General features: G+C 61.0%; 241 protein-coding genes, 5 tRNA genes and 4 pseudogenes (2 of these 250 only partly in view). 99 read left to right on the forward strand and 151 right to left on the reverse strand.

What is annotated here, in order from left to right; genetic code table 11:
- Positions 1-13: the 5' portion of a hypothetical protein gene (locus ACM6IM_RS08990; RefSeq protein WP_414864896.1), read on the reverse strand. The gene continues 335 nt to the left of window position 1, outside the view; the window shows 13 of its 348 coding nt (coding positions 1-13); its start codon is at positions 11-13; the stop codon falls past the left edge of the window.
- The gene (locus ACM6IM_RS08995; RefSeq protein ID WP_085708292.1) at positions 10-345 is read right to left on the reverse strand and encodes an MFS transporter; all 336 of its coding nucleotides are present in this window, start codon (positions 343-345) and stop codon (positions 10-12) included. The genes ACM6IM_RS08990 and ACM6IM_RS08995 overlap by 4 nt, the downstream gene beginning before the upstream one ends.
- Before the next feature lie 177 nt (positions 346-522).
- On the opposite strand from ACM6IM_RS08995, the gene ACM6IM_RS09000 reads away from it, so the two are divergent.
- Together ACM6IM_RS09000 and ACM6IM_RS09005 are read left to right on the forward strand one after the other, a co-directional pair.
- Positions 523-771: a DUF6555 family protein gene (locus ACM6IM_RS09000; RefSeq protein ID WP_414864897.1), complete on the forward strand. Its 249-nt coding sequence runs from the start codon at positions 523-525 to the stop codon at positions 769-771.
- Positions 772-850: 79 nt separating this feature from the next.
- Positions 851-1,087: a hypothetical protein gene (locus ACM6IM_RS09005; RefSeq protein WP_414864898.1), complete on the forward strand. Its 237-nt coding sequence runs from the start codon at positions 851-853 to the stop codon at positions 1,085-1,087.
- Positions 1,088-1,178: 91 nt separating this feature from the next.
- On the opposite strand, the gene ACM6IM_RS09010 is transcribed toward ACM6IM_RS09005, so the two are convergent.
- The 15 genes and pseudogenes from ACM6IM_RS09010 to ACM6IM_RS09080 form a co-directional block, all read right to left on the reverse strand.
- Positions 1,179-1,253: transfer RNA gene (locus tag ACM6IM_RS09010), tRNA-Asn, on the reverse strand.
- A gap of 3 nt (positions 1,254-1,256) precedes the next feature.
- A tRNA-Thr gene (locus ACM6IM_RS09015) sits at positions 1,257-1,332 on the reverse strand.
- Between the two features lie 4 nt (positions 1,333-1,336).
- Positions 1,337-1,412, reverse strand: a tRNA-Met gene (locus ACM6IM_RS09020).
- Between the two features lie 108 nt (positions 1,413-1,520).
- Positions 1,521-2,198: a hypothetical protein gene (locus tag ACM6IM_RS09025; RefSeq protein WP_414864899.1), complete on the reverse strand. Its 678-nt coding sequence runs from the start codon at positions 2,196-2,198 to the stop codon at positions 1,521-1,523.
- Positions 2,195-2,779, reverse strand: a complete 585-nt coding sequence (locus tag ACM6IM_RS09030; RefSeq protein ID WP_414864900.1) for a recombination protein NinG — start codon at positions 2,777-2,779, stop codon at positions 2,195-2,197. The genes ACM6IM_RS09025 and ACM6IM_RS09030 overlap by 4 nt, the downstream gene beginning before the upstream one ends.
- On the reverse strand, positions 2,776-3,513 hold the full coding sequence (locus ACM6IM_RS09035) for a metallophosphoesterase (protein ID WP_414864901.1): 738 nt from the start codon (positions 3,511-3,513) through the stop codon (positions 2,776-2,778). The genes ACM6IM_RS09030 and ACM6IM_RS09035 overlap by 4 nt, the downstream gene beginning before the upstream one ends.
- The gene (locus ACM6IM_RS09040; protein WP_414864902.1) at positions 3,510-3,968 is read right to left on the reverse strand and encodes a hypothetical protein; all 459 of its coding nucleotides are present in this window, start codon (positions 3,966-3,968) and stop codon (positions 3,510-3,512) included. The genes ACM6IM_RS09035 and ACM6IM_RS09040 overlap by 4 nt, the downstream gene beginning before the upstream one ends.
- A complete protein-coding gene (locus tag ACM6IM_RS09045; RefSeq protein WP_414864903.1) occupies positions 3,961-4,491 on the reverse strand; it encodes a hypothetical protein in 531 nt (176 codons plus the stop codon). The genes ACM6IM_RS09040 and ACM6IM_RS09045 overlap by 8 nt, the downstream gene beginning before the upstream one ends.
- An 88-nt stretch (positions 4,492-4,579) precedes the next feature.
- Positions 4,580-5,377 (reverse strand): hypothetical protein, encoded by a 798-nt coding sequence (locus ACM6IM_RS09050; RefSeq protein ID WP_414864904.1) that lies wholly within the window; start codon positions 5,375-5,377, stop codon positions 4,580-4,582.
- Complete coding sequence (locus ACM6IM_RS09055) at positions 5,364-6,290, reverse strand: helix-turn-helix domain-containing protein (RefSeq protein WP_414864905.1); 927 nt, start codon at positions 6,288-6,290, stop codon at positions 5,364-5,366. Before ACM6IM_RS09055 ends, ACM6IM_RS09050 begins: the two co-directional genes overlap by 14 nt.
- Positions 6,287-6,574 (reverse strand): HNH endonuclease, encoded by a 288-nt coding sequence (locus tag ACM6IM_RS09060; protein WP_414865479.1) that lies wholly within the window; start codon positions 6,572-6,574, stop codon positions 6,287-6,289. The genes ACM6IM_RS09055 and ACM6IM_RS09060 overlap by 4 nt, the downstream gene beginning before the upstream one ends.
- Before the next feature lie 6 nt (positions 6,575-6,580).
- A pseudogene (locus tag ACM6IM_RS09065) lies at positions 6,581-6,874 on the reverse strand (phage replication protein); the annotation flags it as partial.
- A 1-nt stretch (position 6,875) separates the two neighbouring features.
- Entirely contained in the window at positions 6,876-7,682 is an 807-nt protein-coding gene (locus ACM6IM_RS09070) for a Rha family transcriptional regulator (protein WP_414864906.1), read from the reverse strand.
- A gap of 150 nt (positions 7,683-7,832) precedes the next feature.
- Positions 7,833-8,258: a phage regulatory CII family protein gene (locus ACM6IM_RS09075; protein ID WP_414864907.1), complete on the reverse strand. Its 426-nt coding sequence runs from the start codon at positions 8,256-8,258 to the stop codon at positions 7,833-7,835.
- Positions 8,259-8,337: 79 nt separating this feature from the next.
- Positions 8,338-8,541: a Cro/CI family transcriptional regulator gene (locus ACM6IM_RS09080; RefSeq protein ID WP_414864908.1), complete on the reverse strand. Its 204-nt coding sequence runs from the start codon at positions 8,539-8,541 to the stop codon at positions 8,338-8,340.
- Positions 8,542-8,657: 116 nt separating this feature from the next.
- Here ACM6IM_RS09080 and ACM6IM_RS09085 point away from each other — a divergent pair, with 116 nt between their 5' ends.
- On the forward strand, positions 8,658-9,446 hold the full coding sequence (locus ACM6IM_RS09085; protein ID WP_414865480.1) for a LexA family transcriptional regulator: 789 nt from the start codon (positions 8,658-8,660) through the stop codon (positions 9,444-9,446).
- Positions 9,447-9,536: 90 nt separating this feature from the next.
- On the opposite strand, the gene rhuM is transcribed toward ACM6IM_RS09085, so the two are convergent.
- The 3 genes from rhuM to ACM6IM_RS09100 all read right to left on the reverse strand — a co-directional run bounded on the left by rhuM (position 9,537) and on the right by ACM6IM_RS09100 (position 11,285).
- The gene (gene rhuM / locus ACM6IM_RS09090) at positions 9,537-10,574 is read right to left on the reverse strand and encodes a RhuM family protein (RefSeq protein ID WP_414864909.1); all 1,038 of its coding nucleotides are present in this window, start codon (positions 10,572-10,574) and stop codon (positions 9,537-9,539) included.
- A 120-nt stretch (positions 10,575-10,694) separates the two neighbouring features.
- Positions 10,695-10,946 carry an SPOR domain-containing protein gene (locus ACM6IM_RS09095; RefSeq protein ID WP_414865481.1) on the reverse strand — a complete coding sequence of 84 codons (252 nt, stop codon included), beginning with the start codon at positions 10,944-10,946 and terminating at the stop codon, positions 10,695-10,697.
- A 9-nt stretch (positions 10,947-10,955) separates the two neighbouring features.
- The gene (locus ACM6IM_RS09100) at positions 10,956-11,285 is read right to left on the reverse strand and encodes a hypothetical protein (protein WP_414864910.1); all 330 of its coding nucleotides are present in this window, start codon (positions 11,283-11,285) and stop codon (positions 10,956-10,958) included.
- Positions 11,286-11,757: 472 nt separating this feature from the next.
- Here ACM6IM_RS09100 and ACM6IM_RS09105 point away from each other — a divergent pair, with 472 nt between their 5' ends.
- The 10 genes from ACM6IM_RS09105 to ACM6IM_RS09150 all read left to right on the forward strand — a co-directional run bounded on the left by ACM6IM_RS09105 (position 11,758) and on the right by ACM6IM_RS09150 (position 15,750).
- The gene (locus ACM6IM_RS09105) at positions 11,758-11,937 is read left to right on the forward strand and encodes a hypothetical protein (RefSeq protein ID WP_414864911.1); all 180 of its coding nucleotides are present in this window, start codon (positions 11,758-11,760) and stop codon (positions 11,935-11,937) included.
- A 57-nt stretch (positions 11,938-11,994) separates the two neighbouring features.
- Complete coding sequence (locus ACM6IM_RS09110) at positions 11,995-12,378, forward strand: HNH endonuclease (RefSeq protein WP_414864912.1); 384 nt, start codon at positions 11,995-11,997, stop codon at positions 12,376-12,378.
- A gap of 24 nt (positions 12,379-12,402) precedes the next feature.
- On the forward strand, positions 12,403-12,831 hold the full coding sequence (locus ACM6IM_RS09115) for a hypothetical protein (RefSeq protein WP_414864913.1): 429 nt from the start codon (positions 12,403-12,405) through the stop codon (positions 12,829-12,831).
- Positions 12,828-13,019 carry a hypothetical protein gene (locus ACM6IM_RS09120; RefSeq protein ID WP_414864914.1) on the forward strand — a complete coding sequence of 64 codons (192 nt, stop codon included), beginning with the start codon at positions 12,828-12,830 and terminating at the stop codon, positions 13,017-13,019. The genes ACM6IM_RS09115 and ACM6IM_RS09120 overlap by 4 nt, the downstream gene beginning before the upstream one ends.
- Positions 13,016-13,216, forward strand: coding sequence for a hypothetical protein (locus tag ACM6IM_RS09125; RefSeq protein ID WP_414864915.1), 201 nt, complete (start codon positions 13,016-13,018; stop codon positions 13,214-13,216). The genes ACM6IM_RS09120 and ACM6IM_RS09125 overlap by 4 nt, the downstream gene beginning before the upstream one ends.
- 156 nt (positions 13,217-13,372) lie before the next feature.
- Positions 13,373-13,699, forward strand: coding sequence for a hypothetical protein (locus ACM6IM_RS09130; protein WP_414864916.1), 327 nt, complete (start codon positions 13,373-13,375; stop codon positions 13,697-13,699).
- Between the two features lie 42 nt (positions 13,700-13,741).
- Positions 13,742-14,479: a hypothetical protein gene (locus ACM6IM_RS09135; RefSeq protein ID WP_414864917.1), complete on the forward strand. Its 738-nt coding sequence runs from the start codon at positions 13,742-13,744 to the stop codon at positions 14,477-14,479.
- Positions 14,476-15,039, forward strand: a complete 564-nt coding sequence (locus ACM6IM_RS09140) for a siphovirus Gp157 family protein (protein ID WP_414864918.1) — start codon at positions 14,476-14,478, stop codon at positions 15,037-15,039. Before ACM6IM_RS09135 ends, ACM6IM_RS09140 begins: the two co-directional genes overlap by 4 nt.
- 7 nt (positions 15,040-15,046) lie before the next feature.
- The gene (locus ACM6IM_RS09145) at positions 15,047-15,289 is read left to right on the forward strand and encodes a hypothetical protein (RefSeq protein WP_414864919.1); all 243 of its coding nucleotides are present in this window, start codon (positions 15,047-15,049) and stop codon (positions 15,287-15,289) included.
- Positions 15,286-15,750, forward strand: a complete 465-nt coding sequence (locus tag ACM6IM_RS09150; protein ID WP_414864920.1) for a hypothetical protein — start codon at positions 15,286-15,288, stop codon at positions 15,748-15,750. Before ACM6IM_RS09145 ends, ACM6IM_RS09150 begins: the two co-directional genes overlap by 4 nt.
- 80 nt (positions 15,751-15,830) lie before the next feature.
- On the opposite strand, the gene ACM6IM_RS09155 is transcribed toward ACM6IM_RS09150, so the two are convergent.
- On the reverse strand, positions 15,831-16,766 hold the full coding sequence (locus ACM6IM_RS09155) for a hypothetical protein (RefSeq protein WP_414864921.1): 936 nt from the start codon (positions 16,764-16,766) through the stop codon (positions 15,831-15,833).
- 28 nt (positions 16,767-16,794) lie between these two features.
- Here ACM6IM_RS09155 and ACM6IM_RS09160 point away from each other — a divergent pair, with 28 nt between their 5' ends.
- Both ACM6IM_RS09160 and ACM6IM_RS09165 read left to right on the forward strand, forming a co-directional pair.
- Positions 16,795-17,079 carry a hypothetical protein gene (locus ACM6IM_RS09160; RefSeq protein ID WP_414864922.1) on the forward strand — a complete coding sequence of 95 codons (285 nt, stop codon included), beginning with the start codon at positions 16,795-16,797 and terminating at the stop codon, positions 17,077-17,079.
- A 153-nt stretch (positions 17,080-17,232) separates the two neighbouring features.
- Positions 17,233-17,553 (forward strand): hypothetical protein, encoded by a 321-nt coding sequence (locus tag ACM6IM_RS09165; protein ID WP_414864923.1) that lies wholly within the window; start codon positions 17,233-17,235, stop codon positions 17,551-17,553.
- On the opposite strand, the gene ACM6IM_RS09170 is transcribed toward ACM6IM_RS09165, so the two are convergent.
- A complete protein-coding gene (locus ACM6IM_RS09170; RefSeq protein WP_414864924.1) occupies positions 17,550-18,509 on the reverse strand; it encodes a DUF2971 domain-containing protein in 960 nt (319 codons plus the stop codon). The two genes, ACM6IM_RS09165 and ACM6IM_RS09170, sit on opposite strands and share 4 nt — an antisense overlap.
- Before the next feature lie 12 nt (positions 18,510-18,521).
- A complete protein-coding gene (locus ACM6IM_RS09175; protein WP_414864925.1) occupies positions 18,522-19,007 on the reverse strand; it encodes a DUF6030 family protein in 486 nt (161 codons plus the stop codon).
- A gap of 86 nt (positions 19,008-19,093) precedes the next feature.
- Here ACM6IM_RS09175 and ACM6IM_RS09180 point away from each other — a divergent pair, with 86 nt between their 5' ends.
- Positions 19,094-20,044, forward strand: coding sequence for a phosphoadenosine phosphosulfate reductase family protein (locus tag ACM6IM_RS09180; RefSeq protein WP_414864926.1), 951 nt, complete (start codon positions 19,094-19,096; stop codon positions 20,042-20,044).
- 2 nt (positions 20,045-20,046) lie between these two features.
- Here the strand turns inward: ACM6IM_RS09180 and ACM6IM_RS09185 are convergent, their stop codons facing one another.
- Positions 20,047-20,364: a hypothetical protein gene (locus tag ACM6IM_RS09185; RefSeq protein WP_414864927.1), complete on the reverse strand. Its 318-nt coding sequence runs from the start codon at positions 20,362-20,364 to the stop codon at positions 20,047-20,049.
- Positions 20,365-20,376: 12 nt separating this feature from the next.
- Between ACM6IM_RS09185 and ACM6IM_RS09190 the strand changes: the two genes are divergently transcribed.
- On the forward strand, positions 20,377-21,300 hold the full coding sequence (locus ACM6IM_RS09190; RefSeq protein WP_414864928.1) for a DNA cytosine methyltransferase: 924 nt from the start codon (positions 20,377-20,379) through the stop codon (positions 21,298-21,300).
- Between the two features lie 48 nt (positions 21,301-21,348).
- Here the strand turns inward: ACM6IM_RS09190 and ACM6IM_RS09195 are convergent, their stop codons facing one another.
- Complete coding sequence (locus ACM6IM_RS09195; protein ID WP_414864929.1) at positions 21,349-22,353, reverse strand: hypothetical protein; 1,005 nt, start codon at positions 22,351-22,353, stop codon at positions 21,349-21,351.
- 45 nt (positions 22,354-22,398) lie between these two features.
- Here ACM6IM_RS09195 and ACM6IM_RS09200 point away from each other — a divergent pair, with 45 nt between their 5' ends.
- The gene (locus ACM6IM_RS09200; protein ID WP_414864930.1) at positions 22,399-23,184 is read left to right on the forward strand and encodes a hypothetical protein; all 786 of its coding nucleotides are present in this window, start codon (positions 22,399-22,401) and stop codon (positions 23,182-23,184) included.
- Positions 23,185-23,221: 37 nt separating this feature from the next.
- Here ACM6IM_RS09200 and ACM6IM_RS09205 read toward each other — a convergent pair whose 3' ends face one another.
- Positions 23,222-23,524, reverse strand: a complete 303-nt coding sequence (locus tag ACM6IM_RS09205; protein ID WP_414864931.1) for a hypothetical protein — start codon at positions 23,522-23,524, stop codon at positions 23,222-23,224.
- Positions 23,525-23,572: 48 nt separating this feature from the next.
- Positions 23,573-23,872, reverse strand: coding sequence for a hypothetical protein (locus ACM6IM_RS09210; RefSeq protein ID WP_414864932.1), 300 nt, complete (start codon positions 23,870-23,872; stop codon positions 23,573-23,575).
- Positions 23,873-24,037: 165 nt separating this feature from the next.
- Between ACM6IM_RS09210 and ACM6IM_RS09215 the strand changes: the two genes are divergently transcribed.
- On the forward strand, positions 24,038-24,352 hold the full coding sequence (locus ACM6IM_RS09215) for a hypothetical protein (RefSeq protein ID WP_414864933.1): 315 nt from the start codon (positions 24,038-24,040) through the stop codon (positions 24,350-24,352).
- Positions 24,353-24,424: 72 nt separating this feature from the next.
- On the opposite strand, the gene ACM6IM_RS09220 is transcribed toward ACM6IM_RS09215, so the two are convergent.
- A complete protein-coding gene (locus ACM6IM_RS09220; RefSeq protein WP_414864934.1) occupies positions 24,425-24,664 on the reverse strand; it encodes a hypothetical protein in 240 nt (79 codons plus the stop codon).
- Between the two features lie 211 nt (positions 24,665-24,875).
- Here ACM6IM_RS09220 and ACM6IM_RS09225 point away from each other — a divergent pair, with 211 nt between their 5' ends.
- Genes ACM6IM_RS09225 through xerC form a run of 3 tightly spaced genes read left to right on the forward strand, consistent with a single transcriptional unit; the run spans position 24,876 to position 26,656 of the window.
- Positions 24,876-25,373: a hypothetical protein gene (locus ACM6IM_RS09225; protein WP_414864935.1), complete on the forward strand. Its 498-nt coding sequence runs from the start codon at positions 24,876-24,878 to the stop codon at positions 25,371-25,373.
- Between the two features lie 43 nt (positions 25,374-25,416).
- Entirely contained in the window at positions 25,417-25,623 is a 207-nt protein-coding gene (locus ACM6IM_RS09230) for a DUF4224 domain-containing protein (RefSeq protein WP_414864936.1), read from the forward strand.
- A gap of 1 nt (position 25,624) precedes the next feature.
- On the forward strand, positions 25,625-26,656 hold the full coding sequence (xerC, locus tag ACM6IM_RS09235; protein WP_414864937.1) for a site-specific integrase: 1,032 nt from the start codon (positions 25,625-25,627) through the stop codon (positions 26,654-26,656).
- A gap of 82 nt (positions 26,657-26,738) precedes the next feature.
- Here xerC and ACM6IM_RS09240 read toward each other — a convergent pair.
- Positions 26,739-26,825, reverse strand: a tRNA-Leu gene (locus ACM6IM_RS09240).
- A gap of 238 nt (positions 26,826-27,063) precedes the next feature.
- Positions 27,064-28,218 carry a radical SAM protein gene (locus ACM6IM_RS09245; protein ID WP_414864938.1) on the reverse strand — a complete coding sequence of 385 codons (1,155 nt, stop codon included), beginning with the start codon at positions 28,216-28,218 and terminating at the stop codon, positions 27,064-27,066.
- A gap of 303 nt (positions 28,219-28,521) precedes the next feature.
- Between ACM6IM_RS09245 and ACM6IM_RS09250 the strand changes: the two are divergent.
- A pseudogene (locus tag ACM6IM_RS09250) lies at positions 28,522-28,963 on the forward strand (SOS response-associated peptidase family protein); the annotation flags it as partial.
- 185 nt (positions 28,964-29,148) lie between these two features.
- On the opposite strand, the gene ACM6IM_RS09255 reads toward ACM6IM_RS09250, so the two are convergent.
- The 4 genes and pseudogenes from ACM6IM_RS09255 to ACM6IM_RS09270 all read right to left on the reverse strand — a co-directional run bounded on the left by ACM6IM_RS09255 (position 29,149) and on the right by ACM6IM_RS09270 (position 32,250).
- On the reverse strand, positions 29,149-29,811 hold the full coding sequence (locus ACM6IM_RS09255; RefSeq protein WP_192308395.1) for a hypothetical protein: 663 nt from the start codon (positions 29,809-29,811) through the stop codon (positions 29,149-29,151).
- A gap of 374 nt (positions 29,812-30,185) precedes the next feature.
- Positions 30,186-30,623 (reverse strand): hypothetical protein, encoded by a 438-nt coding sequence (locus tag ACM6IM_RS09260; protein WP_414864939.1) that lies wholly within the window; start codon positions 30,621-30,623, stop codon positions 30,186-30,188.
- A gap of 148 nt (positions 30,624-30,771) precedes the next feature.
- A pseudogene (locus ACM6IM_RS09265) lies at positions 30,772-30,981 on the reverse strand (tyrosine-type recombinase/integrase); the annotation flags it as partial.
- A gap of 51 nt (positions 30,982-31,032) precedes the next feature.
- Positions 31,033-32,250, reverse strand: coding sequence for an MFS transporter (locus tag ACM6IM_RS09270; RefSeq protein WP_414864940.1), 1,218 nt, complete (start codon positions 32,248-32,250; stop codon positions 31,033-31,035).
- A gap of 151 nt (positions 32,251-32,401) precedes the next feature.
- On the opposite strand from ACM6IM_RS09270, the gene ACM6IM_RS09275 reads away from it, so the two are divergent.
- From ACM6IM_RS09275 to ACM6IM_RS09285, 3 genes are all read left to right on the forward strand, one after another.
- Positions 32,402-33,325 (forward strand): LysR family transcriptional regulator, encoded by a 924-nt coding sequence (locus ACM6IM_RS09275; protein WP_414864941.1) that lies wholly within the window; start codon positions 32,402-32,404, stop codon positions 33,323-33,325.
- A 158-nt stretch (positions 33,326-33,483) separates the two neighbouring features.
- Positions 33,484-33,741 carry a hypothetical protein gene (locus ACM6IM_RS09280; protein WP_414864942.1) on the forward strand — a complete coding sequence of 86 codons (258 nt, stop codon included), beginning with the start codon at positions 33,484-33,486 and terminating at the stop codon, positions 33,739-33,741.
- Positions 33,742-33,783: 42 nt separating this feature from the next.
- Positions 33,784-34,347, forward strand: a complete 564-nt coding sequence (locus ACM6IM_RS09285) for a hypothetical protein (protein ID WP_414864943.1) — start codon at positions 33,784-33,786, stop codon at positions 34,345-34,347.
- A gap of 279 nt (positions 34,348-34,626) precedes the next feature.
- Here the strand turns inward: ACM6IM_RS09285 and ACM6IM_RS09290 are convergent, their stop codons facing one another.
- The 6 genes from ACM6IM_RS09290 to ACM6IM_RS09315 all read right to left on the reverse strand — a co-directional run bounded on the left by ACM6IM_RS09290 (position 34,627) and on the right by ACM6IM_RS09315 (position 40,385).
- Positions 34,627-34,992, reverse strand: coding sequence for a hypothetical protein (locus ACM6IM_RS09290; RefSeq protein WP_192308389.1), 366 nt, complete (start codon positions 34,990-34,992; stop codon positions 34,627-34,629).
- 276 nt (positions 34,993-35,268) lie between these two features.
- Positions 35,269-35,342: transfer RNA gene (locus ACM6IM_RS09295), tRNA-Cys, on the reverse strand.
- Between the two features lie 419 nt (positions 35,343-35,761).
- Positions 35,762-37,108, reverse strand: coding sequence for a glutamine synthetase family protein (locus tag ACM6IM_RS09300; RefSeq protein WP_414864944.1), 1,347 nt, complete (start codon positions 37,106-37,108; stop codon positions 35,762-35,764).
- A 21-nt stretch (positions 37,109-37,129) separates the two neighbouring features.
- Entirely contained in the window at positions 37,130-37,684 is a 555-nt protein-coding gene (locus ACM6IM_RS09305) for a helix-turn-helix domain-containing protein (RefSeq protein WP_192308387.1), read from the reverse strand.
- Between the two features lie 26 nt (positions 37,685-37,710).
- Positions 37,711-39,000: an NAD(P)/FAD-dependent oxidoreductase gene (locus tag ACM6IM_RS09310; protein ID WP_414864945.1), complete on the reverse strand. Its 1,290-nt coding sequence runs from the start codon at positions 38,998-39,000 to the stop codon at positions 37,711-37,713.
- A 182-nt stretch (positions 39,001-39,182) separates the two neighbouring features.
- The gene (locus ACM6IM_RS09315; protein WP_414864946.1) at positions 39,183-40,385 is read right to left on the reverse strand and encodes an NAD(P)/FAD-dependent oxidoreductase; all 1,203 of its coding nucleotides are present in this window, start codon (positions 40,383-40,385) and stop codon (positions 39,183-39,185) included.
- A gap of 252 nt (positions 40,386-40,637) precedes the next feature.
- Here ACM6IM_RS09315 and ACM6IM_RS09320 point away from each other — a divergent pair, with 252 nt between their 5' ends.
- A complete protein-coding gene (locus ACM6IM_RS09320; RefSeq protein ID WP_414864947.1) occupies positions 40,638-41,204 on the forward strand; it encodes an RrF2 family transcriptional regulator in 567 nt (188 codons plus the stop codon).
- Positions 41,205-41,207: 3 nt separating this feature from the next.
- On the opposite strand, the gene ACM6IM_RS09325 is transcribed toward ACM6IM_RS09320, so the two are convergent.
- On the reverse strand, positions 41,208-41,543 hold the full coding sequence (locus ACM6IM_RS09325; protein ID WP_192308383.1) for a hypothetical protein: 336 nt from the start codon (positions 41,541-41,543) through the stop codon (positions 41,208-41,210).
- A 91-nt stretch (positions 41,544-41,634) separates the two neighbouring features.
- Here ACM6IM_RS09325 and ACM6IM_RS09330 point away from each other — a divergent pair, with 91 nt between their 5' ends.
- Positions 41,635-41,904 (forward strand): hypothetical protein, encoded by a 270-nt coding sequence (locus tag ACM6IM_RS09330; RefSeq protein ID WP_192308382.1) that lies wholly within the window; start codon positions 41,635-41,637, stop codon positions 41,902-41,904.
- Positions 41,905-41,965: 61 nt separating this feature from the next.
- On the opposite strand, the gene ACM6IM_RS09335 is transcribed toward ACM6IM_RS09330, so the two are convergent.
- Positions 41,966-42,154, reverse strand: coding sequence for a DUF2188 domain-containing protein (locus tag ACM6IM_RS09335; RefSeq protein ID WP_192308381.1), 189 nt, complete (start codon positions 42,152-42,154; stop codon positions 41,966-41,968).
- 213 nt (positions 42,155-42,367) lie between these two features.
- Between ACM6IM_RS09335 and ACM6IM_RS09340 the strand changes: the two genes are divergently transcribed.
- Positions 42,368-42,730, forward strand: coding sequence for an NUDIX hydrolase (locus ACM6IM_RS09340; RefSeq protein WP_414864948.1), 363 nt, complete (start codon positions 42,368-42,370; stop codon positions 42,728-42,730).
- On the opposite strand, the gene ACM6IM_RS09345 is transcribed toward ACM6IM_RS09340, so the two are convergent.
- The 8 genes from ACM6IM_RS09345 to ACM6IM_RS09380 form a co-directional block, all read right to left on the reverse strand.
- Positions 42,731-43,504: a 1,6-dihydroxycyclohexa-2,4-diene-1-carboxylate dehydrogenase gene (locus tag ACM6IM_RS09345; protein WP_414864949.1), complete on the reverse strand. Its 774-nt coding sequence runs from the start codon at positions 43,502-43,504 to the stop codon at positions 42,731-42,733.
- Between the two features lie 149 nt (positions 43,505-43,653).
- A complete protein-coding gene (benC, locus tag ACM6IM_RS09350) occupies positions 43,654-44,667 on the reverse strand; it encodes a benzoate 1,2-dioxygenase electron transfer component BenC (RefSeq protein ID WP_414864950.1) in 1,014 nt (337 codons plus the stop codon).
- Positions 44,668-44,677: 10 nt separating this feature from the next.
- Complete coding sequence (gene benB / locus ACM6IM_RS09355) at positions 44,678-45,166, reverse strand: benzoate 1,2-dioxygenase small subunit (protein WP_414864951.1); 489 nt, start codon at positions 45,164-45,166, stop codon at positions 44,678-44,680.
- Complete coding sequence (gene benA, locus ACM6IM_RS09360) at positions 45,163-46,527, reverse strand: benzoate 1,2-dioxygenase large subunit (RefSeq protein WP_414864952.1); 1,365 nt, start codon at positions 46,525-46,527, stop codon at positions 45,163-45,165. Before benA ends, benB begins: the two co-directional genes overlap by 4 nt.
- A 109-nt stretch (positions 46,528-46,636) precedes the next feature.
- On the reverse strand, positions 46,637-47,593 hold the full coding sequence (locus tag ACM6IM_RS09365) for an AraC family transcriptional regulator (protein ID WP_414865482.1): 957 nt from the start codon (positions 47,591-47,593) through the stop codon (positions 46,637-46,639).
- Positions 47,594-47,764: 171 nt separating this feature from the next.
- A complete protein-coding gene (gene catA, locus ACM6IM_RS09370; protein WP_192308375.1) occupies positions 47,765-48,694 on the reverse strand; it encodes a catechol 1,2-dioxygenase in 930 nt (309 codons plus the stop codon).
- Positions 48,695-48,749: 55 nt separating this feature from the next.
- Positions 48,750-49,040 carry a muconolactone Delta-isomerase gene (gene catC, locus ACM6IM_RS09375; protein WP_192308374.1) on the reverse strand — a complete coding sequence of 97 codons (291 nt, stop codon included), beginning with the start codon at positions 49,038-49,040 and terminating at the stop codon, positions 48,750-48,752.
- Between the two features lie 10 nt (positions 49,041-49,050).
- Complete coding sequence (locus ACM6IM_RS09380; RefSeq protein WP_201188836.1) at positions 49,051-50,199, reverse strand: muconate cycloisomerase family protein; 1,149 nt, start codon at positions 50,197-50,199, stop codon at positions 49,051-49,053.
- A 127-nt stretch (positions 50,200-50,326) separates the two neighbouring features.
- On the opposite strand from ACM6IM_RS09380, the gene ACM6IM_RS09385 reads away from it, so the two are divergent.
- Positions 50,327-51,211 carry a LysR family transcriptional regulator gene (locus ACM6IM_RS09385; RefSeq protein WP_414864953.1) on the forward strand — a complete coding sequence of 295 codons (885 nt, stop codon included), beginning with the start codon at positions 50,327-50,329 and terminating at the stop codon, positions 51,209-51,211.
- A 2-nt stretch (positions 51,212-51,213) separates the two neighbouring features.
- Here the strand turns inward: ACM6IM_RS09385 and ACM6IM_RS09390 are convergent, their stop codons facing one another.
- Complete coding sequence (locus ACM6IM_RS09390; RefSeq protein WP_414864954.1) at positions 51,214-52,113, reverse strand: polysaccharide deacetylase family protein; 900 nt, start codon at positions 52,111-52,113, stop codon at positions 51,214-51,216.
- A 96-nt stretch (positions 52,114-52,209) separates the two neighbouring features.
- Positions 52,210-53,157, reverse strand: a complete 948-nt coding sequence (locus tag ACM6IM_RS09395; protein WP_192308370.1) for an ABC transporter substrate-binding protein — start codon at positions 53,155-53,157, stop codon at positions 52,210-52,212.
- A gap of 297 nt (positions 53,158-53,454) precedes the next feature.
- Here ACM6IM_RS09395 and ACM6IM_RS09400 point away from each other — a divergent pair, with 297 nt between their 5' ends.
- The 5 genes from ACM6IM_RS09400 (at position 53,455) to ACM6IM_RS09420 (ending at position 57,332) form a co-directional block, all read left to right on the forward strand.
- Positions 53,455-54,441 (forward strand): aliphatic sulfonate ABC transporter substrate-binding protein, encoded by a 987-nt coding sequence (locus ACM6IM_RS09400; RefSeq protein WP_414864955.1) that lies wholly within the window; start codon positions 53,455-53,457, stop codon positions 54,439-54,441.
- A 64-nt stretch (positions 54,442-54,505) separates the two neighbouring features.
- A complete protein-coding gene (locus ACM6IM_RS09405; protein WP_414864956.1) occupies positions 54,506-55,348 on the forward strand; it encodes an ABC transporter permease in 843 nt (280 codons plus the stop codon).
- A gap of 4 nt (positions 55,349-55,352) precedes the next feature.
- Positions 55,353-56,066, forward strand: coding sequence for an ABC transporter ATP-binding protein (locus tag ACM6IM_RS09410; protein WP_414864957.1), 714 nt, complete (start codon positions 55,353-55,355; stop codon positions 56,064-56,066).
- Between the two features lie 40 nt (positions 56,067-56,106).
- Positions 56,107-56,787 (forward strand): SOS response-associated peptidase, encoded by a 681-nt coding sequence (locus ACM6IM_RS09415; protein ID WP_414864958.1) that lies wholly within the window; start codon positions 56,107-56,109, stop codon positions 56,785-56,787.
- A gap of 272 nt (positions 56,788-57,059) precedes the next feature.
- Complete coding sequence (locus ACM6IM_RS09420; protein WP_414864959.1) at positions 57,060-57,332, forward strand: hypothetical protein; 273 nt, start codon at positions 57,060-57,062, stop codon at positions 57,330-57,332.
- A 126-nt stretch (positions 57,333-57,458) separates the two neighbouring features.
- Here the strand turns inward: ACM6IM_RS09420 and ACM6IM_RS09425 are convergent, their stop codons facing one another.
- The 3 genes from ACM6IM_RS09425 to ACM6IM_RS09435 form a co-directional block, all read right to left on the reverse strand.
- A complete protein-coding gene (locus tag ACM6IM_RS09425; RefSeq protein ID WP_192308364.1) occupies positions 57,459-57,608 on the reverse strand; it encodes a hypothetical protein in 150 nt (49 codons plus the stop codon).
- A 66-nt stretch (positions 57,609-57,674) separates the two neighbouring features.
- The gene (locus ACM6IM_RS09430) at positions 57,675-57,986 is read right to left on the reverse strand and encodes an AzlD domain-containing protein (RefSeq protein WP_192308866.1); all 312 of its coding nucleotides are present in this window, start codon (positions 57,984-57,986) and stop codon (positions 57,675-57,677) included.
- The gene (locus tag ACM6IM_RS09435) at positions 57,986-58,684 is read right to left on the reverse strand and encodes an AzlC family ABC transporter permease (RefSeq protein ID WP_192308363.1); all 699 of its coding nucleotides are present in this window, start codon (positions 58,682-58,684) and stop codon (positions 57,986-57,988) included. The genes ACM6IM_RS09430 and ACM6IM_RS09435 overlap by 1 nt, the downstream gene beginning before the upstream one ends.
- 157 nt (positions 58,685-58,841) lie before the next feature.
- On the opposite strand from ACM6IM_RS09435, the gene ACM6IM_RS09440 reads away from it, so the two are divergent.
- Complete coding sequence (locus ACM6IM_RS09440; RefSeq protein WP_414864960.1) at positions 58,842-59,792, forward strand: diguanylate cyclase domain-containing protein; 951 nt, start codon at positions 58,842-58,844, stop codon at positions 59,790-59,792.
- 51 nt (positions 59,793-59,843) lie between these two features.
- Entirely contained in the window at positions 59,844-60,236 is a 393-nt protein-coding gene (locus ACM6IM_RS09445) for a DUF2784 domain-containing protein (RefSeq protein WP_414864961.1), read from the forward strand.
- A gap of 18 nt (positions 60,237-60,254) precedes the next feature.
- Here ACM6IM_RS09445 and ACM6IM_RS09450 read toward each other — a convergent pair whose 3' ends face one another.
- A complete protein-coding gene (locus tag ACM6IM_RS09450) occupies positions 60,255-61,832 on the reverse strand; it encodes a diguanylate cyclase (protein WP_414864962.1) in 1,578 nt (525 codons plus the stop codon).
- A gap of 56 nt (positions 61,833-61,888) precedes the next feature.
- Positions 61,889-62,416 (reverse strand): DUF3087 domain-containing protein, encoded by a 528-nt coding sequence (locus tag ACM6IM_RS09455; protein WP_192308359.1) that lies wholly within the window; start codon positions 62,414-62,416, stop codon positions 61,889-61,891.
- Between the two features lie 213 nt (positions 62,417-62,629).
- On the opposite strand from ACM6IM_RS09455, the gene ppnN reads away from it, so the two are divergent.
- Positions 62,630-64,003, forward strand: coding sequence for a nucleotide 5'-monophosphate nucleosidase PpnN (ppnN, locus tag ACM6IM_RS09460; RefSeq protein ID WP_192308358.1), 1,374 nt, complete (start codon positions 62,630-62,632; stop codon positions 64,001-64,003).
- Between the two features lie 73 nt (positions 64,004-64,076).
- On the opposite strand, the gene ACM6IM_RS09465 is transcribed toward ppnN, so the two are convergent.
- Complete coding sequence (locus ACM6IM_RS09465; RefSeq protein ID WP_192308357.1) at positions 64,077-64,307, reverse strand: DUF2790 domain-containing protein; 231 nt, start codon at positions 64,305-64,307, stop codon at positions 64,077-64,079.
- A gap of 185 nt (positions 64,308-64,492) precedes the next feature.
- On the opposite strand from ACM6IM_RS09465, the gene ACM6IM_RS09470 reads away from it, so the two are divergent.
- On the forward strand, positions 64,493-65,227 hold the full coding sequence (locus ACM6IM_RS09470) for a response regulator (protein WP_192308356.1): 735 nt from the start codon (positions 64,493-64,495) through the stop codon (positions 65,225-65,227).
- A gap of 235 nt (positions 65,228-65,462) precedes the next feature.
- Complete coding sequence (locus ACM6IM_RS09475; protein WP_192308355.1) at positions 65,463-65,687, forward strand: hypothetical protein; 225 nt, start codon at positions 65,463-65,465, stop codon at positions 65,685-65,687.
- A 64-nt stretch (positions 65,688-65,751) separates the two neighbouring features.
- On the opposite strand, the gene ACM6IM_RS09480 is transcribed toward ACM6IM_RS09475, so the two are convergent.
- The 11 genes from ACM6IM_RS09480 to ACM6IM_RS09530 form a co-directional block, all read right to left on the reverse strand.
- Positions 65,752-67,185, reverse strand: coding sequence for an FAD/NAD(P)-binding protein (locus tag ACM6IM_RS09480; protein WP_414864963.1), 1,434 nt, complete (start codon positions 67,183-67,185; stop codon positions 65,752-65,754).
- Between the two features lie 14 nt (positions 67,186-67,199).
- Positions 67,200-67,967, reverse strand: a complete 768-nt coding sequence (locus ACM6IM_RS09485) for an ABC transporter ATP-binding protein (RefSeq protein ID WP_414864964.1) — start codon at positions 67,965-67,967, stop codon at positions 67,200-67,202.
- A 3-nt stretch (positions 67,968-67,970) separates the two neighbouring features.
- Positions 67,971-69,311, reverse strand: a complete 1,341-nt coding sequence (locus ACM6IM_RS09490; protein WP_201188864.1) for an ABC transporter substrate-binding protein — start codon at positions 69,309-69,311, stop codon at positions 67,971-67,973.
- 36 nt (positions 69,312-69,347) lie between these two features.
- Positions 69,348-70,397, reverse strand: a complete 1,050-nt coding sequence (locus tag ACM6IM_RS09495; protein ID WP_414864965.1) for a branched-chain amino acid ABC transporter permease — start codon at positions 70,395-70,397, stop codon at positions 69,348-69,350.
- Positions 70,398-70,401: 4 nt separating this feature from the next.
- Positions 70,402-71,283: a branched-chain amino acid ABC transporter permease gene (locus tag ACM6IM_RS09500; protein ID WP_414864966.1), complete on the reverse strand. Its 882-nt coding sequence runs from the start codon at positions 71,281-71,283 to the stop codon at positions 70,402-70,404.
- Positions 71,283-72,059 (reverse strand): ABC transporter ATP-binding protein, encoded by a 777-nt coding sequence (locus ACM6IM_RS09505; RefSeq protein WP_192308349.1) that lies wholly within the window; start codon positions 72,057-72,059, stop codon positions 71,283-71,285. The genes ACM6IM_RS09500 and ACM6IM_RS09505 overlap by 1 nt, the downstream gene beginning before the upstream one ends.
- Positions 72,056-72,955, reverse strand: coding sequence for an AMP-binding protein (locus tag ACM6IM_RS09510; protein ID WP_414864967.1), 900 nt, complete (start codon positions 72,953-72,955; stop codon positions 72,056-72,058). The genes ACM6IM_RS09505 and ACM6IM_RS09510 overlap by 4 nt, the downstream gene beginning before the upstream one ends.
- A gap of 101 nt (positions 72,956-73,056) precedes the next feature.
- Entirely contained in the window at positions 73,057-74,460 is a 1,404-nt protein-coding gene (locus tag ACM6IM_RS09515; protein ID WP_201188878.1) for an LLM class flavin-dependent oxidoreductase, read from the reverse strand.
- Positions 74,460-74,909 (reverse strand): acyl-CoA dehydrogenase, encoded by a 450-nt coding sequence (locus ACM6IM_RS09520; RefSeq protein ID WP_414864968.1) that lies wholly within the window; start codon positions 74,907-74,909, stop codon positions 74,460-74,462. The genes ACM6IM_RS09515 and ACM6IM_RS09520 overlap by 1 nt, the downstream gene beginning before the upstream one ends.
- A gap of 11 nt (positions 74,910-74,920) precedes the next feature.
- The gene (locus tag ACM6IM_RS09525; protein ID WP_414864969.1) at positions 74,921-76,123 is read right to left on the reverse strand and encodes an SfnB family sulfur acquisition oxidoreductase; all 1,203 of its coding nucleotides are present in this window, start codon (positions 76,121-76,123) and stop codon (positions 74,921-74,923) included.
- A gap of 156 nt (positions 76,124-76,279) precedes the next feature.
- Positions 76,280-76,843, reverse strand: a complete 564-nt coding sequence (locus ACM6IM_RS09530; RefSeq protein ID WP_192308344.1) for a helix-turn-helix domain-containing protein — start codon at positions 76,841-76,843, stop codon at positions 76,280-76,282.
- On the opposite strand from ACM6IM_RS09530, the gene ACM6IM_RS09535 reads away from it, so the two are divergent.
- The 7 genes from ACM6IM_RS09535 to ACM6IM_RS09565 all read left to right on the forward strand — a co-directional run bounded on the left by ACM6IM_RS09535 (position 76,838) and on the right by ACM6IM_RS09565 (position 84,184).
- Complete coding sequence (locus tag ACM6IM_RS09535) at positions 76,838-77,875, forward strand: DMT family transporter (RefSeq protein WP_414864970.1); 1,038 nt, start codon at positions 76,838-76,840, stop codon at positions 77,873-77,875. The genes ACM6IM_RS09530 and ACM6IM_RS09535 overlap by 6 nt on opposite strands.
- A 245-nt stretch (positions 77,876-78,120) precedes the next feature.
- Complete coding sequence (locus tag ACM6IM_RS09540; RefSeq protein WP_414864971.1) at positions 78,121-81,039, forward strand: monovalent cation/H+ antiporter subunit A; 2,919 nt, start codon at positions 78,121-78,123, stop codon at positions 81,037-81,039.
- Complete coding sequence (locus ACM6IM_RS09545; RefSeq protein ID WP_007986256.1) at positions 81,039-81,383, forward strand: Na+/H+ antiporter subunit C; 345 nt, start codon at positions 81,039-81,041, stop codon at positions 81,381-81,383. Before ACM6IM_RS09540 ends, ACM6IM_RS09545 begins: the two co-directional genes overlap by 1 nt.
- Positions 81,380-83,065 (forward strand): monovalent cation/H+ antiporter subunit D, encoded by a 1,686-nt coding sequence (locus ACM6IM_RS09550; RefSeq protein ID WP_414864972.1) that lies wholly within the window; start codon positions 81,380-81,382, stop codon positions 83,063-83,065. The genes ACM6IM_RS09545 and ACM6IM_RS09550 overlap by 4 nt, the downstream gene beginning before the upstream one ends.
- A complete protein-coding gene (locus ACM6IM_RS09555) occupies positions 83,062-83,550 on the forward strand; it encodes a Na+/H+ antiporter subunit E (protein ID WP_414864973.1) in 489 nt (162 codons plus the stop codon). Before ACM6IM_RS09550 ends, ACM6IM_RS09555 begins: the two co-directional genes overlap by 4 nt.
- Positions 83,547-83,825, forward strand: a complete 279-nt coding sequence (locus ACM6IM_RS09560; RefSeq protein WP_192308339.1) for a K+/H+ antiporter subunit F — start codon at positions 83,547-83,549, stop codon at positions 83,823-83,825. The genes ACM6IM_RS09555 and ACM6IM_RS09560 overlap by 4 nt, the downstream gene beginning before the upstream one ends.
- Positions 83,822-84,184: a Na+/H+ antiporter subunit G gene (locus ACM6IM_RS09565; RefSeq protein ID WP_192308338.1), complete on the forward strand. Its 363-nt coding sequence runs from the start codon at positions 83,822-83,824 to the stop codon at positions 84,182-84,184. Before ACM6IM_RS09560 ends, ACM6IM_RS09565 begins: the two co-directional genes overlap by 4 nt.
- A 120-nt stretch (positions 84,185-84,304) precedes the next feature.
- Here the strand turns inward: ACM6IM_RS09565 and ACM6IM_RS09570 are convergent, their stop codons facing one another.
- From ACM6IM_RS09570 to ACM6IM_RS09585, 4 genes are all read right to left on the reverse strand, one after another.
- On the reverse strand, positions 84,305-84,742 hold the full coding sequence (locus ACM6IM_RS09570; protein WP_414864974.1) for a DUF3995 domain-containing protein: 438 nt from the start codon (positions 84,740-84,742) through the stop codon (positions 84,305-84,307).
- A gap of 197 nt (positions 84,743-84,939) precedes the next feature.
- Positions 84,940-85,953: an ABC transporter substrate-binding protein gene (locus tag ACM6IM_RS09575; protein ID WP_414864975.1), complete on the reverse strand. Its 1,014-nt coding sequence runs from the start codon at positions 85,951-85,953 to the stop codon at positions 84,940-84,942.
- A gap of 117 nt (positions 85,954-86,070) precedes the next feature.
- The gene (locus tag ACM6IM_RS09580; protein ID WP_414864976.1) at positions 86,071-86,274 is read right to left on the reverse strand and encodes a hypothetical protein; all 204 of its coding nucleotides are present in this window, start codon (positions 86,272-86,274) and stop codon (positions 86,071-86,073) included.
- Positions 86,274-86,744, reverse strand: a complete 471-nt coding sequence (locus ACM6IM_RS09585) for a hypothetical protein (protein ID WP_414864977.1) — start codon at positions 86,742-86,744, stop codon at positions 86,274-86,276. The genes ACM6IM_RS09580 and ACM6IM_RS09585 overlap by 1 nt, the downstream gene beginning before the upstream one ends.
- Positions 86,745-87,154: 410 nt before the next feature.
- Between ACM6IM_RS09585 and ACM6IM_RS09590 the strand changes: the two genes are divergently transcribed.
- From ACM6IM_RS09590 to ACM6IM_RS09600, 3 genes are all read left to right on the forward strand, one after another.
- Positions 87,155-87,400 carry a hypothetical protein gene (locus ACM6IM_RS09590; protein WP_242525396.1) on the forward strand — a complete coding sequence of 82 codons (246 nt, stop codon included), beginning with the start codon at positions 87,155-87,157 and terminating at the stop codon, positions 87,398-87,400.
- Positions 87,401-87,548: 148 nt separating this feature from the next.
- Positions 87,549-87,779, forward strand: coding sequence for a hypothetical protein (locus ACM6IM_RS09595; RefSeq protein WP_414864978.1), 231 nt, complete (start codon positions 87,549-87,551; stop codon positions 87,777-87,779).
- 129 nt (positions 87,780-87,908) lie between these two features.
- Positions 87,909-88,148 (forward strand): DUF2789 domain-containing protein, encoded by a 240-nt coding sequence (locus ACM6IM_RS09600; protein ID WP_192308332.1) that lies wholly within the window; start codon positions 87,909-87,911, stop codon positions 88,146-88,148.
- Positions 88,149-88,286: 138 nt separating this feature from the next.
- Here ACM6IM_RS09600 and ACM6IM_RS09605 read toward each other — a convergent pair whose 3' ends face one another.
- The 4 genes from ACM6IM_RS09605 to ACM6IM_RS09620 all read right to left on the reverse strand — a co-directional run bounded on the left by ACM6IM_RS09605 (position 88,287) and on the right by ACM6IM_RS09620 (position 92,421).
- Complete coding sequence (locus ACM6IM_RS09605; RefSeq protein ID WP_414864979.1) at positions 88,287-89,927, reverse strand: methyl-accepting chemotaxis protein; 1,641 nt, start codon at positions 89,925-89,927, stop codon at positions 88,287-88,289.
- Between the two features lie 161 nt (positions 89,928-90,088).
- Entirely contained in the window at positions 90,089-90,493 is a 405-nt protein-coding gene (locus tag ACM6IM_RS09610) for a TraR/DksA family transcriptional regulator (protein WP_192308330.1), read from the reverse strand.
- A gap of 491 nt (positions 90,494-90,984) precedes the next feature.
- Complete coding sequence (locus tag ACM6IM_RS09615; protein ID WP_201188900.1) at positions 90,985-91,917, reverse strand: hypothetical protein; 933 nt, start codon at positions 91,915-91,917, stop codon at positions 90,985-90,987.
- A gap of 180 nt (positions 91,918-92,097) precedes the next feature.
- On the reverse strand, positions 92,098-92,421 hold the full coding sequence (locus ACM6IM_RS09620; RefSeq protein ID WP_414865483.1) for a hypothetical protein: 324 nt from the start codon (positions 92,419-92,421) through the stop codon (positions 92,098-92,100).
- Between the two features lie 159 nt (positions 92,422-92,580).
- Here ACM6IM_RS09620 and ACM6IM_RS09625 point away from each other — a divergent pair, with 159 nt between their 5' ends.
- Positions 92,581-93,264 carry a response regulator transcription factor gene (locus ACM6IM_RS09625; RefSeq protein WP_192308328.1) on the forward strand — a complete coding sequence of 228 codons (684 nt, stop codon included), beginning with the start codon at positions 92,581-92,583 and terminating at the stop codon, positions 93,262-93,264.
- Positions 93,242-94,636, forward strand: a complete 1,395-nt coding sequence (locus ACM6IM_RS09630) for a sensor histidine kinase (protein ID WP_414864980.1) — start codon at positions 93,242-93,244, stop codon at positions 94,634-94,636. Before ACM6IM_RS09625 ends, ACM6IM_RS09630 begins: the two co-directional genes overlap by 23 nt.
- 180 nt (positions 94,637-94,816) lie before the next feature.
- On the opposite strand, the gene ACM6IM_RS09635 is transcribed toward ACM6IM_RS09630, so the two are convergent.
- Positions 94,817-95,227, reverse strand: coding sequence for an SRPBCC family protein (locus ACM6IM_RS09635; RefSeq protein ID WP_414864981.1), 411 nt, complete (start codon positions 95,225-95,227; stop codon positions 94,817-94,819).
- 25 nt (positions 95,228-95,252) lie between these two features.
- A complete protein-coding gene (locus tag ACM6IM_RS09640; protein WP_414864982.1) occupies positions 95,253-96,050 on the reverse strand; it encodes an SDR family NAD(P)-dependent oxidoreductase in 798 nt (265 codons plus the stop codon).
- Between the two features lie 168 nt (positions 96,051-96,218).
- Here ACM6IM_RS09640 and ACM6IM_RS09645 point away from each other — a divergent pair, with 168 nt between their 5' ends.
- Entirely contained in the window at positions 96,219-97,139 is a 921-nt protein-coding gene (locus ACM6IM_RS09645; protein ID WP_414864983.1) for a LysR substrate-binding domain-containing protein, read from the forward strand.
- Here the strand turns inward: ACM6IM_RS09645 and ACM6IM_RS09650 are convergent.
- The 3 genes and pseudogenes from ACM6IM_RS09650 to ACM6IM_RS09660 all read right to left on the reverse strand — a co-directional run bounded on the left by ACM6IM_RS09650 (position 97,060) and on the right by ACM6IM_RS09660 (position 98,677).
- Positions 97,060-97,653: a DinB family protein gene (locus ACM6IM_RS09650; protein ID WP_414864984.1), complete on the reverse strand. Its 594-nt coding sequence runs from the start codon at positions 97,651-97,653 to the stop codon at positions 97,060-97,062. The two genes, ACM6IM_RS09645 and ACM6IM_RS09650, sit on opposite strands and share 80 nt — an antisense overlap.
- Before the next feature lie 96 nt (positions 97,654-97,749).
- A pseudogene (locus ACM6IM_RS09655) lies at positions 97,750-97,878 on the reverse strand (hypothetical protein); the annotation flags it as partial.
- Between the two features lie 10 nt (positions 97,879-97,888).
- Entirely contained in the window at positions 97,889-98,677 is a 789-nt protein-coding gene (locus ACM6IM_RS09660; RefSeq protein ID WP_414864985.1) for an SDR family oxidoreductase, read from the reverse strand.
- A 207-nt stretch (positions 98,678-98,884) separates the two neighbouring features.
- On the opposite strand from ACM6IM_RS09660, the gene ACM6IM_RS09665 reads away from it, so the two are divergent.
- Complete coding sequence (locus ACM6IM_RS09665; protein WP_414864986.1) at positions 98,885-99,202, forward strand: DUF2388 domain-containing protein; 318 nt, start codon at positions 98,885-98,887, stop codon at positions 99,200-99,202.
- A 209-nt stretch (positions 99,203-99,411) separates the two neighbouring features.
- On the opposite strand, the gene ACM6IM_RS09670 is transcribed toward ACM6IM_RS09665, so the two are convergent.
- Positions 99,412-100,203, reverse strand: a complete 792-nt coding sequence (locus ACM6IM_RS09670; RefSeq protein WP_414864987.1) for an SDR family NAD(P)-dependent oxidoreductase — start codon at positions 100,201-100,203, stop codon at positions 99,412-99,414.
- 125 nt (positions 100,204-100,328) lie between these two features.
- Here ACM6IM_RS09670 and ACM6IM_RS09675 point away from each other — a divergent pair, with 125 nt between their 5' ends.
- A complete protein-coding gene (locus ACM6IM_RS09675; protein WP_414864988.1) occupies positions 100,329-101,273 on the forward strand; it encodes a GlxA family transcriptional regulator in 945 nt (314 codons plus the stop codon).
- Between the two features lie 92 nt (positions 101,274-101,365).
- Here the strand turns inward: ACM6IM_RS09675 and hpaC are convergent, their stop codons facing one another.
- A complete protein-coding gene (gene hpaC, locus ACM6IM_RS09680) occupies positions 101,366-101,878 on the reverse strand; it encodes a 4-hydroxyphenylacetate 3-monooxygenase, reductase component (RefSeq protein WP_414864989.1) in 513 nt (170 codons plus the stop codon).
- A gap of 261 nt (positions 101,879-102,139) precedes the next feature.
- Here hpaC and ACM6IM_RS09685 point away from each other — a divergent pair, with 261 nt between their 5' ends.
- Entirely contained in the window at positions 102,140-102,769 is a 630-nt protein-coding gene (locus ACM6IM_RS09685) for a response regulator transcription factor (RefSeq protein WP_192301494.1), read from the forward strand.
- 95 nt (positions 102,770-102,864) lie between these two features.
- On the opposite strand, the gene feaR is transcribed toward ACM6IM_RS09685, so the two are convergent.
- From feaR to ACM6IM_RS09730, 9 genes are all read right to left on the reverse strand, one after another.
- A complete protein-coding gene (gene feaR, locus ACM6IM_RS09690; protein WP_414864990.1) occupies positions 102,865-103,785 on the reverse strand; it encodes a transcriptional regulator FeaR in 921 nt (306 codons plus the stop codon).
- A 148-nt stretch (positions 103,786-103,933) separates the two neighbouring features.
- Positions 103,934-104,881 (reverse strand): PDR/VanB family oxidoreductase, encoded by a 948-nt coding sequence (locus ACM6IM_RS09695; protein WP_414864991.1) that lies wholly within the window; start codon positions 104,879-104,881, stop codon positions 103,934-103,936.
- Between the two features lie 109 nt (positions 104,882-104,990).
- A complete protein-coding gene (locus ACM6IM_RS09700) occupies positions 104,991-105,731 on the reverse strand; it encodes an SDR family NAD(P)-dependent oxidoreductase (RefSeq protein ID WP_414864992.1) in 741 nt (246 codons plus the stop codon).
- Positions 105,732-105,741: 10 nt separating this feature from the next.
- Positions 105,742-106,236, reverse strand: a complete 495-nt coding sequence (locus ACM6IM_RS09705; protein WP_192301498.1) for an aromatic-ring-hydroxylating dioxygenase subunit beta — start codon at positions 106,234-106,236, stop codon at positions 105,742-105,744.
- On the reverse strand, positions 106,233-107,516 hold the full coding sequence (locus ACM6IM_RS09710; RefSeq protein ID WP_414864993.1) for an aromatic ring-hydroxylating oxygenase subunit alpha: 1,284 nt from the start codon (positions 107,514-107,516) through the stop codon (positions 106,233-106,235). Before ACM6IM_RS09710 ends, ACM6IM_RS09705 begins: the two co-directional genes overlap by 4 nt.
- A 48-nt stretch (positions 107,517-107,564) precedes the next feature.
- On the reverse strand, positions 107,565-108,686 hold the full coding sequence (locus ACM6IM_RS09715; protein ID WP_414864994.1) for an amidase: 1,122 nt from the start codon (positions 108,684-108,686) through the stop codon (positions 107,565-107,567).
- A complete protein-coding gene (locus ACM6IM_RS09720) occupies positions 108,683-109,165 on the reverse strand; it encodes a nuclear transport factor 2 family protein (protein ID WP_414864995.1) in 483 nt (160 codons plus the stop codon). The genes ACM6IM_RS09715 and ACM6IM_RS09720 overlap by 4 nt, the downstream gene beginning before the upstream one ends.
- A 3-nt stretch (positions 109,166-109,168) precedes the next feature.
- Positions 109,169-109,540 (reverse strand): hypothetical protein, encoded by a 372-nt coding sequence (locus ACM6IM_RS09725; protein ID WP_414864996.1) that lies wholly within the window; start codon positions 109,538-109,540, stop codon positions 109,169-109,171.
- A 23-nt stretch (positions 109,541-109,563) separates the two neighbouring features.
- Entirely contained in the window at positions 109,564-110,715 is a 1,152-nt protein-coding gene (locus tag ACM6IM_RS09730; protein WP_414864997.1) for an acyl-CoA dehydrogenase family protein, read from the reverse strand.
- A gap of 253 nt (positions 110,716-110,968) precedes the next feature.
- Here ACM6IM_RS09730 and ACM6IM_RS09735 point away from each other — a divergent pair, with 253 nt between their 5' ends.
- From ACM6IM_RS09735 to ACM6IM_RS09760, 6 genes are all read left to right on the forward strand, one after another.
- Positions 110,969-112,453, forward strand: coding sequence for an ATP-binding protein (locus ACM6IM_RS09735; protein WP_414864998.1), 1,485 nt, complete (start codon positions 110,969-110,971; stop codon positions 112,451-112,453).
- A 1,769-nt stretch (positions 112,454-114,222) separates the two neighbouring features.
- Entirely contained in the window at positions 114,223-115,371 is a 1,149-nt protein-coding gene (locus ACM6IM_RS09740; RefSeq protein ID WP_414864999.1) for an amine dehydrogenase large subunit, read from the forward strand.
- A 13-nt stretch (positions 115,372-115,384) separates the two neighbouring features.
- Positions 115,385-115,924: a MauE/DoxX family redox-associated membrane protein gene (locus ACM6IM_RS09745; protein WP_201188934.1), complete on the forward strand. Its 540-nt coding sequence runs from the start codon at positions 115,385-115,387 to the stop codon at positions 115,922-115,924.
- 3 nt (positions 115,925-115,927) lie between these two features.
- The gene (gene mauD, locus ACM6IM_RS09750) at positions 115,928-116,554 is read left to right on the forward strand and encodes a methylamine dehydrogenase accessory protein MauD (protein WP_192301507.1); all 627 of its coding nucleotides are present in this window, start codon (positions 115,928-115,930) and stop codon (positions 116,552-116,554) included.
- Positions 116,555-116,572: 18 nt separating this feature from the next.
- On the forward strand, positions 116,573-117,094 hold the full coding sequence (locus ACM6IM_RS09755) for a methylamine dehydrogenase light chain (protein WP_027620621.1): 522 nt from the start codon (positions 116,573-116,575) through the stop codon (positions 117,092-117,094).
- 71 nt (positions 117,095-117,165) lie between these two features.
- Positions 117,166-117,687: a cytochrome C gene (locus tag ACM6IM_RS09760; protein ID WP_414865000.1), complete on the forward strand. Its 522-nt coding sequence runs from the start codon at positions 117,166-117,168 to the stop codon at positions 117,685-117,687.
- Between the two features lie 11 nt (positions 117,688-117,698).
- Here ACM6IM_RS09760 and ACM6IM_RS09765 read toward each other — a convergent pair whose 3' ends face one another.
- Positions 117,699-118,526, reverse strand: a complete 828-nt coding sequence (locus ACM6IM_RS09765; protein ID WP_192301509.1) for an AraC family transcriptional regulator — start codon at positions 118,524-118,526, stop codon at positions 117,699-117,701.
- Between the two features lie 131 nt (positions 118,527-118,657).
- Between ACM6IM_RS09765 and ACM6IM_RS09770 the strand changes: the two genes are divergently transcribed.
- The 3 genes from ACM6IM_RS09770 to ACM6IM_RS09780 all read left to right on the forward strand — a co-directional run bounded on the left by ACM6IM_RS09770 (position 118,658) and on the right by ACM6IM_RS09780 (position 121,153).
- On the forward strand, positions 118,658-119,176 hold the full coding sequence (locus ACM6IM_RS09770) for a carboxymuconolactone decarboxylase family protein (RefSeq protein WP_192301510.1): 519 nt from the start codon (positions 118,658-118,660) through the stop codon (positions 119,174-119,176).
- Positions 119,177-119,205: 29 nt separating this feature from the next.
- Positions 119,206-119,460 (forward strand): glutaredoxin 3, encoded by a 255-nt coding sequence (gene grxC / locus ACM6IM_RS09775; RefSeq protein WP_192301511.1) that lies wholly within the window; start codon positions 119,206-119,208, stop codon positions 119,458-119,460.
- A 268-nt stretch (positions 119,461-119,728) separates the two neighbouring features.
- Entirely contained in the window at positions 119,729-121,153 is a 1,425-nt protein-coding gene (locus tag ACM6IM_RS09780; protein ID WP_414865001.1) for an undecaprenyl-phosphate glucose phosphotransferase, read from the forward strand.
- A 144-nt stretch (positions 121,154-121,297) separates the two neighbouring features.
- Here ACM6IM_RS09780 and ACM6IM_RS09785 read toward each other — a convergent pair whose 3' ends face one another.
- The 15 genes from ACM6IM_RS09785 to ACM6IM_RS09855 form a co-directional block, all read right to left on the reverse strand.
- On the reverse strand, positions 121,298-122,425 hold the full coding sequence (locus tag ACM6IM_RS09785; RefSeq protein WP_414865002.1) for a glycosyltransferase 61 family protein: 1,128 nt from the start codon (positions 122,423-122,425) through the stop codon (positions 121,298-121,300).
- Positions 122,426-122,480: 55 nt separating this feature from the next.
- Positions 122,481-123,620 carry a hypothetical protein gene (locus ACM6IM_RS09790; RefSeq protein WP_414865003.1) on the reverse strand — a complete coding sequence of 380 codons (1,140 nt, stop codon included), beginning with the start codon at positions 123,618-123,620 and terminating at the stop codon, positions 122,481-122,483.
- Positions 123,621-123,952: 332 nt separating this feature from the next.
- Positions 123,953-124,687 carry a WecB/TagA/CpsF family glycosyltransferase gene (locus ACM6IM_RS09795; RefSeq protein ID WP_192301515.1) on the reverse strand — a complete coding sequence of 245 codons (735 nt, stop codon included), beginning with the start codon at positions 124,685-124,687 and terminating at the stop codon, positions 123,953-123,955.
- Positions 124,687-125,874 (reverse strand): glycosyltransferase family 2 protein, encoded by a 1,188-nt coding sequence (locus ACM6IM_RS09800; RefSeq protein WP_414865004.1) that lies wholly within the window; start codon positions 125,872-125,874, stop codon positions 124,687-124,689. Before ACM6IM_RS09800 ends, ACM6IM_RS09795 begins: the two co-directional genes overlap by 1 nt.
- Complete coding sequence (locus ACM6IM_RS09805) at positions 125,871-127,073, reverse strand: glycosyltransferase (RefSeq protein ID WP_414865005.1); 1,203 nt, start codon at positions 127,071-127,073, stop codon at positions 125,871-125,873. Before ACM6IM_RS09805 ends, ACM6IM_RS09800 begins: the two co-directional genes overlap by 4 nt.
- A gap of 11 nt (positions 127,074-127,084) precedes the next feature.
- Positions 127,085-128,083, reverse strand: a complete 999-nt coding sequence (locus tag ACM6IM_RS09810) for a DUF535 family protein (protein ID WP_414865006.1) — start codon at positions 128,081-128,083, stop codon at positions 127,085-127,087.
- Positions 128,084-128,090: 7 nt separating this feature from the next.
- Positions 128,091-129,068 (reverse strand): glycosyltransferase family 2 protein, encoded by a 978-nt coding sequence (locus tag ACM6IM_RS09815; RefSeq protein ID WP_414865007.1) that lies wholly within the window; start codon positions 129,066-129,068, stop codon positions 128,091-128,093.
- 28 nt (positions 129,069-129,096) lie between these two features.
- The gene (locus ACM6IM_RS09820) at positions 129,097-129,621 is read right to left on the reverse strand and encodes a serine O-acetyltransferase (RefSeq protein WP_414865008.1); all 525 of its coding nucleotides are present in this window, start codon (positions 129,619-129,621) and stop codon (positions 129,097-129,099) included.
- A gap of 8 nt (positions 129,622-129,629) precedes the next feature.
- On the reverse strand, positions 129,630-130,586 hold the full coding sequence (locus ACM6IM_RS09825) for a glycosyltransferase family 2 protein (protein ID WP_192301521.1): 957 nt from the start codon (positions 130,584-130,586) through the stop codon (positions 129,630-129,632).
- Positions 130,579-131,196, reverse strand: a complete 618-nt coding sequence (locus ACM6IM_RS09830) for an acyltransferase (RefSeq protein ID WP_201188961.1) — start codon at positions 131,194-131,196, stop codon at positions 130,579-130,581. The genes ACM6IM_RS09825 and ACM6IM_RS09830 overlap by 8 nt, the downstream gene beginning before the upstream one ends.
- A gap of 129 nt (positions 131,197-131,325) precedes the next feature.
- A complete protein-coding gene (locus ACM6IM_RS09835) occupies positions 131,326-132,702 on the reverse strand; it encodes an oligosaccharide flippase family protein (RefSeq protein WP_414865009.1) in 1,377 nt (458 codons plus the stop codon).
- A 116-nt stretch (positions 132,703-132,818) separates the two neighbouring features.
- Positions 132,819-133,949 carry a glycosyltransferase family 4 protein gene (locus tag ACM6IM_RS09840; protein WP_414865484.1) on the reverse strand — a complete coding sequence of 377 codons (1,131 nt, stop codon included), beginning with the start codon at positions 133,947-133,949 and terminating at the stop codon, positions 132,819-132,821.
- 130 nt (positions 133,950-134,079) lie between these two features.
- Positions 134,080-135,522 (reverse strand): FAD-dependent oxidoreductase, encoded by a 1,443-nt coding sequence (locus ACM6IM_RS09845; protein WP_201188964.1) that lies wholly within the window; start codon positions 135,520-135,522, stop codon positions 134,080-134,082.
- Positions 135,519-135,683, reverse strand: coding sequence for a twin-arginine translocation signal domain-containing protein (locus ACM6IM_RS09850; protein WP_207195359.1), 165 nt, complete (start codon positions 135,681-135,683; stop codon positions 135,519-135,521). The genes ACM6IM_RS09845 and ACM6IM_RS09850 overlap by 4 nt, the downstream gene beginning before the upstream one ends.
- A 54-nt stretch (positions 135,684-135,737) precedes the next feature.
- Positions 135,738-137,114 (reverse strand): oligosaccharide flippase family protein, encoded by a 1,377-nt coding sequence (locus tag ACM6IM_RS09855; RefSeq protein WP_201188965.1) that lies wholly within the window; start codon positions 137,112-137,114, stop codon positions 135,738-135,740.
- 100 nt (positions 137,115-137,214) lie between these two features.
- On the opposite strand from ACM6IM_RS09855, the gene ACM6IM_RS09860 reads away from it, so the two are divergent.
- From ACM6IM_RS09860 to galE, 3 genes are read left to right on the forward strand one after another with little or no spacing between them, the layout of a single operon-like run.
- Positions 137,215-138,741: an O-antigen ligase family protein gene (locus tag ACM6IM_RS09860; protein ID WP_201188967.1), complete on the forward strand. Its 1,527-nt coding sequence runs from the start codon at positions 137,215-137,217 to the stop codon at positions 138,739-138,741.
- 4 nt (positions 138,742-138,745) lie between these two features.
- Entirely contained in the window at positions 138,746-141,358 is a 2,613-nt protein-coding gene (locus ACM6IM_RS09865) for a glycosyl hydrolase family 5 (RefSeq protein WP_414865010.1), read from the forward strand.
- A 46-nt stretch (positions 141,359-141,404) separates the two neighbouring features.
- The gene (galE, locus tag ACM6IM_RS09870; protein ID WP_414865011.1) at positions 141,405-142,382 is read left to right on the forward strand and encodes a UDP-glucose 4-epimerase GalE; all 978 of its coding nucleotides are present in this window, start codon (positions 141,405-141,407) and stop codon (positions 142,380-142,382) included.
- A gap of 42 nt (positions 142,383-142,424) precedes the next feature.
- Here the strand turns inward: galE and ACM6IM_RS09875 are convergent, their stop codons facing one another.
- The 5 genes from ACM6IM_RS09875 to ACM6IM_RS09895 all read right to left on the reverse strand — a co-directional run bounded on the left by ACM6IM_RS09875 (position 142,425) and on the right by ACM6IM_RS09895 (position 147,398).
- Complete coding sequence (locus ACM6IM_RS09875) at positions 142,425-143,150, reverse strand: CpsD/CapB family tyrosine-protein kinase (RefSeq protein WP_414865485.1); 726 nt, start codon at positions 143,148-143,150, stop codon at positions 142,425-142,427.
- 69 nt (positions 143,151-143,219) lie between these two features.
- Entirely contained in the window at positions 143,220-144,779 is a 1,560-nt protein-coding gene (locus tag ACM6IM_RS09880) for a GumC family protein (protein WP_192301532.1), read from the reverse strand.
- Positions 144,780-144,799: 20 nt separating this feature from the next.
- The gene (locus ACM6IM_RS09885) at positions 144,800-145,915 is read right to left on the reverse strand and encodes a hypothetical protein (protein WP_414865012.1); all 1,116 of its coding nucleotides are present in this window, start codon (positions 145,913-145,915) and stop codon (positions 144,800-144,802) included.
- 29 nt (positions 145,916-145,944) lie between these two features.
- Positions 145,945-146,502 (reverse strand): polysaccharide biosynthesis/export family protein, encoded by a 558-nt coding sequence (locus tag ACM6IM_RS09890; protein ID WP_201188979.1) that lies wholly within the window; start codon positions 146,500-146,502, stop codon positions 145,945-145,947.
- A 398-nt stretch (positions 146,503-146,900) separates the two neighbouring features.
- Positions 146,901-147,398 carry a hypothetical protein gene (locus tag ACM6IM_RS09895; RefSeq protein ID WP_414865013.1) on the reverse strand — a complete coding sequence of 166 codons (498 nt, stop codon included), beginning with the start codon at positions 147,396-147,398 and terminating at the stop codon, positions 146,901-146,903.
- A gap of 308 nt (positions 147,399-147,706) precedes the next feature.
- Between ACM6IM_RS09895 and ACM6IM_RS09900 the strand changes: the two genes are divergently transcribed.
- The gene (locus tag ACM6IM_RS09900; RefSeq protein WP_201189835.1) at positions 147,707-148,108 is read left to right on the forward strand and encodes a hypothetical protein; all 402 of its coding nucleotides are present in this window, start codon (positions 147,707-147,709) and stop codon (positions 148,106-148,108) included.
- Between the two features lie 99 nt (positions 148,109-148,207).
- Here ACM6IM_RS09900 and ligD read toward each other — a convergent pair whose 3' ends face one another.
- The 4 genes from ligD to ACM6IM_RS09920 all read right to left on the reverse strand — a co-directional run bounded on the left by ligD (position 148,208) and on the right by ACM6IM_RS09920 (position 154,062).
- Positions 148,208-150,796: a DNA ligase D gene (gene ligD, locus ACM6IM_RS09905; protein ID WP_414865014.1), complete on the reverse strand. Its 2,589-nt coding sequence runs from the start codon at positions 150,794-150,796 to the stop codon at positions 148,208-148,210.
- Positions 150,797-150,799: 3 nt separating this feature from the next.
- On the reverse strand, positions 150,800-151,792 hold the full coding sequence (locus ACM6IM_RS09910; RefSeq protein ID WP_201188986.1) for a methyltransferase: 993 nt from the start codon (positions 151,790-151,792) through the stop codon (positions 150,800-150,802).
- Positions 151,793-151,802: 10 nt separating this feature from the next.
- On the reverse strand, positions 151,803-153,185 hold the full coding sequence (locus ACM6IM_RS09915; RefSeq protein WP_414865015.1) for an iron-containing redox enzyme family protein: 1,383 nt from the start codon (positions 153,183-153,185) through the stop codon (positions 151,803-151,805).
- A gap of 163 nt (positions 153,186-153,348) precedes the next feature.
- Complete coding sequence (locus ACM6IM_RS09920) at positions 153,349-154,062, reverse strand: tellurite resistance TerB family protein (RefSeq protein WP_414865016.1); 714 nt, start codon at positions 154,060-154,062, stop codon at positions 153,349-153,351.
- 280 nt (positions 154,063-154,342) lie between these two features.
- Between ACM6IM_RS09920 and pcsA the strand changes: the two genes are divergently transcribed.
- Together pcsA and ACM6IM_RS09930 are read left to right on the forward strand one after the other, a co-directional pair.
- Positions 154,343-155,065, forward strand: a complete 723-nt coding sequence (gene pcsA, locus ACM6IM_RS09925; protein WP_201188992.1) for a phosphatidylcholine synthase — start codon at positions 154,343-154,345, stop codon at positions 155,063-155,065.
- Between the two features lie 6 nt (positions 155,066-155,071).
- Complete coding sequence (locus ACM6IM_RS09930; protein ID WP_414865017.1) at positions 155,072-155,458, forward strand: DUF488 domain-containing protein; 387 nt, start codon at positions 155,072-155,074, stop codon at positions 155,456-155,458.
- A 63-nt stretch (positions 155,459-155,521) separates the two neighbouring features.
- On the opposite strand, the gene ACM6IM_RS09935 is transcribed toward ACM6IM_RS09930, so the two are convergent.
- Positions 155,522-156,334: a class I SAM-dependent methyltransferase gene (locus ACM6IM_RS09935; protein ID WP_414865018.1), complete on the reverse strand. Its 813-nt coding sequence runs from the start codon at positions 156,332-156,334 to the stop codon at positions 155,522-155,524.
- Between the two features lie 34 nt (positions 156,335-156,368).
- The gene (locus ACM6IM_RS09940) at positions 156,369-156,638 is read right to left on the reverse strand and encodes a DUF4242 domain-containing protein (RefSeq protein ID WP_192301543.1); all 270 of its coding nucleotides are present in this window, start codon (positions 156,636-156,638) and stop codon (positions 156,369-156,371) included.
- A 183-nt stretch (positions 156,639-156,821) separates the two neighbouring features.
- Here ACM6IM_RS09940 and ACM6IM_RS09945 point away from each other — a divergent pair, with 183 nt between their 5' ends.
- The gene (locus ACM6IM_RS09945) at positions 156,822-157,814 is read left to right on the forward strand and encodes an AraC family transcriptional regulator (RefSeq protein WP_414865019.1); all 993 of its coding nucleotides are present in this window, start codon (positions 156,822-156,824) and stop codon (positions 157,812-157,814) included.
- 9 nt (positions 157,815-157,823) lie between these two features.
- Here the strand turns inward: ACM6IM_RS09945 and ACM6IM_RS09950 are convergent, their stop codons facing one another.
- The 3 genes from ACM6IM_RS09950 to ACM6IM_RS09960 are packed head-to-tail and all read right to left on the reverse strand — an operon-like array spanning position 157,824 to position 159,749.
- A complete protein-coding gene (locus tag ACM6IM_RS09950; RefSeq protein WP_201189002.1) occupies positions 157,824-159,053 on the reverse strand; it encodes a cytochrome c biogenesis protein DipZ in 1,230 nt (409 codons plus the stop codon).
- 48 nt (positions 159,054-159,101) lie between these two features.
- Entirely contained in the window at positions 159,102-159,440 is a 339-nt protein-coding gene (locus ACM6IM_RS09955) for a hypothetical protein (RefSeq protein ID WP_414865020.1), read from the reverse strand.
- A 48-nt stretch (positions 159,441-159,488) separates the two neighbouring features.
- Positions 159,489-159,749: a DUF2790 domain-containing protein gene (locus ACM6IM_RS09960; RefSeq protein ID WP_192301547.1), complete on the reverse strand. Its 261-nt coding sequence runs from the start codon at positions 159,747-159,749 to the stop codon at positions 159,489-159,491.
- A gap of 294 nt (positions 159,750-160,043) precedes the next feature.
- On the opposite strand from ACM6IM_RS09960, the gene ACM6IM_RS09965 reads away from it, so the two are divergent.
- The 5 genes from ACM6IM_RS09965 to ACM6IM_RS09985 all read left to right on the forward strand — a co-directional run bounded on the left by ACM6IM_RS09965 (position 160,044) and on the right by ACM6IM_RS09985 (position 164,455).
- Complete coding sequence (locus ACM6IM_RS09965; RefSeq protein WP_192301548.1) at positions 160,044-160,784, forward strand: response regulator; 741 nt, start codon at positions 160,044-160,046, stop codon at positions 160,782-160,784.
- Positions 160,781-162,088 carry a sensor histidine kinase gene (locus tag ACM6IM_RS09970; RefSeq protein WP_414865021.1) on the forward strand — a complete coding sequence of 436 codons (1,308 nt, stop codon included), beginning with the start codon at positions 160,781-160,783 and terminating at the stop codon, positions 162,086-162,088. Before ACM6IM_RS09965 ends, ACM6IM_RS09970 begins: the two co-directional genes overlap by 4 nt.
- Positions 162,089-162,292: 204 nt before the next feature.
- A complete protein-coding gene (locus ACM6IM_RS09975) occupies positions 162,293-162,925 on the forward strand; it encodes a CDP-alcohol phosphatidyltransferase family protein (protein ID WP_414865486.1) in 633 nt (210 codons plus the stop codon).
- Positions 162,912-163,511 carry a lysophospholipid acyltransferase family protein gene (locus ACM6IM_RS09980; protein WP_414865022.1) on the forward strand — a complete coding sequence of 200 codons (600 nt, stop codon included), beginning with the start codon at positions 162,912-162,914 and terminating at the stop codon, positions 163,509-163,511. Before ACM6IM_RS09975 ends, ACM6IM_RS09980 begins: the two co-directional genes overlap by 14 nt.
- On the forward strand, positions 163,508-164,455 hold the full coding sequence (locus ACM6IM_RS09985) for a phosphatidate cytidylyltransferase (protein WP_414865023.1): 948 nt from the start codon (positions 163,508-163,510) through the stop codon (positions 164,453-164,455). Before ACM6IM_RS09980 ends, ACM6IM_RS09985 begins: the two co-directional genes overlap by 4 nt.
- A 58-nt stretch (positions 164,456-164,513) precedes the next feature.
- On the opposite strand, the gene ACM6IM_RS09990 is transcribed toward ACM6IM_RS09985, so the two are convergent.
- The 3 genes from ACM6IM_RS09990 to ACM6IM_RS10000 form a co-directional block, all read right to left on the reverse strand.
- A complete protein-coding gene (locus tag ACM6IM_RS09990; RefSeq protein WP_414865024.1) occupies positions 164,514-165,269 on the reverse strand; it encodes a DUF2063 domain-containing protein in 756 nt (251 codons plus the stop codon).
- A gap of 2 nt (positions 165,270-165,271) precedes the next feature.
- Positions 165,272-166,096, reverse strand: coding sequence for a DUF692 domain-containing protein (locus ACM6IM_RS09995; RefSeq protein ID WP_414865025.1), 825 nt, complete (start codon positions 166,094-166,096; stop codon positions 165,272-165,274).
- Positions 166,097-166,238: 142 nt separating this feature from the next.
- Positions 166,239-167,573, reverse strand: a complete 1,335-nt coding sequence (locus ACM6IM_RS10000) for an acetamidase/formamidase family protein (RefSeq protein WP_414865026.1) — start codon at positions 167,571-167,573, stop codon at positions 166,239-166,241.
- 319 nt (positions 167,574-167,892) lie between these two features.
- Here ACM6IM_RS10000 and ACM6IM_RS10005 point away from each other — a divergent pair, with 319 nt between their 5' ends.
- Positions 167,893-168,939: a class I SAM-dependent methyltransferase gene (locus ACM6IM_RS10005; RefSeq protein WP_192301555.1), complete on the forward strand. Its 1,047-nt coding sequence runs from the start codon at positions 167,893-167,895 to the stop codon at positions 168,937-168,939.
- Positions 168,940-169,074: 135 nt separating this feature from the next.
- Complete coding sequence (locus ACM6IM_RS10010) at positions 169,075-169,917, forward strand: NAD-dependent protein deacetylase (RefSeq protein WP_414865027.1); 843 nt, start codon at positions 169,075-169,077, stop codon at positions 169,915-169,917.
- A gap of 130 nt (positions 169,918-170,047) precedes the next feature.
- On the opposite strand, the gene ACM6IM_RS10015 is transcribed toward ACM6IM_RS10010, so the two are convergent.
- Positions 170,048-170,947 (reverse strand): LysR family transcriptional regulator, encoded by a 900-nt coding sequence (locus ACM6IM_RS10015; protein ID WP_192301557.1) that lies wholly within the window; start codon positions 170,945-170,947, stop codon positions 170,048-170,050.
- A 173-nt stretch (positions 170,948-171,120) separates the two neighbouring features.
- Between ACM6IM_RS10015 and ACM6IM_RS10020 the strand changes: the two genes are divergently transcribed.
- From ACM6IM_RS10020 to ACM6IM_RS10030, 3 genes are read left to right on the forward strand one after another with little or no spacing between them, the layout of a single operon-like run.
- Positions 171,121-171,819, forward strand: coding sequence for a CoA transferase subunit A (locus ACM6IM_RS10020; RefSeq protein ID WP_077047594.1), 699 nt, complete (start codon positions 171,121-171,123; stop codon positions 171,817-171,819).
- A gap of 36 nt (positions 171,820-171,855) precedes the next feature.
- Entirely contained in the window at positions 171,856-172,521 is a 666-nt protein-coding gene (locus tag ACM6IM_RS10025) for a CoA transferase subunit B (protein ID WP_192301558.1), read from the forward strand.
- 11 nt (positions 172,522-172,532) lie between these two features.
- On the forward strand, positions 172,533-173,714 hold the full coding sequence (locus tag ACM6IM_RS10030) for an acetyl-CoA C-acetyltransferase (RefSeq protein ID WP_192301559.1): 1,182 nt from the start codon (positions 172,533-172,535) through the stop codon (positions 173,712-173,714).
- Positions 173,715-173,876: 162 nt separating this feature from the next.
- On the opposite strand, the gene ACM6IM_RS10035 is transcribed toward ACM6IM_RS10030, so the two are convergent.
- The 3 genes from ACM6IM_RS10035 to ACM6IM_RS10045 form a co-directional block, all read right to left on the reverse strand.
- Entirely contained in the window at positions 173,877-175,196 is a 1,320-nt protein-coding gene (locus ACM6IM_RS10035; protein ID WP_414865028.1) for an Nramp family divalent metal transporter, read from the reverse strand.
- Positions 175,197-175,272: 76 nt separating this feature from the next.
- Positions 175,273-175,800 (reverse strand): DUF3833 domain-containing protein, encoded by a 528-nt coding sequence (locus ACM6IM_RS10040; protein WP_192301561.1) that lies wholly within the window; start codon positions 175,798-175,800, stop codon positions 175,273-175,275.
- Positions 175,801-175,810: 10 nt separating this feature from the next.
- Positions 175,811-176,299, reverse strand: a complete 489-nt coding sequence (locus ACM6IM_RS10045) for a chalcone isomerase family protein (protein ID WP_414865487.1) — start codon at positions 176,297-176,299, stop codon at positions 175,811-175,813.
- A 208-nt stretch (positions 176,300-176,507) separates the two neighbouring features.
- Here ACM6IM_RS10045 and ACM6IM_RS10050 point away from each other — a divergent pair, with 208 nt between their 5' ends.
- Positions 176,508-177,299 (forward strand): hypothetical protein, encoded by a 792-nt coding sequence (locus ACM6IM_RS10050; RefSeq protein WP_414865029.1) that lies wholly within the window; start codon positions 176,508-176,510, stop codon positions 177,297-177,299.
- A gap of 129 nt (positions 177,300-177,428) precedes the next feature.
- Complete coding sequence (locus ACM6IM_RS10055; RefSeq protein ID WP_414865030.1) at positions 177,429-177,992, forward strand: hypothetical protein; 564 nt, start codon at positions 177,429-177,431, stop codon at positions 177,990-177,992.
- A 3-nt stretch (positions 177,993-177,995) separates the two neighbouring features.
- Here the strand turns inward: ACM6IM_RS10055 and ACM6IM_RS10060 are convergent, their stop codons facing one another.
- The 4 genes from ACM6IM_RS10060 to ACM6IM_RS10075 all read right to left on the reverse strand — a co-directional run bounded on the left by ACM6IM_RS10060 (position 177,996) and on the right by ACM6IM_RS10075 (position 181,597).
- The gene (locus tag ACM6IM_RS10060) at positions 177,996-178,712 is read right to left on the reverse strand and encodes an alpha/beta hydrolase (RefSeq protein ID WP_414865031.1); all 717 of its coding nucleotides are present in this window, start codon (positions 178,710-178,712) and stop codon (positions 177,996-177,998) included.
- A gap of 165 nt (positions 178,713-178,877) precedes the next feature.
- Entirely contained in the window at positions 178,878-179,990 is a 1,113-nt protein-coding gene (locus ACM6IM_RS10065; RefSeq protein WP_201189025.1) for a M14 family metallopeptidase, read from the reverse strand.
- A gap of 200 nt (positions 179,991-180,190) precedes the next feature.
- Positions 180,191-180,970 (reverse strand): ABC transporter substrate-binding protein, encoded by a 780-nt coding sequence (locus ACM6IM_RS10070; protein WP_201189027.1) that lies wholly within the window; start codon positions 180,968-180,970, stop codon positions 180,191-180,193.
- A gap of 192 nt (positions 180,971-181,162) precedes the next feature.
- Positions 181,163-181,597 (reverse strand): rhodanese-like domain-containing protein, encoded by a 435-nt coding sequence (locus tag ACM6IM_RS10075; RefSeq protein WP_414865032.1) that lies wholly within the window; start codon positions 181,595-181,597, stop codon positions 181,163-181,165.
- 99 nt (positions 181,598-181,696) lie between these two features.
- Between ACM6IM_RS10075 and ftrA the strand changes: the two genes are divergently transcribed.
- A complete protein-coding gene (ftrA, locus tag ACM6IM_RS10080) occupies positions 181,697-182,674 on the forward strand; it encodes a transcriptional regulator FtrA (RefSeq protein ID WP_414865033.1) in 978 nt (325 codons plus the stop codon).
- On the opposite strand, the gene cobF is transcribed toward ftrA, so the two are convergent.
- Positions 182,675-183,430 (reverse strand): precorrin-6A synthase (deacetylating), encoded by a 756-nt coding sequence (cobF, locus tag ACM6IM_RS10085; protein WP_414865034.1) that lies wholly within the window; start codon positions 183,428-183,430, stop codon positions 182,675-182,677.
- Positions 183,427-184,002 carry a histidine phosphatase family protein gene (locus ACM6IM_RS10090; RefSeq protein WP_414865035.1) on the reverse strand — a complete coding sequence of 192 codons (576 nt, stop codon included), beginning with the start codon at positions 184,000-184,002 and terminating at the stop codon, positions 183,427-183,429. The genes cobF and ACM6IM_RS10090 overlap by 4 nt, the downstream gene beginning before the upstream one ends.
- 552 nt (positions 184,003-184,554) lie before the next feature.
- On the opposite strand from ACM6IM_RS10090, the gene ACM6IM_RS10095 reads away from it, so the two are divergent.
- The 3 genes from ACM6IM_RS10095 (at position 184,555) to ACM6IM_RS10105 (ending at position 187,658) form a co-directional block, all read left to right on the forward strand.
- Positions 184,555-185,571: an arginine N-succinyltransferase gene (locus tag ACM6IM_RS10095; RefSeq protein WP_201189037.1), complete on the forward strand. Its 1,017-nt coding sequence runs from the start codon at positions 184,555-184,557 to the stop codon at positions 185,569-185,571.
- A 31-nt stretch (positions 185,572-185,602) separates the two neighbouring features.
- Positions 185,603-186,637, forward strand: a complete 1,035-nt coding sequence (astA, locus tag ACM6IM_RS10100) for an arginine N-succinyltransferase (protein ID WP_414865036.1) — start codon at positions 185,603-185,605, stop codon at positions 186,635-186,637.
- A 151-nt stretch (positions 186,638-186,788) separates the two neighbouring features.
- Positions 186,789-187,658: an isocitrate lyase/PEP mutase family protein gene (locus ACM6IM_RS10105; protein WP_414865037.1), complete on the forward strand. Its 870-nt coding sequence runs from the start codon at positions 186,789-186,791 to the stop codon at positions 187,656-187,658.
- 120 nt (positions 187,659-187,778) lie between these two features.
- On the opposite strand, the gene ACM6IM_RS10110 is transcribed toward ACM6IM_RS10105, so the two are convergent.
- Positions 187,779-188,852, reverse strand: coding sequence for a diguanylate cyclase (locus tag ACM6IM_RS10110; RefSeq protein WP_414865038.1), 1,074 nt, complete (start codon positions 188,850-188,852; stop codon positions 187,779-187,781).
- A gap of 171 nt (positions 188,853-189,023) precedes the next feature.
- Here ACM6IM_RS10110 and ACM6IM_RS10115 point away from each other — a divergent pair, with 171 nt between their 5' ends.
- From ACM6IM_RS10115 to ACM6IM_RS10125, 3 genes are all read left to right on the forward strand, one after another.
- Complete coding sequence (locus ACM6IM_RS10115; RefSeq protein ID WP_414865039.1) at positions 189,024-190,478, forward strand: flavin-containing monooxygenase; 1,455 nt, start codon at positions 189,024-189,026, stop codon at positions 190,476-190,478.
- A gap of 22 nt (positions 190,479-190,500) precedes the next feature.
- Entirely contained in the window at positions 190,501-191,457 is a 957-nt protein-coding gene (locus ACM6IM_RS10120) for an alpha/beta fold hydrolase (RefSeq protein WP_192301577.1), read from the forward strand.
- 110 nt (positions 191,458-191,567) lie between these two features.
- Positions 191,568-192,947 carry a VOC family protein gene (locus tag ACM6IM_RS10125; RefSeq protein ID WP_414865040.1) on the forward strand — a complete coding sequence of 460 codons (1,380 nt, stop codon included), beginning with the start codon at positions 191,568-191,570 and terminating at the stop codon, positions 192,945-192,947.
- A gap of 70 nt (positions 192,948-193,017) precedes the next feature.
- Here ACM6IM_RS10125 and ACM6IM_RS10130 read toward each other — a convergent pair whose 3' ends face one another.
- Positions 193,018-193,698, reverse strand: a complete 681-nt coding sequence (locus tag ACM6IM_RS10130; protein ID WP_201189047.1) for a type 1 glutamine amidotransferase domain-containing protein — start codon at positions 193,696-193,698, stop codon at positions 193,018-193,020.
- Positions 193,699-194,090: 392 nt separating this feature from the next.
- Here ACM6IM_RS10130 and ACM6IM_RS10135 point away from each other — a divergent pair, with 392 nt between their 5' ends.
- The gene (locus tag ACM6IM_RS10135; RefSeq protein ID WP_192301580.1) at positions 194,091-194,606 is read left to right on the forward strand and encodes an Hcp family type VI secretion system effector; all 516 of its coding nucleotides are present in this window, start codon (positions 194,091-194,093) and stop codon (positions 194,604-194,606) included.
- 585 nt (positions 194,607-195,191) lie between these two features.
- On the opposite strand, the gene ACM6IM_RS10140 is transcribed toward ACM6IM_RS10135, so the two are convergent.
- The 5 genes from ACM6IM_RS10140 to ACM6IM_RS10160 all read right to left on the reverse strand — a co-directional run bounded on the left by ACM6IM_RS10140 (position 195,192) and on the right by ACM6IM_RS10160 (position 199,882).
- Positions 195,192-195,365 carry a hypothetical protein gene (locus ACM6IM_RS10140; protein WP_192301581.1) on the reverse strand — a complete coding sequence of 58 codons (174 nt, stop codon included), beginning with the start codon at positions 195,363-195,365 and terminating at the stop codon, positions 195,192-195,194.
- An 11-nt stretch (positions 195,366-195,376) separates the two neighbouring features.
- Entirely contained in the window at positions 195,377-195,619 is a 243-nt protein-coding gene (locus tag ACM6IM_RS10145) for a hypothetical protein (RefSeq protein WP_201189049.1), read from the reverse strand.
- Between the two features lie 61 nt (positions 195,620-195,680).
- Positions 195,681-196,751: a lipocalin-like domain-containing protein gene (locus ACM6IM_RS10150; RefSeq protein WP_414865041.1), complete on the reverse strand. Its 1,071-nt coding sequence runs from the start codon at positions 196,749-196,751 to the stop codon at positions 195,681-195,683.
- Positions 196,741-199,212: an FtsX-like permease family protein gene (locus tag ACM6IM_RS10155; protein ID WP_414865042.1), complete on the reverse strand. Its 2,472-nt coding sequence runs from the start codon at positions 199,210-199,212 to the stop codon at positions 196,741-196,743. The genes ACM6IM_RS10150 and ACM6IM_RS10155 overlap by 11 nt, the downstream gene beginning before the upstream one ends.
- Position 199,213: 1 nt before the next feature.
- Positions 199,214-199,882 (reverse strand): ABC transporter ATP-binding protein, encoded by a 669-nt coding sequence (locus ACM6IM_RS10160; protein ID WP_414865043.1) that lies wholly within the window; start codon positions 199,880-199,882, stop codon positions 199,214-199,216.
- Between the two features lie 204 nt (positions 199,883-200,086).
- Between ACM6IM_RS10160 and ACM6IM_RS10165 the strand changes: the two genes are divergently transcribed.
- Together ACM6IM_RS10165 and ACM6IM_RS10170 are read left to right on the forward strand one after the other, a co-directional pair.
- The gene (locus tag ACM6IM_RS10165; protein WP_414865488.1) at positions 200,087-200,380 is read left to right on the forward strand and encodes a type II toxin-antitoxin system RelE/ParE family toxin; all 294 of its coding nucleotides are present in this window, start codon (positions 200,087-200,089) and stop codon (positions 200,378-200,380) included.
- A gap of 2 nt (positions 200,381-200,382) precedes the next feature.
- Positions 200,383-200,691 (forward strand): addiction module antidote protein, encoded by a 309-nt coding sequence (locus ACM6IM_RS10170; protein WP_192301586.1) that lies wholly within the window; start codon positions 200,383-200,385, stop codon positions 200,689-200,691.
- Positions 200,692-200,919: 228 nt separating this feature from the next.
- On the opposite strand, the gene ACM6IM_RS10175 is transcribed toward ACM6IM_RS10170, so the two are convergent.
- Complete coding sequence (locus ACM6IM_RS10175; protein WP_414865044.1) at positions 200,920-201,726, reverse strand: class I SAM-dependent methyltransferase; 807 nt, start codon at positions 201,724-201,726, stop codon at positions 200,920-200,922.
- Positions 201,727-201,897: 171 nt separating this feature from the next.
- Between ACM6IM_RS10175 and ACM6IM_RS10180 the strand changes: the two genes are divergently transcribed.
- Positions 201,898-202,281, forward strand: coding sequence for a hypothetical protein (locus tag ACM6IM_RS10180; protein WP_201189059.1), 384 nt, complete (start codon positions 201,898-201,900; stop codon positions 202,279-202,281).
- Here ACM6IM_RS10180 and ACM6IM_RS10185 read toward each other — a convergent pair.
- The 5 genes from ACM6IM_RS10185 to ACM6IM_RS10205 all read right to left on the reverse strand — a co-directional run bounded on the left by ACM6IM_RS10185 (position 202,272) and on the right by ACM6IM_RS10205 (position 210,738).
- The gene (locus ACM6IM_RS10185) at positions 202,272-203,699 is read right to left on the reverse strand and encodes a sigma-54-dependent transcriptional regulator (RefSeq protein ID WP_192301589.1); all 1,428 of its coding nucleotides are present in this window, start codon (positions 203,697-203,699) and stop codon (positions 202,272-202,274) included. The genes ACM6IM_RS10180 and ACM6IM_RS10185 overlap by 10 nt on opposite strands.
- Positions 203,668-205,167, reverse strand: a complete 1,500-nt coding sequence (locus ACM6IM_RS10190; RefSeq protein WP_414865045.1) for a sensor histidine kinase — start codon at positions 205,165-205,167, stop codon at positions 203,668-203,670. The genes ACM6IM_RS10185 and ACM6IM_RS10190 overlap by 32 nt, the downstream gene beginning before the upstream one ends.
- A 101-nt stretch (positions 205,168-205,268) precedes the next feature.
- The gene (locus ACM6IM_RS10195; RefSeq protein WP_414865046.1) at positions 205,269-206,300 is read right to left on the reverse strand and encodes an SCO family protein; all 1,032 of its coding nucleotides are present in this window, start codon (positions 206,298-206,300) and stop codon (positions 205,269-205,271) included.
- Entirely contained in the window at positions 206,297-209,104 is a 2,808-nt protein-coding gene (locus ACM6IM_RS10200; RefSeq protein ID WP_414865047.1) for a multicopper oxidase domain-containing protein, read from the reverse strand. Before ACM6IM_RS10200 ends, ACM6IM_RS10195 begins: the two co-directional genes overlap by 4 nt.
- Before the next feature lie 185 nt (positions 209,105-209,289).
- Complete coding sequence (locus ACM6IM_RS10205; protein ID WP_414865048.1) at positions 209,290-210,738, reverse strand: sensor histidine kinase; 1,449 nt, start codon at positions 210,736-210,738, stop codon at positions 209,290-209,292.
- Positions 210,739-210,992: 254 nt separating this feature from the next.
- Between ACM6IM_RS10205 and ACM6IM_RS10210 the strand changes: the two genes are divergently transcribed.
- Genes ACM6IM_RS10210 through ACM6IM_RS10225 form a run of 4 tightly spaced genes read left to right on the forward strand, consistent with a single transcriptional unit; the run spans position 210,993 to position 216,617 of the window.
- Entirely contained in the window at positions 210,993-212,339 is a 1,347-nt protein-coding gene (locus ACM6IM_RS10210; protein ID WP_414865049.1) for a hypothetical protein, read from the forward strand.
- Positions 212,340-212,374: 35 nt separating this feature from the next.
- Positions 212,375-214,624: an Ig-like domain-containing protein gene (locus tag ACM6IM_RS10215; protein WP_414865050.1), complete on the forward strand. Its 2,250-nt coding sequence runs from the start codon at positions 212,375-212,377 to the stop codon at positions 214,622-214,624.
- A gap of 58 nt (positions 214,625-214,682) precedes the next feature.
- Positions 214,683-215,144, forward strand: coding sequence for a curlin (locus tag ACM6IM_RS10220; protein WP_414865051.1), 462 nt, complete (start codon positions 214,683-214,685; stop codon positions 215,142-215,144).
- Between the two features lie 27 nt (positions 215,145-215,171).
- Positions 215,172-216,617 (forward strand): curlin, encoded by a 1,446-nt coding sequence (locus tag ACM6IM_RS10225; protein WP_414865052.1) that lies wholly within the window; start codon positions 215,172-215,174, stop codon positions 216,615-216,617.
- 54 nt (positions 216,618-216,671) lie between these two features.
- On the opposite strand, the gene ACM6IM_RS10230 is transcribed toward ACM6IM_RS10225, so the two are convergent.
- Complete coding sequence (locus ACM6IM_RS10230; protein WP_414865053.1) at positions 216,672-216,998, reverse strand: DUF6124 family protein; 327 nt, start codon at positions 216,996-216,998, stop codon at positions 216,672-216,674.
- A 1,612-nt stretch (positions 216,999-218,610) separates the two neighbouring features.
- On the reverse strand, positions 218,611-218,766 hold the 3' portion of the coding sequence (locus ACM6IM_RS10235) for a CsgG/HfaB family protein (RefSeq protein ID WP_201189081.1). The gene runs 702 nt beyond the window's last position; only the last 156 of its 858 coding nucleotides appear in the window; the start codon falls outside the window, past its right edge — the gene reads right to left on this strand; it ends in the stop codon at positions 218,611-218,613.

The raw sequence follows: 218,766 nt of genomic DNA on the forward strand, positions 1-218,766 counted from the left end.
GTTCAAGATTCATGGGTTGCCTCCCCCGAACCGCTGGCGAATGAGCGCCCAGAGGTCAGCGGCTTTGATGGCTCGGTTGATGGCTGCGAGCAGCGACCCGCCGAAGGTGCCGAGCAGAAAGCCGATGCCGGCAACAATCTTCGGCTCGGTCACGCCCAAGTAGGTGCTGACCATGCTCGTCAGGTACAGCGAGCAAGCGATGCCGGTGATCAGGAAGATCATCCAGGCGCGCCAGTCGGCCAGATCGTCCTTGTGCCACCAGCTTGCGACGACAGCGCCGACCAGTCCTGCGATCAGCAATTCAAACCTGTCGATCTTGTCGAGCAGGCGCTGCAATAACTCCATGCGCTCGACTCCGTGTGCATGATTGAAACGAAAACCTCTACAAATTTGGAGGCTATGTATAGATAAAGAACAGAGAAATGTGTGAAAAATCAGTAAATTAGGGATTGTCAGACAATTATTTGAATTTTCTCTAACAACCAATATCACTAATTCATGAGCCAAGAAGGAGCAGTACTCGTGAGTCAGGTAGATATTTTTGTGATTGAGTACAAGCTCCATGGAAAACCGATGTCGTTTGTCATTCGAACCAAGCTGATGAACAACGCGGAAGCTTGGCAATGGGCGAGCTGTGACGCAGGCATCGCTCCAATCCCCAAGCCGGGACGACCTCCTCTCAAACGGTTTTCAAAACCAATGGCGGAACGATTCGGCATTACCGACGTGAAGTGGCGGGCAACTACTGCCCTCACCTGGGAAGACACCTGAGCCATTGAGTAATCCGTCCACCGCACAAAATGCGCTCTTCGTGCCGATAGCGCGCATCTGATACGAATGGGAGGCACATATGAAAAGCAAACCCATAACCACATCCGACTGGCACGCAGCGACCGAACGCAGTAACGACCTGTTTCAAGAAGCGGATCGGCTAAACGCCATCGCTTACGAGCTGCTAACCCATGCGGCCGAGTCCCCTGAAGCGATGCAACGCTACAAAAACGCGAGAGATGCCGCGGATGCCAAAACATTGGAGGGCAAGAAAGAATGGGAGGAAGCAAGGGCGAAGCTCATCAAGGGCAAATAAAAAATCCCGCACTCGGCAGGTCATTTTTAGATCCCGAATATCCTGCTATCGAAGTCCAGGCCTTCCCGAGGGCTGCCCTGGCGCAGGTTTCTGGCTGGCACGGGAGGGATCGAACCTCCGGCCGGGCGGTTAACAGCCGCCTGCTCTACCGCTGAGCTACATGCCAATGTGGTGCCGTCACGAGGATTCGAACCCCGGGCCATTCGCTTACAAGGCAACTGCTCTACCACTGGAGCTATGACGGCGGTTTGGATGCGAGGGATGGATTCGAACCATCGACCTCCGGGTTATGAGCCCGGCGAGCTGACCTCTGCTCTACCACGCAATAACAAAAAAGCCCCGCACGATGGCGAGGCTTTGGAGTGGTCGTGCGCTGGAGGTAAGTTGCGCAGTGTGGAAAAAGTACATCAAATTCCCCACCATAGCAACAACTTTATGCCGCCTCTTCTGATTTTTCTGCGTGGATCACCTGCCATACAGGTTCCTGAGCCTGAATATCCACTGCCTCAATGGCTGTACGCAGGAAATTCCAGATATCAAGCCAGTCCCGATTCCAATGGTTGGGCTGAATCGTGATCCCATACAGCTTCTTCATAGAGTCAGTTACTCGAGCAGGCCCCCACGCATCACCGCCGTTGGCCTCGGATTTGTAGGACTGCAGTGCGCAGGTGATCAGGCAGTGCACCTTCGCCGCCTTCGCTTCAGTCAGTGCGCTGAAGTCCGTGTCGGACCAAATCAGTTTCTCGGCATTGAGCATGTGAATCACGGTCATGCAGGGGTGGTAAAGGTAGTGCCCCAGCTGTTGCACCTGGAACGGCAGTGACTCGATTGCCTTCTGCACCTTCCCCATGGTTATCAAGTGGGCGGCACGGTGTGTAGAGCGACCGATCGGCGCGCGGCGCGTCTCGGCAATGCTGATCTTCTGGCGTACAGCCTTGATGCGCTCTTCCTTGTCGTCGCCCTGGGCGGCAAAGATGATCTCTCGGAGCGCGGCCTTTTCTTTCCTGATCACGGTCGCGGATTTGGCTCGGTCAGCCGCTGCAGCACTGATTGAGACGTTGGATTCATGCTGAGCATCTGTCCACGCTTGACGTGCATTGATCAATTTCATGCTGCTTCCCCCTTCTTCAATCCGCGAGTTTTTGCCCGGTATTCAGCCGTCAGCGCCTGAAGCTGTTCAACGGTGTACCGCTTCGGGTCGTGCGGCCCCTCCAGCCAATCAACCAGTTCGATGCCGATTCGCTTCACCAGCTCGATGCGGTAGTTCACGATGTTCCCCGACAGGTGCTGGTTGCATGGCACACACTGCTTGTGGCAGTTGAGCGGTTCGAACCGGAGGGCCGGATTGCTTTTGACGGTTCGGTAATGGCCAGCGTCGTACTTGCCCTGGTGGTGACGACCACAGCTGATGCATGGGAGGCTCGCATCTCGCTCCCTCACCCACGCGTTGAAAGCCTTCTGCGTGCCTCTCATGTGGTCGGCGCGGCTCTTCAGCTTCTCCTTGCGAACCTTGATCTCCCGGCGCTCGACCTGGTCCAGCGACTTTCGCGCTCTCTCCTGGTGGCGCGGTGCGTCGACGAGTGCGCAGGCCGGGCTGCATACCGCTTGACCCAGGCGCCGGGGGACGAATGAGGCCCTGCACTCTTCGTTGATGCAGGTCTTTGGGCGTGGCTGTTTGGCTGGAAGACTCATGCGCGCGCCTCCCAGTCCCAATGGAGCTTGGGATTCAGTGGCGGGATGCATTCCAGTGTCGCGAGATTCACCAGCGTGAAGTGGCCGTCCATCCAGCCAGCGGTGTCGATATGGTAGACGTTGCCGAGAACTGCGGGCTGGCGCAGAGGCGTATGACCGACGATGACGGCCCGGACACCATTCACGCCGCTATGGTCTTCATCGGTGATGCGCTTGCGTGACCACTGAAGCATCGCGGCGGTGTGATCAGCCTCCGCAGCTGGGCCGGCAAGAGCTTTCAGCATCTCGTACCAGCTACCGCGAGGCACATCGGCGTGAACGATCCCAATGAGGCCCTGCGCCGTCTCGACCTCGATCGCCAGAGGCAAGTCCTCAAGGATGCTTGCGTAGCAGTCCTGTTCTACGCTGGAAAGTCCGTAGAACCACGCGCCCCCGTTGATGAAGTGCATACCGCACTGGTCGCTGGTACGGCCGGCCGTGTGCGAATCAACGGTCATCTGCTCATGGTTGCCGCGCACGGCGTGGAACCAAGGCTTGCGCAGGATCCATTCATCGACATCCAGCGACTCAGGTCCGCGGTCAACCAGATCGCCGACGCTGAACAGCCGGTCAGCGGCTGGATCGAAGCCGGCCGCGTCCAGCGCAGATTGCAGGCGTGTGAAGTGCCCGTGGATATCACCAACCGCAAAATCCCGGCCGACCGTGTTCATGGCGAAGCGCTTAACTTGGCTCATGCCGCCTCCCGCATATTGCAGCGCATCTTCATGTACTCGCTGTCCTCTGGGTGCGGCAGGTAGATCCCGTGCTCGCCGGCCCAGACGTCGATGCAGGTCATGAAGGCGTGCATGGCGCCCTTGTCCAGTTCGCTGGTGTGGCGCAGTTCGTAGCGCTCGGTGACTTCGCCGGTCTTGAGGTTGATGTCACGGATCACCTCCTCGCCCAGGAACGTCAGCTTCAGGTTGCGCTTCATGTTCTCCATGTTCATCGGGGCACCGGTGGCGAAGGTGGTCTTCCCCATCGAGACGAAGAACTGGGCGGCGCACTCGCACCATTTGTGGAAGAGAGCGTTCTGCGGAAGGCTGCGAGAGGCACCGGTGATGGTGATGTTGCAGGGAAAGCCTTTCTTGCGGATGGCGGCCTGCAGCGTGGAAAGCTCGGCAAGTGAGTTGATGCGCACTTTCTCAGCCATTGCCGACCTCCTCGCCCGCTGCTTCCTGCTCGTCGACCCAAGAGAATCGGCCGTGCGACTCGAACTCAATCTCCCAATGGGCCGGTTCCGTCATACCAACGTTGTCGTAGTGGGCCTGGTGGTGGTCGCAGCGGAACACGTAGAGGCCTGAACCGTGCTCGAAGTACTCTTCCGGGTACTGTAGGAACACGTCTTGAATCTTGGTCAACTCTTCAATGCAGATGGAGCCCTGCACTGCGCTGATGAACGGGTCGTCGCCTTCGCTTCGGTAGACCTCGACCCACAAAGACTCCTCCTGATTACGCCATGCATCGGCATCGTACTTCGCCTGCTCAAGGTCATCACGCAGCGCCTCGTTCTCGGCGATCAGGGCCAGGACAACACGAGGGTTGGCTGCATCGTCATATGCCAGCTCGGCAGAATCCCAAGCCTCCGCAAGTTCGTCGCCTCCGTGCTCGCACAGGTCGGCATAAGTTTGATTAACGGCCTCGGCCAGCCGCTTCAGTTCGGTGTAGTCGGTCATGGCATCACCGCCAGTGTGATCAACACGCAGAAAACGCCAATAGCGAAGCTCATCCCGGAGAAAGCAATGATCAATTGGGTTTTTATGCTCATTGCGCTGCCCTCTGCTCTTCCACTTCCCGCGCCTGCTGAATCAGCATTGCCCGACGATTGGCCAAATCGTTGGCCGCATCGATTCGAATTTGGTCTTTCCGCTTTGCGCTAGCCCTGCGCATTTGCAGCATGGAGTCCTTCACCAACTGGAGCTTTTCGCGCAACGCAGGTGCCGGCCGGGTTACCGCGCCAGTGAGCAGCCCTGCTATCGCCCGTCCGTCTTCGGTGACTGGCTCGACGCTGAGATCGGCCAGGTACTTCTTGCCGTGCTCCTGTGGAATGCGCTTCATTTCCACGGCCTTGGTCACGGCCTGGATCCGGCGATTGGCATCGAAGCCGACGGAGACGTGCCAGTTCACAGGCTTTGCATCCTCGCGGGCCTGACTCACGAACCGCTGGTAGGCGTCGATGAACGCCATGCGTGCGCCGATTTTGTCGCCGCCATCCAAGATGGGTTTCGCCGCCGCGAGCGCCAATTGGATTTCATCGGTCAGCACTACGGTTTCGAACTCGTCGTTCGTGGTCATGGCAATGGCCCAGGCCTCGTCCTTGCCTGGACGACCATCGGAGGTCTGCACGCGCTGCAGGATGTCAGCCATAGCCAGCTTGCCCTTCACTTCGAATCGACACGCCTTCAGCGCCACCTTGACGACGGGTACCGGGTAGGCACAAAGGTCTTCGGCCATCATCGCTGCAGTGCCTGGGTTCATTTCCTGACCCATGGCCTCGGCGGTGGCGCAGATCGCAGCAGCGAGTCCGGCGACCTGCTGGTCGTTCATTTCAAAGGTATTCATTGCGCTCCCCTGCTTGGCGCTTGGCCAAAACCATCTGGGCGGCCTGCTCCGCTGCGGAGTGGTTTGCCTCGGTCCGCTCCATCTGGCGTGCGGTTGTCCCGTTGATGCGTTGCCCGGTCACCCACTGGGTGTGGTAGCTCTCGGCGTTGGCCAGCAGCTCGTTGAGGCTGTGGCACTTTCGGAGGACAGCGGCATCGCTGGTCTTCAGGAAGTGAGCGGCGACGTGATGCGCGACATCGGCGCCGAGGCGGTCGACCAACTGGCCGAGCTGGCCACCGACTTTGGCGTTCCACACCGGCCAAGCGCTGTAGCGTTTGCGGTAGGCCATGGCGTAGTTCGCCCAGACCTTGAAGGTTTTGCAGGTCTGGTCTTTGGGTCCGGGCATGTCGGCGGGAATCTCGACGCGGGGACCGTCGGTGCGATCAACCACCAGTACCAGGTTACGAGACTGAGCCGGCACGACCTCGGCGGGAGCCGGGGGCGCAATTGGTTCAATGACCGGTTCATTGACTGGTTCAGAAGAGTGACTGGTTCTGGGTGCAGCTCCTGCACTACCCCCTGGTGCAGGAGATTCACTAGGGGGTGAACCAGCTGCACTACCCTGGTGAATCTGCTGCACTACCCCTGGTGCAGGAGGTGCACCACCATCCAATGTCAGGAAGTAAACGTTCGACGAGTTTCCCTTCGGGCCACCCTTCCGAGTTTCCTTGCGAAGCAGCCCAGCCTCACACAAAGCGGTGATGTGATTCATGACTGAGCGTTTGCTGATTTCGCACTGGTCGGCGATGTGCTGATAGGACGGCCAGCATTCGCCCATGTCGCTGGCGTTGTCAGCCAGCTTGATCAGCACCAGCTTGCGCAATGGATTGCCGACGCGAATTTTCATCGCGGCGACCATAAGGCCCATGCTCATGCTGCACCTCCGGCTAACGTGCGGAAATCAATCGTCCGCACACCCTTCCAGCTATTGCAGGACATGCAAAGGGTCTGGAGGTTGCCGAAAGAAGCCTCTCCACCTTGGCTTTCAGGTACGACGTGATCAGCCCTCAAGCGCATCAGCACCGAGCAGCCACAGCGCAAACACGCGTGACCGTCGCGGGCGAATACCCGAGCACGCAAGCCAGAAGGGATTGGTTTCTTTTTCGTCCTGCGCCGGGGCGGGAGGACCGGCGGTTGGTGCGCGGTGACGTGGCCCATACGGTCCGGGTTCCACTCACACCCTTTTTCGGTGAGTCGGAATGCTTCAGGGCGAAGCTCAATCAAACCAGCCTCTTCCAGGGCCTTCAGCATGCGGTAAGCGGTGTCCGGCTTATCGGTGAGAAGAGGCAGTTCCTCGGTGATCTTGGCCTTGCTCAGCGCGAAGAAGATCCCAACGTCCGTCTTGATTGGCTTGGTCCAGCTGGGGCAGCCATAGACGAAGGCGAACAGCAGGGCCTGCTGGGAGTTCAGCCCCCACTCCAGCGCCTTCACCTGGTTGATCGTTACGGTGAATTGCATATCAGGCCTTCCCGACCAATTTGGCCAGTTCAAGGAAGCGGTCGACGTACCAGTGAGGCTGCGTCTCGCGTGGAGATTGAGGACTGGTAAGGTTTTTACCGTAGGCCAGGCCCTTCTCAGTCACAGACCAGAAGTCGACCATGTCGCCTTTGGAGTTACGGCGCTGCATGGTCTTGAGGAAGCCATGGGCAGCAAGTGCGCGATTGAAGCCAGGCGCTGTGCTGCTGATGCCGTTTTCTTTGATCAGGGCGGTGATGGCCTTAGTCGGCATGGATGAGCCGCCCACAGCGTCTGGTGCTGCGTCCACGGCATAGCCCGGCAAGAACTTGGCATCTAGTCCGTTGTTGGCGGCGATCTTGCTCAGCATCATCAACTGGCTGGATGGCGCGGGTTTCAGCAGGCGCGTGAAGCATTCGAGGATGGCGAGCTCGCCGACAACCTTGGTCCCGTTGAGCATGACCTGCTCGCGGGCGCCCTGTTGCTTCTCCAGTTCATGCCACCGGCGGATTACGGCGAGGCGCATTTTTGCGCTGTAACCAGTGAGCAGTGTGTCGGTGAGTTCGCGGTTGAGGTTGAAGCATGGAAGTGAGCGTCCGGTGCTGTCCTGGTACTGAGCCGAACAATCGGCCCAGTCAATTTCCAGCTCCTTCAACATTGATCGAATGTCCGAAAGGACATGCTTGTGCGCTTTGCCGGTGAGCTTGGCGATCTCCCGAGAAGACATGGTGGTACGCGACACATTTTCAGAATCGCGAAAACGTGTCGCGACACTGGCGGGGGTATTGCTCGAATTGGGTTGGCTCTGCATAATTGGGCCTCTCTAGTTTTACGAATCAGCCGACCTCGACCGTCGGCTTTTTTGTGCCTGGGTTTCTGGGGCTGCTCCTTGATAGTGCTGACCCAAAGCCCCCTATTTGCTGTGTGCCCATTCGAAAATTCCGCGCATGCGCGGAAATCTTCAGGCGGCCTTCACCGACTGCTTGAACACTTCCAGACTGACAATCACTTCTTCAGCCTCTTTGAGCAGGCTCGTTTTCTCCGCGGAGCAGACGCGACCGTCGGCCTGGGCGTCGAACGCCAGGCGGGTCACGTCGGCAAGATCGGCATGCAGGCGCAGCAACGCTTGATTCAGGTTGATGCCCTCGGGTTTTTCCTTCGGCACCAGGTCGAAACCGAATGATTCAGCCCAGGCCTTGAGCGGCCGGAAGTCCTGGGTGAACTTCATCACCCGATGCAGTTCCTCCACGTTCATCTTGTGGCTGTCGTAATTTGGGTTGGCCTTCTGCGACAGCAGCGTGCGGCTGGTGAAGTCGGCCCCTTCGGCAATCCTGCTTGCCCCGTGGGTGTCGACCACGTCGTAGATCGCGCTCATCAATTCCTGCATGTAACACCTCGAATTTCTTTACGTGGCGCCCTGCTGACACAGGGGCGATCATTTGTTCAGTCGGTCAGCAATGAATTCTTCAAGCTGCTGTTCGCTTGGGACGTGCCGGGATCGGGCGAATCTCATTCGCCTCGATACGCCCATCGTTATGAAGTGTGATTTCGATGCTTCTCCCGGCTCGAACCATCTGCGAGATCGCGCTCTGGTTCACGCCGAGAGCAGCAGCAAGCGCGGCTTGAGTGCCGTGCTCTTCTAGGTATTTGCTCAAAGGGATCTTTTTCATGGAATTACCACGGCTTGATATCTGCCATGGATAGTAGCAGCGCTGCTTTTTATCAGCAACAAATTACTAGCAGCGCTATTTGCGAAAATATCAGGTCTGCTAATACTCTTGTCGGCATGAAAATACGCCGCCCCCTTACTCCCGAAGAAGTTGCCGAGAGCGCCAGGCTCAAAGCTATCTATGAGCAGCGAAAATCAACCGCAAAGGCTGCCGGCCGCAGCCTGACCCAAGCGGATGTTGCCGAGGCGTGTGGATGGTCTGGGCAGAGTGCATTCAGTCAATACGCCACCGGAAAGGTGCCGCTTAACGTAGAAGCGCTACTGAAGCTTGCGAAGACGTTGAATTTCGACGCTCGCGAAGTCAGCCCCCGCCTGATGTCCACCGTTGCTACTGTCCAGCAAGAGCGCATTCAGCCCAGCGTGAGAATGGATACAATCGAGCCGTGGGACGACGACACCCCACTCGATGACGACGAGGTCTACGTCCCCTTCCTTCACGAAGTCGAGCTGGCGGCTGGATCCGGCAGGTTCGCGATTGAGGAATGCACCAATTCACGTTTGCGCTTCGATAAGAAAGATCTGCGTCACAACGGCGTTCAATTCAGCAATGCGAAGTGCGTAAAGGTCGGCGGGAACAGCATGATGCCCGTGCTGCGCGACGGCGCGACGGTCGGCGTGAACGTCGGGAAAAACTCATTGAGCGATATCGTCGACGGCGAGATGTACGCCATCAACCATAACGGCCAGCTCCGAGTGAAGCAGGTCTACCGGATTCCGATCGGAATTCGCCTGCGTAGCTTCAACCGTGACGAGCATCCGGACGAGGACTACACGTTCCAGCAGATCCAGGAGCAGCAGATTTCGATCTTGGGGCACGTGTTCTGGTGGGCGATGTACTCGCGCTAAAATTGGAGGCTGAGGTGAGGGGGGGGGAAGGCTGAGTAAGTGGTGCATCTCTGATTTGTGAGGGCGCCAGCGTGACGCCCGGTATGTAAACTATGCGTCAATCAGCAGTTCGTCGTATTCGCCGGCCGCTAAAGCGTCTTCGTCATACTCGTAACCAAGCGACTCGATTTTTAGACGTTTTTTATACAACCCAAGCTCCTGTCGAGCGTGGCTCACTGCCTCTTCCTTAATGTAATCTTCGTACCCGCTGAACACGGGGTAGTCGTTGAAAATGAGTAGAGCATCTAGCTTTCCATGCAGCGACGCCATAGTCATTGGGCGTTTAGTGAGAGCGGTGCTTTCGGCGTATAGCATGAACTGCTCAGAGAGCAAATGGAGCCGATAAAGCTCTTCGTTATTCAGGTAGTTTTTGCCGGTCTTTGCTTCTTCCAGCGTTGGCGATGTGCCTTTTATGACTTGCATGCCCATATTTTGAGACTTATGGTTTGCGCGATCCAGAATAAGCTTTGAGCTGGTCATGCCAGTGACTGCGTGATGAAACTTGTCCTGCAGCAGGGCATAGAAGCTTCTGACCTCCTTCGAGAGTGGGTCGTAATCGGATGCGCAAATCCTGAAACATTCTCGGACCTTCGCATAAACCTGCTTTTCTTCAGATCGAAGCGCTCGAACCGCGGCGGCCAGCTTGTTTAGCTTTTCGGGAGACTCGCGGAGAGCCTTCTCGTTGATTACGTAGCCTTGTTCGATGTATGCCTTGAGGGTGTGAGTCGCCCACTGCCGAAACTTTACGGCCCTCTTGGCGTTCACCCGATAGCCGACCGAGAGGATCATATCGAGGCTGTAGTGTGCTACGTCGGGGCGGACAACTTCGCGACCACCTTCAATTTGAACTGAGGCAAATTTTGCCTTAGTTGCGGTTTTCTGTAGCTCATCATCGGAATAGATATTCCGAATGTGCTTTCGAGCATTTGATACGTCCACACCAAACAAGTCGGCTATGTTTTGACTGGTAGCCCAAATTGATTGGTCATCAGATTCGAAACGGAGGCTCACCTCAGTATTCTCATCACTGAAAAACACTGTGCTCTCTGAGGTTTCAGTCCCGCTATTACCTCCCAGTTCCATTGACATAATGCGCTCCGATTGTGGGTTGCTCGATTCGACAAGGAGCTATTTTGCCATCAATTGATTGAGCACATACAGCCCAGCGCCGGGCTTTTTCATGCCTGCCCTACCCTGTCCTATCTACGATTACTTGCTCGACGCCTCCGGCTCGCTGTATCGCAGCACAAATCCTTTCAAGGCTTTTTTGCTCGCCAACTCATCCATCGAAGCTTTGGCCTCGGACCGGGTGGAGAATGGCCCAAGGAAAACTCGGATCCTGCCGTCTCGCCTCGTCGTGTATGGCTTCCAGCCTGGGACACTGAGATCTTGCATTAGCTTCTCGGCTGTTTTCTCGTTACTTACAGATGCAACTTGGACAGCCCAATGGATACCAGGAATCTCCCTGGTCTACTCCGGCTCCTTTGTTTGCGGGCTGACAATCGTATAGCCGCAAACCTTACTGACGAACTGGTCTGACAGACTGGAGTCAATCATCACGTCAAAACCATTCGGCCTTTTCATGGCAAAGAATGGAGCGAACCCAGAATAGGCTCCGAATCCATTTTTTCCGTTCACCTCTCCACAAACGCCGCCATCAGCAACCTGCCGCTCATTCCGGAATTTCGCAGAATCAGGATCCTTCAGGCGTTCAGAGACCGCAATTCTAGCCCGATCAATATCACTCCCCCCGCACCCCGTCACGGCAAAAGCCAGGCCCACCATCAATAATCCGCGCATCCACGCCTCCATGGTCCAGTCGCGCGATTCTATCAGCTAGCCAAACCTCAACCAGAAGCCCCTTCAATCGGAGGAGTTTTTTTGCGTCCACAGAAAATATTATTAGCAGCGCTATTTACATTAAATAGCAGCGCTGCTACTTTTATTCGCAAGCCAAAGCAACACCGGCCCAGCAGCGAAAGCCGCGCCGCTCTTTAGCGACACCCCTTGCCGGATTACCACCGGCCCAGATTCAAAGGCAGCGATGAACCGGCCTCAACGGTTCAGAGGGTTGGCAACTGACCCGGGCGCGCAGCGTAAAGCGCCAAGAACAGTTATCCAGCGGGAGAACAAGCCGAAAGGCCCGCGGCTGGAAGAACAACACGATTCAAGCCAGTGACGGCCGCCAGTAGCGGGTCACGGCGAACAGATTTCACTGGCAGCTCTTCTCACGAGGAGCTGACGGGAAATCACCCAACCGAAAGGAGCTCATATGAGCGGATTCAAGAAAGGCCAGGCGGTCATCCTCACCAACCCTCGCGGCACCGAAAAGACGGGCAAGTTCGTGGGCACCAATAACCTGGGTCATGGCCGAGGTGGTGGCGAATACCTGGTCGTTGATGTCGACGGCAAGGAGTTGAAGGCAAGGGCCAGCAAGGTACGCGCTGCCTGATTTCACTGGCTGGCCTTGGCGACAGGGCCAGACGGGAAAATCACCGAGGGCAACACAATGAACAAGGTTCTTCGCATCACCCTGCGCGGCGAGATGCAGTTATTCGCCGACGAAGACCTGGATGCCTGCATCCGCGAGGCCAATCGGCTCAACGTGGAACGTGGCTATACCAACGGCGATAGATCAGACAACCAAATCGAAAATCTTCGGCTCGTCACGATCACCGAAAACAATCGAAACGCCAGGCTTCAGCACCTAAATCGGAGCGGACTGCACGGCGTTTATTTCCTCAAAGACTCTTCAACCTATCGAGCAACCATCGGCGTTAACGCAGAGCTCCTACGCCTCGGGCAATTCAAGTCACTTCTTGAAGCTGCAGCGGCGAGAAAGTCTGCAGAGCTTAAGCACGGGTTTCACCCGAACCACGGCCGAGCTACATAACTACCCGCCACTCTGGAGGCGACCATGAACGCAGCACTGAATATCTGTCAGGCGATGCACGACGCGAAGTCGCCCCCACCAGTGAGCGAGAGCCCGCAGGAACTGGCTCGGTCTGAATGGCTGTACAACGCCGTCGAGCAGATGGTCCGCTACGGTCGCGACGTGAAGTTCCAGCGCCGCATGTGCTCGCCTCAGGGCGTGAAGGCCGAAGAGTTCGCCCTGGCGGTGGATGAGTACGCAAACAAGCGTCTCGCTGACTGTGAGGTGCACACCTCCGCCCTGGGCTGGCTGCTGATCACCACGGCCTACGGCAAGGGCGACAAGGTGGCCGTGAATGAGCTACTAGGTCACAGCGACCACCCATTCGGCAAGCTGGGCGAAATCGCCGAGGCCCTACTCCGGCCCTTGGTCGATGACGCTCTGATCGCCCAGGCCGAGGATGACGAGCTGTGAGCCCGCACATCGCCATCGATCAGGCGCTGGAAGCCCTTGAGCATCCGGAAGTGCGCCAGCTCGACGACACCCTCGTCGAGGGACTGATCGTCCGCCACTTCACCTCCGGCGATATCACTGCCGAAGAATTCCACCACTACAGCGCCCGCCTGCTGAAGATCAGTCGGCAGCGCAAGGAGGCTGCGTGAGTACTCCCCTGGTTAAATCGCTCATTGACGAGCAGGTCGAGCAGCTGGAAGGCATCCTCAAGCGCCCTCGCGACACTCTGGTATGCGAGCTTGAATCCCCGGTGAAAGGCGACTGGCCGCACCATGCCCGCGAGAACTCGGCTTTCATGGAAGGCGACTGGGGGATCGATCCCCGGGGCCGGCTGGTGGAGCTGTGACCCGCTACCAGCGCGCCAGGCGCGTCTCGTTCTGGCGCGGATCGGCCATCGCCCTGCTCTTCTTCTCTGCCTGGATTCTGGCAAGCGCCTACTCCGGCCACATCACTTCCTGACTTTCAATTTCAAGCGCTGCGCATGTCGCGGCAAGGATTTCGTATGTTCGAAACGACACATACACCGGGTCCATTCTTCACCACCTGCCCGCACGGCGGAACGATCTACGTTGAAGCCAGGCTGCGCGACTCAACGATTCAGGAAGTTGCAGTGGTTGGCCCGACCGAGACGCCAGAGCAGCAACAGGCCAACGCCAAACTGTTCGCGGCGGCGCCAGAGCTTCTCAAGTCGGCCATGGAGGTCTGCGAGGCATGGGGAAAATTCATCGACTCGTTTGATTACGCCCCGGGCGTTGGCGACGTTGCAGAAAACATTGAGTTTCAGGAAATGATGCGCCTTCGAATCGCCATCAACGCTGCCACCCAATAACCCCCTTCACAGCGCCCCTCTCCGGTGGCGCGGAGAGCAATCATGTCCGAACAGAACATGCGGATCTGGGGCCAGGTCGAGAAGACCGACACCCGATTCACCAAGAAAGCCAAGGTCAACGGGCAGGACATCACCAGCCTGAGCGGTACCGCGATGGTCATGAAGGCCACCGAGCTGTTTGGTCCGGTCGGCATCGGCTGGGGGTGGAGGATTGTCGAAGAACGCTTCGATGAGGGGCACGAAATCTTCACCGGCGAAGGCGAAAAGCGCGCATGCATCGGTCGCGAGATCGGGCACACGGTAAAAATCGCCCTCTGGTTTATGCAGGACGGCCAGCGCGGCGAGATCGAGCAGTACGGCTGCACCCGCTATCAGTACAAGACCAGCTACGGCATGACGACTGATGGCGAGGCGCCAAAGAAATCGCTGACCGACGCCATCAAGAAGGCCCTGTCGATGCTCGGCTTCAGCGCCGACGTGTTCCTTGGCCTCTTTGACGACCAGACCTACGTCGACCAGCTCAAAGAGGAGCAGGCCATCGAGCAAGCCGCAGACAAGGATGCCGAGATCCTGCGCCAGAAACAGGAGCGTTTGGATTGGCTCAACTCAGCAGTCGAAACAATCGGCAAGGCCGTGACCAGTCATGAGCTGAAAATGCTGAACGTCAAATATATCCGCGAGGCGACTCGGCGCAATGAGCCGACTTTCATCGCCCGGATAACTCGCGCATTTGAAGAGCGACAAGCATCGCTCAATGCAGGTAAGGAGAACGCAGCATGACCCAGCTCTACGCACTCACCGGCAAACTGGCAGAACTCCAGGCCATGGCTGACACCGACGACGAGGGCCTGAAAGAGGCCTTGCAGCACGCCATGGACGAGATCGCCGGCGACTTCAACGAGAAGGCCGACAACATCGTCATGCTGCGTCGAAACATCGAAAGCGACGTGACCGCCATCGACAATGAGATCGAGCGCCTGGCCGAGCTCAAGCGCATCAAGTCGAACAGCGTCACTCAGATCAGCGACTACCTGCGCCGGAACATGGAAGCCGCGAACATCAAGACGATCAAGCGACCACTGTTCACCATCACACTTGCCGCCGGCCGCGAGAAGGTGATCGTCGACAACGAGGACGCCGTTCCAGATGAACTGACGGTCGTGAAGTCCAGCATTGCCCCGGACAAGACCGCGATTGCCGCGAAGCTCAAGGAAATCCGCGAGCACAACGAGGCCGTGCGCAAGCGCATGGACGCCGGCGAGGACGCGGAACATGAACTCATCGAAGAACCGGCCTGGGCTCACCTCGAGCGCGGCGACAGTTCAATCCGCATCAAGTGAGGCCGCCATGATCAGCAACCACCTCAATCTCATCGAGCAGCAGCGGCAGAGCGCGGAATCACTCAACGACCGGATCGCTCAGTACCTGGCTGCCGGCGGGCAGATCGCCCAACTGAAAAGCCCGCCGCGCAATCCCATCCCACCTCCCCGCTCAACCCGGATAGACCCTGAAACGGTCCTCAAGCGCAAACCCAAGGGTTTGAACTGGGCTGAGCGCCAGGCCCTGCGCAAAATGGCTGCCTCGCTATGAGCAAGGTCCGCAAGCCCAACAACGGATTCGCCCGGGCCGAGCGCAGCTGCCGGGCGCTGCTGCGGACCAACCACGTTGCCGTAGTGAACATCGACCCCAGCGGGTCGCAGATCATGGCGAATTGGAAAAGCTGCCGGCAGATCCAAAGCCTGGCGATCGCCAATGCCCTCTTCGACTTCTCCTACCGATGGACGATCTACCTCAGCGCCATGTGTCGCGACGAACGCGGCGCCGAGTACGTGAAGTCGGTGGAGATCTCACCGGAGGGCATCTACAAGGTCGAGCGCCTGACTGACGCCATCGAGCATTACTACCTGGAGCTGCGAAACAGCGCGAACCCGAACCATCTGGTTGCCTCGGGCTGGATCGCCATTCCCGACGAGATCTCGATGGAAGAAGCACAAGCAGCGAAGCTGTTCTACGCTGCCGGCGCCTGGCATCAGGTTAAAGTAGCTGCGTGAGATGCTCCAGAGGAGATACGGCAATGACGCGGCTCACCTGTAAATTCGTGATGCGCGTAGCCGAGAAATAACGAAAGCATTTAGCTGTCACTTTTCCCATAAAACTCAGCGATTACCCGGCATGGAAACGCATGATTTTTGAGATAGCAAAACTCAAAATCCTTAACCAATTTTCTCACCGGCTTTGACCTGAAAAAAATATAGCTGGTGAATACAATTCTTTCCTCCGGAAGCAAAGTGTCTCTAAATAGGTTAATATAATAGCGCTTTTCATCTTCAGAAATTGATGAGTCTGCTATTGTAGTTATCACCCTGACCACCCGATGAATAAAAATATTAAGATCATCATTTTCGACAAGCTCAGAAACGTGCAGCCTCGATGACTTTAATTGATCCCTTGTGCTCATAGCGTCAAATTCGGAACGTTTCTCCAAAATCTTTCTTACCACTTCCGCAACCATCGAGCGCTTGGCTTTCGTATCTTCACTTTGAATGCGCAAGAACGTTTCGCAGTATTTTTCCACCCGATCCACTAGGTGGAAAAACGTAGTTTCAAACTTTTCAGCTTCAAGTATCTTTTGCTGCAAAGCCATAAAATTTGTCGTTTTCCTTGCCTCATTTGTCTGGATCATCGTTGTTCTTAAGAGGACCAAGAGTGCCAAAAAACTCAGCACCGGATTTATCAAGCCACCTACAAAATCACCAATTTGCCCAATATTGTTTTCAATATTAAGTTTTTTGCCATTGAGCATCACGAAGAACAAAAGCACGACAGCAGCAATAACCAGCGCCACCCAGATGATTAAAACATTATTTAAAGGCTGATGATCGACTTTCGACTCTTGGGAACCAATCTCAATCTTTAGCTTAAAAAAACTAAAAATACTAACGCTTAATATAAAAACTATTAAAGCGATTAAAATAAACTCTCTCAATGCCTGCCCCTCGCCACCTTTATCCATAAAATTCAGCCCACCTACTGACTCATTCTCACCTGAATGCCATACATTTGCCATTAGGTAGCTTCAGAAAACAAGACCGGAGATGGCTGGAAAATCCTCATGTCAATATCGCACCGACTATTCTTGCGACGGCCTCGATCTGTGGCTGCGACCTATGCTCTGTATCGTTTCGCGCCGTGAACCTGCTACGCATGCATCATACGACGCTGCTGCAGAGGTTATTGCTCAGCGCGTAACGGTGTTCGCCACCTTCCATGAACCCAGGCAGCACACCAAGCACACCAAGCACACCAAGCGCGACAAGCTGGCACCGCGCATGAAGAAACTGGCCGACAAATGCCCCACCGTCATAGAGGCAGCCAACTAGACGAGCGTGGAATCGAAGCGCGCCGGCCTCACCGCCCGGGAGAACAGCTTCAACTTTTCGGAGCTTCAGTGAAACGAAACATCAACCGGACGGCAACGCGCCGTCGAAAGACCTGGCTGGACTTGCCGGCCAGCGGAATTGAAGAGGTAGGCCATGGCCAAGAGCAACGCGGAATTGCAGAAGGACAAGCGCGCCAAGGAGAAGGCCTTGCTCGACCGGATTGGCGCCGAGAAGCGCACGCTGATTGTTTCTAAGGCGCTTGATGATGCGCTTCAGATCCTCGGCGAGCGCCACGGCTTCGAGGAATGGCAGGAGACCGTGTCGACGTTCCTGATCAACCTGGCAGCCGCAACGGCCGAAGAGTCCACCCGCTTCGCGAGCATGTCGCGACCTAAATTTGTAACTACTGAAAGCCAGTCGCGACAGCTTGAGAGTTTCGCCAATACGGGCGTCGAAGCTGGAGGCAGGAGCTAACAGGTTTTGTTAACAAACTCCGACATTTTATGGTTCTCGATTATCCAACGAGCCATCTCACCAAACTGGCTGGGATCATCTTTAAAAATATGTGCTGTTCTGGGACTGATTATTGGCGAAGAGGTTAGAGGCCCAGAATATTTAATCAATTCATATCTGAAAGAATAATCCCAGTTTGCTACCGCTGCCAAGCTAAGCGAAATATTTGTATCCTTTACCAGCCGCCACAATTCTTTTTGATTCTCGACACTCATCCTCTCGCCAATATAAACAGACTTAATACACTCCAAAGGAATATCCATAGTTAACACTGGATAACCATTCATAAGCTTGCCAGTGTCTGATAAATCCTCGGCAGACCTAACTAAACGAACTTCCTTTTCATACGACCATGAATTTGATTTGACGCAAAGATCTGAAATCGGGACGGGCTGATCGTAAAAGTCTGAAAGATTAAATACCGGACGTCGCTTTTGGTATTTGACTGGATTCAATCCTGTGAAAAACTCGTGCCCTTCATCAAATTCTATTAAAGCTCCGGAATACTCACCGGCATAATGCCCCCACATGAGCAAACTATCAATATTACGGCTTAGGCATAAAATTCCGAGAGTAGAATTTAAGTTAGCCGCTATATTTCTTGCTTGGATGTCACTTCTAAATTGATCATCTCCCGGCGTATGACTGCGGTCCAACCCTTTTCTTCTAGGGCTAATTACACAAAATTTGAACCTTCCGACATGATCTACCGTATTTTCAGGAACAATAAACTGGGGCAGTAATTCAAATGGGTCGTTGAAAGCTCTAGGCTGGGTAAATCGGATGCTTCCTTTCAGAATTCTTTTCGCTGTGTCGGCAGTTACGTACTTGTACAATCCCATCGCGACTCCTTGATCCAGCCCCATGCCGGTCACCCGTAATACCCCAACCAAAACCAAATTGCCACCACCGGTCACGGAGGGAGGCGCCTATCTCATTACCACATGGACTTCGTAACCTTTACCATTTGGCCAATCTTCACGAAGGACATCAATAACACCGGATCCAGCCTCGGATGTTGTCGGCTTGCCAGAGTTGATCGCCTTGGAAATTGACGCAGGCAGCTTCACTCCCAAAGCCTTTTGTGAAAGGCGACTAGAAGCTGAGAGCAATGCCTTAGTTGCCGATTCCTTGGAGCTAGGCTTGTTGTAGTTCAGAACAAGCTTGACCTGAGTTATCGAAACGACACCGCCATCGACGTAATAGGCGAGATTGTTGGGTAGGGATCCTGCCCCAATGTCTAGGTAATCACTGGAGCACCCCCAGGTGCCATCTTCTTGGTCGCGCCACGTACCACCTGGCAGTCCAGACTCAGACAGTAATGAGCACGCTTCCGACGGGCTCGTCACTACCAATTCCGCGAGACAGTTAGCAGATACCAGCAACAAAAACGGAGCAAAAACCAGCTTCCACACTTCGCTTCTCCTTGATCCGGCTCCATGCCGGGCCGAACACAAATACCCCACTTCAACGAATCACGCCAGCCGGCGAGGATCCCCCTATGCCTACTCACAACATCGTCAGCATGAGCGGCGGTAAAGACAGCACGGCTACGCTGCTGGTCGCCCGCGAGCTGGAGGTGCCGAACCTCAGCGCTGTAGTGGCTGACACCGGGCATGAGCATCCAGAGACGTACGACTACATCCACTATCTAGCTGAAGCCACAGGTGTTCCCATCAGGTGGGTGAAGGCAGATTTCTCAAGGCAGATCCACGGCAAGCGCAAATTCATCGAAACGAAATGGCGCGAAAAGGGTGTTGCGGAATCCGTGGTGCTGGGAGCTCTGGAAGTTCTACACCCGACCGGCAACCCATTCCTGGACTTGTGCCTGTGGAAAGGCCGCTTCCCCAGCACCAAAGCCAGATTCTGCACCGACGAGCTCAAGCGCAACCCAATCATCGAGCAGGTCTACCTGCCACTCATGGACGGCGAGAACATGCTGCTGTCCTGGCAAGGTGTTAGGGCCGATGAGTCGCCGGCCCGCAAGTACTTACCAGAGTGCGATGAGGTTGGAGGTGGCCTGTTTAACTACCGACCCATCTTGAAGTGGACAGTTGATTCGGTCTTCGAGGCTCACCGGGCAGCCGGCATCAAACCGAACCCGCTGTACTTGCAAGGCTGCAATCGCGTCGGGTGCATGCCATGCATCATGTGTGCGAAAGACGAACTCAGGCAGATAGCCGCCAGGTGGCCAGAGGAAGTTGACCGAGTACGCGAATGGGAGCGACTGGTGAGCATCGCCAGCAAGCGAGGGGCCGCAACGTTCTTCGCCACCATCACCGACCCCACCGTCAGATCGGATGACAAGGTGAGCGCCGTAACGCACGGCATTGACCGGATAGTCGATTGGAGCAACACCGCTCGCGGTGGCCGCCAGTTCGACATGGTCGACCTTATTGCCCGCACCGATAGCCAGAACAGCTGCTCATCCGCATATGGCCTTTGTGAATAGCGTCAGTACGTTATCCACGTCAAAGCGACTTGGCAGATAGCTGCTGCCGCAGCACTGGCAGCCGCCGCTTTGTTCCATCTGGTTTGTTCTCCAGCAGTTTTGAGTACGTCAACCGTGCCTTTACTGCTGCTCTTCGTCAAATAAATACCAGCCATTCCACGCGCATCCTCATCCTGAAAAACCTCAACAGTTGCCGACTTGATCCATAAGAAGCACGAGCTCAAAGAAAAGAGTCCGACAAGAATTGTGAAAAACAGCTTTACGTTAAACATCTCGATACCTACCTGATTTTCCCGCGCCAGATCGTCCCATCTGAACACTGAGAACTCAACATGCCTACTGCAATCGATTTGTTCGCCGGTCTCGGCGGATGGTCCACCGGTGCGCGTGAGGCCGGCGTCGACGTCCTATGGGCGGCCAACCACTGGCCGGTCGCAGTCGAGTGGCACAGCGCCAACCACCCGGACGCAATTCACGTTTGCCAGGATCTGCACCAGGCGGACTGGTCGAAAGTGCCGGCCCACGACATCATGCTGGCCTCGCCGTGTTGCCAAGGTCATTCGAAGGCCCGCGGCAAAAAATCCGGCAATGCTCAGCACGATCCATCCCGATCGACAGCCTGGGCGGTAGTATCGGCCGCCGAATACCACCGGCCGGAAGTTGTATTGGTCGAGAATGTCGAAGAGTTCACGGACTGGGCGTTGTACCCCGCCTGGTCGCAGGCCATGGCCTCTTTGGGCTACATGATCGCGCCCCATGTTGTCGACTGCGCCGATCTTAGCGTGCCGCAGCACCGTGTCCGTCTGTTCCTGGTCTGCACCCGCAGCAAATCGCCGCTTATGCTCGAGTTGCACCGGCGCCAGCATGTGCCAGCCGCCAGCTTCCTCGACTTCGAAGCGGGCCGCTGGTCACCGATCGAGAAACCTGGCCGCGCACAGGCCACGCTAGACCGGGTTCGAAACGGCCGGGAGCGCTTCGGTGACCAATTCATCATGCCCTATTACGGCAAGGGATCGGGGCTGACCGGGCGCGACATCAACCGCCCAATTGGGACCATCACCACACTTGATCGCTGGGCCCTGGTCCGTGGCGATGAGATGCGAATGCTCTCGGCGAATGAAGCGCTTGCGGCCATGTCGTTCCCGGCAGACACCAAGCGCCCAGACAATCATCGACTGACTATGCACATGGCAGGCAACGCGGTTCCGCCACTGGCAGGGCAACGAATCATCGAAGCGTTGATGGTTGCCGCCTGACCCACTTTTACCTTATGCGAATGGTCATCGAAGCTTGGTCACTCACCATCAGCTCAAATGGTGTTTGATGGATGCGCATTTAAGTAAGCTAGTGGCCAAGACTTCTGACTCAGCGTTTGCGCCTGGATGCATCATGCTTCCTTTGCCCTCAACCATAGCGGCAGAAAAAGAAAGTGCGCTCAAAAGATTAAATAGTCTTAAATAGTTTCCGGGCGTGGCGTATCCATGAAAAAAGCCATGGGCTATGCCATTTCTATTTAGAGTTAAGTATTCAGGAGCCGAGTCTGTGTGCAAATAGAGCTTTGAGTTCATGTAAGCCGATATACTTTCGAACATCTGAACGCGCTCATCAAAATGATCTAGCAAGCCAACAGTAATTTCTGACTTCGGATACCAATCGTAGCCATCAAGCATACGATCTATCTCTTTTTGCTGAAGTCGTTTGAAAACCTTGATAAGCGTTCTAATACTTACTGAATCCTCTACGCTTATTCCTGCCAACACACCCAACCGTCTAAGAATCCCTTCGATGCACGGCAATAGCCCAACGATGGCCACACCATAAAGCCCGAGACAATAGGCCTTAGCTGACTCAACCAATTGAGAGTGAAACAGATCAAATGTTTTTCTTTTTGACCAAACCCCTACAATTAGTGCTGCTAAATCTTCTGGCGGGTACATCTCCATAAGCATGGAATCGCCAAATCCCATCTTAGCTTCGTGCTTTTGTTCCTCCCTTATTTTTGCAGCATGCCTACTTAAGAAACCCAGACTGTAGTATGGAGGAATTACTATATCTGCTGAAGAAAATGCATCCCGAATCCATGTAAGGCCTGAATTTTTTGGAACTTCCAATAGACTTCTTGGAAAAAAAGCCGTGCCATCGAGCGTAGTAATCCTGTACCCATGTATTGGCCAAAAACCATCGACCTTCGCTTCTGCGACGTTGACGTAGATAACTCCCTGCCTTTCAAGGCACGCTTCAACTGATTTGAGCCCTTTTTTCAAAGACTGAGACTTTTTACAAGTTCTATAAATGTTCGCAAATTCCATACGCCCTCCATGCCTGTCGGCCGAATATAACCGCGAGGACTTCCCATGCCCAAAGAAAACAAACTGACCGAGCCTAGATTTGACCTCGATACGCCAGATGGGGGGCGCGGGTACATCGCTGAACTTTTCAAAACCGTGCTCCGGCGTCACGACTACCGCCAGTACATCAATGAGCGTCTGGCCGGCGACTTCGCGTGCACGCTGGCGCAGCACCTCGAAGAGTGCAAAGCCCGCGAGCAAGCCCTGCACCTGCGCCTGAACGCAGCGGATCAGCGGATTGATGAGCTGACCCCGCCTGTATCACCTGATCCGGTAACTTGGGGCGCGCCCAAGACTGTCCGTCAGTTGATCCAGCAACTCCAAACACTTGACCAGGACCTGCGGCCGCTGTCGATGCTGCGCGTGCCGGGCAATGTTTTTGAAGATGGCAAAGAGCGAACTCGCGCCGTGCACCTCTCGATCTCTCACGAGCGGGTTGACGGTCAGTGGCTGACCCCTTTTAAAAGCGAAGGTGAAAAGGTCTTGGCGTTCTGGTGCAGGATGGAGCGGCCCGCGCCGATGTTTGGCTTCCCGGTGGTTATCGATCCGACCCTGGCACCTGATGAAATGCGGCTAGTGATGCCTGCGGCTCGCCGCACGGACGAGGTTCAGTTCAAGGGCATGATCGAGACCATCGGCGGTGAGTTCGCCATCATGATCGATGAGGCGAACGCCCACTACGGCTGGACCTTCAAGCGTCATCCCGACGGAATGTGGGTGTCTGGGCGCAAGGCAACCGACGCCGAAATGCACGCCGCGCGTACTCACGCCCGCATCACAAATCAGCTGTAACTCCCTCCCCCTTCAAAGTCAGCCGCTATAGCCGCGCTCAGGAGGCAGGCGGGAAATTCTTGGCAGCTGGAACGAGTGGGGCATTCATAAAAGCATCCCAGCACGCATAGGCATCGTGCTGTCTCCTGCTCGCAACGTCCCAGTCCGGGCCTGAAACAACTCTGGATGAAACCAGTTGCATCATGCCCATTGTGGCGGCATCCAGTTCCAGCAGAAGCCGGTGTGACTCGACCCTGAAGTCGTCGATAGAAACCATTTCTTTGCCCTGGGCGGAGATCACCACCATCGAGTAACAGTTGTCACTCAAGCGGTTGAGCGTGGTGTGAGGAAAATAGTTCATACCCATCTGTCCGTACTTACACCACCCCTCCCCTTTGAAACTCAGTCGCTACTTCGAAGAAGCCGCTCGGCGAGTACTTGACCTTCCGGCGGCAGCCAGCTGACGAGCTCGACCGACACCCCAAGCCAGTGCCCTGGTCATCGATTCGCGTGGGTGTGAGTCATCAGCCTCTTCATACAAAGCCATTCCGTCGGGACCATAAATCCCGATGAACATTTGTGTTTCGCCGTTGCGCGATAGCCTGACTTGCACATCGATGTGAGTCCCATCATTGAGAGTTTCATCGTGCGTTCGGCTGTGGAGCTCGGGGTCTGCCCACTCCCAGAAGATATCGCCTCGAAGTCTCATAGGGCCCTCCCGCCCAATCTTGTGATGGTGAGTAGATACCAAAATTAAACGCCCGCAAACGAAGTGCAACCGTGTGAAAACGGTATCTGATAACTGGTCGCAACATCTGTACTTATAAAAATTTTATGTACAACTTTCAGCCGCTATAGCGGCAAGGACGAAGTCATGTCTGAAGAAAAGTTGATTGGCCCCGTCGATGTCGTGCGCGATGAAGACGGGTACTGGGATCACCCAAACATTCCGGACTTCGACGAAGATGCCGAAGCATGGAAATCGTGGCTCGATGCCCAGGGCCTGAAGGTCACCGGTTGGCACATGGATTCCGACTTGGAATCCCATCCCTACTGGGAAGACGGCGCGGCTCACTGTCTGGGCTGGGAGCCTGAGACGCCCCCAGGTGACGGCTGGTTCCTGCTCGGAATTTTCGACACGGACGACGGCCCCTATGCGCAATGGGCACGCCGCGAGGTGACGCCATGATCCTGCTCACAGCTCCAGCCCTCACCTGGTTCGCCTACGTGTACTGCTAGAAGGGGCCGCGTTGACGTGATGTCAGGAAGTGAGCGGCTCCTCAGGAGGGCGACCATCGAGAATTGGCATTGGGTCGACTTTGACACCTCTGACGGCGGTTACCCAAGCTGCATAAGCGGAGCTTTGACGAGCGAACGCATCATCCCAGCTCGAGCCGGAAAGCTCGCCCGCAACTACCAGCATCATTAACTGCGTTGTTGCAGCATCAAGTTCAACAAGAAGAACGTGGGCCTGGAATCGTAAATCGTCTGTGGGACTCATGGTGGTGCTCTATGTGCTGTGGCGGTCTGTAAAACCGGTTAACCGAATAGTTCACCTATCTTGAGTGTGGCACGAAAACTTCTACAACACAGGAATATTTGTACAAGTAAGTACTAAAAAGTTTCGCATAGCGATTCGGCTACCCCCCCTTTCCCCATTCCCCATTCCCCAACTCAACAGCCTGCCGGTGTACGGCGGGCGAGGAATTCCTATGTCCGCAATTCTTCAACGCTTCCATGAGACAGCAAACGACGCACTGGTGAAAATCAGCGAGCAGCTCTGGCCGGGCGCCAAGATCGCACTTGTGATTTACACCCCAGGTGCACCAGAGCAGGACATCGTTCTCGAGGACCAGGGCCTGGACCGGGACGAGGTGGTCAGCGCATTGCGCCGGCGCGGTCTGAGCATCGACGGCGACAACGCCTACAAGCGCGACCTGCTGGACTCTGTAGTCGGTGCACTGGCATTCGGCGCGCAGAACAACAACCCACCACCGGCCGGACACTGGGGGCAAAGCTTCTGGGATATCGGTCGGGAAGAGCGAGCGCTGACCGAGGAACTGGTGGCAGCGCTGAAGCTCACCCGCGAAAACCTACGAGCCTGCCAAGCGACCATCCACCTGTGCGGCGGATTCGACCCCGCCTATGTAAACGATGCCCAGGCTGCAATGGCAGTCGCCGACAAGGTTCTGGCCAAGGTCATCGCATAACCCATCACCACCTTCTGCCGCCACGCGCGGCATGGAGCAGCGCATGAGCATCCAGTTTCTATCCCATGAGGAGGTTTGCGAGCTCACTGGCGCGCGGACCAAGGCGGGTCAAATCCTCAACCTGAAAAAAAACGGCGTCAGGCATACGATTAAGGTAAACGGCTGGCCAAGCGTTACAGCTCAGGCCGTTACCGCCGTCGGCATGCTCGAAGCAGAAAAACCAGTATGGACACCACGTAAGGCCAGCTGAAATGGGACGACGACCAAGCAAACCAGGATCGATTGCCCGGTTACGGGAGCGGAAAAAAGCCAGCGGTCGGGTGTTCTACTACTACGACACCGGCGGAAAGGATCGCAAAGAGATCCCATTGGGGAGCGACTACGGCTTGGCGATCATGGAATACGCCAAGCTCGAACGGGATCGCTCCGCGACGGATCTGGTGTCGAAGGTCATCACGTTTCGCTACGTGTCCGAAAAATACATGGTCGAGGTCGTGCCGACGAAGAGCTCTGCTTCCCAGGCCGACAATAAGCGCGAGCTGAAAAACCTGATCGCGTTCTTCGATGACCCGCCGGCGCCGCTCGAAACGATCGAGCCGGTTCACGTCCGGCAGTATCTCACCTGGCGAAAGTCTGCCCCAGTCCGGGCAAACCGCGAGAAGGCGCTGCTGAGCGCGATCTGGAACTACGCACGGGACAAGGGTTACACCGCCCTGGCCAACCCATGCGCCGGCATCAAGGGCAACAAAGAGACCGGCCGAGACACCTACGTCGAAGACGAACTGTTCAAACGTGTTCACGACAAAGCTGATGTGGGACTTCAAGACGCAATGGACCTGGCCTACCTGACCGGGCAACGGGTAACTGACACCCGACTGATGGACGAACGGGATGTCCGCAACGGGCAAATATGGGTGCTGCAGGGCAAGACGAAGGCTAAGCGAAGGATTGAGGTGACCGGAGAGCTGAAGGTATTGATTGATCGAATCATGTCCAGGAAGGCTGGGCACAAGATCCGCTCGACGCGGCTGATCGTGGCAGAGGACGGCTCACCAATGACGGTGGCGATGTTGCGCAGGAGATTTGATTTGGCCAGGGAGGCGGCAGGGGTTTCGAAGCCGGAATTTCAAATGCGAGATTTACGGGCGAAAGCCGGTACGGACAAGGCGGAATCCAGCGGCGATATCATGCAGGCCAAAGATCAACTTGGGCATACAACGGTGGTAATGACGGAGCAGTACATCCGCAATCGGAAAGGCAAAAAGGTATCACCCACAAAGTGAATTGCGGACCAACTCCAAAATTGCGGACCAGAAACGAACAAGGGCTTGCACTGGCTTTCGCCTGCAAACCCTTGATTTTGAATGGTGCCCGAAGCCGGAATCGAACCGGCACGCCCTTACGAGCGGGGGATTTTAAGTCCCATGCGTCTACCAGTTTCGCCATTCGGGCGGTAGCGCGGCAAGCAGTCGAGGCTGACCGATGGATGTGTCAGTTCTGACGCCTGCAAAACAGTGGACGGAATATATACATCCCGTCCCGGTGAAGCAAGTTCGCAAATGCCCTTTTCAAGACAAAATCCTGCCCGCCAGGCGCGTAAAAAAGCTCGGTAAATCATTGATCTACTGATTTTCCCGGAGAAGCGGCGTGTCCATCTCCTGCCGCTCCGTGCCTGTGGGAGACTGATCGTCTACGGCATCAGGGCAGCACTGGCGCCCGCCCTGTTCTCGAAGCGACCAAAGAGCAGATAGTGATGATAGCCGCTGGGGAAACTGCCATTGGCAATCGCCTGCCTGACATCATGATTCACGGCAAGGTACAGTTGTTCATCGAACTCTTCAGGGCCGGCCACGCCATCCAGTCCCAGCTTCTTGCTATCGATGGGCAGGCCAAGAATGCTTCGGCGCTGGTAGTCCATAATGCGCTTCACGGCATGGTTTTCCATCGGACCCAGGTTGGGTGACGAAGCGTAGGAGTGCATACCCTTTTTTACGCACCGATTGCACAGGTCGACACAATGCGGCTGGGTGTTCTTGGCTCGGGTCAGTTCCTCGATGGAAAGATCCAGGTACCTGCCGACGTGATACTCGGACTGATTGAAAATGGAACAGCACAAGATCGCATTGCCGTTGGAGTCGAGTACCAGCATATTGTCTTTCAGACTGCACTCGTGCTTTGGGTAGTGCTGAAGCATGTTCACCAGATCGTCGAAAGGCGGCAATGCCAATCTTTCGAGGGTTTCAAGGTCGGTTGGCGTGACGGAAGGATCACGCTCGATGATCGCCAGCGCTTTCTCGAGCGGCATCATCACCGAACATCCGGTGCTGAACCTGAAGCCCAGTTGCTCGCAAAACTCACGCATCAACCTTTCTTCTTCCAGGTTATCCAGATAACGGTGGTAGTAGACATCCACGGCTGTATCGAGGTTATGGTGCAGCTTGAGGTCACGCAGCCTGATCATGTTCTGCTTGACCACTTCGATATCACCGCCGACATGCCCCAACTTGTAGGTGTCCTGATAGAAGCCGGACAGCGAAACCCGGAAGAACGACGGCTCGGCCATCAAGGCCTTTTCCATGTTCTTGACCAGGTTCAGGTTGGAACTGATGCCGCTGTGCATCCCGGCCTCGTTGATGACCTGGATGAACTCGCCAATGCGCGGGTGGATCAGGGGCTCGGTCCAGTTATAGAGGTGAATCGAGGTAATCCCTTCCCTCTTGGCTTTGTGGACGATGTCGCGAAACATCTCAAGCTGCATGGACTTCTTGAAATTGTGATTTTCAGAATTGCCCATGGGGCACGAAGGGCAGCTGAGATTACAAGCCCCGACGATATCGATGTACATGCATTGTTGGAAGCACCCTTAGCTTGACGCCGCGACGAGGAACAGATTTCCGAATCCGCTTACGCGCTGCTGGCAGTCCATTTTTTGACGGCAATATGCGGACTGAGCAAGATACGAGCCAGAAACTGGCGAATTGCCGTAACTCTGAAAGCTGTCAAGCTTAGGTGCCACGCTGCTGCCCTCTCAACGTGGAGGCCCAGGCGGATATAGCTACAAACACGGCGCCATCCCTGTACATCTGTAGCGCAAGGACAAATCTCGATGAAGGGTGACTGACGAGACTCAACAGCCAAGAGGCCAAGGAACCGGGCGATCTTCGCCATCAACAATTGGTTTGAGTGGGTGGACGAAGGTGGACCCGACAAGAGCCCTACCTCATCCGTCACAAGGACCGCACACCGATTTTGTGCGCGGCGATCGGCCAATCCCCGAACGCAGTCCACGAACCCAATGAGCACGATAGGTTCGTCATTATCGCTGCCGACAGCGCGGGCGGCATGGTGGACGTCCACGATCGACGCCCTGTGGTCTTGTCTCCCAAGCTGGCCCGCGAGTGGTTAGACCCGGCCACACCGAAGGAGCGCGCCAACAGATGGTGTTATTAGAGGGTGAACCGAGCGAGGCCTTCGAATGGTTCAAGGTCGACCGTGCTGTGGGGAATGTTCGCAACCAGGGAGCCTCAGAGGAAGGCGCAGATTGCGCGATCCTGGCAGTGTTCTCAGGAGAATCTGAAAATCTGGATTAAGCGTGCGCCATAGTTCGGAAGCGAAGAGTGCAACGGCAGCGAAAAGGCAATGATGGTCCTTCTCCGTTATCCAAACCGAGGCGATTAAGTTGCCCTGTCAACTCGAAATTCTGGAGTCAGGATACAGCCCTACAAATACCAGAAGCCCCGCTATTGCGGGGCCCAACACAAATGGACGCGCGAGGTCAGAACGACTCGACTGGCTTCTTGGCTTGCTGAACAAGCTTGTTTTCGTCCAGTTTCGGGAAAGAAAACTTGATGAGAATGCTGGACTCGTCACCCTCGCCAGAGACAACCAAATCAGCACCCCTGATGTTGTCAGGCGCTGAATTCATCAAACTATGGGCGTTAGTGGACCCCTTGGTCGGGGTGAGCCCTTCAACAAAGGAGTAGGTCACATTGTTGGCGGTCAACGCCACACTCTCATAGTTTGTGAGTGTGGCTGTGTATTCATCATTGTTTTTAGCTTTACCCGCCAACTCAATAAGATCCAGCACGGATTTCCCGTCAGCGAGCGACACCAGAGTAAATGTCTTTGCAAGAGCGCCAGCGGCGCGAGCGAACAGGTCACGATCATAGGGTGCAAACAGCGAGACCAACATGAGTTTGTCACCACTGAAAACCAGGGCCGCTGTGAACTTCTGATCCAGAAAATCCACATCGTCCAGGCATCGTGCGGTAGCACCTATTTCGGCTGAACAGTCGTAGTAGCCTGCTGCCTCGGTGTATTTGGCTATCGGCGAGTCGTAAGCATATTTTTTGAACAGGTTGTCTTCAGCCACCGCATTCTGCATGCCGGTCAATATCCCCATGGCGGCCAGCGCTGCAGCAAGAACTTTCTTTGACATGGATTCCCTTCCTGAAAATGAGCATTGAGATTGATAGCTAGATGCTATCAGTCAGAGATGCACCGCTCAATCCCGTCATGTCACATGCTAGTGGACAGAGGGGCAGATTCGCCAAATCCATTCGGTGACGCCGCTGGCAATCGCTTATTCTCGCGACAGGGAAACCGCGCAATCTCACTGCATGTGCACTTAAGATTGAGAACCGTCCCTCGCGACCTGCGGCTCTCGGCTAGGAGCGGTCACTCCGCGCGCCTACGAAGCCGGGGGCGATTCGGGTCGAAGAAAACATAAAAAACTGTATGCCCGAAAGTCACATCCCCATGGAACTTCCGTAAAAAATGATGTCAATTTGATTGCTTGTTACAGCAAAAAGATCATTTTGGATCAGTCAGCGTCAGGCTATTTCCTGACACCCCATGGAGAGAGTGATGAGAGTCATCATTGCGATGTTGTTGATGTTGAGTTCTTACGCTCATGCTGGTTGCGGCGACATCAGTGACAGCGATCAACGCGCTTACTGCAATGCCAAAGTCAACGGTCAAAGCTGCAGCAACATCAGTGACAACGACCTTCGGGCCAGTTGCTGGGCGGAAATCAATGGCCAAAGCTGCGGCAACATCAGTAACAGTGATCAGCGCGCTTACTGCAATGCCAAAGTCAACGGTCAAAGCTGCAGCAACATCAGTGACAACGACCTTCGGGCCAGTTGCTGGGCGGAAATGAATGGCCAAAGCTGCGGCAATATCAGTAACAGTGATCAACGCGCTTACTGCAATGCCAAAATCAACGGTCAAAGCTGCGGCAACATTCAAGACAGCAACTTGCGTAACGAGTGTAGTGCCATGAAGCGTTGATCTCCGAATCGGATGCCAAGCGAGAGGATGAGCAGTCCTGCGATTGAGCTCTTAGCCTCCTTGGGTCGGAAAGCGACGGTCTGGCCCAGACCGTCGCAGTGCAAGATTACACGTCTGTCTGCTCTGCCATTTCTAGAGCATCGTCTGCATCGTCTACCTCAATGCCCAAGTACCTGACAGTGCTTTCGAGTTTCGTATGACCAAGCAAGAGTTGAACTGCCCTTAAGTTCTTGGTCCTGCGATAGATCAACGAAGCCTTGGTTCGCCGTAGCGTGTGGGTACCGCACATCGTCGGGTCAAGTCCGATGGCTGTTACCCCTAGATCGCCAGTTCTCTGTGCAACAACTTTTATGCCTCATTGACGTCCTCATTGCGGTTCATCAATCAGCCCCTTACCCGTTGCAACTCTCAAATTGGAAGCTCCCGCCAGGTAAAACAATCCACCCGCAACAATGAAGAGTGCCAGCATGTAGAAGATGTAATGAGGATGCTGGGTTGCCAATACTATTCCGCAAAGTACCGGGCCCAGTGCAGCACCAAGATTGGACAGGTTTTGCGCTCCGTAATACATGCCGCGCAGGTTGTCCGGCGCAATTTTGTCGATGAACATGTACTCGGCGGGCAATACGATGATCTCGCCGATCGTAAAGATGGCCATGGAAATGACCCAGTGTGGAACGGAAGTCGACAGTGCAAAACCGGCCAACCCCATCATGAACATGCCCAGCCCCGCCGCAAGCCACAGGTTCAGGTGTCGGTTGGTGATCTTTCTGCCTATGGAATACTGCAATCCGATCACCATCAGCGCATTGGTAGCCACAATGGTACTGATGATGCGGTATGTAGATTCTGGTGTGGCAGTAACCATCAGATACTGTGAGAGATAGGCCGTGAACTGGCCAAAGACCACCGCGCTGAAAAGCCCGCCAAGGGTGAAACACACCAATCGATAATCCCGGAGCAGTAATTTTCCTACGGAGAGAAACGGCGAGGGTTTCCGAGCTTCATCGGTGGCGCCCAAATTCCTATCACCCCAGACGAAATAGATGAAAAAGAATCCTGCTCCAAGCCCTGCGGAAAACAGGAATGGCAAGCTGATATCTATCCTGGCCACGCTAGCGCCAAGAAAGGGACCGATGGCATATCCGATATTGGTCAGCGTGTATTTGATCGAGAACACTTCGCTGCGGCCAGTGACAGGGAGCAGGCTGCCGAATCCTGATTTGACCGCGATATCAATCACCGCATAGGTCAGATTGATTAATACCAGACAGCTGTAGAAGAGCCAGAGATCGCGAGCAAGAAACGTCCCGAGGAAACCCAGCGTAAACAGGCAACTGAGCCACAGGATCAGTCGGTGACTGGATGTTTTATCAACCAGAAAGCCCCCATACAAACTCAATAACGAGCCGATAATCAGTGTACTGCCAATGACCAGGCCGATATCGGCGATGCTCAAACCGAAACTGCCGGACAGGTAGATGACCAGATAGGGCAAAGTGATTGCTCGCGACAAGGTCAATATCAAGGACGCTGAAAGCAGCAAATTCACCGTTCTCGGATAGTTTTTCAGTTTGGTTAGCATCCTTGCCTCAATGTTCAGCAGGTTGGTTTATGGCAAACGCCGGTCGCATGGTGAACGATGCATTGAAATCAATCTTACTGGTGAATTTGGTTCTGATTTATGATGTTTGTTATCGAATTTGAAGAATCAAATTCATCAATAGAGAGATGCCATGTTTTCCTCAGAGCGCTTGAAGGGAATTGATGTGTTCGTCTGTGTGGCGGACTGCGGCAGTTTCACAGCCGCTGCCGATCGGATGAGTCTGACGGGATCTGCGATCAGCAAAGCCATCGCTCGATTGGAAAGCAGGCTCGGAGTTCGGTTGTTCCATCGCACCACTCGTCGCCTGGCCCTGACTGACGCGGGGGTGGCGTTCTATCGCACGTGTACCGGTGTGTTGGCAGACCTGGAGGAGGCAGAGCTGTCTCTGCACGCCGAAAACACTGAGCCTCGTGGCAGGATTCGCATAGACCTTCCAGGTGCGTTTGGCCGCCTGCTGGCCCTTCCGATCATTTTGCAGTTTGCTCAGGAACATGCGCTGTTGCATCCACACATTTCATTCTCCGACCGCCTCATTGATCCTGTCGAGGAAGGTGTCGATATTGCTGTGCGGATCGGTGGTTCGGACGTCTGGCCCGCTGCGCTGGGGCATCGCTACCTGGGCAGTGAGTGGCATATCTTCTGTGCGTCGCCCGCTTACTTGAGCAAACACGGCACGCCTGTGACCGATCGTGATCTGGAACAGCATCAGTGCATCGCTTACGGCTGGGTGGATGGAACGGTCAGCCCTTGGAGTTTTGCGGGAAAGCACCCTGGCGAAATTGAACGCAGGTCGATCGCTGCAAAGTTCGTTGTGGGAGATGGTGAAGGTCTGGTGATCGCGGTAACGGCGGGATGCGGGATCGCACAACTACCTTCATGGCTGATCAAACGCCAGCTTGAAGAGGGAACCTTGGTTGAGGTGCTTCCCCACTTGGCAACCACTGGCATGGCCATCAATTTGGTTTGGATCAAAAATCGACAAACACTTCCGAAAGTCAATGCATTACTGGAAAAGCTTGGAGCTCATTTACTGCCCTCTGCTAGTAACATCTAATGACCACATCTGTCCGGTAGCTGCCGCTCTTGACCGTCCGCTTCCGGCCAGAAGCGGACATCGTCTAAAGGAAGCCTTCGGACTAAAAGAAAGGACTTTGCCTTAAAAAGCCGATAGGCTTATGTACTTGTTATCAGTAAAAATCCAGGCGAAGGGACATGGCACCGTCTAAAGGCGATCTCATAAAACTAATCAGCGCTGACCAAGCAAAAATAGTTTTAACTGATTGGATTAACTCTCGCGAGGCAGCGCCAGGAGATATCGCTTTGGTGGAAGAAGTCTATATCGGAGAGGATGGGCAGATCGTTCGTCTTCTGTGCGAATACCGTCCGGGTTTTCTAGAGTGGCGAACGGTGTTTTATGAGGCAGGGTTGGCTTATGAGTTTCTTCCTCCCCTCGCTGACGTCACCACTTAAATTTTTGCCTCCGACAATTACTGCTTCCCCCAAGAGCTGCTTATGGAACCTAGTTCACCCGAAAGCAAATCAAAAAAAATAGTTATAACAGTGGTATTTTTGCTTTTTGGCGCATGGCTTTATTATGTAGGCTGGGCTTCTAAAATTTCAGCAAGAACAGTTTTGATGCCTGAAATCCCCGAATGGGGTACATACCTGCTGATCAGCTCCATTACTGGGCTTACTGCCGCAATTCGAACACTCTACAAGCGGCCCGGGCGCAAGACAGCAATACAGGCTCTAAATTCTTTTACTGGATGGTTCTGCTTAGGATTTATTCTATCTCTGAATGGTTATGCCACCGCGGCCTATCTTTTGCCTGGCAAGATTATTAGTTATAAATCTTCATATGAGCTGAGATACCCCGGACCTTCCAGGGGGAAGTTTGGTCGTTGCGAGGCAGGTCTATGGATCGAAGATCAAAGTACAAACCGCTGGATTGAGCTTTGCACGAACAAAATGGATTTGGATAAAAATATACAACAGGGAATGCAGCTCGTATGGGTGAGTGCCCGCACGAATAAAATAGGTAGCTACATTATGAGCTATACTTTCATCTATAACTAAACCCACCACAATAAAATCTTGCTTTCGTGAGCAGTAGATTAAGCGGAAGTTATTCTTTAACACCAAGAATAGCAAAAGCTTGATACTCGATGGTGTACTCTGGACACTCTGCTCTGGCGCTGCGCGGCGAGATATGCCGGACGTTTCGGCCGACTCGTGGCCGGAAGCGGACGGACAGGAGCGGCAGCCACAGCCAAAAGCGGACGTTCATGACGACCGCTTCCGACCCATAGCAGTCATCTGAACCGCATTGATCGACAGAAATGTCCACCGCCAATCCTAAAATCGTGAAGGTGGCTCATTTCCGGTCTTGATATTCGAAAAGACCTCATCTGGATCTGCCTGACACCAATATCTGAACAGAAGGCGAGGTTCGGTATTTCCGAAATATTGATCAACGGTGCTGTCGGGCGGCACGGTCAATTTAGGTGCTGGCCATTGCTGCGCTAAAACACCTATTGGTTTGCCAGACGACCAAATAATCCAAGTAGCCTTGCCTCCATTGATACCCGGTAAGTAGCCGGCATCTTGTATCACTTCGATTAAGGCGCGCAGCGTTGCTGATGGGTCGAGTGTGATCGACGTCGCATGGCTTCCCAGATCATCTCCTGCATGAACGCTATCTCGATCAATGGCAACTTCCAACGTGACTACTCCTTTTTTACCGCTGTGCTGTCACTAGATCGTCCAGCGTAGAGACATCAACGGCTACCTGTCCAGAGTCTGCTTCTGGCCGAAACCGGCCTGTCATGAAGAGACCTGACCACCCCTTCGGCACCCACCTGTGCCACGCAAATGGGAGCGGGATCTCGCATATTAATGAAAGGGTTGCGGAACCCCTCCCAATCATTGCGGAACACCTTGCTTTATCGAAGGCATAAAAAAACCCCGTAGACCATTGATCTACGGGGTTTCTAAGAGTGGAGGCCGAGGTCGGAATCGAACCGGCGTAGGCGGATTTGCAATCCGCTGCATAACCATTTTGCTACTCGGCCCCAATGCATTCGATGTCATTTTGAACAACATCAAAGGCGTACAAACCTGGAGTAGATTCTAGATCTAACTCCTTGAAAACATTGAGCTTTTTCAGCAGTCAGTGCTTTCGATGGCGTGAATTATGGACTGAATTGCCGGTGCTGACAACCCCTTGATTTCAAAAAAAATTCTGTCACGGCCCGGAACGCTGGATGAGGTTTGCGCCCTCTCCCGCCAATAGCAGGCAAAAAAAATCCCGGGCAGCTGATGGAAGCCCGGGATCTAAAAATGCATAAACCGTGGTGGTGAACGCGGGCCGAATGTTACGGTGATTTTCACCATGTAACAATATGTTTTCGTTCACCATGTGGTTAAAAAAACCGTTAACCCATTCAATATCCACACATTTTTTAAGGCTGTGCCGCGACAAATGGTCTGTTTACAGGAACCAGCGGTACTCACGGGCACTGATGTCCTGCAGAAATGCCAAATGATCCTGGCGCTTGTTTTCGCAGTAGACCTTCACGAACTCTGCGCCCAACCCCTCCCGCAGCGGTTCATGGTTTTGCATCGAGCGCACGGCCTCCAGCATCTCCAACGGGAAGTCGACACCGCTGCTGCGATCCTGGTTGAGCGGCGCGATCGGTTCCTGCTTCGCCTCGAGGCCGTGCTCCAACCCCACCAGGATCGCAGCCAGCACCAGGTACGGGTTGGCATCGGCACCGGCCAGGCGGTGTTCGATCCGCAGATTGTCAGGGTCCGATTCGGGCACCCGCACGCACGCATCCCGGTCTTCGAAGCCCCAGCTGGCACGGGTCGCGACGTTGGTGGTGCCGCTCAGGCGACGCATGGCGTTGTGGTTGGGCGCGAAGATCGGCATGCAATGGGGCAACAGTTGCAGGCAACCGGCCACTGCATGGCGCAGCGGCTGCTGGCCGTTCGCCGCCAGCAGGTTGTTGCCCGCCTTGTCGTACAGGCTCACGTGCACATGCATGCCGCTGCCGGGATGATGCAGGTACGGCTTGGACATGAAGCTGGCGCGGTAATTGTGCTTCATCGCCACGCCCCGGGTGCTGCGGCAAAAAAGTGCGGCCCAGTCGGCGGCCCGCAGCCCGTCATCGAGGTGGCCGAAGTTGATTTCAAACTGGCCAGGGCCCAGCTCGGCGGTGATCACGGTGGTGTCGATGCCTTGTGCGCGAGCGGTCTCGACCATCTCATCCAGCACCGGCGAGAAGCGTGTCAACCGTTCGATGTGCATGTTCGGCTGGTCATCCGCATCGTCGGTCAGCGAATCCCGTGCAAACTGGGGCAAGCCGTCACGCAACTGACGATCGAACAAATAGAATTCCAGCTCGAAGGCCACCACCGGGAAAATCCCTTTGCGCGCCAGGCGCTCCAGGACTTGCGCCAACACTTCCCGTGGCTCGAAGACAATCGGTTTCTCGGTGCCGCTGGAGGTGATCAACATCTGGCCCAGGGGCTGTTTTTCCCAATCGACGATTTTCAGCGTGCCCGGCACCAGACGCCGCGGTGCATCGGGGTCACCGTCGTTGAAACAGTAATCGCCAATCTTGAACAAACCGCCCTGGGCGCCCAGCAAGACGCAGTTCTGCGGCAGCTTGAGCGCGCTGCCGGCGGCGACTTTTTCGAGCATCTCGATTGGATAGCGCTTGCCGTAGAAATGCCCGGGAATGTCCAGGGAAATCAGGTCGACGTAGCGCACGTCCGGGTGGCGCTGGCGAAACGTGCGCACTTCAGCAACCAGTTCAGAACAGACAGCATCCATCATTGCGTTCCTTGTTTTTTGTCACGTGTAAACCCAGAGCACCCGGGTGAGTTGATCGGAGAGGTTGCCGTAGCGGCAATGGGCATGGCTGGCGAGCTGGAAACTGTCCCCGGCCTCGAGGGTGACCGGCTGATCGTCATCCAGCCACACCGTCAGTTGCCCTTCGAGCACGTACCCACCCTGCTCCGAGCTGTCTTTCATGTGCCGGTCGCCGCTGCTGGCCCCAGGCTCGAGCTGGCTTTCGAGCATCGAGAACGATGCGCGCATTTTCGGTGACACCAGGATGTCGGTGATGCCGTCGGCGTAATACAGCGTGCGGCGCTCGTCCGGGCGGGTGACCCACGGCAGGGCCATGGGCTTGGGCAGGCTGTAGAAGTAAGTGGTCGGCACACCGAGGGTTTCGCTGATGGCGGTCAAGTCCGCCACCGTCGGCCGCGAGAGCCCACGTTCGACCTGGGAGAGAAAACCCACCGAGCGGCCGATTTTGTCCGCCAGTTCCTTGAGCGTGTACTTTTTGTGTTTGCGCAGGTCCTGGATCAGGATTGCCAGCGCCGAGATTTCTTCTTGCCTGTCCATCGAAAAGCTTCCAGAAAATGTACGGTTCAAAGGCTGTCGCGCAACCGATACCAGGCCTTGCCGATGGCTTCCAGCGGCGCCGCCATGTACTTGCCACCCGGAAAACGGCCGTTGACCAGGCCCTGATACAACGCGAGCTCATCCGGCTGGCCGAGTATCGCGTCGGCAACAGCACGGGCACCAGCCAGGGTCGGCAGCACGCCGTGCCCCGAGTAACCCTGAAGCCAGTAGAGATCGCCGCGTCGACCGATATCCGGCGTACGCTTGAGCGTGAGATCGATGTGCCCGCCCCAGGCGAATTCCAGCTCCACCCCCTTGAGCTGAGGAAACACCCGCTCCAGGAAAGGTCGCGTTGCCGCAGCGATGTCTCTCGGCATGCCGCCCAGGTAGGTGCAGCCACCGCCAAACAGCAAGCGGTGGTCCGGCGTGCGGCGGAAATAATCGAGGACGAACTGGTTGTCGGTGACACAGGCATTGTTCGGCAGCAGCGCGGCGGCCTGTGCGGACGGCAGTGGCGCAGTCGCCACCTGATAGGTGCCGACGGGCAGCACGCAACTCGACAGCTGCGGGTCGAGCCGGTCCAGGTAGGCGTTGCAGGCCAGCACCAGTACATCGGCGCGAATACGCCCATGCTCGGTGGTGACCACGTACCGCCCGCCTTCCTCGCGATAGCCCAGCGCCTTGCTCTGCTCATGAATGCGCCCACCCGCGCCCTCGATGGCGGCGGCCAGGCCGAGCGCCAGCTTCAGGGGATTGAGGTGCCCGCCTTCGGGATCGAACAGGCCGGCCTGGTAACGCTCACTGGCGACCCATTCGGGCAATTGCTCGCGAGGAATGAACCGCAAACCGTCGTGCCCCCACTTGTGGGAGGCCTCGTGCTGCCACTCCGTCAGCAGACCCACCCGGCGCGGTAACACTGACGTCCAGAGATGACCGGGACGGTAGTCACAATCGAATTCATGCCGTGAAGGCAAAGCGCGCAGTTCCTGTGCGGCCCAACGCATGCCGTCCCACAGCCGACGCGCCCGCTCGTAACCCAGCGCCGTCTCAAGTGGCGGCATGTCGCACGACCACCCGAGGATCGCCTGACCGCCATTGCGCCCCGACGCCGCCCATGCCACGCGACTGGCCTCCAGCAGCGTCACGCGCTTGCCGGCCTGGACCAGTCGCAGCGCCGTATGCAGGCCGCTGAAACCGGCACCGATGATCAGCACCTCGGTGTCGTGCTCGCCCTCGAGAGCGTCGCGTTCGACCAGGTGATCGGCACAGGCGTGGGCGTAGTAGCTGGCGACATGCCGGGAGGATTGCTCAAACATGTAGAGGGCTCATGAAATTATGTTATTTAAATTTCATGAAAAAATACAGGTGATATTTCACAGAAGCAAGCACCTGTTGGAACGAGCTCGCTCGCGAGGGGCGCAAGGACAACGCGGACATCCAGGCAGTCAGCGTCATCGTTAACGTCCAGCGCGAGCAGGCTCGCTCCCGCAGGGGGATATCAGGCGATCGGGATCAGCGGATCGGCAGCGGCCCACGCGGCTTCACGGTTGGCCGCTGGCGGGTAGATCCACACGGTGTTGATCTGGGTTTTCAGGTTCTTGCCCTCTTGCCTGACCAGCTTGACCTGGCGATCCCAGCCCTCGGTGTACACCGCGCCCCAGGCACCCAGGTCCAGGCAAGTGACGTACTTGGGCTGGCTGTAGGGGAGCGCATCCACGCCCAGGATCTGGGCGGCAACGTTATTGCCCGCGTAGCGACCCAGCATGATCGCGTGCTGGCAGGTCATCAGCGCGTGGTTGCCAATATCGTCCGAGGCGGCGTAGGCCACATCGCCCGTGGCGAAGATGTCGTCCTGACCGATGACTTTCAAATGGCTGTCCACGTGCAGCCGGCCGAGGTGATCGCGCTCTGCCGGAATCTGCTCTGTCAGCGAGCTGGCGCGCACGCCGGTGGTCCAGACCACTGTCTGGGCCTCGATGCGCTGGCCATCGCTGAGATTGACGCCGTTGGCATCCACGGATTCCACCGACGCCTTCAAGTGCCATTTCACACCCGTTTCGATACTGGCTTCTTCGATCGACTTGGCAATTTCTTCCCCCATCGAGCCGCCAATCCGGTCACCGCGATCAACGATGATCACGTCGATGTCCGCCTGCTCACCGAGAATTGTCCGCAGACGTGCGGTCATTTCGGTCGCCGTTTCAATCCCGGTGAAACCGCCACCGGCGACGACGACGGTGTTGCGCGATTTGCTGTCCGGCAGGCTGGCCAGGGATTTCAGGTGATTTTCCAGGCGCACGGCCTGCTCGATCTGGTCGACGTCGAACGCATGCTCAACCACACCGCTGGTGGGCGGAATGGCAAGGCGGCTACCGGTGGCCAGAACGAGTTTGTCGTAGCTGCACACCTGTTTGGCACCCGATGCATCGATGTAGCCCACACGTTTTTGCGCAACGTCGATGCTGTCGGCAGTGCCCTTGACGAACTTCACGCCAACGGCATCGAGCAGGTCGCCAATCGGCGCAGCCAACTGGTGGGCATTCGGCTCGTAGAAACGCGGACGCACTCGCAGCTCGGCCTGCGGGGCCAGGACGGTGACTTCCACATCGTTGCGGTCATGGATATTGAACAGGCGAGTGGCGCTCACCGCCGTCCACATGCCACCAAAACCTGCACCGATTACCAGGATGTGCTGTTTCATCTTTAACGCTCCGAGAAGGCCGATCAATGATTATTAGAAGGTCGGGCATGGCCAGCGTCGACCGAACAACTACGACTGTATTGATCCTAGTTTGTTAAAGCAATCGGTTTTTCGCGATAGTGACTATCAAACCCTTCGATGCCCAGTCACAGAACGCGATCAAGGTATATTGGGTTTCGAAAGAAAAAGGCGATCGTTGCCTACTGAGCGAGCGGCTGCTAACATTTGCGACAACATTAGTCGGAGATTGACATGTCTCTTTACAGCGCGGGCGTTGAGTACGGCATTCACTGCCTGATTTTCCTGGTGGGCAATTGCGGCGACACCCGTGAGGCGAGCGTGCGCGATCTGGCGGAACTGCAAGGCGTGCCGCTGGACTATCTGGCGAAAATCTTCACCAAACTGGCCAAGGCAAAACTGGTGGTGGCGACCGAGGGTGTGCGCGGCGGGTTCAAGCTGGCGCGGCCTTCCGACGAGATCAGTGTGCTCGACATCGTCAATGCCATCGACGGACCGAAACAGATCTTCGAATGCCGCGAGATCCGTGGACGTTGCGCCCTGTTCGAAGGCTGCACGCCCGATTGGGCCACAGCGGGCCACTGCTCCATCCATGCCGTGATGCTGACTGCGCAAAAACGCATGGAGGAGGCTCTCGCCCAGCAGACGATTCTCGATCTGGCCAGGAGAGTGGGACGCAAGGCGCCCGCTGAGTTCAATGGCCAGGTCGATGAGTGGCTCAACGACCGGCGGGACAGGAAAAGCAGTGCCGGCCCGGCCAGGGACGATCAGTTGATCCCGGCGACCGAAGTCACCGATTGATCCTCACAGGCAATCGCGAACGGCTTCGCGCAACGCACCGGACTTGGCCCACGGCGGCCCCTGATACAGCGACACCCGGCTGCCGTCTTTCGACTTCACGATCTCGAGAATCTCATCGGCCGTGATGATGCCGGGCGCCTTGATCCGGTAGCCGTTGGAAATCCCGGTTTGCGTGGCCTTGGGCACTTCCTTCTGCCAGGCCGGCAACACACAGGCGGCGTACTCTTTGGGTGGCTTTTCACTGTATTTGCTGAGGTTTGGCTCACCCGGCACCACAGAGGCGGGCAAGGAGCATCCCGTCAACAACCCCGCTACGATTCCCGCCATCAAAGTCCGCATCGTGCTTCCTTGTCTGAAAAAAGAAAATGTAGCTCGTTGCCCAGGAAATCGGGACTAAAATTTCGTAGCTGAAAATGTTCAGGAGACCGTCATGTGGCTCAACGAATCTGAAAACGAACTCCGACGAGACTTGCAAGGCATCGCGTCCGACCTGAGATGGTCGGCGGTCGAGCTGTTGCGCCTGGCGGAACAGCTGCGCCAGGCGGGCAACGATGTGGATGCGCAGGCCGTACACAGGTTATGCGACCTGTTTCAGGGCGACGAACAACGACTGGCGGGGTACGCCGAGGAAGTGAAGGCCAAGACGATCAGCCGCAACAAACACGGCGTGACGGGTGACGACAAGGGTTCACCCTCATAAAAACCCGGTCATGCTGAAACACTGTGGGAGCGAGCAGGTTCGCTCCCACAAAAGCGACCCTTCAGCGGGCCGCGGGCTTTTTGGCTCGAGCCTTGTAGCCTGGCAGGGACGCCGCGAACGCCAACGCCTCCTCCCGACTGGCAAAGGCGGCCAGGCGATCGCCCTGGGTGCAGACCCGCCAGGGGCCGTTGTTCACGCTGACCACGTCATACCCGTTCATGTGCATCTTGTTCAGCATCGGAACGCTCATGAGCTACCTCCATTTCGATCCGGTTTCGTCACGCCTACCTTACACCCACTTTTCGCACCATTGCGGACCAGACGTCGCGACAAAATACCAACATCCAACCGCACTTTAGGTCCAGACCCCACCTCCAACCCTGCAGAACCCCCGAAAAACGGGCCCCGGCCTGAATATTGCATTTTTATGACAATATTGTGGCAATGAGCTATTAGGTAACACATGAAAGTACGTGCAACCGTCATCTGCGAGCAGGACCGGCACATTCTCCTGGTGCGCAAGCCCAGGTGTCGCTGGACGCTGCCTGGGGGAAAGGTCGAACCCGGCGAGACCATCGCTGACGCGGCCATGCGCGAACTGCAGGAAGAAACCGGGCTGGATGTGGACGATGTGCTGTACCTGATGCAACTGGAAACAGGCAACACCCGACACCACGTCTATGAGGCGTCGGTGCTGAACCAGGACGAGGCGCGTCCGCTGAATGAAATCTTCGATTGCCAGTGGTATCCGTTGAATGCGGTGCAGAACCTGGACACCAGCGAAGCGACCCTCAAGATCCTCAGGGCGTTTCAGCGTCGTCTGTAGTCAACCCAGGTCACCACCCCCCACCGGCAGGGTCACGCCCGTGATGTAGGACGCCTCGTCGCTGGCCAGGAACAGGATCGCCCCCGCCTGTTCATCCAGCGTGCCGTAGCGCTTCATCAAACTGCTGTCGAGGGTCTGGTCGACGATTTGCTGGTACCAGACTTTTTCCTCCTCACTCTGCGGCGCGCTGTTGCGCGCAATCACCCGGGGCGGTGCTTCAGTACCGCCCGGTGCCGTCGCATTGACCCGCACCCCGCGCCCGGCCGTCTCGAACGCCAGGCACGCGGTCAATGCATTGACCCCGCCTTTCGCCGCACCGTAGGGCACACGATTGACACTGCGGGTGGCGATGGACGACACGTTGACGATCGCGCCACTGCCCTGCTCCAGCATGTACGGCAATGCGGCATGGCAGCACCACAGTGTCGGAAACAGTGAACGGCGAACCTCGGCCTCGATCTGCGACGCCTGGTAATGCTCGAACGGCTTGGCCCAGATCGTGCCGCCGACATTATTGACCAGCACATCGAGCCGACCGAAGCGCTCGATGGCGGTTTGCATCACCCGACTGCATTCCTCGTATTGCTCGAGGTCGGCAGTCAGCGCCAGCACCTGGCAGCTCACCGCCAGTTGCTGCTGCACCTCGAACACCCGTTCGGAGCGATCCACCAGAATCAACTTCGCCCCTTCCGCCGCCAGACGCTCGGCCACGCGCTGGCCGATGCCCTGGGCAGCGCCCGTGACCAGCGCGACTTTTTCGTGAAATCGGTTCATGTGTACCTCAAGGATTCTCGGACGAAACAAGACCCCGTGGGAGCGAGCCTGCTCGCGATGAGGGTGTGTCAGTCAGCATGGGGATGCCTGTGAAACCCTCGCGAGCAGGCTCGCTCCCACAGTGGCGATACCGTTGATTGGCGCGCGGCTCACGCCGCGCTGGCAGCGAATTTCTCGTAGTAGAAATTCGCCGGCCGGATGCCCTGCTCGCCGAGGTAGCGGCTCACCGCGTCGACCATCGGCGGCGGGCCGCACAGGTAGACGTCGACGTCGCCATCGTTCAGGTGCCGTGGCTCAATGTGCTGGGTCACGTAGCCCTTGAGCGGATGCTGGCTGTCGGGGCTGGCCACGCAGGCGCTGTAGGTGAAGTGAGGGATGCGTGCGGCAAGGGCTTCCAGACGATCCAGTTCCACCAGGTCGAAATCGTGGGTCACGCCGTAGATCAAATGCAGCGGATGTTCACTGCCCTGCTCGGCGATTTTCTCCAGCATCGCGGTGAACGGTGCGAGCCCGGTGCCACCGGCCAGCAGCAACAAGGGCCGTCGGATCTCCCGCAGGTAGAAACTGCCCAGGGGGCCGGCCAGGCTCATGCTGTCGCCAGCCTTGGCCATGCCGGTGAGAAACCGGCTCATCAGGCCACCCGGCACGTTGCGAATCAGGAAACTGACTTCGCCGTCGCGCTGCAACGAGCTGAACGAATAGGCGCGGGTCTGCTCGCTGCCGGGAATCCCCAGGTTGACGTACTGCCCCGGCAGAAACGCCAGCTTGCTCAAGGACTCGCCCTTGATCGACAGCGCAATGGTGCTGTCGGACAACTGGCGCACCGCACTGATGGTCGCCTCGTAGCTGGCCTGGCGGGTGCGGCACACCTCGGAGGACGTCGGCACCCGCACCACGCAATCGCTCTGCGCGCGCATCTGGCAGGTCAGGACAAAGCCCTGTTCCGCCTCTTCCGGGCTGAGGGCATCTTCGATGTACTCCTCGCCCAGGTCGTACTGGCCGGCCTCGGCGAAACACTTGCAGGTGCCGCAGGCACCGTCGCGACAGTCCAGCGGGATATTGATGCCTTGGCGATACGCGGCGTCGGCCACGGTTTCGCCCACGTTGGCGTCGATGAAACGGGTGACGCCGTCTTCGAAATTGAATGCAATGGAATGAGTCATGACGCCGGCCTCACAAGTGATAGACATCGATGACCTGCCGAACGTAGTCGTTCTTCAGGATCACTTTCTTGGTCTTGATCAGCGGGCTCTCGCCACGCACGTCCAGGGTGTAGAAACTGCTGCCGAAGTAGCTGTCGACGGTCTTGTAGCGAAAGCTCAGGGTGTGCCAGTTGAAGCGCACCTTGCACAGTCCGTCGGCCTGCTCCAGCAACTCGATGTTGCTGATGTTGTGCGAGGTGCGGGTGTCCGGCACGCTGGCGCTGGAACGCTCGGTCTTGATGCGGAAGATGCGGTCTTCCAGGCCGGTGCGGTCGCCGTACCAGATCAGCGAGATTTCCCGCTGCGGGTCTTCGGTCAGCTCGTCGTTATCGTCCCAGGACGGCATCCAGAAGGTCGCGTCGGGGGCGTACAGCTCCAGCCATTCATCCCATTGCCGGTCATCGAGGTAACGTGCTTCGCGATAGAGAAAGTCGCGCACGCGGTCATGGTCAATGTTCATTGCACATCCTCCACCGCGATCAACTTCGCCTGTTCGCTGGCCAGGGCCGCGAGCATGGTTTGTTGCCAGTATTTGTGTTGCAGCACGAACAGGCCTTCGTCTTCGGTGCGCACACCGCTGAGCAGCGGGTGCAAGTCGATTTCCCGGGCGGCCTCGTCGGCGCCTTCGATCCAGTGCTCGGCGCCTCGGGACATGTCGTTCCAGGTGGTGACACTGCCCTTGTAGCTGGTCTGGCAGGCGCGGAATTCCTCCAGGTCGTCCGGTGTCGCCATGCCGCTGACGTTGAAAAAATCCTCGTACTGGCGAATGCGGCTCGAACGCGCATGGTCGCTTTCGCCTTTGGGGGCGATGCAGTAGATGGTGATTTCCGTGCGATCCACGGAGATCGGCCGGGCGACGCGGATCTGCGAGCTGAACTGGTCCATCAGGTACACGTTCGGGTACAGGCACAGGTTGCGCGAGTTCTCGATCATCCAGTCGGCGCGTGCCTTGCCGAAATCCTGCGCCAGCTCATCGCGACGCTCATACAGCGGACGATCCTCGGGGTTGGCCCAGCGGGTCCAGAGCAGCATGTGGCCCTTGTCGAACGAGTAGAAACCACCGCCCTGCTTGGCCCAGCTGCCGGCGCTCATGGTCGGGTTGCTGTCGCCGGCCTCGCGCTGTTTGCGCTGGTTCTGAGTCGCGGCGTAGTTCCAGTGCACGGAGCTGACGTGGTAACCGTCGGCGCCGTTTTCGGCGGTGAGTTTCCAGTTGCCTTCATAGAGGTAGCTGGAGGAACCGCGCAGCACTTCCAGGCCATCGGGCGATTGGTCGACGATCATGTCGATGATCTTCGCCGACTCGCCCAAATGCTCGGCCAGTGGCAGGACATCCGCCTTGAGGCTGCCGAACAGAAAGCCCCGGTAGGATTCAAAACGCGCCACCCGGGTCAGGTCGTGGGAGCCGTCGCAGTTGAAACTCGACGGATAACCGGCATTGGCCGGGTCTTTGACCTTGAGCAGTTTGCCGGAGTTGTTGAAGGTCCAGCCATGAAACGGACAGGTGTAGGAGCTTTTGTTGCCGGACTTGTGCCGGCACAGGGTCGCGCCGCGATGACTGCAGGCGTTGATAAAGGCATTGAGCACACCGTCCTTGTTGCGCGCGATGAAGATCGACTGGCGCCCCATGGTGGTGGTGTAGAAGTCGTTGACGTTGGGGATCTGGCTTTCGTGAGCCAGGTACAGCCAGTTGCCTTCGAAGATGTGTTGCATCTCCAGGTCGAACAGGCGGGGATCGGTGAACATCTCGCGCTTGCAGCGATAGAGGCCTTGTTCGGGATCGTCTTCGAGCAGGGCTTGAAGGTATTCGGGTCGCAGGGTCATGGCCGCCGCCTCCATTGTTATTGTTCAGGCAGGGCCATGCTAGGACGGGGCGATGGGGCGGACTATCCGCGGGGTGCAGACCTTTATCCGGTTTGTGCAGGGGCTGGCGTCAACGGCGCTTGAGGGTGTCGGACGGCAATTCGCCGAACTGCTTGCGGTAGCTGTCGGAGAAGCGTCCCAGGTGCAGGAAGCCATAATCCATGGCCACCTCGGTGATGTTGCGCACGTTGCAGGTCGGGTCGCTGAGGCAGGCGTGGATGCGCTCGAGGCGCTTCTGGCGGATGTAGTTTTTCGGCGTGGTGTCGGCGTTGCGCTCAAACAGGCCATACAGCGAACGCACGCTCATGTGCGCCTGGCGCGCCAGTGCTTCGCTGTCGAGGTCGTGCTTGAGGTGCCGGGCGATGTAGTCGGCGATGGCGTCGAATGCCGCAGCCTGCGACCCGCCGTCCAGGCGACTGACATTGGTCTGCATCAGGCTGAGCATCTTGCTGACGATGATCTGTGCGTAGTGCTCCTGCACCCTGGGCATCGGCTCACTGGCTTCGGCTTCCTGACAGATCATTGCCAACAGGCCAACAAAACCTTCCAGTTCGTGCAACTGGTAACGGTTCTCCAAAAACCGCACGCCCTGCCCCGGATAACGCCAGCGCTGCTCGTCGCACACCGATTCGAGCAACGACGTCGGGACCTTGAGGATGAATTTTTCGCAATCGTCGGAGTACGTCAGGTCCACCGGATCGTCGGGGTTGATCAGCAACAGTTCGCCGGGGGCGAAGTAATGTTCCTGGTGGTGCCCACGCCACAGGCAATGGCCGCGCAGCAGCACCTGCAGGTGATAGACGCTCTCCAGCGCACCGGAGGTGACCCGCACACTGGCGCCATAGCTGATGCGGCACAGGTCGAGCGAGGAAAACTTGCGGTGATTGAGGCTGGCCAGCGGACGCCCGGTGCGCGGCATCAGGATGCAATGGTTGCCGACATGCTGATTGACGTAGCCCGACACCGCATACGGGTCGGCCTGGTCGAACACGGCGCTGCGCTGACTCAACAGTTGCGCTTGCATTATCGGTTACTCGAGTTGTCGTTATGGGGTCATTCTGGGGCAAACGGCGTAGCGGTGTGTCAACGGACTGATCAGCGGGGGCAGCGCCCTCATCGCGAGCAGGCTCGCTCCCACGGTGGAATGCGTTTCCCTGTGGGAGCGAGCCTGCTCGCGATAAGGCCATCAGCCGCGACATCAATCCTCGAGCGCGCGAACCCGCTCGTGCCGCTGCTGCTCCTGCGGCTGAGCCGAAGACTGCAGGGTGAAATCGAAGTCGATTTCGGCAAACCGACCGCTGACACCGTGGGCTGCCGCTCGCGCCGGATCTTCACTGAAGGTGATGTTGGCGATCAGCTCATCCCGGGTGGCGTAGGCGAAATCGTCGTGCAGGTATTGATCGCCGTCGAGGTTGATCTGGGTGGTCAGGTGACGATGGTCTGGCGCCGAGATGAAGAAGTGGATGTGCGCCGGGCGCTGGCCGTGACGACCCAGCTGGTCGAGCAGTTGCTGGGTCGGACCGTCCGGCGGGCAGCCGTAACCCGAAGGTACGATGCTGCGAAAGCGGTAACGGCCTTCGGCGTCGGTGACGATCCGGCGACGCAGGTTGAATTCCGATTGCGTGGTGTCGAAGTATGAGTAGGTGCCACCGGTGTTGGCGTGCCACACATCCACCACCGCGCCGGCCAGCGGTTCGCCGGCCGTGTTGAACACCCGGCCTTGCATGAACAGGGTCACACCCGGATCGACGCCATCGTCCAGACGCGCTTCGCCTTGCGACAGCGGCGCGCCTGCCACGTACAGCGGGCCCTCGATGGTGCGCGGCGTTCCGCCGGACTTGCCGGCCTGTTCGTCTTCGGCGTCCATCAGCATGTCCAGGTAATGTTCCAGGCCGAGCCCGGCCACCACCAGCCCGGCCTCCTGGCGCGCACCCAGCACGTTGAGGTAGTTGACGGCTTTCCAGAACTCTTCCGGGGTCACCGCCAGGTCCTCGATGATGTTCACCGAGTCGCGCAGGATGCGATAGACCAGCGCCTTGACCCGTGGGTTGCCGGCGTCATTGAGCAGGCCGCTGGCCTCCTCGAGAAATTTCTGGGCGTGGGCAGTGTGGGAAATCTTGACGTTCATTTGGGTGGGTTCCTCATCTTGTAATTATGGGCGTAGCGGGCTGAACAGGCTGGGGTCAGCGGTCGTCGTCACGAATCGAAGAAGGATGCCGGCACATCGCATCGATTTCGATGGTCATGTATGGGAACAGCGGCAACTGCATCAGCAGGTCATGCAGCTCCTGGACGCTATCGACATCGAACACGCTGTAGTTGGCGTAGTGTCCGGCGATACGCCACAGGTGGCGCCACTTGCCTTGCTCCTGCAGACGCTGGGCCAGGGCCTTCTCGTCGGCCTTGAGCCGGGCGGCGGCTTCGGGATTCATGTCGACCGGCAAATTCACGGTCATCTTTACGTGGAACAGCATAGTGCTCTCCTCAGGCGGGATGAATGGCAGTGGATGTTTTGTCGCGACGGAAAAACGCCAGGCGTTCCTCATCCAGGCTCAGGCCCAGACCCGGCGCGTACGGCACCTGCAACTCGAAGTCGCGGTACACCAGCGCTTCGCCAAGAATGTCTTCGGTCAGTAGCAGCGGGCCGAACAGCTCGGTGTCCCACGCCAGTTTGTTCAGAGTGACAAAGGCGTGGGCCGACGCCAGGGTGCCCAGGCCGCCTTCGAGCATGGTGCCGCCGTACAGGGCGATACCGGCCGCTTCGGCAATTGCGGCCGTGCGCAGCACCGCACGCGGGCCACCGTTCTTGGCGATCTTCAGGGCAAACACCGAGGCCGCGCCTTCGCGGGCAAGATTGAACGCATCCTCCACGCATTCGATGGACTCGTCGGCCATGATCGGTGCCGGGCTGATGGCATTCAGGCGCACCATGCCGGCGCGGTTGTTGCGCGAGATCGGCTGCTCGATCAGGTCGATGCCGTTGCTCCCGAGGATCCGGCAGGCCCGCAGCGCCACCGCTTCGTCCCAGGCCTGATTGACATCGACCCGCACGCTGGCGCGGTCACCCAGGGCTTTCTTGATCGCAATGACATGTGCCAGGTCACGGTTGACTTCGCCCGCCCCGATTTTCAGTTTGAAGATGCGGTGGCGACGCAGGTCGAGCATTTTCTCGGCTTCAGCGATGTCCTTTCCGGTGTCGCCACTGGCCAGGGTCCAGGCCACCGGCAGCGCATCGCGCACGCGGCCGCCGAGCAGTTCGCTGACCGGCAGGCCCAGGCGTTTGCCCTGGGCGTCGAGCAATGCGGTTTCGATACCGGACTTGGCGAAGGTGTTACCACGGATGCTGCGCTCCAGGCGCAACATCGCGGCGTTGACGTTGGCACTGTCCTGGCCGATCAACAGCGGTGCGAAGTGCGTGTCGATGTTGGTCTTGATGCTGTCCGGACTCTCGTTGCCATAGGCCAGGCCACCGATGGTGGTGGATTCACCGATGCCTTCGATGCCATCGGCGCAGCGCAGGCGAATGATCACCAGGGTCTGGTTCTGCATGGTGTGCATCGCCAGTTTGTGCGGGCGGATGGTCGGCAGATCGACGATGATCGTCTCGATCGACTCAATGGCGGTTGCAAGCATTTCGATACCCATCAGGTTCTTAAAGTTCTGAACCCGATTCTGGTACGGCTTTTTTCCGGAGGCCAATATAGAATTGGTCTGAATTGATACCTTAAAGGTATGCATTCAACCGATAAAGTGAGGCCCCATGGAATTGCGTCACCTGCGGTATTTCCAGGTATTGGCTCAAACGCTGAATTTCACCCGCGCCGCCGAGCTGCTGCACATTGCCCAGCCGCCCTTGAGCCGACAGATCCAGCAACTGGAGGATGAGCTGGGGGTGTTGCTGCTCGAGCGTGGACGACCGCTGAAGCTGACCGACGCCGGACGGTTCTTCCATGAACATTCCACCGCGTTGCTCGAGCAACTGGGCAAGGTCTGCGACAACACGCGGCGCATCGGGCTGGGTGAAAAGACCTGGCTGGGGATCGGTTTTGCCCCCTCGACCCTGTATGGCGTGCTGCCCGAACTGATCCGCCGCCTGCGCAGCGGCGAGCCGCTGGAGCTGGAACTGGGGCTGTCGGAGATGACCACGCTGCAACAGGTGCAGGCGCTCAAGGCCGGGCGAATCGACATCGGCTTCGGCCGTATCCGCATCGACGACCCGGCCATCATCCAGACCGTATTGACCGAAGACCGCCTGGTCGCCGCCCTGCCCGCCGGTCATCCACTGCTGGCCGGCCCCGTCAGCCTGCGCGAGCTGGCCAGGGAACCCTTCGTGCTGTACCCCGGCAACCCGCGTCCCAGCTACGCCGACCATGTGATCGCCCTGTTCGAATCCCAGGGCGTGAGTATTCAGGTGGCGCAATGGACCAACGAACTGCAAACCGCCATCGGGCTGGTGGGCGCGGGCATTGGCGTGACCCTGGTGCCGGCCTCGGTGCAGTTGCTGCACCGCGACGACATCGGGTTCACCCCGTTGCTGGAAGACAACGCGACGTCGCCGATCATCCTCAGCCGGCGCGTGGGTGACGGGTCACCGGGGCTCAATCATTGCCTGTCAATGATTGAGCAACTGCAGCCGCCAGCGTGAAATCAGTGACTGTCGCCATCCCAGATCCAGTTCCAGATTCCCGGCAGCTTCACCGCTTGTGAACCGTCGCGAACGGTGCGCGCCATGGCCGCCCGTTGCAATTCGGCCTGGTCGTCGTAGAACGGCTTCTGCGCGACGTTCATCCCGGTCGCCTGCGCGCTGTCGAGAAGGATCTGCAGGTACTCGCGGGCATGCCGGGCGGTGTAGCGATTGAGGTCGTGGAAGGTCACCACCACCGGGATCACGCCGTCGACGGTCGGCAGCTCCCCCGCGGCGATGCGCTCGCGCACCTCGGACATCGAACGCAGGAAATGCGCTCGCCGCCGTGGGCTGGCGTTGACCCCCCAGACCTTGCCGTCATTGGCGCTCAGGTCGGTCAGCAAGACGTGCAGGCCATGCTGCCGATAAGCGGCGAACACGCGTTTGTCGTAGTTCCAGAACGGCGGCCGCACCAGGGTCGGCGGCGCACCGGTGATCGCGGCGATGTCGGCGCTGCCTTTGCTCAAGGACTGGTCCAGCTCCAGAGGACTCAGGGAACGGTGATTGGTGTGCCAATGCGTCGCCGTGTGGAAGCCCAGGATCTGGCCCTCGGCGTGTTCGCGGCGCATGACTTCGCGGCCGATGTCGCTGTTGCCGGCCCGTGGCGCGCCGGTCTGCACGAAGAACACCGCCTTGAGATTCGGTTGCACCGGGTTGTCGGCCAGGCTGTCGAGCACCGTCAGCGTCGGATTCCAGAAACTCGAGGCACTGGGCCCGTCATCGAACGTCAGCAGAAAGCGGATCGGCGCCTGCCCGCGCAGTCGCTGTTCGGTCTGCGGGGTCATTTCGATGGGCGCGGCGATGCACCCCAACAGCCCGACGGCAATGGCGAATGCGCAAAAAATCCTGAACAGCTGTTTCATGGTGTGCCCTGGGCCAGACCTTGGGCCCGCACGGAGGTGCGGGGCGCGGGTTGGATCAGGGTACACGGGGTTTTGTTCCGGTGCTGCCGGCCTTTGTTACGGGGTTAACGCAGGCTGGAAGGATCCGTCGATGATCGGCGCCGTCGCCAGTGCCGCCGGCAATGCCTTGACGCTGAACAGGAAGTCCGCCGTGCTTTGCAGGTCCTTGGCCGCCTGGGCGTCCACCGGGCCGATGGTCATGTGCGCCTGGCGCAGCCAGTGGCGCGAAACGTTTTGATCCAGATTGGCTTTCTTCGCCCACAGGTCAGCGTATTCGTCGGTGTGGTTATCAACCCAGGCCCGAGCCTTTTTCAGGCGCACCAGGAAGTCGGCGATGGCCTCGCGTTTACTGTCGATGGACGGGGTCGATGCAGCGATGGCGCTGAGGCCGGGCATGAGGTTCTTCGCGGTGAGGATCGGTCGGGCGCCGGAGAACAGGATCTGCTGGGAAATGTAGGGTTCCCACACCGGAAAGGCATCGATGCTGCCCTGGGGCAGCGCGGCAGCGGCATCGATCGGCATCAGCTTGATGAAGTCGACGTAGTCTTCCGGCAGGTTGGCCTGTTGCAACGCACGCAGGGTCAGTTGCTGGCTCCAGGCGCCGGGCCAGTAGGCGACTTTCTTGCCCTTGAGGTCGGCGATGGTCTTGACCGGAGAATCCTTGGGCACCAGCAAGGCGATGGTGTCCGGGTTCTGCCGGGATACGCCGATCAGCTTGACCGGCGCCTGCTTGGCGGCAAGAAACAGGAACCCCGAATCGCCGAGAAAACCCAGGTCCAGCGCCCCGGTATTCAACGCCTCGGCCAAAGGCGCGGCCGCCTGGAAGTGCTTCCAGTCGACGGTATAGGGCGCCCCTTCCAGCACCCCGGACGCCTCCACCGAAGCACGGACGTTGTAGTAGTTCTGATCCCCGACGTGCAGGACAACGGGATCGGCGGCGTACGCCGTGGGCGCGGCCAACAGCGCGCTGGTCAACAGACCGCGGACAAAGCGGGACAGGTTCATCGGGGCGTTCCTTGAGGGTGAGTGGCATAGACCATAACGCTCTTACAGATAGCTTTTTAAATTCTATTTCTGAATAAGCTCATGACGCCCAGCGCTCACTGTTGGCCCAGCAACAGTGGCTGGGCAGAGTGTTTGCCGGGCAACACCTGCGACCTCTTCACGCCAGCGCCAAGGCCGGGAAATCCGCGGACCGGACGATATGGCACAGAGCCTGCAATATTCCATTTAAGTAGGGACTCTTCATAAAAAACTATTTTTCAGAAATAAGAAAATCAACGCCTTGCCGGAGCCGCTTTCATGACATCCACCTTCCGTTTTCCCGTCGTCAGCTCGTTGCTGACGGCGTGCGCCCTGGTCTTCAGCCTGCAATCCGTAGCGCGGGCCGCTGAAGCGCCGCCCGCCGAAGTGCATCTGGACTACGCCTATTACTCGCCGGTCAGCCTGGTGCTCAAGCACCAGGGTTTCCTGGAAAAGGCCCTGCCCCAGACCAAGGTCACCTGGGTGCTGAGCCAGGGCAGCAACCGCTCGCTGGAGTACCTCAACAGTGGCGGCGTCGACTTTGCCTCTTCCGCGAGCCTCGCCGCCGTGCTCAGCCGCGCCAATGGCAGCCCGATCAAGTCGGTCTACGTCTACAGCCGTGCCGAATGGACCGCCCTGGTGGTGCGCAAGGATTCGCCCTACAAGACCGTCGCCGACCTGAAAGGCAAGAAGATCGCCGCCACCAAAGGCACCGACCCGTACCTGTTTACCCTGCGCAGCCTGCAACAGGCCGGCCTGAGCAAGGACGATGTGGAACTGGTGCACCTGCAACACCCGGACGGGCGCACCGCGCTGGAGAAAGGCGACGTCGACGCCTGGGCCGGTCTCGACCCGCACATGGCCGCGAGCGAGGTCCAGGCCGGCTCGCGCTTGCTGTACCGCAACAGCCAATTCAACAGCTATGGCGTGGTCAGCGTCACCGAGCGCTATGCCAAAGAGCACCCGCAGGCCATCCAGACCGTGCTCAAGGCCTACGAGCAGGCACGGGAATGGGCGGTCAAAAACCCTGACGAACTGGCGAAACTGCTCGCCAGCGAATCCGGCCTGCCCCTGGAAGTGGCCCAACTGCAACTGTCGCGCACGGATCTGAGCAGCCCGCAATTGACCGCCAAGGACGTTATCGCCTCGAAGGCCGCCGCGCCGATCCTGGTGTCCGAAGAACTGGTGCGCCGTGGGGTGAACGTCGATCAGGTCATCGACCAGTTGATCGACACCGGTTCCAGGGAAGCCGTGGCTCGTCAGTAATTCACCGCCTACGGGTAAGACCGAATCCGCGCCCGCCGCGGATTCGTCGTCATTGGAGAACCCCATGACCAGCAAAAGCAAAACCCTGCCCCTCGAACTGCCGGCAGCCCGCCGCGCCCCACTGGCCTTGAGCAATGCCTGGCGCTTGCGTCTCAAGGGCCTGGCCCTGCCAGTGCTGATTCTTCTACTGCTGGAATTCGTCGTACGCATCGGCTGGCTGCCGTCTTACCAGATGCCGGCCCCCAGCGAAATTGCCCTGACCCTCGGCGACCTCGCTGAAGGCCCGCTGTGGAAACACATCAGTGCCAGCCTTCTGCGCGTAGTGCTGGGGTTCGCCATCGGCGCCAGCCTGGCGCTGATCTTTGCCGCCTGGGTCGGTTTGAGCCGTGAGGCCGAAGCGTGGCTGGAGCCGACCTTTGCCGGCCTGCGTTCGATTCCGAGCCTGGCCTGGGTGCCGTTGTTACTGCTGTGGCTGGGCATCGACGAAACCTCGAAAATCGTCCTGATCGCCATCGGTGCCTTCTTCCCGGTGTACCTCAACGGCGTCGCAGCGATCCGCAACATCGATCGCAAACTGGTGGAGGTCGGGCAAATGTACGGCTTTAGCCACCTGCGCCTGGTCCGGCGGATTCTGCTGCCCGCCGCCCTGCCCGGCCTGTTCACTGGATTGCGCAGCGGCATGAGCCTGGCGTGGATGTTCCTGGTGGCGGCCGAACTGATCGCCGCGACCAAAGGCCTGGGCTACCTGCTCAGTGACGGTCGCGAAACCTCCCGCCCGGACACCGTGCTCGCAGCCATCATCGTGCTGGCGCTGCTGGGCAAACTCAGCGACGGCGTGCTCGCCGGACTGGAGAAGCGTTGGCTGACCTGGCGCGACACCTTCAACGGCCAACGTGCAGAGGACTGAGCCCATGACCGATCATCTGTTGGACATTCGCGTGGAGCGCAAGACCTTCGCCGCCACCACCGTGCTGCAAAACATCCACCTGCAACTGCAACCCCGGGAAACCGTCAGCCTGCTGGGCCCCAGCGGTTGCGGCAAAAGCACCCTGCTGAGGATCGTCGCCGGGTTGGAAAAGGACTTCCAGGGCGAACTGCGCAGCACCGCCGGAGAAGTCGCGTTCGTGTTTCAGGAAGCCCGCCTGATGCCCTGGCTGACGGTGGAGCAAAATATCGGTTTCAGTGCCGATAGCCATTACGACAAGGCCTGGGTCGCACAACTGATCGAGGAAGTCGGCCTGGGCGGTTTCGCCGATGCCATGCCCAAGGCGCTGTCCGGCGGCATGGCGCAGCGGGTCGCCATTGCCCGCGGCCTTTACTCGCGGCCCGATGTATTGTTGCTCGACGAACCCTTCAGCGCCGTGGACGCCTTCACCCGGATGAAACTGCAGGACCTGCTGCTGCAATTGGCCGAACGTCATGCCATCGCCCTGTTGCTGGTGACCCACGACGTCGACGAAGCGCTGTACCTCAGCGACCGGGTATTGGTGATGGACAATCGCCCCAGCAGCATTCGCCAGGAAGTGGCCGTGCCGCTGGCCCACCCCCGTGATCGCCGCGATCCTTTGCTGGCGCAGCTCAAGGCTCTGTCGTTGACCGAGCTGCAAAGGGCGCACGTGATCTGACGTGCGACTATGCTCAAACCTCCAGGTGGAGGATTGGGCGATGTGCGGTCGACTGTCGCAATACCGGGGCATCCACGATTTCGTTGCGGTACTGAGCATCCCCGACGCACTGATCAACCCGGTCGGTGAACAGCCGCTGGCCCGTTACAACGCCGCCCCGACCGATCAACTGGCGTTGTTGCACCTGGAGGATGACGGGCTCAGGGCCGACAAGGTGCGCTGGGGATGGCGGCCGCACTGGGCGAAAGACCGGGCGGCGCCGATCAACGCGCGAATCGAAAAGGTCGCCCATGGCCCGTTCTTCCGCGCCATCTGGCCGCACCGGGCGATTGTGCCGATCGATAACTGGTTTGAGTGGGTCGATACACCAGGGAAAGCCCGGCAGCCCTGGTTGATCCGCCGTCAGGATCGCGCACCGATCCTGTGTGCCGCCATTGGTCGCTTTCCCGCCCACGATACCCCGCCGCGAGAGGACGACGGCTTCGTGATCATTACTGCCGACAGCGCCGGTGGCCTGCTCGACATTCATGATCGCCGGCCCGTGGTGTTCTCACCGCAACTGGCGCGCGAATGGCTCGACCGCGCCACGCCTCCCGAACGGGCCGAACAAATGGCCTTGTTTCAAGGAGAGCCCAGCGAAGCGTTCGAGTGGTACCGGGTTGGCAAGGCGATCGGCAACGTCAGGAACCAGGGTGCTGAACTTATCGAGCCACTGCCATGAACTTATCAATATCGCCAGGGAGACGATCATATTTAACAACCGCGCCTACTGATCAACTAGGCCAACTTGCTCATGAGTGTTTCATCCAAGTAACACCGATGAAAAACAACCACACAAAAGTCTAACCGCTTGTCAGACAATCCAAACGTCGTACATACATGGGGATCAAGTGCAGATAGCATGCGCGGCCGTTTCCACTGGCTTTCGCCCAGTTGACCGAAGCGTCAGCGAATAGGGAAATTTCTTTTACATCAAGCTTTGCAGAGAACTGAATGCGCGACGATTTTTCAATGGATCAGGTCGTTGGCCTGGAGTGCGTTTATCGGTCGACGACTGAACACTATCGACTGGATTGTTTTATCGAACAATATGTAAATACTCGTGATTTGAAATCGGTTCCCGGGATCGACGGCACCCTGCGGTCGACCCTTGCACGCTATCCCGGGCGGCATCCGGTCATGGTCAACGAGTTGAATGCCTGGATCGACCGGACCCTGGGGTATCGAGCGGCTCATCCGGATGTAGTGCATCTGGAAGACGTGTGAAACCAGCGGCGATCTTCTCTGTGTGGGAGCGAGCCTGCTCGCGATAGAGGCGGATCAGGCAGCTCAGGAAGTGCTTGCGTCATCGCGAGCAGGCACACGCCCCCAGGAGAGGTCATCAGCCTTGCTTCATGGCTTCAACGGCCGCTCTTCATCGCGCTCCGAGAGTTCACGACTGTCATCATGCTTCCAGTCCTGGCGCTGGCGCCGCTGACGCTCGAGTTCCTCTTCGGTCGGCTCATCCTCATCCAGCTCCGGACGCTTGTGTTCATTGGCCATGCGCACCTCCTTTCCCTAGTGATCAGTCATCAATCTCAAGCGTAGAACAGTTTCAACGGCGGCGGCTCACAGCCACCAGCGCAACAGGAAGAAAAACCCCATGCTCAACAACATGCTGAGCAGGGTGTTGCGGGTGTACAGCACCAGCCCCACTGCCACCAGCGAGCTGATCAGGTAGGGGTTGTCCCATTGCAGGTTCAGCTGTTTGTCCGGCATGAACACGATCGGACCGCAGATCGCCGTAAGCATGCCCGGCACCGCAAAGCCGAGAAATTGCCGGGCATTGCTGCTCAGGCGCACTGGCAGGCGTGGTTCGAGGAACACATAACGGTTTAGGAACACCAGAATCCCCATGCCGACAATCACCGCCCAGACCATCATGTGCGTCCACCGTAGAATTTGTTGCAGACAAAACCCGCCGTCATCCCCGCCAACCCCGACAGCACCAGGGCCGAGCCCCACTGCCAGTAGCTGAACAACACCGAGCAGAACAGCGACACCGCCACGCAGACCACCGTCGGCACGTTGCGCACCACCGGGGTGATCAGCGCGATGAACGTGGCGGCGATGGAAAAGTCCAGCCCCAGGTGCTCCAGCCCCGGAATACTGCTGCCCAGCACGATCCCGGCGAAGGTGAAGAGGTTCCAGGCGATATAGAACGTCAGGCCCACACCCAACGCATACCAGCGGTCGAACTGCTGCTTGTCGTGTTGGCTGGTCAGGGCGAACAACTCGTCGGTGAGCAGAAAGCCCAGCCCCGCGCGCCAGCGCCCCGGCAGCGGTGAAATCGCCGAGCGCAGGCTCATTCCGTAGAGCAGGTGCTGCGATGTCAGCAGCAGCGTGGTCAGCAGGATGGAAAAGATCCCCGCCCCGCCCTTGAGCATGCCGATGGCGACCAATTGCGCCGCGCCGGCGAACACGATGCTCGACAAGCCCTGGCCTTGCAGCGGTGTCAGGTTGGCTTCGATGGCCATGGAGCCGGCCAACAACCCCCAGGGTGCGGTGGCCAGTGACAGTGGCATGATCGCCACGGCGCCACGAAGAAACGCGCTGCGCGGCAGGTGTGAATGGGACATAACGCTCTACGACCGGGGAAAGACCTCAGACTCTGCCAGTTACCGCCGCCCAAGGCTTGAACAATCTTGCGCAGTTGCGCCGTTCATCCGCTGCTGGCTTGATTCACCTGCATAGTGGCAACATGACCCCGCCCTTTCCATGGAGATACGGCCCGTCATGAGTGCATTCGATACCGACAGCGATGTCTACAGAACCCTGCTTGAGTCGACCAAGGCCATTCCGTGGCGAATCGACTGGAAGACCATGACGTTCAGCTACATCGGTCCACAGATCGAAAGCCTGCTGGGCTGGAAACAGGACAGCTGGGTGTCGGTCGATGACTGGGTGGAGCGCATGCACCCGGACGACCGCAACTACGTGGTGGACTTCTGCGTCTCGCAATCGCGCGCCGGCGTGGACCATGAGGCCGACTACCGGGCCCTGACCCGCGAGGGCAACTACGTGTGGATTCGCGATGTCGTGCACGTGGTGCGCAAGGATGGCGAAGTCGAGGCGCTGGTCGGCTTCATGTTCGACATCAGCGAGCGCAAGAAAACCGAGGAACACCTGATTCGCCTGCAGAAACAGCTCGAAGAGTATTCCTTCCAGGACGGCCTGACCGGCATCGCCAACCGGCGCATGTTCGACACCGTGCTGGAACGCGAGTGGGCCAACGCCCAGCGCACCGGGCTGCCGTTGTCGCTGATCATTCTGGATATCGACTACTTCAAGCAGTACAACGACCACTACGGACACATCAAGGGCGATGAATGCCTGCGCCAGGTCGCCAGGACACTGGCGCTGGCGGCCAATCGACCACGGGATTTCATCGCACGGATCGGTGGCGAGGAATTCATCTGGTTACTCCCGGAAACCGACGCCGAATCCGCCAGGTTGGTGGCGCACAAATGCCTGCACCTGATTCGCCAGCAGCAGATCGTCCATGAGTTTTCCGCCGTTTCGTCGCTGCTGAGCCTGAGCCTGGGCGTCGGCACCACCACCGCGCCGCTACAGGAAACCGCACTGGCGTTCGTCGAGCAGGTGGACAAATTGCTGTACAAGGCCAAGCACCAAGGGCGGATGCGCGCCGAATTCGCTGAGTTCGGGGTTTCAAGAGCGACCGGGTAGCGGGCGACGCATTACCATGGAGCCATTCGCATCACGGGTCGGGAAGCCACCATGTTTTATCGAATCGCCGCCGACGGGCTGGTGCTGTTTCACCTGCTGTTCATCCTGTTCGTGCTGTTCGGCGGGTTGCTGGCCCTCAAATGGCGGCGCCTGGTCCTGCTGCACCTGCCGGCCGCCGCGTGGGGCGTGGCAGTGGAAATGTTCCACCTGGTCTGCCCGTTGACCCAATGGGAAAACCTGATGCGCCAGGCGGCCGGGCAGACCGGCTATGGCGGTGGTTTCATCGAGCATTACGTGTGGCCGGTGATCTACCCCGCCGGCTTGACCCCGACGATTCAGTTGGGCCTGGGCAGCCTGGTGCTGGCGATCAACCTGATGGTGTATGTCCGGCTGTTCCGGCGCTGGAGATCCGGGCGAGCCACCGTTGGTCGCCTCAGTGATTGAACCCCGGTCACCGATCGGCTAATTGGCGATGACGCTCATGTTCCGGCCACTGGCCTTGGCCACGTACAGCGCTTTGTCCGCCGCGTGGATCAGGTCGTCCGGTTGGGCCTGGGACGCCGGATCGAAGGCCGCGACCCCGAGGCTGACGGTCACCACACCATCGGCCCGGCCGCTGTGACAAATACCGGCCTGCAACACCGCATGACGAATGTTCTCCCCCAGCAGGAACGCGCCGACATAGTCGGTCCCGGGCAACACCACCGCGAACTCTTCGCCGCCGTACCGGGCCGCCAGGCCTCCGGGACACTCGATGTGCTGCGTAATGATGGCGCTGATACGCCGCAGGCACTCGTCGCCGGCGACATGGCCGTACTGGTCGTTGAACGGTTTGAAATGATCGACATCGATCATCAGTATCGCCAGGCCCGACTGAACGCGCCGGGCGCGGTCCATTTCCGCGTGGATGAACAGGTCGAACTGGCGCCGGTTGGACAGCCCCGTCAGCGCGTCTTCCAGGGCCAGCAGCTTCAAGCCACGATTGACCTCGAGCAGCTTGTCCTGGGCGTCGAGCAAATCGTTCTGCACGCGGTTCTGGCGCTTCATCAGGCCGATCAGGCGATAACCCAACACCCCGATAAACCCCAGCAACACCGCAACGATTGCGGCGCTGAGCAGCGACACCTCGCGCCAGCCGGCCAGCACTTCGTCCTTGTTGAGTGCGGCAAAGACGATCAGCGGGTAGCCGTCGACCCGACGAAACCCCACAACCCGCTCGACGCCATCGACCATTGATTTGACAGTGGCGGTTCCGGCGTCGCCCGTCGGCAGCAACTGTTGGAACAACGGGCCTTTGGCAATGCTGGTGCCGACCTCCGATTCCTTGAAGGGCCGGCGAACCACGATTCTGGCGTCGTCGGTGATCAGGTTGATCACCCCGTTGCGGCCCATGTCGATGCTGTCGTACAGCGACAGGAAATGATCGAGGTAAATGGTGGCCAGGACCACACCGGCAAAACGGCCGTCGGCATGATTGATGCGGCGTGACACGGTCATGATCCATTCGCCACTGGAGCGACTCTTGATCGACGGGCCGATGTGCGGACCGCGGTCGGGGTGATCGCGGTGGAAGATGAAATACTCCCGGTCGGCGTTGTTGGCGTCCGGCATGACGGCGCCATTGGAATTGGCCACCCAGCGCCCGGTTTCGTCATAGACGAACAGGCCGTGCAACTGACGCAACTCACTTCGCTGGGCACTGAGCAGGCGCTCGAGGTGCGCCAGCCCCACGGCGTCCAGGGGTTCGTATTCGAGGCGTTCCACCAGCGAAAACAGCAGGGTGTCGGCCTGCTTGATCGTTGCCTGCGCTTGCGAGGCCAGGGTCTGCGCAAGGTTGGACATCGCCACTTCCTTGTCGCGCAGATGGTACTGGCGCGAGTTCCAGGCCTCCCAGATCACAATGGCGCTCATGGACAGGCACACCGCCACCAGCAAAGTCACCACGGAACGCACCTTGAGCCTGGCCACGGCGGACCGGGCGGTCGGTGGCGTGCCACGACCGGCGTGTTCGATTCCTTCTTCGATGGACGGGGGGCCCATGACGCTCCTTTTTATTTTAATGAGTGGCGATTGGTCCTGATCGTGCTGACAAACGTTCACGGGGCGGGCTGTTTTAGCGCTTCCAGCCACGCCGGATTCAACTGCGTCTGCTGCGTGTCGAGGCCCAGCGCTTCCATCCGCGCCTTGTGCTGGTCCATCTCGCGTATCAGTTGGCTGTGATCACTGGAGTTGCCGTCGAGCTGGTGCATCTGCTCCAGCCCCAGATGATAGAAACGCAGCAGCTTCATGGCGCCCGGATCGTCCTTGGCCACCGCCGCCGTCACGTGGTGCATGACGTTGGTGACACTCATCAGGCTGCGTTTGAGCTGCCAGCCATAGACCGCCGGAGCCATCCAGGCCTGCTTCCAGAATGTGCCGCGCATCAGCGCCGCCATCAACAGCACGGCGACGAACACACCGCCAACATTGAAACGAAAGTTGTCGCCACCGGGTTCGCCGAATATCGCCACCGCCGCCGTCGACAGCACCATCGCCAGAGCGATGAAAAGCAGAGCGATGATGATCGTGCTGCGGCGGGTCTGGCGGCGATAGGTTTCCGGGTTTTGCGGCTGTATTTCGAACATCGCGACGGGCTTCCTCGAGGGCATGGACAAAAAGTCTGCGGGGCATTATCGCCTCTGCGAAGGATTTAGCTATGCTGGGGCTCCTTTTCATCTTTTCATCGTCAAAGGGCAACGTGGCGATACAACGCGGTTCGTGCCATCTTCTTGTGTGGATACATAGTTATTCGACTGCCAGGCGTCACCGGCGCATGACATCGATTTAAGGATTTTTGAATGGCCCAACGACAAGTAATCAATGCCTCGGTCAGTCCGAAAGGCAGCCTTGAAACCCTCTCCCAACGTGAAGTCCATCAACTGAGCGAAGCCGGATCCGGCAGCACCTACGCCCTCTTCCGCCAGTGCGCCCTGGCCATCCTCAACACCGGCGCCCATGTCGACAACGCCAAGACCATCCTCGAAGCCTACAAGGACTTCGAAATCCGCATTCACCAGCAGGACCGCGGCGTGCGCCTGGAACTGCTGAACGCACCGGCCGATGCCTTCGTGGATGGCGAAATGATTGCGAGCACCCGGGAAATGCTCTTCAGCGCCCTGCGTGACATCGTCTACACCGAGAATGAACTGGATGCCCAGCGCATCGACCTCAGCTCCTCCCAGGGCATCAGCGACTACGTTTTCCACCTGCTGCGCAACGCCCGCACCCTGCGCCCCGGCGTCGAGCCGAAAATCGTGGTGTGCTGGGGTGGTCACTCGATCAACACCGAAGAATACAAGTACACCAAGAAGGTCGGGCATGAACTGGGCCTGCGCAGCCTCGACATCTGCACCGGTTGCGGTCCCGGCGTGATGAAAGGCCCGATGAAAGGCGCGACCATCGCCCATGCCAAGCAACGTATCCACGGCGGGCGCTACCTCGGCCTGACCGAGCCGGGGATCATTGCCGCCGAAGCGCCGAACCCGATCGTCAACGAACTGGTGATCCTGCCGGACATCGAAAAACGCCTGGAAGCCTTCGTGCGCGTGGGCCACGGCATCATCATCTTCCCTGGCGGCGCGGGCACGGCCGAAGAGTTCCTGTACCTGCTCGGCATCCTGATGCACCCGGACAACCAGGGCCTGCCGTTCCCGGTGATTCTCACCGGGCCAAAACATGCCGCACCGTACCTGGAACAACTGGACGCGTTCGTCGGCGCCACCCTGGGCGACGCGGCAAAACAACATTACGAAATCATCATCGACGACCCGGCGCAGGTCGCGCGGCAGATGACGGCCGGGCTCAAGGCGGTGAAACAGTTCCGTCGCGAGCGCAACGATGCGTTCCATTTCAACTGGCTGCTGAAGATCGACGAAGGCTTCCAGCGCCCGTTCGATCCGACCCACGAGAACATGGCCAACCTGAAACTGAGCCGCGACTTGCCACCGCACGAACTGGCGGCCAACCTGCGCCGCGCGTTCTCGGGCATCGTCGCCGGCAACGTCAAGGACAACGGCATCCGCCTGATCGAAGAGCACGGCCCCTATCAGATTCGTGGCGACGCGCAGGTGATGCAGCCTCTGGACCAGTTGCTCAAGGCATTCGTGGCCCAGCACCGGATGAAACTGCCGGGCGGCGCGGCGTATGTGCCGTGTTATCGCGTGGTGGCTTAACCCCGCCGACAGCGCACCGTGGGAGCAAGCCCGCTCGTTCCCACGGTAGAGGGTGTCGGCGTGAGCTGCGCCATCAGCTGCCCTGATTGGCGCACTCGCCAAACTTGCTGTAGTCGAGCACTTTCTGCACACCGTTGGAATCGAGGTAGGTCATCCGCGCGTTGACGATCCCGCAGTGGCTGCCGCCCTGTTCGACCGTGGAAATCACCTTCTTTACGTCCAGCCGGGTGTCGGCGTGAGCGGAAACGGCAGCGACGTTAAGCAGGGCGAAAAAGCCGGCAGCAGCAAGTTTGGTCCAGTTCATGGTGGTGTCCTCAGGGTTTGGAGCAAGTCATCTCGCCCCTTGGGAACCTATTTAATCGACCCGAGGTATCTGCCCTGTGTCGTAAAACCGGGCTTTGTACACGCTAAGGTGTCACAGACGGCGCTGGATACACTTCGATACACTCACCGGGATGCGCAGCAAGCGAATAACAAGAGGCATGAGAGATGGAGCATGTGAACCACATCCTGATCGTCGACGATGATCGCGAGATTCGCGAGCTGGTCGGCAATTACCTGAAGAAGAACGGCCTGCGCACCACCGTGGTGGCGGACGGGCGGCAGATGCGCAGTTTTCTGGAAGCCAATCAGGTCGACCTGATCGTGCTCGACATCATGATGCCCGGTGACGACGGCCTGCTGCTGTGCCGCGAATTGCGCTCGGGCAAACACAAAGCCACACCGATCCTGATGCTCACCGCGCGCAACGACGAAACCGACCGGATTCTCGGCCTGGAAATGGGCGCCGACGATTACCTGACCAAGCCTTTCGCCGCCCGCGAACTGCTGGCGCGAATCAACGCCGTGTTGCGCCGTACCCGGATGCTGCCGCCCAACCTGTTGATCACCGAAAGCGGGCGGATGCTCGGCTTCGGTCGCTGGCGCCTGGACACCACCGCCCGGCACCTGCTGGACGAAGACGACACCATGGTCGCCCTCAGCGGCGCCGAATATCGCTTGTTGCGGGTGTTTCTCGATCACCCGCAACGGGTGCTCAGCCGCGACCAATTGCTGAACCTGACCCAGGGTCGCGACGCCGACCTGTTCGATCGCTCCATCGACCTGCTGGTCAGCCGCCTGCGCCAGCGCCTGATGGACGATTCCCGGGAATCGACCTACATCAAGACCGTGCGCAATGAAGGCTATGTGTTTTCCTACCCGGTGGAGATGCTGGGCGCCTGACCCGTGAAACGGCAGGAGCGAGTTTGCTTGCGAGGAACACCCAGACACTGCGGGCCTCCATTGGCCGGCGTTATCGTTGACGTTCTTCGCGAGCAAGCTCGCTCCTACAGGTCAGTCACCGGCCAGGTGCCGAATCATTGTCTTCGATAACGACTATGCCTCAGGGTGTTTTCACATCGAAAAGCTCCAGCACTAGAGTGGACCCATCTTCTCCCCACCCTTCTGGAGCAACATCATGAAAAGCATTATCGGTCTTGGTTTCGCCCTTTCGGTTCTTGGTGCAACTTCCGCCATCGCGGCGCCCCACGCCACTTCGCAAGTCGTCGCGGCAGCTGAAGTCAGCCAACCGGCCACGTTGAACGTGAACACCGTGAAAGTCGATTCAAAAGACAGCCAGGCAAGCAAGCTGTACGTGGCTGAAAACCGTCCCGAGTTCGGTTCGAAGTATCAGCGCTACTGAGTCACCGGCGTGTGCCGCTTGAAAGAAAACCCCGCAGCGAGTCGATCACTGCGGGGTTTTCCGTTCAAGGCCGGCCGGCCAGACGCGCCGCCAGCGCCTTGGCCTGAAGCGCCACATCCGTTACCGCCGTACTTTCCCACCACATCCCGCGCAATGGCGGGCCCATGGCGAACAGCCGACGGGCGACCTGGCCATTGGCATCGTGTACCGCGCCGTCCACCGCCGCCGCAATCCCCAACGCCAGCGCCCCGGGTGTTATCAGCCCGCGTGCCAGCAACTGCCGGGGCAGCGCCCGCGCCACCCGCCGCCAGTCGTATTCGATACCGCTGGAATTGATCAACGCCGCGCCGCGCACGACCACCGTTTCAGCCTCGCCACGGCGACGAATGCGAATGCCGACGTCCGACCCCGAAGCCGGCTCCAGTCCCTTGAACGACGCGGCCTGAATGCGCAGCCGCCCTTCACCATTCAGGCGCGCCACCAGCTCGGCACTCAACGGCGGCGAGCGATGGTGATGGCTTTCCCACCACGGCCGCACGTGCCGCACGAACTGCCGACGCTGCACGTCCGTCGCCTGGTGCCATAAACGGCCAATGTGCACCCGCACGGTGTCGAGCGGCGCCTGCCAGTCGATGCCCTGGGCGAGCGCCTGCCGACACTGCCGGCGCAGTTCGCGCAGCAGTTGGCGCGGTGTGCGAAGGCTGTGGTCCTGGGCAAGAAAATCAACCCAGGCCGGCGGTTGCCGGCGCACGTGCGGCAACAGGCCGTGCCGGGAAAACACCTCGATCGGCCCGCGATGACCGGCCTGCTCCAGCGACACCACGGCATCGACCATGGTCAGCCCGGAGCCGATGATCAGCACCGTGGCTTGCGGGTCCAGCTGACGCATTGCCGCCACGTCCCATGGATCGAGCGCCGCGGCGTTCAAGCCGCTGGACTCGGTCTGCGGTGTGCGCGCAGCGGGGAACATGCCCGTCGCCAGCACCGCATACGCGCCCTGCAAACGCTGGCCATCACTCAGGTGCAGGCGCACCGCGTCATCCAAAGACTCCAGGTCCACCACTTCGGCCCGCACATGCTCGACGGTCGAGCCCTGCAAGGCCCCCACCGTCTGCGCCTCGGCCAGGCGCTGCTGCACGTACAGGCCGAAGATCCCGCGGGGCGGAAACAGTTCGCTGACCGGTACATGCTGTTCGTCGGACTCTGGCCAGCCGCCGGCGGCAATGTAGTCGGTCAGCCACTGGGTCAGGTCGTCGGCATTGTCCGGGTCGACGCTCATGCGGGCCGCGTTGCCGTTCAGGGTGTGGCCCAGTTCGACCGCGCTGTAGGCCTCGCCACGACCGAGTTCGGGTCGGGGCTCGATCACCAACAGCGAGCGCTTGCCGGGCAGGCGCAGCAACTGCGCCGCGAGCATCGCGCCGCTGAGGCCGCCGCCGATGATCAGGATGTCTGCGTGGCGGATGACGTCTGTCGCCTGTCCGCGTGGGATTTCAGTCATGGCGCTCTCTATGATCAGTGTTTACCCAGGTAAAAGTCATGCAGGTCGCCCCGCGCCAGCAACGCCTCGCTGCTGCCGGACAGCACCACCCGGCCGGTGTCGAGCACGTAGGCCTGCGACGCGTACTTGAGTGCCACGTTAATGTTTTGCTCGGCAATCAGGAAGCTCACCTGCGCCTCACGATTGAGCTGGGCGACGATCTCGAAGATCTCCTGGACGATGATAGGCGCCAAACCCATGGAAGGTTCATCGAGCAGTACCAAAGTAGGACGCGTCATCAGCGCCCGACCGATGGCGACCATCTGCTGCTCGCCGCCGGAGGTCAGACCGGCCTGGGTCTTGCGTTTGGTCTTCAGGCGCGGGAACCAGGCGTAGATGCGCTCCAGGTCGCGGGCCAGGTCCTGACGGCTCAAGCCACGCACGAAACCGCCGCTGCGCAGATTGTCCTCGACCGTCAGTTGGGGGAACACGTGCCGGCCTTCGAGCACATGCACCATGCCCTGGCGCACCCGCGCACTGGCGTCGACAGCCGCCGTGTCCTGGCCGAGAAAGCGGATGGTCCCGCGACTGACCTGCGCCCGCTCGGCCCGTACCAGGCCGGAAATGGCCTTGAGCGTGGTGCTTTTTCCCGCGCCGTTGGCCCCCAGCAGGGCGACGATGCCGCCCTTGGGCACCGTCAGCGACACGCCGGCCACGGCCAGGATCGCGCCGTCGTAGATCACTTCGATATCGTCGACGTGCAGCAGCTCGTCGGCCGCAAGGTCGCTGGCAGTCTGGCCCATGGGTTATTCGTCTCCGTTGCAGGTGCGTGGCGTCAGGCCTTTTTCCTTGGCGAACGCGGCGGATTTTTCATCGATCAACGGCCGCAGCAGGGCACGATCGGCGGCGATCCAGTCGCTGATCAGCGTCCAGTTGGCGCCATCCCACTGCTGAACCCTCGCCGAGCCGCCACCTTCGTGGTCCTTGCACGACAATTTGAGGTTCTGCATCAGGCCGAAGTACCCCATGTCCTTGAGGCGGGCGTCGTCGATGTTCAGGTGCTCCAGGCCCCAGCGCCCTTCTTCGCCATTGAGCGGTCGCTTGCCGAACTTGCCCTGAGCGGTACGGATCGCTTCCACCGCCACCGCCGCGTTCACCAGCCCGGAGTTGTAGTAGACGCTGCCGAAGTTCTTCAGGTCCTTGAGGTCGCTCTTGCCCTTGTCGAGGATGGACTGCTTGAGGCGCTTGTGGATCTCGAAATCGGTCCCGGCCGGGTATGGCGTGAGCGCCAGATACCCCTTGGCGGCGGCACCGGCCGGCAACACGTCTTCGCTGGAGCTGGCCCAGATGTCGCCGACGATATGGTCCACCGGGAAGCCGAAACGCGCTGCGGTCTTGACCGCCACCGGCGTCGACACGCCCCAGGTGCGCAGGAACACCCAGTCCGGGTTGACCTGGCGAATCTGCCGCCATTGCGCCGATTGTTCGTTGCCCGGATCGGCCACCGGAATCTGGATGTTCTCGAAACCGTATTTTTCCGCCAGCAGCTTCAGCGGGCCGAGGGTTTCACGACCGTAGGCCGAGTCGTGGTAGACCGTGGCGATCTTCTTGCCCTTGAGTTTATCGAAACCACCCTCGCGCTGGGCGATGTAGTTGATCAGGCTCGACGCCTCGCTGTAGAAGGTCAGCATCACCGGGAAGTTGTAGGGAAACACCGTGCCGTCAGTGGCCTCGGTGCGGCCATAGCCGAGGGTGATCAACGGGATCTTGTCGACTTCCGCGCGCTCGCTCAGGGCATAGGCCGCCGGTGCGCCGTTGGGTTGGTAGACCGCCACCGGCGCGCCATCCAGGCCTTTCTTGAAGCGCTCATAGCACTCGATGCCCTTCTCCGCCGTCCACTCGGTCTCGCATTCCTGCCAGACCAGCTTCACGCCGTTGATGCCGCCCTCCACCTCGTTGATGTAGTTCAGGTAATCGATCATCCCCGCCCACACCTGCACGCCGCTGGAGGCATAGGCGCCCACGCGGTAGGTGGCCAACGGGAAGAACTGCTGGTCCGGCGAAGCCTGGACCACCGGCACCGCACTGCTGAAAACCGCCAGCGTCAGGGCTGCGCCGAGCAAGGAACGTTTCAAGGTTGCACGCATGGTGTCTCTCTAATAGTGGGAGGGAGTGGAGTGGATTCAGAAGCGCAGCGGCCAGTGGCCCAGCCGTTCGCGAAGATTGCCCAGCAGGCGGATCAGGCCTTCCGGCTCCTTGATCAGGAACAGGATGATCAGCGCGCCGAAGATGATTTTTTGCAGGTTCTGCAATTGCCCGGCATCCACCGCACCGCCGAAAAAGGCCTGGCCGGCGTGGCTGAGCAGGATCGGCAGCAGGCTGATGAACGCGGCGCCGACGAAGTTGCCGGCGATGCTGCCCATGCCACCGATAATGATGATGAACAGGATCTGAAACGAACGATTGATGTCGAAACTGCTGGCACTGGCCGTGCCCAGGTAGGCGAAGGCCCACAGTGCCCCGGCGATGCCCAGGTAGAACGAGCTGACCGCGAACGCCAGGTGCTTGTAGCGCACCACCGGAATGCCGATCACGGCAGCGGCGGTGTCCATGTCGCGGATCGCCATCCAGTTGCGACCGACCTGGCTTTTCACCAGGTTCAGCGCCACCCAGGTCAACAACAGCACAGTGCTCAGGGTCAGCAGGTACCGGCCCAGCGGCGTGCTCAGGTCATGGCCGAACAGCGCCAGTTTCGGCGCGGAAATGGTCCCGGACGAACCGTAGTTGTAGAACCAGGGAAACTTGACGAACAGCCACTCCAGGAAAAACTGCGCCGCCAGCGTGGTGACCATCAGGTAAAAGCCTTTGATCCGCGAGCTCGGCAGACCGAAGACGTAGCCCACCACGGCGCTGATCAGCCCGCCGCCGAGCAACGCCAGCGGCAGCCCGAGCTCCGGCAAGCGCAACAGAAAGCCATAGGTGGCGAACGCGCCGACCGCCATGAACCCGGCCGCGCCGACCGAAGTCTGGCCGGTGTAGCCGGTGAGCAGATTGAGGCCGAGCCCCGCCAGGGACAGCACCAGAAACGGGATCAGGATGGCGTTCAGCCAATAATCGTTGCCGGTCAGTGGCACGACCACGTAGGCCATCAGCAACAGCGCGATCAGTGCGAATGAAACGCGGCGCTGCACCAGCAAGGTCGGCGCGGTTTCACGGGTAAGGGAGATCGACATGGTTTCAGACTCGCTCGATGGCGCGCTCGCCGAACAGGCCGGCGGGACGGATATACAGGAAGGCCAGGGCCAGGACGTAGGCGAACCACGGGGTGATGCCGCCACCGATCAACGGGCCGACGTACACCTCAGCGAGGTTCTCCGCCGCGCCGACGATCAGCCCGCCGACAATCGCCCCGCCAATCGAGGTGAAGCCGCCGATGATCAACACCGGCAGGGCCTTGAGCACCACCAGCGACAGGGAGAACTGCACGCCTTGGCGCGCGCCCCAGAGCAGGCCCGCGACCAGGCCGACGATCCCGGCCACCGCCCAGACGATCTGCCAGATGCGGTTGAGGTTGATGCCGATCGACAACGCCGCCGTGGTGTCGTCCGCCACCGCCCGCAACGACACGCCAATGCGGGTCTTGTTGAACAGCAGTGCCAGCACCGTCACCAGAACGATGGCGGCTGCGGCGGCGATCAGGTCGAACTGGCTGACCATCATCGCGCCGATAAACACCGGCACGTCGTCAATGCCCATGTCCAGCGCCCGCACTTGCGAGCCCATCAGGCCCTGGGCCAGCCCTTCGATGATGAACGACAGACCGAGCGTGGCCATGAACAGGGTGATCTGCGACCGATTGACCAGCGGCCGCAGCACCAGCCGTTCGATCAACAAGGCGCCGACGATCATCACCAGCACCGTCAGCAGCAGCGCAAGAATGAAGGGCACGCCCTGATCGTGCAGGCTGACGAAGGTCAGCGCGGCGAACAGCAACATCGCGCCCTGGGCAAAATTGAACACGCCACTGGCCTTGTAGATCAGCACGAAGCCGATGGCGACCAGCGAGTACATGGTCCCGGCGAGCAAACCGCCGAGCAGGGTTTCGAAGAAGAACGTCATCAGTGCACCACTCCCAGATACGCGGCGATTACCTCAGGGTTGGCCTGCACTTCAGCGGGCGTGCCGTCGCCGACCTTGCGCCCGTAATCCAGCACGACCACGTGGTCGGACAGCCCCATCACGACACTCATGTCGTGCTCGATCAGCACCACCGTGGTGCCGAGTTCGCGGTTGATGTCGGCGATGAAGCGGGCCATGTCCTGCTTCTCTTCGGCGTTCATCCCGGCCATCGGCTCATCCAGCAGCAACAGGCGCGGACCGGCGATCAGGGCGCGGCCCAGCTCCACGCGTTTTTGCAGGCCGTAGGACAGATTGCCCACCGGCACATCGCGGTAGGCTTGCAGCTCGAGGAATTCGAGAATGCCCTGGGCCTGCTGGCGGAAATCCGCAGCTTCGCGACGGGCGCGCGGCAGGTTCAGGGCCTGTTCGAGGAAGCCGCTGCGCAGATGCCGCGACAGGCCGGTCAGCAGGTTGTCGATCACGCTCATCTTCTTGAACAGCGCGTTGTTCTGGAACGTCCGGCCAATGCCCCGGCGGGCGGCGCTCAACGGGTCGATGCGGCGCAACGACTGTTGCTCGAAGACGATCGAGCCGGCATCGAAGCGGTACACGCCGTTCAACACATTGAGCAGCGAACTCTTGCCCGCGCCGTTCGGCCCGATCAGCGCGCAGATCTCGCCACGACGCACGTCGAAGGACAGCTGGTTGATGGCTTTGACGCCTTTGAAGGACAGGGAGATGTCGCTGACTTGCAGAATGAAATCGGTCGAGCTCATGCGATGTCCCGTTTGAATTCGTTGAGTCGGTCGACATTGACCGGCGGCGTGCGTGGGGCTTGCCAGATGTCGTGCAGGTTCTGGAAACCGAGCAGGCACCGGACGCGCTGCTTGATCAGGCGTTGCAGGCCTTTTTCCGGATGGGCGATGGCCCAGTCGCACAGACGCCGACGCCAGGTCCCGGGCGCGGCGAGGCGACTGTCGATCTCCTGCGCCAGCCGTTGCAGGCGCCCGGCTGACAGCAGCAGCCCCGAGGGGGCCACTTCGCGACGGTCGCGACTGGCACTGCCGGGGCTTTCCGGAAAGGCCAGGGATTGCCCGCTGCCCAACCATTGCTCCAGCAGCACGGTGAGGCCACCCTGCCATTGCGTGCCTTCCTCGCTCCACCACTGCGCGTCCGGGCGGCCCAGCCGCAGGCGCTGCGGCGGTTCGCCCGGGCCGAGCAAGCGGGCGAAGTCGAGCAGCGACTGGCCATGATTGAGCCACAACTGCCGTGTCTGCCGGCGCGGGACGAAAGCGTGGGTCGGCTGGCTGTGCCAAAGGATGGGGTGCAGGGCCTGGGCGTCGAGATCGTCGGCCACCGCCAGCACTTCACCGCCGGCCTGGTGCGCGGCCAGGGCCAGCAGCAACAGGTTGGGTTCGAAGGCGCCGCTGACGGCCAGTCGCGATTGCTCGCTGAACCCCTGCTGGCGCAAACCATCGGCCAGGCGCTCGACGTCGCGCAACACATCGATCCAGCGCCAGGCATACCACTGACCATGGCGCTTGTGACGCAACGCCGGCTGCAACGGGCTGACCTGCGCCCAATGCCGCAACTGCTCCAGCGCCTTGGGCACACTGACCCGCCATTGCGCGGTATCGGCAATCGGCGGCCGCTTGAGTTCGTGCACGCTCATGGATGACCTCCTGTTCATGGGCAAAAAGCGTGCGGTGGTCCGCTGGGCTGAAATCTGTCAAACACAATCACGGGTGGGAGTGAACCTGATCGCGATGGCGGTCAGGCAGACACCACTTTCCTCTCCTGCTGGCGTAACCCCACCAGGTCCCGATACCCCGCCCCGGGATGCCCCTGCACCAACCGTGGGCCCTCGCCGAACAACTTCTCGCGCAAGGTGCCCGGTGCGTATTCGGTCTTGTACACCCCGCGCTTCTGCAACTCCGGCACCAGCAATTCCACGGCATCGATAAAGGTTTCGTGGGTCAGGGCATACGCCAGGTTGAAGCCGTCCACATCGGTCTCTTCGACCCATTCCTGCAGCAGGTCGGCAACGGTTTCCGGGCTGCCGACGAACAGCGGGCCGAACCCGCCGATGCCGACCCAGTCGGCCAGTTCGTGGGGCGTCCAGACTTTGTTCGGGTCCGCCGTGGAGAACGCTTCCACCGCCGATTGAATGGCGTTGGTGTGCACGTGCTTGAGCGGTTCATCGGGCTTGAACTGGCTGAAGTCGATGCCGGTCCAGCCGGAAATCAGGGCCATGGCGCCTTCATAGCTGACCCAGCTTTTGTATTCCTCGAACTTGGCCTTGGCCTTGGCATCGGTTTCGCCCAGGATCACTGTCTGCAAGTTGAAAATCAGGATCTTCGACGGATCGCGCCCGGCCTCGGCGGCGCGGCGGCGGATGTCGGCCACGGTCTTCTTCAGCAGCACTTTCGACGGCGCCGCGACAAACACACACTCGGCGTGCTCGGCCGCAAACTGCTTGCCGCGACTGGAGGCACCGGCCTGGTACAGCACCGGCGTGCGCTGCGGCGAGGGTTCACAAAGGTGAATGCCCGGCACCTGGAAGTGTTTGCCGACATGGCGGATTTCATGGATCTTGCTCGGGTCACTGAAAATCCGGCGCTCGCGATCGCGCAGGATCGCGCCTTCCTCCCAACTGCCCTCCCAGAGTTTGTAGCAAACCTCCAGGTACTCCTCGGCATAGTCGTAACGCGCATCGTGCTCGGTCTGGGCTTTCTGGCCGAGGTTCTTCGCGCCACTCTCCAGGTACGAAGTGACGATGTTCCAGCCGGCACGGCCCTTGGTCAGGTGATCGAGGGTCGAGAGACGGCGGGCAAACGGATACGGGTGCTCGAACGACAGCGAGGCGGTCAGGCCAAAACCCAGGTGCTCGGTAACCAACGCCATCGGCGGAATCAGTTGCAGCGGATCGTTGACCGGCACCTGGGCCGCCTGACGGATCGCCGCGTCACCGTTGCCGTTGTAGACGTCATAAATACCCAGCACGTCGGCGATGAACAGACCGTCGAACTTGCCGCGCTCGAGGATTTTCGCCAGGTCGGTCCAGTACTCCAGGTCCTTGTACTGCCACGAGCGATCCCTTGGGTGCGCCCACAAACCGGGTGACTGATGACCGACGCAGTTCATGTCGAAAGCGTTGAGACGAATTTCGCGGGCCATTAAACGGCTTCCTTTGCAGACGGGTGGACACTGGGGGGATGAATGCCGTTGAGACGGAAGTTGCCGATCAGGTGCAGCTTCCAGCGCAGCGGATCGTGCAGTGAACCGGGCAAGGCCGTGCGGCGTCCGGTCAGTTCGAATTCGGCGTTGCTCGCCGTGGCCAGGGCTTCGGCGCTGGCCAGGTCGGATTCGGCAACGGCCACGCTGATTTCGGTGGCCTCCTCATGGCGGTCGAGCAAACCCTCGGCACGTTCGAGCAGCGCAGCGGCCACTTCAATGCGGATCTGCACGTCACCAAAACGGCTGATGACATAGGGATCTTTCGTGATGTTGGGCTGTTGACGGACAAACGCCAGGGTCGTTTCCAGCAGGTTGCGGGCGTGGTGCAGGTCATGCTGACTGCCGGCCAGCGATTGCACGACAGCGACAGGTTGGGTCAAAGCATTCATGGCGAGGCTCCTCAGTTCCAGGCGTGGCGCGCAGGCTTCACGCCGTTGAGCAGGTGGTTGCCGATCAAGTGGTATTTCCAGCGCGCCGGATCGTGCAGGGTGTGAGTCCGGGCATTGCGCCAGTGACGGTCGAGGTTGTACTTGCCCAGCACCGAGCGGGTGCCGGCCAGTTCGAACAGTTTGCTGCTGGCGAGCAAGGCGACTTCCGCAGACAGGACCTTGGCCTGGGCGACCACCACCGATGCGTGGGCCACCGTGTCTTCATTGGCGTCGAGCAGCGCGGCATCGATGGCCTGGCCGGCCTTGCGCAGGATCGCTTCGGTGCCGTGGACACGCCATTCCAGATCGCCAATCGCGGCGATGCTGAACGGGTCTTGCCAGCCATGTTCATGCCCGCTGTCGATCCAGGGGCGGGACTCACGGGCATAGCGCTTGGTGTCTTCCAGCGCGCCGACGGCGATGCCGGTGTCGACTGCGGCCTGGATGATTTGCGAGATCGGACCGTCGGCGGTCGGTTCATCGAAGGCCTTGTGGGCCGGGATCACCGCGCTGAGCGGCACCTTCACCGCGTTCAGGGTGACGCCGCCGCTGGCGGTGGTGCGTTGGCCGAAACCGTCCCAGCTGTCGATCACGCTCAGCCCCGGGTTGTCACGTTCGATGAATGCGATGAACGCCTGGTTCTGTTCGTTGACCGCCACCGCCGGAACGATGTGCGCGTACAGGGCACCGGTGCAGTAGAACTTCTCGCCGTCGATCTGCGCGGTGTCACCGTCAAAACGAATGCGGGTCTCGAAGGCCCCGGCGTTTTTGCTTTTCGACTCCGAGAAGGCGTTGCCGAAACGGTAACCCTGCAGCACCTTGGCGAAGTAGTAGCGCTTCTGCTCTTCGCTGGCGGTCTGCAGCAGGATATCGAGCACGCCGAGGTGGTTCTGCGGGATCTGGCCCAGGGAGGAGTCGGCGGCGGAGATGATCTTGATCACTTCGGCGACCGTCACATAGGACACGCCGGCGCCCCCGTAGGCCTTGGGCACGGTAATGCCCCAGAGGCCGCTGGCGGAAAACTCGTCGAGTTCGGCGACCGGCAGACGCCGTTCGCGATCACGCTCGCTGGCTTCGACGGCGAAGCGCGCGGCAAGCTTGTGCGCGACGGCAATCGCCTCGGCATCCGAGCGAATCACATGGGCGGTGCGAGGGGGTTGGGCAGAGGCTGTCATGGGCCGACTCCAGGTTCCGGTGAATGCACCAGAACGATTGCAGGAGTCATGCCTGAATTTAAATATGTTTTATTTCAATAGCTTGAAGCATAAACCCGAGAAAAAACCGACGTAGCAAACCAGCAAAGTGTCCATTCAATGTTGGCCAGCCAACAGTTAGATCACCACGTTTCTGACGAACCGCGCCGGCACGTCGCCTTCGTTGCGATAGGCGTGCGGTTGATTGCTGGCAAACATGTAGAACTCGCCGGCGGCGATCCGGTGCGGGGTGTCGCCCAGCATCAGGGTGAGGCAGCCTTCGAAGACATAGATCTGCTCGCTCCAGCCATCGGCGTCCGGTTGCGACGGGTAGATTTCCCCCGGTTGCAGGCACCACTCCCACTGCTCCACCTCGCGGGTCGCCGAGGCCTTGGAAAGCAATACCGCCTTGCTGCCGGGGACGGTCCCGGCCCAGGCCACTTCGTTGATCCGGCTGGGGTCGCGGGCATCCGGCGCCTGGATCAGGTCGCTGAACGCCACCTCCAGCGCTTCGGCCACACGGTCGAGGGTGGTCAGACTGACGTTTTTCTCACCGGCCTCGATGGCCACCAGCATGCGGCGGCTGACCCCGGACTTTTCCGCCAGCGCGGTCTGGCTCATGTCGGCGGCATGGCGCAGACGCCGGACGTTCAGACTGACGTGCTGGAGGACCGAAGCACGCTGCATGGAATCTTTGTGCACTATATTGCTCACTTGAGGGAACTGAGCAGTATACTGCCCAGCATTCGGCGCATTGTGCGTCGCCCTCAGGTAGCGTGCAAGATCATGACGTCGTTGAACACCTCCCCGGCTTCTTCTCGTATTCCACGGTTCAGCAAGGCCGAATGCGTGCTGGTGCTGATCACCATGGTCTGGGGCGGCACCTTCCTGCTGGTGCAGCACGCCATGACGGTGAGCGGCCCGATGTTCTTCGTCGGCCTGCGCTTTGCGGCGGCGGCGATGATCGTCTCGCTGTTTTCCTGGCGACACCTGCGCGACCTGACCCTGTTCGAACTCAGGGCGGGCGCCTTCATCGGCGTGGCGATCATGCTCGGCTACGGCTTGCAGACCGTGGGTTTGCAGACCATCCCCAGCAGCCAGTCAGCGTTCATTACCGCCCTGTATGTGCCTTTCGTGCCCCTGCTGCAATGGCTGGCGCTGGGCCGCCGTCCGGGGTTGATGCCAAGCATCGGCATCATGCTGGCGTTTACCGGGCTGATGCTGCTGTCGGGGCCGGCCGGTGCGTCGTTCCATTTCAGCCCGGGTGAAATCGCCACCCTGATCAGCGCCATTGCGATTGCCGCGGAAATCATCCTGATCAGCACCTACGCCGGCCAGGTCGACGTGCGCCGGGTAACCGTGGTGCAACTGGCGACCACCTCGGTGCTGGCCTTCCTGATGGTGGTACCGACGAATGAAGCCATTCCCGACTTCTCCTGGTTCCTGTTGTGCAGCGCCCTGGGCCTGGGCGCTGCGAGTGCGGCGATCCAGGTGGCGATGAACTGGGCGCAGAAGAGTGTTTCGCCGACACGGGCCACCTTGATTTATGCCGGTGAGCCGGTGTGGGCCGGGATCGTCGGGCGCATTGCCGGGGAACGCTTGCCGGCCATTGCGCTACTGGGTGCGGGGTTGATTGTCGCGGCGGTGATCGTCAGCGAGTTGAAGACCAAGGGTAAGACTGACACTTGCGATGAGCGAGAAAGCGAGGGAGAAGGCAATCCTCAAGACTTATAGCGACGGGTCGTCCGCTTTCGCGAGCAAGCCCGCTCCCACACTTGAACAGCTTCCGTCAAAGAGAATGCGGTCAAATGTGGGAGCGGGCTTGCTCGCGATGGGGCCCGCCGCCCTGACGCACCTTGCGAAACAATGAAAGACCGGCTTTTTCCGACTACCTTGTAGGATTCTGCCACAGCTTGCCGTTTGGTGATCCGGGAACTGGCACGTATGATGCTTCACAAATCTCCGCAGATTAGAAGCCTATGTCCCTGATAGTTCTACTGCTTCTGCCCTTTGTCGGCAGTTGTCTGGCAGCCGTCCTGCCGCACAACGCGCGCAACAGCGAATCGTTGCTGGCAGGCCTGGTTGCCCTCATCGGCACGATCCAGGTCGCGCTCCTCTACCCGCAGATCGCCGATGGCGGAGTCATTCGCGAGGAATTTTTCTGGTTGCCCAGCCTCGGCTTGAACTTCGTCCTGCGCATGGACGGGTTCGCCTGGCTGTTTTCGGTACTGGTGCTGGGCATCGGCACCCTGGTATCGCTGTACGCCCGCTACTACATGTCGCCCGACGACCCGGTGCCACGTTTCTTCGCGTTTTTCCTGGCGTTCATGGGCGCCATGCTCGGCCTGGTGATTTCCGGCAACCTGATCCAGATCGTGTTTTTCTGGGAACTGACCAGCCTCTTCTCGTTCCTGTTGATCGGTTACTGGCACCACCGCGCCGACGCCCGACGCGGCGCCTACATGGCGTTGATGGTCACCGGTGCGGGCGGATTGTGCCTGCTGGCGGGGGTCATGCTGCTCGGCCATGTGGTGGGCAGCTATGACCTGGACAAGGTCCTGGCCGCCGGCGATCTGATTCGCGCACATGCCCTCTACCCTATCCTGCTACCCCTGATCCTGATTGGCGCCCTGAGCAAGAGCGCGCAGTTCCCCTTCCATTTCTGGCTGCCCCACGCGATGGCGGCACCGACTCCCGTCTCGGCCTATCTGCACTCGGCGACCATGGTCAAGGCCGGGGTATTTCTCCTGGCGCGGCTGTGGCCATCGTTGTCCGGCAGTGAAGAATGGTTCTACATCGTCAGCGGCGCCGGCGCCTGCACCCTGTTGCTCGGCGCGTACTGCGCGATGTTCCAGAACGACCTCAAGGGCCTGCTGGCCTACTCGACCATCAGCCACCTGGGCCTGATCACCCTGTTGCTCGGCCTGAACAGCCCGCTGGCGGCCGTGGCCGCGGTGTTCCACATATTCAACCACGCCACGTTCAAGGCCTCGCTGTTCATGGCCGCCGGCATCATCGACCATGAAAGCGGCACCCGCGACATCCGCAAGCTCAGCGGCCTGATCAAGCTGATCCCGTTCACGGCAACCCTGGCCATGGTCGCCAGCGCTTCGATGGCGGGCGTACCGTTGCTCAACGGCTTCCTGTCGAAAGAGATGTTCTTCGCCGAAACGGTGTTCATCAACGCGACCGCCTGGGTCGAGATCACCCTGCCAATCGTCGCGACCATTGCCGGCACCTTCAGCGTCGCCTATGCACTGCGCTTCACCGTTGATGTGTTCTTCGGTCCGACTGCCACCGACCTGCCGCATGTGCCCCACGAACCGCCGCGCTGGATGCGTGCGCCGGTGGAGTTGCTGGTGTTCGCCTGTCTGATCGTGGGCATTTTCCCCGCACAAGTGGTCGGCCCGTTGCTGGCGGCCGCCGCCGTGCCCGTCGTCGGCGGCACCCTGCCCGAGTACAGCCTGGCGATCTGGCACGGCTGGAATGCGCCGATGATCATGAGCCTGATCGCCATGTCCGGCGGCATCGTGCTGTACCTGCTGCTGCGCAATCAGCTCAAGCGCGGACGCTTCAAGTACCCGCCGATCATTGGCCTGTTCAATGGCAAGCGCCTGTTCGAGCGCAGCCTGGTGATCATGATGCGCCTGGCCCGTCGCCTCGAGCGGCGCATCAGCACCAAGCGCCTGCAAAGCCAGTTGTTCCTGATGGTGCTTGCCGCCGTGCTGGCCGGGCTGATCCCGATGCTGCACAGCCAGCTGAGCTGGGGCGACCGACCGAAGATTCCGGGTTCGATCGTGTTCGTGACCCTGTGGTTGCTGGCGATCGCCTGCGCCCTCGGCGCGGCGTGGCAGGCCAAGTATCACCGCCTCGCAGCCCTGACCATGGTCAGCGTGTGCGGCCTGATGACCTGCATCACTTTCGTCTGGTTCTCGGCGCCGGACCTGGCGCTGACGCAACTGGTGGTCGAAGTGGTGACCACGGTGCTGATCCTCCTGGGCCTGCGCTGGCTGCCACGGCGGATCGAAGAGGTTTCGCCGCTGCCGAGCAGCCTGCGCAAGGCGCGCATCCGTCGCCTGCGCGACTTGCTGCTGTCGGTTGCCGTGGGTGGGGGTATGGCGCTGCTGTCCTACGCCATGCTGACGCGCCAGACGCCCAACGACATTTCCTCGTTCTACTTGAGCCGCGCCTTGCCCGAGGGCGGCGGCAGCAATGTGGTCAACGTGATGCTGGTGGACTTCCGGGGCTTCGACACCCTGGGCGAAATCACCGTGCTGGTGGCCGTGGCGCTGACCGTATTCGCCCTGCTGCGCCGCTTCCGCCCTCCCAAGGAAAGCCTGCAACTGCCCGCCCAGCAACGCCTGCTGGCGCCCGACGTCGCCACCGACCTGGTCAACCCGCGCCAGGCCAGCGACACCGCGCTCGGTTTCATGATGGTGCCGGCGGTGCTGGTGCGCCTGCTGCTGCCGATTGCATTCGTGGTGTCGATCTACCTGTTCATGCGCGGCCACAACCAGCCGGGCGGCGGTTTTGTCGCCGGGCTGGTGATGTCGGTGGCATTCATCCTGCAATACATGGTGGCCGGCACGCAGTGGGTCGAGGCGCAAATGAGCCTGCGACCGCTGCGCTGGATGGGCACGGGCCTGCTGTTCGCCACGGTCACCGGCCTGGGTGCGATGGCGGTCGGTTACCCGTTCCTGACCACCCACACCTGGCATTTCGAACTGCCGCTGCTGGGCGACCTGCACCTGGCCAGCGCGTTGTTCTTCGACATCGGCGTGTACTCGGTGGTGGTCGGCTCGACCCTGTTGATCCTCACCGCCCTCGCCCACCAATCGGTTCGCGCTCACAAAACCGCAGCCCTGCCCAAATCCGTCGCCACGAAAGGAGCCGTCTGATGGAAGAAGTCATCGCAATCGCCATCGGCGTCCTGGCCGCGTCCGGCGTCTGGCTGATCCTGCGACCACGGACGTTCCAGGTGGTCATGGGCCTATGCCTGCTGTCGTACGGGGTCAACCTGTTCATCTTCAGCATGGGCAGCCTGTTCATCGGCAAGGAGCCGATCATCAAGGACGGCGTGCCCCAGGACCTGTTGCACTACACCGACCCGCTGCCCCAGGCACTGGTGCTGACCGCGATCGTCATCAGCTTCGCCATGACCGCGCTGTTTCTCGTGGTGCTGCTGGCATCGCGTGGCCTGACCGGCACCGACCATGTGGATGGCCGGGAGCCTAAAGAATGAATGTGATGACGCACCTGATCGCCGCACCGATCCTGCTGCCGCTGCTGACCGCCGCGGTCATGCTGATGCTGGGGGAGAAACACCGGCCGCTGAAGGCCAAAATCAATGTGCTCTCCAGCCTGCTCGGCCTGGGCATTTCGCTGTTGCTGCTGCAATGGACGCAAACCACTGGCGTGCCCGGTTCCATCGGTGTGTACCTGCCGGGCAACTGGCAAGCGCCGTTCGGCATCGTGCTGGTGGTCGATCGCTTGTCGGCGCTGATGCTGGTGCTGACCGGGATCATCGGCGTCAGCGCCCTGGTGTTCGCCCTGGCCCGCTGGGACCGTGCCGGCTCGAGTTTCCATGCGCTGTTCCAGATCCAGTTGATGGGCCTGTATGGCGCGTTCCTGACCGCGGACCTGTTCAACCTGTTCGTGTTTTTCGAGGTACTGCTGGCCGCGTCGTATGGCCTGTTGCTCCACGGTTCGGGCCGGGCGCGGGTGTCCTCGGGGCTGCATTACATCTCGATCAACCTGCTGGCCTCGTCGCTGTTCCTGATTGGCGCGGCGCTGATCTACGGCGTCACCGGCACCCTGAACATGGCCGACCTGGCGCTGAAGATTCCGCTGGTGGAAGAAGCCGATCGCGGCCTGCTGCACGCCGGCGCAGCGATCCTGGCCGTAGCGTTCCTGGCCAAGGCCGGCATGTGGCCGCTGAATTTCTGGCTGGTGCCGGCCTATTCCGCCGCCAGCGCGCCGGTGGCCGCGATGTTCGCGATCATGACCAAAGTCGGCGTCTATACCCTGCTGCGCCTGTGGACCCTGCTGTTTTCCGGCCAGGCCGGCGCGTCCGCGTACTTTGGCGGCGACTGGCTGATCTACGGCGGCCTGGCGAGCATCGCCTGCGCCGCCGTGGCGATCATCGCCGCGCAACGCCTGGAGCGCATGGCCAGCCTGAGCATCCTGGTGTCGGCGGGCATCCTGCTGTCGGCCATCGGATTTGCCCAGCCGAACCTGATTGCCGCCGCGCTGTTCTACCTGGTCAGCTCGACCCTGGCGCTGAGCGCGTTGTTCCTGCTGGCGGAGTTGATCGAGCGCTCGCGTTCGGCCAATGAAATGCCGCTGGAGGACGACGGCGACCTGATTGCGCGGCCGCTGGAGTCCCTGCAACCGCCCAAAGGCATCAACCTCGACGACGAACAGAAAGCCGTGGTCGGCCAGGTGATTCCCTGGACCATGGCATTCCTCGGCCTGAGTTTCATTGCTTGCGCTCTGCTGATCATCGGCATGCCGCCGCTGTCCGGGTTCATCGGCAAACTGGGGCTGCTCAGCGCCCTGCTCAACCCGCTGGGTCTGGGCCAGGGCACCGATGCCCCGGTGTCGAACGCCGCATGGGGGTTGCTGGCGTTGCTGATTCTTTCCGGGCTGGCGTCACTGATCGCCTTTTCGCGCCTGGGCGTGCAGCGCTTCTGGACGCCTGAAGAACGGCCCTCGCCCCTGCTGCGCCGGTTCGAATGCATCCCGATCATCGTGTTGCTGGGCTTGAGCATTGCCCTGACGTTCAAGGCTGAACCGCTGATCCGCTACACCCAGGCCGCCGCCCAGGCCCTGAACAACCCGCAGCAATACGTGATGGCGGTGCTCGGCACCCGCGCCGTCCCGAGCCCGGAAGCCCGGTCTGCCGTTGCGGAGGTGCAGCCATGAAGCGATTGTTCCCGGCCCCTTGGCTGTCGTTGGCTTTGTGGCTGTTGTGGTTGGTGCTGAACCTGTCGATCAGCCCCGGCAATCTGTTGCTGGGTGCGGCGCTGGGGTTCTGCGCACCCTTGATGATGCGCAAGTTGCGGCCCCTGCCGATCCGTATCCGGCGCCCTGTGGTGCTTGTGCGGTTGTTCCTGATCGTCGGCCGTGACGTGCTGGCCTCCAACCTCGCCGTGGCCTGGGGCGTGCTGAATGCCGGCCGACGGGCGCCGCGCTCGCAATTCGTCAAGGTGCCGCTGGACCTGCGCGACGCCAACGGCCTAGCGGCGTTGGCGATGATCTGCACCGTGGTCCCCGGCACCGTCTGGTCGGAACTGGCGCTGGATCGCAGCATCCTGCTGCTGCACGTCTTCGACCTGGATGACGAAGCGCAGTTTATCGAGCATTTCAAGGCGACCTACGAGCAGCCCTTGATGGAGATCTTCGAATGAGTCCCCTGCTGTCGAATGCGATTCTGCTGAGCCTGTTCATTTTTTCCCTGGCGATGGTGCTGACGCTGACCCGGTTGTTCAAGGGACCCTCGGCCCAGGACCGGGTGCTGGCGCTGGATTACCTGTATATCCTCGCCATGCTGATGATGCTCACCCTGGGCATCCGCTATGCCAGTGACACCTACTTCGAAGCGGCGCTGCTGATTGCCCTGTTCGGCTTCGTCGGCTCGTTTGCCCTGGCGAAATTCCTCCTGCGTGGCGAGGTGATCGAATGAACGCGGAACTGTCTTTGTGGGTGGAAATCCCGGTGGCGATCCTGCTGGTGCTCAGCAGTGTGTTTGCCTTGATCGGTGCGCTCGGACTGGCGCGGATGAAGGATTACTTCCAGCGCATGCACCCACCGGCCCTGGCCTCGACACTGGGCGCATGGTGCGTGGCGCTGGCGTCGATCATCTACTTTTCGGCGCTCAAGTCCGGGCCGGTGCTGCATGCCTGGCTGATTCCGATCCTGCTGGCGATCACCGTGCCGGTGACCACTTTGCTGTTGGCGCGCGCCGCGTTGTTTCGCAAGCGCATGGCCGGGGATGATGTGCCGGCCGAAGTCAGCAGTCGGCGGACTGAGACTGGGGGTTGAATCCGCGGATTTGCATCGCGGGCAAGCTCGCTCCTGCCTGGGCCTTGAGTGTGAAATGAAGCCTGCGGGAGCGACGCCGAGACGATTCGACCCGCTCGCGATATCGACAGCCACGTGACCTCAGATCCAGGCGACCGCCAACAATCCCGACCCCAACCCCACGCACAACGGCGAATACACCCAGGTGTCGAGCCGGGCAAATTTCGAATCCTTGATCTGCTTGAAAAACCCCACCAGTTCGGAATCGCCAATCGCCCGGGCAAACATCAGGATGGCAATGGCGCTGATCACCCACTGCAATGATTGATGCGGGACCGCCGGGACCCACCAGCCGACCCGCAGACACACCAGCAAGGCGATCACCAGCAAGGCTGCGGCCACCAGCAGGGTCATCCAGCCTCGCGGCTTGAAAGCCGGCCGCAACCGCACACTGCCCTCCACCGGCACCTGCGGGATGGCAGCCAGCATCGCCCACTCGCCACCCAGGCCCCAATAAACGTGTACCAAACTGATCACTGCCAATATCGTCACCAGCCATTGAGCCAACGCAAAGGTCATGGTTGAAGATCCTTGAAAGGGATTTGGACAGAATCATCCTAGTCGGCATTTCCTGGCGTGCACGACCGGTCGGCGGAGCAAGTGCTTGACCTGACAGGAGCACAGTAAAAGCATCGCGGGCGGGCTCGCCCCCACAACGGGTCTCATACCGATGTGGGGGCGAGCCCGCCCGCGATGGCTGCCTGCGCTTCAACGCATCACTTCATCTCGGCCGTCACCTTGTCCGCCACATCCTTGGGCACCCACGCCTGCCACACGTCGGGATGCGCCTTCATGAACGCCTCCGCCGCCTGCCGTGGCGGGGTGTGTTTTTCGCTCATGTCAGCCAGGGCCTTGTTCAGCGGATCGATGGGGAAATCGACCTTGCTGAAGAACTCGGCAATCTGCGGGTACTGTTTCTGGAAGGGTGTGGACACGCCGATGGACAGCTTCGAGGCCAGTGAGCGGGTCGGCTTGGGGTCAGGGTTATCGGCGTCAGTCAGGGTCTTCCAGGCCTCGGCGTCGAACGGCGGCTCTTCCAGCTGGATCAGCTTGAAGCGTCCGAGCAATGGCGTCGGCGACCAGTAATAGAACAGGACGGGCTTGCCGCGACGGATCGACGAACTGATCTCGGCGTCCAGCGCCGCCCCCGAGCCACTGCGGAAGTTCACATAGCTGTCGTCCAGGCCATACGCCTTGAGCTTCTGCTTGTTCACCACCTCTGACGTCCAGCCGATCGGACTGTTGAGGAAGCGTCCCTTGCCCGGGGATTCCGGGTCGCTGAATACGCCCTTGTATTTCGGCAGGTCGCTGACGCTGCGCAGGTCCGGTGCCATTGGCTTGATGCCCTTCGCCGGATCGCCCTTGATCACGTACTCCGGCACCCACCAGCCTTCGGTGGCGCCCTTGACCGTGTCGCCGAGGCTGACCACCTTACCTTCGGCCTCGGCCTTGACCCACACCGGGCTGCGACCGGCCCATTCCTCGCCAATGACCTGAATGTCGTTATTGGCCAGTGCGGTTTCCAGGGTGATGGTGGTGCCGGGCAAGGTATCGGTCGGCAGCCCGTAGCCCTTCTCGACGATGATCCGCAGGATATCGGTGATCAGGCTGCCGCTCTCCCAGTTCAGGTCAGCGAAGTGGATCGGCGCCTGTGCGGCGAGAACCGGAAGGGGCGAACCCAGGCCGAAAGCGACCAGGACAGTGGCCAGCAACCGTCGAAATCCGTTCATGCTTTTGCACCTCGTGCTGTTCACAGCAATAGCAGGATGGCCTGGCAGAAGACCGCAAGCCTCAAAATACTCAGTCAACTGACTGTAGTAGAGGTTCCTGCTTTCGAGGGGGACGGGTTAATTTTCGGAAGTTTCCTGCAAACGCGCCAACGCTCTCCTGACCATGCTGGCGTACTCCGCCGGACGCAAGGCATAGATCTGCGACGCCACCCAGCCCAGCCAGGCGCCTTTCAACACGGCCTTCTGTTCGAACAGACGACACGCCTCGACCTGGGCGCTGGCCTGGTGCTGTTGGTGAAACTCGGCGCGGCCCGGGGTCATCACTCGCTGGCCTTGAAGGTCACCAGTTCGCCCTTGCGCCACTTGGCGGCCTTGGCCGTCACGGCCTTGAGCGTTTTGGTCAGGCCTTCCTGCAGCTGTTGGTGCGCGGCGAACACCGTCACCGCGCTGTGCCCTTCCTTGAACACGATGCCCTGCCCGTCGGTCGTGCTGACGTAGGCGTAATCGCCGATGCCATAGACGGTCAGCTTGATGTCGCGGAACCTGATCTCCAGCTTGCCGCCTTCACGGCTGGGCAGCACCGAAGCACTGAAATGATCGCCGACCTTGAGCTTCAGGCCCGGCTTGTCATCCACCACCAGCGCGGACTCGGTATCGAGTTCGGCAATGTAGATGCCTTCGGCGTTTTGCTCGGTGACATAGACAAAACGTGACTGGAACTGTTTAACCAACTTTGCGCGCAGATCACCCAGCACGAACAAAGCATGCATATCGAGATTACTTACTGCCAAGGAAACATCCCCACATTTGAAAATGATGCTGCGCACAACCAGACCGCGCACAGCAGAAATAAGCGGCAATGCCAAAGTTGTACCAAAGTGGCCGGGGTCAATCCGGAAACGAGCACAGGGCTCATCCATCGCAAGACGTGAGAAGACTAATGGAATGAGACTCGCACCGTCCTGCCTGGTATTCGTCAGAAGATGAAGGAAATCGCCCTTCTGATCGCCAGAAAAACAGGACTACCAACCTTAGGGAAAAAACGCTGCAAAAAAAGCATTTTTCCGACATATCCCTCGCAAAAAATTGCTTTAGATAACCGTCAAGCGCCAACCCTGGCAGTGATTCTAGAGCAGCGATGCTCACCGAGACCAGCCAAAACGCCGTACACACGTCGGCAAAACCATGAAAAGGACTTCATATGTGCACCCTGACACACTTCGTACCCCCTACTTGCCCCCCATCCAACCTGCATTCGACACTGTTCGCGTCCCCCCGTTTTCCCGCCGAAGCACCGGACCTGCTACGTTTTCAGGTGGTATTGGCCGGGAATGCATTCTTCCACATCAAGGAAATATCCACGGGCCACGTCAGAGGTTTCCGCAGCAATCACAATGAAGCCTGCGCCCTGGCCCGAGCACTCGAGTTGCGCGGACGAACGGTATGACCCCTCTTCGCTGCAGATGTTTCGCCGTGCCGACGACTTAAGTCAGCCGTCGGCCGGTAACTGCTGCCATACTGCCTGACCCGCAAAACCCGTTCCCAGTCGGACGGCGTTCCACTCAACCTGCAGTGTCCAAGGGAAAGGCTATTACGTGACGGAATTTGATATCGGTGAATTTTTTATCCGGGGTGAAGCCCGGGAAGTCGAGGGTGAGTTCCAGGCCGTCATTATCATGCGCGCCAAACCGCCACTGACGGCCGTGACCTGCCATCAGGTCGAGAAAGATCGCTGGTTCAAAACCTCGGAGCTCGCCGCCGTTGCCGCCCGGGAAGCGGCAAAGGCCCTGAAACTCGCCGTGGATCAGGGCGCATTGAAGTCCTGAGCGCCCCATTCACCGTCGATGCTCGCACCGGCTCCGCGCATTCTGATCGAACTCCTGAGGCACACACGCCTCAGATGCAATGCGTCGCACCGACGGTCTTGCACCCGCACCACCCACCAGGAGAAGAACATGGACTCACCGACACATGACCTCGAAGGCTTGTTCGACCAACTCGGCCTGGACTCCAGCGAAAGCGCCATCGATGACTTCATCGCCAGCCATTCTCCGCTGCCCGACGACAGAAAACTCATCGATGCCGATTTCTGGACCCCGCAGCAAGCTGCCTTTCTCAAGGAACAACTGCGCGAAGACGCCGACTGGGCGCGGGTGGTCGATGATTTGAACCTGCGCATGCATCAGGTTCACTGATCCGCAGGAGCAAAATCAGCGTTCTCCTGTGGGAGCGAGCCTGCTCGCGATCAACGTCCGGACAACGCAGGCGTCCAGACAGCCCGCGTCATCGTTGGCAACCATCGCCAGTGGGCTCGTTCGCTCAGGCTCCGCCGCTCAACGCGGCGCCTCGGGCTTGTACCCCAACCGCAACCCGCCCCAATGCCGGCCCTTGACCATGACCGGCACCGACAGATCGTGCATCAACTCCCCGGTATCGCGCGTGTAGGTCTGCAACAGCACGGCCTGCTGATGGCTGCCACAACGAATCCCGGTGCGATCGGCAAACTTGCGTTTGGTCCGGTTCTGCAGGGTGTCGACCTGGGCATCGCCTGTGAGCGGCTGACTGAACACCTTGTTATGCGTCGGCACATAACCTTGCTGCGTGCAGGCAATCGCAAACACCAGGCCTTCATGGCGCGGCAGTAAAGGCTCCTGGATCGCCGGCAACACTTGGTCGGTGTAGTGGTCGAAACGCGTCTGGTACTTGACCGGGCTGGTGTTGGGAATGGTCTGATAGTTGCGGTCGAACAAATCCTCGAGGCTGATGCGGCCAGCGTCGATGTCGGCTTCAAATCGCGCCGCGATCTGACTCGCGCCTTCGCGGGCCAGGTCATAGATCCGCTGGTGGTAATCATCGAGCCCGACTTCGGACAGGCGCTCGCTGATGGTTTCGGCCTGCCCCTCCATCTGGACGGCGGCTTGCGCCAGGCGCTGGGTCTGTTGATCACTGACCGCCAGGTCGCTGCGCATTTGCTCGATGGCGTGGAACAGGCTGTCGAGTTGTTCACGGTTGGTTTCCGCGCCCCTGGCGATATCGCCGACCTGGCTTTCGACGCCGGCCGCCAGGCGGGCGATGTTCTCCAGGTGCTGCCCGGTGTGCTCGACCTGTTCGACACCGGTGTCCAGGTCGCTGGACAACTGGCGGATCTGCTCCACCACCTGCGCGGTGCGTTGCTGGATATCGGCCACCATCTCGCCGACTTCACCGGTGGCGGTTGCCGTGCGCGCCGCCAGACCACGAACCTCATCGGCCACCACCGCAAACCCGCGCCCGTGTTCACCGGCGCGTGCCGCTTCGATGGCGGCGTTCAGGGCCAGCAGGTTGGTCTGGCTGGCGATGGACTGGATCACCAGCGTAACGCGCTGGATGTCGCCGCTGCGCAGGCTCAACGCCTCGATCAGCTCACGGCTGCTGTTGGCGCGTTGACTGAGCTGATGCATGCGGCTGATCGACTCGATCAGCTCGGTGCGCCCGGCGGCACTGCTCTGATGAGCCTCGCTCGCAGCGTTGAGGGCGGCTCGACTGAGGGTCGAAGTGGCTTGTTCGGTGGCGATCATCACCTCGGCATTGCTGACAATCTGTGCCGCAGACCCGAGTTGTGATTGCAGTTTGTCCGCCAGTTGCCTGACCGAATAAGCCACACCGGCGGCTGACAGTGCGTTATGGCTGGTGGTGTAGGAAAGGTCGCGAGTCAGTTCAGCCATCGCGTTGGCCTGGTCGACCGGCGCGGCCGCAGGGACGGCGCGGGAACGCAGGCGAGGCAGCCACACCACCAGCACCGCCATCGGCAAGACAAGGTAAAGCGACCATCCGCCCAGCGCCATGCCGCACATCAACAGCATCAGGGCGATGCTCTGCAGGGTCGGCGTCAGCCAGAGGTTTTTCGGCAACAAGGCGGGCGCCTGCCCTGCCCCGACCAGAGATCCGTCGCGCGTCATCTTCGTCACCCACACTTCTAATTGTTGTGCCTGCATTAAACGCCACTACAAGGCCATTAGCCATGGTCCCTTAGTCGTGGTCGCTGCAGCCGATCAAATAGAAACCCCCGGGGCTTTTCGCAGACGAAAAAAAGCATCGCGGGCCAGCCTTGCTCCTTCAGGAGTGGGACTGCCCCGCGATGCGTGGCGCTACGAAATCAGGCCTGACGCTGGTGCTTGTCGATCTGTTCGTGACGCTCTTGGGCTTCGATGCAGTATTTGGTGGTCGGACTGATCAGCAGGCGCTTCAGGCCAATGGCCTCGCCGCTGTCGTCGCACCAGCCGAAGCTGTCTTCTTTGATGCGTTCCAGAGCCTGTTCCAACTGAGGCAGCATGCGCTGGTCGCGATCGATCGCGTTCACCAGCCAGGTACGCTCTTCTTCAACGGAAGCCGCGTCAGCCGGATCGGCCGGAGAATCCAGGCTCTCGATGGCGATGCGGTTCTGCTCGATGCGCTCATGGGTTTCGACTTTCATGTTCTGCAACAGCTCAGCGAAAAAAGCATGTTGCTCGGCATTCATGTAGTCATCCGCCGGCATCGCCAGCAACTTGTCCTTTGTCATTGATATCTCTATAAAAAAACGTGCATTAAGGCGAATCAGGGAGCGTTCCGGCGACCATTTCTGGCCATCGCAACGGCGCCATTCATTCCAAGCGCCACCCGGCACTCAATTTACGAGGGGCGGCAGTCTAAGGCCGACTTGAGGCCTCAGCAACAGAAAAGACCACGAATCTGTCCGACAAAGCCTTGAAAGTGCGCTGCGTCAGTCTTTGCGCCGGCTATCGGAGTGCGTTTATAGCAAGAAATTCAACGCCGTGGCGGTATATAGAAGACAAACGGCCTTGGCAGCAAGGGTTATCGGCCAGATCCTGCATTTGCTGAGCCCCTGGCCATTCACCCTGCCCTGAACGAAAACGCCGCTCCTGACAGAGCAGGAACGGCGCAGGCATTAGCCTCGAGGGGTCAGTGCATGAACAGGGCGATCAGGATGATGATCGGGATCGGTACACCAAGAAAGAACAGCAGTAATGAGCGCATGAGGATTCTCCCGGGTTAGCGAACAGGGGCGGTGGTGACATAAGTGTCGGTTTCCAGGTACACCACGGCATCCCGACGACGACCGCCGAAGGTAGCGGCGAGGCTGGCGAAAAATGCACCGATCAGCAGTGCGATGAACATCCACAACGATGTCCAGGCAGCGACTTTGGCGGCCGTATCGGCAGCCTGTTGCGCGGCCAGCTTGGCGTCGGCCACGGCTTTCTGGGTGCGGGCATAGACTTCATCGACCCGACGCTCGGCATCGGCCTGCGTCAGGTTGGTGCGCTGGGCCACCAGTTGAGCCAGGTAGGTACGGTCTTCGGCAGACAGTTGTCCGTCGTTGCTCAGCGAGCGCACGAAGATGCGGGTCACGGTGCCGCGGGCGGCGTCGTCACTGACGGCGACCGGGCGATCGTCGCGGAACAGGCTGTCGACGAAATAGCCGTACTGGTCGCCGTCGCTGTTGGCGGCGGCTGTGCCGGCCGCTTGCGTCGCGACACTGGCGGCCCCGCCGGCCACACTGGCCCCGGCCTGGACACCGCTGCTGACTACACCGCTGACCGAGCCGAGCACCAGCGTCGCCGTCACCAGCGTGGCGACGCACCAGGCCAGGAAGCCATGGGCAGTATCACGGAAATAGACTTCGTCGCCGTGCATGTTGGCCCACTTCACCCGCAGGCGGCCGGCGATGTAGCCACCGAGCCCGGAAGCGAGGATTTGCGTCACGGCCAGCCAGATAATGGTGGAAATGCCCAGCCCCTTGGCGCTAACGCCTTCGTGGGCCCAGGGGGATACGGCGGAAAAGCCCAGTCCGACGCCCAGCAGCACCAGGATCAGCGACAACGCCGCCGCGGCAGCGGCCCCGGCGAATATCGCGCCCCAGGAGACGCCCGACAGCGAACTGGCTTCATCTTCGGCAGGATAGAAACCATCAGGGGATCTATTCATTATTATGTCGCTCCAGGCAAGAAAGATGTTGTTACAACTCGTCATCAGAGGAATTGCAGTCACCGTGCCAGTCGTCGACTTTGAATAAATACTTTACTTTCAACAACTTACAAAGATTGAATTTCCTAGGACCTTGCATTTTGCAAGGAACCGCTCTTCGCAGCGGGTTTTATGCATTGCCTACTTACGCTTGTAGCTCTTGTTACCGCTGGGTGTCAGGCAGTACACCCCACCGCGAGGCCCGGTGCAGAAAGTGCCCGTGCTGCACGCACAGCCATCGGCGTTTTGCAGCAGGGTTTGCGGGCGCGCGTCGCTACGACCGCCATAAAGCGCCGAACAACTCTTCTTCGAGGCGCTGATGGAGCCGTCATTGCACAGGAACAGCTCACCCTCGCAACGATCGACACCGCCCTTCCTGCCGGAACACGGGGTATTGCCTGCCCAGGCATTGGTGCAGAAGATACACAGCAACAACACGAAAACCGGCATTCCGCCACGGCTCATCAATAGGCCCACAGACCAACTCCCGTCACAGTTATGGCCAGACGATATCAATGTTCCGGGTTGTCTCCTGAACCACATGAAAGTTAATTTAAAAAGTCGCCGGTATTTCTTGGCAAAATGCCCCCACACTTGCCTTGAATTGACTATCAGGTCCGCCCTATGACCCGCATCTTGACCATCGAAGACGACACCGTGACCGCTCGGGAAATTGTCGCCGAACTGAGTAGCCACGGCCTCGAGGTGGACTGGGTCGACAATGGCCGCGAGGGCCTGGAGCGCGCCGTCAGTGGCAACTACGACTTGATCACCCTCGATCGCATGCTGCCCGAGCTCGATGGCCTGGCGATTGTCACCACCCTGCGGACCATGGGCGTGGCGACGCCGATCCTGATGATCAGCGCCCTCTCCGATGTCGACGAACGCGTGCGCGGCTTGCGGGCCGGTGGAGACGACTACCTGACCAAGCCGTTCGCCACCGATGAGATGGCCGCCCGGGTCGAGGTCCTGCTGCGGCGCCAAAACACCGTGACCGCCCAGGCCACCACGTTGCGCGTGGCGGACCTGGAGCTGAACCTGATCAGCCACGAAGCCAGCCGCGACGGGCAGTTGCTGACCCTGTTGCCCACCGAATACAAACTGCTGGAATTCCTGATGCGCAACACCGGGCAGATCCTCTCGCGGATGATGATTTTCGAGGAAGTCTGGGGCTACCACTTCGACCCCGGCACCAACCTGATCGACGTGCACATCGGCCGCCTGCGCAAGAAAATCGATCCGCCTGGCAAGGTCCCACTGATTCGGACCGTGCGAGGCTCCGGTTATGTCATTGCCGAACCCGTCTAAGGGCTGGCGCTCTTCCAGCAGTCGCCTGCTCGCGCTCTACAGTTCACTGTTCGTGCTCTGGAGCGGGGTGCTCATGGGGGTCATGTATTTCGAGGTCTCGGCGTACCTGGACAACTTGGCCAAACACTCGCTGATGCAACGCCAGCATTTGTTCTCGCGCTTTTCCGGCGAGCAACTGGTGGATGCCCTCGCCGTCAGCATGACCTTCGACATTCGCGGCATCGACGCCTACGGCCTGTTCGATGCCGAGCATCGCTACCTCAGCGGCGCCCTGCACCACATCCCCGAAGGCCTGCCACTGGACGGCAGGATTCACATGCTCAGCGACTGCGCCGACTCCGACGACCCGACCCTGCCCACGGACAGCTGCGACGCGGTCGCCACCCAGACCCGTGACGGCTGGTGGCTGATACTGGTGCGCGACAACGGCTCGCTGTTCGCCGTAACCCGGATCATCCTGCACGCGCTGTTCTGGGGGGTGACTTTGACCATCGTGCCCGGCATCGCCGGCTGGCACCTGCTGCGCCGCCGACCGCTGCGGCGTATTCGCGGGATTCAGGCCAGCGCCGAGGCCATCGTCGCCGGCGACCTGACCCGACGCCTGCCGCTGTCCAACCGGCGTGACGAACTGGACATGCTGGCCGCCATCGTCAATGTCATGCTCGAGCGCATCGAACACTTGATGAACGAGGTCAAGGGTGTGTGCGACAACATTGCCCATGACCTGCGCACACCGCTGACCCGCTTGCGCGCGCAGCTGTATCGCATGCAGCAACAGGCCGGCGAAGGTTCGCCGCAAGCAGTGCAACTGGATTCGGTACTGGCGGAGGCCGACACCCTGATGGCGCGTTTTCGCGGGCTGCTGCGCATTTCCGAACTGGAAGACCGGCAGCGGCGCTCCGGGTTCGTACAACTGGACCCGGTGCCGCTGTTGCAGGAACTGCACGACTTCTACCTGCCCCTGGCGGAAGAAGGCGAACTGACGTTCAGCCTGCAATTACCCGACACCCTGGCGCTGTTGAACGGTGACCGGGCGTTGTTGTTCGAGGCCGTGGCGAACCTGCTGAGCAACTCGATCAAGTTCACACCCCCCGGTGGCGAGGTGATTCTGCGTGGGGTCAATCAGGACGGGCATACGCGAATCGAAGTAGAGGATTCCGGCCCCGGCATACCGCTGACGGAGCGCGAGGCCGTGTTCCAGCGTTTCTACCGCGCTGAAGGCAGCAGTCCGCAAGGCGGCTTCGGTTTAGGGTTGTCGATTGTCGCTGCGATCGTCAGCTTGCACGGCTTCGAGTTGGAAGTCGGCGACAGCGAAATGGGCGGCGCTCGGCTGGTGCTCGATTGCCGCGAGCGTTTGATCACAGCGTCTTGATGCTGGATTGCGGACGGCCCAGAAACAGTGTGGGATCGGCGTTGCCCACACATCGGAGCCCGATGCAAAACCACTGTGGGAGCGAGCCTGCTCGCGATAGCGGTGGATCAGTCGACATCTTCATTGACTAACATACCGCCATCGCGAGCAGGCTCGCTCCCACAGGTACCAGGCTGCGGATCAAGCCGGGTAATGGGCTCGCAACGCTTGCAGTCCACCCTCGTACACCCCGGTGAACAGCGCCACCACTTCCTCCTCGCTCACCCCCACCGGCTCGAACCGGCCGGACCAGGTCACCCGGGCGCTCTGCCCCAGTGCTTCAACCCTGAGCGTCGCCAGATAATCCTTCGCCGGGAACGGCGCCTGCAGGATCGAGTAGCTGTAGGTCCTGCCGGCGTTATCGAACGTCTGCAGTTGCTCAACGACCACCGCGCCATCCACCGTTTGCAGATGGCGCACTCGCCCGCCTTCACTTGATTCACTGCTTGCAATGAACGGCAGCCAGTCCGGCAGCGCATGAAAACCGCCGATCAATTGCCAGACCTGCTCGGCCGAAGCCGGGATGTCGATCGTTGCTGATGCTGTTGCCATGTAGCGGTTCTCCAGTCAGTCAAATTCAAATGGCCAGGCTATCGACCACACCACCGTCGACGCGCAGTGCCGCACCGGTGGTGGCCGACGACAGCGGTGACGCAATATAGGCCACCAGATTGGCAACCTCCTCGACATCCGCCACGCGCTGGATGATCGATGTCGGCCGGGCTTTGCGCACGAAGTCATCGGCCTCTTCGCGAACGCTTCGCCCCGATTGGGCAACGGCGCTGGCGAGCATCTGTTCCACCCCATCGGTCAGGGTCGGCCCCGGCAGGATCGAGTTCACCGTCACGCCCGTACCGGCCAGCCGTTTGGCCAAACCGTGGGACACCGCGAGGTTAGCGCTTTTTGTCACGCCATAGTTGAGCATGTCAGCCGGAATGGCGATGCCGGACTCGGAAGACAGGAAAATCACCCGTCCCCAGCCCCGCTTGACCATGTCCGGCACATAATGCCGGGACAGGCGCACGCCGGAGATCACGTTGACCTCGTAGAACCGCGTCCATTCGCTGTCCGGGGTGTCGAAAAAATCCACGGCCTCGTAGATGCCGAGGTTGTTGACCAGGATATCCGCACGCGGCTCGGCGGCGAACAACTGTTGCGCGCCTTGCGCCGTGCCAAGGTCGGCGGTCAGGCCACGCAACTGCGCCTGCGGCACGCTCTGACGAATGCTCGCCAACGCCTCCTCGACCTTGGACGCCTGGCGCCCAATGACGACCACCGTGGCCCCGGACTCGGCCAATGCCTTGCTGATGCCCAGACCAATGCCGGCGGTGCTGCCGCTGACGATGGCGAGTTTTCCTTCCAGATCGATCTTCATGCTCAAACTCCTGCGTCGAACAATGCGAAGGATCAGCGTAGTCGCGATATCCGCCCCGCCGAGGCGCCGCCCGTCGCCGGCTCGCTCCCTCCTTGAAAAGTGGCCACCCGCGCAGGTCCGGGGTTTGGTCTTTACTGAACAGACCTTGACCCCTGCGAGCACCCCACCATGAATCGCAACGACCTGCGCCGTGTGGACATGAACCTGCTGGTGATTTTCGAAGCCCTGATGTTCGAAAGAAACCTCACACGGGCCGGGGAAAAGCTGTTTCTCGGCCAGCCGGCGGTCAGTGCCTCGCTGGCCAAATTGCGCGACCTGTTCGACGACCCGTTGCTGGTGCGCAACGGTCGCGTGCTGGAACCGACCCAGCGTGCCCTGGCCATTCTCAAGGAATTGCAGCCGGCGATGGATACCATTTCCGGCGCGGTCAGCCGGGCCAAGGATTTCGACCCGTCCACCAGCCGCGACGTGTTTCGCATCGGCCTGTCCGACGATGCCGAATTCGGTCTGTTTCCGCCGTTGCTCAAGCAGATCCGCGAGGAAGCGCAAAACGTTGTGGTGGTGGTGCGGCGGGTGAACTTCCTGCTGATGTCGTCGATGCTCGCCAGCGGCGAAATTTCCGTCGGGATCAGCTACACCACCGAGCTGCCGGCCAATGCCAAGCGCAAGAAATTGCGCGACCTGAGCGTCAAGATCCTGCGCGGCGACAACCGCCCCGGCGCGCTCACCCTGGATGATTATTGCGAGCGACCGCACGCGCTGGTGTCATTCTCCGGAGACCTGACCGGCGCCATCGACAATGACCTGGCACGCATCGGCCGTTCGCGCCGGGTGGTGCTGGCGGTGCCGCAATTCGCCGGGTTGCGCGCCCTGCTGGCCGGCACCGACATGCTCGCCACCGTCCCGGATTACGCGGCCGAGGCGTTGATCGAAGGCAGCAGCCAGCTGCGGGCCGACGACCCGCCATTCGACATCGTGCTGTCCGAGCTGTCGATGGTCTGGAACGGGGTCAACGATAACGATCCGGCAGAACGTTGGTTGCGCTCGCGTATTGCGCAACACATGTCGGCTGCGCCGCTGGCGCGTTGATCGAGGCAAAGCCCGGGTCGGTTTCCCGCAGGAAGATCGGCAGGTCGGTCATCGGCGGCATGGCCGGGATGTCGAAGTACATCTGGATCACCCAGCCCCGGTGATAGCTGGCGTGATTGACCACATGCATCAGCATCGCCCCGGCGCTCATCGTGCCACTGTCGCCCGAAACGAACGTGAACTCGATGGGTTTATCCAGCGAGGCCTCGGTCTGTCGGTCGCTCCACTGGCAGTACCAGCGATCGATGTCCTGCTGCGCCCGGCGCAGGTCGGCAAGCTCGGGATGCAGTAGATCGTGGGAGGTCTTGAAGCCGTGTCCAAGGCCTTCGAGGTGCGCCTTCCAGATGCAGTCCACCACGTAGATGTGGTTGAGGGTGCCGATCATGTGCTTGAACACCGACACCCGCTCCTTGCTGACCTCGCCCGGCGGTAACGCGGCCAGACTGTCAAACAGACGCTCATTGGCCCAGCGTTTGTAGTCGGTGAGCATACGGGCAGTGCGTACGTTGATCATGGGAGGTCTCCCATTGGGATGGGCGTAGTGATAAGCGTAGTTGGTGTGGGCTGGGGGTGCGCGGGGGCTGATTATCGGTCGGTACGAGACTGACTTTCATCCCCCTGCATTATTCTCATAGGTTTGAAGATCGCCCATCTCATCGGTCTGCATCGCCAACGCCAGGCCACGGGTCAACCCCGGTGATTCAATGCCGAACAGATTTACCAGGCCAAGAACGCCATGGCGCTCACGCTCAGAACGTGCCCGGGTAGCTGCCGCCGTCGAGCAACAGGTTCTGCCCGGTGAGGAAGCCGGCGTGACGGCTGCAAATGAACGCGCAGTAAGCCCCGAACTCGTCGGGCTCGCCAAACCGCTGCGCCGGTACGTTGCGCCGGCGCTGCTGGCTGACCTGCTCGACACTGGTGCCACTGGCGTCGGCGGCGGCGCTCAGGGTCTTGTGCAGGCGCTCGGTCTCGAAAGGACCGGGCAACAGGTTGTTGATCGTCACGTTGTTCCCGGCCAGCCGCGACTGGCGTGCAAGCCCGGCAATAAAACCGGTGAGACCGCTGCGGGCACCGTTGGACAGTCCCAGCACGTCGATCGGCGCCTTGACCGCGCCTGAAGTGATGTTGACCACACGGCCGAACCCGCGCTCGGCCATGCCATCGACGCAGGCCTTGATCAGTTCGATCGGCGTGAGCATGTTGGCGTCCAGTGCCTTCAACCAGTCTTCGCGCTGCCAGTCGCGGAAGTCGCCCGGGGGTGGGCCGCCAGCGTTGTTGATCAGGATGTCCACGCGCGGGCAGGCCGCCAGCACCTGCTCACGTACCGTCGCGTCGCTGATGTCGCCGGCCACCGTGCGCACTTCAATGCCACTCGCGAGGGTGCGCAACTGCGTGGCAGCCACCTGCAAGGCTTCGTCGCCACGGGCATTGATCACCAGGTTGACGCCCTCCTTCGCCAGGGCCCGCGCACAGGCCAGGCCCAGCCCCTTGCTGGCGGCACAGACGATCGCCCAGCGTCCCGAGATTCCCAGATCCATGTCCACACTCCCGACCGTTGAAAAGCCTTACGTTACCACCCGCGCTCGTTTCCTCAAGCGCTGACTCAGCCGGCGCGAGGGACATGAACGCAGTCCCGGATGATCGGCGATATCGATTGCAAGGAACTCTGGACGCGTGTCGCGAATCCTAAGTGATGTGGTACTTCCCCTCACGCAGTACGTTCCACCCTTTCGGAGGACACTGTCATGCGCCGTCTGATCATTATCTCTTCTCTTGTGTTGTGCTTACCCGTTGGCTCGGCTTTGGCGAAAGTGGATGCGGGCGATGTCGCCACATCGGCCGGGGTTTCCGCTTCGCTGTACTCGACGTTCAAGGACCATAAACTCATGATCCCTGCCCGGGATGACGCCTCCAGCTTCGTGGCCAGTGGCGGTGCCATTCGCGGCGTGTATCTGGAGTCGGTCATGCAGCAGATCCGCCAGGACAATCCCGGGCTCGACGCCAGCGACGAAGACCTGGCCAGGGCCATTTTGATCCAGGACGGTGCGGCTGCCGGGCAATAAAGGCTGAAAAAATCGTGGTGGGGCTTGTGACACCTGGATCGCGTTTCCGGCCCTGCTTCGCTTTTCCGCAGATTCTGCGTCTCAACGCGCCCGGCCGGCCATCCGCTGTGCGTTGCGGCTGACCCCGCCGCACACCCCGATCACCGCGTCATTGAACTCGGCAATCGGTGTGCATACCCCGGCAATGGTCCCTGACCCGGGTGGCCGCTTCAGCGATAGCGCGGCGCCGGCGTTGAGCTCCCGAACAGCCCAGAAAGGACTTGACGCTGAGCCTCGTAACGGTCCCACTGTTCACCGTCGTGCAGACCCGGAATGGTCACCACTTCGCCGCTGGCAAACCCTGCCAGCGCGGCATCGACCATGTCCTCGGCGGACATGACGATTTCATGCGGCAGGTTCTCCACCGGATTGCCCGCCTCGCTCCAGAACTCGGTGGCCGTGGCGCCGGGCAACACGGCTTGAATGCGAATGCCCTTGTCGGCCAGCTCGTGGTGCATGGATTGGCTCAGACTCAGAACGAACGCCTTGCTGCCGCCGTACACGCCATTGAGAATTTCCGGCGCAATCGCCACGATCGAGGAAATGTTGATCACCGCGCCCGTGCCCCGAGCCACGAATCCCGGGACCACCGCGTAGGCCAGGCGCATCAGTGCGGTGACGTTGAGGGTGATCATGTCCTCCATATCGTCCACCGGACTGGCGAGCAACGGCATGACACCGCCTACCCCGGCGTTGTTGACCAGCAAAGTGATGCTGGCGTCGGTGCGCAGAATGTCTTCGATGCGGCGCAAGTCCGCCGGGTCTTTCAGATCGGCGGCGACCACTTCCACGGCGCGCCCGGTTTCATTGCTCAGGTGATCGGCCAGGCTGTCGAGCCGGGCCCGACTGCGGGCAACCAGAATCAGGTCATAACCCTGGCGAGCGAGACGGTCGGCGTAGACTGCGCCAATACCGGAAGAGGCGCCCGTGATCAGGGCAGTGCCTTTGGATGAGAGAGCCATGCTTGGTTTCCTTCAGTGCAGGGGGCGAGGTGTTCGCCGGTGTGCACAGTTATAAATGGACTCACACCTGACTCAAATGACGTTTAAAGTACGGTTTTAGGACATCCGAATTCGAGGGCTTCAAAATGACTTCCGTGGCGTTCGTGGTGTTTGACGGTTTCCAGTCCATGGCCCTGGCTGCCATGCCCGTGTTCGAGTACGCCAACTTCAGCGCGGGCGAAGCGCTTTACCAGGTGAGCGTCGTATCAGAAGACGGCCGCACCCTGCGCGCGTCCGGCGGCTTGAGCGTTGGCACCGAGGCCTTCGATGAGCGAGTGTTCGATACGGTGATCGTGGTGGGCGGCGATGCCATTCTCCAGCAGGCCCCCGAGGGTGTTCTGGATTACCTGCGCGCCAGCGTGAAAACCGCCCGGCGCACGGCATCCATCTGTTCCGGGGCGTTCGTCCTGGCCCAGGCCGGGCTGCTCGACGGGCGGCGGGCGACCACGCACTGGGCATATGCGCGGGATCTGCAGGCGCGGTTTCCGTTGATCAAGGTCGAGGAAGACCGCATTTATGTGGTCGACGGTGCGGTCTGGACCTCGGCCGGCATGACGGCCGGCATCGATCTGGCGCTGGCCATGGTCGAAAAGGACCACGGCGCCGAACTGGCCCGCTCCGTGGCGCAGAAACTGGTGATGTACCACCGCCGCGCGGGCGGCCAGTCCCAGCACTCGGCGTTGCTGGAGCTGGAGCCGAAATCCGATCGCATCCAGACCGTCCTCGGCTACGCCCGAGAACACCTGGCGCAGGCGTTGTCGGTGGAGCAACTGGCGGACGTGGCGCGCCTGAGCCCACGCCAGTTCAGCCGCGCCTTTCGCGCCGAAACCGGTCAGTCGCCGGCCAAGGCCATCGAAAACCTGCGCCTGGAAGCCGCCCGGCAGATGCTCGAACGCGGACGCCTGACCCTCGACCAGATCGCCATCGAAACCGGGTTCAGCGATCGTCGACGAATGCGTGAGGCCTTTCTCCGGGCCTTCGGGCAACCGCCCCAGGTGATCCGGCGCAGTGCCCGGGCCGAGATGCTGTAGACGCCGGGAATCCAGCAGGCCAATGGACGGTGGGAGCACCACACGATCATGGCGGCAGCGAGCCTGCTCGCGATAGACGATAACGCGGTCCTTCAGCAGGCCGCCCCGGCATGCTCCAGGCGGTGAAACAGGCGGTTGAAATACACCAGGCTGTCGCCCTCCCCGCGCACACCCACCTTCGACAGTTCAACGAACATCACCGAATGCGAGCCCACTTCCTTGCACTCGCTGATCCGCCCTTCCAGTTGCACCAGCGCATCGCGCAGCACCGGCACGCCGGTGTCGCCGCCGTCCCACAGGTCCCAGGCAAAGCGCTCGGCCATCGACACCTGGGTCATGCCGGCAAAGTGGCGGGCCAGTTCTTCCTGCTCGCCACACAACACGTTGACGCACAGCCGGCCATTGGTACGGAACACGTCGTGGGTGGCGCTGTTGCGGTTGACGCACACCAGCACGGTGGGCGGCGAATCCGTCACCGAGCACACCGCGCTGGCGGTAATCCCGCAGCGCCCGCCCGGGCCGTTGGTGGTGATGATGTTCACCGCCGCCGGCAACTGCGCCATGGCGTTGCGAAAGTCGATTTGCTGCTGGCTCAGGTCGGCCATGTCGGTGCCCCTTTTATTGTGCCGGACCGTCGTGTCGCGGTCCCGGGTGATGGCTACAAGACTAAGGCCCGAGGCGGCACGCAGCCATTCTGACGATCCCCATGACGAGGTGGGCTTTCCGCTAGTCGCCTAGGTGGTTTCTTTATCGTCAGGGGCTGCGGCAGTGGGTATTCTGCAGGCAGGCGTGACAATCGACGCCAATCTCCGCCGCAGCGTGCACGCGGGCGAAAACAATAATTAGAAATGTCGTGGCAACCCTTGATGGAAACTCGCAAACCGATTGTTTATATCGTCGACGACGACAAGGATCTGCGCACCTCGCTGGCCTGGTTACTGGAATCGGTCAGTGTGCAGGCGCAGTGTTTTGCCGGTGCCGAAGAATTCCTCAGCCAGTACGACCCACGGCAACCGGCGTGCCTGGTGCTGGACGTACGCATGCCGGAAACCAGCGGCTTCCAGCTTCAGGACATCCTCAACCAGCGCGGCAGCAGCCTGCCGACGATTTTCGTCTCGGCCCATGGCGACATCCCGATGTCGGTGACCGCGATGAAAAACGGCGCGCTGGACTTCGTTGAGAAACCCTACAACCCCCAGCAGATGATCGACCGCATCCAGGCCGCGCTGAAAACCGCCGTGCACGCCCAGGCCGACCAGGAACAACGCCAGCACCTGCAGAGCAAACTGGCCTTGCTGACCAGTCGCGAGCGTGAAGTGTTGATGCTGGTGATCGACGGCAAGGCGAGCAAGGTCATTGCCCGGGAGCTGAACATCAGTGTGAAGACCGTTGATGTGCACCGCACCAAGATCAAGGAAAAGATGGGCGTGACCAGCATCGCCATGCTGGTGCGCGAGGTGCTGCATCTGCCGGCGGAGGAGCCGCTGCGGCATTGACAAACCGAGGCCGCCATCGCGAGCAGGCTCGCTCCCACAGGTTGGATGGTGTCCGCAAGCCCGCTCCCCAATGGATCAGGGGTGCGGTGGCAGGGTCAGACCTGGCTGTAACGCTTGCGATAAACCCCCGGCGATACGCCGAAGCGCGATTTGAACGCTGACGAGAAATAGCTGGAATCCGAGAACCCCCACGCATAGCACAGCGCCGACAGTTTCTGCTCGACATCGCTGCGACGCAGGTTTTCCGCGCAGAAGTCCAGGCGGCGGTGCTTGATGTACTGCGCCACCACCAGGCCGCGCTTGGAGAACATCCGGTACAGCCCGCGTACGGAAATCCCCACTTCCCGGGCAATCAGTTCAGGGCACAGTTCCTCGGTGCCAAGGTGGTCGTCAATGTAGGCGATGATCTTGCGGAACTGCCGCTCATGGGCGTCGCCGCCGCTGTCGCGGGTGCTGATGCCCGGCAATAGCAGGCTGACCAGCGCATCGAGCACCGCTTCGCTCTCCTGCATCTCCAGGCCTTCGTGCTGCCGGGTGTCCAGTACAAGCTTGTTGGCCATCGCTGCCAGCGGCGAGTTGGCGGCAATACGGGTCGCGCAGTTGACCGCGTTGAAATGAGAGCCGCGCTCGACCACCTGACGCGGCAGGATGAGCGACAACTGCCGCGAATCCTCGTGATAGGTCATGTCGCTGGGGCGACTGGCATCGATCAGCGCGATGTCGCCAGTGCCCAGGCGGGCGCGATTGCCGCCCTGCTCCAGCTGGGAACTGCCGCGCATCTGGAACACCGCGTAGTAATGCCCGTCGCTGCTGACGCTGACGTCCTTGCTGGTGCGGTACAGGTGCACGTGCGCCATGTCGACGACACTGAGATTGATCGCGCCGCTGCGGTATTCCGCCAGCTCACCGTAGAAATCCGTGTCCAGGGCGCGTGCATCGAAACGCCCACAGGCCTGGTTGACCTGGTTCAACCAGCTTTCGAACGCCTCGTTGCGAACCGCCGAAGAAGTCATCATCACTGCAAAGCCTCACGTCTTTATTGTTATTTTTCGACCGCTTCGTCGAGCGGTTCGGTCCGTACCCTGACCCGGCTGTCTCCTCCTTCGACCGCCGCCGGGCGTTATTCAACAGGCTCCGGCGCCGGCTTGCCAGTCTTCCCTTGGGTCAGAGGTCCAATACCAGACGAGCGGAAACCGCGCGGGACACGCAGGCGCAAATCTGCTTGTTGGCGGCCTTTTCTCTGGTCGACAGGCAGTTATCGCGATGCTCCGGCACGCCGTCCAGTACGTCAACGATGCAGGTCCCGCAAATGCCTTCGCGGCATTCGGTGTCGATGTCACAGCCGTGCGCCTGCAACACGTCCACCAGCGCCGTATTCGCCGGTACCTGAAGCACCACGCCGGAGCTGGCCAGCTCCACTTCGAAGCCCCCGCTGGGGCCGGCATTCGCTTCGGGGTCCGCCTGGAAATGCTCAAGGTGGATGGCCTCGTCGCCACGACTGCGGGACGCCACCTCCACCACCTTGTTCATGAACGGCGCCGGGCCGCAGGTGTAGACGTGCGCAGCACTGCCGGCCCGGGTCAGGCAATCACTGAGCACCGCGTCCATATCACCGGGCTCGACACCGTAGTGAAACTGCACGTGCCCGGCAAACGTCTCGGCCAACAGCGCGGAAAACGCGGCGTACTGTGGCGAACGAGCGAAATAATGCAGGCGCCATGGCTGGCCGGTTTCCGCCAGCCGATACGCCATGCTCAACAGCGGCGTGACGCCGATCCCGGCGGCGAACAACACATGCTCGCCGGCTTCAGGGTCGAGACGGAACAGGTTGCGCGGCGCACCCATTTCCAGCTCGGTGCCCTCCTGCACTTCGTGCAGCGCGGCGGAACCGCCACGGGACTGCGCCTCTTTCTTCACCGCCACCAGGTAAGCGCGGCGGTCTTGGGGTGGACTGCACAGCGAATACTGGCGGGTCACCCCGGTGGGCCCGGTCAGGTCGACGTGGGCACCGGGCTCATAGGTGTCGAGCGGCTGGCCGTCACTGCGCACGAGGCGAAAGGAGCGGATATCCAGCGCTTCGTCGACGATCCTTTCGATCTTCACCTTCATCATTGCATCACCTGAATCATCTTGTTTTGGTTGACTGCGCCCTGTGGCGGCGAGCGTGCGACGAATCGACCTGCCCGCGCCCACAGTGGGGGACTTTGCGGGTTGGCTGCGCTCAGCGCATGAACAGCCCGCCATTGATGTCCAGGCACGCGCCCGTGACGGACGTGGCGTGATCGGCAATCAGCAGCAACACGCTGTCAGCGACGTACGCCGGGTCGCCGAGGGTTCCCGCCGGGATCATCTGCAGGATCTGCTCCAGACGTTCCGGCGCCACCGTTTCACGCACCACCGGCAGGTCCAGCGGCCCCGGCGAAATGCTGTTGACCGTCACCCCGCGCGGGGCCAGTTCACGGGCGAACACCTTGGTCAGCGTCGCGACACCGCCCTTGGCCGCCGCATAGTGCGCCCCGGTGGCGGTGCCGCCGTTTTGCCCGGCCAGCGAAGCGATGTTGACGATGCGACCAAAACCGCGCTCGGCGAAATGCGCACCGAACACCTGGCAGGCCACGAAGGTACCGCGCAGGTTGATCGCCATCGACTCGTCGAACGCTTCCGGGGTGATGTCCATCAGCGCCGCGACTTTCGACACCCCGGCGTTGTTCACCAGGATGTCGGTGCCGCCCCAACGCTCGGCCAGCAGGTCGCGGGCCCGGACGAAATCGGTCTTGTTGCGCACGTCCAGTTCGATGGCGAGCGCACGGGCACCGCTGCTGTCGAGCTCGCGGGCCAGGCGCTGCACGCCGTCGATCTGCACATCCGCCAGGGCGACCCGATAGCCCGCTGCATGCAGGCGACGGGCAATGCACTCGCCAAGGCCGCGCGAGGCGCCCGTGACTAGAGCTACTCGATCCATGGTCCAGCCCTCACAAAAGGAAACCGAGCGCACTCAGGCTGTCGGTGGAGTTGATCAGGCGCACCACTTTGCGTTCCAGCCTCGGCACGCCATCGGTGAAGCGAATGCGGTGGTTCAGTTCGGCCACGAACGGCGTGTGCACGCCGCGCTTGTAGGCGTAGAGCAGCTGCGCCGAGTTGACTTCGACCTCGTCGCCCGCCGCTTCCACCAGGCGGAAGCGCGAAATGCTCCGAATGGTCTTCGCCGCGTCCACCGCCGATGGCGAGTAGCCGGCAGTCAGGCGCTCGATGCGCAGGTCACGCATGCGCGCATCGTCGTAGGCGTAGTTGAGCGTGGCCTCGAAGTCTTCGGTGTCCGGGTCGATCGGCACGATGTACCGGCCGCTCTCGCTCCACAGGCTCGCCCATTCGGCGTAATGCTTGCGGTCCAGCAGTTCGGCTTCGCGCCAGATGAATTCGATGGCCCGGGCCAACGGGCCGCCGTTCAAGATCTCGTGATTGCTCATTGGCTCATCATCCTTTTCCACATGTCGTAGGCACCGCGCATGCCGCCTTCGTCGGTGGCGTGGCTAACCTTGTCGCCGTTTTCAGCAGTGATTTCGCGGTTGAGGCCGCGGTTGACCAGGATCGGCGCATCGACCCCGGCGTACGAACCGCGTTGCACCCGGTCCCAGGCTTCGGCATCGTCGGGGCTGCCGAAGCCGAACGGGCCCTGGAAGTGTTCGTGAATGCGCAAGCGTTCGCGGTTGGCGATGTCCGGGCCGCCGTCCATGCCGAGGGCGACATGGCGGATCTCGGTTTCAGTCACCGACACCGGGCGCAGCACACGGAAGAACGACATCGACATCGCCACGTTGGGGAACAGGTTGAGGTTGAACCCGGCGCCGTGCAGCGAACGCACGATGCGTCGCACCTGTTCGGGTGGCAAGGTTTTCGACAGTTCTTCGGTGACGTGGGCGAAGCGCTCCTGCAACTGCTCGGTGCCGTCGTCGTGATCCAGGTCGACGTGCTCCGGCACCATCACCATCACGCTGTGGCCATTGCCCAACGAGTGGGTCACGGCTTGCTCGTCAGTCATGAACGAGAGCATTTGCGAGGTTTCTTCATCCACCGACGACATGAACGATTTGTGCACGATCGGGAAGTGATAGCCGTCGGTGGTGTTTTCCAGCTGGATCTTCCAGTTGCCCTTGAAGCTGAACTTGTGTTCGCCCTGGGTCTTGATCGGGTAACCGGCCCCCTGCTTCATGAACAGGTCGATCCAGTGTCTGGCGCCGCCGAGGAAGTCTTCCAGCGGTTCGATCTCGTCGTTGTAGCTGGCGAAGATCATGCCGGCATAGCTCTCGACCCGCAGGCTGGTCAGCGGCAGTTCGGACTTCTCCAGAATGCCCTCGTAGCCATCCGGGTATGGCAACGCCCGCAACTTGCCGTCCAGGCCGTAGGACCAGCTGTGGTACGGGCAGGTGAACCCGGTGGCGTTGCCCTTGTGCTTTTCGCACACCGTGGCGCCACGGTGCCGGCAACGGTTTTCCAGCACGTTGATGCTGTTCTTCTTGTCACGGACGACGATCACCGGACGACGGCCGATGGTCGCGGTCTTGAAGTCGCCGCTGTTGCGCACTTCGCTTTCGTGAGCGACCCACACCCAGGTGCGGTAGAAGATCTTTTCCAGCTCGGCCTCGAACAGCGCCGGATCGTTGTACAGCGAGACGTCGACGCGGTCGTGCCGGACCAGGTCCTCGGGGCTTTTCGTTGATGCGATCAGCCGGTATTCATGAGTGCTCATGCGGTTCTCCTCATGGCGTTTCTTATGATGGTCGTCAGGGCCGGGACGTTATCCGGCCATGCTTTGTTGCAGCTGCGCACCGAAGGCGCAGACCTGTTCGTCCTGGCCCTTGCGGCCAATAATCTGCAGGCCGACCTTCAACCCGCCGCCGTCGAGCTGCACCGGTACGGTGAGCGCCGGGTGGCCGCTGAGGTTGAAAGGCCGGACCAGGGGCGTCATCCCGGCTACCGCCTGGCTGGCACTGCGGGCCTCGAGCAGGGTCGGCGGCAGGCTTGGCAGCGTGGGCAACAGCAGCACCTCGAATGTTTCCAGCGCGGCATCGACCTGTTGGCTGAAGCGCGTGCGCACCTGTTCCGCCTGCGCCAGGTCGGCCGCGCGGGTGCGGCTGGCCACCAGCAGGCGCTGTTCGACATCCGCGCCGATCAGGCCCTTGCCAGTGAGATGACCCAACGCGGCCCAGTTTTCAAAATTGATCACGGTCAGGCCGGCGGCGAACGCAGCGTCGAATTCGCTCAGGCGCAACGTGCTGCGACGCCAGCCGGCACGGTCGGCGGCAGCGCCGAGGCTGGCATGCAGCTGCGCGTCGCAGTCCACCTCGAGAAAGCCGACCCGGGCGCCGTCGGCGGGCAGCCCCTGGGCCTCGAAGCCCGGGCAAATCACCTGCATGGCCGCGATCAGGTCGTCCATGGTCCTGGCGAACGGGCCGACGCAGTCGAGGCTGGATTGCAGCGGGTGCGCCCCGACCCGGCTGACACGGCCGTAGGTCGGCTTGAGCCCGGCGATCCCGCAACAGGCTGCCGGCACCCGCACCGAACCACCGGTGTCGGTACCGATGGCGATGTCCGCCAGCCCCGCGGCTACCGCAGCCGCCGAACCACTGGAGGAACCGCCCGGAACCCGGTCCGGCGCCTGCGGATTGATGGGCGTGCCGGTCCAGTCGTTGATCCCGGTGACGCCGAATGCCAGTTCGTGCAGGTTGGTTTTGCCGACGATCTGCCACCCGGCCTTGAGGATCGACTCGACCACGTCGGCGTGCTTCGTCGCCGGCGGTGCGTCGGCGAAGGCGCGGCTGCCGGAGCGGGTCGGGTAGCCGGCGATGTCGATCGAGTCCTTGATCGCCACGCGCTTGCCGCTGCCACCGAGGAGGAATTGGCTGATGAACGTACTCATGCGCACGCCTCCGTGCCGAGGTTCGTATCGAACAGGCGTTGTGTACGAAAATGTGCGATCAGCCAGAGGCCGTCGACGCAGCGAAAATCGATTTTCAGCCGGGTGCCGAACCATTCGCTGCGCCCGTCGGCGTAGGTGGAAATCTGCTGCATGATCCACTGCCCCTGCGCCGTCTCGCCGTCCACCCGGATCGACTCGCTGGTGAGGCAATGCAGATTCAGCCGGAAATGCTCCGACGGCGGCAGGTAACCGCCGACGAACGCCGCCACGGCCTCACGCCCACGGTGTTGACCGAAGGTCTGCGCGGTCTGGCTGCCGATGCCTTCCCAGATCGCGTCGATGCAGAACAGCTCGGCCAGGTCGCTGACACGAGTCGGCGCCCTTGGCACATCGCACAGGTCCATGTAACGCGCCATCAGGCGGCGCACTGCACTCTCCCCTTCGAGCGTCGCCAAACGCTGCAACAAGGCCTGGTCCATGGCTTACACCTTGGCCGCTTCGGGAATGGTCAGCGGACGGCCGATACGCGCTTCGACTCTGGCGTAGCGCCACAGGCTGTATTCGTTGACCGGGGTGGTGCGGAACAGGTTGCAGGCGTCGATCACCGACTGGTGGCAGTCGACGTCGGCCATGATGTACACGGTCCAGGGCGCGGTGGTGGACGGGCCGACCATCAGCCGGTCATCGTCCATTGCGCCGAGCACGTTGATGCCGGGCATGGCGCCGAGCGAGGCCATCATCTGACTGAAACCTTTCCACACGCTCAGGCCTTCGCCGGTCGGCAGGTCGAAAAAGTTCTGGGTGATGCCGATGCAAAACACCACGCGCAACGGTTCTTGAGTGGTCTGGGACATGGGTTGATCCTTGAAGAGAGGGTTCAGATGTAGCCAGGGAATGGCGGCACGCCGAGGAACACCGAGCCGGCGCCGTCGTACAGGCCTTCGCTGAGAAAGGCGTGCTGGGTGACCACCATCGAATCGCGCAGGTAACGCTGCAGTGGATGGCGCAGGTAAATCGCCGTGGTCCCGGCGAGGCTGTAGGCGCTTTGCACCACGGCCGCTCCGGCCTGGGACACGTGAATGGCGGACAGGCGCAGCAGGCTGGTCTGTTCGACGGTGACCGGGTTGCCGGCGAGAATCGAGTTCCACACCTGCTCGGTGGCGTTGTAGAAGAAGCCTCGGGCGGCGGCCAGCCGGGCTTCGGCCCTGGCGATTTCGATGCGCACGTAAGCCCGGTCAGCCATTTTCGGCGCACCGGTGATGCCGCTGCCGGCGGCCATGCGGCTCACCTCGTCCAGCGCGGCACGGGCCAGACCCAGGTTGACCACGGCCAGCACCTGGGCGGCGTAGGCAATCGATGGATAGCGAAACAGCGGCTCATCGAGGGTGGCGGCACCACCGCGGATGAACGTCCAGCGTTCGTCGACCCGTTGCTCGGTGACGCGCAGGTCGTGGCTGCCGGTGCCCTTGAGACCGACCACCTCCCAGTTTTCGATGATCTCGACCTGATCCGGGCGCAGCACCGCCGTGCGCGGCTTGCCCCCGGCAGCGCCGATGCCAACGCCCAGCAGATCGGCGCCCTTGCAGCCACTGGCGAATTTCCAGGTGCCGTTGACCTGCCAGCCACCCTCGACCGCATTGGCCGGTTGCAGCGGGAACAAACCACCAGCGAACACCAGATCGGCGCTGTCGGCATAGATTTCAGCCAGGGTCTCAGGCGGCAAGGCGGCGAGATAGACGCCGGCACTGCCAAAACTGGCGACCCAGCCCGCCGAGCCGTCGGCCTCGGAAATGCGCTCGATCATCCGCAGGAACTGCGCCGGCGCCAGGGCGTCACCGCCGAAGCACTTCGGAGTGGCGGCGCGGTAGATGCCCACCCGCTTGAAGCCCTCGATCATGTCCCGTGGCACATGGGAAAGCGCATCGAACTCGTCACGGCGCTGGCGCACTTGCTCCAGCATTTGCGCAAAAGCGCCGGTCTCGTCGACGCCTGGCAGCGGGTCTTTCTCCGCGACAGCTGAACGCAGCATGGCTTCTCTCCGTTGTATTTATTATGAGTGGGGCCGGTTCGCTGCAACCCCGTGCGGGAGTGCAGCGGTGACCCTTGCATTGCGGCCCAGTGTAAAAACCGCATCCGTGCGCAACCATTGGGGCGTGTAGCCACCTGGCTAAAGAAAACCCCTAGCCCGCCCCCGGTTACTTCTGAGCGCATCCCCACGCACAAGCCGGTATAAGAAGCCATACTCCCCATTCACCGGATTCACTGGCTGCCAGGGCTGCACGATGTACCTGCCAAAACCCCACGACTTCTTCACCCTCATCGAAGCCATGCCGCTGTGCATCATTCTTCACGATGCCCAGAGCAAGGAGATTCTTTGGGCCAACACCGCCGCCCTCGACGCGCTGGGCTTTACCCTGGAGGAGCTGACACCGCTCAAGGCCCCTGACATGACCCGCGACGCCCCGAAATACCGGCGCTCGGTCGGCCTGCGCTGGCTGGAAGGCGCCGCGCGCACGGGCCAGCGCGCCATCGAGTGGTGTTATCGCTCCAAGCAAGGGGTGGAAATCCTCTCCGAGGCGGTCGCCACCCTGGTGCACCTGGAAGGCCGGGATGTGCTGATGGTGCAGTTCCGCGACATCTCCCGGGAGGACAAGGTCAAGCGCGACCTCAAGCGCTTCGAAAGCCGGCTAAAGGCGTTCATGCAGGACCTGGCCGAGGGCGTGGCGGTCCTGGGTCCCGAGGGTGAAATCCGTTTCATCAGCGACTCCGGCGCGCACCTGCTGCACGGCGAAGAACACGCGCTGACCGGCGCGAACTTCCTCTCGTGGTGCGATCAGGACTCGCGGCAGCGCCTGCTGCAACAGTTGGCCAGCGAGACCCCGGAACACGCGCCGTTCAGCGTGCATTACCACGTGCAACGCCGAGATGGCGAGTGGCGCTGGCATGAGGCGACCTGTCGTTTTATCGAGATCGAGGACGACCTGGTCGGCCATCTGCTGTTGTTCCGCGACGTCACCGAGCAAGTGCGCGCCGAAGAAGCGCGGCGCCTGAGCGAACAGAAACTGGAATACCTGGCGCGCTACAACGCCATGGGTGAAATGGCCGTGGCGATTGCCCATGAACTGAGCCAGCCGCTGGCGGCGACACGCAATTTCATCGAAGGCGCGATGATCCGCCTGGGCAAGGCGCCCAGCCCCGAACAGGGCGTGGCCTGGGGTTTGCAGAACGCCGTGCGGCAGATCGAGCATGCCTCGCTGATCATCAAAAGCGTGCGCGATTACGTGGTCAAACTGGAGCAGAGCGAGGAACTGATCGACCTCAACGAGCTGCTGCGCGAAACCCGCTACTTCATCAGCCTGCGCGCCGAACCGAGCCAGGTCCGCGTCGACATCATCGCCAGCCCCACGCCGCTGTGGGTCAGTTGCGAGAAGGTGCTGATCGGCCAGGTCATCCTCAACCTGGCCTTCAACGCGATCGAAGAAATGAGCGACCTCCCCGTCGAGCGACGCGTGCTGCGCCTGCAAGCCAGCACCGAACAGGACAGGGCGCTGGTGCGCATCGAAGATCGCGGCCGCGGCATCCAGGCCGAGGCGCAGGAGAAGCTGTTCGATGGCTTCTTCTCCTCCAAGGTCAGTGGCAACGGCATTGGCCTGGCCCTGTGCAAAAACATCATCGGCCGCCATCGCGGCGACATCTGGGCGCAGAACCTCGAGCCGTGCGGCGCGGTGTTTACCTTCTCCCTGCCATTGGCTGAATCTGCCCCGTAACCGCTTGACCCGGTCAAATGTGCGAGCGGGCTGCCCGCTCCCACCGGGGTCTGGTTACAGCCACAAAATTGATGGTCTGGTCGGACGCTTTCGCGAGCAGGCTCGCTCCCACAGGAGGCGCCCACCAAAAACCACCAAACCCCCAAACCACAAGGCCGAGCGTTAGCTCGCCTTGCGCTTTTGATCTTGCTTTTGCTTTTGATCCACCCGCCCCTTCGGAAGGCTGAGTGGAGGCATTCATCCGGGGAATGGGCGCGCAGCGCCGTGCGGCGAAGCCGCACACATCGAGAGGAGGTGCAGCGCAGCAAACCGGAGGCGATGTCCCCGGAGGGATGCCGCAGCGAAGGAACGCCGAGCCCAAGCGAGGGGCCGAACGCTTGGGGCGAGCGTTTTTTGCTTACTTTTTTTGGCGTTTGAAAAAAAGTGAGTCGCCGTAAGGGCGAAACCATAAGCCGCCGTTACCGCAGCAATGGATATGTACACCCAAGACAACATGGTCGGCTATCAGGCCGCCATCGCTGGCAAGCCAGCTCCCACAAGAATCGCGCGCATCTGCAGGAATCAGGCTGACCGCAACACCGCCATCGCGAGCAGGCTCGCTCCCACAGGAGGCGCCCACCAAAAAACCCCAAACCCCCAAACCCCCAAACCACAAGACCGAGCGTTAGCTCGCATAGCGCTTTTGATCTTGCTTTTGATCCACCCGCCCCTTCGGAAGGCTGAGTGGAGGCATTCATCCGGGGAGTGGGCGCGCAGCGCCGTGCGGCGAAGCCGCACACATCGAGAGGAGGTGCAGCGCAGCAAACCGGAGGCGATGTCCCCGGAGGGATGCCGCAGCGAAGGAACGCCGAGCCCAAGCGAGGGGCCGGACGCTGGGGGCGAGCCTTTTTGGTTACTTTTTTGCTGGGCCGGCATTCCGGCGTTTGAAAAAAGTGAGTCGCCGTAAGGGCGAAACCATAAGCAGCCGTTACCGCAGCAATGGATATGTACACCCAAGACAACATGGTCGGCTATCCGGCCGCCATCGCGAGCAGGCTCGCTCCCACAGGAGGCGCCCACCAAAAAACCCCAAACCCCCAAACCCCCAAACCACAAGACCGAGCGTTAGCTCGCATAGCGCTTTTGATCTTGCTTTTGATCCACCCGCCCCTTCGGCAGGCTGAGTGGAGGCATTCATCCGGGGAGTGGGCGCGCAGCGCCGTGCGGCGAAGCCGCACACATCGAGAGGAGGTGCAGCGCAGCAAACCGGAGGCGATGTCCCCGGAGGGATGCCGCAGCGAAGGAACGCCGAGCCCAAGCGAGGGGCCGGACGCTTGGGGCGAGACCTTTTGGTTCCTTTTGGGGCGTTTGCCAAAAGGGACTCGCCGTAAGGGCGAAACCATAAGCCGCCGTTACCGCAGAAACGGATATGTACACCAGCAAGAACATGGTCAACAGACAAACCGCCATCGCTGGCAAGCCAGCTCCCACAAGAATCGCGCGCATCTGCAGTAATCAGGCTGACCGCAACTCCGCCATCGCGAGCAGGCTCGCTCCCACAAGGATCGCCTGATCCCGCAAAAAATCAGATCCGCCGCAGGCCCGCCATTATTGGCAATCCAGCTCCCGCAGGGTCGATTGAGAACCACAAAAAAAAAGACTGGCACAGACACACAACCACTTGGCAGCCACAGCAATTCCCCCCCTCCCCCGGCAAGGCAGAATCGAACTGCAAAAATCTGCCATGCACCCGCGATTTGCGAGAACAACAATTCAGGGAGTTCCCCCTAATGCGAGCCACCAGGATCACCGTACAGTCAGCGCTGAGTCTCAGCCTGCTGGTACTGGGTTTGAACAATGCCAGCGCGGACCTGCCCGCTGACACGATTGGCCAGACCGTTTTGGAATTTCCACCGCAAGCCCACCGGGCCTTCATCGTCGACGTCGAATTCGAAAGCTTCGTGGCGGGCCGCGTGACCGTGGTCGACCCCGACAAAAAACGCGTCCTCGGCATGGTGCCGACCGGTTTCGCCGCGCCGTCGACGCTCAGCCACGACCAGAAAACCCTCTACAGCGCCGACATCTGGTATTCCCGTGGCACCCGCGGCACCCGCACCGATGTGCTGACGGCCTGGGACACCTCGACCCTGTCGCCGGCCTGGGAAGTGCTGATCCCGAACAAACGCGCCGAATCGCTGACCCAGCGCTACGGCCTGAAGACCAGCGGCGATGACCGCTTCGTCTACGTCTACAACTTCACCCCGTCGACCTCGGTGACCGTGGTCGATACCCAGGCCAAAGCCGTGGCCACGGAAATCGCGATTCCCGGCTGCGTGCTCAACTACCCGATCGGCAAACGCCGCTTTGCCTCGCTGTGCGGCGACGGCAGCCTGCAGGTTGTGACGCTTGACGACCAGGGCCAGGAAACCGCGCGCAGCCGTACGCCATTCTTTGACCCCAACGCGGAAAAACTGGTGGAGCGCGCGGTCAATGTCGGCGACACCTACTACTTCACCACGACCACCGGCACCGTGCGCACCGTGGATTTCAGTGGCGAGGCGCCGAAGATCCTGCCGAGCTGGTCGCTGACCACCGACGCGGAAAAAAAGGCCGGTTGGGCGCCCGGTGGCTGGCAGTTGATGGCCGTCGCGCCGAAGCTCAATCGCCTGTACGTGCTGATGCATGACGCGCACGAACCGATGAAATGGGAAGACCCGAGCCCGCTGATCTGGGCCTTCGACCTGAAGACCGGGAAGAAAATCGCCACCCTGGAAGCCCCGGCGCCGATCTGGAGCATGCAGGCCACCGGTGACGACAAACCCCTGCTGCTGGGCTCCGACGTCGAGGGCGGCCTGCAGATCTTCGACCTCAAGACCAACCAGCACACCGGCGCCATGGCCAAGGTCGCAAAAACCGCGACCCAGGTCATGAGCTACTAATCGAGGTTCGGCCATGCATCCAGATCCGATCTTCATCATTGCCAGCGCACTGGCCATCGCCGTGCTGCTGGCCAGCGCCGCGACCCACAAGTTGCGTGCGCCGGCGCGCTTCAGAAAACAACTGGCGGACTACCAACTGCTGCCCGACGTTCTCGTTCGGCCCATCGCCCGAATGATTCCCGTGGCTGAGCTGATGATTGCCTTTGCGCTGCTGGTGCCGGCCTGGCGCGTCTACGCAGCGCTGACGGCTGCGGGGCTGATGGCCCTGTACGCCGCCGCCATCGGCATCAACCTGTGGCGCGGTCGCCGCGACATCGACTGCGGCTGTGCCGGCCCTGACCAGGCACAACCGCTGCGCCCGGTCCTGCTGCTGCGCAACAGCGCCCTGGTGGGACTGGCGCTGCTGGCCAGTGTCTCGCCAGTGGTGCGCGACCTGGGTGTGTTCGACGGCTTCGTCACCGTCGCCGCCAGCGCCGTTGCGCTGCTGATTTACGCCGCAGCCGATGGCTTGCTGGCGAACTCCCCTCTTCTGCTCAAACTGATTGGTAGGTGATCAATGGAAGGCCTAATCGTTTCCAACGTTCTGCTCTGGGTACTGCTGGTTGCCGTGGCGTTTGTCGTCATGGGCCTGGTACGCCAGATTGGTGTATTGCACGGGCGCCTGGCGCCGGCCGGTGCACTGATGGTCGACAAAGGCGTGGCGGTCAACGAACCCGCGCCCCAAGTCACCGCATCGGACCGCCACGGGCGCCCGGTGAATTTCGGCTATGCCGGTGAAAAGTCGCAGTTGCTGTTCTTCCTCTCGCCAACCTGCCCGATCTGCAAGTCGCTGCTGCCGGCGATCAAATCCATTGCCAGGGAACAGGCCGATCGCCTGGACGTGGTGTTCATCAGCGATGGCGACATGGACGCCCAGCAAGCGCTGATCCGCGAACACAAGCTGGACGACGTCACCTACGTGGTCGGCCCGGAAGTGGGCATGACCTACCAGATCGGCAAGCTGCCTTACGCAGCCCTGATCGACAAGGCCGGCACCCTGCGCGCCAAGGGCCTGGTGAACTCCCGGGAACACCTGGACAGCCTGTTCGAAGTGGAACACCTCAAACACGCAACGCTGCAGCAATACCTCAATGCTCAGCCCCACGACCACGCTCACGACCATAGCCACGGCCATAGCCACTGATAAGGCAGGGAGACATTCATGAAACTGCTGGATCTGTTGTTCGAGCGCTCGACGCGCCGTGTTGCCGACACCACTTCGCGCCGCAAACTGCTGTCGCGCATGGGCTCGCTGATGGTGGCCGGTGCCGCCCTGCCCCTGCTGCTGCCACTGGATCGCACCAGCAAGGCACTGGCCGCCACCGACCCGAAAGCCGGCGACCCCGGTGATCCGAACAGCTGCGACTACTGGCGCTACTGTTCCATCGACGGCTTCCTGTGCAGTTGCTGCGGCGGTTCGGTGACGTCCTGCCCGCCGGGCACCGAGGCCTCGCAAGTGACCTGGATCGGCACCTGCCGCAACCCGGCCGACGGCAAGGACTACATCATTTCCTATAACGACTGCTGCGGTAAGCAAAGCTGCGCCCAGTGCGCCTGCACCCGTAACGACAGTGAAGAACCGGCCTACCGCCCGTTCAACAACAACGATGTGAACTGGTGCCTGGCCGCCAAATCGCACATCTACCACTGCACCGTTTCGATCATCCGTGGCGTGGCGGTCTGACGCGCATTGGCCGCCGCTTGTTCAGGCAATCGGCGGCCTTTTTTTGGGCATTTTCTGCTGAGGTGTACGTTATGCGCAGGTTGCTCCTGCTTGGCCTGGCCGGCATCATGGCCGCCCCGCTCGTCCATGCACGTGCCATCCCTGATCCGGCCCAGCGTCACGCGCCGGGCAATGAAGCGTTGCAGACACCGATTGACCAGGCCGGCTACAGCGTCGGCGTGAACTACCAACTGCAATGCGCCGGCTGCCACCTGGGCAATGGCATGGGCTCCCCCACCAATGACACCCCACGAATGGCCGGGTTTGTCGGCAATTTCTTGAAAGTCCCCGGCGGCCGCGAGTTTCTCGTGCGCGTCCCCGGCATGTCGCAATCGGCGTTGAACAACGCGCAACTGGCCGACCTGCTCAACTGGCTGATGCGCCCCGACGGCATGGCCGGCAAGAGCACGCCCGAGCATTACCAGCCGTACACGGCGGAAGAGGTGACGGCCCTGCGCGCCGAAACCATGCTCAACCTCCCCGGCACCCGCGCCGAGCTGATCAAGGCGATGCGCGCGCAAGGCATTGCCATCGAAGACGGCATGAACAACTGAGCACAGGCCCTCTAGCGAAGCTTGCTGCCCTGCCCCCACTCACGCGGGCTGACCCCGGTCTTGCGACGAAACGCCCTGGCCAGCGCCGATGGACTTTCATAGCCGACTTCATCGGCGATCAAGGCAATCGACTTGCCCTCGCGCAAGCGTTTCTGCGCCAGACTGATCCGCCAGCTCACCAGATAATCCACCGGTGTCTGCCCGACCACCTGACGAAAGTGTTCGGCAAAACTGGCCCTGGACATGTTGGCGGCCGCCGACAGCTCGGCCACGGTCCAGGCCCTGGCCGGCGTGTCGTGCATCAGGCTCAGGGCCCGCGCCAACCGTGGATCGGCCAGGCCGGCCATCAAGCCGGGGCTCTGCTCACGGCTGCTCAGCAGGTGTCGCAGCAACTGAATCACCAGCACCTCGAACAAGCGGTCCATCATCGCCTCTCGCCCGCACTGGCCGTCGAAGGCTTCGTTGAACAACCAGTCGAGCGTGCCTGCCAGGCTCGGCACGTCGTTGAGGTCCAGCACCAGATAATCGGGCAAGGCCGCTGCCAGCGCATTGCCCGCCCCGCCATCGAAATCCAGTGAGGCGCACACCAGCTGCGTGTCGGACGCATCGGTCGCAAACAGCCGGTGGCGGTAAGGCCTGGGGAAAAAGATCAGCGTGGGGGTATTGAGTTGCAGTTCGCGCTCGTCAGCCAGCTTCAGGCTCAACTCGCCGCCGCGCAGCAGATGCAGGTGGCCGCAGGCCTGTTCACCGTCAAAGGCCGTGACACCGCAGAATGTACCGCTGTGGAAGGTTCCGGCACTGACGCCGAAATGGCTGAGCAAGGTGGACAAACGATCCATGGCGAAACTCCTGCCGGCAAGTCTGGACGATCTGTCGCATATCCTCGACGATTTGCAGCCAATAAGCCAGAGCCGATCATTAACATGGCTTCCGTACCCAGCGCATACCGCGCCCTTTACGGAGAATCGCCATGAGCCGCATCAACACCCTGAACCTTGAACTCGCCACTGACGCCACCCGCCCCCTGCTGGAAGGCGTACAGAAAAAAATCGGCTTCCTGCCCAATGTGTTCAAGACCCTTGCCCTTGCACCGGTGGTGCTGACCTCTTACCTGCAACAATCGGCCACCCTCGGGAAAACCTCGCTGAGTGCCAAGGAGAAAGAAGCCATCTCCCTGGCCACTTCCCAGGTCAACGGTTGCGACTACTGCCTGAGCGCCCATACGTTCTTCGGCGGCAAGGTCGGGTTGTCGGCGCAAGAGATCCTCGATGCACGCCATGGCCAACTCGATGCCTACGCCACCCTCGCCCGGCAGATCACCGAAAGCCGTGGCCGCTTGAGCGACGAGCAGATAGCAGCGGCTCGGGCGGCGGGCATCGACGACGTCAAGATCATCGAAGTGATCGCCCTCGTGGCTTCGCAAACACTGACCAACTACCTCAACAACGTAGCGCTGACCGATATCGACTTCCCGGCCATCGACGCTTGAACTGACGCCCTCATCCAGGAGTACCGCTGATGAACACTGTGACGCTCTACACCACCGACACCTGTCCGTACTGCCGCAACGCCAAGGCGTTGCTGGCGAGCCGAGGGATCGCCGCCGAGGAGATCAACGTTCAGGCCGAACCCGGGAAATTCCAGGAAATGCTCAGCCGTAGCGGTGGTCGCCGAAGCGTGCCACAGATCTTCATCGGGCAGACCCATGTCGGAGGCTTCGACGAGCTGGCCAGGCTGGATCGTCAGGGCAGCTTGCTGTCGATGCTGGCCTGAGCCCGGATTTCCCTCGATGCCCACGTGACAGGCTTCATTTTTTGACAAGGATGTTGTATCAAACCTCAGCAATATCGTGATTGATTGCCCAGTACTGCTAAAGTGACAGCACCCGTCTCCATCTACCGGGACCTGAACATTCCGGCGATGGATGACGTGTGATGAGTTTGAGTGGCTTGCCGGTGACGCCAGGGCTCTCGTGGGGGGCTGATTGACCTGAATCTCGTCAGTATCGTCGAGCGCGAAGGAAAGCAAATGAGGTCCAAGCATGATTTTTGAGCCTAACAACACCCGTTCCGTGCTCCAGCGTAGAAGCAGTACCAGTACAGTGATTCAGGCCGGTCTCGATTGCGTTGCGGTCACCGGCGTTGCCTGGTTCTTGATCAACTACCACATTGGCTACCTCACTCAAGACTACGTCATCATGCTGCTGTTGCTGCTCGGGGCATTGGCCGTGGTCTACGACCACTACGCCATCTATCGCAGCAACGTGGTGTTTACCGTCAAGGCCTTCAAACTTCTCAAAGCGTGGACCGCCACGTTCGGGTTCCTGGTGGCCATGGCGTTCCTGACCAAACAGAGCGAAGTGTATTCCCGCCTGTTGATGGGCGAGCTGTTCGTGCTCGGTTATATCGCCCAGCTGCTGTTGCACCTGGGCACCCGGGAAATGCAAAAGAAGTTCCTGGCCCATCCGACGCAACTGGAAAATGCGCTGATCATCGGTTCGGGCGAGCTGGCCAGCTACCTGCACAAGAAAATCAGCACCAACCCCTGGCTGGGCGAGCGTATCGTCGGCTGCGTGCTGATTGGCGCGGACGACGACCGGGGAAAGGAGCCGGCGAATGTCAAGCATCGCCTGGCGATACTGGGCGACATCTCGCACCTGGATGAACTGGTGGTCAAACACTCCATCCGCACCGTTTATTTCGTCACGCCGCTGGGGGGATCGGAGGTCATCCAGGATGTTTACCTGAGGCTGTTCGACAAACACATTTCGGTTAACTGGGTCCCGGACATCTTTTCGCTGCGCCTGATCAACCACAGCGTGCGCGAAATTGCCGGCATTCCCGTGCTGACCCTCTCGGAAACCCCGCTGATCGGCATGCGCCTGTTCCTGAAAAACCTCGAAGACAAGGTCCTGACCTTCCTCATCCTGTTGTTCGCCGCGCCCGTGCTGGCGCTGGTGGCCCTGGCAATCAAACTCGACAGCCCGGGGCCGGTGTTTTTCCGCCAGGAGCGCATGGGCTGGAGTGGCGAGTCGTTCCGTATCTGGAAATTCAGAAGCATGGTGGTCCATCAACCGACCGATGGCACCATCAAGCAGGCCCAGAAGAATGATCCGCGCGTCACCCGGGTGGGCGCGTTCATTCGCCGTACCAGCCTCGATGAACTGCCGCAGTTGTTCAACGTGTTGATGGGCGAAATGTCTTTGGTGGGCCCTCGCCCGCATGCCATCCAGCACGACGTGCAGTACTCCCCGGATGTGTCGGGCTATTTCGCCCGCCACAACATCAAGCCCGGCATTACCGGTCTGGCCCAGGTACGCGGGCTACGGGGCGAAACCCGGGAAATCGACCAGATGATCCGCCGGGTCGATTCGGACATCGAGTACATCAACAACTGGTCGCTCTGGCTCGACTTCGTGATTCTGGTGCGTACGGTGTTTGCCTTCTCTGGCAAGCACGCTTATTGAGAGGGTTTGGTCTGGACCTGTGAACCTGTGAACCTGTGGGAGCGAGCCTGCTCGCGATGGTCGTCAACGATAACGAGGGGCCTCAGACAGCCCGCGTAAGCCTTTAAGACCATCGCGAGCAGGCTCGCTCCCACAGGGGGCCATTCATGGGTTTGACGGAAAAAGATCCAGCGTACGTTCGACCTCGTCCGGGTCGATCCTGAAGCCGTCACCCTCCGGTGTACCGACCACAAAACCGAAGTTCTGGTGATCACGGTCCGTCAGGTACTTGAAAAAACACAGGAAGCGGTTCGGCGGCTGCAACACCAGCAGCGAACCGCCCGGCGGCAACACATTCACCCCATGAATCAGCTGGCTGCCCTCGATGCCGACCACGGTCTGGGCCCCGGCACACGCCGCGACAATGGTCGGCACATCGCAGGTGGCAGGATCGAGAATACGAAACCCCCGGCGGTCGCGCAGTCGCTCGGCCACTTCCATCTCATTGCGCAGGCGCCGCAAGGCACCGTGGCCGCCTCGCAGAATGAACACCCCGGGATGAGTGCTGACGTTGACATGAGAGAGCAACTGCTCGCCCATCGCCCGGAAACGCAGGTGTTTATTCAGGTTCTGGCTGAGGTCGTTGAAAATCACCAATTCCCGAAAATACGCGTTGCGCAAGCGCAGCGGATTCATGCCCAGCCAACGCTCGTAACCGGGCGCGTGCAGGATGCCGTTGCGGGCGATGGACACATTGTCGGCAAAGGGCGCGGTGGTCACCGGAACCCCTTCGTCGCAGGCCAGGCGATAGGTCAGGCAGTCATCCATCAGCCAGGTGCCGAACCATTTGTTGCCGCCCATGGTGCAATACAATGCGCCACGATCAATTTCGTTTTCCACGCGAATTCCGGGAAAGCGACCGGCCCCTGGGGTCAGCCATGACTTGGCATTGCCTTTGTACAGTGCGCCATCGATCATCCACACGTCCTTGAGCAGGAAGCCCCGGGTCGCGCCATGCTCGACACGCCCGACACCTTCCATGGTACGGCGGGGATGTTCATTGGGGTAAAACAGCGCCTCCTCCCATCCGGTGACACGCTCAAGCTGGTTGGGCAGGAAAAACGCCGCAGGTGCAATCGCAGTCGAACCTGGGGCAATTTCCCAGGTTTTGACCGCCAGGCTTTCCAGGGTCGCCGACGGCTTGCGTGTAACACGGGTGTTAAACATGTATTTATACGCAGCCAGGCTCCACCGGTGAGGATGCCCATTGCTCAGTGCATTGAATTCCAACACGTGCCCACCCTCTAACCGAGGCTATACCCCATCAACTTTCAAGTCGGAAACTTATTCAGGCGACAACACTTTCCAGAACAGGCGGTAATTTCAAATGACTGTATCGACCTCGAATAATATCGACCTGTTCCTGTCGCGGCGCACTTGAACAATGGATATATATTCTGGACAACCCGCCAAAACCCATTTCGCGATAACGGGCGGCTACTTCTTCATCACTCTTGCCCTCGGGCACACCCAGATGAAGTGTCAACTTCTTACCTTCAACTGCAAACAACGGTGTTTCCCATAGAAACTCTGCCACTCCAACTTTTGGCAAGGTCAAAAACAAGTAACCGTGGTTTCCCAATGTATCGACATCGCCACCGCGCCTTCTCTTCCACTCAAGAAGCCCATCGTCCGGGCGGGCCAGGCAAGTGCCGATATCGTAGTAATCGAAGCCGTTCTCGATCGCCCACTCAAGCGCCATGAACGTGGTGATCGAGTTCACTTCACGCAACTTCTTCTGATCGGAAAACACCGTATCCGGGTAACCGAACCGCACGGTACTCCAATAGCGCTTGCCGGCGCGGGTGACCACACAGCCAAGGTGGCAGGCCACCACCTCATCCTCGAGCAACACCAGATCAAGCCGGCCGGCGGTTTTCGCCACCCGATGCACTTCATGGGTTTCGATTTGCGAGGCCGCCGAACCATGTCGGGCACTGGCATAGGGCTGAAGCATTTCCCGGTCGGCACTGGCAATATCGTCATCGTTCAACGCTTGTTGCATCCGGTAACGCGCCCGGTTCTTGCGCAGGTTGCGCCGTAACTCGGTGTTGTATTGCGCGGTGATGTCGTCAATCGACCGATTCAGCGGCACCACTGCACTCAGCAGTTGAGGCACGTACAACGCCCCTGGAGTCGGTATTTCACTGACCACGACCGTACGCTCGGACTTTCGCAGCCTCAGCCGGGTTCCCACCTCCCTGGACTTGGCCCCCAGCAATACCTGCACAAATTCCCTGCGTTGTTTCGTGCCCACATAAAAGATGTCATGGGCGCTGTCTGCGCGCAGTTTGAACCTGACCATTTCCCAGCGCCAGAAACAGGCACGTGCTGCCATGTCCTGCAGCCAGGCGAACGCGTTGCGCAGCTCGAACCGCACCGACGGTGATAACAACTTGCGCAATAGTTCCGCTGCTTGTTCTTTCATTTATTCATCAACACACGTCAAATAAAGTTTATTCCGGTTTGAAAACCCATAAACCAACTATTCGACACGAGCACTCTACGACGCAGCACTTTCTTGAAAAACCTGGCGCTTTATTCCCGCCGGTTTTCCAAGGCATGCCACACTTTCCTTCTTGCGAAATACTCGCAAATCCCTCCGTGGAATCCGGGTTTTTGACGCCATTTAGTCGTCAAAAACCGTTATGAAGAAAAAAGTCTCTAGTACACCTGCCAAGTCGAAATACTGAGCAGAGTAAAGATGCAAGACGAGAGTTTTGCAAGATATTTCAGAAGTGTTTCCGCAAGGATGGAGCGTCAAGAATGCCTGCTCAACAACGTGCGTAACAAAAACATCGGGTTACCCACCACGTAGCGTGTGAACAGGCGCCTGGGCTCACTGATCAGCCTGAACACCCACTCACAACCTAGGCGGCGCATCCATTGCGGCGCGCGGGAGACCTTGCCGCCAAGAAAGTCCAGGATGGCCCCGCCGCACACGACCAGACAGGGGACGCCGCTGGCCGCCAGCATCGCCGCGACTGCTTCCTGCTTGGGCATGCCCATGCCCAGCACCACCAGTTGCGGCTGACATTGCCGAGCCAGCTCGACATAGGTCTCCATCGGCGCAAAACCGTGGTGGGCCGAGACGACATTGACCGAGAACGCAGCCTCGCTGTGTTGCACGGCCTTGGCCAGATAGGGTTCCTGCGTCCCCCAGAATGCCACCCGCCGGCCCTTGTAGGCGGCGAGCAACTTGGGGATCAGGTCGGTGCCATTCATGTTCAGCCCCGGCGCCCGACCGAGCCGGCGAAAGAGAATGGTCATGCCCGAACCATCGCGCAACAGCACGTCGGCGGCCGACAGGGCCCGGTAATAATCGCCGTTGCCGGTCACCAGGTTCATGGCGTGGGCATTGACGAAGCCAAGCACGGTCGCCGTCCCGGTTCGGGACAGCGCCTCGATCAGGGCTTGTTCGTCAGCGCCGTCATTGACCACCCTGATTTTCTGCACAATCGCTTGCCAGTTGCGTTGCCAACCCAGGCCACTCATCAATGATCATCCCGTTTCGAACGCACCCAGTCGACCTGACGCTTGAGCAGGAACCCGATGTACAGCGGGATTTTCTTCAGGGCGTAGAGCGGCGCATACATCAAGGCGGTGAACGCGATGATCGTACGCCCGAATTGACTCCATGCCAGCAGAATCGTCACGCCCAGCAGGGCCATCCCGCTCGTGGCAATGATCGCCGGTGCCGGGCTTGCGCCCAGCAGGAACACCAGCCAGGACAAAACGAAGCCAGCCCCCAGCACCAGGCTCAACAGCGCCAATGGCGGGACCCACAGGTCCAGGGTCATGGCCAGCAGGTTCCAGTTTTTGCGGCGGATCGACTCCACGAACAACTTCGGCGCATCGCCCAGGATGACGCCCAGGTGACCATGCTCCCAACGGGTTCGCTGAGTGGCCAGGCCCTCATCGGTGCGGGGGAAATAGCTGGTCACCAGCGCATCGGGGCAAAACAGCGGTGGTTTGCCGCTGCGGCAGAAATCCAGGCCCATCTTCAGGTCTTCGACAATGTGATTGCTGCCCAGCTCGATCAAGGCCAGGTCTTTCCAGACAAAGGCCATGCCGGTGCCCATCAATGGACAAGGAAGACCAAGCCAGGCCCAGCCGCGTGGTCGCACCCGGTTTTTCACACACCAGGCGAACTCGGCCAACTGGACTTTCAGCCCGGAACCGGCCGGCGCGTGCATCAAGTCCAGGGCCTGGGTCGGTCGTCCGGATTCAATGCAACGGATCGCCAGGCGTTCGAGGGTGCCCTCCCCCAACTGGCAATCGGCATCGATGACGATCATCACCTGCGGCGGATCGCTCGCCAGGTGACGCGTGCCGAACTCGAGCGCGTAGCCCTTGCCCCGCTGCTGGTCATTGCTGCGCTCCACCACCTCGGCCCCCGCCGTGCGTGCCACGGCGGCGGTGTCGTCGGAACAGTTGTCGGCGACCACCAACAGGCGATCGCCCTCCAGCAATTGCGTCTTGATACTGTGGAGGGTCGCGACGATGACCGAGGCCTCATTATGTGCCGGCACCAGCACCGCCACCCGTGGCCGCGGTCCTCGTGCGGGCGCTGGCGAGCGCACGGGCAGGCAGGCCAGCAGCACTTGCACAAACAGCACCAGCACGGGCAGTACGATAAGGAGCAACACTGCGCTGAACAGCCAACCGATTAATGTGATCATGCCTGCGCCTTGAACAGAGCCGCCAGTTTGGCCGCTTCGGTATCGATATCGTGCCGTACCAGCACGCGCTGGTAGGCGGCCTCGCCCATGCGCTGCAACACCTCGACCGGTTGTGCCAGGCAATCTTGCAGTGCGTCCGCCAACTCCTCCACCGCACCCGCCGGGAACAGCCAGCCGTTCTCACCCTGGCGCACCAACTCGGGAATGCCCGCGACAAAGGTCGTCAGGACGGGACGCCGCAGCGCCATGGCTTCCATGATGACCACCGGCAAGCCCTCGGCAAAGCTCGGCAATACCATGGCGCGGGCGGCGAGCATTTCCGCGCGCACCTGCTCGCTGCTGATCCAGCCGGTAATTCGCACGTGCGCTTGCAGGCCATGCTGCGTGATCAGGGCTTCGATCTGCCCGCGCATCTCACCATCGCCGGCCAGGACGATCTCGAAAGCCACGCCTTTCACCGCCAGCAGACGAGCGGCTTCCATCAACAGCAACTGGCCTTTCTGCTCACACAGACGTCCCACGCAAACCAGCCTCGGTACGGACGGCACCGGCACCGCCGGCACCTCGTGAAACGCCCGCTCCAGTCCGCAGTGCACGACCTTGACCTTGGCCCAGTGGCCATGGTCGACCCAGCGATACAACTGGCTGCGGCCATAGGAACTGATGGCCGCGACAAACGCCGAGCGCCGGACTTTCTCGCCCAGATGAATGAATTGCGGTTTGTCGAACTCTTCCGGACCGTGCACGGTAAAGCTGTAGGCCGGCCCGCCCAGTGCGTTGGCCAGCATCACCACCTCGGTGGAGTTGGTGCCGAAATGCGCATGCACGTGTTCAGCGCCAAACGCCTGCAACCAGGGCAGCAGGCGGCAGGCTTCCGCGAGGTAGATCAAATGATACGGCCAGGCCCGGTCGGCACGCCGGCCCATGCGCAGCGCCAGCCACAACCCTGAAAAAAACGCCCGTGGCCGCTCGCGCAATACCTGCAGCACCGGCATCAGCAGCTCTTTGACACCGCCTTGCAACACATAGCGGGTCTTGTCGCGCTCGGACACGTCCTCGGCATCCACCAACTCGGCGTCCCAGCCCCGCAAGGCGATGCGCTGCACCTCGAAACCCTGGCGCTCCAGCGCCAGGATCTCGCGACGAATGAAACTGTGGCTGACCTTGGGGTATTGATTGATGAAGTAGGCGATGCGCATAGGGACCGGGCTTAATTGTCGTTGGGGGTGGTGGCGGCAGGCATGGCCACGCCGGCAGCGATACCGAAAGCGTCAACCGGCGCCGCGCCCTGGGTGGCGGTGGTGCCGATCAACACGGCGTCGACCTTGTTGAACGTGCTCTGCAGCAACTCGTAACGCCGGCGGTACATGGCGCGCTTTTTCGCGGCAATGGTGTCGAGCGGCTTGATGGACGGTGCCAGGGGGATGTCGAAAAAGTCTTCCCGCTCGGAGGGTGTCGCCCCGTGCTCCAACCAGATCACGTCATAGTTGGCCGCCAGTTCCTGAGCCTTTTGCGCACCAAAATAGGGGTGGCGATGATGACGGAACTCATCCCCGACCGCGTAGAGCTTGTCCACGCCGAGCCTGAGCGCGATATGTTTGATGACTTCAATCAGCAGGCTTCTGGGACGCAGACCCTCGAACGCCTTGGTCAGGTCACGGTAAATCGCCAGGGATCTGTCACTGTCCACACCTTTGTGAATGCCCTGGACAGCGCCGATGAACAGGCCAGTCCCGATATCGGTGCGGCACAGCGTGAAGGCCAGCGACGCAATGCGCAGGTCGTCCTGAAACAAATTCAGCACCAGCTCGCCTTCGCGCATGAACCATTTCGGCCGGTCCAGCACCAGGGAACAATCCGCCGCCCACTCGGACAGGTCGGCCAGTTTCAGGGTCTCGTTACGCCCCGACAACAACAGTAGCGGGCAGACCTGGGTGACCGTTTCGTAGTGCGAGGCGATGGCCCCCAGCCGCTGCTCAGCTCCCCAGGCTTTACTGACGTAGGGCCACTGGACGACGCCCAGGCAGTCCGTGCCCAGGGTTTGCAGGCCATTGGCGCCCAGCGCCGCTGACATGCGCGACGAAAACGATTCGAGGGCCGGCCGGTTTCTGGCCACCAGGCCCGGAACCTTGAGCTGGTTTTTCAATGCCCTCGGGGTCACCCCGGCATTGAGCCACAACAAGCTTTTAAGGGTGAGCCAATAATCCATGAACGCCTCACTTGTATTCGATCAAGGCCGACTTGCCGGCGCCGAATCTGCTCAACAGAAATTTGACCTGCCCCAGCATCTCGGGAAACTTCCCCAGCACCAGAAAGAAAGCCAGCAGCCAGTTCTCGCGTGTCGACCTGCCACCCCGTCGGGCCAGGCGCGCCACCTGCAACGGATAAATCAGCAGAAGCAACAGCCCTGCCGCCCCCACCATCGAGCAGGCGACAAGCGTTGCCAGCGGAACACCCAGGCCCCAGAACCAGGCCCGGCGCGACTCGCGTCGCCAGTGCTGCTCTGCCGTTGCCCCGTGTAACGATGCGCCCTCGGCAAACGCGTGGCCACCGCGCAACGTACGCGTCCACCATTGGCCGAATCGGGTCATGGCCGCATCGTGCAAGGTCATTTCCTCCTCCAGGCGCCAGACCTTCCAGCCCAGCGCCCGCAAGCGCACGCACAGTTCCGGCTCTTCGCCGGCAATCAAGTCCGCACGGAAACCGGACACGGCGGCAAAGGCCTGCGCGCGCATCAACGCATCGCCGCCACAGGCCCGGGCTTCGCCTATTGGCGTATCCCATTCGATGTCACACATCAGGTTGTACACCGAGCGTTGGGGAAAGCGTTCACGCCGCCGTCCACAGACCACCGCCACCTCGGGCCGCGCCTCGAGGAACGCCTGGGCCCGGGGCAGCCAGCTGGCGACCACTTCGCAGTCACCGTCGACAAATTGCACATGCCTCATCGACGGCAGCAGGCGTTGCACACAGGCAAAACCTTCGTTGCGCGCACGGGCCGCGGTGAACGGGATCGTCATGTCCAGCTCGACCACCGCGACCCCGAGTGCCCGCGCCATCGGCACCGAACCATCGGTGGACCCCGAGTCGACGTAGACAACCTGCTGCGCCGCCCCCAGCAGTGACGCCAGGCAACGTTCCAGCCGCTGGCCCTCGTTGCGTCCGATCACCACGACGCCTATTCCATTGATCAAGGCGTTCACCGAGTCCAGGCGAAAACGTTCATGAGCCTTCCTTTGCCTGTGCAGGCTGTCGTTGCTTGATGATCGCGGGCACGCCCACGGCCACGCAGTCGTCCGGTACATCGGTCAATACGACCGCGTTGGCACCGATCACCACGTTGTTGCCAATGCGGATATTGCCCAGGACCTTGGCCCCGGCACCGATATCGACGTTGTTGCCCATGACCGGCGCGATGGGTTCGTTGACATTCTTCAGGCCCACCACGACCCCGTTACGGATACGGCAATCATCGCCAAACCGGGCGTAACCGCTGATGACGATGCCGCCGAAATGATCGATGACGAAGTTACGCCCGACCTCCACTTCGCACGGCAGCTCGATGCCCGTCACGATCTGCACCAGCTTGAACAGTACTTTGTAGAGCAAGGAAAACACTTTGCGTAACAGCGCCGGGCGCACGCCATAGCGCCAGCGCCCGAAGCGATAAACCAGCATCACCCAGAAGCCCTGGGCTCCCCAGTCACCGCCGTAGGCACGTAAATCCGCGCGTATGTTGTCGAACATGAAGGGCTCTACCGTGTTGGTTGGGTGGCGAACTTGGTATCACGCAGCAGCGCCCAGGTGACCCGGGCATGTTCCCAGCAGGCACCAATGGCGGCACGACCACGACGCTTGAGCAAGGCCTTGAGCGCGAGGATCAGGTCGCCCAGGCACACCAGCGCCATGTGCCAGGCCAGGCCTGCCACGCCATGGTGCTTGCGGAAATACAACAGCTCGCTTTCGATTTGCAGCCGGGGTATCTGCCGACTGGCGACGTTGAGTTCATCGACGGACTTGGCACTTTCTCCACCGATATGCACCACGGTGGTGTGTGGGTAGAAAACCACCTTCCAGCCGGCCTGCTTGACGCGTTTGCAGTGATCCACTTCCTCGTAATAAAGGAAGTAGCGCGGGTCGAACAAACCGACCGTGTCGATGACCTCGCGGCGAATCAGGTAATAACAGCCGGGCACCCAGTCACACTCGCGGACGGAGGCGTGATCCCACTGCATGTCATCGACCCGCTTCACCCAGGGGAAAAAGCGCTCAAGCCCCGCGCGCGACAGAAACACATTCAGCGGTGTCGGGAAATAACGGCACGAAGGCTGCAAATCCCCGTCCCGGCCTTCCAATCGTACGCCGAGAATGCCGCACTCGGGGTGCGCCTCCATGTAGTCGAGGGTCTTGCTCAGGGTGTCCGCCGCCACGAAGGCGTCAGTATTGAGCAGCAATGCGTACTTGCCCTGCAGGTGTTCAACCAGCTGATTGTTGGCACGGCCAAAGCCGACATTGCTTTCATTGGCCAGCAGCAACGCCCCGGGACACAGGGTCGCCAGGCACTCCAGCGAGTTATCGACGGAGGCGTTGTCCACCACCAGGTAACGCGCCCGATCCGTACTGTCGGGTTGGCGCAGGGCATTGAACATCGGCTGCAACAGCCCTGCGGTGTTGTAGTTGACCACCAGCACATCGAGAGGCGCATTAACCATTGGATTTTTCACCAAAGAAGTAGTCGGCGCGCATGACTCGCAGCCTGGATTCCAGGGCCGGGTCAAACTCACCGTTACGCTCGCGGATGAGGTCCATCCAGGGATATTCGGCGCATCGATCTTCGACATTCTTCAACAACGTCTCCAATGTGCAGATCACCCTGGCTGGATTACCCCCGACCACGACATCGGGCGGGACATCGCGCAGGACAACCGCGCCGGCAGCGACCAGGGAATTGGGGCCAATCTTCACGCGCGGCAGGATGATCGCGCCATGGCCGATGAAAACGTTATCGAGGATGTCTATCGGGCCGACGGAATCCAGCTTCGTACCGTAGCGCACGTTGAGCAGCGCGACCGAGGCATCGTGCCCGATCAGCGTGCAATCGGATAAACCGACGTTGTTGCCCAGACGCACCAGTGATGGATCGGTAATGTTGCACCCGACGTTGATCCACACGTTTTCACCGATGGAATGCAGGGATCGCCACTGGACCAGGAATCGCGCCCATTCGAAACCATCCGGTCGGCACAGTCGTTTGTAGAGCGAGGTTCCACGTCCCGTTGTCCTGGCAAAATGAGCGATAGCGCGCTTCAGTAGACCAATCATCCTGTCAGCCCCAAAAAATTCAAAAAAACGCCTGTGCCAGGGTTCGATGCGCCCCGATCCTTCATTCGTGCCCCTAAGCGTAGCCGCCGCTCCGACATCCGGCACGACGACGGCCCTGTCCCGCCAGGGTCAAAACCAGTTGACTATCGCCAGCACCGCCTCGCCACACACCATTCCCACCAGCACCATCGGCAGGACGATGAGCTCTCGCCTGAGATCGAACAACCCCACCTTGCGATTGACATACACCACCAGGATCAACGTCGGCAAGGCATGCAGCGCAACCCCCCAAATCGCGTACTTCGCGCCCCCCAGGGCCAGTAACAGCGGCAGCAGCACCCACAACGAGATGGCGCGAATGATGTTGTCCATCGCCTGGTACTTGGTCAGCCCCAACGCCAGCCAGAGTTGATGCGCCACGGCAAAGCGCCAGGTGAAGAAAGACAGGGACAGAATCGCCAGCATCTCGCCAGCACCGGCATAACGCTCATCGTACAGAAAATGGATCAGCAACGGGCTGAGGACCCAGGCCAACCCGCAGAGAAACAGCGAAACCAGGTCGAACATCAACTTGAAGCGTACATACAGCGCGTGCAGGCGCGTGGTGTCGTTGACCCGCGCAGCCTCGCTGAACGCCGGCAGGGCCACGGCCCCGAGCAACCGTTGCATGCCCATTTGCAGCGCCCCCAAAAACAGCACGGCAATGGAATAGACCCCCAGTTCGCTGGCCGACATACTGCCGCCGAACCAGATCCGGTCGCCGTTCATGGCCAGCACGCCCACCGCCGACGACAACAGCATCCAGCGTCCGAACACCACCACTTCCTGGAGCGCGGGACGCTCCCAGTGCAAACGGTTGGGCGGTCCGGAAAACCAGAAATGCCCGAGCAGCGTCATGGCCAGGGCGGCCACCAGCCCGGAGCCCACCAGCGCCCAGATCGAGCGGGTGAAATAACCGATGATCAACATCGTCAACAGCCCGGCCAACTGCGAGACGAACTCGGCGAGCACGACTTTTTTCTGCTCGAAGTCGCGCACGGCCACGTCGACCTTGGTGGACTGGAAACCATAGATGATCGCGGAAATGCCGGTCACGGCCAGCACCAGCGGCAACTGCGGCGCGGCGTAGGTGGAATGCTCCGGCCACATGTGCATGACCTGGGCAACCCAGGCGGCGCCGGCGATCGCCAGGGTGAACGCGAAAAGAATGAAGCCGCGGATGATCTGCACCGTCCACACGGTGTTGAGGAAGGCCGGATCGTTGCCTCGCGGGCTCTGGATGATGTTCTGGCGGAAGCCGACATCGGACAGCAGGTGCAGCACCACCGACACGGTGGTGGCGATGACCATGATGCCGAACATCTCCGGCATCAGCAGACGGGCCATGATCAGGTTGCCACCCAGGCGGATAGCCTGTGATGTGATCAGTGCCCCCAGATTCCATGCCCCGGCAAATATCGCTCGCCTGCGAAGGCTCAACGATGGCGATACATCAGCTGGTGGCATCACTACAACCCCGGAATCCATGACACGAAAAAGTACTATAGCCGCCGCTTGCCATTCCACTGGTATCTGTCATTGGCCCAGCGGCAGGCCTTGCGATGGCACGATGGGCGTCGATATCAACCCCGTCCTTCCAGCACGGTAGGCTCCGGTCGGGCAGCACGCTGCCCGGACAGACGCTTGCCCACCGCCTTGTTCAATGCCGCTTCAAACAGACGGGCAGAGTGCTCCCAGGTGCTTGAGGCCACGGTTTGATGAGCCGCTTCGGACACCGCACGCCACGCCATGTCGTCGAGGTTCAGCAGATACTCGACGCCCACCGTCAGCGCGTGCGTGTCGTCGATATCCGCCAGCACACCGTTGTTGAAACAGGATATGGCTTCCATCGGCCAACCCGTACGGGTCGACACCACCGGCGTCCGACAGGCCATGGCCTCCATCGCCGTCAGGTTGAACCCTTCGCTGCGGCTCGAGGCCAGCCAGACATCACATTGCGTATAGAGATCACGAATCCGATCCTGATCGGGCGCCAGGTGAAACTCGACACTCGCCGGTAACGCGAACGCCCCCGTGGGCGCAAAGCTGCCAAAGGAAACGACGCGCAGGGTCGGGTATTTCTTTTCGAGCGCGGCAATGACGTCGAGCGTCACGTCGAGCCCCTTCAAAGGTGTTTCATGGTAAAGGAAACCAACGGTCGGGCGCTGTTGCCTGGCCCTCGGCGCCGCGAAGAACTGCTGGTGATCGACGCTGTTGGGCACCAGGTCGACATCCGCATCGCCGTAGTCCACACGCATCAAGTCAGCCAGCCATTGGGAGATGGTGATCTTGTGCAGCGGCATCCGGTAGGTGGCCATGACCCGGTCGATCGGGCAGAACGGAAAGATCTCATGCCCTTGCACGAAATACACTTTCTCGCCCTTGGCCGGGCTCAGGGCATTGACCCACTCGGCCGTCTCCCACCAGGTGGCAACCACCACATCGGCATCCGGGACATCGGACTCCACGATCGGGCGGTATTTTTCGATCACCCGGTGATCGAGGTCCATATCATCCAGATAAGAGGGAATGACCGGGGTGACCAGCCAGCCCTTGCCAGTGACGAAACTCTTGATCTTTCTGCGCAGCGGAATAGCCGGATAAGGCAGGGAAACCAGTGTCACTTCATGACCGGCATCCGCCAATGCCTGGGCGTAAATCGTCACCACGCGAATCCCGCCCGACATGCTCGCCACGCTCAAAACAAAAGTCACTTTCAACAGGCTATCTCCATTCCCCCCTGAAAAACCAGGGGCTGGCTACCCAATTCCGATGCACATCCAGCCAGACAGGCGCTTATCAAGCCCACCCGTACGAGCATCAGCCAGAAAATCCATTAACGCACTAACTTATACGATTGATGTGCTCAGCCAACCTGAGTGTCAGTTGTAACAGCGGCATGGTCGGATTGCTCGCACCGCCGGTCGCAAAAACGCTGCTGCCCGCGATGTGGAGGTTCTCCACGCCAAATACCTTGCAATTCTCGTCCACCACCCCGAACTCCGGTGCCGACGCCATCCGCGTGGTCCCCATATGGTGGGCATGGGGATTGACCTTCAACGGCACGGTCTGGTCATACACGCACTGCTCCAGCTTGACCAGGCCCAGCCCCGTGTCAGCGAAGCACTTGGCCATTTCCAGCCCGATCGACTTGACGGTGTCGCGGTCCGCCGGGCTCAGTTCCCAGTGAACCACGGCCTTGCGCATCCCCAGGGCATCTCGCTCCGGCAGCAACGAAACACGGCTGTCGAGGTTGGGAAACTGCTCGATCAACGTGCCGATCACGCCATCGCCGGGGCAATCGAACTTGGTGATGAACTCTATCTTCTGCTCCACACCCACGTCGCAGATGAGGTTTTCGAAAAAGCTCTTGATGGCGGCCATGCGCCCATAGGTCTTGACTTCAGAGACCAGGGAAATGGCAACGTTACCCTTGCCGGCCTTGTGCTGCGCCACGAAGGCATCGGTGGTGAAGTACTCGCGGGAGTCCTTGCCCTGCCCGTCCTTGAGGATGAAGGTGCCAAGCTCGACGTTCAGGTGCTCCATGAAACATTTGCCGACCAGGCCGCCCTCGGTAACGATGCCGCCCGCTGCCAGGGATTCGCTGTTGAGCAGTTGCCGGGCATTTTCGATGGCGCCTGTGGCCAGAATGAACTGCCGGGCCTTGACCCGCTCCCGATGCTGCTCGTAGTCCGCCACGACGATCGAGGCGATACGCCCGGTTTGGCTGTCGAACTCCAGGTCGACGCAGTTGCAGTTGATGAAGACATCCAGGCCCTCGGTCTCGTCGAGTTCCTTGGCGTACTTTTTTGCAAAACGCGTCGGCGGGCTGAGCAGGAAGCGATCTGCCGCAAATTCGGAGCCGTCCAGGGAAGGGTTGATCGCCTTGAATCCGGCGTTCGGCACCAGGTCGACAATCGCCATCGCCTGCGCCAGATGCGCCTCCATTTCGGCGAACGCAATGGGCCAGCCGGGCAGGCGCACGGGCGGGCCGTTGTTGAAGTCCGACGCTTCGAAGGGGCGGCAGCGCCCGGACCAATGGTTGGAAGTCCCGCCCAGGTAACGCAGGCGTGTTTCCTCGGCGTAGACCTCAAGGCCGGTCGAGGGGCACTGGTAGAGACTCTGCGAGTTTTGCGAGTACTCGCGACCGCCGCCTTCGAGCAGCAGCACACGCCGGCCGTTGACCGCCAGACGCAAGGCCAGGGTAATACCCGCCGGCCCGGCACCGACGATGCAGACGTCATAGAAGTCGCGCAGTTCTTTTTGCGATTGGTAGTCTTTGATCATGTTTGCGCTGGCTGAAAGTGCTGGGCCGGCAGTACCCACCCGTTGATGACGACGTACCCCGACTTGACGGCTGAAGGCACTGCAACGGCTTGCGACAATCCAGGGATGAACCCTGCGAGCCCCAACAGCGCGCACACACGCAGAAAGTCCCTGCGGTCCATTGCAGAGGTATTCAAATCAGGTTCGTTCACGGTTCAAGCTCCCCGACATCAAAGTCAAAACCAGTCAGCAATTTTCAACACCACTTCCCCGCAGATAACCCCTGCCAATGCCATTGGCAAGACGACGAGCTCACGCTTGAGATCGAACAAGCCGACCTTGCGATTGACGTACACCACCAGAACCAGTGTCGGCAGCGCATGCAGCGCAACGCCCCAGATCGCATAATGCACGCCGCCGATGGCCAACAGAAGCGGCAACAGCACCCATAACGAGATGGCGCGAATGATGTTGTCCATCGCCTGGTACTTGGTCAGCCCCAACGCCAGCCAGACCTGATGCGCCACGGCAAAGCGCCAGGTGAAGAAGGACAGCGAAAGGATCGCCAGCATTTGCCCCGCTTCGGCGTAACGCTCATCGTACAGAATGCTGATCAGCAATGGGCTGATGACCCAGAACAGTCCGCAGATAAACAGCGAGACCAGATCGAACATCAATTTGAAGCGGCCATACAACACATGCAGGCGTGGCGTGTCCTGGCTACGGGCGGCCTCACTGAATGCCGGCAACGCCACGGCACCGAGCAGCCGCGCCATGCCCAGCTGCAGCGCGCCCAGAATCAGCACGGCAATCGAGAACACTCCCAGTTCATTGGCCGACATGCTGCCGCCGAACCAGATCCGGTCGCCATTCATCGCCAGCACGCCCACCGCCGACGACAACAGCATCCAGCGCCCGAACACCACCACTTCCCGCAGCGCGGAGCGCTCCCAGTGCAGGCGGTTGTGCGGCCCCGGAAACCAGAAGTGGCCCAGCAGCGTCATCGCCAGCGCGGCCACCAGGCCGGAACCCACCAGCGCCCAGATCGAGCGGGTGAAATAACCGATGATCAACATCGTCAGCAGCCCGGCCAGTTGCGACGCGAACTCGGCAAGCACGACCTTTTTCTGCTGGAACTCACGCACGGCGACGTCGACCTTGGTCGACTGGAAGCCATAGATGATCGCGGAAATACCGGTGACCGCCAGCACCAGCGGCAACTCCGGCGCGGCGTAGGTGGAATGCTCCGGCCACAGGTGGATCACCTGGGCAAACCAGGCGAAACCGGCGATCAGCAAGGTGAACGCGAAAAGAATGAACCCGCGGATGATCTGCACCGTCCACACGGTGTTGAGAAAGGCCGGGTCGTCGCCGCGCGGGCTCTGGATGATGTTCTGGCGAAAGCCGACATCGGACAGCAGGTGCAGGACCACCGACACGGTGGTGGCGATGACCATGATGCCAAACATTTCCGGCATCAGCAGGCGGGCCATGATCAGGTTGCCCCCCAGCCGAATGGCCTGGGACGTGATCAGCGCCCCCAGATTCCATGCCCCGGCAAAGATGGCTCGCCTGCGAAGGCTCAACGACGGCGAGATATCAGCTGGTGGCATCGTAACAACCCCGGACTCAACTCCATGAAAACGTACTATAGTCGCACTTTGCCATTCTACTAGTATCTCTCATTCACCCATCGGTAAAGCCTGACCATCCATGCCTGAGCACTTTCGCGCGTTAGTCGTCATTCTGGTTCTGGCCGGCGTTGTTTTTTTCATGGCGCGCCGGCCCGCAAGCGACCTGATCCCTGCCCACGACTTCACCCGTCGACGCAATCTGTGGTTTGTGCTGACCGTCCTGGCTTTTGTCTCGCACAGTTTCTGGCTGTACGTGGCCGTGACCACGGTCATTCTGACCATCGCGCGAAAACGCGAACACAATCCGGTCGCGTTGTTCTTCATCCTGGCGTTCCTGGTACCGCCGGCGCAGGCGCGAATTCCCGGTTTCGGCCTGATGAATTACTTTTTCGACCTCAACTATGTGCGCCTGCTGTCCCTGTGCGTGCTGCTGCCGGCCTTTTTCGCTCTGCGCAGACAAGCCGATACGCAAGGTTTCGGACGCACCTGGCCGGATAAATTCCTCGCCGCCTACCTGGTCTTGACCAGCCTGCTGTTGCTGCGCGAGACCACGGTCACCGATACCTTGCGCCAGACGCTCTACCAGTTCACCGACGTGTTCCTGCCGTACTACGTCGCCAGCCGGGCCCTGAAGAATCTCAGCGATTTCAAGGACGCCCTGCTGGGCTTTGTCCTCGCGGCCATGGTGATGGCGCTGATCGGATTCTTCGAGTTTGCCCGTGGCTGGCTGCTCTACAGCGCGCTGATCGGCGCCATGGGCATGCAATGGGAAATGTCCAGCTACCTCAGTCGCGGCGGCCTGCTGCGCGCCAGCGTCACCACCGGCCAGGCCATCGCGCTGGGACTGGTGATCAGCACCGCCATCGGTTTCTACCTGTATTTGCAGGAAAGCGTGCGCAGCAAGCTGCAGCGCCGCCTGGGCGCACTGCTGCTGGCCGGCGGGCTGTTTGCCCCGCTGTCGCGCGGCCCGTGGATCGGCGCGGCCGCCATGCTCCTGGTGTATATCGCCACGGGGCAGAAGGTGGTCAAGCGCATCATGCTGCTGGCAGTCGCCGGGGTGCTCGCCCTCCCCGTGCTGACCCTCGTGCCGGGCGGGCAGAAGGTGCTGGACCTGCTGCCGTTCGTCGGCAACGTGGAAGTCGAAAACATCACCTATCGCCAGCGCCTGATCGACAACTCGATCCTCGTGATCCAGCGCAACCCTCTGCTGGGCACCTTCGATTACCGTAAGGCCCCCGAAATGCAGGCCATGATCCAGGGCGAGGGCATCATCGACATCGTCAACACCTACATCGGCGTAGCGCTGTCCTATGGATTGATCGGTTTGACGGTGTTCGTGGCCTTTTTCGCCGCCGTGCTGCTCGGCATCCGCAAGACCTTGCGTTCGTTCCCCGACAAGGACGATGAAGCCCGCCGGCTGGGCCGAGCGCTCTTCGCGACACTCGCCGGGATCCTGGTGACCATCTTTACCGTCAGCAGCATCACGATCATCCCCGTGGTGTACTGGTCGGTTGCCGGGCTGGGCGTCGCCTACGTCCGGATGGCGCGCAACCTCAAGCACCCCTCGCCAGCCGTCTCGGCCAGTACCCACCTCCAACTCCGGTAACCCCATGGCCAACATTTTCCGCCGCACCCGCTTGCTGCTTCCGGTTGTCCTGTCCGTTGTTGTCCTGCCGCTGAGTACCTGGGCGTCGGACTGGGTGGCCAGTGTCGATGAAAAGAGCGGCCTGCCGGGGGTGACCTATGGCGGCAGCCCCGCCCTGGCCTCCTCGTTCGTGTTCTTCGAGAGCAACTATGGCTGGACGTCCTTCCCCACCCGATTCACGATCAATGCGCCCTACGATTACACCCTCGTTGGCCAGAACCAGACGCTGGATTTCGACCTGGCGGCAAAGGTCCGCAAACAGGGCGAGCAGCAGTTGACCTGGGATGTTGCCCTGGATGCCCGCAGCCTGAAGCCGAACGTGATCGGCGGTGGCTTCGTGTTCAATTTCGACCCCGCGTTGTTCAAGGGAGAGATGGGCAAACCGCAGCTGCTGCCTGGCAACAAGGGCTGGGCCTGGGGCGATGCACAGGGGCGACGCATCGAAATGCGCTTCGAGCCGGCGCTGGCGAACGTGTTCCTCGAGCCGGGCGACGGCTCCGAAGTGCGGGCGTTTTTCTACAAGAATGCGATCAAGCCCGGCCAGCAGCATTTCAAGGCGACCTTGAGCGTCTCCGGTGATGTGGCCCTGGGCCCGACCACCAGCGAGCGCTTTGGCCTGGTCGACCCGAAGACCTGGCCGACAGACAAAATCGACTGGAGAACTTCGCCGGTCGACCTGTCCTTCCTGAATGCCGCTGAAAAGCCGGCCGGCAAACGCGGGTTCATCAAGGCCTCCGGCGAGCAACTGAAGTTCGCCGACGACACCCCGGCGCGTTTCTGGGGCACCAACGTGTCGGCCTACACGCTGTTCAGCACCCCCGACGAAGAGATCAAGCTGCAAGCCAAGCGGCTGTCGGCGCTGGGTATCAACCTTGTGCGCCTGCACCACCATGATTCGCCCTGGGTCAGCCCGAACATCTTTGGCGCCGCGCCCAACCCCGATACCCAGCAACCCGACCCGCAATCACTGAAAAAAATCGACTTGTGGATCAAGAGCCTCAAGGACGAGGGCATTTATGTCTGGCTCGACATGCACGTCGAACGGGCTTTCACGGCCAAGGACAACATCTACGGCTTCGAAGAGCTGCCAAAGGATGAACACGGCAACGCCGGCCTCAAGGGCTACAACTACGTCAACATCACCATTCAGCAGGCGATGAAGCGCTTTGCCGCTGCCTACATGAACCACGTCAACGCCTACACCGGCCTCGCCTACAAGGACGAGCCGGCGATCGCCGCGGTCCTGATCACCAACGAGAACGACATCACCAATCACTTCGGCAATGCCTTGCTCGGTGACAAGGACGTGCCCAAGCACAGCAAGGTCTACATGGCTGAGGCCGAAGCGTTCGCCAAGCAACATAATCTGTCCTCGAGCCAGACCTGGCGCGCCTGGGAGTTTGGCCCGTCGAAAATGTTCCTCAACGACCTGGAGCAACGCTTCAACGTCGACATGATCAAGCACTTGCGCGACCTGGGCGTGAAGGTGCCCATCGCCACCACCAACAGCTGGGGCGGCGATGGCCTGCTGTCACTGCCAGCCCTGACGTCCGGCGACATCATCGACGTACACAGCTACGGCGGCCTCGGCCAACTGGAAAAAAACCCGCTCACCAGCGCCGGCATCGTCAACTGGATTGGCGCCGGCCAGGTCACGGGCAAACCGCTGACCGTCACCGAATGGAACAGCGAGCCTTTCCCGACCCCGGATCGTCACGGTGTGCCGCTGTACATGGCCGGCACTGCCAGTTATCAGGGCTGGGACGCGCTGATGCAATACGCCTATAGCCAGGAAGGGCTCTCCGGCGGCTGGATGACCGTCGGCAACTGGAACGCCTACAACGACCCGTCGCTGCTCGCCACCTTGCCCGCTGCCGCGCTGCTTTATCGGCGCGGTGATGTCAGTGAGGCGAAGACCACCTATATCTTTGCACCGACGCCAGCCACCCTGTTCAACCAGGCCATCACACCGAGCACCTCGGCACTGCTGCGCACCGCGATGGAGAAAGGCAAACTGCAAATCGCCATGCCACAGACGCCGGAACTGCCCTGGTTGCAGACCGGGGCCGCCGCAGACAATGCCCAGGTGTTCCACGACCCCGACCAGTCGCTGCTGGACGCCAATGCCAGCGAATCCACGTCCGACACCGGTGAACTGAAGCGCAACTGGAAACGCGGCCTCTACACCATCGACACGCCGCGCACCCAGGCTGCCACCGGCTGGATCGGTGGCGAGTCGATCAGCCTGGGCAACATCCAGGTCAACGCCAGGACCGCGAACGCCAGTGTGGTAGTGCAAAGCCTGAACGACACGCCACTGGGCCAATCCCAAGACCTGATGATTTCACTGGGTGCCCGCGCCATGGCGAATGAGGACGAGCGACCGCCCTATTTCGTCGAACCCCTGGCCGGCACGCTGACCATACAGGCACCACCGGGCCTGACCCTGTTCACGCCAGGTCCCCTGGCGCAGATGAAGAAGCTGCCCGCCCCCTACGCCGATGGCCGCTATACCATCAAGCTCGATGGACAGCAGACTGCCAACTGGTTGTTTTTAAGGAAAAGTGCCGCGCGTTGATGTCACAATCCGCGTTTACACAGCAATACGGGTCCAGGAGGACAGGATGAATTTCTTGGTGGTTGGCGGCGCAGGCTATATCGGCTCGCACATGGTCAAACAGCTGCGGCGCGCCGGTCATGACCTGGTGGTGGCCGATAACTTTTCCACCGGCTACCGCAGCGCCCTGATGGACGCACGCGTGGTCGAACTGGACATCGCCGACGCGCAGGCCCTCGACGACCTGTTTGCCTCTCAGCACTTCGATGCGGTGTTCCACTTCGCCTCCTTCATCCAGGTCGGCGAATCCGTCAGCGAGCCGGGCAAGTATTATCAAAACAACCTGGCCGCCACCCTGACGCTGCTGCAAGCCATGCTTCGCGCAAACGTCAGGCACTTCATCTTCTCATCGACCGCCGCGGTCTATGGCGACCCGATGTATGTGCCCATTGACGAAGACCACCCGAAGGCCGCAATCAACCCCTATGGCCGCAGCAAGTGGATGGTCGAGCAGATGCTGGAGGACTTCGATCGCGCCTATGGGCTCAGATCGGTGTGCCTGCGCTACTTCAACGCCGCCGGAGCCGACCCGGAAGGACAGCTGGGCGAGCGCCATGAGCCGGAGACCCATCTGCTGCCATTGATCCTGCAAGCGGCCTCAGGCCGGCGCGCCGCCATCACCGTCTACGGGCGTGACTACGACACGCCCGATGGCACCTGCATCCGCGACTACGTGCACGTCAGCGATCTGGTGGCCGCGCACGCCCTGGCCGTGGATTATCTGCTGGCTGGCGGCGCCAGCACGGCGTTCAACCTGGGCAATGGTCAGGGCTTTTCAGTGCAACAGGTGATCGAAACCGCGCGCCGGGTCACAGGCAAGGAGATCCGCGTCAATGAAGCGCCGCGCCGCGCCGGCGACCCGCCACGGCTGGTGGCCGACCCCAAACGTGCCAACGCCCTGCTGGGCTGGCAACCGCAGTTCGCTTCGCTGGAACAGATCGTGGCGCATGCCTGGGCGTGGGAGCAGAAGCATCCCTGGCGGTAGGCGACGGCGCTGGTCCATGGGGCCAGCGCCAGGGGGATGGCTTCAGTAGTAAGTGCGGTTGTTCGGCTCGGCCTTGTTCAGCACCGTGCCTATCAAGTTGGCGCCGCCGAGGTGATACAGGCTTTCCTCGATCTCCTTGTTGCTGTTCATGCCGTTGGCGACGACCAGCAGCACGCAATCGAATTTCGGCAGGACGGTGATCACGTCGTCCGAACTGAGGATCGGTGGCAAGTCGAAAATCGAGATGCGCGAGTCGTAGCGCTCACGCAGTTCCACGATCAGGTTGCTGACCTCGGGCGACGACAGCACCTCGGTCGAGTGTGGAATCGGCTCACGGGTGGGCAAAACCACAAAACGCGGCAAGGTCGGATTGACCAACACATCTTGCAGCTCGGCCTTGTGGTTCAAGAGTTCATTGAGCGAATTTTCCATCGACAATCCAAGGCTGGAACCGACCTTGGGGCGGCGCAGGTCGAAATCCACCAGCAACGCGGTCTTGGTGGTGTGATGGGCAATACTCATGGCCAGGTTGATCGCCAGCACGGTCTTGCCGGCCTCCGGCGTCGGCGAGGTGATCGCCAGCGTGCGCCAGCCATTTTCCTCCATGGCCTTCAGTACCTGCGTGCGCAGCAGGTCGAAGGCGGCGCCCATGTTCGAGTTCTTGTTGTACGCGACAATGCGGTTACGCTCCAGGTGGTCATACCGCAGAGGCACGACCCGAGTCTGTACGTAACTGAGTGCATTGAGCCCCGAACCCGTGGGTGTCATGGCCTTCGAAGAGGCCGGCTGCTCGGCCTTGTCGGCATCGGGCTTGAGAATGTCCATTGCTGTCTTTCCTTATGCAAACCGGCCCAGAACTTTGATCATCAAAAGGTCCAGGGGCGTGTAGAGGAAGTGCACGAGCACCAGGAAGAGCGCGAAAAGCACGACTCCGATGATGATCAACCGCACTCGCCATTGCTTGCGGCGTGCCAGTTCCGCTCGGGTGTGAATGTAAGGGATGGAGACCAGTACCCGTTTGCCCAGCACGCTGGCCAGGGCTTCGGCACCGCGAACGCGGGGGTTGATCAGCTCAAGCAGCATCACCAGCGCGCCCGCACCCACCGGCGCCAGCACCAGGCCCATGGCAACCACTTTCTTGCGGTTGGGCTTGATCGGTTTTTCCGGCATCAGCGGCGACTCCAGGAGCACAAAGCGCTCGGCCTTGTTTTCCTGTTCAAGGCTTTCGGAAATTTTCGCACTCATTTGCTTGGTGCGAATTTCCTCATATTTCTTCTGGGCGTTTTCATGGTCACGCATCAACGTGACCATGCCACGCTCGACCTGTGGCGTTTCGAGAATCTGCGCCTCATAAGTGGAGATCTTCCGAAGAATTTCCTGCTTTTGATCGGCCAGCGACTTGATCCGCATGTCGGACGCTGCAATGCGCGCCTGGGCCTTGGCGACATCCATGCTGGCCGGAAGCGCTGCGCCGGAAGTGCCTTGGGCCTCAAGGGCCGCAATCTTGCGTTTGACAGCCCGCACATCGGGGTGCGCTTCGGTGTACAGCGACATCAGGCGCGCGTATTCGGCCTTGAGGCTGCCCAGGTCCTGCGGTTTGTCCGCAGCCGCACCCGTTGCCCCCGGCTTGGTTGCCAGCCCGGCATTGGCCGCCGACAACTCCAGCTCGTTGAAACGGACCTCTTCGCGTGCGGCCTTGTAGTCGCGATCGATTTCCTTGAGCTCGGTTTCGGCGCGCGTGAGCATGTTCATGCGCAACTCTTGATGCTCGGGCAGCGCATTGGAGTGGAGCTGTTTGAAGTCCGCCAAGCGGTTTTCCAGGGTCTCGAGTTCGAGCCGGAGCTTGTCTGCTTCCTGGGTCAGGAATTCGGTGGTTTCACTGGCGCGCTCGGTGCGCTGCTTGATGTTTTCGTCCAGGAACAGCGTGACCAGTTCGTTGGCCACTTTATTGGCGATCTCTGGCTGGCTGTGCTCGAAGCCAAGACGGAACGCGATGGTCACCTCTCCACGGCCCTTGACGTCCGCACTGACCAGGGCGACGGTGATCGCGTTGCGCATTTCCTCGATCTTCTCGGTCAGGCTCAGTTGCCGACCCTGCGCCGAGAACAGGTTGTATTTGTTGATGATCCCCTCCAGGTGCTCACGGGTCATGACGCGCTGGCGAATGATCTCGATCCGTTCATCGGCAAACGTAGTGTTGTTCGCCCCCACCAGGTCAGGCGAAATCTGCTGCGACTCCACCAGAATCGTGCCGGACGACTCGTAGGTGGGCGGCAGGGACAGTGCGACAGCCAGGCATACCCCGAGAATGGCCGTGCCACTCAGGATGATGAGCCAGGCATGATGCTTGACGATAGCAAGGTAGTCGTTGACCGACATTTCGTACTCAGAGGCCATATTTCTCACACCACAGAATTTCAGAAACCAGGGTAGCTATAAGTCAGCGTCAACCCGACCACATTGGCAGTAGCATCCGGCAAACCATCTTGCTGGCGTTGTTTGTATGTGTAGGATAGGCGCGCCATCCAAAAAGGCGAGAGTTCCTGACTGAACCAGGCGCCGTAACTGATCAGGGTATTGGGCGTCTGCCCCTTGGAGTCCTGCCAGGATGCGGTGACACCTGCGCGCCGGGTTTCATCGATGGCATAGCTCCAGATGCCGCTCACGCCATCGACCTCGACGAAACCGCCGTCGCCGCTGGCGATGGTATTGCGGCTGGCATCGATGCCGGCATCCACCCGCTCGCCACTGTAGTTCAGATTGAGGCCGCCCTGGGCGCTCGGACCGCTGTTGGCGTTGGACTCCTCATTGACTCCCACGTACACCGTCCCGCGCAACTGTTCGGAGAACTGGTAGTTCAGGCCGATATCCGGGGTGTAGCTGTTGGAAGACTCGGCCAGGGTGGAGCCGGAGTCGGGTTTGTAACGTTTGACGCCCAGACGGGTGAACAGCTCCATGCGCTCGCTCCAGGCATAGGTATAGCCCAGGCGGTTGGACAGTTCGTCGTAGTTGGTCAGTGAGTCGATGTCGTAAGTGACATGGCTGTATTCAATGTCGTTGGTCAAGGTACTGCGCTCGCTCAGGGCGGTGCGCCAGTTGCCTTCGAGCGAGGTCTTCTTCTGGGTGCCATCGGGGACCACGACGCCGGTTTCCTGGACGGTCGAAGACAGCGTGGAGCTCTCTTCATAGCGTGCCGTGAGGCCAAAGGCGCCGGTTTCGGTCTCGCGCTGCCAGCCCAGTCGCAGTCGCGGGTCTTCCCGATCGGTGACAATCGCGGTGTCGGACGAACGCACGACATACAGGCCCAGGCCAAACAGGAACTCATCCTGATCGGACGTCGCCAGGAGCGTAGCGTCCGGCGCGACGATGTAGCGCGTCACGCCCTTCTCGCCGCTGGTGGCCAACGTCGGGTTACTGTCGTATTCGACCGTCGACGGCACCGTGATCGCCGATTGCCAGGCGGCCGCGTGGACCAGACCGGAGCACGGCAGGACGAACATTGCCGTCGCAATCCCGGTTGTACGCAGCGCCATCGAGGTCACTCCCCATGCGTCGCGCAAGGCTAGGGTACGACCAGCGTATCGCCGGCCTGCAGCTGGATGTTGGTGGACATGTCACGACCGGACATGAGGTCGCTGTAGTGCACGGGCAGGATCTGTTGAGTGCCGCCCTTGCTGCGCACCACCTTGATTTCATCCTTGTCAGCGAACTTGTCGAGCCCGCCGGAGAGGCTCAACGCCTGCAGCACGGTGGTGACACCCGACATCGGCACCGTACCGGGCTTCAGCACTTTGCCTTGCACGTAGACCAGATTGCCGGCGGTACCGGTGATGACGACGCTCACCTGCGGATCGGGGATGTATTTTTCCAGCCTGGCGGCCAGCTTGGCCTCTACAGCCGTGGAGTCCAGCCCTTCGACCTCGACTTTACCGGCCAGGGGAAAGGTGATGCTGCCATCGGGAAGCACATGCACATCCTGCCTCAGCTTGTCTTCGCCCCAGACCGAAACATTCAGGGTATCCCCCGGATTCAAGCGGTAGGCCGGGATGTCTTCGGCGGCATTGGAAACACTGGGCAGAATAGCCAGCGCACAAAACACAGGTAGCAAGAAACGTGACATCGGGGTCCCTCCGCCTAGATAGCCATGCAAGGAGCTTTGCATAAAACGGGGAGCAAATCACGCTCGCCCATGCTCACATCGAGAAAATGCTCATAACGTGATTTTTTGCGCCTGGCAGCCGCCCTTTTTTGCACAGGCGGCATAAAAATCACCTGACTGGCAGGCTTTTGCGAAGGAAGTTTCTTATTTAACAACAACGTGCAGTCAAACATATTACCCCCGATGCATACCCGCCAAATTATCAGCACTTTAGTTACAAGCGCCCTTCATTCAGCAACTACATCGCAACACACACTCAATAAATCACATCAACTACGGTGCTATCATCTGCATATCAAATTGATATCAGCCAATAGTATTTCCAATGCATACCCTGGTCATAAAAGCCGGAACTACGGCTACACCTTCCGACGGTTGGCGACCATTACAAAACCGAACAGCGCGGATGAAAACAACCAGGCTGCCGCAGGCAAGGAAACTGCAATCGGTTGATTGGCAAAGACTTCACCCCCTCCACCCAACACCTTAGTCTGAGTATCGGAATTTGCCAGGAATTTGCCTTGAGCAAGTTGCGCCATTAATCCGTCACACGCAGAACTATTGACGGGAGCGCTCACTTTGGCAGCCGACTCAACCAGGTTGTTCAACTGCTGTTTAGTGTTATCGGAGAAGTAAGTTTCACTGACCGAGGTGGGAACGCCCGGGCCGACGCCGACCGTATAAGGTGCGCCACCCTGCTGTTCGACCGCCATGCCCAGTTGTGGACCGGCTTCCTCGCACGAATTGCCTATGCGACTAATTTCATAGGCCAAATTGCTCGCCTGCGCGCTGGTGATTACTGCACCATTAAAAAGCACCGACAACAAAACGCATTTAAAGACGAGTGACTTGCGCATGAACCGCCTCCTTGCATAGCGGATTTTTTCTGCTGTCGGACGAAGAAATCGTTACCGGTTTTTCAGCAGACTATAAGCACATAGCCATTACGTCAATGGCCCGTCACCCCAACGGTAAAAAATAAAAAACTGGAGAGAATGACGTCAAAATATCGACTTTGAAGGCCGTTTCGGGATACCAGCGCTATGCCTATGAAATGATTCAGAAGTCGGTTTTCCACCCCTGCTTCAGCGGCGTGCAGGCGAGTAAAATCGTGCCCTGCGCTACGCTGGGCAAACCGTCCCGGAGCACTCTATGATTGAGCCTTATGACGACCTCGCTGCCGATCCGCCAACCCTGCCCCCCCGGTGCCTGCAACTGCGAGCGTGAGCCGCTGCTGGCAACGCCGGGCGCAGACCTGCGCATCCTGTTTTTGACGCGTATCGAGGAGAAGCGCCTGATCGAGCGCCTGGAAAACCTCCAGAGCCTCGGCGACCTCGAACGGATGCAACAAAGGATGTATGAGCAACTGGGCATTCGGATGCAGATCGGTCCCGGGTTCAACGAAGTGCGAACGATGCGCGGCATCGCCATCACCCTCGACGACATGCCGGGCCTGTGCCGCAAGACCCGCCAGGCAATCCCCACCGCCATTCGTCGCGGGCTGGAAAAGCGGCCGGAAATCGCCTACGCACTGTTGAATGCCAACGACCTGTTGCGCGATGCCTGAGCGGCGAACAGCCTCGCATCCCGCAGTACTCCCCCTTCAATCGCGAGCAGACTCGCTCCCACAGGAATTGGCGCCCCAGGGTTCACGGTGGCGGATACGCTATTTCTTCATCCCCACCCGCCGCCGCATCTCCGCAGTGATGGCCTGCCGGGTTTTCTTCAGCTCGGCCCAGGGCTCGTTGCCCACCTCCGCCAGGCGCTTTTGCACGGTGTGGATGTTCCACTGATTGCCCCCCTTGAGCTCGGCAACCTCGTCGCGGAAAACCGGCACCGACACCGGCAGCCCCTCGCGGGTACGCGCGGCATATGCGCAGATCGTCGTGGCGCCGAGACCGTTGCGCAGGTAATCGATGAAGATCCGTCCAACCCTGTTCTTCGGTCCCGACACGGCGGAAAAGCGTTCCGGCAATAATTTGGCGATGTGACTGACGATGGCGTGGCTGAAATCCTTCACGTCATCCCAGCCAAGCTTACGGGTCAGCGGCACCACGATGTGCATGCCCTTGCCGCCGCTGGTCTTGAGAAACGCCTTGAGCCCCAGTTCATCGAGCACCGACAAGGTCAGCTGAGTCGCCTCGACCATGCTTTTCCAAGGCAGTGCCGGGTCCGGATCGAGGTCGAGAACAAAGCGGTCGGGTTTGTCGAGGTTGTCCGAAGTGGCGTTCCAGGTGTGCAGCTCCACAGTGCTCATCTGCACGGCTCCGATCAGTGCTTCGGCGCTGTTGATGATCATGATCGGCTGCCCGGTCAGTGCCTTGTCCAGCAAGGTAATCCCCGGGATGGCCAGGCGCTCGGCATTCTTCTGGAAAAACAGCTCGCCGGCGATGCCGTCCGGCGCGCGCACCAGGGCCACCGGTCGATCCTTCAGTTCGGGCAGGATCCATTCGGCGACACTGGCGTAGTACTCCGCCAGTTGCACCTTGGTGGTGCCGCTGCTGGCATCGATCACCCGGTCGGGATGGGTGATGCGCACCTTGCCTTCGCCCAGGCCGAGTTGGGACGGTGCAGGCGCGGCTTTCTTTGGACTGGCGGCTTTTTTGCTCGCGTCGGGCTTGTCCGCGGTTTTTCGGGTCACCACTTTGGCGCGCTCCTCGGTAATGGCCTCGGCCGGTTTGTCGTCGCGCAGGCCATGGAACACGGCATGGCGCACCGAACCGTCCTTGGTCATTTCCGCGAAGGCCACCTCCGCCAGCAGCACGGGCTTGAGCCAATGCACGCCTTTGGCGTCAAAACCGCTCGGTGGATTGACCACCGAAGGCTTCTTCGCCTGAAGCGGCTTCAGTTGTTCGTAGATGCGCCTGAGCGTGGTGTCATTGAACCCGGTGCCGACCTTGCCGGCATAGCGCAGCTCGCCGCTGTCACGGTCATGCAGCCCCAGCAGCAGCGCGCCGAAAGCATTGCGTGCCCCCTTGGGATCGGTGAAGCCGACCACGACGAACTCCTGACGATGCTTGCACTTGAGCTTGATCCAGTCACTGCTGCGACGTGACACATAGGGCGACCCCAGGCGTTTGCCGATCAGCCCCTCCATCTGCATCTGGCAGGCACTGTTGAGCAAGGCATCGGGCGCTTCGGCAAATGCCTCGGAAAAGCGCAACAACGAATCCTCACTGGGTTTGAGCACGGTGGCCAGCGCCACGCGACGCTCTTCGACCGGCACTTCGCGCAGATCGACGCCATTGAGGTAAGGCATGTCGAACAGGTAATAAAGGATGTGTTCGCTGTGCTCGCTGTCAAAAGCGTTTTGCAGTGCCTGGAAATCCGGCACGCCGTGCTCGTTGGTGACCACCATCTCACCGTCGAGCCAGGCCGATTCCACTTGCAGCGCGGCCAGCGCCTGCGCCTGCGCGGGTAATTTGTGCGTCCAGTCATGGCCGTTGCGCGTGAACAGTCTGACTTCGCCGTGGTCGATGCGCGCCATGATGCGGTAGCCGTCGAACTTGATCTCGTAACTCCACTCACCGTCCGGGGCTCTTTCAACCAGTGTCGCCAGTTCGGGCTTCAGCAGTTCCGGCAGTTTTGCCTTGCGCGCGCCGGTCAACTGAGCCGACTTCGCCTTGGCCGCCACCTTGCGTGCCGGCTTTTTGACCGGTTTGGGCCTGTCTGCGGCCAGGGCTTTTTTCGCCACGATGGTCCGGTCACTGAGTACGCTGCCCGGCTCAGCGTCAACCACGTCGTAATCGCCTTCAGGCTTGGCCGCACTGTCCTGATGCTTGATCAGGAACCATTGTTCCTGTTTGCCGGGCATGTGCGTACGCACCAGGTTCCATAGTCCGCCGAGCTTTTCGCCCTGCAATTCGAATTTGAGTTTGCCCTTGGCGTACGCCTTGGCCGGATCCTCCTGCGGGATCCATACGCCACGGTCCCAGACGATCACATCACCGGCACCGTAGTGTCCTTCGGGGATACTGCCCTCGAAGGTGGCGTAATCGATGGGATGGTCCTCGACATGCACCGCCAGGCGCTTGACCTTGGGGTCCAGGGACGGGCCCTTGGGCACCGCCCAGCTTTTCAGGGCGCCATCGAGTTCCAGGCGAAAGTCATAGTGCAGGCGCGAGGCGTCGTGTTTCTGGATGCAGAACTGCAAGGCATGCGCCTTGGCGGCCTTTCTGCGCGGTTGTTTGGCCGCCGGCTCCGAGGTCGCCGTGAAGTCGCGCATGCGGTTGTAGTCGTCCAGATCCCTGTTCATGGCTCATTCACCTGTGGCCTGTTCAACCCTGGCGCCTGTGTCTGCACCGAACCGCGTCACGATCAGCGCGACCACGGCGATCCGCTCGACCCGCTGATAGCCCGGGGTGAGCAGTTCTTCGCCGAACACGTCGGGGTCGATCTCGTGATAGGTCCAGCCAAACCGCGCCGAATCCAGGTACGGCGTCAGCGCATCAAGAAAGGGATCGCAGCCATCGACCATGGCCACGCCGGTGTACAGCACCAGCGAGCCGCCGGGGGCCAGGCGATTCAACGCCTGCTCGACGATGCGCAGCGACAGTTGCGCACCCAGCGCCCCGCCGCCATGGCGATAGGCACGCGCCGCCGGGTCGGCCATGTACGGCGGATTGGCGACGATCAGGTCGAAACTGCCGTCGACATCGCGCAGCACATCGCTGGCTTCGACACTGACGTTGCCGACTTCGGCAAGGGCCGCATTGACGGCCGTCAGGCGCAGCGCCGCCGGGTTGATGTCGACCGCCAGCACTTCGGCTTCACGCCGTGCCCGGGCGATCACGATGGCACCGACACCGGCGCCGCAACCAATGTCCACGGCACGCCGCACGGGCGCGAAACGCTGTTGCAGATGACTGTGAATCAGTTGCGCAAACCGGTAGGTGTCCGGGCCGAAGAACACCGAATCTGCCGCGTCGGTCGGGAACCCGGAATGCACGAACAACAGGTCGTCGAGACTGGACCAGCGCACGTGGCTTTTCAGCCGGCCATTGCTCTCCTCCAGGACGCCCGCCTGTTGCAACTGGCGCTGCTCGTCGGCGGATAACAGGCCCGGCTCGAACGAACGAGACCAGCCGAACACCTCGCGCAGGGTTCGCGCACTTTGGCCGAACGCCCGGTCATTGACCCTTTGATGGGTCAGCGGGGTCGGCGTGATGAAACGGTAACCGTCCGCCTGCAAACGCCGCCCCAATTGCAGCAAGGCCAGATCGGCAGCACTCAGTTGTGGTTCGTGATTCATGCGGCGCTCCTTATCGCAGGCTGGATTTGAGTTCGATAAACCGTCGGGTGGCCAGCAGCCCGGCGGGATGGGCGTGGCGATGAGCGGACAGCCAAGGCAACAACAGCGGTATTTGCTCGCCGGCGGGCACGCCCTCCAATGCTGCCTGCAAACGTTGAACGTCCGGATCTTCGGCAGGCGCCGCCACTTCGCTCGCCATGTCGCTGCCCTGGCGAAACGCCGCTGTCTTGCCCCCGGGCGTCCAGTCGCCGGCGATCCAGTCATGCAGAAGCTGTTTTTCGTAGGGGCTGAACACCCCGAACATGGCCGCGCCGTTGCCTTCGATCAATTGCCAGAAACGGCTCTCTTTCGGATCCTGGTGGCGTTTGATCCAGCCCTTGCTCTGCATCGCCTCCAGGAAGCCCGGCAGTTGTTCGGGTGATGCCAGCCATTGATTGACGGTCTTGCCCTCGAACCGACAGTAGTCGGAATGCATGTGCTGGCCGAAGGGACGCTTGCGCTCCAGCATGTCCAGCACTTCAGCGTCGAGGTCGAACGATTCGATGATCGCGCGACTGCCCTGGCCCAGGTCGTTGAGCCGATAACCCAGCGCCACCCTGCGCAGGAAATCCTCGCGGTCGCCCTCGATCGGCAACAGCTGCAACACCGACTGCACGGCTTTTTGTGCATGCCCGGTGCTGGCGTTGTCGATGGTGACGTGCAGGGTGAAGTAGTAAGGGTCGATACCCAGTTCGCGCAATTCGTAGGCGCTGATCAGCAGGTGCAGCGGCAATTGCTCATAGCCCAGGTTATAGCCGATCACTTCGGGCAGGAACTGTTCGGCACATTCGCCCAGCGCCAGCTGTATCGTGCCTTGCAGGTAATGCTCGTCAGCGATCACCGCGCTGTCCAGGCCGTGCTCTGCCAGGAGTTTGCGATAAATCAGCACGTGGTTCTGCGCCGGGTTGCCATCGCCCAGCTCTTCCAGATAAGTGCCGATCAAGCCGTCGAAGCGCGGATCGCGCCAGTGCCGCAGCAGTCCGTACAACCAGGCACCGTCCACCAGTTTGGTCGGGCTGACCGCTTGTAGGAAAAACAGCGCGTGCGCCTTGTTGCTGAAAAACCGGCGGGGCCCGCCTTGCTTGCGCCCCTTCAGGTAATCGGCGTACTGCCGAGCCACCTCGGCGCAGTGCCGTTCGACGAAGCCTTGCAGGGCCGACAGGTCCTCCGGCAGCTCGTCAGGCAGTCCAGAGGCCCGTTGCAATTGGTCTTGCAGGAAGGTTTGGCCAAATGCACGGCGTTGCTCGGGATCGTCGCCCAGCAATAACTGTTCATAGCAGTGCTTGAGGCTGCCAGCAGTTGAAATGGCGTGCTCGTGGGCAGGCCGGGATTGGAATCGGGTCAAGGCAGTCATGGCGCATCTCTCGGTCTGTGGCCGGTGGGCAGGACGCTGAACCAACGTCTCTACCTCAGCAGAGCGATACGCCAGGAGAAAAATTCAATCGGGGTTGAAATTGCCCGGACAGACGGACGGTGTCGCCTTTGCAAGCGGGGCTCGCTCCCACAACGCGCCTGATTCAGGCCACGCCGCCCCTGGCCTGTTGTTCCAGGTGAACCTGCAACTCGGGATCGATCTGCAACGCCGCCGCGAGTTCGTCCAGGTAGTTGCGCTCGGCGTCCTGCTGATCGTCCACCAGCATGACGCTGGCCAGGTACATTTCCGCGGCCATCGCCGGGTCCGTTGCCGACCTCGCCACATCGACGGCGTCCAGCGGCCGGGCGACTTCATCGTCCAGCCATTGTTGCAGTTCCGGATCATCGGTGTGACGACCGATTTCCGTGCTGATCATCTGCTTTTCCGCAGCATCGATGCGGCCATCGGCCTTGGCCGCCGCAATCAAGGCTCGCAGGACCGCGTGGCTGTGGCTCTCGACGTCCGGGCCGGCCAACAGGTCGGCGGTGCGCAGCGCCTGTTGTGGCGCAGCGGCCTGACTGCGTTGCCAGGCCTGATACGCCTGGAAAGCCATCATGCCCAGGGACGCCAGCGCCGCGTAGTTGGTGCCGCCCCCGGAACGGCCACGGGTCGAGCCACCCAATGCCGCACCGCCGCCCAGCAAGCCACCCAGCAAACCGCCCAGGCCGCCGCCCGCACCGGAACCACCGCCCAGGAGGCCGCCGAGCAATCCGCCCAGATCGCCACCCGCGCCGCCCTGAGGTGCGCTGCCACCCTGTCGGTTCATTGAGCCTTGGCCGGCTCTCAGCAGTTGTTCGAGCAAATCGGTGGTGTTCATGACGACGTCCTCATCAAAGGGAGCATTCCGTTTGGCAACGATAGACCGCGTGCGTCATTGCGCCAGCACCGTTGGGCCGACAAACCCGCTGACCGCCACAAGCCCTTCTTTTATGGCCTCGATTTAATCCGGGGTATTTTTTAAAGGCCCAGCTAAGATTTACTGACGGTGAACCTTATTCGCGGGTTTCCGGTCGATACCTGCAACCCGACCCGGTTTGCCGCCACCCTTGAATGCCCAGGGTGATGACTGGCTTGCTTGATTTTCTGGAGACCGCCCCGTGATTTCGACCCTACACATCGCCAGACTAAAAGCATGGGGCGCCCATGGTTTTACCGCCACCGGCGTCGTCACCGCCTTCCTCGCCACCCTTGCCCTGCTGGAAAACCAGCCCACCAACTGCCTGCTGTGGCTCGGTGTCGCGCTGATTGTCGACGGGCTGGATGGCGCGCTGGCGCGAAAGGTCAATGTGCAATCGGTGTTGCCGAGTTTCGACGGTTCGATCCTTGACCTGGTGATCGATTACCTGACCTACGTATTTATCCCGGCCCTGTTCATCTATCGCTACATCCCGCTGCCGGATTACACGCTGCTGCTGACGGTGTCGCTGATCCTGGTTTCCTCGCTGTTCTGTTTCTGCAACGTCAACATGAAGAGCAAGGACAACTACTTCCAGGGCTTTCCCGCCGCGTGGAACGTGGTTGCGCTGTGCCTGTACATCATCGCGCCCTCGCCCTGGATCACCTTGCTCACGGTCATCGGCCTGGCGCTGCTGACCGTGACCCGGATGAAGTTCCTGCACCCGTTTCGCGTGCGCCGCTTCATGCCGATCAATATTGCGGTGACGGCCATCTGGTTGCTGTGCAGCTTGTCGCTGGTGATCAACCATCCGGTGATCAATCCGATGGTCATGGGGCTCTGGCTGCTGATGTCGGCCTACTTCCTCGGCATCTGCATCTGGCGCACGGCCATGGAGTGGTTTGACGAAGCGCGGCACCGGTAAACCGCCATGCCGATCCACATCGTCCGCCTGGGCTCACCGCGCTTGCCCGACGAGGGCGTGCGCATCGGCACGGTCCGCCGTCCGCCTCGGGGCGTGCCGAAGAGCGAGTTCGCCCGTCGGGATTTTTATGACGTGTGGCAGCCGCTGCTGTCGCCCAGCGCAGAACTGGTGGCTGAAGCCAAGGCCGCCGAGGATGACAAAGCCTGGGATGTTTTCCGGCGCAAGTTCAAGGCCGAAATGAAACAGCCCGCAGCCAGCCACTTGCTCGACCTGCTGGCCGCCCTCTCCCACCAGACCGCCATGGCCGTGGGGTGCTACTGCGAAAACGAAGCCCATTGCCACCGCTCGGTGTTGCGCGAGTTGCTGGTGGAGCGTGGGGCCGAAGTGAGTTAGCGGTCACTGGATCCCTGTGGGAGCGAGCCAGTCCGCTCCCACAGGGGCATTTGCGTGGTCGAATCAACGACGAGTGATCACCACCTCAAGGTATTCGCTCGGCACCACCAGCGACTTCTCTCCGGCCCGGTTCAAGCGGTTGATCAGTTCGGTCAGGTCGGCTTCCAGGGCCTGGGCGCCGTCCGCCGGCAGCGCCGCGAAGGCTTTGTGGACCGGGCCATACCAGGAGCGGAACGTGTCGATGAAGTGCGCCGCCGAACGATAGCGGAAGTTGAAGAACCGCCGTGTCACCTGAATCAGGAAATCGCGCTCATCGAAGTGTTCATGCAACCACGCCTCGCTGCCCCAGTTCGACGGCGGTTGCGCCCCCGGTGGCGGCGGCAGGTGGCGGCCAAGGGTCTTGAACATCTGCCCGACAAAACCTTCAGGCGTCCAGTTGGCCAGGCCGATCCGCCCACCCGGGCGACACACCCGGGCCAGTTCGGCGGCGGCCTTGGGCTGGTCGGGCGCGAACATTACGCCGAAGGTCGACAACACCAGGTCGAAACTGCCGTCCTTGAACGGCAGCGCCTCGGCGTCCGCCACCTGGAAGGTCACGTTCTGGCGTTCGGCACGGGCCCGGTCTTCGCCGCGCTCCAGCAGTGCCGCCACATAGTCGGTGGAGGTGACGTGAGCGCCGCGACGCGCGGCGGCCAGCGTGGCGTTGCCGTTGCCGGCGGCGACATCCAGCACGCGTTCGTCGCACAGCACGTCGCAGGCTTCGGCCAACTGTTCGCCGACCAGTTGCAGGGTGGTGCCGATCACGGCGTAGTCGCCGCTGGCCCAGGAGGCCATCTGACGGTTTTTCAAGGCAGTGAGATCAATAGGGGTACTCATAAATCCGCTCCGTTACGAGGTACAGGTTCAAGGCTCAGTCGGCCGTGGTGGGATCGATGATCGCGGTGACCCGCGCGATGCTGGTGGCCGGGAAACCGCTCTGCCTGGCGTGCTCGCGGATCAACTCTTCGTTGGGCGAGATGTACACGCAGTAGAGTTTGTCGCCGGTGACATAGCTCTGCTGCCACTGCACCTCGGGCAAATCGCGCAACGCCCTGCAGGACTTTTGCGAAGCCGCTTTCAGATCCCTTTCCGACAGTGTTCCAGCGCCTGGTATCTCGCGTTCAATGACGAACTTCGGCATGGCAACCTCTCATTCTTGTTATGGGTGACAGAGCCGGCAGGCCCTGTGCGTCCACTATCGCGCCGCTGGCCGGGGGGCGTCCTGCCCGATCGTCGGCCAGGACTGCCCGATCGTCCGGAGGTTTTCCCAAGCGGCGCAACAGGCTCACAATCAAGGGCCATTTCGCCAAACAGGGGAAGCCCGATGGACGCCCTGTCCCAGACCCTGCGCGTCGTCCGCCTGGTCGGTGCGATCTTCATCAACGCCCGGTTCACCGCGCCCTGGTGCTACCAATCGCCGCGCGCCGACACCGCCGCCCCGTTCCTGGAGCCCGATGCCGAACGGGTGGTGATCTTTCACCTGATCACCGAAGGCCAGTGCTACGTCGAACTCGGCGATGATCCGCCTATGCTCCTGAGTGCCGGGGACGTGGTGCTGTTTCCCCAGGGCGACGCCCATCGCATGAGTTCGCGGCCGGGCTTGAAACCCGCCACCAGTGCACGACTGGACGAAATCCTCGCGCGCCGTCCTCGCCAGTTGAGCTACGGCGGTGGCGGCGAGGTCAGCCGCCTGGTGTGCGGCTACCTGGCGTGCGACACGCGGCTGGCGGGCATGCTGCTGAATGGCCTGCCGGCCATTGTGCGGGTCAACGTACGCGACTCGAACGCCGGCAAATGGCTCGAGTCGTCGGTTCGTTACGCACTGGCCGAGGCCCGTTCGCCACGCCCTGGCGGCGAAGGCGTACTGGCCAAGCTGGCCGAGGTGCTGTTCATCGAGGTGCTGCGCCTGTACATGCACCAACAGGGCGAGGGCCGCACCGGCTGGCTGGCCGGCGTGGGTGACCGGATCGTCGGCACGGCCCTCAATGCACTGCACAAAAAGCCCTGTCACAGCTGGACCCTGGAGGAACTGGCACGCACCGCCGGCACCTCGAGATCGGTCCTGGCCGAGCGCTTTCAACAACTGGTGGGGATATCGCCGATGCAGTACCTCACGCAATGGCGAATGCTGCTGGCGGCCAACCTGTTACGCAGCAGTAACAGCTCATTGCTGCGCATCGCCGAAGAGGTCGGCTACCAGACCGACACGGCCTTCAGCCGGGCGTTTCGACGAGAGTTCGGCGCGCCGCCGGCGGCGTGGCGACGGGGGCAGGAGAAAAAGACAATGGCTCATGGCGCGGAGCCTGTGAGCCATTGATCTTCAGGTTTACACCGCTGGCACGGTGGCCTTGGCGTCGGCCTTGGCCTCTTGCAGCAGTTGTTGGATCATTTTTTCCTGGGCGTCGTAACGACCTTCGCCGAAGTGGGTGAAACGTACCTGGCCCTTGGCATCGATCAGGTAGTGCGCCGGCCAGTACTGGTTGTCGAAGTTGCGCCAGATCGCGTAATTGTTGTCGATGGCCACCGGGTAGGTGATCCCGAGCTTCTTCACCTGATCCTTGACGTTGTCGATGATCCGCTCAAAGCCGTATTCCGGGGTGTGGACGCCGATGACCACCAGACCTTCCTTCTCGTATTTCTGCGCCCAGTCCTTCACGTACGGCAGGGTGTGCTGGCAGTTGATGCAGTCGTAGGTCCAGAAGTCCACCAGCACCACCTTGCCCTTGAGCGATTCATTGGTCAGCGCAGGCGAGTTGAGCCATTCAACGGCGCCGGACAGCGACGGCATGGCGCCCTGGGCGTTGTCCTGCATCGTGTCGGCCTGAACCTTGCTGACCAGGTAATCGACCACTTTCGGTACGCTTTGCAGCACGCCTTTCTCCAGGGTACTGACGCCCTCGGACGAGGTGCCCGCCAGCAGGGTCTTGTCGGCGCCGGTGGAAATCACCAGCGCAGCGGCGAGCACGGCGAACCCGGTCCCGCGACGCAGCCAGCCGGTGACCGGAATCGAGGCTTTCAAGCGGTTGACCAGGCCGCGCCCGGCGAAGATCAACGTGCCCAGGGACAACGCGCTGCCCAGGCCGTAGGCCACCAGCAACAGGCTGGTTTGCGCGTTGGCGCCTTGCAGCATGGCCCCGGTGAGAATCACCCCGAGGATCGGTCCGGCACATGGCGCCCACAGCAGGCCGGTGGCGACGCCAATCATCAGCGAGCCCAGCGGACCGGACATTTTCCGGGTGTTCGGGTCGAGGCGGTTACCCAGCAGCACGAACGGACGTGCCAGCCAGCCACCGATTCGCGCGGAAATCAGCGACAGCGCGAACAGCGCCATCACGATCAGGGCGATGTGCCGGCCGGTGTTGTTGGCCTGGATCACCCACTCACTGCTGACCACCGCCAGGCTGGAGATCAGGGCGAAGGTCAGGACCATGCCGCCCAGGGTCAGCAGGATCGACGAACGCGTGCGGTCGACACCGGCAAACAGGAACGGCACCACCGGCAGGATGCAGGGGCTGAGGACGGTCAATATGCCGCCCAGGAAAGCGATGAGGAACATGGGGATCACCTTATAAGTACACAGCTACTGTGGGAGCGGGGCCCGGCGTCACGCCGTCTGGTTGTCCAGCAACTGGCCCTGCGGTGTACGACTGCTGCCGTTCTCGGCCAGCATCTGCCCCTGCGGCGTACGACTGCTGCCGTTCTCGGCCAGCATCTGCCCCTGCGGCGTACGACTGCTGCCGTTCTCGGCCAGCATCTGCCCCTGCGGCGTACGGCTGGCGCCGTCCTGGGCCAGGAAGTCATTGGCGCCCTGCTCCTTCACCGGAGTCAGCTGGAAGCAGGTGCTGCTGCCGCAGGTACTGCGTTCAACGGTGGCGTTGGCGTGGGCGGCGGTGCCGGCCAGGGCGAAGGCTGCAGCGGTCAGAAAGCGTGAGAGGTTGTTCATGGTGTTCTTCCTGTTTGATAGGGGATTGACGTGCGCTCAGGGCAGGACTCAGTTGTCCGAGTTGCATTCGGCAAATTTGCGGTAGTCCAGGACCTGGGTCTTGTCATGGGAGTCCAGGTAGGTCAGCTGGGCATTCACAATCCCGCAGGAATCCGAGGCGTCCTGTTTCAGCGACACCACTTTCTTGATGTCCAGGTGCGTGCCGTAGGTGTAGGTTTTCTCGCTGACATCGGCTTCGGCACGGGCCGACAGGGTGCAGACGTTCAGTGCGGCAAACAGGCAGGCGGCGTAGATGGCTTTGGTGTTCATGCTGAGTTCCTCAAGGTTGCAATGGGTTTTCGCTTGAGGCGGCTGGGCCTGCCTCGATGGAAGCCATTTAAAACCGCTGAGGTATCTCGTCTGTGTCGAAAACCGGTGCGTGTAAATCGGTACGTATCCAGACCGCCTGCGGATACACAGCGATACAAAACCCTGGAAATTTGCCGATTTTAAGTCGGCGTGTATCCGCCGATACACCAGATACACTGCAATACAAATCGTGGCGGGCGCGCGGGCAAAGGCTCGATAGACTGCGCGTCATCCCCCTTTCTAGAGGCTTGGCCCATGGAACATGTCGATCACATTCTCATCGTGGACGATGACCGCGAGATTCGAGAACTGGTAGGCAACTACCTGAAGAAGAACGGCTTGCGCACCACCGTGGTCGCGGACGGCCGGCAGATGCGCACGTTCCTGGAATCGACGCCGGTGGACCTGATCGTGCTCGACATCATGATGCCGGGCGACGACGGCCTGGCGCTGTGCCGCGAGATCCGCGCCGGCAAGCACAAGGCCACCCCGGTGCTGATGCTCACGGCCCGCAATGATGAAACCGATCGCATCATCGGCCTGGAAATGGGCGCCGACGATTACCTGGTCAAGCCCTTCGCCGCACGCGAACTGCTCGCGCGGATCAACGCGGTGTTGCGCCGCACACGCATGCTGCCGCCCAATCTGGTGGTCAGCGAAAGCGGACGCATGCTGGCCTTCGGGCGCTGGCGCCTGGACACGTCGGCCCGCCACCTGCTCGATGAAGATGGCACCATGGTGGCGCTCAGTGGCGCGGAATACCGGCTGCTGCGGGTGTTCCTCGACCATCCGCAACGGGTGCTCAACCGCGACCAGTTGCTGAACCTGACTCAGGGCCGCGACGCCGATCTGTTCGACCGCTCCATCGACCTGCTGGTCAGCCGCCTGCGTCAACGCTTGCTCGACGATGCACGGGAACCGGCCTACATCAAAACCGTGCGCAGCGAAGGCTATGTGTTTTCCCTGCCAGTGGAAGTCCTGGGTGAACCCTCATGAAGTACTCGCTGCACTGGCCCCGAACCCTGGCCTCGCGTCTGTCGCTGATCTTCCTGATCGGCCTGATCCTGGCGCAGGCGCTGTCCTTTGGCGCGCAATACTACGAGCGCTACGAAAGCGCGAAAAACACCATGCTGGGCAACCTGGAAACCGACGTCTCGACCTCCATTGCCATTCTCGACCGCCTGCCACCCGAGGAGCGCGCGAGCTGGTTGCCACAGCTGGACCGGCGCAACTATCGCTACCTGCTGGACAAGGGTTCGCCCGGCACGGCCATGAGCGACACACCGATTGCGGTGACGTCGATCAAGGACGCGATCGGCATGGATTACCCGATGACCGTGACGGACATCCCCGGTCCGATCAAACGTTTCCAGGTTCACTTGAACCTGACGGATGGCAGCCCGGTGACCATCGATGTGCGTCCGGCGATGGTGCCGTTGTCGCCGTGGTTGCCGTTTGTCCTGCTCGGCCAGCTGGCGCTGCTGATCCTGTGCACCTGGCTGGCGGTGCGAATTGCCATCCGCCCCCTCACCCGCCTCGCACAGGCCGTGGAAACCCTGGACCCCAACACCCACCCGGTGCACCTGGATGAAAAGGGCCCGACCGAAGTCGCCCACGCCGCCATGGCGTTCAACGCCATGCAGGCGCGCATCGCCGCGTATCTCAAGGAACGCATGCAACTGCTGGCGGCGATCTCCCACGACCTGCAAACGCCCATCACCCGCATGAAACTGCGCGCAGAGCTGATGGACGACTGCAGCGAGAAGGAAAAACTGTGGAATGACCTCGGCGAAATGGAGCATCTGGTCCGCGAAGGCGTGGCGTATGCACGCAGCGTCCATGGCGCGACCGAGGAAGCCCGCCGCACCAATCTGGATTCGTTCCTCGACAGCCTGGTGTTCGACTATCAGGACATGGGCAAGGACGTACAGCTGTGTGGCAAGAGTGATGCAGTCATCGACACCCGGCCCCATGCGTTGCGCCGGGTGCTGGTAAACCTGACCGACAACGCGCTGAAATTCGCCGGCGCAGCCGAATTGAAGGTGGAACCCAGCGCCGACGGCAGCCTGTCGGTAAAAGTGATGGACCGCGGCCCCGGCATCTCCGAAGAGGACCTCGCCCACGTGATGGAGCCGTTCTACCGCGTGGAGAATTCGCGAAACCGCAGCACCGGCGGCACCGGCCTGGGCCTGGCGATTGCGCAACAACTGGCGATTGCGCTCGGGGGCGCACTGACATTGAGCAATCGCGAAGGTGGCGGCTTGTGCGCACAGCTGAAGCTGCCCGCCAGCCCCTTGTAGGAGCGAGCCTGCTCCTGCAGACGGCGGCGATGACGCGGTGGGAACGGGCTTGCTCGCGAAAAAACAGCCGGGCACGCTGAGCAGTCAGGCAGTACGCGTTATCGTTGACCACCATCGCGAGCACGCTCGCGATGGCGCACGGCAGTGGTCAGGGAAAGCCTCTATATTGTCCGCACCAACTTCATCATTGATAAGGACCTGCCAATGGATGAAAACAGAAGGCCCATCAAGACGCGTTCTGCGGGATGGGCCCGGCGCATCACCGACGCCCTGGTGAAACGCAACCTCTCCCCCAATCAGATTTCCGTGGCGAGCATCGCTTTTGCGCTGTTCGGCATCGTTGCGCTGAATATTGATAACGGAGTGATCGGTTCGATCCTCTGCGCCATCGGCATCCAGTTGCGCCTGTTGTGCAACCTGTTCGACGGCATGGTGGCGATTGAAGGCGGCAAGAAATCCGACATCGGCAGCCTCTACAACGAGTTTCCCGACCGGATCGCCGACAGCCTGCTGCTGGTCGGGCTCGGCTACGCCATAGGCTATCCGGACCTTGGCTGGTGTGCTGCGCTGGCAGCGGCGCTGACCGCCTATGTCAGGGTATTTGGCGGCTCCATCGGCCTGAAGCAGAGTTTCATCGGCCCGATGGCCAAGCAGCACCGGATGGCAGTGATGACCGTGGGGCTGCTGCTCAATGCCATCGAAACCTCGATTCAGGGCAGCCACTACGTGCTGCCGATCGCGCTGGTCATCATCGCCGTCGGCTCCGTCGCCACTTGCGTCACGCGCACGCTGGCCATTGCCAGGCAACTGAAAGGGGCCGTCCATGTGGATCAGTAATGCGTTGATCTCTGTCCTGCGCTTTCTCATCGGCGTCACGGCGAGGTGGGAAAGCCCGCCCGACCTGTCGCGCCAGCGCATCTACTTCGCCAATCACACCAGTCACATGGACACCCTGGCAATCATTGCCGCTCTGCCGCCCGAAGCCCGCAGGAACGTGAAACCGATGGCGGCGGCCGATTACTGGGGCAAGAACCGTTTCCTGTCGTACCTCTCGCAACAAGGCTTGAACGCCGTGCTGATCGAACGCAACCCAGCCCCCGGCGTCAACGTGCTGGAACCGATTTTCGAGGTGGTGCGTGCCGGCCATTCGATCATCATCTTCCCCGAAGGCACCCGCTCCAGCCAGGCCCTGCCCGGCCCGTTCAAATCAGGCCTGTACCGGTTGAGCGAGACGTTTCCCGACGTCGACCTGGTGCCGATCTACCTGGAAAACCTGCACCGCTCCATGCCCAAGGGCAAACACGTGCCGCTGCCGATCATCTGCACTATCCGCATTGGCAACCCGCTGGAGCGAATCGAAGGCGAGGAAAAGCAGCGGTTCCTGGAGCGTGCCCGTGACGCCATTGTGAGGCTGTCGAAATGAGTCTTGAAGCCAAGTTCCTGTGGTTCTTTTTCGCCATCGCCTGCCTGTTGGCGCTGGCCTCGATCATCGGCCGCGTGCTGGCCCGGCGCGCGACGTCGGAGAGTTCGGTCTCGACCATCGAAAACCTCAACCAGCGCGTCAATGCCTGGTGGGGGATGGTGATCATTTTCTTCGTGTCCTACCAGCTGGGGGGGCACGCGACGGTCGTGCTGTTTGCCTTTATTTCCCTGTTTGCACTCAGGGAATTCATCACCCTGACCCCCACGACCCTGGGCGATCACAACGCGCTGTTCTCCGCGTTTTTCATCCTGATCCCCCTGCAATACGTGCTGATCGGTACGCACTGGTATTCGATGTTCACCCTGCTGATCCCGGTGTACGCCTTCCTGTTGCTGCCGGCGATCGCAGTGCTGAGCCAGGACACGGACGCCTTTCTGGAAAGGACCGCGAAGATCCAGTGGGGGGTGATGATCTGCATCTATTGCATCAGCCACGCGCCGGCGCTTTTGCTCCTGGACCTGCAGGGCTTCCAGGGACAGAACGCGCTGTTGCTGTTCTACCTGGTCTTCGTCGTCCAGTTGAGCGATGTGTTGCAGTACGTGTTCGGCAAACTGTTCGGCAGACACAAGGTGGCGCCGCTGGTCAGTCCGTCGAAAACCGTGGAAGGCCTGGTCGGTGGCGGGTTGTCGGCGACCTTGATCGGTGGCTGCATGTTCTGGATGACGCCGTTCAACTTCTGGCAATCGCTGCTGATGTCGTTCGTCATCGTGGCGATGGGTTTCCTCGGCGGTCTGGTGATGTCGGCGATCAAGCGCAGCCTGAGCGCCAAGGACTGGGGCACCATGATCAAGGGCCATGGCGGCATGCTCGACCGCATGGACTCGATCTGCTTCGCCGCGCCGATCTTCTTTCACCTGACGCGGTATTTCTTTTCCGTCCCTTGATGTCAGGTCCCCCCCGCCCTCAGTGGGAGCGAGCAGGCTCGCTCCCACTGAGGGTCGCTCAAGCCAGACCCACCACCCCTTCCCCATGCATCTGGCGCAACAACGCCGCGCCGCTCTCGATGAACATCGGCGAGCCGACCGCTTGCGCTTCCACGGCCAACCCTTGCAACTGTTCGCGTCCGGTCAATTGAGGAAACTCGGTGATCCGCTGCAACAGGCGCCACGCCAGCGGGCTCAACTCGGAAAACTTCACGCTCCAGTCTTGGGCCCGGCGCACCAGCAACAGTGTCGGCTGGACCGGTGGTACGTCAGGTTGATAATCCGGGCCGACGAGTTGCACCGGCCAGGCGTACGCCAGGGGCCAGGCCAGCGGTGAAACCTGCAATGCGCACTCGAGTAACTGCCCGGCGTCGCTGGCCGGCAACGGCTCGGCCTCGGACTGCTGCAACGCCATTTCGACCCATTCATAGTGCGCCAGTTCCACCATGAACGGTGGCCAGTCCCCATCGCTCAACCCGGGCGGCTGGGCCGCCAGAAACTCGACGAACTCCTGGGCAATCTCGCCGAATTTCGGCGTGCTCGCGCGGTAATCACGCAAAAAGATGCGCATCAGCGAACGCCAGCGCGCCTCACCGAGCACCTTGATCAGCACCGGAAACGTGCCACTGAGCAACAGCGACAGGTTGTTGAAGATCAGGTCGCGGTAGACCTGCGCCCGCGCCACGTCCATCCCGGCCGGCGGCGCACAATGATCGGGGTCGCGCAGGTAGCGACCCAGGGTGTTCTGCTCTTGAAACAACACTGATTTATCCATGGTTAAAGGCCTTGTGCCAGGCGGCGGATGGTCTGCAACTCGGCGACCAGTTCCGCGAAGGCGGGAAAATTGAAATCGCGTTCCAGCAGCGTCGGTTGCGCGCCAAAGCGAGCGTAGGCCTCGGCCAGCAACGACCACACCACGGGCTTCACGGAGGCGCCATGGGTATCGATTTTCAAGGTGTCCGACTCATCGAAATGCCCGGCCACATGCATCGCCACCACCCGGCCCGCCTCGATGCCGGCCAGGAAGGTCTGCGGATCGACGCCGTGGTTGATCGAGTTGACGTACAGGTTGTTGACGTCCAGCAACAGGTCGCAATCGGCTTCGCGCAACACCGCGTTGGTGAAGGTCACCTCGTCCATGTCCTGCCGGGGCGCGGCGTAATAGGAGACGTTTTCCACCGCCAAACGCCGCCCGAGGATGTCCTGGGCCTGGCGGATGCGCGCGGCGACGTGGTGCACCGCCTCTTCGGTAAAGGGCAGCGGCAACAGGTCATAGAGGTGGCCGTCATCGCTGCAGTAGCTCAGGTGCTCGCTGTACAGCGGCACGTTGTAGTGATCGAGGAACAGCCGTACTTCCTTGAGGAACCCGACGTCCAGCGGCGCCGGACCGCCCAGCGACAGGGAGAGGCCGTGACAGGACAGCGGATAGCGCTCGGCCAGGGCACGCAAGGTGGCGCCGTGGGCGCCGCCGATGCCGATCCAGTTCTCCGGTGCAACTTCCAGAAAGTCGAAGTCGCCCGCCGCAGCGGCCTGCAGGTCTTTCATCAGTCCGCGACGCAAGCCCAGTCCGACGCTGGCCCGGGGGGTAGTGAGAGAAGTCATGATGTCGATCTCAAGTGGTCAGTACGTATTCACAGTTAACCCAATCGATGTATCGGGCCTGTGTGGCGTACCGACGGAAAATCACCACGGTTGTATCGCCGGCGGGTCTGTACACATTGGGGTACAGACCTGCCAACGAGGGTTACACCAGGTCGTACTGGTCGCGCACCAGTTGGCCGATGCCGATGCGGTCGAGCACGTTCATCGGGCACAGGAACGTCACGCGCACGGTGCCCGGCAAGCGGCTGATGTCGATCGAACCGGTGATGGTCGCGCGGTTGAGCACCTCGTCATAGGGCAAGCCGGTGACCGTGGCCGCGCGTTGCAGGCCATTCTCGACCGCCACGTTGAGGTTTTCGCCACTGCCAATGAAGGTGATCGGGCCGCTCTGCTCGATCTCGGCCTGGCCCCAGCGCTCGCCCAGTTCCCGGACTTTCTGCCGTTGCGCGGCGGTCATCGGCCGAGCCATGGGTGGCAGGTCGTCGAGGTTCTGCAGGAGGATCGGCCCTTCCAGGGTCAGGTCCTTGATCACCTGCACCTGCACTTCGGTCTCCCCGGAGCAATCGGTGGCGTGCCCGGCGATTTCGCCGTTGCCCTGCTGCGCATGCATGTCACCCATGTACACCCCGGCCCCGGGTACTTTCACCGGGCAGATCAGCACGCAGCCTTCGCGGATCGAGTTGGTGTCCATGTGCCCGTCGGTCTTGGCCGCGTGCAGTTCTTCGCGGCTCATGCCGAAACGGTGCGGCGCGCCGATGAGGTACTGGCCAAAATCGGCACAGTTGTGCGAATCCGGCAAATCCCGGGACGGCGTGGTACCGATGTTGCCGAGGAACGGCCGCATGTGCGCGGCAACGCCAGGGATGTCGGCGCGGGCCAGCGACAGGATCGAATGCTGGGCGGCGAATTCCGGCAGCGCCGACATGTCGGACGCATGGCCGGCCAGGCGATTGGCCACGTCCTGGTTGACGGTGAGGCTGACCTGGTTCTGTGCATCGAACACGATCACGTAGCCATGGCTGAACCGGAACGCACTGACCTCGGCACCACAGGTGTTGCACCGGATCGAATCCTCACCGATGCCTTCGACGTGGCTGGCCGGGTGTTCGGTGCCGCATTTGGAACAGAATTTGGAGACGAAAGGGTCACCGTGATAGCGGCCTTCGACAAAGCTCATCACGCCGGAGGAAGTGGCCTGCGAGGTGACACGCATGCTTTTGATCTTGATCGCCACCGCATCGCCGACCTCGGCCCCGGCAATGGCCACCGGTTGCGTCACTTCGTGCCCGCCTTCGAAGGCCGGCGTGATCATCGGGCCCCAGCAACCGGGCGGCGTCCCGGTGATCAGGGTGCCGCCATCGGCCAACGGCCCGAGCATCGGCTGGCTGGGGCCAATGATGCCGTGGGTGTATTGCTCGACGCGCAAGTGCTTGACGGGTTCGGCGTTCAGGTCTGTTTCAGGCTGGAGCGTGCTCATTGTTATCCCCTCGACGGTTATAGGGTGCCAAACGGCCCGCCCAGTTCATCGCAGGTTTGTATCTGGGCTGTGTTCGGGGGTGAGCGTGAATGGGTGGGACTGTATCGAGGAGTGGCCTGGATACACTGCGATACACATCAACCCGGTGGGAGCGGCCTGGGACTTTCGTCGCCAGCAGCACCGAAGCGCAGCCCGCGAACTAAACTCAATGCACCCAGGACGCACCTGTCGTCCTGTTCTCACCCACGACCACCGCCCAGAGCCGGAAGCCACGAACAACCGATCCCTGGACCGTGATCCTGCTACAGGAGCACACGTGATGGACGAGGCCAGACTCAACGATTTCATGGGCAAACTGGTGAACGACATGGGCGGCGCAGCCATGCTCGCCAACGTCATCCTCGGCGATGAACTCGGGCTGTACCGGGCGATGGCCGACAGTCAACCGATCAGCCCCGAAGCACTTGCCGAAAAAACCGGCTGCAACGCCCGCCTGCTGCGCGAATGGCTCAGCGCCCACGCCGCGTCGGGCTACATGGAACACCTCGATGGCCAATTCCGCCTGCCGCAAGAACAGGCCATGGCGCTGGGCATCGAAGACTCACCGGTCTATGTGGCGGGTGGCGTCGGGGTGGTCGCGTCGTTCTTCCATGACAAGGACAAACTGGTCAAGGCCATGCGCGGCGATGGCGCCCTGCCCTGGGGTGATCACCACCCGTGCATGTTCAGTGGCACCGAGCGGTTTTTCCGACCCGGCTACCGCGCGCACCTGGTGGCCGAATGGTTGCCAGCGCTGGACGGCGTGGTCGCCAAACTGCAGGCCGGGGCCAAGGTCGCGGACATCGGCTGCGGGCATGGCGCCTCAACCGTCATCATGGCCCAGGCGTTTCCGGATTCGCGGTTCGTCGGTTTCGACTACCACGCCCCTTCCGTCACCGTGGCCACCCAGCGCGCCGAAGAAGGCGGCGTGTCCGGGCGGGCGCGATTCTTCCAGGGCACGGCGAAGAGTTACCCCGGCGACGACTATGATCTGATCTGCTACTTCGACTGCCTGCACGACATGGGCGACCCGGTGGGCGCGGCACGCCACGCCTATGAGTCGCTGAAACCGGACGGCACCGTGCTGCTGGTGGAACCGTTCGCCAATGACCGGCTCGACGACAATGTCACGCCGGTTGGCCGCTTGTTCTACGCGGCCTCGACCTTCATCTGCACACCCAATTCGCTGTCCCAGGAGGTGGGCCTCGGGCTCGGCGCGCAAGCGGGCGAAGCGCGGTTGCGCAAGGTGTTCACCGAGGCCGGGTTCTCGCATTTCCGCAGGGCCACCGAAACCCCGTTCAACCTGATCCTGGAAGCCCGTAAATGACCTTTGCCGGAGCGAGCGGGCTCCGGGCGGCGCTCCGAGGGAGGTCCATCAGATACACTGGTATCGACTGACACGCCTTGGTCGGAACGCTACCCGGAGCAAACTCGCTCCTGCACGTCATCCGGAGTGTTGAACATGCTCGACAGCCGTACCCGCGAACAACTCGACCAACTCCGGCAACTGATGGCCGACCAACCGTTTGCGGTCCTGACCGGGGCCGGCATCAGCACCCCGTCGGGGATTCCGGACTACCGCGACAACCAGGGCGTACGTCGCGGCCGGCAACCGATGATGTACCAAGAGTTTCTTTCCGCTCCCGAATCCCGGCGCCGTTACTGGGCGCGGGCAATGCTCGGCTGGCCACGGGTGCGCCTGGCCCAGCCGAACGCGGCTCACGAAGCCCTCGCCACGTTGCAAGGCACGCGGCAGATCGGCGGCCTGATCACCCAGAACGTCGACACCCTGCACGACCAGGCCGGCAGCCGCGACGTGATCGAACTGCACGGCAGCCTGCACCGGGTGTTGTGCCTGGACTGCGGGCAACGCAGCGAGCGGGACTCGATCCAGCAGGTGATGGAGGCGCAAAACCCCTACCTGGCCGGCGTCGATGCCGTGCAGGCACCGGATGGCGACACCTTGCTCGATGCCGCCTTCGAAGCACGTTTCCAGGTGCCGCATTGCCCGCACTGCGCCGGGGAACGGATGAAACCGGACGTGGTGTTCTTCGGCGAGAATGTGGCGCAACCGACAGCGGCCAAAGCCATGGCGACGGTCGAGAAAGCCGCAGGGTTGCTGGTGGTGGGGTCGTCGTTGATGGCCTATTCGGCCTTCCGCCTGTGCCGGGCGGTGGCGGACCACGGCAAGCCGTTGATCGCGATCAACCTGGGCAAGACCCGGGCGGATGACCTGCTCGACCTGAAGATAGAAGGGTCTTGCGAGCGGCTGTTGCCGTTGCTGGTCCAGAGACTGTCTACTTAGCCCCTGATACAACCGGATCTAAAATGTGGGAGCGGGCTTGCTCGCGAAGGCGATGTGGCTGTCGACAAATATGTGGCTTGACCCACCGCATTCGCGAGCAAGCCCGCTCCCACATTTTGATCGGGTTTCTTCAGCCCGGTAGCCGCGCCCCACAGTTTTCCGCCTTGAGAATATCGAACAACGCCTGCGCCGCCGCCGACAGCTCGACGCCCGGCTTGGTCAGCACGCCAATGGCCCGCTCCACCACCGGGTCACGCAGGGTGATGCATTGCGCGCCCAGTTCGCGCATCTGTCCGGCGCACAGCGCCGGCACCGCGCTCACCCCCAGGCCGCTGGCGACCATCCGCCCCACCGTCGCCAACTGATGGCTCTCGAATTCCACCGGCAACTTCATCCCCCGCGCCTGCAAGTGCTCTTCGAGCATCACCCGCACGGTGGACGGTCGTTGCAGGGTGATGAACGGCTGTTCGAGCAGCGTCTGCCAGTCGATGTCCTGCCGGGATGAAAAGGCTGAATCCAGCGGCACCACCGCGACAAACCGGTCGCGGTACAACGGCGTGAACTCCAGCGACGAACTCATGGTGGGCTCGAATGCCACCCCCAGTTCGACCTGACGGTCGCGCACCAGCTCCAGTACCTGCTCGTTGATCACGTCATTCACAGTGACGTTGACCTTCGGGTAGCGGGCGCGAAAGGTCTTGAGGATCGGGGGCAACAGGTTGCCGGCAAACGACGGCATCGCCGCCAGGGTCACGCGCCCGCGCTGCAGGGTAAAACGCTGGCGCAACTCATCCTCGGCATTGTCCCAGTCGGCAATCAGGCGTCGGGCCAGCGGCACCAGCGCTTCACCCTCGGCCGTCAGCGCCACGTTGCGCGTGTTGCGGGTAAACAGACGTCCGCCCAGCCCCTCCTCCAGCGCCTTGATGGTCAGGCTCAGCGCCGATTGCGACAGGTGCAGACGCTCGCAAGCCACAGCGAAGCTCAGGCTCTGGGCCACGGCCAGAAAGGCGCGGATCTGCTTCACGGTCATGTCGAGGTACTCCGTTGTAAGCTACAGGCTCGTCGCTGCACGATTGAGCCAGCTATTTGTTGAGTTTTATGAATCAATCAACCTTAAAAATCAACTTAACAAATGAATATCCCGGCGAGACACTTCATTCCATACGGCTAGCCAGCCGCCCACAAAGAATAAAAGAGGTGCATATGGCAGGTTTCGACAAGCGCGTGAGTTCCTACGAGGAAGCACTGGCAGGTCTTGAAGACGGCATGACCGTGATCGCCGGCGGCTTTGGCCTGTGCGGGATTCCGGAAAACCTGATCGCCGAGATCAAGCGCAAGGGCACTCGCGACCTTACCGTGGTTTCCAATAACTGCGGCGTTGACGGCTTCGGCCTCGGCGTGCTGCTGACAGACCGGCAGATCAGCAAGGTGGTGGCCTCCTACGTCGGCGAGAACAAGCTGTTCGAAGAGCAACTGCTCAAGGGCGAAATCGAAGTCATCCTGACCCCGCAAGGGACGCTCGCCGAAAAAATGCGCGCGGGCGGCGCCGGCATCCCGGCGTTCTTCACCGCCACCGGCGTCGGCACCCCGGTGGCCGAAGGCAAGGAAGTGCGTGAATTCAAGGGTCGCAAGTACCTGATGGAAGAGTCCATTACCGGCGACTTCGCCATCGTCAAGGGCTGGAAAGCCGACCATTTCGGTAATGTCATCTACCGCCACACCGCCCAGAACTTCAACCCGCTGGCCGCCACCGCCGGCAAGATCACCGTGGTCGAAGTCGAAGAAATCGTCGAACCCGGCGAGCTGGACCCGGCGCAGATCCACACCCCCGGCATCTACGTCGACCGGATCATCTGCGGCACGTTCGAGAAGCGCATCGAACAGCGCACCGTGCGTAAGTGATCCCCTGCCCCCGGACCGAATGAAGGAATAACAACAATGGCACTTTCCCGCGAACAAATGGCTCAACGCGTCGCCCGCGAAATGCAGGACGGCTACTACGTGAACCTGGGCATCGGCATTCCGACCCTGGTCGCCAACTACATCCCCGAAGGCATGGAAGTCATGCTGCAATCGGAAAACGGCCTGCTGGGCATGGGTCCTTTTCCTACGGAAGAAACCATCGATGCCGACATGATCAACGCCGGCAAGCAGACCGTGACCGCGCGCATCGGCGCATCGATCTTCTCCTCGGCCGAATCCTTCGCGATGATCCGCGGCGGCCATGTCGACCTGACGGTACTGGGCGCCTTCGAAGTGGACGTGCAAGGCAACATCGCCTCGTGGATGATTCCCGGCAAACTGGTGAAAGGCATGGGCGGCGCCATGGACCTGGTGGCGGGCGCCGACAACATCATTGTCATCATGACCCACGCGTCCAAGGACGGTGAATCCAAGCTCCTGTCCCAGTGCAGCCTGCCGCTGACCGGCGCCGGTTGCATCAAGCGCGTGCTGACCGACCTGGCCTACCTGGAAATCGAAAACGGCGCGTTCATTCTCAAGGAGCGTGCACCCGGGGTCAGCGTCGAAGAGATCGTCGCCAAGACCGCCGGTAAACTGATCGTGCCAGAGCACGTTCCGGAAATGCAGTTCGCTGCTCAGTGAGGAATCATTCCATGCAAGAAGTCGTCATTGTTGCCGCCACGCGCACCGCGATCGGCAGTTTCCAGGGTTCGCTGGCCAATGTGTCCGCGGTGGACCTGGGCGCTGCGGTGATCCGTCAGTTGCTGGCGCAAACCGGCCTGAACCCCGCCGAAGTCGATGAAGTGATCATGGGCCAGGTATTGACCGCCGGCGCCGGGCAGAACCCCGCGCGCCAGGCTTCGATCAAGGCTGGCCTGCCCTTCGCCGTTCCTGCCATGACCCTGAACAAGGTGTGCGGCTCGGGCCTCAAGGCCCTGCACCTCGCCACCCAGGCAATCCGTTGCGGCGATGCCGATGTGATCATCGCCGGCGGCCAGGAAAACATGAGCCTGGCCAACTACGTGATGCCCGGCGCCCGCACCGGCCTGCGCATGGGTCACGCGCAAATCGTCGACACCATGATCAGCGACGGCCTGTGGGATGCGTTCAACGATTACCACATGGGCATCACCGCCGAAAACCTGGTGGAAAAATATGACATCAGCCGCGAGCAGCAGGACGCCTTTGCCGCCGCCTCGCAGCAGAAAGCCACGGCCGCCATCGAAGCCGGGCGTTTCGTCGATGAGATCACGCCGATCCTGATCCCTCAGCGCAAGGGCGATCCGCTGTCCTTCGCCACCGACGAGCAGCCACGGGCCGGCACCACCGCCGAATCCCTGGGCAAACTCAAGCCAGCCTTCAAGAAGGACGGTTCGGTGACGGCGGGTAACGCGTCCTCGCTCAACGATGGCGCCGCCGCGGTGATCCTGATGAGCGCGGAAAAAGCCAAGGCCCTGGGCCTGCCGGTGCTGGCGAAAGTCGCCGCTTACGCCAATGCCGGCGTGGACCCGGCGATCATGGGCATTGGCCCGGTGTCGGCCACCCGCCGCTGCCTGGACAAGGCCGGTTGGTCCATCGACCAGCTTGAGCTGATCGAGGCCAACGAAGCCTTCGCCGCCCAGTCCCTGGCCGTGGCCAAGGACCTGGAATGGGACTTGAACAAGGTCAACGTCAACGGTGGCGCTATCGCCCTCGGCCACCCGATCGGTGCTTCGGGCTGCCGCGTGCTGGTGACCCTGCTGCATGAAATGATCAAGCGCGACGCCAAAAAAGGCCTCGCCACCCTGTGCATCGGTGGTGGTCAGGGCGTGGCACTGGCGCTCGAACGGGCGTAAGCCAGGCGCGTTCAACAGGCTGCACGGGGACCCACGACGATCCGTCGCAGCCTGGCAAAACACCCGGTGCACCTTGGGTGCACCGGGTTCTTTTTTGGGTCTGTGAAAGGCTGGGAGCGACGGTAAGACGATTCGACCTGGCGGCGATCGAGGTCCGAACGATCACCCCAGAAACTGCAGAATCAGCCAGCTGTTGGCCCCACTGATCACCACAAACAATCCCCAGGCCAACACCCGCGTCGGCAGCCGATTGACAAATGGTCCCATCAACCGGTGATCGTTGGTCATGCGAATCAACGGGTACAGGGCAAACGGCAATTGCAGGCTCAACACCACCTGACTCAACACCAGCAATTTCCCGATCGCGTTGTCGCCCATCAGCCAGACACCGATGAACGCCGGGATCAGCGCCAGTCCGCGTGTGATCAGACGCCGCTGCCAGCAGGGAATCCTCAGGTTCAGGTAGCCTTCCATGATCACCTGGCCGGCGATGGTGCCGGTGAACGTCGAACTCTGACCCGAAGCCAGCAAGGCGACGCCGAACAACACGCTGGCCAGCGCCCCGCCCACCAGAGGGTCGAGCAGGTGGTAGGCATCCTGAATGTCCACCACGTCGGTGTGCCCGGTCTTGTGGAAAGCCGCCGCCGCGAGAATCAGGATGGCCGCGTTGACCAGCAGCGCCAGCGCCAGGGAGCCGATGGTGTCGATGCGCGCCAGCTTCACCGCGTCCTGCTTGCTGGCAAGGTCCTTGCCGATCATCCGCGTCTGTACGATCGAGGTGTGCAGGTACAGATTGTGCGGCATCACCGTAGCCCCGAGAATTCCGATGGCCAGGTACAGCGGCGCGGCGTCGCCAATGGCGGACAGCGACGGTGTGAAGCCACGGGCAACGTCCGGCCAGTACGGCTTGATCAACAGCAGTTCAACGAAGAAGCACGCGCCGATGGTGCCCACCAGCACCAGCATGATCGCTTCCAGTCGGCGAAAGCCACGGTTCTGCAGGGCCAGTACCAACAAGGTGTCAAACGCGGTGAGGGCAATGCCGACGCTCAGCGAGCAGCCCAGCAGCAGGTGGAACGCCAGCGCGCAGCCGAGCACTTCGGCGAGGTCGGTGGCGATGATCGAGATTTCCGCCAGCACCCATTGGGTTCGTGCGGTCCGGGTGCTGTAGCGCTCGCGGGACAGCTGCGCCAGGTCGCGTCCCGTGGCGATGCCCAGGCGCGAACACAGGCACTGCACCACCATCCCCGCCAAGCTTGCCAGCAGCACCACGAACAACAGGCTATAGCCAAATCGCGAACCGGCCTCGATCGCGGTCGCCCAGTTGCCCGGGTCCATGTAGCCGATGGACACCAGCAATCCCGGGCCGGCGAAGCGCAGGACCCGCTTGAAGAATGACGCGCGAGGATCGACGGCGACACTGCCCGCCACTTCGGGTGGACAAAACGGCGCCGTGGCGATTTTGGGCAAACTGAATTTCACACACACATCCAGAAACAAGTGGAGTGGCGCAGCTTAGACGTTTCAGCCCGAACGCCCAAGAGGCATTCGCTGGGGATCAGGCGCCGTGACGGCGGAAGAACAACGTCACCTGGCCCACCTCAAAGCCGAACTTGGTCATCGCCGTGCGATTGGCCAGGGTGTTTTCATCAATCAGGTACATCCAGTCATCCATGTGCACGTCATACACCTTGCCGTCGACCGGCAGGCTCAGCACGTAGCGCCAGTGCAGCGCGTTACCCGCAGACTCGCCGCCGGCCTCGCCCACCACGTCGCCCGCCGTGCCGCGCCAACGGCCAGGGCCGTCGGGGCGTACCGTCCAGACGCGGGTCTGCTTCGTGCCGTCGCTGTAGGTAAAGTCCTCATGCATGATCAGATTCGGCCCTTCCATCCGGCTGTTGATCAGCACATGAAAACGCTTGACCACCTCCCCCGAACGCTTCTGGAACATACCCCAACCGTCCACCCGGCCGACGAAGAAGCCGGGCATGTCGAGCCGGGGATTCTGCGCTTCGTACTGCTGCACATCGACGCCACCGCAACCGGCCAGGCAGACACACAACACCATCAACAGTCTCTTCAACATGATCAAACCCTCAGTCTTTGGCATTGCCCAGCAACTGCTGGCGCAAATCGGGATTGCGCGTGCGCGGGTCGAGCCAGATCGCAAAAAAAGCCCGGGCGAATTGCGGGTCCTTCACTTCGTGCTGCCGCTGCTGGCCGACATAGAACTGCGCGCCCTGCCCCGGCAAATACACGCCGGTGATGCGCGTACCGGCCTGAACATCGACGAACGACCGCTGCATCTGCACCTTCCACTCTTCAAGTTGCCCGGCGCTCACCGACGTGCCGGACAACCGCTGGATTTCATCGACGCTGGCCTGCACCAGGTCTTCACGGGCAATGCTGCGCTGATAAATCAGTTCCAGAGCGAAGGGTTGATCCAGCGTCAATGGCCGCGCCGCGCTCCAGAGCCGAGCGTTGTACACGTCGAAACCAAACACCCGAAACTCACCGGTGCCGATGATCCGCGCACCCGGCACGACCTCCTGCCACGCGGCCAGGGTGTGCGTGCCCCACGCCATCAGAAGCAATGAAACACTGAGCTGTCGGCGCCATCCTGATGGGTTCATGGGGTTCAGCCATTCTCGATTACCTTCTGAAAACTTATACGCGAAACATGTTTTTGTACAATTATTAAGGCAGATATTTTTGTATACAAAAATATTGATAATTGGCGTAATTCTTCGAGCTCAATGCTAACGTGGTCCTTCATCCAACCCGGAGGTGCATGTGCTGTTGCTCAAATTGCTGGTGATTCCCGGATTTCTCCTGCTCATTTCTCTGGCCGGTAAACGCTGGGGCCCGAGCGTTGCCGGTTGGTTGTCGGGGTTGCCGGTGGTGGTGGGACCGATTCTGTTCTTCCTCGCTGTCGAGCAAGGCGAACTGTTTGCCGCCCGTTCGGCAACGGCTGCGTTGTCGGCGATGGTTGCGATGATCGCCTTCTGCGTCACTTACGCTCAGGTCGCGCAACGGGCCGGGTGGCCGTGGGCGCTGGGGGTTTCGTTGCTGGTCTGGGCGGTCATCGCCATGGCGCTGTCGCTGATTGCTCCGTCGCTGATGTTCTCGGTGATCGCCGCTGCCACCGCACTGCTCGCGGCGCCGTTCCTGTTCCCCAGCGTGCAGCCGCAGGTTTCAGGCCCGGCACCGAAGTCCGATAGATTGCTGTTGCGCATGATCGCCGGTGCACTGCTGACCCTGGCAGTCACGTTGCTGGCGAGCACGGTCGGCGACCGCTGGAGCGGTCTGCTCGCGGTGTTCCCGGTGCTGGGCAGCGTGATGGCCGTGTTTTCCCAGCAAAGCCGTGGGCCGGCGTTCACCGCCGCGTTGTTGCAGGCCACCGCGACCGGGATGTACTCGTTTGCAGCGTTTTGCCTGGTGGTGGCGCTGGCACTGCCCGGCATGGGCCTGAGCGGGTTTGCCCTCGGCGTCGCAGTGTCCGTGGCGATGCTCGGCGTCACCCGACGGTTGCTGGCCAAATCAGCCAATCCCGGGACCAGGCCTTCGACGGCGTCGAACGAATGACCCCTCATCGCGTCGCGCCAACCCAGCGCTGCCCGGGAACGTCACCCAACCGTCCGTTAGCCCGCGCTGGATGCTTCACAACCTCCATGGGATGATCGCCCCCCACCGCGACAACCCTGGAGATTGCGAATGTCACTGTTGAGTAAAAAAGCCGTTGTCCTGCTGCTGGCGATGGCCAGCCTGGGGGCTATGGACGCGCAGGCTGCCAAGGCCGCGGCCAAGGACGCGCCGCAGAGCGTGTCGATGCTGGGCAACAAATTCAAATTCACCCTGCCCAAGGGGTTCGTCGCCAATCCCCTGCCACCCGATGCGACGGGCGCAACCGGCACGATGTACACCAACGAAACCACCAAGACCGTGGTGATCGCGGCTGAGAACACCATTCCCGGTGGGGTCAACGCCAAGGACAACGACGGCGAGTTTCTCGATGCCACGGCAGCCGACTTCTCGACCCAGCAAGCCAAGGCCCTGCCGGATTTCACCCAGCTCAGCGAGAAAAGCCTCACGCAGAAAGGCACCGGCCTGGGGCTGCGGCAGATCGACAGCACCGCCACCCAGGGCGGTGGCAAGACCCTCGACACCACGCTGATGGCCGCCTCGGGCACGCGCATGGCCCTGGTTCAGGTGATTTCCCGTCTCAGCGACAATGCCGGCCACGAAGCGCTGGTCAAGCAGATCGTCTCGGGCAAGTAAGGCTCAGGGGTTGAGGCGCTGCAACCAGGCACTCAAGTCCTGCATTTCGGCGGCACTGATGGTGTGTCCGACACCGGGGTAGGCGTGAAACTCGGGCTTGAGTGACAACCCCTGCAACAGGCTGTCAGCCTCGGTGCCATCGTTGAAAGGCAGGCGTTTATCCGCCGTGCCATGCCCGATGAAAATCGCCAGTGACTGGCGTTGCACCTGTGGTTTGAGCTCGGACTTGAGCACGGGCAGAATCCGCCCGCTCAACGCGGCAATCCCGCCCACGGCCTCGGGGTGACGCAGCGCCACCTCGTAGGACATGATCGCGCCCTGGCTGAAACCCACCAGGTAAACCTTGGCCGGTTGCGTGTGATATTTCTTCGCAGCCTGGGCGATGAAGTCCAGCAGCACCTGACCGCTGGCCTTCAGGTCATCGGTCTCACCGTTGTAAGCCCCTTGGCCTTTTTGGCGAAACCATTGATAACTGCCTTCTTCCATCACGATCGGTGCGCGCACCGACAGGTAGTTGTATCCGGCCGGCAGCTCGTCCTTGATGCCGAACAGGTCCTGCTCGTTACTGCCGTAGCCGTGGAGGAAAATCACCAGGGGTTGATCGACGGAATCGGGATGTACCTGCTCCAGGTATTTGAGCGGCAGGTCGGTGTGCAGAGTGGTTTGGGCGTGGACGGCGGCGGACGCCAGGAACGTCAGCAGAGCAAGCACTTTCAACATGAGCCTTCCTTCACAAAGCGCAGGATTCGGGGCAGAGCCTAACACCGTGAAGCTGATCGGGGGATTTTCGCTGCGGCTGATGCCGCCATCGCGAGCAGGTTCGCTCCCACGGGAATACCCCTCAAATCCCTGTGGGAGCGAGCCTGCTCGCGATTCCGTGTCCAGTCAGTCGTTGATCAACTTCCCGACCCGAATCGGCTCGCGCCCCGCGACCTTCGCCTGCCAGGTGCCCGGCTGGGTGTAGCGACCACGATCGATGGCGAACAGCACCCCGCGGGTTCCCGCACGCACGGTGGTGACCTTGTCGTTCAACGGATCGACCACTTCGAACAGGGCATCGCCCTGCTCGACCCACTCACCGGCCTCGCGCAGAAAACTGACCACACCATGGTGCGGTGCGAACAGGTATTGCGTGCCTTCGAACGGCATTCCTTCGCAGCACTCATCCGGCGCCGCCGGCCAGTCACCCTGGATGAACCCCTGCTCGGCCAGGAACCCGAGAATCGCTTCGCAATTGGCCTGGGCCTGATCGACGCGGGTGTCGCCCATACTGCCCAGCTCAAGGGTGGTCGCCAGATTGGCCGGAGGAATCGCCGCCTCGGGAAAAGCCCTGGCCAGGCGCAACCAGGGCGAAGAGCAGGACTCATCGAAGGAGCTGCCACCGGAATCTTCACACAGCAGCGCCACACCCGCCTTCAACCGCGCCGCCAGTGATTGCCACTGCGGCCAGTGCTGCGGCAAGGCGTAAATATGGATGGCCGCCTCAAAATCACAGTGCAGATCAAGCGTGATGTCGGCATCGCAGGCGTGGCGCAACAACAGGCGGTGCAGGGCTTCCAGCTGCGAGGCAGGTGCAGGCAGGTCGTCGAGCACCCGGGTCATGGTCTGCCGGATCAGTGCAACGTTGGCCTGGGCGTCGGCGCCCAGGCGATCACCGATCAGCTGCGCGACCGGCGCGCTCAATTCCACGAACGAGCGATTGAAATTCTGGCCGCTGCCGAGTTCGAAACGGCCCATGTGACTGCCTTGCAGGTGCTGATCGAGGCCGATGGGGTTGGCCACCGGCACCAGTTCGACCACGCCTTGCAGGTGCCCCGAAGCTTCGAGTTCGGCCAGGCGTTTTTTCAGTTCCCAGGCGGTGCGCATGCCCGGCAGTTCGTCCGCGTGCAGGCTGGCCTGGATATAGACCTTGCGTGCACCCGTACCGTAACGAAACACGCTGAGGGTCCGTTCGGTGCCCAGGTGGCTCCAGGGTAGCGGGTGGTCGATGCGTTGCATGGGCGAACTCCTGATACTTGAAAACTTCGAGATGACCTGTGGGAGCGAGCCTGCTGGCGAAGCCGTTGTGTCAGTCAATCGCGAGGTTGAATGCACGAAAGTCTTCGCCAGCAGGCTCGCTCCCACAGAGTTCTCATCCTGGAACCAAAACAAAAAAAGTGGCCACCGCGTCAACGGAGGCCACTTTTTTCTACGGCGTATTAATGGCCGTAAACATCGAAATCGAAGTACTTGTCCTGCACTTGCTTGTACTTGCCGTTGGCGCGGATTTCAGTGATGGCGGTGTTGAATTTGTCCGCCAGCTCCTTGTCGCCCTTGCGCACCGCGATCCCGGCGCCGCCGCCGAAGTACTTGGCGTCTTCGTAGGTCGGGCCGACAAAGGCAAAGCCCTTGCCTGCGTCGGTTTTCAGGAAACCGTCGTCGAGGTTGACCGAGTCCGCCAGCAGCGCGTCGACACGACCGGAGACCATGTCCAGGTTGGCTTCCTGCTGCGAACCGTAGCGCACCAGCTCGATACCGGCCGGTACCAGCACTTCGGTGGCGAAGCGGTCATGGGTACTGGCGCGCAGTACACCGACTTTCTTGCCCTTGAGTTCGGTCAGCGGATCCTTGATATCGGTGCCGGCCTTCATCACGAAGCGCGCCGGGGTGTGGTAGTACTTGATGGTGAAATCGACGTTTTTCTTGCGGTCGTCGGTGATGGTCATGGACGACAGAATCGCGTCGATTTTCTTGACCTTCAGGGCCGGAATCAGGCCGTCGAACTCTTGCTCGACCCAGGTGCATTTGACTTTCATCTGCTCGCACAGCGCATCGCCGATGTCGACATCGAAACCGGTGAGTTTGCCGTCAGGGGTTTTCATCGAGAATGGCGGGTAGCCGGCTTCGATACCGATGCGGATCGGCTTGGCGTCATCGGCCACAGCGGTCAGGGACAACATCGACAGTGCCAGGGCACCGAACATCACTAGCTTCTTCATTTATAACTCCCGTGTACGGAGGCTTTTATATTGGCAGCATTCGATTGATCGCTTTCGGTCAGCGCTTTGTTATGGGTTACGACCGAAGTGGCGGGCAGTCTAGAGCGGCTTTACACGGGCAAATTGTGCATAGGCGACAAATACTTATAAAAAAGGCGAGCGCATCCTCGAGAGGATTCGCCCGCCGCTGGCTCAGCAATCGCAGCCAATCGTCGTCGCGGCTGGCCGTTGTACCGGGGCGCTCAACGCAAACCCTTCGTCCAGCCAACCGGTCACCCCGCCGATCATTTCCTTGACCGGGTAACCGAGCGCCGCCAGCTTCACTGCGGCCTTGTTGGCGCCGTTGCAATGGGGGCCGGCACAGTAGACCACGAACAATGTGGAGGTCCCGTAGCCTGCCAGCCCTTCAGCCGTCAGCAGTCGTCCCGGCAGGTTGATCGCACCTGGCACATGACCGCGTTCGAACGCCAGCGGACCGCGCACATCCACCAGGACAAAATCCACCTCCCCCGCCTGCTGGCTGCCGTAGACGTCGGAACAGTCGGTTTCAAAGGTCAGGCGGTTGCTGAAATGCATCAGGGCAATGGCCGAAGGCGCGGCAGGAATCTTGCGGACCAGACTGGTCATGGGCGGTACTCCAGGGTTCGTGGGTGTGAGAAGACTGTATCCGCCGCTGACTTGCGGCTAAAGTGGCGCACAAGACACTCACCGGGAACTTTCCGCCAAATGCAGCCCAACCCAGGATCAGTCGCCATTCTGGCCTACGACGGCCTCTGCACGTTCGAATTCGGGATTGCCGTGGAGATCTTCGGCCTGGCGCGGCCGGAATTCGATTTCCCCTGGTATGAACACCGCATTGCCGCCGTCGATCAGGGCCCGATGCGCGCCATGGGCGGCATCCGGGTGCTGGCCGACGGTGGCCTGGAATTGCTGGCCGACGCCCGGACCATCATCATTCCCGGCTGGCGCGATCGCAGCGCCCCGGTGCCCGATGTGTTGATCGAGGCCCTGCGCCAGGCCCACGCACGCGGCGCGCGGTTGCTGTCGATCTGCTCGGGGGTGTTCGTGCTGGCCGCCACCGGTTTGCTCGATGGCCACGGCGCCACCACCCATTGGCGCTACACCACGGAACTGGCCGAACGGTTTCCGAACATTCTGGTCGACCCGGACGTGCTCTACGTCGACTCGGGCCAGTTGATCACCTCGGCGGGCAGCGCGGCCGGCATCGACGCCTGCCTGCATCTGGTAGCGCGGGATTACGGCACGCAAGTGGCCAACAGCGTGGCGCGGCGACTGGTGATGTCGCCGCAACGCACCGGCGGCCAGGCGCAGTTCATTCCGACCCCGGTCAGCCCGACGCCGCGCAGCGATCTCTCGCGCGTCATGCAGTGGGCGCGGGAGCGCCTGCACGCCCCGCTCGAAGTGCGCGACCTGGCCAGCGAGGCGGCCATGAGCCAAAGAACCTTCCTGCGCCGGTTCACCGAAGCCACCGGCCTGCCGCCCAAGGCCTGGCTGCAGCATGAACGCCTGGCACGGGCCCGGGAACTGCTGGAAAGCACGGGGCACAGCACCGAGCAGGTGGCCGGGCAGTGTGGTTATCGTTCATTGGAAAGCTTTCGGGTGGCGTTTCGCACGGTGGTCGGCGTGCCGCCGTCGGTGTACCGGGAGCGGTTTGGGCGCGGGATCAAGGCCAGTTCCGTTTGATCAAGGCTTGCGCAACAGATAGGTGTCCATGATCCACCCATGGGCCTCCCTCGCCGCCTTGCGCACCCGCTCGATTTCATCCGCCACGTCCTCGAGCCGGCCACTGATGAGCAGTTCATCCGGCGTGCCCAGATAAGCGCCCCAGTAAATCTGCGTCTCGCGGTCTGCCACCTGCCGGTAGGCATCTTGCGCATCGAGCATCACCACCAGGCTGTCGGTATCGCTCACTTGCCCCGCGGCCAACCGACGACCCGTGGTGATTTCGATCGAGCGGCCAATACTGTTCAGCGGCACCTTGTGCTGCGCCGCCAACGCTTGAACGCTGGTGATGCCGGGAATCACTTCGAATTCGAACGCGCATCGCCCCGACGCGAGAATCGCCTGCAGAATCCGGATCGTGCTGTCGTATAACGCCGGGTCGCCCCACACCAGGAAGCCGCCGCACTCGTCGTCGGACAGTTCCTCATCGATCAGCCGTTCGAAGGTCAACTGCTTGGCCAGGTTCAGCTCTTGCACACTGCTCGTGTAATCCACCTCACCGCGCTCACGCTCCGGGCTGTGCGCCTCGACAAACCGGTGGACGTGATCGCTGATGTAGCGCTCGCAGATCTCGCGCCGCAGGTCGATCAGTTTGTCCTTGCTCTGGCCCTTGTCCATGAGGAAAAACACATCCACCCGGTTCAGCGCCTTCACGGCCTGCAGGGTGATGTAGTCGGGGTTGCCGGCACCGATGCCGATGACCATCAGTTTTTTCATGAACAGGGATCCTCAAGGTCCGCACCTGGCAATCGCAGGCGCCAGCGTCCATTGAACCGCAGCTCGATGGCTGACAGCGGTTCAACATCGATCAGGTTGAATGCCGGACTGTGCAAAACCCGGGTCAACGCCGCGCGCACGACAAAGGGATGGGTAATGGCGACGATAGGTCCCGGTGTCGCTTGCAGTGTCTCCAGCCAGGCGCCCACCCGCTCGATGAGTTGTGCCACCGACTCGCCACCGTGAGGCGCCGCCAACGGATCATCGAACCAGGCCTGCAGCGCTTCGGGCTCGGACGTTTGCAGGTCGCCAATCCGGGCACCGTTCCAGCGTCCGAAATCACAGTCCCTCAACGCCTCGACAATCACCGCGTCGCTGCCGAACAAGGCGGCGGTTTGTCGCGCGCGCAGTTCCGGGGCACTGAACAGACGTGGCCTGCCCTTGAACTGACGGCCCAGGGAGCCACTGGCCGATTGCCAATCCATCTCCACCGGTTCATCCGTAGGAAAGCGCGCCAATTTTTGTGCGACGGTTCTGGCGTGGCACAACAGAGTCAAACGGGTCGACTGCACGAAAGATCACTCGGTTTAAGGAAAAGCAACAGCATGAGGCCATCATTCATGGGCCATTGTGCCGCAAGAAAGGCCACGGCGGGGGTTTCGCTGCCCATCGAAACGATGCACTTGCCTGCTACATAACCAGCCATCTCCGACAGCCTTGTCAGCGAAGGCCTACAAGACGGACCGACATGCATGTAACCCAAGGCTGACGGGCGTTTCGCCCCCCGTTAATGCGGTAAAGAACCTCGCAAAAATTCACTAGACAGGGGCTGCGGGTTAAATAAATACTGCTGTAACGGATTATGAAAGATAAACAAAACCCTCATCCAGCAGGAGCCCGGATGCCCTCTCCCAGCGACGCGCACCACCGCCTCCAACATGACGCCAACGCCGATCGACCGTTCAACGCGGCGGTGGTGAACATCGTGCTGCTTCATTCAATGGCTGATCAATAAAGAGCGGCGCTGGACAACCCTCGAGCAACCGCCGATTCAACGCGTGGAAACCGACAGTGATAGTCAGGTTCGTGCCGAACGCCGAACCCTTTGATACAGGAGTGCATCCATGCTGGTCATACGCCCAGTGGAGTTAACGGACCTGCCGCAGTTGCAACGACTGGCTCACGACAGCCTGGTCGGCGTCACGTCCCTGCCGGACAATGCCGAACGCTTGCGCGAGCGAATTCTCGATTCCTGTACCTCGTTCGATCAGGACGTGCGGACCCATGGCCCGGAAAACTACTTCTTCGTTCTGGAAGACCTGGCGACCCGGCACCTGGCGGGCTGTTCGGAAATCCTCGCCACGGCCGGTTTCGACGAACCTTTCTACAGCCTGCGCAACCGCCACTTCACCAGTGCCTCGCGAGAACTGAACATCGAACATGGTGTGCCGGCACTGTCGCTGTGTCATGACCTCAACGGCCACACCCTGCTGCGCGGTTTCCACATCGATGCGGCGCTGGTGCGCTCGCCGGCTTCAGAATTGCTGTCCCGGGCGCGACTGATGTTCATCGCCGCCCATGCCCGGCGCTTTGCCGAAGCGGTGATCACCGAAATCGTCGGCTACAGCGACGATCAGGGGCACTCGCCCTTCTGGGACGCGCTGGGCAAGCACTTCTTCGACCTGCCCTACGCCGAGGCCGAGCGTCTGTGCGGGCTCGAGAGCCGGGCGTTCCTGGCCGAACTCATGCCGCAATACCCGATCTACGTACCGATGCTGCCCCAGTCGGCCCAGGACTGTATTGGCCGCATCCACCCCGATGGCCAGGATGCCTTCGATATCCTCGAGCGCGAAGGGTTCGAGACCAACAGCTACATCGACCTGTTCGACGGCGGCCCGACCTTGCACGCGCGTCTGGCCGACATCCGTTCCATTGCGCACAGCCAGACCGGCACCGTCATCCTGAGCGATACCCTCGATGCGCGCGGCCGCTACCTGGTCAGTAACGATGCGTTGAAGGGCTATCGTGCCATCGTCGCCGATCTGGACTACCGCCCCGGCCAGCCTGTGGCCCTGAGTGCCGAGATGTGCACCGCCCTGAACGTGAGCGACGGCAGCCCGGTACGGGTGATCGCCCTGTGAGCGCTCGATCACCCGTGCAAGGAAGCGCATCATGATTGTCCGCCCGGCGCAAATCACTGACCTGCCCGCCCTGCTGGCATTGGCGCGGCAAGCCGGTCCGGTGTTGACCACCCTGCCGGCCAGCGAGGAACGCCTGGCCCATCGCTTGCGCTGGACACAACGGGCCTTCGCCGGACAGATCGAGCGGGCCGACGCCGACTACCTGTTCGTGCTCGAGGACGACGATCAGCAGGTGCTGGGCATCAGTGCCCTGACGGGGGCCATCGGGCTGCGCGAGCCCTGGTACAACTACCGGGTCGGGGTGACCGTCAGTTCATCGCCCGACCTGGGCATCCAGCGGCAGATCCCGACACTGTTCCTCAACAATGAAATGACCGGCCAATCGGAAATCTGCTCGTTGTTCCTGCGCCCCGATCAGCGCCAGGGCAGTCACGGCCGGTTACTGTCCGTGGGGCGTTTATTGTTCGTGGCCGAGTTCCCCCACCTGTTCGGTGAAAAACTCATTGCGGAGTTGCGTGGCAGAGCCGATGAACAAGGGTGCTCGCCCTTCTGGGACAGCCTGGGTCGGCACTTTTTCAAGATGGATTTCAATCACGCCCACCATTTGTCGGGGCTGGGCAGCAAGTCCTTCATCGCCGAACTGATGCCACGCCAGCCGCTCTACACCTGCCTGCTCACCGAACAGGCCCAGGCGGTGATCGGCAAGGCACACCCCAACACCGAGCCAGCGCTGAAAATCCTCACCGCCGAAGGCTTTACCCACGAAGGCTACATCGACATCTTCGACGCCGGCCCGGTGATCGAGGCGCCCCTGTCGAAGATCCGCAGCGTACGGGACAGCCAGGCGCTGGTCCTGGCCATCGGAACCCCGGACGATCAGGCGCCGATCTGGCTGATCCACAATCGCCGCCTGGAGAACTGCCGTATCACCGCCGCCCCCGCGAGGCTGGCGGGCAACGGCCTGGTGGTCGATCGGCTCACCGCCAAACGCCTGCAACTGCAGCCCGGCGATTCGGTTCGCGCGGTGCCGTTGCTTCGGTCTCAGCCGCAAGCGGTCGCCGCGTGAGGCGCCCGCCCTCTTCCACTGGAGGGCAATCAAATGAATCGTCCTGCAAATTCGTCATCATAATTGCCCCCGTTGCGTGATAGCCTTTTGGGTCTTCGGCGTTGACACTCTTGCTCAAGCCTTTCCATTCCTTTGTATTGGTGGAACTTATATGTCCAGGCTTTCCCATCAGGATTTGCGCCGTAACTTCCGTGAGTTGTTCGCTTCCAACAAGTGCTATCACACTGCATCGGTCTTCGACCCGATGTCGGCACGCATCGCCGCGGACCTGGGTTTTGAAGTGGGGATTCTCGGCGGCTCGGTGGCCTCGCTGCAGGTACTGGGTGCCCCTGACTTCGCCCTGATCACCCTCAGCGAATTCGCCGAGCAGGCCACCCGTATCGGTCGCGTCGCCCAGTTGCCGTTCATCGCCGACGCCGACCACGGTTACGGCAATGCCCTCAACGTGATGCGCACCATCGTCGAGCTGGAACGCGCCGGCGTGGCGGCCCTGACCATCGAAGACACGCTGCTGCCGGCGCAATTCGGCCGCAAGTCCACCGACTTGATCGGCGTCGCCGAAGGCGTCGGCAAGATCCGCGCCGCCCTGGAAGCCCGGGTCGATACCGAAATGGCCATCGTCGCGCGCACCAACGCCGGGATCCTGCCGGTGCAGGAAGTCATCAGCCGCACCCAGCAATACCAGAACGCCGGTGCAGACGGCATCTGCATGGTCGGCGTACGTGATTTCGATCACCTGGAACAGATCGCCGAGCACCTGAACGTGCCGCTGATGCTGGTGACCTACGGCAACCCGCTGCTGCGCGACGACAATCGTCTGGCGGAACTGGGTGTGCGCGTGGTCATCGACGGGCACGGGGCCTATTTCGCAGCGATCAAGGCGACTTACGACAGCTTGCGCGAACAACGGCAGATCTTCACCCAGGCGTCCGACCTGAGCGCCACAGAGCTGACCCACACCTACACGCAGCCCGAGGAATACATCCGTTACGCGGAAGAATTCATGAGCGTGAAGGAATAACATCCGTTCATGATCCTCGTGGGAGCGAGCCTGCTCGCGATGGACGTCAATGATGACGCGGGCTGAGCGAATGTCCTCATCGCGAGCAGGCTCGCTCCCACAAAGGGAACTGCTCTGCTGTCACACTGGATCGAACACCTCTTGACGAGGCTTGTGATCGCCGCTGCAAATAACTCGATTGCGTCCGGTGCTCTTGGCTTCATAGAGCGCCCGGTCGGCCTCGTCGAGCCATTGCGTCGCGTCGGCGCAGGACGGCTTCCAGGCGGCCAGGCCAATGCTCAGACTGACGCTCAGCGCCGGGCTCTGGGCGTCATCGAGGGTGGCGAAGCGATCACGCAGGGCCTCCATGGCGCTGGCCGCGTGATCAAGCGCCAGGTCCGGAAGGATCAGGCAAAACTCGTCGCCGCCGTAGCGCCCGGCCACATCGGTGGCCCGCAGGTTCTGCCTGAGCATCCTGCTCAACTGGCGCAGCACCCTGTCTCCGGCGACATGGCCGTGAGTGTCATTGATGGCCTTGAAATGATCGATGTCGATCAGCGCAATCGCCCCGCCCCGGTGCTGGCGTTTGCAACGCTGGTATTCGATGTCCAGCTGATCTTTCCAGGCACCGTGATTGAGCAGGCCGGTAAGGCTGTCGGTTCGACTCAGCGCCAGCAACTCGCGCTTGTGCCGGCCCAACGTATTGGCCTGGCGAAAGCAGATCCAGCCCAGGGCCAGTGGATACAGGCACAGCAACGGTAGACACGCATACAGCTGAAGCTGACTGGTTTCAGGAATGAAGGCCGGTGCAAACACCCCGTAACCGATAGCGATCCCGAGGATTTGCGCGACCGCGCCGAACAGCATGAACCGCAGGCCGCCAATCGCGACGTTGTTCATCGCCATCATGGCCAGCGTTGCCGCGCTCGGCAGCGGGTTGAACTGCATCGCAGCGACCCAGACCCCGCCCAGAAAGGCGTCCACCAGCAGATTTCGGTGTTCGGCGCGAAAGGGAGCCCGTGAACGGCACGTCCATTGGTAAGCGACATGCGGCCACAAAACACCATTGAAGATCATCAATCCCCAAACCCATGGCGCCGGGTCGAGCGGGTACATCGCCACGCCTACACACAACAACCCCAAGGCCAGTCCCAGGGTCCGCGAGGTGTAAAGCCTCCTGGCCAGTAATAGCCCCCTTCCTCCCGCTTTGCTCATAGGAACCTCTGCGCCAGGTTTTTGAGCGGTGCAGGCAGTCTAACAGGGCAACATCAAATAGCTATCACCGGCGGGCGGTCCGAATACCAGGGTATTACCGCGACGCACGGGTCAAACGTTCGGCTATACATGAAGAGGGAAACTCAACAGACAACGATAAAAAGGACGCCCATGCAGACTTTCCAGGTGTTGATCATCGGCAGCGGTTTTGGTGGTCAGTGCGCGGCGGTCAATTTGCTCAAGGCCGGTATCGATGACTTCCGGATGCTGGAGCGGCGGGACTTTTTCGGTGGCACCTGGTGCCAGAACACCTACCCCGGCGCTGCCGTCGATGTGCCCTCGCCGCTTTACTCCCTGTCCTTCGCCCCCTATCGCTGGACGCAAATGTTCGCCGGCCAGGCAGAGCTGCACCGCTACACGCAGCATGTCGTGGACAGCTTTGGTTTGCGGGACAAGGTGGAACTGGAGGCGAATGTCGAACGGGTGAAGTGGGACGACGACGCCAGACACTGGATCGTCCACACCACCAGCAAGGGCACCTTCCGTGCCCGTTTCCTGATCAACGCCACCGGGCCGTTGAGCCAACCGGTTATCCCGCACTTCGAAGGCCAGGAACGCTTTCTGGGCAAGACGTTTCACACCAATCACTGGGATCACTCCTACGATTACCGGCAAAAACGTGTCGCCATCGTCGGCAGCGGCGCCAGCGCCGCCCAAGTGATCCCGGCCATTGCCCCGGACGTCGGGCATCTGCATGTGTTCCAGCGCTCGCCCCATTGGGTGCTGCCACGGGCCGACCGCGCCTTCGGACCGGTGCAGCGCTGGCTGCTCGGCTTGAAACCGGCGTACAAGCTGCTGCGCTGGATGATTTACTGGCAGTTCGAAACCCGGGTCATCGCCTTCAAGTACTCGAAACCGGCGATCCGCCTGGTCCAGCAACACGCCCTGCGCTTCCTCAAGCGGCAAGTGCCTGATCCACAGTTGCGACGAAAACTGACACCGGACTACGCCATCGGCTGCAAGCGGGTCATCGTGTCCAGCACCCTCTACCCCGCTCTCGGCCGCTCCAACGTCACGCTGCACAGCCGCGAACAGGGCATCGCGTCCATCGACGAAACCGGCATCAATACCCAGGATGGGCAGCACATCGATGTGGACCTGATCGTCTGGTCCACCGGTTACGACGCCACTGACGGGGTGATTTCCTACCCGGTCAGCGGAAAAAACGGCAAGCAACTGCGGGAATTCTGGGCCACCTACCCTCGTGCGTACCTGGGCACCAGCCTGCCGGACTTCCCCAACCTGTTCATCGTCACCGGCCCCAACACCGGCATCGGCCACACGTCGGCGCTGTTCATCATCGAATCCCAGATGAACTACATCCTCGATTGCATCCGCACGGTGAAAAAACAGGGGTTGCGCAGCATCGAAGTTCGCCCCGAGGCAGAACGTACCTACACTGAAATGATCCACCGGGAAATGGAACGCACGGTGTGGAAGTCCGGTGGCTGCCACAGCTGGTATCAAAGCCGGAGTGGGCATGTGATCGCCATGTTTCCCGGGTTCAGTTTCAGCTACCACCAACTGACCCGGGCGCTGAAACCCGCCGATCACATTCTGTCTTGATCAGAGAGAAGGGAGACACCTGATGCTTTTGTTGGTTGTCGTGATTGCAGTGTTCATCGCCTGGAGCTGGTTGAGCTACCCGGCCATCGGTTACTGGCTCTATGACCTGAACATGGCGGCCGAGGCCAGGTTGTACCGGCTGCACAAGATTGTCGTGCCCATCGCCGAAATGACGGTGTCGACCTGGCAAGGCGGCCCCTATGAAGCCTCGAGCAGTGTGCTGATGCTGCATGGCTACAGCGCGGACAAGAACATCTGGCTGCGCTTCGCCCGGCATTTTGTCGGCACTTACCGGGTGATCATTCCCGACATCGCCGGGCATGGGGAAACCGGTTTCAAGGCCGGCGGCGGTTATGACATTCCGTTGCAGGCCAAGCGCATGATCCAGCTGCTCGACGTCTGCGGTGTCGAGAAGGTGCACGTGATCGGCAACTCGATGGGCGGTTACATGGCTGCATGGCTGGCGGCGACCTATCCGGAGCGCATCGCCTCGGTCGCGCTGATCGACCCGGCGGGCGTCACCGCCCCCGAGGCCAGCGACCTGGAGCGCCATCTGGCCAAGGGCCACAACCCGTTCCTGATCAACTCCCGTGAAGAGTTCCGCCGTTTCTACGCCATGACCATGGCAGAACCGCCGTGGGTGCCGGGCGTGGTGCTGGACGCCATTGCCCAGCGCTACGAACAGTCCCGGGACGAGCTGGAAGAAATCTTCAGGGATTTTCGCGCCAGCCCGCCCATGGAACCGAGGCTGGCCGAGATCAAATGTCCGGCACTGTTGCTGTGGGGACGCAAGGACCGCCTGATCGACGTCAGCAGCGTGGCCATCTGGAGCAAAGGCATCGAGGACCTGCGGGTGGAAATCTGGGAAGGCGTCGGGCACATGCCGATGGTCGAGGCCCCGGCGGGTTCAGCACGGCTGTATCGGGAGTTTTTGGCATCCCAGCGCCTGGAGAGCCCACAGGATCAACGGATGCATTGATCGATCAGTCCTTTGCAGAATGAAGTTCGTAAGATTCTTCGTTTGTCGGCGTCGCGCAAGGCTGCGATCTTTCTGCACATCCTTCCCGTCACTGCGCCTGGAATTCCTGCATGAGCCACTCGAACTTTGTCAGCCCTGACCTGATCCGCCAACGCTTTTCCAAAGCGATGTCCGACATGTACCGCAAAGAAGTGCCGCTGTACGGCGCGCTGATGGAGCTGGTGGAGCAGACCAACCGCCACGTGCTGGACAGCGACCCGCAAGTCGCCCGGCAATTGAACAACACCGGTGAAATCCAGCGCCTGGACATGGAACGCCACGGCGCCATCCGCGTTGGCACGGCGGCAGAACTGGCCACCCTGGCCCGGTTGTTCGCCGTCATGGGCATGCAGCCGGTGGGTTATTACGACCTCACCCCGGCCGGCGTGCCGGTGCATTCCACCGCCTTTCGCGCGGTGCATGAAGAGGCGTTGCAGGTCAGCCCGTTCCGGGTGTTCACCTCGCTGCTGCGCCTGGAACTGATCGAAGACCGGGAGCTGCGCGCCTTTGCCCAGTCGGTCCTGGACAAGCGCTCGATCTTCACGCCGATGGCGCTGACGCTCATCGAACGCGCCGAATCCGAAGGCGGACTGAGCGAACCGGACGCCGAGGCGTTTGTCCTGCAGGCACTGGAAACCTTCCGCTGGCACCACAGCGCCACCGTGACCGCCGAACAGTACCGCCAGCTCAGCGCGCAGCATCGCCTGATTGCCGATGTGGTGGCATTCAAGGGGCCGCACATCAACCACCTGACCCCTCGGACGCTGGACATCGACATCGTTCAGGCGCAAATGCCGGCCCACGGCATCACGCCCAAAGCGGTGATCGAAGGACCGCCGCGCCGCCAATGCCCGATCCTGCTGCGCCAGACCAGCTTCAAGGCGCTGGACGAGCCTGTCGCGTTCACCGATCAACCCCACAGCCACGGCAGCCACAGCGCCCGCTTCGGCGAAATCGAACAGCGCGGTGCCGCCCTCACCCCCAAGGGACGAGCGCTCTACGACCGTTTGCTCAATGCCGCCCGCGACGAACTCAAGGACTTCCCCAACGAGGCCAACGCCGAACGCTACAACGCGTTGATGACGCAACACTTCGGCGAATTCCCTGACACCCTCGATGGCATGCGCCAACAGGAACTGGCGTACTTTCGCTATAGGGTCACGGAGAAAGGCCTGGCTTCAGGCGAACGTCGCTGCGTGACGCTGGAGGCGTTGCTCAGCCTCGGCTATGTGACGGCCGAGCCGCTGGTATACGAAGATTTCCTGCCCGTCAGTGCGGCGGGGATTTTTCAGTCAAACCTGGGGGATGCGGCGCAAACCCACTACGGCCAGCACTCGAACCAGCACGCTTTCGAACAGGCGCTGGGGCGAACGACCCTTGATGAACTGGGGTTGTATGCCGAGACCCAGCGCCGGTCGATCGAGGAATGCTTCGCAGCATTGGGGCTGTAGACGCAAGCCTGCTCGCGAGAAACGCCCTGGCACTGCGGGCTTCCAGGCAGCCCGCAGGTCAGGCCCGAGTCTACTTTTTCAGCTTCGCCAACAACGCCTGCGCCGCGGCTTCGGACGACGCCGGGTTCTGCCCGGTCAGCAGCAGACCATCGGTCACCACATAACTGGCCCAGTCATCGCCCCTGGAGTAAATCCCGCCCCGCTCCTTGAGCATGTCTTCCACCAGGAAGGGTACCACCTGGGTCAGTTGCACCGCCTCTTCTTCGGAATTGGTGAAGCCCGTGACGCGCTTGCCCTTGACCAGGGGCTGGCCGTCCGCCCCTTTCACATGGCGCAATACCCCCGGCGCATGGCAGACCAACGCCACCGGCTTGCCCGCCCCGTACAGCGCCTCGATCAAGGCAATCGAAGCCTTGTCTTCGGCCAGGTCCCACAGCGGACCATGACCGCCCGGATAGAACACCGCATCATAATCTTCAGCGCGCACGCTGCTCAGCAATGCGGTGCTCGCCAATGCGGACTGGGCTGCGGAATCCTTGCGAAAGCGGTCTGTGGCAGCGGTTTGTGCATCCGGCTCGTCGCTTTTGGGGTCCAGGGGTGGCTGGCCACCCTTGGGTGAAACCAGCGTCAGCTGCGCGCCGGCGTCCTTGAAAGCAAAATAGGGTGCGGCGAACTCCTCCAGCCAGAAGCCGGTTTTCTTGCCCGTGTCACCCAATTGATCGTGAGACGTCAAAACCATCAGGATTTTCATGTCGCGCTCCTTGAATTCAGGGAATGTGTTCGGCGCTGGATTCGACCACCTCGCAGCGCCGTTCGTTGCAACCGCACACCTCATTGGTGGCCTGCCGCCTTGATGTGCAAGAACTCACACGATCAATCCACTGCCTGGCGCGGTTTCAACACACAACGCCGGGTTTATCTGACCAGCCATACAGTGCGTTGGTAATTGCGCTGCGCTGCGCAGGCGATTGCGCGCATTACCTGAATGATCGTCGCCTGAACAGCGTCGCGCCCACGAACAATCAGCACAACACCCTGATCTGAAAGGCTGACGACCGGGCTGGCATGGACCTTGATAACGGTGATGCTCCCCGGAGGCCATACCGCCTTCCGGGCAACTTCACTGATTCAGGGAGAGAATCCATGGCAATACCCGCGTACATGTCCATCACTGGCAAGAAACAGGGCCTGATCACCGAAAACGCCTCGACCGCCGACTCGGTGGGCAACGGCTTCCAGGAAGCCCACAAGGATGAAGTCATGGTCCAGTCGGTCACCCATGACATCATCATCCCTCGGGATCCGCAGTCCGGCCAGCCCACGGGTCAGCGTGTACACCAGCCACTCGTCGTGACCAAGGTATTCGACAAGGCTTCGCCCTTGCTGCAAACCTCCCTGACCACTGGCGAAGTGCTGACCGAAGTGGTGCTCAACTGGTTTCGGATTTCAGCAACGGGCACCCGAGAGCACTACTACACCACCAAGCTGGAGGACGCGATTCTCGTCGCCATCAACAACAAGATGCACGACTGCCAGGACGCCACGGGGGCGCACTTCACCCACATGGAAGAGCTGCAATTCACCTACCGAAAAATCTACTGGACCCACGAAATAAGCGGCACTACCGGCTCCGACGACTGGCGTAACCCTGTCACCTGATTCAGCAGGACGGTTTCATGCATCGGTCAGCGCTGCTGGCCGGTGTCATTTGCATCCATGTCCAACTGTCACCACGGGCTGAGTTATTTTCAACAGGCTCTGGGGAGCACACTTGCACGATCAACTAGCGGCTACAAAAACTTCGCCTTTGCGAGTGACCGCCGAATTGCACAGCGATATTGCGCACAATATTGCGCAATACTTAAAACAGTTCGGCTATTTGAGAATTACCGCAAGGACAGAGATGTCCATGGGTAAATAACGGCGAGAGAGGTGTTCGCCCAGTGTAATGGCCTTGGCAATCCTTGCACCGGTAAAGAGCCCCGCCACTGGGCGAACGGCGAGTATTTTAATGCAACTTCCCTGTTATGTCCGTGCCAATAACATGAAATTTACTGAGCATTAATTAAATGTCATCAAAAATATGACTTACATACACCACTTAAACTCACCTGTTCGACCATAACGATCGATAAAACTTGTACGAAAGATGTACAAGAACACTCGAAAGTTATAAGGCCAATGCTCGATTCCAGTATTGAGCATTGGCTAAAAACACCGACTCAGCATTACTTCGCTGTCGGTTCAACCGTTGCGAGCCGTTTCCTGCGCCGTGGATTCTCCGCTGGCGGTGCCTTTACCGCTGTCCTTGCGCCGGGTCGGATCGGTAGGACGCAGGGCATCATTGTCGCGCTCGACCTCCCCGGGCGGGCGCGGTTCGTCGGGGTGTTTGGAGGTGTCGGGGGATTGGCTTTTCATGGGATTTATCCTCAGGATTCGGGGTCGTCGACTTCATGGCTGACGTTCACGGCAGGTGAATCCTTGTGGGATTGCCTGGCCTTGTCCTTGAGGGACTGCCACTGCTCCAGGTCGATGGCGCCCTGCCCCAGCAAATCGTCCGCCACGCGCACCAGTTCGGCGTAATGGGCGTCAGGGGATTGTTGCCAGTAGGCCTGGTCGTCGAACAGACGCTGCCACGCGGCCAGGTCGGGGGCTTTGAGGTCATCGCTCATGACGGCTCCGGTGAATGGGCTGGTTCAATTAGGAGGACGCCGTACCGCCGAGAGTTCCGCCTCAGTAGCCAGTCATTTCCAGATAGCCCTGCCCCGCGTGGCTGCCGCTCAGGCGCACGGGGCCCTCCCAGTAGGGAATGCGCAGGTTCATCCAGGCATTGGGGTTGAGCGCGGTGGTGGTGAGGTCGAGCTGCTTGCCGGGAATCCTGATGGACCAGCGCACAGGCATCGAGCGCCCGGCCACCGGCTCGAAGCCTTGCGGTGTGAGGCTGATGTCAGCGGCGTGCAATAACTGGGTGCGCCCTTGCGCGTCGATCCAGGTACCGGTGAGGTAGGGCTCGCCCTCGTTCTGGCGCATGCGGTAGAGCATCACCCGTTCGCCGCTGTCCAGATGCAGGGAAAACCAGTCCCACCCGCTCTGGTTGGCGGTGAGGGGCTGGCTGCTCCACTCACGGTCCAGCCACGCCGGGCCGCTGACCTGATACGCCTTGCCATCGATTTCCAGCGTACCGCGGGCCTGGAAAAACGGCTGGCTGTAATAGTACGACGCCTGGCCCTGTTCGGATTTCTGGCTGAAACCCTGGTCGCCCTGGAGCACTGGGGCACGGTCGGTCGTCAATTGCAGCGTGTAGCTGAAGCCCTTGTCCCGGGCGCTGAGTTGCAGATTATCCAGGCCGTCGGGGCCCAGGCTGGCGAAGCGCCAATCGTCGATCCAGGCGCTGAACGGTTGAAGGCTCACCCCGGCCTGGCCGACGCCTCCCCGGGCATAACGTTCGGCCGCGTGGTGCACGCTCGCCGAAGTCACTGCCGCATGGCCGAGCCAGATCGTCTGGTTACCCCACCCCGCCACTTCCGGCGTGGCTTTCAGCGCACTGCGGAACAATGTCCATTGCACGCCAAACTCGTGCCCCTGATCGTCCTTGAGGTTTGCGGTGACGTACCACCACTCGATGCGAAAACCTTCATGGGCACCGTGATCCGCCGGAAAACTGAATGCCCGGCCAGGCACCACCGGGGTAAAGGTGGTGGCTTCACCACCGAGTCCGGCGAAGCCCTTTTCAACCGGTGCCGAGTCATCGCAGCCACTCATCAGCAGCATCAGCCCGCACAGAGCGACGCACTTAATCCTCATGGGCAAACGTCCTCAGCAAGTCCGCCGGTTGCGTGCGGTACAGCGAATACAGCGGCCACGCCGATGCCAGCAAGGTCGCGAGCAATGCCAGCCCCATCAACTGCGCCAGTTGCAGCGGGAACAGCCGCAAGGGCAGGCGCCAGCCGAACGCTTGCACGTTGATCACCGTGTCCAGGCACCACGCCAGCGCGATGCCCAGTGGCAAGGCGAGCACCAGCGTCAGCACCGCCAGCAGCCAGGTCTGGCCGAGGTTGAGCAGCATCAGTTGCCGACGGGTCACCCCCAGCGCCCACAGCGGCGCAAGTTGTCCGAGTCGACTCTGGCTCTGGGTCAGCAGGCTGATGAACAGCGCCACGCCGGCGACGCCAAGCGTCAGGCTGTTGAGCGCCGCCGTCGCGGCGAAGGTGCGCTCGAATACCTGGGTGGACCAGCCCTTGAGCCGGGCCTGGTCGACAATGCGGCTGTCGTCGAGGGCGAAAGCGGCCTGAAGGGCGTTCAGGAATGCCGGGATCAATGCGGGTTCGATGCGCAGGTTGAAACGATTCGGCGTCAGTTGCGGCCAGCCGCGCAGCAGGTGATCGGCGTTGACCAGAATGTGCCCTTTCGGATTGCCGTAATCGGCATAGATCCCGACGATTCGTGGCGACCATGTGCCGGTCGGCGTGGGCAGTGCCAGCTGTTCGCCCAGGCGGACGTTCAGGCGCCGGGCCAGTTGTTCGCTGAGCATCAGCGTGTCGTCCTTGGCCAGTCGTTCCCACGGGTTATCGCCCAGGGCTTCGAGCAACGGCCAGTGCTGGCGATACGTCGGGTGGTCGATCACGCCAAACACATCCGCCGGCCAGCCTTGCAGCTGGATCGACACCTGCCAGTTGGGCAACACCGCCGCAAGCGACGGCTGCTGTTTGAGCCAGGCCTGCAACGCCACCGCCTGGGCCGGGTTTTGCGGGTTCACATACAGCTCGGCAGTCAACCGCTGTTCGAGCCAGTCACTGAAGGTCTGGCGGAAGCCGGCGGTCATGCTGCCCGCGCCGATGTTCGCCGCCAGGGCCAGCAGCAGCGCCATCAACGCCAGGCTCAGGGCCGGCAATTGCTGGCGGCAATCGGCGAGGAACCACTGCCCGAGCACGGAACGACGGCGCTGCAACAGCAGGTTCAGCAGCGTGTTGAGCAGCACCGGCAACGCCAGCGCGGCACCGATCAGCAGCGCAGCCATCAGCACGAAGCCACTGGCGAGGCTGTCGCCAAACGTCAATGCCAGCCAGGCAATCCCACCGGCCAGCAGCGCGACCCCGCCCTGGCGCCGCAACCAGCGGGCATGGGCTTGATGCCAGGCCTGCGGGTCGGCCAGGGCCAGCAGTGGCAAACGCGCCGCCCGCAGCAGGCTGCTGGCACCGGCCAGCAATGCGCCGAACAGGCTCAGACCAACGCCGCTGAGCCACCACCCAGGGCTCAGGCTCAACTGCCCCGGCACCTCGGCGCCGTACAGGCCCCGCAGACTGGCGGCGACATCGGGCAACAACACGCTGGCCAGCAGATAGCCGCTCACCACGCCGGCCAGGGCGCCGATCAACGCCAGAAGCCCCAGCTCGACGGCCAGGCAAGCGATCAGCCTGCGTGCGCTGACGCCGCAGGCGCGCAGGGTCCGGAGCAGGCCGCGACGTTGTTCGAGCGCCAGGCCGATGGCCGCGTGAACAATGAAAAGACCGACGACAAAGGAAAGAAAGCCCAAGGCGTCGAGGTTCAGGTGGAAGCTCTCGGTCAAACGCGACAGGTTGTTCTCTTCACCACTGCTCCTGAACTGCAACTGCCCCTTGAGCGAGTCCGGCAAGGGCGTGCTGAAATCCCTGGGCAGCAGTAGCCGCGACAGCTGATCTGGCAGCCCGAGAAGCTGCTGGGCAAAACCGATGTCCACCAGCAACACACCGGGAGCCATGTCGGCCTGCACCTGAAGCGGCGGCAAGGGCTCACCGCTCACGCTGGAAGGCCGCTCACCCTCGCGCAAACCGAGCGCCTGCAAAGTCTGGGGGGAAATCCAGGTGGTGCCCGGAGGGCTGAAGAAGTCGACGATCCGCTCGATGGCCATGGCTTGCCCGGCCACCGCAGAGCCGGCCGGCAACGACACCGGCTCGATGCCCATCAGTTGCAGACGCTGGTCTTCATGGCCCTTGAGTGTCACCCGCCCCTGCAATACCGGGGACACGGGCCAGCCCATACGACGCAGCTCGATGAACAATGCCTGGGAGAACGTGCCGCCCGCAGGCGCACTGAGACTGGCCTGGGGCTCACCGCCGATCAACTGGCTGGCACGAGCGTAACTGTCCCGCGCCTGGCTGTTCAGCGCCTGCACACCGGTCAGCAGGCCGGTGGCGAGCCACAGACCGGTCAGCACGCTGAACAACTGCACCGGGTGGCGCCGCCAATGGCTGAGCAGCGCACGCAATGCCTGGAAAAATACCCGCACCTCAGCGCTCGTCCGCGTCGGCCAGGCGACCACGGTGCAACACCACTTTGTCCGCCAGTCGCGCCGCCACGCTGGGGCTGTGAGTGACCATCAGCAAGGTCGTCGGGCTGTCGTCGAGCAGCTCCAGCAACAACTTCAGCACTTCATCGCTGGTGGCTTCATCGAGGCTGCCAGTGGGTTCGTCGGCCAGCAGCAACCTGGGTTGCGCCGCCAATGCCCGACCCAGCGCCACCCGCTGCTGCTGACCGCCAGACAGTTGCTCCGGATAACGCCGCAGCAGATCAGCCAATCCCAGACGCTGGACCAAATGGGCGTGCCAGCGCGCATCGTGACGCCCGGCCAGTCGCGCCTGGAACGCCAGATTGTCCTCCACACGCAAACTGCCGATCAGGTTGAACTGCTGGAACACCAGGCCGATTTCAGTGCGCCGCCAGTTCGCCAGTTGAGCCTCATTCATCTGTTCAAGCCGGTGCTCGCCACTGCGAATACTGCCGCGATCGACCTTGTCCAGCCCGGCGATCAAGTGCAGCAACGTGCTCTTGCCGCTGCCCGACTCCCCCATCAGCGCCAGGCTGCTGCCGGGCTTGAGCGTCAGGTCGACCCCCTGCAACACCGGCAGCGGACCTTGCGCGGTGGCATAGCTTTTGTAAACGCCTTGGACCTGAAGCATGGGACACCCGATTGAGAAGCGTGGGCCAAAGGATAGCGGGCCGACGCAGGTTTTGTCCGTTGACGATTGCGGTACGGAGTGACGCACCGGTGCTCCGGACACTCAATGCAAGACGCAAACGTCCCACAAACAGCCAGGAAGAAAGACTCGAAGCGAGCGAACGGCCTGACTGATCTCACGTATCCGAATGGGTACCTTCAAGCCATGAATTATCTTGTTCGACAAACCACACGCTTCGCCGAATGGCACACTTCAATACGCGACTTGCGGGCGAGGGTTGCTATAGCGCGTCGCATCGACAGGGCTTCTGCGGGTAATCTAGGGGATGTCAAATCGGTGGGTGACGGTGTATCCGAAATGCGCGTGGACGTCGGTGCCGGCTATCGGGTTTACTTCACCCTACGGAACAACGTCGTGATTTTACTGCTTGTGGGGGGAGACAAATCCTCGCAGACAGCTGACATCAAGCGGGCGAAAAAATTGGCAAGGGAGGTTTGAGCATGAGCCAGACGTTGACTACTTTCGATATGGCAGCACTGCTGGACAGTGACGACGCGATCAGCGAGTACCTTTCCCAAGTTCTGGCAGATGGCGATAACGAGGAGTTTCTTCGAGCGATCGGCTACGTTTTAAAAGCTCGAGGCATGGCACAAATTGCCAAGGATTCGGGAATGGGTCGCGAAAACCTGTCCAAAGCCTTCGCGCCCGGTGCAAGACCTCGCTTCGATACCGTTTTGAAAGTTGTTCATGCACTTGGACTTGATCTCTACGCACAACCTGGTCATGCGGTAAATCACTCGGCTCACTAGATGTTTGCAAGCCGGGCGCCACCTGCCGCCGCTATACGACTGCGTTGAACGCAGACCCCGCCTCCACAACAGATCCCCTGTGGGAGCGAGCCTGCTCGCGAATAACGCCCGGACAACGCGGACACTCGGGCAGTCCGCGTCATCGACGACCCCCGCGAGCAAGCTCGCGCCTGCAATGGGCTTCGTGAACACTGGCCGTCTACCCGTTCCCGCCGGTATCGATCCGGCTCAGCGCTTCACCGCCACCCAGGTAAAACACAGCGGCAACTGCGCTGCCCGTTGTTGATAGCGGTCGTAGAGTTCTTCGCGATTGGAATGCGGGTACTCCTTGAAGTGGCTGATCTGCAAGCCCGCCGCCATGGCGCCGGTGAAGATGTCGCTCAGGGTGTGAACGAACCAGTAGGACGTCGCAGCCGGTTGTTCGATCTTGCCTTCGTAGACGATTGGCTGGTCCTGCACGAACGGCTCGCGGCGAAAGTAAGAAGTGGCCAGGTGATAGGGGTCGTCGGCTTCGGGGTCGAACATTTCCAGGAACGGATGGGTTTCGTACACCACCAGCGCGCCGCCCGGCTTGAGGGTGCGTGCGACGTGGTGGAAGAACTCGCCGATGTCCGGCATCCAGTTCAAGACGCCGATGGTGATCAGCGCCACATCGAAATGCTCGTGCAGTGCCTCCGGCAGATGATGGATGTCGGCCTCGATGAATTCGGGCACGTGCGGCGAGCGGGACGCCAGCTCCCGCGCCTGATCGAGAAACGCCGCCGACTGATCCACCCCCACCACACTGCGCGCGCCCAGTGCGAACAGCGAAAGGCTTTCGCGGCCATTGTTGCAGCCCAGTTGCACCACGGCCTTGCCCTCGACGCCCAGTTGCTCCAACACACCGTGCAAGGTGGCGTCCAGGCAGGAGAAATCAGCCAGGGTCACGGACTCCAGCAGTGCCGGCCATTCGGGGTTGTTCTTGTGGTGTCGGGCGGAGTCGTTCCAGGCATCGCGGTTGCTGGCGACAGCGTTGGCGTTTGAGGGCATTTCCATTTGCACGCTCCAGAATGGGACGGTGGGTTGACCGGCCCGAGTCTAGATCAGCGCTTTTGATAAGCCCATCGGGTGTTTGTTGCAATCTTGTAAGCCGGCACTTCCCGCGCTCGCCAGCTATAGTTAATGACCTTGGGGAAAAGCGGGAAAACCGATTTCACAGGTGCAGCCATGAAACACACCCCTTTGACGCTGTTGTTCGCCCTCACCCTCAGCCTCAACGCTCACGCGGACGACAGCCTGACGCCAACGTCCGAATACAGCAGCGAGTTCAATTACTACGGGGACAACCAGCCGTTCGCCCATCCCGCGCCACCCAGCCTGAGCACAGTGCCGCCCGGTTCGTACATTCCCACGGCACCGCAGGATTTCATTCCGATTTCCAGCCAGCACGCGTTTTCCGACTCACGCCTGCCAACGGTCGCGGACGCCACCGTGCGCGTGTTCATCCGTACCTACGACGCAGAGCGCGGGGTCTACGTCAATCAGGAGGTGATCGACCCGACCTGCCTGCTGGCGTGCCTCAGCCAAAAGGCCACGGCGGTCTACCACTGACGCTTGTCCGGGCGCGCAAGGCCGAGCTTTTCGATCCGGTAACGCAGCATGTCGCGACTCAGGCCCAGCAGACGCGCGGATTTGGTGACGTTCCAGTCAGTCTTGTCGAGCATCTTGCGCACCATGTCGCGCTCCACTTCCGGCAGGTTCATCGACTCGCTGCCGTTGTAGGCCGGGCGGGGTTCGCTGCGGGGCACCTCGGGCATCACCAGCGGTTCATCCATCAGGCTCAGGCACACGTTCAACTGGTGCGCAGCAATGCTATCGGTCTGGGCCAGCAATACCGTTTGTTCGAGCATGTTGCGCAGTTCGCGCACGTTGCCCGGCCAGCTGTAGCCCAGCATCAGCTCTTCGGCCTGGTCACTGAAATGCAGGTTCGGCTTGCCATAGCGCTTGCCGTGGATGGCGAGGAAATGCCGGGCCAACAACAGGATGTCTTCGCCACGGGCGTACAGGCGCGGCACCTTGATCGAGATGATGCGCAGACGGAAAAACAGGTCGCGGCGAAACTTGCCCTGCTGGACCATCTGTTCGAGGTTGCAGTTGGTGGCACTGATCACCCGCAGATCGACCTTGCGTTCCTTGACCGAACCGACCCGCCGAATCGTCCGGTCTTCCAGCAGCTTCAACAGCTTGGCTTGCAGCAGCAGGTCCATTTCCCCCACTTCATCCAGGAACAACGTTCCACCGTCAGCCGCCTCCACCAGCCCGACCCGGCGGTCCTTGGCATCGGTGAATGCGCCCTTCTCGTGGCCGAACAGTTCCGACTCCAGCAGGTTGGACGGAATCGAGGCGCAGTTGAACTCGATGAACGGCCCCTTGCTGCGCGGCCCGTCAAAATGCAGGGCGCGGGCCACCAGTTCCTTGCCGGTGCCGGTTTCGCCCTCGACCAGCACCGGTGGCAAATCGGCGTTGGCCATGCGGCGCTCGGCGTCGAGCAACTGGCCAATGGTGTTTTTCAGGTACAGCATGGGCGCCGATTCGCCGATCAACGCCTGCACCCCCGACTTCTGCGCCTCGCGCTCCTGATAGAACGACAGTGTGCGCTCCATGCGTTCGGTGGCCAGGGCCTTGTCCAGCATCAGCTTGAGTTCGGGCAACGCCACCGGTTTGGTGACGTAGTGGAACGCGCCCTCTTTCATCGCCACCACGGCATCCTCGACGTTGCCGTAGCCGGTCATCATGATCACTTTCAGGTCCGGCGCGCTGATGCGCAGCTTCTGGATCAGATCGTGACCGCTCATGCCCGGCAGCGAGTTGTCCGTCAGCACCACGTCCGGGGCGAACGTACGCATTTGCTCCAGCGCTTCTTCCGCCGAGTGACAGACCGTCACCTCGAAATCCTTACGCTCCAGGTAGGTCTGAATATTCTCGGCGAGGAGTTCGTCATCCTCGACCAGTAGAATGCTGTGCTCCATGATCCTCTCCCGTTGCCACTTTAAAATTGAGACTGACGCGGGTTCCTTCCTGCTCCTGGCTGGCCAGTTCGACCGAGCCGTCAAAGCGTTCCATGATTCTTTTGACCAGGGCCAGGCCCACGCCCAGACCGCCTTGCTTGGTGGTGAAAAAAGGCTTGAAGACCATTTGCTGCTGTTGCCGGCTCATGCCCTTGCCGGTATCGCTCAGGGTCATGCGCAAATGGCCCGGGTGTTGCGATTCGATCTCGATGCTCAGCACGCCGCCCTTGGGCATGGCCTCCAGGGCGTTGGCGAACAGGCTATTGAGAATCTGCGTCAGCAGCACCTGTTGGCTGACGACCGGCGTACAGGCCATCGGCGTGAAGCGCACTTCGACGCCGCAGCGTTTGATCAGCGCCTCGAAGGCGCACAGGGTGTCATCGATGGCCAGCACCAGGTCCACCGTTTCCTGGTCCTCATTCATCGGCCGCAACGACACCAGCAGCTCACGTACCCAGCGCGACATGCGATCGACCTGGTTGATGATGTCGCCGATATTCTTCTGCGCGCCATGGCTGGCGACTTCCTGGGCCAGTTCGGCGCTGGAACGGATGTTCGCCAGCGGGTTGCGCAGGCTGTGGGCTACCGCCGAAGACATTTCCCCGAGGGCAACAAAGGTTTCATTGTTGATCAACTGCTTCTGCTGACTTTCCAGCAGCTTGGCGGCACGCCACACGATCCAGAACAGCCCGAAGTAAATGGCGGCCCCGCCCAGCAGCGTGGCGAACCAGGTCGTCTTGAAACCGCGCTGGATTCTCGCCACCAGGTCCACCGGTTCCTTGTAGATCTCCACCATTGCGATCACTTTGCTTTTGTCGGCGTTGAACATCGGGATGTAGTTCTCGATGAACAGGTATTCCGGTTCCCGCAACAGTCTTTGTTCGGGACGCTCTTCGTCGATCTCGTGGTAGCTGGTGGACACCGGTTCCTTCATTTCGAAGGACTCGTCCAGCTCCTCGTCGTCCTCGATACGCACACCGATCAGTTCCGGGTTGGTCGACCACACCACCGTTCGGTCCTGGGCATACACCGTGGCCAGCAGCAGGTCAGGCAGGTGCTCGACATGATCGAGAAACTCACCGCGCGAAGAAGCCCTGGCCTGTGCAGAAACATCCGGATAGGCGTTGTCTTCGCGCGGGTCGAGCATTTCGCCAATGGTTCTGTTCGGGTTGATCGAGGCATGCCGGATTTCAGCCGCGCCGATGGCCTGGACGAATTGCGCGGTCAGCATGGAATCGCGCTCGATACTTTCTTGCACCACGAAACGCGTGGAAATGTAGCCCAGCGCCAGCGCCACACCGGCGATGATCAAAAAGCTGCCCAGGGAAAACCAGCGCAGCAGGTTGAATTGCCCCCGCAAGCCAATGCCCTCGGCGGCTGGCGGCGGTTTTGGCGAGGCAGGTACTTGGTGTTGTTCGAGTATCTGCATGGAAAGGTCCCGAGTGTGACGTAAGGCATTTCCCGTGGCGTTTCGGATCAGTGTAGGTGGCATTGATCGAACCCGACGGCCTCAATGATTGTATTTAGCCGCTATGGCACCTGCGCCGCCTGCAACGGTTGCTGGCGTTCGGTTTCTTCCTCCAGGAACTCGATGATGGACTGCGCCGCGTTCTCATCCAGGCGCAGGTTTGGCATCGGGATCTGCTCGAAACGCTCGAACAGCTGCGTGGCAATGGGGTCCTTCTCGGCCAACAGGCGATCCGGCTCACGAATCCAGCGGTTGAGCCACGCCGGGTCACGCTGGCGCGTCACGCCAATCAAGTCCGGGCCAATACTGCGCATGCCGATGCCCTGCCCGTCCTGCGGCCCAAGGCTGTGGCACGACGCGCAACGGGTGCGGAACAGCTCTTCACCATTGCTCGGCGGGCGGATTTCAGGGGCATTGGCGTAGCTTTGTTCGGCACTGGCCTGCGTCCAGTTCTGCAAGGTGTTGGCCAGTTGGTCGGCGAGGATCCACGGGTTCTCGAACGGCGAGGCTTTCATCCAGCGTCCGGTGCCCTGGTTGCCGACGATCAGGCTCAGGTTGTGGTCCTTGTTGCGACCGTTGTCGACGCCCTCGATGAACAGCCCGAGCTTTTTGCGCAGGTCGGTGACGGCCTCGAACTCACCGGTCAGAAAGCGCCAGCCCGGCCCGACCTTGAAACGTTGCGCATAAGCCTTGAGCACCGGCGGGGTATCGCTCAGCGGGTCGATGCTGATCGAGTAGAAGAAGATGTCCTGGCCAACCCGGTCCCCCAGCAAGGTTTGCACCTGGCGCAGGCGCGCGGTCTCCAGCGGGCAGGAATCGCTGCACGACGTGAAGATGAAGTTGATCACCACCACTTTGCCTTTGATCAGGTCGTCGAAAAACCGCACCTGCCGACCGTCCTGGTCAGTCAGCAGGGTGTTGGGGAAATAATCCTCGCCCCAGGGCGTCGCCGATGGCGTCGGCGCCAGTGCGCCGTCATGGGCCACCAGGGCACGAGTCGCCAGCAGGCAGGTCACCAGTACCAGGACCAGGTGCATGCCCAGGGCACGGGAACGCGGCGTCGACAGCGCCCTGTCGGCGCGCGCCCGGTTCATTTTTTCACCTGCACTTGCGGGCCGAAGCCGTCGCCATTGCGGAAGGTGGGCAGCGCGGCAGAGTTGACATAGCGCACGCCATCCCAGCTCGGCAGCGGTGTCGGCATCAATTGCAACTGACCGGGTTTCTCCAGGTCCCAGCGCAGCAGCATGGAGTTGTCCTCATGCTGGGTATTGTGACAGTGCTCCATGTACGTCCCGGCGAACTCGCGGAAGTTGATCGCCATTTCGACGCTGTCCAGCCCATCGTTTTCCGAGCCGATACGGTACACGTCCTTGCGTGCCCACTTTTCCCATTCCGGAGGGGCCTTGCCGCCCCGGCTGAGGATGATGCCTTCCTCGAAGTGCACATGCACCGGATGACTCCAGCCCTTGCCGCCAGCCTTGATGTTCCACACTTCCAGGGTGCCCAAACCACTGGCGCCGGCATCGGTCGGACCGCTGGCCAGTTTGGTCGCGGTGTTCAGGCGCCGCGGGTCCATGTGGAAACCGAACCCGCCGTCGGTCTTGACCGTCCATGGTGCTTCATCGGTGCCGTCGGAGCGGCCGAAGATGTAAGTCCGGTGGCGGGCCTTGGCCAGCAGTTGCTTGTCGGCGGCGTTGTCGCGGTGGATTTTCAGCGGGATCATGACCAGGCCTTCGGCCTTGCCGGGTTTGGCCGGTTCATACGCCGCCGGATCCATCGCCAGATCCTGGCCGGTGTACGCCTTGACGTTGAGTTGCAGCACCTTGCCCACCGCCGGATCGCCCCTGTCCCACTGCGGTCCCTTGCTGGTCTGCTTGATCACCGCCAGGTATTTCTCGGAAAGCAGATCGGCCAGGGAAATAACCTCTTTGGGGCCTTTGCCGTCGTCGTGCGCCTGCAGGTTGACGAAGAACAGTTTGTCGCCGGGCTTGATCCCGTTTTTCGCGAAGTTGACGATGATGTCGAACCGCTCGGCGATGCCCTGGGTCGGCAGGATGGCGTTGTGGTTCTGCTTATCACCGTCGGCGTCCAGGTCCATGCTGCCGTCGAACGGCACGCTGTGCTCCATGATGTTGCCGTCGTTGGCGATCATGTGGAACGGCACCCGGGCATAGGACACACCCGAGCCCTTGGGTCCCTGGAACTCGCCGCTGCTGCCCTTGATTTCACGCACCAGCGCCAGCTTGAAGTAACGCGACACCGAGCCATTGAGGATGCGGAACCGATAGCTGCGTGCGCGCACATCCAGGGTCGGTTTCCACTGCCAGTTGACCAGCATCTGGTCACCGAGGAAACCGTCGGTGTTGAACGGGTTGAACCACAGTTGGCCAGCCTGATCCCAGGCCTTGTCGGCGAACACCAGGTTGACGTCGTAGTCACGGTTGCCCCATGGCAAGGCGCTGCCGCTGGGAAGGCGCAGGTTGACGCCGTCGTTCACCGATTCATTGCCGCGATCCAGGGCACTGTAGTAATTCATCATCGCCGCGTTGCCCTTGTAGACGTTCTGCGCGGTGAAATCGAGCATGTGGTCGTGGAACCAGTGGGTGCTCATGGTTTCGCGCCAGTCACCGCGAATCCTGATGGTGCCGTGGTCGCAGGTCTTGCGGCTGGGGGTCATGTCATTGGTCCACAGGGTTTCGCCCGGTGCGCAGGGGAATGCCGCGCGCGGGTCCTCGGCCTTGGTGTTGATGCTGTCGTAGCCGGCCAGCTGTATCGGCCAGCGGTAGTCGTAGTACTGGCCGGGAAAGAAGAACGCATTGGCATAGCCGTCGCTTTCCGCCGGGGCGTGGCCGTTGTGTTCGTGGGTGCTGATGGTGTGCAGGCCAAACCCCATGTTGGCCGACGGATCGATGGGCAAACCGTTGTAGTGACGCATCAACACCGGTTGGCCGTATCGCACCATCAACAGCTTGGGCGGCAAGGTGCCGTCGAAGGTCCACACCGAATTGTGGTTTTGCACCGGCATGTTCGGGTGGATTCGCGCATCGACGCCCCGGGCCGTGCCCTCGGTCGCCGGAATGCCGGCCACGTTGTGATAGAGGCCGCCGGGCCCGAACTCACCCACGGCATAACCGTGCATCTGATGGCTGTCGCGCCAGCCGGTATTGGTCCTGACCCCGGTCTGTACGGTCTTGTAGGCCATTTGCGGGTAAAACTCGTTCCAGCGCTGGTGCGACCAACCCTTTCCCGGCGGGCGACCTTCGGCGGACGAGCCAATGCGGCGGTTGAGGAAGTACTCGATCTGCGCCTGCCAGGGGTTGCGGTCCACCACGTTGGAGAACTGGCTGGGGAACGGCGTCAGGCCCGGTTGCCGCATGAACGCATCGAGGGCCGCGCTCGGCGGTGCGCTGCGAGCTGCACTGGTGGGGTCCTGTTGCGGCAGCGGGCCAATCGCCGCCGGTGGAAACGGCAAGGGTGCCGCCGGTGTGGTGGGGTCGAGCTTCTCCGGCCCGAACTCTTCGAACAGCGCCAGTTGCTGGGTGAAGGGTTGGGCGCCGAACAGCGGGCTGGGCTTGCCGTTGGTGGGGTAGTTGAAACTGGTCTGCACCGTCGGTGGCAGGATGTTTTCCTGGCGCGGGGTGTCGCGGCTGCCTTTGACCCCATCCGGCAGATCGAAGGCATCCTCGTTGGCTTCCGGCATGGTCAGTATGGCGTTGAGGGCTGCCGGTTCGTCGGCCGGTTCGTCGTAATACGCCGAGGGGTCGGAAGGCTCTGGCTGTCGCTCGTCATCGATCGGGCTGGCGCGCAGCGTCGCTGTGCCCAGCGTCATTGTCAGCAGGACGCCCAGCGGCGTCAGCAGGCCAAACCACTTGAAGGAGAAACGCGCTTTCGTGTTCATCACCAGCCGCCTCGCAGTCATGAAGGGGTGCTGGTGGTTCTGCAAGGAGCCCGCCAAACCTGTAACAACTTATTACGAAAGCATTAATACTCGCGGAAACAATGGCTTATCAACATCAATGTGCCATGAGTGAAAAAAGGGGGTGGGGAATGGCACCCGCTAACGGGGAAATGGCATCCCCGTTTTCAGGGGAAGCGCTTGAACGTCAGGCGCACGCAGGTGCCCTCGCCTTCCCGGCTGTCCAGATTCACCGCACCGCCGCAACGCTCCATGATGCGCTTGACCAGCACCAGGCCGACGCCCAACCCGCCCTGCTTGGTGGTGAAGAACGGGCGGAACGCCATGTTGCGTTGTTCCTCGTTCATGCCTTTGCCGGTGTCGCGCAGCAGCACATCGACGCCCCGGGGATCGACCGGCTCGAGCGTGATGGTCAACGTGCCGGCCCTGTCCATGGCTTCCAGCGCATTGGCGATCAGGCTGTTGAGAATCTGCGCCAGCTGAATGGGCTGGCTGAGGACCATGGGCGTTTCCTGGGGGGCGAACACCACGTTGACCCCGGCCTTGGCGATCTGCTGCTCGAACGCCGTCAGGCTGTCGTGCAAGGCCGCCACCAGGTTCACCGATTCCGGTTCGTCATGCAGCGGGCGCAAGGATTGCAGCAATTCGCGCACCCACTTCGACATGCGATCGACCTGGCCGATGATGTCCTTGATGTTCTTGTGGGCCGGACCACTGTCGAACTCCAGGGCCAGCTCGGCGCTGGAGCGAATGGTCGCCAGCGGGTTGCGCAGGCTGTGGGCGACGGCCGACGACATCTCGCCCAGGGCGACAAAGGTTTCATTGGTGATCAGTTGCCTTTGCTGCGCCGCCAGCAGAATCGCCGCCCGCCGCACGATCCAGTACAACCCCAGGTAGATCAGCCCGCCGCCCAGGGCCGTGGCCAGCCAGATCAGCACCAGGCCGCGTTCCATGCGTTCGATCAGGTCCTTGGGCTCCTTGTAGATCTCGACCATGGCCGTGACGTTCTTGCCTTCGGCGTCGAACAGCGGAATGTAGTTCTCGATGAAGATGTACTGCGGTGGCGTGACGAACTTCTGTTCCATCCGCGCTTCGTCAACGTCGTGATAACTGGCCGAGACCGGGGTCTTGAATTCGAAGGCACGGTCCAGGTCTTCGTCAGCTTCGATGGTGGTGCCCATCAGCGCCGGGTTGGTCGACCAGATCACCATGCGGTCGGGGGCGTAGATGTTGGCCAGGATCACATCGGGCAAGTGGGCGATATGGTCGAGGAATTCGCCCCGGGCGTCGGCGCGGGCGAGCGGGTCGACGTCGGGAAAGTTGCGGTCCTGGCGCGGGTCGAGCAAGTCGCCCATGGTCCGCACATTGGGGATCGAGACGTGACGCACTTCGGCCGAGGCAATCGCCTGGATGAACTGTGAGGTCAGTAATGCGTCACGCTGCACGCTCTCGGTAATCACGAAGCGTGTGGACACGGCACCCAGCGCAATCGCCACCGTACCGATCACCGCCATGCTGATCAGCGAAAACCAGCGCAGCAGGTTGAATGGCTGTTTGCGCGAGCGCAGAAGGACATCGCCCTCCTCACTCTGGAGGGTTTGTGTTGGCATGTTCATGGGTGTGCTTCCCGACGACTCCCCTCTTTCGTTATAGCCCATGGCCACGTATTTGCCCGGCCCCGTGTCCCCATCCACCCCCAAACCTGGGGAAAGTCGCCCGATCGCCTCGCCACAGCCACTGACGCCCCCCGCGACAAAAACACCGCAACACCGGGGCTCTCCCGGTCATTTCGGGTTCTTGGTATGGAAGTTGCCGAAGCCCCCTCAACTGACCCAACCCCAAGGGGCAGGTCTTGATAGAGGGAAAACTCATGCACCCTTTACTGTCCAAAACCACGATCGCCCTGATCGTGAGCGCACTCGCTCAAGGCGCCGCCCAGGCTGCGCTGTTTGCCGTAGACCCAGGACCCTATGCACCCGCCAACGGCAATTTCGCCGCCTGGTATCAGGATTCCCACGGTCGCACCCTTGACCTCTGCCTGACAAAAGCTGTCAGTTCCAGGGTCGTCGGTGCACCCGGCGCCCCCAGCTACATGTGCCTGCTGAATCCCAATCCCGGTATTTTCGACGACACCCAGCCGATCGTTTTCCCGGGCAACTTTCCTGATGAAGCGTTCTGGTTTACCGGTGACGGTTCCATTGTCGATGCCGCCCGTGGCATCGACCTGACCTACGTCAGCGCCGTCGAAGCCGCCTTCGCCGCCGAGGATCCCGTGGAAGGTGATCAGGTCAGTTTCGGGCGCATCCGCATTCGCGTCGACGTGCCCACCGCCGGGATCTACACCATCACCCACCCCTACGGCGTCGACATCTTCGACGTGCCGGCCGGTGGACGCCGCGCGATCAACATGACCCGCGACATCGGCATCGGCTCGCCGAAAACCTACGACGGCGCGCTCAAGAGTGACATCGGACCGTTCCTGCGCAGCCTGAATGGCCCCTACACCGAAACCAACCCGGCCACCGGTGCCGCCGAGCAATTCGTAGGCGATCCGAACCTGGAAGAAGCCTTCACCGGTAGCCCGTTCAACACCAACTACATCCGCATCGAAGGGCCCAACGGCCTGGATCTGCGCACCACGGTCATGGCGATTTCCGGCAAGTTGTCGACCGTCGCCCGGCCCACCCCGCTGATTGCCGAGCGCAGCACCTATTCGCGCAAGGCCGGCGCCAGTGCGCCCGTGGCCCAGCAGGATGTGTTCGTGATGGCGCCGCCGCCACCGGCCACGGTGAAACTGGACAGCAACAGCCCGGTGCTGAACCTGACCGAGGCCGATACCACCGGCCACTGGTACGCGCAATCCTCCACCAACCCGACACTGCCCGCCAACCTGGTGGTGACCGCGGACAACCACCTGGCCATCCCCACCAGTACGCCGACCTCACGGAGCCTGCCGCTGACCGACCTGGTGGTGATCTCGCAGGCCCAGTACAGCCTGAACTCGGGCCTGCTCACCATCGTCGCGACCACCAGCGATGAAACTTCGCCACCGGTGCTGACCGCCACTTCGGGCACCGGTGCCGCCATCGGCTCGCTGAGTGGCAACGGCGCAGAGAAATCCCTGTCGACCGGCATCTCGCCGATTCCACCGGCCAAGGTTCGCGTGACGTCATCCAATGGCGGCTCCGACACCGAAGAAGTGGTCATCGTGCAATGAACGCTCTCATGCCCAGATCCGCATCAGGAGGCATCATGAACAAGTGGCCACGCTTCGCGCTCAACGCGCTCGGGCTGACTCTTTCGCTGTCGGGCAGTGCGTTCGCGCAACTGGCTGCCGTCGACCCCGGACCCTACACCTTTGCCACGGGGAAATTCCCCATGTGGTATCAGGACAACAACCTGCTGTCACTGGAGCTGTGCCAATCGCGAGCTACCAGCACCCGGGCACCCGGTGCCCCTGGCGCGCCGGCCTACATGTGTATCCTCAACCCGGAGCCCGGTGTGTACGACGACACCCAGCCGATGGTGTTCCCGGATAACTGGCCACCGGAAGCCTTCTGGTTCCTGGCCGAGACCAGCATCAACGATGTCGGCGGTTATGGCGTGGATGCCTACGTGGCGGGGATCGAAGCGGCCTTCGCCGCAGAGAACCCGGTTGACGGCGACCAGGCCAGCTTCGCGCGGATTCGCATCCGGGTGAACATTCCCGTGGCCGGCACTTACGTCATCACCCACCCCTACGGCCAGGAGACGATCAACGTCACCGCACCGGGTCGGCGGGCGATCAACATCACCCGCGACATCGGCATCGGCGCACCGGGCAACTTCGCCGGCGCGCTCAATGGCGAAGTCGGACCTTTCCTGCGCAGCGTCAACGGTCCCTACACCGAAGTGAACCCGGACACCGGCGCCATCGAGACCTTCGTCGGCGACCCGAACCTGACCGAAGCCGTCACCGGCAGCCCGTTCAACAACAACTTCCTGCGCGTCCAGGGCCCGGCCGGGACCATCCAGACCAACCTGTTCACCGTGTCTGGCAAAGTGCTCGACAACCGCGCCCAGACCCCGGTGGAAATCGGTCGCGCTACCTACCGCCGTACCTCCACAGGTCCGGGCACCAGCAGTACCCGGGTGGAGATCTTCGGCAAATCCAACAATGCCTCGACCCTGTGTTTCCGCGAAAGCGTGGCGCTGGTTCCCGGACCACCACAGTCGCCTTGCCTGGTCACCATGACGGGCGACAACACCGGCCAGTTCTTCGGCCATCGCCTGACGGGCTCGACGGTGCCACCTGTGGTGGTCGTCACCGGCACCGATCCGAGTGGCGCGCACCGGCCGACCGCCGTGTCGAGCAAAATCAGCGACGTGGTGAAAGTGCAGACCGCTCGCTACAACTGGAGCAACCACAGCCTGCTGATCGAAGCCATTTCGTCCGATGAAGTGTCGGTGCCGGACATGGTCGCCCAGGGCTACGGACGGCTGTCGAAGTCCGGCACCCTGCAGCGCCTGACCGTCGCTGACCTGACCCAGCCACCGGCCAGCGTGACGATCAAGTCTTCGGCGGGTGGCAGCGATACCGAGCCCGTGGTGGTGGTCGGCACCGCACCGGACAGCGGTGAGAACCAGGCACCGTTGTCGGTGGCCGACAGTGGCAGCACCAGCTTCGGCGTGCCGATCACCCTCAACCTGCTGACCAACGACAGCGATCCCGACGGCAACACGCCGCTGGCCATTACTGCGCTGACCCAACCGGCGGCAGGCCAGGGCACCGTCGCACTGAGCGGCACCACTGCGGTGGTCTACACCCCACCGGCGGTCGTCAACTCGCCGCTGACCACCACCTTCACCTACAAGGCGCAGGACATCAAAGGGCTGGCCTCGACGACGGCGGCAACCGTGACCATCACCGTGGCACCCAACCAGGCGCCGACGGCGGTGGCTGACAGCATCGCGACCTTGGGTGTGTCGGTGCCGATCAGCGTGCTGACCAACGACACCGATCCGGAAGGCAACCTGCCGCTCGCGGTGGCCAGCTTCAGTCAGCCCCCTGCCGGGCGAGGCAGCGTGACCAGCAACGGCACGGTGCTGACCTACAACCCACCGGCCACCGTCACCACGGCGTTCACCACGACCTTCACCTACTTCGTGCGGGACAGCTTCGGCGCCGTGTCGACAGCACCGGCGACGGTCACCGTGCAGGTCTCGCCAAGGCCACCGGCAGAAAACTTCGCCGTGACCGCCGCCACCGTGACCGCGCGTTCCAACAACCGCTTCACCTGGGACTTCACGGGCACCTCGTCGGTGACCACCGGCAACACCATCACCGTTCAGGTCACCACCCCGACCGGGCTGCAGACACTGGGGACGACCACTGTACCGGTGACCGGACGCTGGCGGCTGACGGTGAACAACACGACCACGGTGATTCCATCGGCCAACCCGACGGCGACCATCACCTCGTCCCAAGGCACCGTGCGCACGGTGCAAGTGATCGCCAACTGAGCCGCGCCCCATCGACCACCCGGTTGATGGGGTCGCCCTCGCCACAAAGGACAAGACCATGAAAACGTCGACCACCGCCCTGCTCTGCCTGCTTCTGCTCTGCAGCAGCGCGGGCGTGCGCGCCGACGATTTGATGGACAACGACGACCTGGGCCCCGGCGCCGACCTCGGCGACTTGCCCCTGCCGGTCGGCCAACAGGCGCTGATCGACCAGAACGGCCAGGCCAACGTGGCGTTGCTGCAACAGAACGGCCAGTCGTTGCTCGGCACCATCGTCCAGTCGGGCAGCAACCAGGAAGCCTACATCCTGCAACAAGGCAGCGACCTGATGGCGATGATCACCCAGCAAGGCTACGGCAACTCGGCCTCGATCACCCAGGCCGGCAGCCAGAACCGCGCGCAGATTTCCCAGAACGGCAACAACAACGACGCCAGCATCGACCAGGCCGGCACGGGGCTTTCCAGCGCCGTGAACCAGTCGGGAAACGGCATGAGCGTTTCGGTCAAACAATACCGTTGAAGCACTGCACCCCTTGGAGGTTTCATCATGTTCAAACTGACGCCCCTCACCGCCGCCATCCTGGTCATGGTCAGTGCCCAGGCCATGGCCGACGACAGCGTTTCCCTGCAGGACCAGACCGGCACCGCCAACGTCGCCGATGTGAAGCAGACAGCGGCGCCCTTCAGTACCGCCACCCAGCAGCAACTCGGCCAGGGCAACGACGCGGCCGCCGTGCAAGACACCGCCACCAGCACCATCGACCAGCACCAGGTCGGTGACTACAACGCCGGGTACGGCGAACAGTTGTTCGAAGACAACAGCAGCATCACCCAGCAACAGGTCGGCGCCTTCAACACCAGCCACGCCAGCCAGTCCATCGGCGTCGGCGGCAACGAAGCGCTGCAACAACAGCAAGGCAGCGGCAACTTCTCCTTCGTCTATCAGGAAGAACAGGAAGCCACCTCCGCGCGCACCTTCCAGGTCGGCGACAGCAACGAGGCCAACATCGAACAGGTCGGCCTGGGCCTGGCCAACTCCGCGACGGTCAACCAGGTCGGCATCGCCAACTACGGCACCGCCGAACAGTCGGGCCAAACCAACGGACAGATCACCATCAACCAGACGGGCGAAAGCAACTACGCCTATTCCGACCAGAGCTTCGGCAGCGACAGCAGCGCCACCATCAACCAGCTCGGCGTGCTCAACGGCACTGAAATCTGGCAGGACGACCAACGCAACAGCCAGGCCAAAGTCGACCAGATGGGCACCAGCAACGAAACCATCGTCGACCAGAGCTTCGGCGAAAACAACGTGGCCCAGGTCCTGCAGGTCGGCGACCTCAACGCCATCTATGCCGACCAGTTCAACTCCGTCGGCTCGGCCTTGACGCTGTACCAGGAAGGCACGAACAACGTGCACTTCACCTACCAGAGCGGCGACAGCCACGTCCTCACCGCCAACTCGGTGGGCAGCCAGAACAAGGTCTACGCCAGCAACTGGAAAGGCCCGCAAACCGGTGGCCAGTTCGGCAGCAACCAGCGCGCGACTATCAACCAGAACGGCACCGCCAACGTCGCCAACTTCACCCAGGACGGCATCGGCCACATCCTGACCACCAACCAGAGCGGCTCTGGCAACAAAACCACGATCAACCAGGCGGATGCCTTCAACGAGCTGTACTTCGACCAGAACGGCAGCGACAACCTCCTCATCGCCGACCAGCGCGGCACCACCAACCTGGCCATGGGCAGCAGCAACGGCATGGGCAACACCACCGACTTCACCCAGTCCGGCACCGGCAACGAGGCCTACACCACCCAGAACGGCAACGACAACATGATCACGGTCAAACAGGCCGACACCCAGAACGTGACCTACGTGAACCAGGGCGGCACCGGCAACATTGCCAATGTCGACCAGAGTGGCGTGACACAGATGGCGACGATTCAACAGATGGGCATGGACAACCGGGCGACCGTGTTGCAGCAATAAGCGCGAGCAAAAAAAACCGCGGCCCTGGTGAGGGTCGCGGTTTTTTTTGGGGGATCAATGCGGTGCCTGGAACTCCAGATTATCCAGCGCCCGATTCACCGCCAGGTCCGCCAGCATGATGATCTGCTGGATACCCAACAGCATGTGGCGTTGCGGACCGTCGACAAATACCGAGAGATCACCGGCCAAGACGCTGGCTGAAGCGAGTGATTCACAGGCACTGGCGAGCAGGGTTTCGGTGTCGATGTCCGGGGCGATGGAGAACATTGTGCTGGGGGTGTGGGGTGACGCGGTATTCGGCAGCGATGGATCAAAAGCCGGGTCGTCGGCAGATTCGCTTTGTGAGGGTGATTCAGGAGGATTGGGCGTTGGTTTTGGCATGGTGAAAGCTCCTGTGACAATCGGAGCCACCAGTACTCGTCGCTAAACAAGTGAAGGTGGCGGCTGTACGAAGGTTAGCGAACCGGTCACAGGTAAACCCGGCAGACCCGAAGGTCTCCGACGCACAGCCACCATAAATGAATGACAGGCGAAAAACGCTTGCAATCATTGCCGGAGGACTTGTGTCCCTGTAAGTGTTCGAGTCGCTAAACCCGATCGCTGAATGGGCAGCGATGCGCAAACGTTAGAGACCCAAGCCAAGGCACACAAGCCGGCGGATTCTGGCGTAGTTGTAGGCAACGGCGCAAGGCATCGTAATGGTGGAAGGGTCCTACGGAAGTAGCCGACCAAGAAGAAATCCCTTTGTAGGAGCCCACCAAACCACCAAACCACAAGGCCGAGCGTTAGCTCGCCTTGCGCGTTTGATCTTGCTTCTGCTTTTGATCCACCCGCCCCTTCGGCAGGCTGAGTGGAGGCATTCATCCGGGGAGTGGGCGCGCAGCGCCGTGCGGCGAAGCCGCACACATCGAGAGGAGGTGCAGCGCAGCAAACCGGAGGCGATGTCCCCGGAGGGATGCCGCAGCGAAGGAACGCCGAGCCCAAGCGAGGGGCCGGACGCTCGGGGCGAGACCTTTTGGTTCCTTTGGGCTGGGCCGGCACTCCGGCGTTTGCCAAAAGGGACTCGACCGTCAGGGCGAAACCATAAGCAGCCGTTACCGCAGCAATGGATATGTACACCCAAGACAACATGGTCGGCTATCAGGCCGCCATCGCTGGCAAGCCAGCTCCCACAAGAATCGCGCGCATCTGCAGGAATCAGGCTGACCGCGACACCGCCATCGCGAGCAGGCTCGCTCCCACAAGGCTCATAAGTGCACCTGCCAATAACCGTGGGCGGTGAGGACGTCTTCGCTGGCAAGCCAGCTCCCACCGGGAAATTGGTACAGCCGCAAAGATCATGGTCAGATCCGCTGCTTTCGCGAGCAAGCTCGCTCCTACAGTAAGCGCCCACCAAACCACCAAACCACAAGGCCGAGCGTTAGCTCGCCTAGCGCGTTTGATCTTGCTTTTGCTTCTGCTTTTGATCCACCCGCCCCTTCGGAAGGCTGAGTGGAGGCATCCATCCGGGGAGTGGGCGCGCAGCGCCGTGCGGCGAAGCCGCACACATCGAGAGGAGGTGCAGCGCAGCAAACCGGAGGCGATGTCCCCGGAGGGATGCCGCAGCGAAGGAACGCCGAGCCCAAGCGAGGGGCCGGACGCTTGGGGCGAGCCTTTTTTGCTTACTTTTTTTGGCGTTTGAAAAAAAGTGAGTCGCCGTAAGGGCGAAACCATAAGCAGCCGTTACCGCAGAAACGGATATGTACACCAGCAAGAACATGGTCAACAGCCAAACCGCCATCGCTGGCAAGCCAGCTCCTACAATGATCGCGGACAACCGCAGAAATCAGGTTACCTGTGAGGCCGCCATCGCGAGCAGGCTCGCTCCCACAGGGTTATGGGTAAATTCTCAAATTCCCGGGCGAATGTCAGGCCGCCATCGCTGGCAAGCCAGCTCCTACAGGGTTCAGATTACAACCAGCGAGAACCAGGTCGGCCCGCAGGCCGCCTCGGTTCACTCCTCCTCGGTCACCCGGTTCTGGCTCAAATAACGATCGAGCGTCTCATTCTGCGCCGGCACCGAGTTATCCCCCGCCACCTGCCACAGACGCCGCTCGATGCCCTGGGCCAGCAGATGCCCCACCGCCGCTTCAATCGCCGACAACACACA

The organism is Pseudomonas sp. IT-P12 (genome assembly GCF_949767465.1).
Taxonomy (GTDB): Bacteria; Pseudomonadota; Gammaproteobacteria; order Pseudomonadales; family Pseudomonadaceae; genus Aquipseudomonas.

Bases quoted from the DNA above. Each gene is read 5' to 3' on its own strand.
- ACM6IM_RS10120 (WP_192301577.1), top strand. From the start codon at position 190,501: ATGCTTTTGTTGGTTGTCGTGATTGCAGTGTTCATCGCCTGGAGCTGG.
- catA (WP_192308375.1), bottom strand. From the start codon at position 48,694: ATGAACGTCAAGATTTCCCACACTGCCCACGCCCAGAAATTTCTCGAG.
- ACM6IM_RS09685 (WP_192301494.1), top strand. From the start codon at position 102,140: ATGGAAACTCGCAAACCGATTGTTTATATCGTCGACGACGACAAGGAT.
- ACM6IM_RS09495 (WP_414864965.1), bottom strand. From the start codon at position 70,397: ATGTCGATCTCCCTTACCCGTGAAACCGCGCCGACCTTGCTGGTGCAG.
- ACM6IM_RS09285 (WP_414864943.1), top strand. From the start codon at position 33,784: ATGGAACCTAGTTCACCCGAAAGCAAATCAAAAAAAATAGTTATAACA.
- ACM6IM_RS10105 (WP_414865037.1), top strand. From the start codon at position 186,789: ATGTCCAGGCTTTCCCATCAGGATTTGCGCCGTAACTTCCGTGAGTTG.
- ACM6IM_RS09730 (WP_414864997.1), bottom strand. From the start codon at position 110,715: ATGCTGCGTTCAGCTGTCGCGGAGAAAGACCCGCTGCCAGGCGTCGAC.
- ACM6IM_RS09950 (WP_201189002.1), bottom strand. From the start codon at position 159,053: ATGTTCCTCATCGCTTTCCTGGGCGGCATATTGACCGTCCTCAGCCCC.
- ACM6IM_RS09700 (WP_414864992.1), bottom strand. From the start codon at position 105,731: ATGGATCGAGTAGCTCTAGTCACGGGCGCCTCGCGCGGCCTTGGCGAG.
- ACM6IM_RS09195 (WP_414864929.1), bottom strand. From the start codon at position 22,353: ATGGAATTTGCGAACATTTATAGAACTTGTAAAAAGTCTCAGTCTTTG.
- ACM6IM_RS09660 (WP_414864985.1), bottom strand. From the start codon at position 98,677: ATGGATCTGGGAATCTCGGGACGCTGGGCGATCGTCTGTGCCGCCAGC.
- ACM6IM_RS09725 (WP_414864996.1), bottom strand. From the start codon at position 109,540: ATGTCCCAGACCACTCAAGAACCGTTGCGCGTGGTGTTTTGCATCGGC.
- ACM6IM_RS10045 (WP_414865487.1), bottom strand. From the start codon at position 176,299: ATGGCGTGGGGCACGCACACCCTGGCCGCGTGGCAGGAGGTCGTGCCG.
- ACM6IM_RS09780 (WP_414865001.1), top strand. From the start codon at position 119,729: ATGATTTTTGAGCCTAACAACACCCGTTCCGTGCTCCAGCGTAGAAGC.
- ACM6IM_RS09830 (WP_201188961.1), bottom strand. From the start codon at position 131,196: ATGATTGGTCTACTGAAGCGCGCTATCGCTCATTTTGCCAGGACAACG.
- ACM6IM_RS09160 (WP_414864922.1), top strand. From the start codon at position 16,795: ATGGCTGGAAAATCCTCATGTCAATATCGCACCGACTATTCTTGCGAC.
- ACM6IM_RS09945 (WP_414865019.1), top strand. From the start codon at position 156,822: ATGGACGCCCTGTCCCAGACCCTGCGCGTCGTCCGCCTGGTCGGTGCG.
- rhuM (WP_414864909.1), bottom strand. From the start codon at position 10,574: ATGTCAATGGAACTGGGAGGTAATAGCGGGACTGAAACCTCAGAGAGC.
- ACM6IM_RS09610 (WP_192308330.1), bottom strand. From the start codon at position 90,493: ATGACAAAGGACAAGTTGCTGGCGATGCCGGCGGATGACTACATGAAT.
- ACM6IM_RS09080 (WP_414864908.1), bottom strand. From the start codon at position 8,541: ATGAAAAAGATCCCTTTGAGCAAATACCTAGAAGAGCACGGCACTCAA.
- ACM6IM_RS09410 (WP_414864957.1), top strand. From the start codon at position 55,353: ATGACCGATCATCTGTTGGACATTCGCGTGGAGCGCAAGACCTTCGCC.
- ACM6IM_RS09575 (WP_414864975.1), bottom strand. From the start codon at position 85,953: ATGAACGGATTTCGACGGTTGCTGGCCACTGTCCTGGTCGCTTTCGGC.
- ACM6IM_RS09715 (WP_414864994.1), bottom strand. From the start codon at position 108,686: ATGAGTACGTTCATCAGCCAATTCCTCCTCGGTGGCAGCGGCAAGCGC.
- ACM6IM_RS09850 (WP_207195359.1), bottom strand. From the start codon at position 135,683: ATGGACCGCAGGGACTTTCTGCGTGTGTGCGCGCTGTTGGGGCTCGCA.
- ACM6IM_RS10210 (WP_414865049.1), top strand. From the start codon at position 210,993: ATGCACCCTTTACTGTCCAAAACCACGATCGCCCTGATCGTGAGCGCA.
- ACM6IM_RS09140 (WP_414864918.1), top strand. From the start codon at position 14,476: ATGACCCAGCTCTACGCACTCACCGGCAAACTGGCAGAACTCCAGGCC.
- ACM6IM_RS09835 (WP_414865009.1), bottom strand. From the start codon at position 132,702: ATGCCACCAGCTGATGTATCGCCATCGTTGAGCCTTCGCAGGCGAGCG.
- ACM6IM_RS09570 (WP_414864974.1), bottom strand. From the start codon at position 84,742: ATGACCTTTGCGTTGGCTCAATGGCTGGTGACGATATTGGCAGTGATC.
- mauD (WP_192301507.1), top strand. From the start codon at position 115,928: ATGGAAGGCCTAATCGTTTCCAACGTTCTGCTCTGGGTACTGCTGGTT.
- ACM6IM_RS10095 (WP_201189037.1), top strand. From the start codon at position 184,555: ATGCTGGTCATACGCCCAGTGGAGTTAACGGACCTGCCGCAGTTGCAA.
- ACM6IM_RS10220 (WP_414865051.1), top strand. From the start codon at position 214,683: ATGAAAACGTCGACCACCGCCCTGCTCTGCCTGCTTCTGCTCTGCAGC.
- ACM6IM_RS09465 (WP_192308357.1), bottom strand. From the start codon at position 64,307: ATGAACTGGACCAAACTTGCTGCTGCCGGCTTTTTCGCCCTGCTTAAC.
- ACM6IM_RS09165 (WP_414864923.1), top strand. From the start codon at position 17,233: ATGGCCAAGAGCAACGCGGAATTGCAGAAGGACAAGCGCGCCAAGGAG.
- ACM6IM_RS09505 (WP_192308349.1), bottom strand. From the start codon at position 72,059: ATGAGCTCGACCGATTTCATTCTGCAAGTCAGCGACATCTCCCTGTCC.
- ACM6IM_RS10145 (WP_201189049.1), bottom strand. From the start codon at position 195,619: ATGAGCGATGACCTCAAAGCCCCCGACCTGGCCGCGTGGCAGCGTCTG.
- ACM6IM_RS09455 (WP_192308359.1), bottom strand. From the start codon at position 62,416: ATGTTCGAAATACAGCCGCAAAACCCGGAAACCTATCGCCGCCAGACC.
- ACM6IM_RS09470 (WP_192308356.1), top strand. From the start codon at position 64,493: ATGGAGCATGTGAACCACATCCTGATCGTCGACGATGATCGCGAGATT.
- ACM6IM_RS09345 (WP_414864949.1), bottom strand. From the start codon at position 43,504: ATGAACCGATTTCACGAAAAAGTCGCGCTGGTCACGGGCGCTGCCCAG.
- ACM6IM_RS09430 (WP_192308866.1), bottom strand. From the start codon at position 57,986: ATGGTCTGGGCGGTGATTGTCGGCATGGGGATTCTGGTGTTCCTAAAC.
- ACM6IM_RS09510 (WP_414864967.1), bottom strand. From the start codon at position 72,955: ATGAGCGTGCACGAACTCAAGCGGCCGCCGATTGCCGATACCGCGCAA.
- ACM6IM_RS09405 (WP_414864956.1), top strand. From the start codon at position 54,506: ATGACCAGCAAAAGCAAAACCCTGCCCCTCGAACTGCCGGCAGCCCGC.
- ACM6IM_RS09625 (WP_192308328.1), top strand. From the start codon at position 92,581: ATGACCCGCATCTTGACCATCGAAGACGACACCGTGACCGCTCGGGAA.
- ligD (WP_414865014.1), bottom strand. From the start codon at position 150,796: ATGAACAGGGATCTGGACGACTACAACCGCATGCGCGACTTCACGGCG.
- ftrA (WP_414865033.1), top strand. From the start codon at position 181,697: ATGCAGCCCAACCCAGGATCAGTCGCCATTCTGGCCTACGACGGCCTC.
- ACM6IM_RS09395 (WP_192308370.1), bottom strand. From the start codon at position 53,157: ATGAACCTGTCCCGCTTTGTCCGCGGTCTGTTGACCAGCGCGCTGTTG.
- ACM6IM_RS10185 (WP_192301589.1), bottom strand. From the start codon at position 203,699: ATGGAGCACAGCATTCTACTGGTCGAGGATGACGAACTCCTCGCCGAG.
- ACM6IM_RS09070 (WP_414864906.1), bottom strand. From the start codon at position 7,682: ATGCAGAGCCAACCCAATTCGAGCAATACCCCCGCCAGTGTCGCGACA.
- xerC (WP_414864937.1), top strand. From the start codon at position 25,625: ATGGGACGACGACCAAGCAAACCAGGATCGATTGCCCGGTTACGGGAG.
- ACM6IM_RS09770 (WP_192301510.1), top strand. From the start codon at position 118,658: ATGAGCCGCATCAACACCCTGAACCTTGAACTCGCCACTGACGCCACC.
- ACM6IM_RS09550 (WP_414864972.1), top strand. From the start codon at position 81,380: ATGAATGTGATGACGCACCTGATCGCCGCACCGATCCTGCTGCCGCTG.
- ACM6IM_RS09880 (WP_192301532.1), bottom strand. From the start codon at position 144,779: ATGGCCTCTGAGTACGAAATGTCGGTCAACGACTACCTTGCTATCGTC.
- ACM6IM_RS09440 (WP_414864960.1), top strand. From the start codon at position 58,842: ATGAGTGCATTCGATACCGACAGCGATGTCTACAGAACCCTGCTTGAG.
- ACM6IM_RS10070 (WP_201189027.1), bottom strand. From the start codon at position 180,970: ATGAAGAAGCTAGTGATGTTCGGTGCCCTGGCACTGTCGATGTTGTCC.
- ACM6IM_RS09670 (WP_414864987.1), bottom strand. From the start codon at position 100,203: ATGGCTCTCTCATCCAAAGGCACTGCCCTGATCACGGGCGCCTCTTCC.
- hpaC (WP_414864989.1), bottom strand. From the start codon at position 101,878: ATGGCCGACCTGAGCCAGCAGCAAATCGACTTTCGCAACGCCATGGCG.
- ACM6IM_RS10025 (WP_192301558.1), top strand. From the start codon at position 171,856: ATGGCACTTTCCCGCGAACAAATGGCTCAACGCGTCGCCCGCGAAATG.
- ACM6IM_RS09890 (WP_201188979.1), bottom strand. From the start codon at position 146,502: ATGTCACGTTTCTTGCTACCTGTGTTTTGTGCGCTGGCTATTCTGCCC.
- ACM6IM_RS09500 (WP_414864966.1), bottom strand. From the start codon at position 71,283: ATGACGTTCTTCTTCGAAACCCTGCTCGGCGGTTTGCTCGCCGGGACC.
- ACM6IM_RS09040 (WP_414864902.1), bottom strand. From the start codon at position 3,968: ATGGCTGAGAAAGTGCGCATCAACTCACTTGCCGAGCTTTCCACGCTG.
- ACM6IM_RS10015 (WP_192301557.1), bottom strand. From the start codon at position 170,947: ATGACCGTGAAGCAGATCCGCGCCTTTCTGGCCGTGGCCCAGAGCCTG.
- ACM6IM_RS09590 (WP_242525396.1), top strand. From the start codon at position 87,155: ATGTGCACCCTGACACACTTCGTACCCCCTACTTGCCCCCCATCCAAC.
- ACM6IM_RS09565 (WP_192308338.1), top strand. From the start codon at position 83,822: ATGAACGCGGAACTGTCTTTGTGGGTGGAAATCCCGGTGGCGATCCTG.
- ACM6IM_RS10075 (WP_414865032.1), bottom strand. From the start codon at position 181,597: ATGACCAGTCTGGTCCGCAAGATTCCTGCCGCGCCTTCGGCCATTGCC.
- ACM6IM_RS09845 (WP_201188964.1), bottom strand. From the start codon at position 135,522: ATGATCAAAGACTACCAATCGCAAAAAGAACTGCGCGACTTCTATGAC.
- ACM6IM_RS09560 (WP_192308339.1), top strand. From the start codon at position 83,547: ATGAGTCCCCTGCTGTCGAATGCGATTCTGCTGAGCCTGTTCATTTTT.
- ACM6IM_RS09480 (WP_414864963.1), bottom strand. From the start codon at position 67,185: ATGACTGAAATCCCACGCGGACAGGCGACAGACGTCATCCGCCACGCA.
- ACM6IM_RS10060 (WP_414865031.1), bottom strand. From the start codon at position 178,712: ATGTTGAAAGTGCTTGCTCTGCTGACGTTCCTGGCGTCCGCCGCCGTC.
- ACM6IM_RS09110 (WP_414864912.1), top strand. From the start codon at position 11,995: ATGAACAAGGTTCTTCGCATCACCCTGCGCGGCGAGATGCAGTTATTC.
- ACM6IM_RS09810 (WP_414865006.1), bottom strand. From the start codon at position 128,083: ATGGATTATTGGCTCACCCTTAAAAGCTTGTTGTGGCTCAATGCCGGG.
- ACM6IM_RS10165 (WP_414865488.1), top strand. From the start codon at position 200,087: ATGAATTATCTTGTTCGACAAACCACACGCTTCGCCGAATGGCACACT.
- ACM6IM_RS09145 (WP_414864919.1), top strand. From the start codon at position 15,047: ATGATCAGCAACCACCTCAATCTCATCGAGCAGCAGCGGCAGAGCGCG.
- ACM6IM_RS09305 (WP_192308387.1), bottom strand. From the start codon at position 37,684: ATGGACAGGCAAGAAGAAATCTCGGCGCTGGCAATCCTGATCCAGGAC.
- ACM6IM_RS09970 (WP_414865021.1), top strand. From the start codon at position 160,781: ATGAAGTACTCGCTGCACTGGCCCCGAACCCTGGCCTCGCGTCTGTCG.
- ACM6IM_RS09400 (WP_414864955.1), top strand. From the start codon at position 53,455: ATGACATCCACCTTCCGTTTTCCCGTCGTCAGCTCGTTGCTGACGGCG.
- ACM6IM_RS09005 (WP_414864898.1), top strand. From the start codon at position 851: ATGAAAAGCAAACCCATAACCACATCCGACTGGCACGCAGCGACCGAA.
- ACM6IM_RS09220 (WP_414864934.1), bottom strand. From the start codon at position 24,664: ATGAGTCCCACAGACGATTTACGATTCCAGGCCCACGTTCTTCTTGTT.
- ACM6IM_RS09960 (WP_192301547.1), bottom strand. From the start codon at position 159,749: ATGAACACCAAAGCCATCTACGCCGCCTGCCTGTTTGCCGCACTGAAC.
- ACM6IM_RS10055 (WP_414865030.1), top strand. From the start codon at position 177,429: ATGTCACTGTTGAGTAAAAAAGCCGTTGTCCTGCTGCTGGCGATGGCC.
- ACM6IM_RS09245 (WP_414864938.1), bottom strand. From the start codon at position 28,218: ATGTACATCGATATCGTCGGGGCTTGTAATCTCAGCTGCCCTTCGTGC.
- ACM6IM_RS09855 (WP_201188965.1), bottom strand. From the start codon at position 137,114: ATGCCACCAGCTGATATCTCGCCGTCGTTGAGCCTTCGCAGGCGAGCC.
- ACM6IM_RS09695 (WP_414864991.1), bottom strand. From the start codon at position 104,881: ATGATGAAGGTGAAGATCGAAAGGATCGTCGACGAAGCGCTGGATATC.
- ACM6IM_RS09935 (WP_414865018.1), bottom strand. From the start codon at position 156,334: ATGAGTACCCCTATTGATCTCACTGCCTTGAAAAACCGTCAGATGGCC.
- ACM6IM_RS09310 (WP_414864945.1), bottom strand. From the start codon at position 39,000: ATGTTTGAGCAATCCTCCCGGCATGTCGCCAGCTACTACGCCCACGCC.
- ACM6IM_RS09630 (WP_414864980.1), top strand. From the start codon at position 93,242: ATGTCATTGCCGAACCCGTCTAAGGGCTGGCGCTCTTCCAGCAGTCGC.
- ACM6IM_RS09130 (WP_414864916.1), top strand. From the start codon at position 13,373: ATGTTCGAAACGACACATACACCGGGTCCATTCTTCACCACCTGCCCG.
- ACM6IM_RS09520 (WP_414864968.1), bottom strand. From the start codon at position 74,909: ATGAATGCTTTGACCCAACCTGTCGCTGTCGTGCAATCGCTGGCCGGC.
- ACM6IM_RS09450 (WP_414864962.1), bottom strand. From the start codon at position 61,832: ATGGGCCCCCCGTCCATCGAAGAAGGAATCGAACACGCCGGTCGTGGC.
- ACM6IM_RS09620 (WP_414865483.1), bottom strand. From the start codon at position 92,421: ATGAGCCGTGGCGGAATGCCGGTTTTCGTGTTGTTGCTGTGTATCTTC.
- ACM6IM_RS09335 (WP_192308381.1), bottom strand. From the start codon at position 42,154: ATGAGCGTTCCGATGCTGAACAAGATGCACATGAACGGGTATGACGTG.
- ACM6IM_RS09025 (WP_414864899.1), bottom strand. From the start codon at position 2,198: ATGAAATTGATCAATGCACGTCAAGCGTGGACAGATGCTCAGCATGAA.
- ACM6IM_RS09315 (WP_414864946.1), bottom strand. From the start codon at position 40,385: ATGAAACAGCACATCCTGGTAATCGGTGCAGGTTTTGGTGGCATGTGG.
- ACM6IM_RS10175 (WP_414865044.1), bottom strand. From the start codon at position 201,726: ATGGAAATGCCCTCAAACGCCAACGCTGTCGCCAGCAACCGCGATGCC.
- ACM6IM_RS09300 (WP_414864944.1), bottom strand. From the start codon at position 37,108: ATGGATGCTGTCTGTTCTGAACTGGTTGCTGAAGTGCGCACGTTTCGC.
- ACM6IM_RS09860 (WP_201188967.1), top strand. From the start codon at position 137,215: ATGCCTGAGCACTTTCGCGCGTTAGTCGTCATTCTGGTTCTGGCCGGC.
- ACM6IM_RS09230 (WP_414864936.1), top strand. From the start codon at position 25,417: ATGAGCATCCAGTTTCTATCCCATGAGGAGGTTTGCGAGCTCACTGGC.
- ACM6IM_RS09640 (WP_414864982.1), bottom strand. From the start codon at position 96,050: ATGAAGATCGATCTGGAAGGAAAACTCGCCATCGTCAGCGGCAGCACC.
- ACM6IM_RS10000 (WP_414865026.1), bottom strand. From the start codon at position 167,573: ATGAGCACGCTCCAGCCTGAAACAGACCTGAACGCCGAACCCGTCAAG.
- ACM6IM_RS09600 (WP_192308332.1), top strand. From the start codon at position 87,909: ATGGACTCACCGACACATGACCTCGAAGGCTTGTTCGACCAACTCGGC.
- benA (WP_414864952.1), bottom strand. From the start codon at position 46,527: ATGACCCTGCGACCCGAATACCTTCAAGCCCTGCTCGAAGACGATCCC.
- ACM6IM_RS09965 (WP_192301548.1), top strand. From the start codon at position 160,044: ATGGAACATGTCGATCACATTCTCATCGTGGACGATGACCGCGAGATT.
- ACM6IM_RS10030 (WP_192301559.1), top strand. From the start codon at position 172,533: ATGCAAGAAGTCGTCATTGTTGCCGCCACGCGCACCGCGATCGGCAGT.
- ACM6IM_RS10225 (WP_414865052.1), top strand. From the start codon at position 215,172: ATGTTCAAACTGACGCCCCTCACCGCCGCCATCCTGGTCATGGTCAGT.
- ACM6IM_RS09985 (WP_414865023.1), top strand. From the start codon at position 163,508: ATGAGTCTTGAAGCCAAGTTCCTGTGGTTCTTTTTCGCCATCGCCTGC.
- ACM6IM_RS09055 (WP_414864905.1), bottom strand. From the start codon at position 6,290: ATGAGCATGGGCCTTATGGTCGCCGCGATGAAAATTCGCGTCGGCAAT.
- ACM6IM_RS09075 (WP_414864907.1), bottom strand. From the start codon at position 8,258: ATGCAGGAATTGATGAGCGCGATCTACGACGTGGTCGACACCCACGGG.
- ACM6IM_RS09895 (WP_414865013.1), bottom strand. From the start codon at position 147,398: ATGCGCAAGTCACTCGTCTTTAAATGCGTTTTGTTGTCGGTGCTTTTT.
- ACM6IM_RS09875 (WP_414865485.1), bottom strand. From the start codon at position 143,150: ATGACACCCACGGGTTCGGGGCTCAATGCACTCAGTTACGTACAGACT.
- ACM6IM_RS10115 (WP_414865039.1), top strand. From the start codon at position 189,024: ATGCAGACTTTCCAGGTGTTGATCATCGGCAGCGGTTTTGGTGGTCAG.
- ACM6IM_RS09515 (WP_201188878.1), bottom strand. From the start codon at position 74,460: ATGGCCCGCGAAATTCGTCTCAACGCTTTCGACATGAACTGCGTCGGT.
- ACM6IM_RS09645 (WP_414864983.1), top strand. From the start codon at position 96,219: ATGAATCGCAACGACCTGCGCCGTGTGGACATGAACCTGCTGGTGATT.
- ACM6IM_RS09650 (WP_414864984.1), bottom strand. From the start codon at position 97,653: ATGATCAACGTACGCACTGCCCGTATGCTCACCGACTACAAACGCTGG.
- ACM6IM_RS09255 (WP_192308395.1), bottom strand. From the start codon at position 29,811: ATGTCAAAGAAAGTTCTTGCTGCAGCGCTGGCCGCCATGGGGATATTG.
- ACM6IM_RS09425 (WP_192308364.1), bottom strand. From the start codon at position 57,608: ATGGCCAATGAACACAAGCGTCCGGAGCTGGATGAGGATGAGCCGACC.
- ACM6IM_RS09710 (WP_414864993.1), bottom strand. From the start codon at position 107,516: ATGAGCACTCATGAATACCGGCTGATCGCATCAACGAAAAGCCCCGAG.
- ACM6IM_RS10125 (WP_414865040.1), top strand. From the start codon at position 191,568: ATGAGCCACTCGAACTTTGTCAGCCCTGACCTGATCCGCCAACGCTTT.
- ACM6IM_RS09735 (WP_414864998.1), top strand. From the start codon at position 110,969: ATGTACCTGCCAAAACCCCACGACTTCTTCACCCTCATCGAAGCCATG.
- ACM6IM_RS09800 (WP_414865004.1), bottom strand. From the start codon at position 125,874: ATGATCACATTAATCGGTTGGCTGTTCAGCGCAGTGTTGCTCCTTATC.
- ACM6IM_RS09605 (WP_414864979.1), bottom strand. From the start codon at position 89,927: ATGCAGGCACAACAATTAGAAGTGTGGGTGACGAAGATGACGCGCGAC.
- ACM6IM_RS09720 (WP_414864995.1), bottom strand. From the start codon at position 109,165: ATGGACCAGGCCTTGTTGCAGCGTTTGGCGACGCTCGAAGGGGAGAGT.
- catC (WP_192308374.1), bottom strand. From the start codon at position 49,040: ATGCTGTTCCACGTAAAGATGACCGTGAATTTGCCGGTCGACATGAAT.
- ACM6IM_RS09790 (WP_414865003.1), bottom strand. From the start codon at position 123,620: ATGAAAGAACAAGCAGCGGAACTATTGCGCAAGTTGTTATCACCGTCG.
- ppnN (WP_192308358.1), top strand. From the start codon at position 62,630: ATGGCCCAACGACAAGTAATCAATGCCTCGGTCAGTCCGAAAGGCAGC.
- ACM6IM_RS10205 (WP_414865048.1), bottom strand. From the start codon at position 210,738: ATGAACATGCCAACACAAACCCTCCAGAGTGAGGAGGGCGATGTCCTT.
- ACM6IM_RS09085 (WP_414865480.1), top strand. From the start codon at position 8,658: ATGAAAATACGCCGCCCCCTTACTCCCGAAGAAGTTGCCGAGAGCGCC.
- ACM6IM_RS09050 (WP_414864904.1), bottom strand. From the start codon at position 5,377: ATGAATACCTTTGAAATGAACGACCAGCAGGTCGCCGGACTCGCTGCT.
- ACM6IM_RS09485 (WP_414864964.1), bottom strand. From the start codon at position 67,967: ATGGGCCAGACTGCCAGCGACCTTGCGGCCGACGAGCTGCTGCACGTC.
- ACM6IM_RS09615 (WP_201188900.1), bottom strand. From the start codon at position 91,917: ATGAATAGATCCCCTGATGGTTTCTATCCTGCCGAAGATGAAGCCAGT.
- benB (WP_414864951.1), bottom strand. From the start codon at position 45,166: ATGAACATTGACCATGACCGCGTGCGCGACTTTCTCTATCGCGAAGCA.
- ACM6IM_RS09755 (WP_027620621.1), top strand. From the start codon at position 116,573: ATGAAACTGCTGGATCTGTTGTTCGAGCGCTCGACGCGCCGTGTTGCC.
- ACM6IM_RS09210 (WP_414864932.1), bottom strand. From the start codon at position 23,872: ATGAGACTTCGAGGCGATATCTTCTGGGAGTGGGCAGACCCCGAGCTC.
- ACM6IM_RS09995 (WP_414865025.1), bottom strand. From the start codon at position 166,096: ATGACTTCTCTCACTACCCCCCGGGCCAGCGTCGGACTGGGCTTGCGT.
- ACM6IM_RS09975 (WP_414865486.1), top strand. From the start codon at position 162,293: ATGGATGAAAACAGAAGGCCCATCAAGACGCGTTCTGCGGGATGGGCC.
- ACM6IM_RS09200 (WP_414864930.1), top strand. From the start codon at position 22,399: ATGCCCAAAGAAAACAAACTGACCGAGCCTAGATTTGACCTCGATACG.
- ACM6IM_RS10160 (WP_414865043.1), bottom strand. From the start codon at position 199,882: ATGCTTCAGGTCCAAGGCGTTTACAAAAGCTATGCCACCGCGCAAGGT.
- ACM6IM_RS09215 (WP_414864933.1), top strand. From the start codon at position 24,038: ATGTCTGAAGAAAAGTTGATTGGCCCCGTCGATGTCGTGCGCGATGAA.
- ACM6IM_RS10010 (WP_414865027.1), top strand. From the start codon at position 169,075: ATGCTCGACAGCCGTACCCGCGAACAACTCGACCAACTCCGGCAACTG.
- ACM6IM_RS09320 (WP_414864947.1), top strand. From the start codon at position 40,638: ATGTCTCTTTACAGCGCGGGCGTTGAGTACGGCATTCACTGCCTGATT.
- ACM6IM_RS09325 (WP_192308383.1), bottom strand. From the start codon at position 41,543: ATGCGGACTTTGATGGCGGGAATCGTAGCGGGGTTGTTGACGGGATGC.
- ACM6IM_RS09275 (WP_414864941.1), top strand. From the start codon at position 32,402: ATGTTTTCCTCAGAGCGCTTGAAGGGAATTGATGTGTTCGTCTGTGTG.
- ACM6IM_RS09030 (WP_414864900.1), bottom strand. From the start codon at position 2,779: ATGAGTCTTCCAGCCAAACAGCCACGCCCAAAGACCTGCATCAACGAA.
- ACM6IM_RS09705 (WP_192301498.1), bottom strand. From the start codon at position 106,236: ATGAGCAATCACGAGATCTTGAACGGCGGCCCGTTGGCCCGGGCCATC.
- ACM6IM_RS09415 (WP_414864958.1), top strand. From the start codon at position 56,107: ATGTGCGGTCGACTGTCGCAATACCGGGGCATCCACGATTTCGTTGCG.
- ACM6IM_RS10190 (WP_414865045.1), bottom strand. From the start codon at position 205,167: ATGCAGATACTCGAACAACACCAAGTACCTGCCTCGCCAAAACCGCCG.
- ACM6IM_RS09740 (WP_414864999.1), top strand. From the start codon at position 114,223: ATGCGAGCCACCAGGATCACCGTACAGTCAGCGCTGAGTCTCAGCCTG.
- ACM6IM_RS09115 (WP_414864913.1), top strand. From the start codon at position 12,403: ATGAACGCAGCACTGAATATCTGTCAGGCGATGCACGACGCGAAGTCG.
- ACM6IM_RS09155 (WP_414864921.1), bottom strand. From the start codon at position 16,766: ATGGCAAATGTATGGCATTCAGGTGAGAATGAGTCAGTAGGTGGGCTG.
- ACM6IM_RS09910 (WP_201188986.1), bottom strand. From the start codon at position 151,792: ATGAATCACGAACCACAACTGAGTGCTGCCGATCTGGCCTTGCTGCAA.
- ACM6IM_RS09765 (WP_192301509.1), bottom strand. From the start codon at position 118,526: ATGGATCGTTTGTCCACCTTGCTCAGCCATTTCGGCGTCAGTGCCGGA.
- ACM6IM_RS09940 (WP_192301543.1), bottom strand. From the start codon at position 156,638: ATGCCGAAGTTCGTCATTGAACGCGAGATACCAGGCGCTGGAACACTG.
- ACM6IM_RS10005 (WP_192301555.1), top strand. From the start codon at position 167,893: ATGGACGAGGCCAGACTCAACGATTTCATGGGCAAACTGGTGAACGAC.
- ACM6IM_RS10020 (WP_077047594.1), top strand. From the start codon at position 171,121: ATGGCAGGTTTCGACAAGCGCGTGAGTTCCTACGAGGAAGCACTGGCA.
- ACM6IM_RS09885 (WP_414865012.1), bottom strand. From the start codon at position 145,915: ATGGCGCTGCGTACAACCGGGATTGCGACGGCAATGTTCGTCCTGCCG.
- ACM6IM_RS09225 (WP_414864935.1), top strand. From the start codon at position 24,876: ATGTCCGCAATTCTTCAACGCTTCCATGAGACAGCAAACGACGCACTG.
- ACM6IM_RS09525 (WP_414864969.1), bottom strand. From the start codon at position 76,123: ATGACAGCCTCTGCCCAACCCCCTCGCACCGCCCATGTGATTCGCTCG.
- ACM6IM_RS09555 (WP_414864973.1), top strand. From the start codon at position 83,062: ATGAAGCGATTGTTCCCGGCCCCTTGGCTGTCGTTGGCTTTGTGGCTG.
- ACM6IM_RS10140 (WP_192301581.1), bottom strand. From the start codon at position 195,365: ATGAAAAGCCAATCCCCCGACACCTCCAAACACCCCGACGAACCGCGC.
- ACM6IM_RS10110 (WP_414865038.1), bottom strand. From the start codon at position 188,852: ATGAGCAAAGCGGGAGGAAGGGGGCTATTACTGGCCAGGAGGCTTTAC.
- ACM6IM_RS09545 (WP_007986256.1), top strand. From the start codon at position 81,039: ATGGAAGAAGTCATCGCAATCGCCATCGGCGTCCTGGCCGCGTCCGGC.
- ACM6IM_RS10200 (WP_414865047.1), bottom strand. From the start codon at position 209,104: ATGAACACGAAAGCGCGTTTCTCCTTCAAGTGGTTTGGCCTGCTGACG.
- ACM6IM_RS09420 (WP_414864959.1), top strand. From the start codon at position 57,060: ATGCGCGACGATTTTTCAATGGATCAGGTCGTTGGCCTGGAGTGCGTT.
- ACM6IM_RS10215 (WP_414865050.1), top strand. From the start codon at position 212,375: ATGAACAAGTGGCCACGCTTCGCGCTCAACGCGCTCGGGCTGACTCTT.
- ACM6IM_RS09580 (WP_414864976.1), bottom strand. From the start codon at position 86,274: ATGACCCCGGGCCGCGCCGAGTTTCACCAACAGCACCAGGCCAGCGCC.
- ACM6IM_RS09390 (WP_414864954.1), bottom strand. From the start codon at position 52,113: ATGAAACAGCTGTTCAGGATTTTTTGCGCATTCGCCATTGCCGTCGGG.
- ACM6IM_RS09435 (WP_192308363.1), bottom strand. From the start codon at position 58,684: ATGTCCCATTCACACCTGCCGCGCAGCGCGTTTCTTCGTGGCGCCGTG.
- ACM6IM_RS09340 (WP_414864948.1), top strand. From the start codon at position 42,368: ATGAAAGTACGTGCAACCGTCATCTGCGAGCAGGACCGGCACATTCTC.
- ACM6IM_RS09920 (WP_414865016.1), bottom strand. From the start codon at position 154,062: ATGAACACCACCGATTTGCTCGAACAACTGCTGAGAGCCGGCCAAGGC.
- ACM6IM_RS09445 (WP_414864961.1), top strand. From the start codon at position 59,844: ATGTTTTATCGAATCGCCGCCGACGGGCTGGTGCTGTTTCACCTGCTG.
- ACM6IM_RS09385 (WP_414864953.1), top strand. From the start codon at position 50,327: ATGGAATTGCGTCACCTGCGGTATTTCCAGGTATTGGCTCAAACGCTG.
- ACM6IM_RS09380 (WP_201188836.1), bottom strand. From the start codon at position 50,199: ATGCTTGCAACCGCCATTGAGTCGATCGAGACGATCATCGTCGATCTG.
- ACM6IM_RS09760 (WP_414865000.1), top strand. From the start codon at position 117,166: ATGCGCAGGTTGCTCCTGCTTGGCCTGGCCGGCATCATGGCCGCCCCG.
- ACM6IM_RS09180 (WP_414864926.1), top strand. From the start codon at position 19,094: ATGCCTACTCACAACATCGTCAGCATGAGCGGCGGTAAAGACAGCACG.
- ACM6IM_RS10170 (WP_192301586.1), top strand. From the start codon at position 200,383: ATGAGCCAGACGTTGACTACTTTCGATATGGCAGCACTGCTGGACAGT.
- galE (WP_414865011.1), top strand. From the start codon at position 141,405: ATGAATTTCTTGGTGGTTGGCGGCGCAGGCTATATCGGCTCGCACATG.
- benC (WP_414864950.1), bottom strand. From the start codon at position 44,667: ATGACTCATTCCATTGCATTCAATTTCGAAGACGGCGTCACCCGTTTC.
- ACM6IM_RS09955 (WP_414865020.1), bottom strand. From the start codon at position 159,440: ATGAACAACCTCTCACGCTTTCTGACCGCTGCAGCCTTCGCCCTGGCC.
- astA (WP_414865036.1), top strand. From the start codon at position 185,603: ATGATTGTCCGCCCGGCGCAAATCACTGACCTGCCCGCCCTGCTGGCA.
- ACM6IM_RS10040 (WP_192301561.1), bottom strand. From the start codon at position 175,800: ATGTTGAAGAGACTGTTGATGGTGTTGTGTGTCTGCCTGGCCGGTTGC.
- feaR (WP_414864990.1), bottom strand. From the start codon at position 103,785: ATGATGACTTCTTCGGCGGTTCGCAACGAGGCGTTCGAAAGCTGGTTG.
- ACM6IM_RS09205 (WP_414864931.1), bottom strand. From the start codon at position 23,524: ATGAACTATTTTCCTCACACCACGCTCAACCGCTTGAGTGACAACTGT.
- ACM6IM_RS09190 (WP_414864928.1), top strand. From the start codon at position 20,377: ATGCCTACTGCAATCGATTTGTTCGCCGGTCTCGGCGGATGGTCCACC.
- ACM6IM_RS09270 (WP_414864940.1), bottom strand. From the start codon at position 32,250: ATGCTAACCAAACTGAAAAACTATCCGAGAACGGTGAATTTGCTGCTT.
- ACM6IM_RS10130 (WP_201189047.1), bottom strand. From the start codon at position 193,698: ATGAAAATCCTGATGGTTTTGACGTCTCACGATCAATTGGGTGACACG.
- ACM6IM_RS10195 (WP_414865046.1), bottom strand. From the start codon at position 206,300: ATGAACCGGGCGCGCGCCGACAGGGCGCTGTCGACGCCGCGTTCCCGT.
- ACM6IM_RS09745 (WP_201188934.1), top strand. From the start codon at position 115,385: ATGCATCCAGATCCGATCTTCATCATTGCCAGCGCACTGGCCATCGCC.
- ACM6IM_RS09675 (WP_414864988.1), top strand. From the start codon at position 100,329: ATGACTTCCGTGGCGTTCGTGGTGTTTGACGGTTTCCAGTCCATGGCC.
- ACM6IM_RS09105 (WP_414864911.1), top strand. From the start codon at position 11,758: ATGAGCGGATTCAAGAAAGGCCAGGCGGTCATCCTCACCAACCCTCGC.
- ACM6IM_RS09865 (WP_414865010.1), top strand. From the start codon at position 138,746: ATGGCCAACATTTTCCGCCGCACCCGCTTGCTGCTTCCGGTTGTCCTG.
- ACM6IM_RS09540 (WP_414864971.1), top strand. From the start codon at position 78,121: ATGTCCCTGATAGTTCTACTGCTTCTGCCCTTTGTCGGCAGTTGTCTG.
- ACM6IM_RS09930 (WP_414865017.1), top strand. From the start codon at position 155,072: ATGCCGATCCACATCGTCCGCCTGGGCTCACCGCGCTTGCCCGACGAG.
- ACM6IM_RS09150 (WP_414864920.1), top strand. From the start codon at position 15,286: ATGAGCAAGGTCCGCAAGCCCAACAACGGATTCGCCCGGGCCGAGCGC.
- ACM6IM_RS10150 (WP_414865041.1), bottom strand. From the start codon at position 196,751: ATGAGGATTAAGTGCGTCGCTCTGTGCGGGCTGATGCTGCTGATGAGT.
- ACM6IM_RS09045 (WP_414864903.1), bottom strand. From the start codon at position 4,491: ATGACCGACTACACCGAACTGAAGCGGCTGGCCGAGGCCGTTAATCAA.
- ACM6IM_RS10135 (WP_192301580.1), top strand. From the start codon at position 194,091: ATGGCAATACCCGCGTACATGTCCATCACTGGCAAGAAACAGGGCCTG.
- ACM6IM_RS09330 (WP_192308382.1), top strand. From the start codon at position 41,635: ATGTGGCTCAACGAATCTGAAAACGAACTCCGACGAGACTTGCAAGGC.
- ACM6IM_RS09900 (WP_201189835.1), top strand. From the start codon at position 147,707: ATGACGACCTCGCTGCCGATCCGCCAACCCTGCCCCCCCGGTGCCTGC.
- ACM6IM_RS09490 (WP_201188864.1), bottom strand. From the start codon at position 69,311: ATGCGTGCAACCTTGAAACGTTCCTTGCTCGGCGCAGCCCTGACGCTG.
- ACM6IM_RS09805 (WP_414865005.1), bottom strand. From the start codon at position 127,073: ATGCGCATCGCCTACTTCATCAATCAATACCCCAAGGTCAGCCACAGT.
- ACM6IM_RS09100 (WP_414864910.1), bottom strand. From the start codon at position 11,285: ATGCGCGGATTATTGATGGTGGGCCTGGCTTTTGCCGTGACGGGGTGC.
- cobF (WP_414865034.1), bottom strand. From the start codon at position 183,430: ATGAAAAAACTGATGGTCATCGGCATCGGTGCCGGCAACCCCGACTAC.
- grxC (WP_192301511.1), top strand. From the start codon at position 119,206: ATGAACACTGTGACGCTCTACACCACCGACACCTGTCCGTACTGCCGC.
- ACM6IM_RS09475 (WP_192308355.1), top strand. From the start codon at position 65,463: ATGAAAAGCATTATCGGTCTTGGTTTCGCCCTTTCGGTTCTTGGTGCA.
- ACM6IM_RS09980 (WP_414865022.1), top strand. From the start codon at position 162,912: ATGTGGATCAGTAATGCGTTGATCTCTGTCCTGCGCTTTCTCATCGGC.
- ACM6IM_RS09280 (WP_414864942.1), top strand. From the start codon at position 33,484: ATGGCACCGTCTAAAGGCGATCTCATAAAACTAATCAGCGCTGACCAA.
- ACM6IM_RS09825 (WP_192301521.1), bottom strand. From the start codon at position 130,586: ATGGTTAATGCGCCTCTCGATGTGCTGGTGGTCAACTACAACACCGCA.
- ACM6IM_RS10065 (WP_201189025.1), bottom strand. From the start codon at position 179,990: ATGCAACGCATCGACCACCCGCTACCCTGGAGCCACCTGGGCACCGAA.
- ACM6IM_RS09135 (WP_414864917.1), top strand. From the start codon at position 13,742: ATGTCCGAACAGAACATGCGGATCTGGGGCCAGGTCGAGAAGACCGAC.
- ACM6IM_RS09665 (WP_414864986.1), top strand. From the start codon at position 98,885: ATGCGCCGTCTGATCATTATCTCTTCTCTTGTGTTGTGCTTACCCGTT.
- ACM6IM_RS08995 (WP_085708292.1), bottom strand. From the start codon at position 345: ATGGAGTTATTGCAGCGCCTGCTCGACAAGATCGACAGGTTTGAATTG.
- ACM6IM_RS10230 (WP_414865053.1), bottom strand. From the start codon at position 216,998: ATGCCAAAACCAACGCCCAATCCTCCTGAATCACCCTCACAAAGCGAA.
- ACM6IM_RS09990 (WP_414865024.1), bottom strand. From the start codon at position 165,269: ATGGATAAATCAGTGTTGTTTCAAGAGCAGAACACCCTGGGTCGCTAC.
- ACM6IM_RS09060 (WP_414865479.1), bottom strand. From the start codon at position 6,574: ATGGGCCACGTCACCGCGCACCAACCGCCGGTCCTCCCGCCCCGGCGC.
- ACM6IM_RS09820 (WP_414865008.1), bottom strand. From the start codon at position 129,621: ATGTTCGACAACATACGCGCGGATTTACGTGCCTACGGCGGTGACTGG.
- ACM6IM_RS10180 (WP_201189059.1), top strand. From the start codon at position 201,898: ATGAAACACACCCCTTTGACGCTGTTGTTCGCCCTCACCCTCAGCCTC.
- ACM6IM_RS09635 (WP_414864981.1), bottom strand. From the start codon at position 95,227: ATGGCAACAGCATCAGCAACGATCGACATCCCGGCTTCGGCCGAGCAG.
- ACM6IM_RS09795 (WP_192301515.1), bottom strand. From the start codon at position 124,687: ATGAGTGGCCTGGGTTGGCAACGCAACTGGCAAGCGATTGTGCAGAAA.
- ACM6IM_RS09915 (WP_414865015.1), bottom strand. From the start codon at position 153,185: ATGACTGCCTTGACCCGATTCCAATCCCGGCCTGCCCACGAGCACGCC.
- ACM6IM_RS09035 (WP_414864901.1), bottom strand. From the start codon at position 3,513: ATGAGCCAAGTTAAGCGCTTCGCCATGAACACGGTCGGCCGGGATTTT.